This window comes from Pseudomonas quebecensis, from assembly GCF_026410085.1.
Lineage (GTDB): Bacteria > Pseudomonadota > Gammaproteobacteria > Pseudomonadales > Pseudomonadaceae > Aquipseudomonas > Aquipseudomonas quebecensis.
In genome coordinates, this window is the sequence record NZ_CP112866.1 from 1 (window position 1) to 227,236 (window position 227,236).

Annotated in this window: 209 protein-coding genes, 2 pseudogenes and 1 riboswitch (1 of these 212 cut by a window edge); of the genes and pseudogenes, 108 read left to right on the top strand and 103 right to left on the bottom strand. The window is 61.1% G+C overall.

The window, feature by feature from the left end; genetic code table 11:
- Positions 1-29: 29 nt before the first annotated feature.
- From OSC50_RS00005 to OSC50_RS00030, 6 genes are all read left to right on the top strand, one after another.
- Positions 30-1,394 (top strand): aspartate aminotransferase family protein, encoded by a 1,365-nt coding sequence (locus OSC50_RS00005; protein ID WP_266247341.1) that lies wholly within the window; start codon positions 30-32, stop codon positions 1,392-1,394.
- 182 nt (positions 1,395-1,576) lie between these two features.
- On the top strand, positions 1,577-2,671 hold the full coding sequence (locus tag OSC50_RS00010) for a polyamine ABC transporter substrate-binding protein (RefSeq protein WP_181076585.1): 1,095 nt from the start codon (positions 1,577-1,579) through the stop codon (positions 2,669-2,671).
- A gap of 151 nt (positions 2,672-2,822) precedes the next feature.
- Positions 2,823-3,917, top strand: coding sequence for a polyamine ABC transporter substrate-binding protein (locus OSC50_RS00015; protein WP_181076430.1), 1,095 nt, complete (start codon positions 2,823-2,825; stop codon positions 3,915-3,917).
- A gap of 67 nt (positions 3,918-3,984) precedes the next feature.
- A complete protein-coding gene (locus OSC50_RS00020; protein ID WP_266247337.1) occupies positions 3,985-5,127 on the top strand; it encodes an ABC transporter ATP-binding protein in 1,143 nt (380 codons plus the stop codon).
- A complete protein-coding gene (locus tag OSC50_RS00025; RefSeq protein WP_253509735.1) occupies positions 5,124-6,044 on the top strand; it encodes an ABC transporter permease subunit in 921 nt (306 codons plus the stop codon). The genes OSC50_RS00020 and OSC50_RS00025 overlap by 4 nt, the downstream gene beginning before the upstream one ends.
- Positions 6,041-6,925, top strand: a complete 885-nt coding sequence (locus tag OSC50_RS00030) for an ABC transporter permease subunit (protein WP_046034911.1) — start codon at positions 6,041-6,043, stop codon at positions 6,923-6,925. Before OSC50_RS00025 ends, OSC50_RS00030 begins: the two co-directional genes overlap by 4 nt.
- Before the next feature lie 114 nt (positions 6,926-7,039).
- Here OSC50_RS00030 and OSC50_RS00035 read toward each other — a convergent pair whose 3' ends face one another.
- The gene (locus OSC50_RS00035) at positions 7,040-7,681 is read right to left on the bottom strand and encodes an HD domain-containing protein (RefSeq protein ID WP_181076433.1); all 642 of its coding nucleotides are present in this window, start codon (positions 7,679-7,681) and stop codon (positions 7,040-7,042) included.
- A gap of 239 nt (positions 7,682-7,920) precedes the next feature.
- Here OSC50_RS00035 and OSC50_RS00040 point away from each other — a divergent pair, with 239 nt between their 5' ends.
- On the top strand, positions 7,921-8,886 hold the full coding sequence (locus OSC50_RS00040) for a GlxA family transcriptional regulator (protein WP_266247331.1): 966 nt from the start codon (positions 7,921-7,923) through the stop codon (positions 8,884-8,886).
- Between the two features lie 66 nt (positions 8,887-8,952).
- Here the strand turns inward: OSC50_RS00040 and OSC50_RS00045 are convergent, their stop codons facing one another.
- Entirely contained in the window at positions 8,953-11,307 is a 2,355-nt protein-coding gene (locus OSC50_RS00045; RefSeq protein ID WP_266247330.1) for a penicillin acylase family protein, read from the bottom strand.
- A 32-nt stretch (positions 11,308-11,339) separates the two neighbouring features.
- Positions 11,340-11,915 (bottom strand): DUF6436 domain-containing protein, encoded by a 576-nt coding sequence (locus OSC50_RS00050; protein ID WP_253509732.1) that lies wholly within the window; start codon positions 11,913-11,915, stop codon positions 11,340-11,342.
- An 89-nt stretch (positions 11,916-12,004) separates the two neighbouring features.
- Between OSC50_RS00050 and bipL the strand changes: the two genes are divergently transcribed.
- Entirely contained in the window at positions 12,005-12,946 is a 942-nt protein-coding gene (gene bipL, locus OSC50_RS00055; RefSeq protein WP_253509731.1) for a phospholipase BipL, read from the top strand.
- Between the two features lie 42 nt (positions 12,947-12,988).
- On the opposite strand, the gene OSC50_RS00060 is transcribed toward bipL, so the two are convergent.
- The gene (locus OSC50_RS00060; RefSeq protein WP_181076441.1) at positions 12,989-13,741 is read right to left on the bottom strand and encodes a DUF2059 domain-containing protein; all 753 of its coding nucleotides are present in this window, start codon (positions 13,739-13,741) and stop codon (positions 12,989-12,991) included.
- A 132-nt stretch (positions 13,742-13,873) separates the two neighbouring features.
- Here OSC50_RS00060 and OSC50_RS00065 point away from each other — a divergent pair, with 132 nt between their 5' ends.
- A complete protein-coding gene (locus OSC50_RS00065; RefSeq protein WP_181076586.1) occupies positions 13,874-14,506 on the top strand; it encodes a 2OG-Fe(II) oxygenase in 633 nt (210 codons plus the stop codon).
- A 2-nt stretch (positions 14,507-14,508) separates the two neighbouring features.
- Positions 14,509-14,991, top strand: a complete 483-nt coding sequence (locus tag OSC50_RS00070) for a 2-thiouracil desulfurase family protein (protein WP_266247329.1) — start codon at positions 14,509-14,511, stop codon at positions 14,989-14,991.
- Here the strand turns inward: OSC50_RS00070 and OSC50_RS00075 are convergent.
- Positions 14,942-15,466 (bottom strand): transporter substrate-binding domain-containing protein, encoded by a 525-nt coding sequence (locus tag OSC50_RS00075; RefSeq protein WP_266247327.1) that lies wholly within the window; start codon positions 15,464-15,466, stop codon positions 14,942-14,944. The two genes, OSC50_RS00070 and OSC50_RS00075, sit on opposite strands and share 50 nt — an antisense overlap.
- A 133-nt stretch (positions 15,467-15,599) precedes the next feature.
- On the opposite strand from OSC50_RS00075, the gene OSC50_RS00080 reads away from it, so the two are divergent.
- Positions 15,600-16,040, top strand: a complete 441-nt coding sequence (locus OSC50_RS00080) for a DUF4399 domain-containing protein (RefSeq protein WP_266247325.1) — start codon at positions 15,600-15,602, stop codon at positions 16,038-16,040.
- Positions 16,041-16,107: 67 nt separating this feature from the next.
- Here the strand turns inward: OSC50_RS00080 and serA are convergent, their stop codons facing one another.
- Positions 16,108-17,337, bottom strand: coding sequence for a phosphoglycerate dehydrogenase (gene serA / locus OSC50_RS00085; protein ID WP_034101340.1), 1,230 nt, complete (start codon positions 17,335-17,337; stop codon positions 16,108-16,110).
- A 205-nt stretch (positions 17,338-17,542) separates the two neighbouring features.
- On the opposite strand from serA, the gene OSC50_RS00090 reads away from it, so the two are divergent.
- The 4 genes from OSC50_RS00090 (at position 17,543) to OSC50_RS00105 (ending at position 21,726) form a co-directional block, all read left to right on the top strand.
- A complete protein-coding gene (locus OSC50_RS00090) occupies positions 17,543-18,937 on the top strand; it encodes an FAD-binding oxidoreductase (protein WP_253509730.1) in 1,395 nt (464 codons plus the stop codon).
- A 22-nt stretch (positions 18,938-18,959) separates the two neighbouring features.
- Positions 18,960-19,625 carry a fumarylacetoacetate hydrolase family protein gene (locus OSC50_RS00095; RefSeq protein WP_181076449.1) on the top strand — a complete coding sequence of 222 codons (666 nt, stop codon included), beginning with the start codon at positions 18,960-18,962 and terminating at the stop codon, positions 19,623-19,625.
- Between the two features lie 145 nt (positions 19,626-19,770).
- Positions 19,771-20,697, top strand: a complete 927-nt coding sequence (locus OSC50_RS00100; protein WP_253509728.1) for an SdiA-regulated domain-containing protein — start codon at positions 19,771-19,773, stop codon at positions 20,695-20,697.
- A 120-nt stretch (positions 20,698-20,817) separates the two neighbouring features.
- Positions 20,818-21,726 carry an SdiA-regulated domain-containing protein gene (locus tag OSC50_RS00105; protein WP_181076452.1) on the top strand — a complete coding sequence of 303 codons (909 nt, stop codon included), beginning with the start codon at positions 20,818-20,820 and terminating at the stop codon, positions 21,724-21,726.
- Here OSC50_RS00105 and OSC50_RS00110 read toward each other — a convergent pair whose 3' ends face one another.
- Positions 21,727-23,673, bottom strand: coding sequence for an autotransporter domain-containing protein (locus tag OSC50_RS00110; RefSeq protein WP_266247321.1), 1,947 nt, complete (start codon positions 23,671-23,673; stop codon positions 21,727-21,729).
- Positions 23,674-23,938: 265 nt separating this feature from the next.
- Complete coding sequence (rpiA, locus tag OSC50_RS00115; protein WP_181076455.1) at positions 23,939-24,610, bottom strand: ribose-5-phosphate isomerase RpiA; 672 nt, start codon at positions 24,608-24,610, stop codon at positions 23,939-23,941.
- 137 nt (positions 24,611-24,747) lie between these two features.
- Between rpiA and ilvA the strand changes: the two genes are divergently transcribed.
- Both ilvA and OSC50_RS00125 read left to right on the top strand, forming a co-directional pair.
- The gene (ilvA, locus tag OSC50_RS00120; RefSeq protein ID WP_181076457.1) at positions 24,748-26,262 is read left to right on the top strand and encodes a threonine ammonia-lyase, biosynthetic; all 1,515 of its coding nucleotides are present in this window, start codon (positions 24,748-24,750) and stop codon (positions 26,260-26,262) included.
- 40 nt (positions 26,263-26,302) lie between these two features.
- The gene (locus tag OSC50_RS00125; RefSeq protein WP_181076459.1) at positions 26,303-26,716 is read left to right on the top strand and encodes a DUF2269 family protein; all 414 of its coding nucleotides are present in this window, start codon (positions 26,303-26,305) and stop codon (positions 26,714-26,716) included.
- Positions 26,717-26,806: 90 nt separating this feature from the next.
- Here the strand turns inward: OSC50_RS00125 and OSC50_RS00130 are convergent, their stop codons facing one another.
- A complete protein-coding gene (locus OSC50_RS00130) occupies positions 26,807-27,463 on the bottom strand; it encodes a histidinol-phosphatase (RefSeq protein ID WP_181076460.1) in 657 nt (218 codons plus the stop codon).
- 143 nt (positions 27,464-27,606) lie between these two features.
- On the opposite strand from OSC50_RS00130, the gene OSC50_RS00135 reads away from it, so the two are divergent.
- On the top strand, positions 27,607-28,086 hold the full coding sequence (locus tag OSC50_RS00135) for an RNA pyrophosphohydrolase (protein ID WP_003176750.1): 480 nt from the start codon (positions 27,607-27,609) through the stop codon (positions 28,084-28,086).
- Positions 28,087-28,108: 22 nt separating this feature from the next.
- Positions 28,109-30,388 carry a phosphoenolpyruvate--protein phosphotransferase gene (gene ptsP, locus OSC50_RS00140; protein ID WP_181076462.1) on the top strand — a complete coding sequence of 760 codons (2,280 nt, stop codon included), beginning with the start codon at positions 28,109-28,111 and terminating at the stop codon, positions 30,386-30,388.
- A gap of 34 nt (positions 30,389-30,422) precedes the next feature.
- Here ptsP and OSC50_RS00145 read toward each other — a convergent pair whose 3' ends face one another.
- Positions 30,423-31,169: an NRDE family protein gene (locus OSC50_RS00145; RefSeq protein WP_181076463.1), complete on the bottom strand. Its 747-nt coding sequence runs from the start codon at positions 31,167-31,169 to the stop codon at positions 30,423-30,425.
- A 120-nt stretch (positions 31,170-31,289) separates the two neighbouring features.
- On the opposite strand from OSC50_RS00145, the gene OSC50_RS00150 reads away from it, so the two are divergent.
- The 3 genes from OSC50_RS00150 to OSC50_RS00160 all read left to right on the top strand — a co-directional run bounded on the left by OSC50_RS00150 (position 31,290) and on the right by OSC50_RS00160 (position 33,842).
- Positions 31,290-32,072, top strand: a complete 783-nt coding sequence (locus OSC50_RS00150; RefSeq protein WP_181076465.1) for a sulfite exporter TauE/SafE family protein — start codon at positions 31,290-31,292, stop codon at positions 32,070-32,072.
- A gap of 65 nt (positions 32,073-32,137) precedes the next feature.
- A complete protein-coding gene (lgt, locus tag OSC50_RS00155) occupies positions 32,138-32,950 on the top strand; it encodes a prolipoprotein diacylglyceryl transferase (RefSeq protein ID WP_181076467.1) in 813 nt (270 codons plus the stop codon).
- Positions 32,951-33,008: 58 nt separating this feature from the next.
- Entirely contained in the window at positions 33,009-33,842 is an 834-nt protein-coding gene (locus tag OSC50_RS00160; protein ID WP_181076469.1) for a thymidylate synthase, read from the top strand.
- 63 nt (positions 33,843-33,905) lie between these two features.
- Here the strand turns inward: OSC50_RS00160 and cadR are convergent, their stop codons facing one another.
- The gene (gene cadR / locus OSC50_RS00165) at positions 33,906-34,346 is read right to left on the bottom strand and encodes a Cd(II)/Pb(II)-responsive transcriptional regulator (RefSeq protein WP_253509726.1); all 441 of its coding nucleotides are present in this window, start codon (positions 34,344-34,346) and stop codon (positions 33,906-33,908) included.
- A gap of 85 nt (positions 34,347-34,431) precedes the next feature.
- Here cadR and OSC50_RS00170 point away from each other — a divergent pair, with 85 nt between their 5' ends.
- The 7 genes from OSC50_RS00170 (at position 34,432) to OSC50_RS00200 (ending at position 43,409) form a co-directional block, all read left to right on the top strand.
- Complete coding sequence (locus tag OSC50_RS00170) at positions 34,432-36,684, top strand: heavy metal translocating P-type ATPase (RefSeq protein ID WP_266247315.1); 2,253 nt, start codon at positions 34,432-34,434, stop codon at positions 36,682-36,684.
- Positions 36,685-36,699: 15 nt separating this feature from the next.
- A complete protein-coding gene (locus tag OSC50_RS00175; protein ID WP_181076473.1) occupies positions 36,700-37,563 on the top strand; it encodes a LysR family transcriptional regulator in 864 nt (287 codons plus the stop codon).
- A gap of 216 nt (positions 37,564-37,779) precedes the next feature.
- Entirely contained in the window at positions 37,780-38,844 is a 1,065-nt protein-coding gene (locus tag OSC50_RS00180; RefSeq protein WP_266247313.1) for a putative 2-aminoethylphosphonate ABC transporter ATP-binding protein, read from the top strand.
- A gap of 1 nt (position 38,845) precedes the next feature.
- Positions 38,846-40,558 (top strand): putative 2-aminoethylphosphonate ABC transporter permease subunit, encoded by a 1,713-nt coding sequence (locus tag OSC50_RS00185; protein ID WP_266247311.1) that lies wholly within the window; start codon positions 38,846-38,848, stop codon positions 40,556-40,558.
- A gap of 22 nt (positions 40,559-40,580) precedes the next feature.
- A complete protein-coding gene (locus OSC50_RS00190; RefSeq protein ID WP_266247309.1) occupies positions 40,581-41,603 on the top strand; it encodes a putative 2-aminoethylphosphonate ABC transporter substrate-binding protein in 1,023 nt (340 codons plus the stop codon).
- Positions 41,604-41,721: 118 nt separating this feature from the next.
- The gene (locus OSC50_RS00195; protein ID WP_266247307.1) at positions 41,722-42,849 is read left to right on the top strand and encodes a TIGR03364 family FAD-dependent oxidoreductase; all 1,128 of its coding nucleotides are present in this window, start codon (positions 41,722-41,724) and stop codon (positions 42,847-42,849) included.
- Complete coding sequence (locus OSC50_RS00200) at positions 42,846-43,409, top strand: phosphonate degradation HD-domain oxygenase (RefSeq protein WP_266247305.1); 564 nt, start codon at positions 42,846-42,848, stop codon at positions 43,407-43,409. The genes OSC50_RS00195 and OSC50_RS00200 overlap by 4 nt, the downstream gene beginning before the upstream one ends.
- On the opposite strand, the gene OSC50_RS00205 is transcribed toward OSC50_RS00200, so the two are convergent.
- Positions 43,400-44,767: a DUF3482 domain-containing protein gene (locus OSC50_RS00205; protein WP_266247303.1), complete on the bottom strand. Its 1,368-nt coding sequence runs from the start codon at positions 44,765-44,767 to the stop codon at positions 43,400-43,402. The two genes, OSC50_RS00200 and OSC50_RS00205, sit on opposite strands and share 10 nt — an antisense overlap.
- The gene (locus OSC50_RS00210; RefSeq protein WP_266247301.1) at positions 44,760-46,139 is read right to left on the bottom strand and encodes a DUF2868 domain-containing protein; all 1,380 of its coding nucleotides are present in this window, start codon (positions 46,137-46,139) and stop codon (positions 44,760-44,762) included. The genes OSC50_RS00205 and OSC50_RS00210 overlap by 8 nt, the downstream gene beginning before the upstream one ends.
- Positions 46,140-46,208: 69 nt before the next feature.
- Between OSC50_RS00210 and OSC50_RS00215 the strand changes: the two genes are divergently transcribed.
- Entirely contained in the window at positions 46,209-46,721 is a 513-nt protein-coding gene (locus OSC50_RS00215; RefSeq protein WP_253509718.1) for a dihydrofolate reductase, read from the top strand.
- Between the two features lie 78 nt (positions 46,722-46,799).
- Here the strand turns inward: OSC50_RS00215 and OSC50_RS00220 are convergent, their stop codons facing one another.
- Positions 46,800-48,191 carry an L-cystine transporter gene (locus OSC50_RS00220; protein WP_253509717.1) on the bottom strand — a complete coding sequence of 464 codons (1,392 nt, stop codon included), beginning with the start codon at positions 48,189-48,191 and terminating at the stop codon, positions 46,800-46,802.
- Between the two features lie 241 nt (positions 48,192-48,432).
- Between OSC50_RS00220 and OSC50_RS00225 the strand changes: the two genes are divergently transcribed.
- On the top strand, positions 48,433-49,494 hold the full coding sequence (locus OSC50_RS00225; RefSeq protein ID WP_266247298.1) for a haloacid dehalogenase-like hydrolase: 1,062 nt from the start codon (positions 48,433-48,435) through the stop codon (positions 49,492-49,494).
- Between the two features lie 141 nt (positions 49,495-49,635).
- Here the strand turns inward: OSC50_RS00225 and ilvD are convergent, their stop codons facing one another.
- Positions 49,636-51,477, bottom strand: coding sequence for a dihydroxy-acid dehydratase (gene ilvD, locus OSC50_RS00230; RefSeq protein WP_181076491.1), 1,842 nt, complete (start codon positions 51,475-51,477; stop codon positions 49,636-49,638).
- Positions 51,478-51,755: 278 nt separating this feature from the next.
- On the opposite strand from ilvD, the gene OSC50_RS00235 reads away from it, so the two are divergent.
- Positions 51,756-53,489, top strand: coding sequence for a DUF4153 domain-containing protein (locus OSC50_RS00235; RefSeq protein ID WP_266247296.1), 1,734 nt, complete (start codon positions 51,756-51,758; stop codon positions 53,487-53,489).
- On the opposite strand, the gene OSC50_RS00240 is transcribed toward OSC50_RS00235, so the two are convergent.
- The gene (locus tag OSC50_RS00240; protein ID WP_266247294.1) at positions 53,486-54,649 is read right to left on the bottom strand and encodes an MFS transporter; all 1,164 of its coding nucleotides are present in this window, start codon (positions 54,647-54,649) and stop codon (positions 53,486-53,488) included. The two genes, OSC50_RS00235 and OSC50_RS00240, sit on opposite strands and share 4 nt — an antisense overlap.
- Before the next feature lie 167 nt (positions 54,650-54,816).
- On the bottom strand, positions 54,817-56,013 hold the full coding sequence (locus tag OSC50_RS00245) for a class I SAM-dependent rRNA methyltransferase (protein WP_181076495.1): 1,197 nt from the start codon (positions 56,011-56,013) through the stop codon (positions 54,817-54,819).
- Between the two features lie 226 nt (positions 56,014-56,239).
- Here OSC50_RS00245 and OSC50_RS00250 point away from each other — a divergent pair, with 226 nt between their 5' ends.
- Both OSC50_RS00250 and mutM read left to right on the top strand, forming a co-directional pair.
- Entirely contained in the window at positions 56,240-57,106 is an 867-nt protein-coding gene (locus OSC50_RS00250) for an HDOD domain-containing protein (RefSeq protein ID WP_253509715.1), read from the top strand.
- 21 nt (positions 57,107-57,127) lie between these two features.
- Positions 57,128-57,940, top strand: coding sequence for a bifunctional DNA-formamidopyrimidine glycosylase/DNA-(apurinic or apyrimidinic site) lyase (gene mutM / locus OSC50_RS00255; RefSeq protein ID WP_034101302.1), 813 nt, complete (start codon positions 57,128-57,130; stop codon positions 57,938-57,940).
- 118 nt (positions 57,941-58,058) lie between these two features.
- On the opposite strand, the gene OSC50_RS00260 is transcribed toward mutM, so the two are convergent.
- The 5 genes from OSC50_RS00260 to OSC50_RS00280 form a co-directional block, all read right to left on the bottom strand.
- Positions 58,059-58,310: a YfhL family 4Fe-4S dicluster ferredoxin gene (locus OSC50_RS00260; RefSeq protein WP_181076498.1), complete on the bottom strand. Its 252-nt coding sequence runs from the start codon at positions 58,308-58,310 to the stop codon at positions 58,059-58,061.
- 102 nt (positions 58,311-58,412) lie between these two features.
- Complete coding sequence (gene coaD, locus OSC50_RS00265) at positions 58,413-58,892, bottom strand: pantetheine-phosphate adenylyltransferase (RefSeq protein ID WP_003176711.1); 480 nt, start codon at positions 58,890-58,892, stop codon at positions 58,413-58,415.
- 103 nt (positions 58,893-58,995) lie between these two features.
- A complete protein-coding gene (locus OSC50_RS00270; protein WP_266247277.1) occupies positions 58,996-60,591 on the bottom strand; it encodes a GMC family oxidoreductase in 1,596 nt (531 codons plus the stop codon).
- A 37-nt stretch (positions 60,592-60,628) separates the two neighbouring features.
- Positions 60,629-61,174, bottom strand: a complete 546-nt coding sequence (locus OSC50_RS00275) for a twin-arginine translocation pathway signal protein (RefSeq protein ID WP_253509713.1) — start codon at positions 61,172-61,174, stop codon at positions 60,629-60,631.
- Positions 61,175-61,202: 28 nt separating this feature from the next.
- Positions 61,203-62,630, bottom strand: coding sequence for a coniferyl aldehyde dehydrogenase (locus OSC50_RS00280; protein WP_266247274.1), 1,428 nt, complete (start codon positions 62,628-62,630; stop codon positions 61,203-61,205).
- Between the two features lie 146 nt (positions 62,631-62,776).
- Here OSC50_RS00280 and OSC50_RS00285 point away from each other — a divergent pair, with 146 nt between their 5' ends.
- Together OSC50_RS00285 and OSC50_RS00290 are read left to right on the top strand one after the other, a co-directional pair.
- A complete protein-coding gene (locus OSC50_RS00285) occupies positions 62,777-63,448 on the top strand; it encodes a TetR/AcrR family transcriptional regulator (RefSeq protein ID WP_181076502.1) in 672 nt (223 codons plus the stop codon).
- Between the two features lie 30 nt (positions 63,449-63,478).
- On the top strand, positions 63,479-64,333 hold the full coding sequence (locus tag OSC50_RS00290) for a sulfurtransferase (RefSeq protein ID WP_181076503.1): 855 nt from the start codon (positions 63,479-63,481) through the stop codon (positions 64,331-64,333).
- Positions 64,334-64,346: 13 nt separating this feature from the next.
- On the opposite strand, the gene OSC50_RS00295 is transcribed toward OSC50_RS00290, so the two are convergent.
- The 4 genes from OSC50_RS00295 to OSC50_RS00310 are packed head-to-tail and all read right to left on the bottom strand — an operon-like array spanning position 64,347 to position 68,855.
- Positions 64,347-65,342 (bottom strand): hydrolase, encoded by a 996-nt coding sequence (locus OSC50_RS00295; protein ID WP_266247271.1) that lies wholly within the window; start codon positions 65,340-65,342, stop codon positions 64,347-64,349.
- 57 nt (positions 65,343-65,399) lie between these two features.
- Positions 65,400-66,017: a 16S rRNA (guanine(966)-N(2))-methyltransferase RsmD gene (gene rsmD / locus OSC50_RS00300; RefSeq protein ID WP_181076505.1), complete on the bottom strand. Its 618-nt coding sequence runs from the start codon at positions 66,015-66,017 to the stop codon at positions 65,400-65,402.
- Positions 66,017-67,507, bottom strand: a complete 1,491-nt coding sequence (locus OSC50_RS00305) for a M16 family metallopeptidase (RefSeq protein WP_181076506.1) — start codon at positions 67,505-67,507, stop codon at positions 66,017-66,019. The genes rsmD and OSC50_RS00305 overlap by 1 nt, the downstream gene beginning before the upstream one ends.
- The gene (locus OSC50_RS00310; RefSeq protein WP_181076508.1) at positions 67,500-68,855 is read right to left on the bottom strand and encodes a M16 family metallopeptidase; all 1,356 of its coding nucleotides are present in this window, start codon (positions 68,853-68,855) and stop codon (positions 67,500-67,502) included. Before OSC50_RS00310 ends, OSC50_RS00305 begins: the two co-directional genes overlap by 8 nt.
- 232 nt (positions 68,856-69,087) lie before the next feature.
- On the opposite strand from OSC50_RS00310, the gene ftsY reads away from it, so the two are divergent.
- From ftsY to rpoH, 4 genes are all read left to right on the top strand, one after another.
- On the top strand, positions 69,088-70,491 hold the full coding sequence (ftsY, locus tag OSC50_RS00315) for a signal recognition particle-docking protein FtsY (RefSeq protein ID WP_266247267.1): 1,404 nt from the start codon (positions 69,088-69,090) through the stop codon (positions 70,489-70,491).
- Positions 70,488-71,159: a cell division ATP-binding protein FtsE gene (ftsE, locus tag OSC50_RS00320; protein ID WP_003176700.1), complete on the top strand. Its 672-nt coding sequence runs from the start codon at positions 70,488-70,490 to the stop codon at positions 71,157-71,159. Before ftsY ends, ftsE begins: the two co-directional genes overlap by 4 nt.
- Complete coding sequence (gene ftsX, locus OSC50_RS00325; RefSeq protein WP_181076511.1) at positions 71,156-72,178, top strand: permease-like cell division protein FtsX; 1,023 nt, start codon at positions 71,156-71,158, stop codon at positions 72,176-72,178. Before ftsE ends, ftsX begins: the two co-directional genes overlap by 4 nt.
- Before the next feature lie 129 nt (positions 72,179-72,307).
- Positions 72,308-73,162, top strand: coding sequence for an RNA polymerase sigma factor RpoH (rpoH, locus tag OSC50_RS00330; RefSeq protein ID WP_005792286.1), 855 nt, complete (start codon positions 72,308-72,310; stop codon positions 73,160-73,162).
- A 110-nt stretch (positions 73,163-73,272) separates the two neighbouring features.
- Here rpoH and mtgA read toward each other — a convergent pair whose 3' ends face one another.
- Positions 73,273-73,995: a monofunctional biosynthetic peptidoglycan transglycosylase gene (gene mtgA / locus OSC50_RS00335; RefSeq protein ID WP_266247265.1), complete on the bottom strand. Its 723-nt coding sequence runs from the start codon at positions 73,993-73,995 to the stop codon at positions 73,273-73,275.
- Positions 73,996-74,068: 73 nt separating this feature from the next.
- On the opposite strand from mtgA, the gene OSC50_RS00340 reads away from it, so the two are divergent.
- The 4 genes from OSC50_RS00340 to trmB all read left to right on the top strand — a co-directional run bounded on the left by OSC50_RS00340 (position 74,069) and on the right by trmB (position 76,304).
- A complete protein-coding gene (locus tag OSC50_RS00340) occupies positions 74,069-74,449 on the top strand; it encodes a DUF423 domain-containing protein (protein WP_181076515.1) in 381 nt (126 codons plus the stop codon).
- Between the two features lie 72 nt (positions 74,450-74,521).
- Positions 74,522-74,722, top strand: coding sequence for a sulfur carrier protein ThiS (thiS, locus tag OSC50_RS00345; RefSeq protein ID WP_181076516.1), 201 nt, complete (start codon positions 74,522-74,524; stop codon positions 74,720-74,722).
- 52 nt (positions 74,723-74,774) lie between these two features.
- Positions 74,775-75,569: a thiazole synthase gene (locus tag OSC50_RS00350; protein ID WP_034101284.1), complete on the top strand. Its 795-nt coding sequence runs from the start codon at positions 74,775-74,777 to the stop codon at positions 75,567-75,569.
- A gap of 9 nt (positions 75,570-75,578) precedes the next feature.
- Positions 75,579-76,304 (top strand): tRNA (guanosine(46)-N7)-methyltransferase TrmB, encoded by a 726-nt coding sequence (trmB, locus tag OSC50_RS00355; protein ID WP_181076518.1) that lies wholly within the window; start codon positions 75,579-75,581, stop codon positions 76,302-76,304.
- 79 nt (positions 76,305-76,383) lie between these two features.
- Here trmB and OSC50_RS00360 read toward each other — a convergent pair whose 3' ends face one another.
- The 9 genes from OSC50_RS00360 to OSC50_RS00400 form a co-directional block, all read right to left on the bottom strand.
- Positions 76,384-76,707, bottom strand: coding sequence for a DUF3392 domain-containing protein (locus tag OSC50_RS00360; RefSeq protein WP_122716594.1), 324 nt, complete (start codon positions 76,705-76,707; stop codon positions 76,384-76,386).
- Positions 76,708-76,724: 17 nt separating this feature from the next.
- On the bottom strand, positions 76,725-77,864 hold the full coding sequence (hemW, locus tag OSC50_RS00365; RefSeq protein ID WP_219855162.1) for a radical SAM family heme chaperone HemW: 1,140 nt from the start codon (positions 77,862-77,864) through the stop codon (positions 76,725-76,727).
- Positions 77,865-77,923: 59 nt separating this feature from the next.
- The gene (gene rdgB, locus OSC50_RS00370) at positions 77,924-78,520 is read right to left on the bottom strand and encodes an RdgB/HAM1 family non-canonical purine NTP pyrophosphatase (RefSeq protein ID WP_105521096.1); all 597 of its coding nucleotides are present in this window, start codon (positions 78,518-78,520) and stop codon (positions 77,924-77,926) included.
- Positions 78,517-78,951, bottom strand: a complete 435-nt coding sequence (locus OSC50_RS00375; protein WP_181076521.1) for a DUF4426 domain-containing protein — start codon at positions 78,949-78,951, stop codon at positions 78,517-78,519. Before OSC50_RS00375 ends, rdgB begins: the two co-directional genes overlap by 4 nt.
- 21 nt (positions 78,952-78,972) lie before the next feature.
- The gene (metW, locus tag OSC50_RS00380; RefSeq protein ID WP_181076522.1) at positions 78,973-79,593 is read right to left on the bottom strand and encodes a methionine biosynthesis protein MetW; all 621 of its coding nucleotides are present in this window, start codon (positions 79,591-79,593) and stop codon (positions 78,973-78,975) included.
- A gap of 7 nt (positions 79,594-79,600) precedes the next feature.
- Positions 79,601-80,740 (bottom strand): homoserine O-succinyltransferase MetX, encoded by a 1,140-nt coding sequence (gene metX, locus OSC50_RS00385; RefSeq protein ID WP_181076524.1) that lies wholly within the window; start codon positions 80,738-80,740, stop codon positions 79,601-79,603.
- Between the two features lie 140 nt (positions 80,741-80,880).
- Complete coding sequence (locus OSC50_RS00390) at positions 80,881-81,468, bottom strand: YggT family protein (protein ID WP_181076526.1); 588 nt, start codon at positions 81,466-81,468, stop codon at positions 80,881-80,883.
- Positions 81,469-81,492: 24 nt separating this feature from the next.
- On the bottom strand, positions 81,493-82,311 hold the full coding sequence (gene proC / locus OSC50_RS00395; protein ID WP_266247260.1) for a pyrroline-5-carboxylate reductase: 819 nt from the start codon (positions 82,309-82,311) through the stop codon (positions 81,493-81,495).
- A 33-nt stretch (positions 82,312-82,344) separates the two neighbouring features.
- Positions 82,345-83,031, bottom strand: coding sequence for a YggS family pyridoxal phosphate-dependent enzyme (locus OSC50_RS00400; protein WP_181076529.1), 687 nt, complete (start codon positions 83,029-83,031; stop codon positions 82,345-82,347).
- A 57-nt stretch (positions 83,032-83,088) separates the two neighbouring features.
- Between OSC50_RS00400 and OSC50_RS00405 the strand changes: the two genes are divergently transcribed.
- Complete coding sequence (locus OSC50_RS00405) at positions 83,089-84,123, top strand: type IV pilus twitching motility protein PilT (RefSeq protein ID WP_253509705.1); 1,035 nt, start codon at positions 83,089-83,091, stop codon at positions 84,121-84,123.
- A 61-nt stretch (positions 84,124-84,184) separates the two neighbouring features.
- On the opposite strand, the gene OSC50_RS00410 is transcribed toward OSC50_RS00405, so the two are convergent.
- Positions 84,185-84,820, bottom strand: a complete 636-nt coding sequence (locus tag OSC50_RS00410) for a C40 family peptidase (RefSeq protein ID WP_181076532.1) — start codon at positions 84,818-84,820, stop codon at positions 84,185-84,187.
- Positions 84,821-85,069: 249 nt separating this feature from the next.
- Here OSC50_RS00410 and OSC50_RS00415 point away from each other — a divergent pair, with 249 nt between their 5' ends.
- Positions 85,070-85,498, top strand: coding sequence for an NINE protein (locus OSC50_RS00415; protein ID WP_219855145.1), 429 nt, complete (start codon positions 85,070-85,072; stop codon positions 85,496-85,498).
- A 72-nt stretch (positions 85,499-85,570) separates the two neighbouring features.
- Here OSC50_RS00415 and OSC50_RS00420 read toward each other — a convergent pair whose 3' ends face one another.
- From OSC50_RS00420 to gshB, 7 genes are all read right to left on the bottom strand, one after another.
- Positions 85,571-86,842 (bottom strand): dihydroorotase, encoded by a 1,272-nt coding sequence (locus OSC50_RS00420; protein ID WP_181076534.1) that lies wholly within the window; start codon positions 86,840-86,842, stop codon positions 85,571-85,573.
- Entirely contained in the window at positions 86,839-87,843 is a 1,005-nt protein-coding gene (locus OSC50_RS00425) for an aspartate carbamoyltransferase catalytic subunit (RefSeq protein ID WP_181076535.1), read from the bottom strand. The genes OSC50_RS00420 and OSC50_RS00425 overlap by 4 nt, the downstream gene beginning before the upstream one ends.
- A 24-nt stretch (positions 87,844-87,867) precedes the next feature.
- Positions 87,868-88,374 (bottom strand): bifunctional pyr operon transcriptional regulator/uracil phosphoribosyltransferase PyrR, encoded by a 507-nt coding sequence (gene pyrR, locus OSC50_RS00430; RefSeq protein ID WP_266247258.1) that lies wholly within the window; start codon positions 88,372-88,374, stop codon positions 87,868-87,870.
- An 82-nt stretch (positions 88,375-88,456) separates the two neighbouring features.
- Entirely contained in the window at positions 88,457-88,894 is a 438-nt protein-coding gene (gene ruvX, locus OSC50_RS00435) for a Holliday junction resolvase RuvX (protein ID WP_003176676.1), read from the bottom strand.
- Positions 88,894-89,463, bottom strand: a complete 570-nt coding sequence (locus OSC50_RS00440) for a YqgE/AlgH family protein (RefSeq protein ID WP_181076539.1) — start codon at positions 89,461-89,463, stop codon at positions 88,894-88,896. Before OSC50_RS00440 ends, ruvX begins: the two co-directional genes overlap by 1 nt.
- 54 nt (positions 89,464-89,517) lie before the next feature.
- Positions 89,518-90,423: an energy transducer TonB gene (locus OSC50_RS00445; RefSeq protein WP_181076540.1), complete on the bottom strand. Its 906-nt coding sequence runs from the start codon at positions 90,421-90,423 to the stop codon at positions 89,518-89,520.
- Between the two features lie 96 nt (positions 90,424-90,519).
- Positions 90,520-91,497, bottom strand: a complete 978-nt coding sequence (gene gshB, locus OSC50_RS00450) for a glutathione synthase (RefSeq protein WP_253509703.1) — start codon at positions 91,495-91,497, stop codon at positions 90,520-90,522.
- A gap of 238 nt (positions 91,498-91,735) precedes the next feature.
- Between gshB and pilG the strand changes: the two genes are divergently transcribed.
- From pilG to OSC50_RS00480, 6 genes are read left to right on the top strand one after another with little or no spacing between them, the layout of a single operon-like run.
- Positions 91,736-92,143, top strand: a complete 408-nt coding sequence (pilG, locus tag OSC50_RS00455; protein ID WP_181076543.1) for a twitching motility response regulator PilG — start codon at positions 91,736-91,738, stop codon at positions 92,141-92,143.
- 45 nt (positions 92,144-92,188) lie between these two features.
- Positions 92,189-92,554, top strand: coding sequence for a twitching motility response regulator PilH (pilH, locus tag OSC50_RS00460; RefSeq protein WP_181076545.1), 366 nt, complete (start codon positions 92,189-92,191; stop codon positions 92,552-92,554).
- Between the two features lie 12 nt (positions 92,555-92,566).
- The gene (locus OSC50_RS00465; RefSeq protein ID WP_181076547.1) at positions 92,567-93,091 is read left to right on the top strand and encodes a chemotaxis protein CheW; all 525 of its coding nucleotides are present in this window, start codon (positions 92,567-92,569) and stop codon (positions 93,089-93,091) included.
- Complete coding sequence (locus OSC50_RS00470; RefSeq protein ID WP_181076548.1) at positions 93,088-95,139, top strand: methyl-accepting chemotaxis protein; 2,052 nt, start codon at positions 93,088-93,090, stop codon at positions 95,137-95,139. Before OSC50_RS00465 ends, OSC50_RS00470 begins: the two co-directional genes overlap by 4 nt.
- 53 nt (positions 95,140-95,192) lie before the next feature.
- Positions 95,193-101,012: an Hpt domain-containing protein gene (locus OSC50_RS00475; protein WP_266247254.1), complete on the top strand. Its 5,820-nt coding sequence runs from the start codon at positions 95,193-95,195 to the stop codon at positions 101,010-101,012.
- Positions 101,005-101,460, top strand: coding sequence for a chemotaxis protein CheW (locus OSC50_RS00480; protein WP_253509701.1), 456 nt, complete (start codon positions 101,005-101,007; stop codon positions 101,458-101,460). Before OSC50_RS00475 ends, OSC50_RS00480 begins: the two co-directional genes overlap by 8 nt.
- Positions 101,461-101,515: 55 nt before the next feature.
- Here the strand turns inward: OSC50_RS00480 and OSC50_RS00485 are convergent, their stop codons facing one another.
- Positions 101,516-102,151: a LysE/ArgO family amino acid transporter gene (locus OSC50_RS00485; RefSeq protein WP_181076553.1), complete on the bottom strand. Its 636-nt coding sequence runs from the start codon at positions 102,149-102,151 to the stop codon at positions 101,516-101,518.
- A gap of 22 nt (positions 102,152-102,173) precedes the next feature.
- Positions 102,174-102,980: a 2OG-Fe(II) oxygenase gene (locus OSC50_RS00490; protein WP_266247252.1), complete on the bottom strand. Its 807-nt coding sequence runs from the start codon at positions 102,978-102,980 to the stop codon at positions 102,174-102,176.
- Positions 102,981-103,268: 288 nt separating this feature from the next.
- On the opposite strand from OSC50_RS00490, the gene OSC50_RS00495 reads away from it, so the two are divergent.
- Entirely contained in the window at positions 103,269-103,904 is a 636-nt protein-coding gene (locus OSC50_RS00495; RefSeq protein ID WP_253509699.1) for an NBR1-Ig-like domain-containing protein, read from the top strand.
- Between the two features lie 20 nt (positions 103,905-103,924).
- On the opposite strand, the pseudogene OSC50_RS00500 reads toward OSC50_RS00495, so the two are convergent.
- Positions 103,925-104,211: pseudogene (locus OSC50_RS00500) on the bottom strand (HigA family addiction module antitoxin).
- Positions 104,212-104,990: 779 nt separating this feature from the next.
- On the opposite strand from OSC50_RS00500, the gene OSC50_RS00505 reads away from it, so the two are divergent.
- From OSC50_RS00505 to madM, 12 genes are all read left to right on the top strand, one after another.
- Positions 104,991-105,251 carry a DUF6124 family protein gene (locus OSC50_RS00505; protein WP_253509698.1) on the top strand — a complete coding sequence of 87 codons (261 nt, stop codon included), beginning with the start codon at positions 104,991-104,993 and terminating at the stop codon, positions 105,249-105,251.
- A gap of 392 nt (positions 105,252-105,643) precedes the next feature.
- The gene (locus OSC50_RS00510) at positions 105,644-106,027 is read left to right on the top strand and encodes a polymorphic toxin type 44 domain-containing protein (protein WP_253509697.1); all 384 of its coding nucleotides are present in this window, start codon (positions 105,644-105,646) and stop codon (positions 106,025-106,027) included.
- Entirely contained in the window at positions 106,005-106,424 is a 420-nt protein-coding gene (locus OSC50_RS00515; protein ID WP_266247251.1) for a hypothetical protein, read from the top strand. Before OSC50_RS00510 ends, OSC50_RS00515 begins: the two co-directional genes overlap by 23 nt.
- Positions 106,425-106,777: 353 nt before the next feature.
- Positions 106,778-108,448: a malonate decarboxylase subunit alpha gene (gene mdcA, locus OSC50_RS00520; protein WP_253509695.1), complete on the top strand. Its 1,671-nt coding sequence runs from the start codon at positions 106,778-106,780 to the stop codon at positions 108,446-108,448.
- A complete protein-coding gene (locus OSC50_RS00525) occupies positions 108,449-109,282 on the top strand; it encodes a triphosphoribosyl-dephospho-CoA synthase (RefSeq protein WP_266247250.1) in 834 nt (277 codons plus the stop codon). It abuts the gene before it with no gap.
- Positions 109,282-109,581: a malonate decarboxylase subunit delta gene (locus OSC50_RS00530; RefSeq protein WP_253509693.1), complete on the top strand. Its 300-nt coding sequence runs from the start codon at positions 109,282-109,284 to the stop codon at positions 109,579-109,581. The genes OSC50_RS00525 and OSC50_RS00530 overlap by 1 nt, the downstream gene beginning before the upstream one ends.
- Positions 109,574-110,416, top strand: a complete 843-nt coding sequence (locus OSC50_RS00535) for a biotin-independent malonate decarboxylase subunit beta (protein WP_266247249.1) — start codon at positions 109,574-109,576, stop codon at positions 110,414-110,416. Before OSC50_RS00530 ends, OSC50_RS00535 begins: the two co-directional genes overlap by 8 nt.
- On the top strand, positions 110,413-111,183 hold the full coding sequence (mdcE, locus tag OSC50_RS00540; protein WP_266247248.1) for a biotin-independent malonate decarboxylase subunit gamma: 771 nt from the start codon (positions 110,413-110,415) through the stop codon (positions 111,181-111,183). The genes OSC50_RS00535 and mdcE overlap by 4 nt, the downstream gene beginning before the upstream one ends.
- A complete protein-coding gene (locus OSC50_RS00545; protein WP_266247247.1) occupies positions 111,177-111,773 on the top strand; it encodes a malonate decarboxylase holo-ACP synthase in 597 nt (198 codons plus the stop codon). Before mdcE ends, OSC50_RS00545 begins: the two co-directional genes overlap by 7 nt.
- Positions 111,770-112,669: a malonate decarboxylase subunit epsilon gene (mdcH, locus tag OSC50_RS00550; protein WP_253509689.1), complete on the top strand. Its 900-nt coding sequence runs from the start codon at positions 111,770-111,772 to the stop codon at positions 112,667-112,669. The genes OSC50_RS00545 and mdcH overlap by 4 nt, the downstream gene beginning before the upstream one ends.
- A gap of 67 nt (positions 112,670-112,736) precedes the next feature.
- Positions 112,737-113,141: a malonate transporter subunit MadL gene (gene madL, locus OSC50_RS00555; protein WP_061434475.1), complete on the top strand. Its 405-nt coding sequence runs from the start codon at positions 112,737-112,739 to the stop codon at positions 113,139-113,141.
- A 1-nt stretch (position 113,142) separates the two neighbouring features.
- Positions 113,143-113,907: a malonate transporter subunit MadM gene (gene madM / locus OSC50_RS00560; RefSeq protein ID WP_181076572.1), complete on the top strand. Its 765-nt coding sequence runs from the start codon at positions 113,143-113,145 to the stop codon at positions 113,905-113,907.
- A 117-nt stretch (positions 113,908-114,024) separates the two neighbouring features.
- Here madM and OSC50_RS00565 read toward each other — a convergent pair.
- Both OSC50_RS00565 and OSC50_RS00590 read right to left on the bottom strand, forming a co-directional pair.
- A pseudogene (locus OSC50_RS00565) lies at positions 114,025-114,130 on the bottom strand (LysR family transcriptional regulator); the annotation flags it as partial.
- 1,019 nt (positions 114,131-115,149) lie between these two features.
- A complete protein-coding gene (locus OSC50_RS00590) occupies positions 115,150-116,064 on the bottom strand; it encodes a LysR family transcriptional regulator (protein ID WP_181080654.1) in 915 nt (304 codons plus the stop codon).
- Positions 116,065-116,207: 143 nt separating this feature from the next.
- On the opposite strand from OSC50_RS00590, the gene trhA reads away from it, so the two are divergent.
- Positions 116,208-116,825, top strand: a complete 618-nt coding sequence (gene trhA / locus OSC50_RS00595; protein ID WP_181080655.1) for a PAQR family membrane homeostasis protein TrhA — start codon at positions 116,208-116,210, stop codon at positions 116,823-116,825.
- A 106-nt stretch (positions 116,826-116,931) separates the two neighbouring features.
- Here the strand turns inward: trhA and OSC50_RS00600 are convergent, their stop codons facing one another.
- The 4 genes from OSC50_RS00600 to OSC50_RS00615 form a co-directional block, all read right to left on the bottom strand.
- Positions 116,932-118,188: a hypothetical protein gene (locus OSC50_RS00600; RefSeq protein WP_266247245.1), complete on the bottom strand. Its 1,257-nt coding sequence runs from the start codon at positions 118,186-118,188 to the stop codon at positions 116,932-116,934.
- 526 nt (positions 118,189-118,714) lie between these two features.
- A complete protein-coding gene (locus OSC50_RS00605) occupies positions 118,715-119,563 on the bottom strand; it encodes a multinuclear nonheme iron-dependent oxidase (RefSeq protein ID WP_266247242.1) in 849 nt (282 codons plus the stop codon).
- A 22-nt stretch (positions 119,564-119,585) separates the two neighbouring features.
- Positions 119,586-121,322 carry a B12-binding domain-containing radical SAM protein gene (locus OSC50_RS00610; protein ID WP_266247240.1) on the bottom strand — a complete coding sequence of 579 codons (1,737 nt, stop codon included), beginning with the start codon at positions 121,320-121,322 and terminating at the stop codon, positions 119,586-119,588.
- An 895-nt stretch (positions 121,323-122,217) separates the two neighbouring features.
- Positions 122,218-123,120: a LysR family transcriptional regulator gene (locus OSC50_RS00615; protein ID WP_266247238.1), complete on the bottom strand. Its 903-nt coding sequence runs from the start codon at positions 123,118-123,120 to the stop codon at positions 122,218-122,220.
- Between the two features lie 99 nt (positions 123,121-123,219).
- Here OSC50_RS00615 and OSC50_RS00620 point away from each other — a divergent pair, with 99 nt between their 5' ends.
- From OSC50_RS00620 to OSC50_RS00630, 3 genes are read left to right on the top strand one after another with little or no spacing between them, the layout of a single operon-like run.
- On the top strand, positions 123,220-124,452 hold the full coding sequence (locus OSC50_RS00620; RefSeq protein ID WP_181080732.1) for a D-amino acid dehydrogenase: 1,233 nt from the start codon (positions 123,220-123,222) through the stop codon (positions 124,450-124,452).
- Positions 124,453-124,462: 10 nt separating this feature from the next.
- A complete protein-coding gene (locus OSC50_RS00625) occupies positions 124,463-124,813 on the top strand; it encodes a RidA family protein (protein ID WP_181080660.1) in 351 nt (116 codons plus the stop codon).
- A 24-nt stretch (positions 124,814-124,837) separates the two neighbouring features.
- Positions 124,838-125,740 carry a transporter substrate-binding domain-containing protein gene (locus OSC50_RS00630; RefSeq protein ID WP_266247236.1) on the top strand — a complete coding sequence of 301 codons (903 nt, stop codon included), beginning with the start codon at positions 124,838-124,840 and terminating at the stop codon, positions 125,738-125,740.
- Positions 125,741-125,900: 160 nt separating this feature from the next.
- Here the strand turns inward: OSC50_RS00630 and OSC50_RS00635 are convergent, their stop codons facing one another.
- Together OSC50_RS00635 and OSC50_RS00640 are read right to left on the bottom strand one after the other, a co-directional pair.
- Complete coding sequence (locus tag OSC50_RS00635) at positions 125,901-126,620, bottom strand: 16S rRNA (uracil(1498)-N(3))-methyltransferase (RefSeq protein WP_266247233.1); 720 nt, start codon at positions 126,618-126,620, stop codon at positions 125,901-125,903.
- A gap of 91 nt (positions 126,621-126,711) precedes the next feature.
- Positions 126,712-128,118 (bottom strand): adenosylmethionine--8-amino-7-oxononanoate transaminase, encoded by a 1,407-nt coding sequence (locus OSC50_RS00640; RefSeq protein ID WP_181080663.1) that lies wholly within the window; start codon positions 128,116-128,118, stop codon positions 126,712-126,714.
- A gap of 273 nt (positions 128,119-128,391) precedes the next feature.
- On the opposite strand from OSC50_RS00640, the gene OSC50_RS00645 reads away from it, so the two are divergent.
- Positions 128,392-128,943 carry a cytochrome b gene (locus tag OSC50_RS00645; RefSeq protein ID WP_181080664.1) on the top strand — a complete coding sequence of 184 codons (552 nt, stop codon included), beginning with the start codon at positions 128,392-128,394 and terminating at the stop codon, positions 128,941-128,943.
- Between the two features lie 32 nt (positions 128,944-128,975).
- Positions 128,976-129,554 (top strand): YceI family protein, encoded by a 579-nt coding sequence (locus OSC50_RS00650; RefSeq protein ID WP_034101238.1) that lies wholly within the window; start codon positions 128,976-128,978, stop codon positions 129,552-129,554.
- A gap of 103 nt (positions 129,555-129,657) precedes the next feature.
- Here the strand turns inward: OSC50_RS00650 and rhlE2 are convergent, their stop codons facing one another.
- From rhlE2 to ahcY, 5 genes are all read right to left on the bottom strand, one after another.
- Positions 129,658-131,535: an RNA helicase RhlE2 gene (gene rhlE2, locus OSC50_RS00655; protein WP_181080665.1), complete on the bottom strand. Its 1,878-nt coding sequence runs from the start codon at positions 131,533-131,535 to the stop codon at positions 129,658-129,660.
- Between the two features lie 222 nt (positions 131,536-131,757).
- Positions 131,758-132,549: a substrate-binding periplasmic protein gene (locus OSC50_RS00660; protein WP_181080666.1), complete on the bottom strand. Its 792-nt coding sequence runs from the start codon at positions 132,547-132,549 to the stop codon at positions 131,758-131,760.
- 63 nt (positions 132,550-132,612) lie between these two features.
- Complete coding sequence (locus OSC50_RS00665) at positions 132,613-133,692, bottom strand: hypothetical protein (protein ID WP_253509680.1); 1,080 nt, start codon at positions 133,690-133,692, stop codon at positions 132,613-132,615.
- Between the two features lie 77 nt (positions 133,693-133,769).
- The gene (gene metF, locus OSC50_RS00670; RefSeq protein WP_266247227.1) at positions 133,770-134,615 is read right to left on the bottom strand and encodes a methylenetetrahydrofolate reductase [NAD(P)H]; all 846 of its coding nucleotides are present in this window, start codon (positions 134,613-134,615) and stop codon (positions 133,770-133,772) included.
- Positions 134,616-134,783: 168 nt separating this feature from the next.
- On the bottom strand, positions 134,784-136,193 hold the full coding sequence (gene ahcY, locus OSC50_RS00675) for an adenosylhomocysteinase (protein ID WP_181080669.1): 1,410 nt from the start codon (positions 136,191-136,193) through the stop codon (positions 134,784-134,786).
- A gap of 21 nt (positions 136,194-136,214) precedes the next feature.
- A riboswitch (S-adenosyl-L-homocysteine riboswitch) is annotated at positions 136,215-136,322 on the bottom strand.
- Positions 136,323-136,499: 177 nt separating this feature from the next.
- On the opposite strand from ahcY, the gene OSC50_RS00680 reads away from it, so the two are divergent.
- The 4 genes from OSC50_RS00680 to OSC50_RS00695 all read left to right on the top strand — a co-directional run bounded on the left by OSC50_RS00680 (position 136,500) and on the right by OSC50_RS00695 (position 140,411).
- Positions 136,500-136,904, top strand: coding sequence for an acyl-CoA thioesterase (locus OSC50_RS00680; RefSeq protein WP_181080670.1), 405 nt, complete (start codon positions 136,500-136,502; stop codon positions 136,902-136,904).
- Positions 136,905-137,006: 102 nt separating this feature from the next.
- Positions 137,007-138,914: a patatin-like phospholipase family protein gene (locus tag OSC50_RS00685; protein WP_266247225.1), complete on the top strand. Its 1,908-nt coding sequence runs from the start codon at positions 137,007-137,009 to the stop codon at positions 138,912-138,914.
- 71 nt (positions 138,915-138,985) lie between these two features.
- Entirely contained in the window at positions 138,986-139,873 is an 888-nt protein-coding gene (locus OSC50_RS00690) for a formate/nitrite transporter family protein (RefSeq protein WP_181080672.1), read from the top strand.
- A gap of 151 nt (positions 139,874-140,024) precedes the next feature.
- On the top strand, positions 140,025-140,411 hold the full coding sequence (locus tag OSC50_RS00695; protein ID WP_181080673.1) for an MAPEG family protein: 387 nt from the start codon (positions 140,025-140,027) through the stop codon (positions 140,409-140,411).
- 65 nt (positions 140,412-140,476) lie between these two features.
- On the opposite strand, the gene mltA is transcribed toward OSC50_RS00695, so the two are convergent.
- A complete protein-coding gene (gene mltA / locus OSC50_RS00700; protein WP_181080674.1) occupies positions 140,477-141,673 on the bottom strand; it encodes a murein transglycosylase A in 1,197 nt (398 codons plus the stop codon).
- A 128-nt stretch (positions 141,674-141,801) separates the two neighbouring features.
- On the opposite strand from mltA, the gene OSC50_RS00705 reads away from it, so the two are divergent.
- Entirely contained in the window at positions 141,802-142,251 is a 450-nt protein-coding gene (locus OSC50_RS00705) for a c-type cytochrome (protein ID WP_266247221.1), read from the top strand.
- Between the two features lie 6 nt (positions 142,252-142,257).
- Here the strand turns inward: OSC50_RS00705 and OSC50_RS00710 are convergent, their stop codons facing one another.
- The 4 genes from OSC50_RS00710 to OSC50_RS00725 form a co-directional block, all read right to left on the bottom strand.
- On the bottom strand, positions 142,258-142,653 hold the full coding sequence (locus OSC50_RS00710; RefSeq protein ID WP_181080676.1) for a DUF1090 domain-containing protein: 396 nt from the start codon (positions 142,651-142,653) through the stop codon (positions 142,258-142,260).
- 67 nt (positions 142,654-142,720) lie between these two features.
- Positions 142,721-144,382 (bottom strand): NAD-dependent DNA ligase LigB, encoded by a 1,662-nt coding sequence (gene ligB / locus OSC50_RS00715; RefSeq protein ID WP_266247219.1) that lies wholly within the window; start codon positions 144,380-144,382, stop codon positions 142,721-142,723.
- A gap of 299 nt (positions 144,383-144,681) precedes the next feature.
- Positions 144,682-145,872: a methionine adenosyltransferase gene (gene metK / locus OSC50_RS00720; protein WP_034115338.1), complete on the bottom strand. Its 1,191-nt coding sequence runs from the start codon at positions 145,870-145,872 to the stop codon at positions 144,682-144,684.
- A 19-nt stretch (positions 145,873-145,891) separates the two neighbouring features.
- The gene (locus OSC50_RS00725) at positions 145,892-146,887 is read right to left on the bottom strand and encodes an ArsR/SmtB family transcription factor (RefSeq protein ID WP_181080678.1); all 996 of its coding nucleotides are present in this window, start codon (positions 146,885-146,887) and stop codon (positions 145,892-145,894) included.
- Positions 146,888-147,144: 257 nt separating this feature from the next.
- Here OSC50_RS00725 and tkt point away from each other — a divergent pair, with 257 nt between their 5' ends.
- From tkt to fba, 6 genes are all read left to right on the top strand, one after another.
- Positions 147,145-149,142, top strand: a complete 1,998-nt coding sequence (gene tkt / locus OSC50_RS00730) for a transketolase (protein ID WP_181080679.1) — start codon at positions 147,145-147,147, stop codon at positions 149,140-149,142.
- A gap of 138 nt (positions 149,143-149,280) precedes the next feature.
- Positions 149,281-150,336, top strand: coding sequence for an erythrose-4-phosphate dehydrogenase (epd, locus tag OSC50_RS00735; protein ID WP_181080680.1), 1,056 nt, complete (start codon positions 149,281-149,283; stop codon positions 150,334-150,336).
- Between the two features lie 17 nt (positions 150,337-150,353).
- Positions 150,354-151,517, top strand: a complete 1,164-nt coding sequence (locus OSC50_RS00740) for a phosphoglycerate kinase (RefSeq protein WP_266247215.1) — start codon at positions 150,354-150,356, stop codon at positions 151,515-151,517.
- A 29-nt stretch (positions 151,518-151,546) separates the two neighbouring features.
- Positions 151,547-151,774 (top strand): hypothetical protein, encoded by a 228-nt coding sequence (locus OSC50_RS00745; protein ID WP_266247213.1) that lies wholly within the window; start codon positions 151,547-151,549, stop codon positions 151,772-151,774.
- 60 nt (positions 151,775-151,834) lie between these two features.
- A complete protein-coding gene (locus OSC50_RS00750) occupies positions 151,835-152,167 on the top strand; it encodes an MliC family protein (protein WP_181080683.1) in 333 nt (110 codons plus the stop codon).
- Positions 152,168-152,400: 233 nt separating this feature from the next.
- On the top strand, positions 152,401-153,465 hold the full coding sequence (gene fba, locus OSC50_RS00755; RefSeq protein ID WP_003177554.1) for a class II fructose-bisphosphate aldolase: 1,065 nt from the start codon (positions 152,401-152,403) through the stop codon (positions 153,463-153,465).
- Between the two features lie 137 nt (positions 153,466-153,602).
- Here the strand turns inward: fba and OSC50_RS00760 are convergent, their stop codons facing one another.
- On the bottom strand, positions 153,603-154,268 hold the full coding sequence (locus OSC50_RS00760) for a polysaccharide lyase family 7 protein (RefSeq protein WP_181080686.1): 666 nt from the start codon (positions 154,266-154,268) through the stop codon (positions 153,603-153,605).
- A gap of 312 nt (positions 154,269-154,580) precedes the next feature.
- Between OSC50_RS00760 and OSC50_RS00765 the strand changes: the two genes are divergently transcribed.
- The 3 genes from OSC50_RS00765 to OSC50_RS00775 are packed head-to-tail and all read left to right on the top strand — an operon-like array spanning position 154,581 to position 157,544.
- A complete protein-coding gene (locus OSC50_RS00765; RefSeq protein WP_266247210.1) occupies positions 154,581-156,686 on the top strand; it encodes a putative bifunctional diguanylate cyclase/phosphodiesterase in 2,106 nt (701 codons plus the stop codon).
- Positions 156,687-156,727: 41 nt separating this feature from the next.
- Positions 156,728-157,228: a M48 metallopeptidase family protein gene (locus tag OSC50_RS00770; protein WP_181080688.1), complete on the top strand. Its 501-nt coding sequence runs from the start codon at positions 156,728-156,730 to the stop codon at positions 157,226-157,228.
- A 19-nt stretch (positions 157,229-157,247) separates the two neighbouring features.
- Positions 157,248-157,544: a winged helix-turn-helix domain-containing protein gene (locus OSC50_RS00775; protein ID WP_181080689.1), complete on the top strand. Its 297-nt coding sequence runs from the start codon at positions 157,248-157,250 to the stop codon at positions 157,542-157,544.
- Here OSC50_RS00775 and OSC50_RS00780 read toward each other — a convergent pair.
- Positions 157,535-158,005, bottom strand: coding sequence for a GNAT family N-acetyltransferase (locus OSC50_RS00780; RefSeq protein WP_253509672.1), 471 nt, complete (start codon positions 158,003-158,005; stop codon positions 157,535-157,537). The two genes, OSC50_RS00775 and OSC50_RS00780, sit on opposite strands and share 10 nt — an antisense overlap.
- 190 nt (positions 158,006-158,195) lie before the next feature.
- Between OSC50_RS00780 and OSC50_RS00785 the strand changes: the two genes are divergently transcribed.
- Positions 158,196-158,933 carry a substrate-binding periplasmic protein gene (locus OSC50_RS00785; protein WP_253509671.1) on the top strand — a complete coding sequence of 246 codons (738 nt, stop codon included), beginning with the start codon at positions 158,196-158,198 and terminating at the stop codon, positions 158,931-158,933.
- 3 nt (positions 158,934-158,936) lie between these two features.
- On the opposite strand, the gene yccS is transcribed toward OSC50_RS00785, so the two are convergent.
- From yccS to betI, 10 genes are all read right to left on the bottom strand, one after another.
- Complete coding sequence (gene yccS / locus OSC50_RS00790) at positions 158,937-161,120, bottom strand: YccS family putative transporter (RefSeq protein WP_181080692.1); 2,184 nt, start codon at positions 161,118-161,120, stop codon at positions 158,937-158,939.
- Between the two features lie 154 nt (positions 161,121-161,274).
- Positions 161,275-162,453, bottom strand: coding sequence for a BaiN/RdsA family NAD(P)/FAD-dependent oxidoreductase (locus OSC50_RS00795; protein ID WP_253509670.1), 1,179 nt, complete (start codon positions 162,451-162,453; stop codon positions 161,275-161,277).
- Positions 162,454-162,552: 99 nt separating this feature from the next.
- Entirely contained in the window at positions 162,553-163,890 is a 1,338-nt protein-coding gene (dbpA, locus tag OSC50_RS00800; protein WP_232289440.1) for an ATP-dependent RNA helicase DbpA, read from the bottom strand.
- 186 nt (positions 163,891-164,076) lie between these two features.
- On the bottom strand, positions 164,077-165,483 hold the full coding sequence (gene mdtD, locus OSC50_RS00805; protein WP_181080694.1) for a multidrug transporter subunit MdtD: 1,407 nt from the start codon (positions 165,481-165,483) through the stop codon (positions 164,077-164,079).
- 35 nt (positions 165,484-165,518) lie between these two features.
- Positions 165,519-166,409 carry an alpha/beta fold hydrolase gene (locus OSC50_RS00810; RefSeq protein WP_253509669.1) on the bottom strand — a complete coding sequence of 297 codons (891 nt, stop codon included), beginning with the start codon at positions 166,407-166,409 and terminating at the stop codon, positions 165,519-165,521.
- A gap of 292 nt (positions 166,410-166,701) precedes the next feature.
- A complete protein-coding gene (locus OSC50_RS00815) occupies positions 166,702-168,018 on the bottom strand; it encodes a TldD/PmbA family protein (protein ID WP_253509668.1) in 1,317 nt (438 codons plus the stop codon).
- Complete coding sequence (locus OSC50_RS00820; RefSeq protein ID WP_253509667.1) at positions 168,018-169,460, bottom strand: TldD/PmbA family protein; 1,443 nt, start codon at positions 169,458-169,460, stop codon at positions 168,018-168,020. The genes OSC50_RS00815 and OSC50_RS00820 overlap by 1 nt, the downstream gene beginning before the upstream one ends.
- Before the next feature lie 204 nt (positions 169,461-169,664).
- The gene (gene betA, locus OSC50_RS00825) at positions 169,665-171,368 is read right to left on the bottom strand and encodes a choline dehydrogenase (RefSeq protein WP_181080698.1); all 1,704 of its coding nucleotides are present in this window, start codon (positions 171,366-171,368) and stop codon (positions 169,665-169,667) included.
- A 114-nt stretch (positions 171,369-171,482) separates the two neighbouring features.
- On the bottom strand, positions 171,483-172,955 hold the full coding sequence (betB, locus tag OSC50_RS00830; protein ID WP_181080699.1) for a betaine-aldehyde dehydrogenase: 1,473 nt from the start codon (positions 172,953-172,955) through the stop codon (positions 171,483-171,485).
- A gap of 109 nt (positions 172,956-173,064) precedes the next feature.
- Complete coding sequence (gene betI / locus OSC50_RS00835) at positions 173,065-173,658, bottom strand: transcriptional regulator BetI (protein ID WP_181080700.1); 594 nt, start codon at positions 173,656-173,658, stop codon at positions 173,065-173,067.
- 386 nt (positions 173,659-174,044) lie between these two features.
- Here betI and OSC50_RS00840 point away from each other — a divergent pair, with 386 nt between their 5' ends.
- Entirely contained in the window at positions 174,045-175,979 is a 1,935-nt protein-coding gene (locus OSC50_RS00840) for a BCCT family transporter (RefSeq protein WP_266247539.1), read from the top strand.
- A gap of 91 nt (positions 175,980-176,070) precedes the next feature.
- Here the strand turns inward: OSC50_RS00840 and choV are convergent, their stop codons facing one another.
- The 3 genes from choV to OSC50_RS00855 all read right to left on the bottom strand — a co-directional run bounded on the left by choV (position 176,071) and on the right by OSC50_RS00855 (position 179,108).
- Positions 176,071-177,249: a choline ABC transporter ATP-binding protein gene (gene choV, locus OSC50_RS00845; protein ID WP_266247203.1), complete on the bottom strand. Its 1,179-nt coding sequence runs from the start codon at positions 177,247-177,249 to the stop codon at positions 176,071-176,073.
- Positions 177,246-178,091, bottom strand: a complete 846-nt coding sequence (choW, locus tag OSC50_RS00850) for a choline ABC transporter permease subunit (RefSeq protein ID WP_016972877.1) — start codon at positions 178,089-178,091, stop codon at positions 177,246-177,248. The genes choV and choW overlap by 4 nt, the downstream gene beginning before the upstream one ends.
- Before the next feature lie 69 nt (positions 178,092-178,160).
- Positions 178,161-179,108 (bottom strand): choline ABC transporter substrate-binding protein, encoded by a 948-nt coding sequence (locus OSC50_RS00855; RefSeq protein WP_253509665.1) that lies wholly within the window; start codon positions 179,106-179,108, stop codon positions 178,161-178,163.
- Positions 179,109-179,524: 416 nt separating this feature from the next.
- Here OSC50_RS00855 and OSC50_RS00860 point away from each other — a divergent pair, with 416 nt between their 5' ends.
- Together OSC50_RS00860 and gbdR are read left to right on the top strand one after the other, a co-directional pair.
- A complete protein-coding gene (locus tag OSC50_RS00860) occupies positions 179,525-180,901 on the top strand; it encodes an L-serine ammonia-lyase (protein WP_253509663.1) in 1,377 nt (458 codons plus the stop codon).
- Between the two features lie 509 nt (positions 180,902-181,410).
- A complete protein-coding gene (gene gbdR, locus OSC50_RS00865) occupies positions 181,411-182,514 on the top strand; it encodes a choline metabolism transcriptional regulator GbdR (protein ID WP_060753382.1) in 1,104 nt (367 codons plus the stop codon).
- A 95-nt stretch (positions 182,515-182,609) separates the two neighbouring features.
- Here gbdR and OSC50_RS00870 read toward each other — a convergent pair whose 3' ends face one another.
- From OSC50_RS00870 to OSC50_RS00890, 5 genes are all read right to left on the bottom strand, one after another.
- The gene (locus OSC50_RS00870) at positions 182,610-182,873 is read right to left on the bottom strand and encodes a hypothetical protein (RefSeq protein ID WP_181080705.1); all 264 of its coding nucleotides are present in this window, start codon (positions 182,871-182,873) and stop codon (positions 182,610-182,612) included.
- Between the two features lie 251 nt (positions 182,874-183,124).
- Positions 183,125-183,601, bottom strand: a complete 477-nt coding sequence (locus OSC50_RS00875; RefSeq protein WP_253509662.1) for a thioesterase family protein — start codon at positions 183,599-183,601, stop codon at positions 183,125-183,127.
- A 13-nt stretch (positions 183,602-183,614) separates the two neighbouring features.
- A complete protein-coding gene (locus OSC50_RS00880; RefSeq protein ID WP_253509661.1) occupies positions 183,615-184,580 on the bottom strand; it encodes an L-carnitine dehydrogenase in 966 nt (321 codons plus the stop codon).
- A 48-nt stretch (positions 184,581-184,628) separates the two neighbouring features.
- Positions 184,629-185,516: a 3-dehydrocarnitine:acetyl-CoA trimethylamine transferase CdhC gene (gene cdhC / locus OSC50_RS00885; RefSeq protein ID WP_181080708.1), complete on the bottom strand. Its 888-nt coding sequence runs from the start codon at positions 185,514-185,516 to the stop codon at positions 184,629-184,631.
- A 74-nt stretch (positions 185,517-185,590) separates the two neighbouring features.
- Complete coding sequence (locus tag OSC50_RS00890) at positions 185,591-186,535, bottom strand: choline ABC transporter substrate-binding protein (RefSeq protein WP_253509660.1); 945 nt, start codon at positions 186,533-186,535, stop codon at positions 185,591-185,593.
- Positions 186,536-186,728: 193 nt separating this feature from the next.
- On the opposite strand from OSC50_RS00890, the gene OSC50_RS00895 reads away from it, so the two are divergent.
- Positions 186,729-187,673 (top strand): GlxA family transcriptional regulator, encoded by a 945-nt coding sequence (locus OSC50_RS00895; RefSeq protein ID WP_266247194.1) that lies wholly within the window; start codon positions 186,729-186,731, stop codon positions 187,671-187,673.
- 67 nt (positions 187,674-187,740) lie between these two features.
- Positions 187,741-188,919, top strand: a complete 1,179-nt coding sequence (locus OSC50_RS00900) for an AAA family ATPase (RefSeq protein WP_266247192.1) — start codon at positions 187,741-187,743, stop codon at positions 188,917-188,919.
- Positions 188,920-189,042: 123 nt separating this feature from the next.
- Here the strand turns inward: OSC50_RS00900 and OSC50_RS00905 are convergent, their stop codons facing one another.
- A complete protein-coding gene (locus OSC50_RS00905) occupies positions 189,043-189,459 on the bottom strand; it encodes a DUF3010 family protein (RefSeq protein ID WP_266247536.1) in 417 nt (138 codons plus the stop codon).
- 193 nt (positions 189,460-189,652) lie between these two features.
- Between OSC50_RS00905 and OSC50_RS00910 the strand changes: the two genes are divergently transcribed.
- Positions 189,653-190,615 carry a tyrosinase family protein gene (locus OSC50_RS00910; RefSeq protein WP_181080712.1) on the top strand — a complete coding sequence of 321 codons (963 nt, stop codon included), beginning with the start codon at positions 189,653-189,655 and terminating at the stop codon, positions 190,613-190,615.
- Between the two features lie 42 nt (positions 190,616-190,657).
- Here OSC50_RS00910 and OSC50_RS00915 read toward each other — a convergent pair whose 3' ends face one another.
- Entirely contained in the window at positions 190,658-191,059 is a 402-nt protein-coding gene (locus tag OSC50_RS00915; RefSeq protein ID WP_181080713.1) for a lysozyme inhibitor LprI family protein, read from the bottom strand.
- Between the two features lie 219 nt (positions 191,060-191,278).
- Here OSC50_RS00915 and OSC50_RS00920 point away from each other — a divergent pair, with 219 nt between their 5' ends.
- The 7 genes from OSC50_RS00920 to OSC50_RS00950 all read left to right on the top strand — a co-directional run bounded on the left by OSC50_RS00920 (position 191,279) and on the right by OSC50_RS00950 (position 201,016).
- Complete coding sequence (locus tag OSC50_RS00920) at positions 191,279-192,256, top strand: dipeptidase (protein ID WP_015373138.1); 978 nt, start codon at positions 191,279-191,281, stop codon at positions 192,254-192,256.
- Positions 192,257-192,334: 78 nt separating this feature from the next.
- Positions 192,335-192,865 (top strand): DUF5943 domain-containing protein, encoded by a 531-nt coding sequence (locus OSC50_RS00925; RefSeq protein ID WP_008083165.1) that lies wholly within the window; start codon positions 192,335-192,337, stop codon positions 192,863-192,865.
- A gap of 15 nt (positions 192,866-192,880) precedes the next feature.
- The gene (dgcA, locus tag OSC50_RS00930; protein ID WP_253509658.1) at positions 192,881-194,941 is read left to right on the top strand and encodes a dimethylglycine demethylation protein DgcA; all 2,061 of its coding nucleotides are present in this window, start codon (positions 192,881-192,883) and stop codon (positions 194,939-194,941) included.
- A gap of 102 nt (positions 194,942-195,043) precedes the next feature.
- Entirely contained in the window at positions 195,044-196,987 is a 1,944-nt protein-coding gene (gene dgcB / locus OSC50_RS00935) for a dimethylglycine demethylation protein DgcB (protein WP_266247184.1), read from the top strand.
- Entirely contained in the window at positions 196,987-198,207 is a 1,221-nt protein-coding gene (gene etfA, locus OSC50_RS00940) for an electron transfer flavoprotein subunit alpha (protein WP_266247182.1), read from the top strand. Before dgcB ends, etfA begins: the two co-directional genes overlap by 1 nt.
- A 10-nt stretch (positions 198,208-198,217) precedes the next feature.
- Positions 198,218-198,988 carry an electron transfer flavoprotein subunit beta gene (etfB, locus tag OSC50_RS00945; RefSeq protein WP_253509655.1) on the top strand — a complete coding sequence of 257 codons (771 nt, stop codon included), beginning with the start codon at positions 198,218-198,220 and terminating at the stop codon, positions 198,986-198,988.
- A gap of 655 nt (positions 198,989-199,643) precedes the next feature.
- Positions 199,644-201,016, top strand: a protein-coding gene (locus OSC50_RS00950; RefSeq protein ID WP_266247180.1) for an IS3 family transposase whose coding sequence is annotated in 2 segments (ribosomal slippage) — positions 199,644-200,115 and positions 200,115-201,016 — 1,374 coding nt in all. Because the reading frame shifts where the segments join, the coding sequence is not laid out codon by codon here.
- Between the two features lie 267 nt (positions 201,017-201,283).
- Here the strand turns inward: OSC50_RS00950 and OSC50_RS00955 are convergent.
- The 14 genes from OSC50_RS00955 to gbca form a co-directional block, all read right to left on the bottom strand.
- Entirely contained in the window at positions 201,284-203,200 is a 1,917-nt protein-coding gene (locus tag OSC50_RS00955; RefSeq protein WP_266247179.1) for a secretin GspD/PilQ domain-containing protein, read from the bottom strand.
- Positions 203,201-203,218: 18 nt separating this feature from the next.
- Positions 203,219-203,707, bottom strand: coding sequence for a hypothetical protein (locus OSC50_RS00960; protein ID WP_266247177.1), 489 nt, complete (start codon positions 203,705-203,707; stop codon positions 203,219-203,221).
- The gene (locus tag OSC50_RS00965; protein ID WP_266247175.1) at positions 203,704-204,240 is read right to left on the bottom strand and encodes a hypothetical protein; all 537 of its coding nucleotides are present in this window, start codon (positions 204,238-204,240) and stop codon (positions 203,704-203,706) included. Before OSC50_RS00965 ends, OSC50_RS00960 begins: the two co-directional genes overlap by 4 nt.
- 6 nt (positions 204,241-204,246) lie before the next feature.
- The gene (locus OSC50_RS00970; protein ID WP_253509652.1) at positions 204,247-204,801 is read right to left on the bottom strand and encodes a hypothetical protein; all 555 of its coding nucleotides are present in this window, start codon (positions 204,799-204,801) and stop codon (positions 204,247-204,249) included.
- Positions 204,798-205,523, bottom strand: coding sequence for a hypothetical protein (locus OSC50_RS00975; RefSeq protein ID WP_266247173.1), 726 nt, complete (start codon positions 205,521-205,523; stop codon positions 204,798-204,800). Before OSC50_RS00975 ends, OSC50_RS00970 begins: the two co-directional genes overlap by 4 nt.
- Positions 205,504-207,120 (bottom strand): GspE/PulE family protein, encoded by a 1,617-nt coding sequence (locus tag OSC50_RS00980; protein WP_266247171.1) that lies wholly within the window; start codon positions 207,118-207,120, stop codon positions 205,504-205,506. Before OSC50_RS00980 ends, OSC50_RS00975 begins: the two co-directional genes overlap by 20 nt.
- 24 nt (positions 207,121-207,144) lie before the next feature.
- On the bottom strand, positions 207,145-208,329 hold the full coding sequence (locus tag OSC50_RS00985) for a type II secretion system F family protein (RefSeq protein ID WP_253509650.1): 1,185 nt from the start codon (positions 208,327-208,329) through the stop codon (positions 207,145-207,147).
- On the bottom strand, positions 208,326-208,790 hold the full coding sequence (locus OSC50_RS00990; protein WP_181080725.1) for a transglycosylase SLT domain-containing protein: 465 nt from the start codon (positions 208,788-208,790) through the stop codon (positions 208,326-208,328). The genes OSC50_RS00985 and OSC50_RS00990 overlap by 4 nt, the downstream gene beginning before the upstream one ends.
- Position 208,791: 1 nt before the next feature.
- Positions 208,792-209,223 (bottom strand): type II secretion system major pseudopilin GspG, encoded by a 432-nt coding sequence (gene gspG, locus OSC50_RS00995; protein WP_253509649.1) that lies wholly within the window; start codon positions 209,221-209,223, stop codon positions 208,792-208,794.
- Positions 209,224-209,404: 181 nt separating this feature from the next.
- Positions 209,405-210,982 carry a lytic polysaccharide monooxygenase gene (locus OSC50_RS01000; RefSeq protein ID WP_253509648.1) on the bottom strand — a complete coding sequence of 526 codons (1,578 nt, stop codon included), beginning with the start codon at positions 210,980-210,982 and terminating at the stop codon, positions 209,405-209,407.
- A gap of 73 nt (positions 210,983-211,055) precedes the next feature.
- Positions 211,056-211,562 (bottom strand): type II secretion system protein, encoded by a 507-nt coding sequence (locus OSC50_RS01005; RefSeq protein ID WP_266247166.1) that lies wholly within the window; start codon positions 211,560-211,562, stop codon positions 211,056-211,058.
- Positions 211,549-211,929, bottom strand: coding sequence for a type II secretion system protein (locus OSC50_RS01010; RefSeq protein WP_181080729.1), 381 nt, complete (start codon positions 211,927-211,929; stop codon positions 211,549-211,551). The genes OSC50_RS01005 and OSC50_RS01010 overlap by 14 nt, the downstream gene beginning before the upstream one ends.
- A complete protein-coding gene (locus tag OSC50_RS01015) occupies positions 211,904-212,398 on the bottom strand; it encodes a prepilin-type N-terminal cleavage/methylation domain-containing protein (RefSeq protein ID WP_266247163.1) in 495 nt (164 codons plus the stop codon). Before OSC50_RS01015 ends, OSC50_RS01010 begins: the two co-directional genes overlap by 26 nt.
- 793 nt (positions 212,399-213,191) lie before the next feature.
- Positions 213,192-214,487, bottom strand: a complete 1,296-nt coding sequence (gene gbca, locus OSC50_RS01020; protein ID WP_253509646.1) for a glycine betaine monooxygenase oxygenase subunit — start codon at positions 214,485-214,487, stop codon at positions 213,192-213,194.
- Positions 214,488-214,768: 281 nt separating this feature from the next.
- Here gbca and gbcB point away from each other — a divergent pair, with 281 nt between their 5' ends.
- A complete protein-coding gene (gene gbcB, locus OSC50_RS01025) occupies positions 214,769-215,869 on the top strand; it encodes a glycine betaine monooxygenase reductase subunit (RefSeq protein WP_181080731.1) in 1,101 nt (366 codons plus the stop codon).
- Between the two features lie 147 nt (positions 215,870-216,016).
- On the opposite strand, the gene OSC50_RS01030 is transcribed toward gbcB, so the two are convergent.
- Together OSC50_RS01030 and OSC50_RS01035 are read right to left on the bottom strand one after the other, a co-directional pair.
- Entirely contained in the window at positions 216,017-216,217 is a 201-nt protein-coding gene (locus OSC50_RS01030) for a hypothetical protein (RefSeq protein ID WP_181080173.1), read from the bottom strand.
- A 182-nt stretch (positions 216,218-216,399) separates the two neighbouring features.
- On the bottom strand, positions 216,400-217,440 hold the full coding sequence (locus OSC50_RS01035; protein ID WP_253509645.1) for a threonine aldolase family protein: 1,041 nt from the start codon (positions 217,438-217,440) through the stop codon (positions 216,400-216,402).
- Positions 217,441-217,530: 90 nt separating this feature from the next.
- Here OSC50_RS01035 and OSC50_RS01040 point away from each other — a divergent pair, with 90 nt between their 5' ends.
- From OSC50_RS01040 to fdhA, 8 genes are all read left to right on the top strand, one after another.
- Positions 217,531-218,259 (top strand): TraX family protein, encoded by a 729-nt coding sequence (locus OSC50_RS01040; RefSeq protein ID WP_253509644.1) that lies wholly within the window; start codon positions 217,531-217,533, stop codon positions 218,257-218,259.
- Positions 218,260-218,413: 154 nt separating this feature from the next.
- A complete protein-coding gene (glyA, locus tag OSC50_RS01045; protein ID WP_266247157.1) occupies positions 218,414-219,667 on the top strand; it encodes a serine hydroxymethyltransferase in 1,254 nt (417 codons plus the stop codon).
- Between the two features lie 22 nt (positions 219,668-219,689).
- A complete protein-coding gene (locus OSC50_RS01050) occupies positions 219,690-220,940 on the top strand; it encodes a sarcosine oxidase subunit beta (protein ID WP_010207084.1) in 1,251 nt (416 codons plus the stop codon).
- Between the two features lie 15 nt (positions 220,941-220,955).
- Positions 220,956-221,258 (top strand): sarcosine oxidase subunit delta, encoded by a 303-nt coding sequence (locus OSC50_RS01055; RefSeq protein ID WP_065885450.1) that lies wholly within the window; start codon positions 220,956-220,958, stop codon positions 221,256-221,258.
- Entirely contained in the window at positions 221,255-224,272 is a 3,018-nt protein-coding gene (locus tag OSC50_RS01060; protein WP_181080177.1) for a sarcosine oxidase subunit alpha, read from the top strand. Before OSC50_RS01055 ends, OSC50_RS01060 begins: the two co-directional genes overlap by 4 nt.
- A gap of 133 nt (positions 224,273-224,405) precedes the next feature.
- On the top strand, positions 224,406-225,038 hold the full coding sequence (locus tag OSC50_RS01065) for a sarcosine oxidase subunit gamma (RefSeq protein WP_266247152.1): 633 nt from the start codon (positions 224,406-224,408) through the stop codon (positions 225,036-225,038).
- Between the two features lie 122 nt (positions 225,039-225,160).
- The gene (gene purU, locus OSC50_RS01070) at positions 225,161-226,018 is read left to right on the top strand and encodes a formyltetrahydrofolate deformylase (RefSeq protein WP_253509643.1); all 858 of its coding nucleotides are present in this window, start codon (positions 225,161-225,163) and stop codon (positions 226,016-226,018) included.
- Between the two features lie 121 nt (positions 226,019-226,139).
- Positions 226,140-227,236, top strand: the 5' portion of a protein-coding gene (gene fdhA / locus OSC50_RS01075) for a formaldehyde dehydrogenase, glutathione-independent (RefSeq protein WP_005792122.1). The gene runs 103 nt beyond the window's last position; the window shows 1,097 of its 1,200 coding nt (coding positions 1-1,097); its start codon is at positions 226,140-226,142; its stop codon lies beyond the right edge, outside the window.

A 227,236-nucleotide genomic window follows, 5' to 3' on the forward strand; every position in this document is an offset into this window, starting at 1 on the left:
CCCTTCACTGAAAAGTCTAGGAGATCGGTATGTCCAGTAACAACCCGCAAACCCTTGAATGGCAAGCCTTGAGCAGTGATCACCACCTGGCGCCGTTCAGCGACTTCAAGCAATTGAAAGAGAAAGGCCCGCGCATCATCACCAAAGCCCACGGCGTGTACCTGTGGGACAGCGAAGGCAACAAGATCCTCGACGGCATGGCCGGCCTGTGGTGCGTGGCGATCGGTTACGGTCGCGATGAACTGGCCGACGCCGCCGCCAAACAGATGAAAGAGCTGCCGTACTACAACCTGTTCTTCCAGACCGCTCACCCGCCGGTGCTGGAACTGGCCAAAGCCATTTCCGACATCGCGCCGGCCGGAATGAACCACGTGTTCTTCACCGGTTCCGGCTCCGAAGGCAACGACACCATGTTGCGCATGGTCCGCCACTACTGGGCGATCAAGGGCCAGCCGAACAAGAAAACCATCATCAGCCGCAAAAATGGCTACCACGGGTCCACTGTGGCCGGCGCCAGCCTGGGCGGCATGACCTATATGCACGAGCAGGGCGACTTGCCGATCCCGGGCATTGTCCATATCGCCCAGCCGTACTGGTTCGGCGAAGGCGGCGACATGAGCCCCGAAGAGTTCGGTGTGTGGGCCGCCAACCAGCTTGAAGAAAAGATCCTGGAAGTGGGCGTGGATAACGTCGGTGCGTTTATTGCCGAACCGATCCAGGGCGCCGGCGGTGTGATCGTGCCGCCCGAGACCTACTGGCCGCGCATCAAAGAGATTCTGGCCAAGTACGACATTCTGTTTATCGCCGACGAAGTGATCTGCGGCTTCGGACGTACCGGCGAGTGGTTCGGTAGCGATTTCTATGGCCTCAAGCCGCACATGATGACCATCGCCAAGGGCCTGACCTCGGGGTACATCCCCATGGGTGGCCTGATCGTGCGCGATGACGTGGTGGCCGTGCTCAACGAAGGCGGCGATTTCAACCATGGCTTCACCTACTCCGGTCACCCGGTGGCGGCGGCGGTGGCGTTGGAAAACATCCGCATCATGCGCGATGAACAGATTGTTAAACGTGTGCATGACGAAACGGCACCCTATTTGCAGAAACGTCTGAGGGAGCTGGCGGATCACCCTCTGGTGGGTGAAGTGCGTGGCGTCGGCATGCTCGGTGCGATTGAACTGGTGCAGGACAAGGCCACGCGCAAGCGTTACGAGGGCAGGGGTGCAGGCATGATCTGCCGCACGTTCTGCTTCGAAAATGGCCTGATCATGCGCGCCGTGGGCGACACCATGATCATTTCGCCGCCACTGGTGATCAGCAAGGCGGAAATCGACGAACTGGTCACCAAGGCTCGCCAGTGCCTGGACCTGACTTTGGCGGCATTGCAGGGCTAAATGCTAGGCTCAGTGCGCAGTGCACCGAGCGGTTATAAATGTAGGGGCTTTGGTTGAAAGCCGGCCCCTGAACTTGCCAGACTGTCGCCCTGTTGTGTTGCCCTTTGGCTGGGCTGCGGAACATACATAGCGTGTGGCCCAAAAAAGAAAAATTGGAGCATTACCAAATGAAGGCATTAGGTTTGAAGAACGCGGGCAAGACCCTCCTCGCCTTGTCCCTGATGGGCGCGATGGCGGGCGCGGCACAGGCGGACGATAAAGTGCTGCACGTCTACAACTGGTCCGATTACATCGCACCGGACACCATCGCCAACTTCGAAAAAGAGTCGGGCATCAAAGTGGTGTACGACGTGTTCGACAGCAACGAAACCCTGGAGGCCAAGTTGCTGGCCGGCAAGTCCGGGTATGACATCGTCGTACCGTCGAACAACTTCCTGGCCAAGCAGATCAAGGCCGGCGTTTATCAGGAGCTGGACAAGTCCAAGCTGTCCAACTACGACAACCTGAACAAGTCCCTGCTCAAGGCCGTGTCGGTCAGTGACCCGGACAACAAGCACGCCTTCCCTTACATGTGGGGCTCGATCGGCATCGGCTACAACCCGGAGAAGGTCAAGGCTGCGCTGGGCGTGGACAAGATCGACTCGTGGGACACGCTGCTCAAGCCTGAAAACATCGCCAAGCTCAAAAGCTGCGGCGTGAGCTTCCTCGATTCGCCAACCGAAATGCTGCCGGTCGCACTGCATTACCTGGGCCTGCCGACGGACACCCAGAAAAAAGACGACCTGAAGAAAGCCGAAGAGCTGTTCCTGAAGATCCGTCCTTCGATCGGCTACTTCCACTCCTCCAAGTACATCTCCGACCTGGCCAACGGCAACATCTGCGTGGCCGTCGGTTACTCGGGTGACATCCAGCAGGCCAAGTCCCGCGCGGCTGAAGCCGGTGGCAAGGTCAAGGTGGCGTACGACATTCCTAAGGAAGGCGCCGGCAGTTTCTATGACATGGTCGCCATCCCTAAAGACGCCGAAAACGTCGACGCGGCCTACAAGTTCATGAACTACCTGCTCAAGCCGGATGTCATGGCGGCTATCACCAACAGCGTGCGTTTCCCCAATGGTAACGAGAAGGCGACCGCACTGGTCGACAAGGACATTACCAGCGACCCGGGCATCTACCCATCGGCGGATGTGCAGGCCAAGCTCTATGCCATTGCCGACCTGCCGGCCGCGACCCAGCGTGAAATGACCCGCAGCTGGACCAAGATCAAGTCGGGCAAGTAAGCCTTAAAACCTGTGGGAGGGGGCTGGTCCCCTCCCGCACATTAATTAAATGACAGAAAGTTTTGCCGGATCGGTTTATCGAGGGTAAGTTGCGCGCCGGTTTTGTTGCCGGGCAACAACTTTGGGCCCAACTATTTAAGAGGACCTCCACTTGCCAATTTCTTTATTCAGCAAAGCCATGCTGGCGGCTGCAGGCATCACGCTGAGTGTCAGCGTGCAGGCTGCACCGACCGTGCATATTTATAACTGGTCGGATTACATCGGCACCGACACCCTGGTCAATTTCGAAAAAGCCAGCGGCATCAAGCCTGTGTATGACGTGTTCGATTCCAATGAAACCCTGGAAGGCAAGTTGCTGGCCGGTCATACCGGTTACGACGTGGTGGTGCCGTCCAACCACTTCCTCGGCAAGCAGATCAAGGCCGGGGCGTTCCAGAAGCTCGACAAGTCACTGTTGACCCATTACGCCAACCTCGACCCGGCACTGCTCAAGCGCCTGGAAAAGAACGACCCCGGCAACCAGTACGCCGTACCGTACCTGTGGGGCACCAATGGCATCGGTTACAACGTCGACAAAGTCAAAGAAGTGCTGGGCGTCGACCATATCGACTCCTGGGCCGTGCTGTTTGAACCGGAAAACATGAAAAAACTCGCCACCTGTGGCGTGTCGTTCATGGATTCGGCGGACGAAATGCTGCCGGCGGTGCTCAACTATATGGGGCTGAACCCTAACAGCACCAACCCCGAGGATTACAAGAAGGCCGAGGAAAAGCTGCTGAAAGTGCGGCCCTACGTGACCTATTTCCATTCGTCCAAATACATCTCGGACCTGGCCAACGGCAATATCTGCGTGGCTGCCGGGTTCTCCGGCGATGTGTTCCAGGCCAAGGCGCGTGCCAGCGATGCCGGCAAAGGCGTGAACATCGCTTACGTGATTCCCAAAGAGGGCGGCAACCTGTGGTTCGACGTACTGGCCATCCCCAAGGATGCCACCAACGTCAAGGAAGCCCACGCCTTCATCAACTATTTGCTGCAGCCTGAGGTCATCGCCCAGGTCAGCGACGTCGTCGGTTACGCCAACCCTAACCCAGGGGCGGACAAACTGATGGAGCAATCGATACGCACTGACGAAGCGGTTTACCCACCGCAGGCGGTTCTTGACCGCACGTTCGTCAACTTCGAGCTACCCCCGAAGGTGCAACGTTTAATGACCCGTAGCTGGACCAAGATCAAGACGGGCAAGTAAGGCTCAAACTATCCTGGGTTCGCCCGCCTCGGGCGAACCGCACTCTGTTTTTTTGGGAGTTTCGTAAATGGCAGTTGCCTCCGGCGCCTACAAGAAAGCCCTCGAGGGCGACCAGACACCGAAGAAGGTGCTGGTCAAAATCGACCGGGTCACGAAGAAGTTCGACGAGACGATTGCCGTGGACGATGTGTCCCTGGAAATCAAGAAAGGCGAGATCTTCGCCTTGCTCGGCGGTTCGGGTTCGGGCAAGTCCACCTTGCTGAGAATGCTCGCAGGTTTCGAGCGTCCGACCGAGGGCCGCATTTACCTCGACGGTGTGGACATCACCGACATGCCGCCCTACGAGCGGCCGATCAACATGATGTTCCAGTCCTACGCCTTGTTCCCGCACATGACCGTGGCGCAGAACATTGCGTTCGGCCTGCAGCAGGACAAGATCCCCAAGGCCGAGGTCGACGCCCGCGTGGCCGAGATGCTCAAGCTCGTGCAGATGAGCCAGTACGCCAAGCGTAAGCCGCACCAATTGTCCGGTGGTCAGCGCCAACGCGTGGCCCTGGCCCGCTCCCTGGCCAAACGCCCGAAACTGCTGCTGCTCGACGAGCCGATGGGCGCCCTCGATAAGAAACTGCGTTCGCAGATGCAGCTGGAACTGGTGGAAATCATCGAGCGCGTCGGCGTGACCTGTGTGATGGTGACCCACGACCAAGAAGAGGCCATGACCATGGCCGAGCGCATCGCGATCATGCACCTGGGCTGGATCGCGCAGATCGGCAGCCCGATCGACATCTACGAAACGCCTACCAGCCGCCTGGTGTGCGAGTTCATCGGCAGCGTCAACATCTTCGACACCCAGGTCGTGGATGATGCCGAGGGTCACGCCGTACTCAAGTGCGCCGACCTGGACCGCGATATCTACGTAGGCTACGGCATCGCCACGGCGGTGGAAGACAAGTCGGTGACGTATGCCATCCGCCCGGAAAAACTGCTGGTCACTACCCAGATGCCGACCTGCGAACACAACTGGTCCAGCGGCAAGGTGCACGACATCGCCTACCTGGGCGGCCACTCGGTGTTCTACGTCGAGCTGCCCAGCGGCAAGCTGGTGCAATCGTTCGTGGCCAACGCCGAGCGCCGTGGCCAGCGTCCGACCTGGGGTGACCAGGTCTACGTGTGGTGGGAAGACGACAGCGGCGTGGTACTGCGCTCATGAACATGAAGAAGTTCAAGCGGCGCTTGCACCGCATCGTCCCCAGCGGCAAGCAGGTGGTCATCGGGATTCCGTTCCTGTGGCTGTTCCTGTTCTTCGCCCTGCCTTTTTTTATCGTCCTGAAAATCAGCTTTGCCGAAGCCGATGTCGCGATCCCGCCGTACACCGAGATCTATACCTACGTTGAGCAGAAGCTGCAGGTGGTGCTCAACCTGGCCAACTACAGCCTGCTGGCAGGCGATGAGTTGTACATCTCGGCATACCTGGGCTCGCTGAAAATGGCGTTCTTCAGCACCCTGCTGTGCCTGCTGATCGGCTACCCGATGGCCTATGCCATTGCCACCGCGCGCAAAGAAATGCAGACCGTGCTGGTCCTGCTGATCATGATGCCGACCTGGACGGCGATCCTGATCCGCGTCTATGCCTGGATGGGCATCCTCAGCAATAACGGTCTGCTCAATGGCTTCCTGATGTCCATGGGGTTGATCAACGAGCCGCTGCAGATCCTCAACACCAACATTGCGGTGTATATCGGCGTGGTTTATTCCTACCTGCCGTTCATGATCCTGCCGCTGTATGCCAACCTGGTGAAGCACGACCAGAGCCTGCTGGAAGCCGCGTCGGACCTCGGGTCGAGCACCTTCAACAGTTTCTGGAAGATCACCGTGCCGCTGTCCAAGAACGGCATTATCGCCGGCTGCATGCTGGTGTTCATCCCGGTGGTGGGCGAGTTCGTGATCCCGGAACTGCTGGGCGGCCCGGAAACCCTGATGATCGGTAAAGTGCTGTGGCAGGAATTCTTCAATAACCGTGACTGGCCTGTGGCTTCTGCACTGGCGGTGGTGATGCTGGCGATCCTGATCGTGCCGATCATCCTGTTCAACCGCAGCCAAGCCAAAGAGATGGAGGGCAAGATATGAAGCGCTTCAGTTTCTCAAGCTTCATGCTGGTGGCGGGGTTGCTGTTCATCTACCTGCCGATGCTGATTCTGGTGATCTACTCGTTCAACGAATCCAAGCTGGTGACGGTGTGGGGCGGTTGGTCGATCAAGTGGTATGTGGGCCTGCTGGACAACACCCAGTTGATGGGCTCGGTGGCGCGCTCCCTGGAAATCGCCTGCTACACGGCGGTGGCCGCGGTGGCGCTGGGTACGTTGGCGGCGTTTGTGCTGACGCGTATCAGCCAGTTCAAAGGCCGCACGCTGTTCGGCGGCCTGGTGACCGCGCCGTTGGTGATGCCGGAAGTGATCACCGGTCTGTCGCTGTTGCTGCTGTTCGTGGCCATGGCCCAGATGATCGGCTGGCCTCAGGAGCGTGGCATCGTCACCATCTGGATCGCTCACACCACGTTCTGTGCTGCGTATGTGGCGGTGGTGGTGTCGGCGCGTTTGCGTGAGCTGGACCTGTCGATCGAAGAGGCGGCGATGGACCTGGGCGCGCGGCCGTGGAAAGTGTTCTTCCTGATCACCATCCCGATGATTGCGCCGTCATTGGCGGCGGGCGGCATGATGTCGTTTGCGTTGTCCCTGGACGACCTGGTTTTGGCCAGCTTCGTGTCGGGCCCGGGCTCGACCACCTTGCCGATGGAAGTGTTCTCGGCCGTGCGCCTGGGGGTTAAACCCGAGATCAACGCGGTGGCCAGCCTGATTCTGCTGGCGGTGTCGCTGGTGACCTTCCTGGTGTGGTTCTTCAGCCGCCGTGCCGAAGAGATGCGCAAGAAAGCCATTCAGCAAGCCATCGAAGAAGCCGCCGCCGATGGCTGGCAGCAACCGGACAAGCGCCGCGCTCCGGCGCCGGTCTAAATGTGTGAGGGGGCTTGCTCCCGATGGCGGTGGGTCAGTCAACAGATGCAGTGACTGGCACGCAGCCATCGGGGGCAAGCCCCCTCCCACAGTCTTGACCGCATTCCAGATTGGCTATGCAGTCCAAGGCGACTTGCGAATCACCTCGACAAAGTTCATCGGCTTGAACCCTGGCTCCTGATCCACCAGTACATCCGTCTTCACGTTGCCAAACGTGGTCTGCGGGCGATGGCGCAAGCCGTCGGCAAAGGCGCAGATGATGCACTCCTTGAATCCTTCACCGCGTGGATGCGCATGCACCACGGCTTCGCGCTGCACGCTGCTGAACGCGGCGTAGTCCATGCCCAGCACGTCCATTTCGACGCCGGCGGTCACCAACGCCACGGTCGGACGCAAATGTTGCGGTATGCCGGGCGTGGTGTGCAGGGCGATGGACAGCCATACCTGTTCGATATCGTCATCGCTCAGCCCATACGGCTTCAGGAAGGCGGCGGCAGCGTTGGCGCCGTCCACTTCGAAACGCTCGTTGTCGCTGCGATGACCTGCCACCAGGCCCAGGTCATGAAACATGGCGCCGACGTAGAGCAGCTCGGGGTTGTAGGCCAGTTGCTTGCGTTCACCGCTCAGTGCGCCGAACAGAAAGACCCGACGGGAGTGGTGATAGAGCAGGTCGGATTCGACGTCGCGGATATATTCGGTGGTGGCCTTGGCCAGCGCGCTGTTCGGGATTTTGATGCCGGCAATGGTAGTGGTCATGGTAGCTCTCCTGTGGAAAGCCCACAGTCTGGTCGCGCACCCGCGAAGCGACCATGGCGACGGGGATGCGATCCCGGCCAAAGTGCCGTCACTTCGTGCCAAGGGTATACGCCGTCAATGGGGGCGCTGGCTTGCCCGCGATAGCATCACCTCGGTATACCTGATGGGCCTGGTCGTCTGTATCGCAGGCAAGTCAGCCCCACAGGGTTTTGCGCCAGCCCCAGCTATAAGGTTTACCCATGCACAAGACCGTCGCGATCCTGATTTTCCCCGGCGTCCAGTCACTGGATGTGACCGGCCCCATGGATGTGTTCTGCGAAGCCAACCGCTTTCTGCCGCCCCAGGATCATTACCGGATAGAGGTCATCGGGCTGGACCACGGCACCATGGTCGCCTCCAACGGCTTGGCATTGCAGGCCCACCGGCATTACAGCGAGGCCCTGCAGGACTATGATCTGCTGCTGGTCGCTGGAGGCCCGCAACTGCCGTTCGAAGATTTCGGCTCGGCGTTCGATGACTGGCTACGGGGTGCAACCGCCAGGGCGCAACGCTTCGGTTCTGTCTGCAACGGCGCCTTTATGCTGGCGCGCGCTGGATTGCTGGAGGGCAAAACCGTCACTACCCACTGGAACGATGCTGCCGACCTGGCGCGTCTGTGCCCGTCGGCCCAGGTCGAGGTTGACCGCCTCTACGTACAGGACGGCAATCTCTATACCTCGGCGGGCGTCACGGCAGGCATCGACTTGTCGCTGTACCTGCTGGCCCAGGATCACGGCCCGGAAGTCGCGTTGAGCGTGGCCAAGCGCTTGGTGGTGTTCACCCAGCGCTCCGGCGGGCAGTCGCAATTCAGCCCGTTCCTTGCGCCCCACGCCGAACCCACGTCGGCGGTGGCGCAGGTGCAACTGTATGTATTGGCGAACCTGACCGGCGACCTGACCATCGCCGACCTGGCCAAGGCGGCCAATATGAGTGCGCGCAATTTCTCCCGGGTGTTTGCCCGTGAGGCCCGCATCACGCCGGCGGAATTCGTCGAAAGGGCACGGGTGGACGCGGCGCGAGTGATGCTCGAAAGCACCCGCGCGCCGCTCAAGACCGTGGCTTATCGATGCGGCTTTCGCGATGCCCAGCACATGCGCAGCGTGTTCAACCGCCGGTTGGGCGTGACGCCGCATCAGTTCCGGCTCAACTTTGCGGCGCCGGTATAGACGCGCCACTGCAGCGACACTGTGTGAGCGGGCCAGCCCCTGCCACGGTTTTTGCGCTGCAGGCCGTTATCGAGCGGGCAGCAGCTTCAGCGTGCCACGGGTGTTGGCCGTGACTTCCTCATCACTCAAATGCGCCTGCTCGTAACCGCCTTCGATATAGGTCTCGGCCTGGTCGCCATAGTGCTTGTCGAACGGTACGCCGCTTTGCCCCACGGGGTTGATGGTCAGCGCGTGGGCGACGTCGGCGAAGTCGATCAGGCGGCGCGTGGACGGGCCATACGTGACCGGCCAGGGCGCGGGTCCGATGGCGGCGGATTGGTTGTTCGGCACTTCGTGGGTGCCGGGAGCGGGGAATGGGCCGACGTTGAACAGCCTGTCCAACGGCTTCTGTTGGCCCAGCGGATGGCCATGGGTCAGCGTATGCGCCTTGCCCCACTGCCATTGGCTCGGATCGTCGCCGAACGTGGCCTGCAGGTGGGCGAGGCTGTTGTCCCATGCACGTTTGACGACGGCGGCGCGCTGGCCGTCCCACCAAGGTGAGTCCGCATCGGCGGCCAGGCGTGGCAGGGCCGCGTCGATGATGCGGGTGCCGAGCAGGGTCTTGAACATCGCATCGCCGAGCTTGGGGTGGAACGCGGCGTCGGCGAGGTTGAACAGGAACTGGTTGAACAGCGTGGCGCTGATGGAATCCAGCGGGTAGTCGCCTTTCCAGTTGGCCAGTTGACCCACCAACTTGAGTTGCGCCGGGTCCGTGACCACTTCACGCAATACCGGCAGCAGCGGTGCCAGCAGGCGCGGGCCGAAGGCGGTGGTGGTGCCCAGTTGCAAGGCCTGGCTGTTGGTCACGTCCCACTTCACGCGGGCGTCGCTCAGCTGGGCGTTCAGCTGCTGGCCACGGTCGGCCAGGTTGTAATAACCGGGGATCTCCATGCCGGTGGGCGACGCCGGCTGGGCGTTGGCCGAGACCACATAGCCGCGCGCCGGGTTTTCTTCCTGAGGGTTGGCATTGAACGGGTAGAAACCCAGTTTGTCGGCCTGGGCGGTGCTGCCGTCGAGGATAAACCCAGGGTTCACGCCTGCCGGGCGAATCGGTAACTGCGCCGCCGCCCACCAGCCGATATCGCCCTTGGCATTGGCCCATACGATATTCAAGCCGGGTGCCGAGACCTTGGCGGCGGCGGCGCGCGCCTTCGCCAACGTGTCGGCGCGGTTGAGCTGGTAGAAGCCTTCAAGGATCGGGTTCTGCGTGTCGAGAAACGCCCACCACATCGCAATCGGTGTTTTGCCGCCCGCCTCGCCGAGCACGTCATTGACGATCGGGCCATGGGGCGACTGGCGCAGGGTGAAGGTGACCGGCGCCTGGCCCTTTACCGCGATCTGCTGCTCGCTGCGGGTCATGTCGACCCACTGGCCCTGGTACCAGACCTGATTGGGATTATCCGGGTTGACCTTCTCGGCGATCAGGTCGAGGTCGTCGTTCTGGAACATGGTCAGGCTCCAACCGAAATTCAGGTTGTGCCCGAGGAACGCCATCGGCACCAGTGCGTTGTGATAGCCATACAGCTCAAAACCCGGCGCGGATAATTGCGCCTCATACCACACCGACGGCACCGAAAAACGAATATGCGGGTCACCCGCCAGCAACGGTTTGCCGCTGCGCGTGCGGCTGCCGCTGATGGCCCAGGCGTTGCTGCCTTCGAGCTGCGGCAGGCCGTTGTCCGCCAAAGCCTGGTCGCTCAGGGCTGCGAGGGCGCCGAGGGCCTGCCAGTCGCTGGCGGCCAGGTTAAGGGCACCCTTGGGTTGCCAGTCGAGGTCGAAGACTTTCAGGTAGTCGCTGCCCAACTGGTCGCGGATGTAAGTCAGCAACGGCTCGGTACGAAACGCGGCGGCAAAACTGTAGGCCATGTACCCGGCGACGCTGATGGTGTCCTCGGCGGTAAAGGGCCGCTTGGGAATGCCCAGCACGTCGAACTCCATCGGGCTGGGGTGGCTGTCCTGATACTGGTTGATTCCATCCAGATAGGCTTGCAGCGCCTTCCAGTGCGCCGATTCATGATCCAGCTGCGTCACATACGTCGCGGCGCGGTCGCGGATGCGCAGGCTGCGGAACAGTTTGTCGGTGTCGACCACCTTGGGGCCCAGCACTTCGGCGAGTTCGCCACGGGCCAGGCGACGCATGATCTCCATCTGGAACAGCCGGTCCTGGGCGTGCACATAGCCCAGGGCGCGATACAGATCGGTTTCGTTCTCGGCTCGGGTATGCGGCACGCCGCGGTCGTCATAGCGCACCGTGACCGAACTTTGCAGGTTGGCCAGCTCTACCGTGCCCTGGCGCGTGGGCTGTTTGCTGTAGACATACCAACCGACGGCAAGGGCGAGCAGCACCGCCAGAGCCGCCAGCGTCTGCAGGACGCGCTTCATGAACATTCCTTACCCAAAGTGGGAGTGATGGCCTACGGACCGGTAGACCACGAACAATAGCAGCCCACCGCCAGGGTGTGCGTGGCATTCACCTCGCGCCCGGCTGCCAGGGCCTGCAGGATCGGCTCGATAAAACTGTTGCCGGCATTGCACGTCAGGCCTTCGCTGTACGGTCCGAAATACGCGAGTTTGCCGCTTCGATCCCAAATGCCCACGGCCGGGCTGGCCGGCACCTGGTCGGCACCGGGCAGGGCGGTGAGGATCTTCATCCGGCTCAGGTTGTCCGGCAATTGGCCGTGGCTGCCGGCTTTTTGCAAGGCATAGAACTCGACGCCCAAGGGCGCATAGGCCTCGATCAGCTCCCCCAGGTGCTGCTGGTTGATCACGTTGCACGGGCAGGCCGGGTCCCAGAAATGCACCAGACGGATCGGGCCGGGGCCGCTGAGTTCGGCGGGCAGTTGCAGCGCATCGCCGGAAAATACGGCGGTGTGCTCGCTGAACGCGCGCAGGTAGCGGCCCTGGAACCAGTCATACGCCGCCCACAGCAAGCCGGTGCAAATGAGCAGGATCAGGGCGGCGAACAAGGTAGTACGGTGGGGCTGTCGCATTCGGATCTATCCTCGCAGGTCGCGTAGCTTGCCATGCTTGCCCTGACAGATGAATATCGCTGCTCGATAGTGTGAGTCTGGAACCCTTTATGCCCGTCACCTTTGACCCCGATCATCTGCGCGACAGCTTGCGCCCCTTGTCGGATGCGCAACCGCTCAGCGCCGAGGCGCGGGTGTACCAGCGCTTCTACGGGCTGGACCTGGCCGCGCGCAAAGTGCCGGCGGTAAGTCGCCTGGGGCGCTTCGAGGTGGACGGATTCGACGTTGTGGCGCAAGTGTGGTGGCCGCCGGTGCCGGTGGCGACGATGTTCATGTTCCACGGCTTCTACGACCACATGGGGCTGTACCGCAACGTGGTGGGCTGGGCGCTGGACCAGGGTTTTGTGGTGATCGCCTGCGATCTGCCGGGGCATGGATTGTCCAGCGGCGCGCGTGCCAGCATCGGTGATTTCGCGGTGTATCAGAATGTGGTCCAGGCACTGTTCACCGAGGCCGAATCGCTGCAATTACCCACGCCATGGCACCTGTTCGGGCAAAGCACCGGCGGCGCTATCGTCGTTGACCATCTGCTGCATCACGGCGCCGACAGCCCGGCGCAGGGCAAGGTCTTGCTGTTGTCACCGCTGGTGCGTCCACGGGCGTGGGGCTGGTCCCAGGTCAGCTATTACCTGTTGCGGCCGTTCGTCAAAGGCATTGCGCGGCGGTTCAGCGACAACTCCAACGACCCGGCCTTCAAGCCGTTCCTGGAAGCCGATCCACTGCAGCCACGGCAACTGCCAACCGCCTGGGTGGGCGCCCTGGCGCGCTGGATCAAGCGCATCGAAGCCGCCCCGCGCAGCACGCGGCGGCCGGTGATTGTGCAGGGTGAGGAAGACATGACGGTGGACTGGCAACACAACCTGCAAGTGCTGCGCGGCAAGTTCGACCGGCCCGAGGTGCTGATGCTGCCGCGTGGCCGGCATCATCTGGCGAATGAGATTCCTGAGATTCGCGAAGAGTACTTCCGGTATTTGACGGACCATCTGAAATAACACGGTGCCAATGCGGGAGGGGGGCAAGCCCCTCCACGTTTTCTACTGCGCCAGGCTTGAGGTGCTCTGGCCGACTGCCAGACCTGCGCGAATCGCCGCCAGCGCCGCCTGGTAATACGCCTTACCTTCCGGTGACTCCGCAAACGTTGCGAACTCTTCCAGCTCCGGGTCGGATAAATCCCGATAGACGTACAGCAGAGTGTTGTTCAGGTCTTTGTCTATTTGTTGCATCAGCCGCTCACGCTGGCCATTCAGCATGCCTTGGGCCTGACCGCCGCCCAGCAGGCCAGGGATCATCTGGCTGAGGCTGTCGGCCGCCACACCGGCAATCGCCAGGCTGACCTCCGCGCCGGCTTCGCGGGCGGGCAGGGCTTGGGCCAGGTGGCCGATGATCAGGCTGCGGGTGGCGTCGGCCTGGATTTTCGGCAGGCCCTGGGCGTTTTTAGCCAACTGATCGCGGCGGGTGGCCAGCAACTCGGCAGCGACGATCTTGCGCCCCAAGGGTGACTGAAAGAACGCCAGCGCCGGCGCCGGGTCCGCCAGGTGCTTGCGCAACTGCGCTTCGGCGCGCTGATCCATGGCCTGGGCGGCGAAGCGCTGGTTGCTGTTATCCACCAGCGCCTGATACACCGCCGGCGGCAGGCTGTTGCGGTAGCGCTGCTGGGCGGCGGCGAGGGCATCATTGAAATGCGCACGTTGTTCGGCCCAGCCGGCGACCTTGTACAACTGGTCATGGCCGTCTGCCCAGGCGGGCAAAACGCAGAACATCAGCAAGGAAAAAAACAAACGACGCATATGGACTCCTGTCAGTCGGCCACTATTGTCCGTGTCGGGCGTAGGATTTGTCGAGAAATCCTGTCGGTCACTTGAACTAATCTATGTTCAGACGCTCGGCGGCTCTGTCGGATTCACAGGCGTATGGATACTATGCGCGCCATGCAAATACCCTTCGATCATCCCCTGCTGCAACGCATTGTCGACGACCTGGCCGAAAAAGGCTGGTCGCAGCAGAATGGCTTCCTGCCCCAGGCTCTGACCCTGGAACTGGCGGCTGAGTGCCGTAAACGTGCGGCCGAGGGCGAATTAGCACCCGCGGCGGTAGGACGCGGGCCGGCACAGGAGATCCGCGAAGGCATTCGCGGCGACCATATCCAATGGTTGGAAGAGGGCGATGCGCCAGTCTGCGACGCCTACATGGCGGTGATGGACAGCCTGCGCCTGGCGATGAACCGGGGGCTCTTCCTCGGCCTGGAAGATTTCGAAAGTCATTTCGCGATGTACCCGCCGGGGGCGTTTTACCTCAAGCATCTGGACCGTTTTCGCGATGATGACCGGCGCATGGTCTCGGCGGTGATCTACCTGAATGACGCCTGGCTGCCCGAACATGGCGGCCAGTTGCGCATGTACCTCAAGAATGGCGTCGAATACGATGTGGTGCCCACCGGCGGCAGCCTGGTGGTATTCCTGTCGGGCGAAGTGCCCCACGAAGTCATGCCTGCCTCGCGCGAACGGCTGTCCCTCACCGGCTGGTTTCGCCGGCGGGGCAACGAGCCGTTTTAACCATGCACAAGATACTGATCAGCCGCTGCCTGCTGGGCCACAAAGTGCGCTACGACGGCAGCGCCAGCGGGCCGTTCGACCAACTGGCCGCGTGGCAGGCTGAGGGACGGGTGGTTGCGATTTGCCCGGAAGTGGCGGGCGGTTTGCCGACGCCCAGGCCTTCTGCCGAAATCCCCGGTGGTCAGGGCGTCGACGTGTGGGAGGGCCGTGCCAAAGTGCTGACGGCCGAGGGCGAAGACTTCAGCGCCGCCTTCATGGACGGCGCGCGCCAGGCCCTGGCCCTGGTGCAGCAGCACGATATCCGCATTGCTGTGCTCAAGGCCAATAGCCCGTCGTGCGGCAATCTGCTGACCTATGACGGTACCTTCGCCGGGGTAAAGGTCAGTGGCGAGGGCGTAACGGCGGCGCTGCTCAAGCGTCATGGCGTGCAGGTATTCAGTGAGCTGGAGCTGCCGGAGGCGGCACAGGCGTTGACGCGCCTGTAGGGGCGTCGGCCTCGAACCATTTTTGCGACAGCGTCTTCAATCGGCCATCGTCCTTCATCCGCTTCAACGCCCCGTCCACACTCGTCTTGAACGCCGGGTTGCCCTTCTGGAACGGTATCGCCAGTTCAGGCTTCTCGTGATAGGCCTCACTGAAATCGAACTGATCCTCAAGCTCGGCAGTCTTAGCGATATGGTTGATGGCCACGTCGTATTTGCCGGTTGCTACACCGGGTAGCATGTCGGCGTCATCGGTGGTGATGAACGAGGCGCGCACATCCATTTCCTTCGCCAGCAGTTCACCCAGCTCCACTTCAAAACCGGTGGGCTTGTCGCCTTCCTTGAAGTTGTAGGGCGGGTTATTGGCTTCAAGGGCGATGCGCAGCTCACCACGATCATTGACGTCGTCGATCAGTTCGGCATGAGCCAAAGGGCTCAGAAGGGGAAGCAGCAGTAACAGGCCAGGCGAAAAGCGCATGGTCACTCCTAGAAAATTCGAATGTGCGAGGCGCCGTTCAGCATCGCTTTGCTATGGTGTTGAGTGCCTTGGACAGCAATTTGTCGCGAAGTTGTCACAACCCTGCAGATTTCATAAAGAAGTGGAGAAGCGAATGAAAGCCCTTTTGTCCCGTGCAACGATTGCCAGCCTGTTGCTGGGTGCCTCGATGTTGGCCAGCGCCGCCGACCTGCCGCGCACGCCGGCGCCTGAAGGTGCCGAAGTGTTTATCGTCTCGCCGAAGGATGGCGCGACCGTCGACAAAACCTTCACCGTCAAATTCGGCGTGAAAAACCTGGACCTGGAGCCGATCGACAAGCAAGTGCCTAACGCCGGCCACCATCACCTGCTGGTTGACCAGGATGTGACGGCGCTTAAGGCCGCCGACGCGATCCCTGCCACCGCGACCTCGATCCACTTCGGCAAGGCGCAAACCGAAACCGAGCTGACCCTGACCCCAGGCAAGCACACCTTGCAACTGGTGGCAGGCGACAACGTGCATCGCCAGTTCGAGCCAACGGTCTCCTCGAAAGTCATCACCGTTAACGTCAAGTAAGCGTTCTGCGGACAAAAAAATGGGAGACCCCTGCGGGTCTCCCATTTTTTGTGCAGCGGTTAAAGCCTTAGAACAACACGCGGCTACGAATCGTGCCGTTGATGTGCTGCAGCTTCTCTTGCGCCAGGTCCGAGTACTCGGCGTCGACGTCGATTACCACGTAGCCGACCTTCTCGTTGGTCTGCAGGAACTGACCGGAAATGTTGATGCCGTTTTCCGCGAAGACCTTGTTGATCTCGCTCATCACACCCGGAATGTTCTGGTGGATGTGCAGCAGGCGGTGCTTGCCAGGGTGAGCCGGCAGGGCCACTTCCGGGAAGTTGACGGACGAGACCGACGTACCGTTGTCGCTGTACTTGACCAGCTTCTCGGCCACTTCCAGACCGATGTTGGCCTGGGCTTCAGCGGTGGAACCGCCGATGTGCGGAGTCAGGATCACATTGTCCAGGCCACGCAGCGGGCTTTCGAAAATGTCATCATTGGAGCGCGGCTCAACCGGGAATACGTCGATGGCGGCGCCGATCAGGTGCTTGTCCTTGATCGCATCGGCCAGGGCGTCCAGTTCGACCACGGTACCGCGCGCGGCGTTGATCAGGATGCCGCCTTTCTTGATGGCGCGGATTTCCTTCTCACCGATCATCCACTGGGTCTCAGCGGTTTCCGGTACGTGCAGGGTCACGATGTCGGACATGCCCAGCAGTTCGGTCAGGCTCGACACCTGCGTGGCGTTGCCCAATGGCAGCTTGGTCAGGGTGTCGTAGAAGAACACCTGCATGCCCAGGCCTTCGGCCAATACCGAAAGCTGCGTGCCGATCGAGCCGTAACCGACGATACCCAGCTTCTTGCCGCGGATTTCGAAGGAGTTGGCCGCGCTCTTGATCCAGCCGCCACGGTGGCAGGAAGCGTTCTTCTCAGGGATACCGCGCAGCAGCAGGATGGCCTCGGCCAGCACCAGCTCCGCCACGGAGCGGGTGTTGGAATACGGTGCGTTGAACACCGCGATACCGCGCTCGCGCGCTGCGTTGAGGTCGACCTGGTTGGTGCCGATGCAGAAGCAGCCGACCGCCACGAGCTTCTTGGCGTGATCGAAGATTTCTTCGGTCAGCTGAGTGCGTGAGCGAATGCCGATAAAGTGCGCGTCGGCGATCTTTTCCTTGAGCTGGGCTTCCGGCAGAGAACTGGTGATGTACTCAATGCTGGTGTACCCGGCGGCTTTCAGAACGTCGACAGCCGATGGGTGGACGCCTTCCAGAAGAAGGAACTTGATCTTGCTCTTATCGAGAGAAGTCTTGCTCATCTGCGTAAACCTGTATCCCGGAGAAAAATGGCAGGGAGTCGGATCACTTAAGCTGACCCGGACGGCAGGAAAGCCGTCACCGCAGAAACGCCCTTGGGCTCTGTCCTGCGGGGGCGGTATGCTAGCATACGCGCCCCGCTAAACACCTATTCCTGCGACGTGAAGCGTTCTCAGGATGACCATGAATTGTTCGAGAGTTCTGTCGATGACCCATCCTGCCCTGATTGATGAGCTGAAGACCCTGGTTGAGCCCGGCAAAGTGCTGACCGACGCCGACTCCCTGGAGGCTTACGGCAAGGATTGGACCAAGCATTTCGCTCCGGCACCCATGGCTATCGCGTTTCCCAAGACCATCGAGCAGGTGCAGGCCATTGTCCGTTGGGCCAACGAGCGCCAGGTGGCGCTGGTGCCGTCGGGCGGGCGTACCGGCCTGTCGGCGGCAGCGGTTGCGGCCAATGGCGAGGTGGTGGTGTCGTTTGACTATATGAACCAGATTCTCGACGTGAACCTCACCGACCGCACTGCCGTGTGCCAGCCGGGCGTGGTCACCAAGCAACTGCAGAATGTCGCCGAAGAAAACGGCCTGTATTACCCGGTGGACTTCGCATCGTCCGGTTCCAGCCAGATTGGCGGCAATATCGGCACCAATGCCGGCGGGATCAAGGTGATTCGCTACGGCATGACCCGTAACTGGGTAGCGGGCATGAAAGTCGTCACCGGCAAGGGCGACGTGCTGGAACTGAACCGCGACCTGATCAAGAACGCCACCGGCTACGACATGCGCCAGTTGTTCATCGGTGCCGAAGGCACGCTGGGGTTTGTGGTCGAAGCGACCATGCGCCTGGACCGCGCGCCGAAGAACCTCACCGCCATGGTGTTGGGCACCACCGACTTCGATTCGATCATGCCGGTGCTGCACGCGTTTCAGGGCAAGCTCGACCTGACTGCCTTTGAGTTCTTCTCCGACAAAGCCCTGGCCAAAGTCCTCGGCCGTGGTGACGTACCGGCGCCGTTCGACACCGAGTGCCCGTTCTACGCACTGCTGGAATTCGAAGCCACCACCGAAGAAGTCGCCAACCATGCCCTGGAGACCTTCGAGCACTGTGTCGAGCAGGGTTGGGTGCTGGACGGGGTGATGAGCCAGAGCGAAACCCAGTTGCACAACCTGTGGAAGCTGCGCGAGTACATCTCCGAGACCATTTCCCACTGGACGCCGTACAAGAACGATATTTCGGTGACGGTTTCCAAAGTGCCGGCGTTCCTGAGCGAAATCGACGCCATTGTCGGCGAACATTACCCGGATTTCGAAATCGTCTGGTTTGGCCACATCGGTGACGGCAACCTGCACCTGAACATCCTCAAGCCGGAAAACCTGAGCAAGGACGAGTTCTTCGCCAAATGCGCCACTGTGAACAAGTGGGTGTTCGAAACCGTTCAGAAGTACAACGGCTCGATCTCCGCCGAGCACGGCGTGGGCATGACCAAGCGCGATTACCTGACCTACAGCCGCTCGCCGGTTGAAATCGAATACATGAAGGCCGTCAAGGCCGTGTTCGACCCGAACGGGATCATGAACCCGGGCAAAATCTTCGCTGTTTAACCGCCCCTCAAGGAGTCGTTTCATGAGCTACCAGCACAAGTATGTCGACGGCACCCACATCCACTTCCCGGTGGGCAAGGTGGTGTGCATCGGGCGTAACTACGCCGAACATGCCAAGGAACTGGACAACCCGGTACCGACCGAGCCGTTGTTGTTCATCAAACCGGGCAGTTGCGTGGTGCCGCTGGAAGGCGGTTTCGCCATTCCTGCCGAGCGCGGTTCGGTGCACTACGAGGCGGAAATCGCGGTGCTGATCGGTAAGCCGCTGTCGGCCAAGCCAAGCCGTGAGGAAGTGCTGGACGCCATCTCCGGTTTCGCGCCGGCGCTGGACCTGACCCTGCGCGACAAGCAGGCCGAACTCAAGGCCAAGGGCCTGCCGTGGGAAGTCGCCAAGTCATTCGACGGCGCGGCGGTGATTGCGCCGTTCGTGGTCGACAGTACCTTCCCTGACCTGACCGACATTGGCATTCGCTTGACCATCAACGACGAAGTGCGTCAGGACGGCAGCAGCGCGCAGATGCTCAACCCGATCGTGCCGATGATCCAGTACATGGCCGGCTGCTTCTCGCTGCAGGCAGGAGACGTGATCCTCACCGGTACTCCGGCCGGCGTCGGGCCGTTGAATGCAGGTGATGAGCTGGTGTTGGAATTGCCGAACGTGAGTCGCTTCGAAAGCGTCGTTCGCTGAACGAAAGGGTGGGAGGGGTTTGCCCCTCCCACATAGCGGCTTTTGCATTTTTTTCACACGCAATCCGGATAATCCTCAACCTCCAGCACGCGAGCCCATTGATCCTGTGCTAACCCCTAAAGCTCATCTGCAGGAAAAGCGCTCAATGGCCGTGCCTCTGCCCTCTGCACCATCCAAGTCCCGTTCCCGTTTCGCCCTGCGCTGGTATTCCTGGCTGTTCCTGGCCGGGGCGGTGGTGTATGGCGTGGCGTGGCTGATGCATTGGGACGATCGCGGCGTACTGTGGGTGCTGGAACGGTTCGAAAGCCCTGCCGAGCGCAAGGAAAGCGTATGGCTGCCCGACTACCAGGCGATTATCGACGCCAAGGTGCTGCCGGGCCTGGAGAAGGACGAAGCCTCGGACATTACCTACAATCCGCAGACCAAAACCCTGTTTTCCGTGATGGGTAAAAACCCGTTTCTTGTCGAGCTGAGCCTGCAAGGCGACGTGCTGCGCAAGATGCCGCTCAACGGCTGGGACAACCCCGAAGGCGTTGCGATGATGGAGAACGGCCTGATGGCGATTGTCGACGAGCGCCAGCATACGCTCAGCATCGTCAAGGTCGAGGCCGCCACGCAACAGTTGACCAAAGCCGACTTCAAGAGCTATGACCTGGGCCCTTCCAAGGACCAGAACAAAGCGTTTGAGGCCGTGACCTGGGACAAGCATAACCAGCAGATAGTGTTGGGCGAGGAGCGCCCGCCGGCGTTGTTCACCTGGAAAAGCGACGGCGCCCAGCTCTTGACCGGCGCTAAACAAAAGCTGGCGAGTAAAGAGTTGGACATGCGCAACCTCTCGGCCCTGGCCGTCGACCCGCGTACGGGCCATCTGCTGGTGCTGTCGGCCGATTCTCATTTGTTGCTGGAGTTGGATGAAAAGGGCGAGCAAGTCAGCTTCATGACCTTGCTCGGTGGCTTCAACGGCCTCAAGGACACCATTCCACGGGCTGAAGGGGTCACCCTCGACGAGGACGGCAACCTCTACGTGGTCAGTGAGCCGAACCTGTTCTATCGTTTTGAAAAGCAGAAGTAGCTGGCGAATTACGTCGGATATTTCTCTTTCAGCGGCATTCGCCAGACACTGTGGCGCGTTTAAGTTTAAATTCAGACCGGCGTGATATTCATTCGCCACTTTTGACTTTGAGCTTGCCCGATGCGTCGATTAGCCCGCCCTAAACCTCTTCTTCTCCTGCTTACGCTGGTCATCGTGATCGGCGCCGTCGCTGTTGCCCAGAACTTCCGTTTGTTCGAGCGCGCCTGGTTCAACTGGCAGGCGTGGCGCCAGCCCACTCAGGCGCAATCCATCGGCCTGGCCGATTACCGCGTGGTCCTGGAGGCTCAGGTGATCGAGGGGCTCAACGACGACGTATCGGCGCTGACCTATGACCCGGTGCGCAAAAGCCTGTTTACCGTGACCAATAAAAACGCCGAGCTGATCGAGCTGTCCCTGGAGGGCAGGATTGTGCGGCGCATTCCTCTGATCGGGTTTGGCGATGCCGAAGCGGTGGAATTTATCAGTGAAAATATTTACGTCATCAGCGACGAGCGCCAGCAACGGCTGATCAAGGTGCACGTGGACGACGACACCCAATTCCTCGATGCCGCCGATGCCGAGCAAATGACTCTGGGCGTGCATGTCGGCGGCAACAAAGGCTTCGAAGGCCTGGCTTATGATTCGGTGGGCAAGCGCCTGTTCGTCGCCAAGGAGCGCGACCCGATGCTGATCTACGAGGTGCACGGCTTTCCCCATTTCAAACCGGAAAAAACCTACTCGGTGCACGTGATCAACAACCCCAAGCGCGATGCCGGGTTGTTTGTGCGCGACCTGTCGAGCCTGCAGTACGACGAGCGCAGCGGGCATTTACTGGCGCTGTCGGATGAGTCGTTCCTGGTGTTGGAACTGGACATCGACGGTCGCCCGCTGAGCAGCCTGTCTCTGCTCAGCGGGCGCCATGGCCTGAGCAAACGTGTGCCACAGGCCGAAGGTATCGCCATGGATGACGACGGGGCGTTGTACCTGGTCAGTGAGCCGAACCTGTTCTACGTGTTCAAAAAGCCCTGATCAGAACAGCCATTGCACACCCAGCGAATAGCCGGTCTGGCTGCCTTCGTCGTGGCCCAGCCGGCTGTTGACCTCGGCATACACCCCCAACTGCGGAGTGATCGCCAGCTGGCTGCCCAGTTGCGCGCGACCAAAATGCTTATCCACCGCGCCCAGCCGTGCCGTGCGCGCCTGGTCATCGGCCCGGGCGGTCAGTTGCAGGTTGTCCAGGCGGCCGTCGGCCAATTCCGAGACCCAGGCTATGTCGCCGTAGGGCATCAGGCTCAGGCCGCGGGGCAGGCCAACCATGCCACGTACGCGCCAGCCCAGGCTGGCTTCCAGGGAGTCGAAGGACTGCTCTTCATACTCCAGTGCAGTACGCAGATTCTGTTTTTCGTGGAATTGATCGATGCGCGAGTGGCTGTAATCCAGGCCGGCGAACGGACCGCTCTTGATCGCGCCGAGGTCAAAGTCGTACCCACCCAGCACCCTTGCGCCGAGCGTTAACGCATCGGTGCTGCCGGTCAGCTGTTGATTGAGCAGGATCGGCCCGCCATTGGCCTGAATCAGCAGGTTGCGCCGGCTGTCGAAGCGGGCGTGGCCTATGCTCAGATCGCCGGCCAGCCAGGTCGGCCCGCCATCGTTGAGCAGCGCGTAGGCGGCGGCCTGCCAGGTATCGCTGTCGAGCTTGCCGCGATGTTCCAGTTTGTCGCGACCGTTGAGGTAGCTGAGGCTGGCGCCGATGTTCAGGCTGGGGGTGAGTTGGTAATCGCCCAGTGCGTGCAGGCCCACGCGCCGCGCTTCGGGGTTGGGCGCCGTGTCGAAACCGCTGTCGGGGTTGTATTCGCCGTCCACACCGATCTCGCCGTCAAAGCTGCCGATCTCGCGGCTGGCCGACTGCAAGGTCAGCCAGCGGCGGTCATGCAGGCGCACCATCGCCTGGTGCTGGCGCTGCAGGTTGTCCTGCATATTGCGCGCGACGGCGCCGCCGGAGGCGGTCGAAGCCAGCAGATCGGCTTTGGTCAGCTCAAGCACCAGGCGGCTGAGCAGGCGTGAATAGTCGCGCAGGCGCTGGTCGATGCGCGCCTGGCCGAAGGCATCCGTGAGCACGGCTTTGTTGTCTTCGGCAGGGTCGTGCCAGGTCGAACCGCCAGGGATTGCGGGGTTGTCGGTCTGGGTGTAGCCGTCCAGGTCGCCCAGTTCCCAGTTGGTGGCTTCTATATAGAGAATCGGCACATTCAGCGCCTCGAACGCTTCGCCGTCGCTGCAGCAGCCGGTGCCTTTGGGGTATTGCGGGTCCAGGCCGGGGTTGGTGAACAGGGGAATGTTCAATTCCCTGGCGATCTGGAATGTGTGCTCGCGCAACGCCGTCAGGGCGGGGTTGGCGGTGCTGTTCTGGCCGGCGTGGGCGTACATCATGTCGCCGGTGATCAGGCTGTCGAGGTTGATCATCGCCAGCATATTCGCGCGCTGGCTGGCGCTCAGCGAATCGACGAAAGCCCGAGAGCCGCGCAAGCCTTCTTCTTCCGCGCCGAAACCGACAACCTGCAGGCCGTTTTCCAGCTGCAGACCGCCCAGGTTCTTCGCCACTTCGGTCAGTACGCTGGCGCCGGAACCGTTGTCGTCCAAGCCTTGCAGGGTCGGGCGGCCGAAGTAAGTGTCGAAATGCGCGCCAATCACCACGTACTGCGGCCGGGTGCCGGCGGCGTAGGCCACTACGTTCTGCGAGGCGCGACTGCCGCCGCTCCAGGTGAAATCCTGGCGACCGATGCTGTAGGCCGCGCCCATCTGGCTTTGCATCCAATCGGCCGCGCCGGCGAAATTGGCCGTGCCACGATAACGGCCGGGGTAATCGTTGATCAGTTTTTCCAGGGTGGTATTGGCGTGCTCGCCGTATTCATAGGCTGAGGTTTGCAGGGACAGCAGGGCGCAGGTCGCGCCGATCGCGAAGGCGAGGGGCTTTATCACAGGGTCTTCCTTGAAGTGACGGAGTTGTTGAGCCCAGACCCTTTGCACAATGTGCGCCTCATTCCCTGGGCGATTGTGAATTGGCGCATTGTTAAACGGCGGGGTCGCGTGGCTGTAAGTTGTAACGGATTTGATACCAGCGACGGTATTGAATGTCGTGACTTGGCGCACGATTTTGGAGAGGGGTGCTGCGAAAGGTAGCGTTTTTGTTACATGGACACGGGCTGTGGGAGGAGGCTGGCTCCGCCCCACAGTCAACCGATGCTTAAGCCTTGAGGGTCTTCACACCTTCGGGCGTGCCCAGCAGCAACACATCCGCCGGCCGCGCGGCGAACAGGCCGTTGGTGACTACGCCGACGATGGCGTTGATCCGGGTTTCCAGCTCGACCGGGTTGGTGATCTGCATGTTGAACACATCGAGGATGATGTTGCCGTTGTCGGTCAACACGCCTTCGCGGTACACCGGGTCGCCGCCCAGCTTCACCAGTTCGCGGGCTACGTGGCTGCGGGCCATGGGGATAACTTCCACCGGCAGCGGGAATGTGCCGAGCACCGGCACCAGTTTGCTGGCATCGGCGATGCAGATGAAGGTCTTGGCCACGGCCGCGACGATCTTCTCGCGGGTCAGGGCTGCGCCGCCGCCTTTGATCAGGTGCAGGTGCTCGTCGCTTTCATCGGCGCCATCGATGTAGAACTCCAGGTCGCTCACGGTATTGAGCTCATACACCGGAATGCCGTGGCCCTTGAGGCGCGCGGCGGTGGCTTCGGAGCTGGCCACGGCGCCGTCGAACGCGCCCTTGTGCTGGGCCAGCGCATCGATAAAGCAGTTGGCGGTGGAGCCGGTGCCGACGCCGACGATGCTCTTGTCGTCGAGTTTGGGAAGGATTAAATCGACGGCGGCCTGGGCCACTGCCTGTTTGAGTTGATCCTGGGTCATGCGGGCTCCGGAACGGGCGGGGAGTGATCGAGGGCGGCGAGTATACCCCAACAAAACCTCGGGATTCGTGTGGTCGTACGGCTAAAAGCCGGGTTAGACTCCTTGGCCCTGCCCAACCCGCCCAGTGATGCTTTCCGATGCTTGAACAGTACGTCAAAAAGATCCTCACCTCGCGCGTCTACGACGTGGCCGTAGAAACCCCGTTGCAGACCGCCCGCCAGCTCTCCGAGCGCTTGGGCAACAAGGTCTGGCTCAAGCGGGAAGACTTGCAGCCGGTGTTCTCGTTCAAGATTCGCGGCGCCTACAACAAGCTGACCCAACTGAGCGCCGAAGAACGTGCGCGCGGTGTGGTCACCGCCTCGGCGGGTAACCACGCCCAGGGCCTGGCCCTGGCGGCGAAAGTGCTGGGGGTCAAGGCCACTATCGTGATGCCCAAGACCACCCCGGAGATCAAGGTTGAAGGCGTACGCTCGCGCGGCGGTAAAGTGGTATTGCACGGCGATTCGTTTCCGGAAGCCCTGGCCTATTCGCTCAAGCTGGTCGACGAAAAAGGCTACGTCTACATTCACCCCTACGACGATCCGCACACCATTGCCGGGCAGGGCACCGTGGCGATGGAGATCCTGCGCCAGCACCCTGGCCCGCTGGATGCGATTTTCGTCCCGGTGGGCGGCGGCGGCCTGATCGCCGGTATCGCGGCATACGTGAAATACCTGCGCCCGGAAATCAAGATCATCGGCGTCGAGCCGGATGACTCCAACTGCCTGCAAGCCGCGATGGCAGCGGGCGAGCGCGTGGTGCTGCCGACCGTGGGCCTGTTTGCCGATGGCGTGGCGGTGGCGCAGATCGGTCAGCACACGTTCGAAATCTGCAAGGACTATGTGGATGAAGTGATCACCGTGAGCACTGACGAAATCTGCGCGGCGATCAAGGACATCTACGATGACACCCGCTCCATCACCGAGCCGGCCGGCGCGCTGGGCGTGGCGGGCATCAAGAAATACGTGGAAACCCGTGGCGTCAGTGGCCAGACCCTGGTGGCCATTGATTCCGGCGCCAACGTCAACTTCGACCGCCTGCGTCACGTGGCCGAGCGCGCCGAGTTGGGTGAAGGCCGCGAAGCCATTATCGCCGTGACCATTCCCGAACAGCCGGGCAGCTTCAAGGCGTTCTGCGAGGCCGTGGGCAAGCGCCAGATCACCGAATTCAACTACCGCTACCACACCGGCAGCGAGGCGCACATCTTTGTCGGCGTGCAGACCCACCCGGACAGCGACCCGCGCAGCGCATTGATCGCCAGCCTCACCCAGCAGGGTTTTCCGGTGCTGGACCTGACCGAGAACGAACTGGCCAAGTTGCACATCCGCCATATGGTCGGCGGGCATGCGGCCAAGGTCAGCGACGAAATGGTCCTGCGTTTCGAGTTTCCGGAACGGCCGGGGGCGTTGTTCAACTTTCTCAATAAACTGGGCGGTCGCTGGAACATCTCGATGTTCCACTATCGCAACCATGGCGCGGCCGATGGTCGTGTGGTCGCCGGCCTGCAAGTACCGGCGGACGAACGTCACCTGGTTCCGGCGGCCCTGGCGCAAATCGGCTACCCGTACTGGGATGAAAGCGATAACCCGGCCTACACACTGTTCCTCGGTTGAGCGACTACGCTGATTGGGCGACCTTTAAGGAAGACGATCCATGGATACCCTGATCACCCTCAAGACTGTCCACATCGCCGCCACTGTGGTGCTGCTGCTGTGTGGCCTGGGCCTGGCGCTGCTGGCCTGGCGCAACCGCAGCGCCGGCCCGGCCGTCGTCGTCCGGCGCCCCTGGGCGTTCGTGTGGTTGCTGATGGGAGTCTGCCTGCTCAGCATGCCGTTTACCGGCTGGTGGCTGGTGCACTTGGTGGGCTGGCCACTGGGGCAGACGTGGATACTGGGTTCCAGCCTGCTCTACACCGTGGCGGCGCTGGCCTGGTTCTGGCTGGTGGCGCGCCTCAACCGGCTGCGCAAAGGCGAGGGCGGCAGCCTGAATTTCACCCTGGTGCTGGCGGTGGTCAGCCTGGTGGGGTTTGTGGCGATTGCTGGGTTGATGGGGGCCAAGCCGGTTTAACGCTTGGGCCGTGTCGCCTGCATCGGGGGCAAGCCCCTCCCACACGGACTCGGTCAAATGTGGGAGGGGGCTTGCCCCCGATAAGCACCCTCAGCTACGCAGGGTAATCACCGGCCAACCCCGCTTCTCGGCTTCGGCGCGTAAATTGGGGTCCGGGTCGACCGCCACCGGGTTCTCCACTTGCTCCAACAGCGGCAAGTCGTTCATCGAGTCGCTATAGAAGTAACTGCCTTCCAGGCTATGCCCGGTCTCCTCCAGCCAACGATTCAAACGCGTGACCTTGCCTTCCCGGAAACACGGCACGTCCGTGCTGCGTCCGGTATAGCGGCCGTTTTCCATCTCGCATTCAGTGGCGATCAGGGTGTCTACGCCCAGGCGTGCGGCAATCGGCGCGGTGACGAAGCGGTTGGTGGCGGTGATGATCACCAGCTTGTCGCCGGCTTCGCGGTGCTTGGCCAGCAGTTCTGAGGCTCGTGGCAGCATGATCGGCTCGATGCAGTCGCGCATATAGTCGTTATGCCATTCGTCCAGCTGGGCCATCTCGGTGCGGCCGAGGATCTCCAGGCAAAAGTTCAGGTAGGCGGCGTTGTCCAGGCGGCCGGCCAGGTAATCCTGATAGAACTCGTCGTTGCGGGCCTTATAGGCCACCGCGTCGAGAATCCCGCGTTCGCACAGGTAATCGCCCCACGCATGGTCGCTGTCACCGCCAAGCAGGGTGTTGTCCAAGTCGAATAAAGCCAGGCGCATTGCAGTTACTCGCTGAAATGTCTGTAAAAAGGCGTCCAGAATACGGTCTTTTCACAAGAGTGCACATAAGCTAAGAAGCCTCGTTGCCGCTTGCGCAAGCTTTGTGGAACAATGCGGCGACATGCGTTTGCGAGGTTGTTGCCGTGATCGACCCCGATGGTTTCCGTCCTAATGTCGGGATTATTCTTACGAATGATGCCGGACAGGTGCTATGGGCTCGCCGAATCAACCAAGATGCCTGGCAGTTTCCTCAGGGCGGAATCAACCCCGACGAAACCCCTGAAGACGCCTTGTACCGTGAGTTGAACGAAGAAGTCGGCCTTGAGCGTGAAGATGTGCAGATTTTGGCCTGTACCCGTGGCTGGTTGCGCTATCGTTTGCCGCAACGCCTGGTGCGTACCCACAGCCAACCGCTGTGCATCGGCCAGAAGCAGAAATGGTTTCTCCTGCGCCTGATCTCCAACGAGCAGCGGGTGCGGATGGATTTGACCGGTAAACCGGAGTTCGATGGCTGGCGCTGGGTCAGTTATTGGTACCCGTTGGGCCAGGTGGTGACATTCAAGCGCGAAGTTTATCGTCGCGCTCTCAAAGAGCTTGCCCCGCGCCTTTTAGCGCGCGACTGACGACGGAGTTCGACCCCGAGCCATGCTCAATACGCTGCGCAAGATCGTCCAGGAAGTTAACTCCGCCAAGGATCTCAAGGCGGCGTTGGGGATTATTGTGTTGCGCGTCAAGGAAGCCATGGGCAGCCAGGTCTGCTCGGTTTACCTGCTGGATCCAGAGACCAACCGTTTTGTGCTGATGGCCACCGAGGGCTTGAACAAGCGCTCCATCGGCAAGGTCAGCATGGCGCCCAATGAAGGTCTGGTTGGCCTGGTAGGGACGCGTGAAGAACCCCTGAACCTTGAAAACGCGGCCGATCACCCGCGTTATCGTTACTTTGCCGAAACCGGCGAAGAGCGCTACGCCTCGTTCCTTGGGGCGCCGATCATCCACCACCGCCGCGTTGTCGGCGTGCTGGTCATCCAACAGAAAGAACGCCGCCAGTTCGACGAGGGTGAAGAAGCCTTCCTCGTGACCATGAGCGCGCAACTGGCCGGGGTTATCGCCCACGCCGAGGCCACCGGCTCCATCCGTGGCCTGGGTCGCCAGGGCAAGGGCATCCAGGAAGCCAAGTTCGTCGGCGTGCCGGGCTCGCCAGGCGCCGCCGTGGGTACCGCGGTGGTCATGCTGCCGCCGGCCGATCTCGACGTGGTGCCGGACAAGACCATCAGCGACATAGACGCTGAAATCAAACTGTTCAAGACCGCCCTCGAAGGCGTGCGCGCCGACATGCGCAACCTGTCGAACAAACTGGCCACCCAACTGCGCCCCGAAGAGCGCGCGTTGTTCGAGGTGTACCAGATGATGCTTGACGACGCGTCCCTCGGGAACGAAGTCAAGACCGTGATCAAGACCGGCCAGTGGGCCCAGGGCGCCTTGCGCCAGGTGGTCAGCGATCACGTCAACCGTTTTGAAATGATGGACGACGCCTACCTGCGCGAGCGCGCCTCGGATGTGCGCGATCTGGGTCGCCGTCTGCTGGCCTATCTGCAGGAAGACCGCAGCACCAACCTGGTCTACCCCGACAACACCATCCTGATCAGTGAAGAACTGACCGCCACCATGCTCGGCGAAGTGCCCGAAGGCAAACTGGTGGGCCTGGTGTCGGTACTCGGTTCGGGTAACTCCCACGTCGCGATCCTGGCCCGCGCCATGGGCATTCCGACAGTGATGGGCCTGGTGGACCTGCCGTATTCCAAGGTCGACGGCATCGATATGATCGTCGACGGCCATCGCGGTGAAGTCTTTACCAACCCCAGCGAAGTACTGCGCAAGCAATATGCCGAGGTGGTGGAAGAAGAGAAGCAGCTGGCGCTGGGCCTCGATTCGTTGCGTGAGTTGCCGTGCGTAACACTCGACGGTCACCGCGTGCCTTTGCTGGTCAACACCGGCCTGCTGGCCGATGTGGCCCGCGCGCAGCAGCGAGGCGCCGAAGGCGTGGGTCTGTACCGCACCGAAGTGCCGTTCATGATCAACCAGCGTTTCCCGAGCGAGAAGGAACAGCTGGCGATCTATCGCGAGCAGTTGTCGGCCTTCCACCCGCTGCCGGTGACCATGCGCAGCCTGGACATTGGCGGCGACAAATCGCTGTCGTACTTCCCGATCAAGGAAGACAACCCGTTCCTGGGCTGGCGCGGTATCCGCGTGACCCTCGACCATCCCGAGATTTTCCTGGTACAGACCCGCGCCATGCTCAAGGCCAGCGAGGGCCTGAACAACCTGCGCATCCTGTTGCCGATGATTTCCGGCACCCATGAGCTGGAAGAAGCGTTGCACCTGATCCACCGGGCCTGGGGTGAAGTGCGCGACGAAGGCGCCGACGTGCCGATGCCGCCGATTGGGGTGATGATCGAAATCCCGGCGGCCGTATACCAGGCCAAGGAGCTGGCGCGGCAGGTGGACTTCCTGTCGGTGGGCTCCAACGACCTGACTCAGTACTTGCTGGCCGTGGACCGCAACAACCCCCGAGTGGCCGACCTGTACGACTACCTGCACCCGGCGGTGCTGCAAGCCCTGCAACATGTGGTGCGCGACGCCCACGCCGAAGGCAAACCGGTGAGTATCTGCGGTGAAATGGCCGGCGACCCGGCGGCGGCGGTGTTGTTGATGGCGATGGGCTTTGACAGTCTGTCGATGAACGCCACCAACCTGCCGAAAGTGAAGTGGCTGCTGCGCCAGGTCAACCTGAGCATGGCCAAGGATCTGCTGGCGGAGGTGATGACCATCGACAACCCGCAAGTTATCCACAGCTCGCTGCAATTGGCCCTGAAAAACCTGGGCCTGACGCGGATGATCAATCCGGCGTCTGCCAAGACCTTATAACTGATCGTTCCCACGCGTGGGAACGATCATGCCGCTAAATTCTGAGCTCTACTTCACCCAGTCGCCCACCCAGCGGCCCAAAACTACGCTCCACCATCCGCCGCGTCCCATCGGCATTCACAATCAGCGCCGTACTGGCTCGGGTCCCATAAGCAGGGCTGGCGATAAACACGCTGGATAACAGGCTTTCAGTCGCCAACCCCACGCCGGTATCCGGTAACTCGGCAAACGGCGCCGTCTGCGGGTCGCTTAAAATCCCCAGCAACGTTTCCGGCTGCGGGTCTGCCAACACCTCGCTCAACGCCGCCTTGGCCTTGAGCAACTTCGGCCACGGTGTATCCAGCCCGGCATTTGAAAGCCCATAGACCCCGGCTTCCAGTTGCGTTGGCTCAGTGTGGTTGGCGTTGTAGTGCCACAACTCATCCCGCGTGCCCACCAGCAGGTTAAACCCGGCGTATTCAATCGATCTGCCGTTAACATCGGCCAAATATTCATCAATCGGTAGCGAACCACTGAGAAACCGCGCCACCAGTTCCCCACGGGACCTGCGTGCGGGCGGCTGGTACGGGTCGCGAATATTGGTCAGGGCCGCAAACCTGCCTTCGGCGCTGATCCCCAGCCAGGTGCCGCCGGCTTCCTGATCGCGGCCGGCGTACACATGGGGCATATCCGGCCACTGCGCCAGCGGCAGCGTGGGGCGGGCATAGAACTCATCACGGTTGGCCGCGACGATCAACGGCTGGGCGTGGCCCGGCCGCCAGGCGAAAACAATCAGGCACATCAGGCGATCCCTTTTGTGTTTTTTGTCACTCTACTGACTCAAGCAGAGGCGTTCCATCGTATCCAGTTGGGTCGCATGCCTTCCATCCGTTAACATGCCGGACTTGTTTCGAGGGCTCCCATGGAATTTCTACTGTATCTGGTGCTCGGCGCCTGTGCGGGTGTGCTCGCCGGGCTGTTCGGCGTGGGAGGCGGGATCATCATCGTGCCGGTGCTGGTGTTCAGCTTCACCTTGCAGGGCTTCGACCCGCAGGTACTGACGCACCTGGCCGTGGGCACGTCCCTGGCGACCATCATCTTTACCTCGGTCAACGCTGTGCGCGAGCACCATCGGCGTGGCGCGGTGCGCTGGCCGATCTTCGTGTGGATGACCGTGGGCATCCTGATCGGCGCCGGCTTCGGTGCGCTGACCGCCGAAGCGATTTCCGGGCCGCACCTGCAGAAGATCATCGGCGTATTTGCCCTGCTGGTGGCACTGCAACTGGCCCTGGACATGAAGCCGAAGGCCAGCCGAACGGTGCCGGGCAAGGTTGGGCTGACCCTCGCCGGCACTGTTATTGGCTGGGCCTCGGCGATTTTCGGAATTGGCGGCGGCTCGCTGACCGTGCCGTTTCTGACCTGGCGCAGCGTGCCGATGCAGCAGGCGGTAGCTACTTCGTCGGCCTGCGGCCTGCCGATTGCGCTGGCCAGTGCATTAAGTTTCATGATTCTGGGCTGGCACGACCCGCTGTTACCCGCTCATAGTCTGGGCTTCGTGTATTTGCCGGCGCTGTTGGGCATTGCCCTGACGAGCATGGTATTTGCGCGCTTCGGTGCACGGTTGGCGCATCGCTTGTCGCCGCGTTTGCTCAAGCGTCTGTTCGCCGGTTTGCTGTTTTGTGTCGGTTTGAATTTTTTGCTGTAACGCACGCTTAATCGCGCCCGGGCATGGTCCGGTCGCCATAACGAATGATTTAACGAGGAGTCGCAATGCTGCCTTACCCGCAGATCGACCCGGTGGCCCTGGCCATCGGTCCGCTGAAAATCCACTGGTACGGCTTGATGTACCTGATCGGCATCGGCGGCGCCTGGCTGCTGGCGTCCCGGCGCCTGAACCGTTTCGACCCGACCTGGACCAAGGAGAAGCTCTCCGACATGGTGTTCTGGTTGTCGATGGGGGTGATCGTCGGCGGGCGCCTGGGGTATGTGCTGTTTTACGATCTCTCGGCGTACATCGCCAACCCAATGCTGATCTTCGAGGTGTGGAAGGGTGGCATGGCGTTCCATGGCGGCTTCATCGGTGTGATGATCGCCGCCTGGTGGTTTGGCCGTCGCAACGGCAAGTCGTTCTTCGAACTGATGGACTTCGTCGCGCCGCTGGTGCCGATCGGCCTGGGCGCCGGGCGTATCGGTAACTTCATCAATGCCGAGTTGTGGGGCAAGCCGACCGACGTGCCGTGGGCCATGGTGTTCCCGCCGTTCAGCGACCCTGCCCAGTTGCCGCGCCATCCGTCGCAGCTGTACCAGTTCGCCCTGGAAGGTGTGGCACTGTTCCTCATTCTGTATATCTTCTCGCGCAAACCGCGCCCGACCATGGCCGTGTCCGGCATGTTCGCGCTGTTCTACGGGATCTTCCGGTTCATCGTCGAATTCGTACGGGTGCCGGATGCGCAGCTGGGTTACCTGGCGTGGGGCTGGCTGACCATGGGGCAGGTGCTCAGCATGCCGATGATTCTCGTCGGTCTTGGCCTGTTGTGGTGGGCGTATAACCGTCCGCAACCGCTGAAGAACACCGCGCTCTAAATTCGAATGCCTGGGCTCGACCGCGAAGAGCCCAGGCTTCAACGATACGGGTACCCACATGAAGCAATACCTCGAACTACTGAACGACGTCGTGACCAATGGCCTGACCAAGGGCGACCGTACCGGCACCGGCACCAAGGCCGTGTTCGCCCGGCAGTTTCGGCACAACCTGGCCGACGGTTTCCCGCTGTTGACCACCAAGAAGCTGCACTTCAAGAGCATCGCCAACGAGCTGATCTGGATGTTGAGCGGCAACACCAACATCAAGTGGCTCAACGAAAACGGCGTGCGCATCTGGGACGAATGGGCCACCGAAGACGGCGACCTGGGCCCGGTCTACGGCGAGCAGTGGACCGCCTGGCCGACCAAGGACGGCGGTACGATCAACCAGATCGACTACATGGTGCACACGCTCAAGACCAACCCCAATAGCCGCCGTATTCTGTTCCATGGCTGGAACGTCGAGTACCTGCCTGACGAAACCCAAAGCCCCCAGGAGAACGCGCGCAACGGCAAACAGGCCCTGCCGCCGTGCCACCTGCTGTACCAGGCATTCGTGCATGACGGCCACCTGTCGATGCAGTTGTATATCCGCAGCTCCGACGTATTCCTCGGCCTGCCGTACAACACGGCCGCGCTGGCGCTGCTGACCCATATGCTGGCTCAACAGTGTGACCTGATTCCCCACGAGATCATCGTCACCACCGGCGACACCCATGCCTATAGCAACCATATGGAACAGATCCGGACCCAACTGGCGCGTACGCCGAAGAAGCTGCCGGAGCTGGTGATCAAGCGTAAGCCCGAATCGATCTACGACTATAAATTCGAAGACTTCGAAATCGTAGGCTACGAGGCCGATCCGAGTATTAAGGCCGACGTGGCTATCTAGAGCCTGACGCTGTCCAATGTGGGAGGGGCTTGCCCTCCCACAGTTGAACAGTGTTCGCTTGAGTCAGTGCCCGTGGCTCCTGCCTACATGTGAGGGCTCGGCCTCGCTGGCGGCCACCCCGCCGTTAACCTCCAATCGCTGCAAAATCCCGCAGTGATCCCCACCCCCACACCGCTGGCGCAGATCCAGCAATTGCTCCTGCAAGGCCAGCAACCCATCGATGCGTGCTTTCACATGCTGGATATGCTCGTCGATCAACGCATTGACGCTTTCGCACTGGTCCTGGGGGCTATCGCGCAGGCTGAGCAGGCTGCGGATTTCTTCCAGGGTCATGTCGAGGCTGCGGCAGTTGCGAATAAAGATCAGCCGCTCTGTGTGCGCCTGGGTGTACACGCGGTAGTTGGCGTCGGTACGTGCCGGGGGCGGCAGCAGGCCTTCCTTCTCGTAGTAACGGATGGTTTCCACCGGGCAGTCGGTAAGTTTCGCCAGTTCGCCGATCTTCATTGGCGCAATCTCCAAAATGGATGCTTGACCCTATAGTGGCTACAGGGTCTTTACTTGGCAACAGGCACCTTACGGACGCGACCTGATGAGCGATTCCATTCACACCCCACATAAACACGACCATGACCATGACCATGGCGAGCAGAAGCTGACGCCCGTGCATAACCACGGGCATGGCGGCTCCTGCTGCTCCGCCACCCCGGCCCCTGCGGTGGTGCAACTGAGTGAAGCACCCACCGCCGGCGCGCACCTGAGCACCTTCCGTATCGAGGCCATGGACTGCCCCACCGAGCAAACGCTGATCCAGAACAAACTGGGCAAGCTCGCCGGTGTGCAGCAGCTGGAATTCAACCTGATTAACCGTATCCTCGGCGTCACCCATGACCTGCCGAGCACCGCGCCGATCATTGACGCGATCAAATCCCTTGGCATGCAGGCCGATCCCATCGAAGAGGGCGTGCCTGCCGCTGCCCCCCCGGCCAAGAAGCATTGGTGGCCGCTGGCCGTGTCGGGTCTTGGGGCGTTGGGCGCCGAAGTGCTGCACTTCACTAATGCCGCGCCGACCTGGGTGATTGCCCTGGTGGCGCTGGTGTCGATCTTCAGCGGCGGCCTCGGCACCTATAAAAAGGGCTGGATCGCCCTGAAAAACCTCAACCTGAATATCAACGCCCTGATGAGCATCGCCGTCACCGGCGCGGTACTGATTGGCCAGTGGCCGGAAGCGGCCATGGTGATGTTCCTGTTTACCGTGGCCGAACTGATCGAGGCGAAGTCCCTGGATCGCGCACGCAACGCCATCAGCGGTTTGATGCAGATGACCCCGGAACGGGCCACCGTGCAGCAGTCTGACGGCAGTTGGGCCGAACAGGAGGTGAAAAGTATCGAACTGGGCGCTGTCGTGCGGGTTAAGCCCGGCGAGCGTATCGGCCTGGACGGTGAAGTCACTGCGGGTCAATCCACTATCGATCAGGCGCCGATTACCGGTGAAAGCCTGCCGATTGAAAAGACCGTGGGCGATAAAGTCTTCGCCGGCACCATCAACCAGGCAGGCTCTCTGGAGTACAAGGTCACGGCGGCAGCCAACAACTCCACCCTGGCGCGGATCATCCACGCGGTGGAGCAGGCCCAGGGCGCACGGGCGCCGACGCAGCGCTTTGTGGACCGCTTTTCGAAGCTCTACACCCCGGCTGTGTTCCTGTTTGCCCTCGGTGTGGCGGTGATTCCTCCACTGTTCATGGCCGGCGTCTGGTTCGACTGGATCTACCGCGCGCTGGTGCTGCTGGTGGTCGCGTGCCCGTGTGCATTGGTGATCTCCACACCGGTGACCATCGTCAGCGGCCTGGCCGCTGCGGCGCGCAAAGGCATCCTGATCAAGGGCGGCGTGTACCTGGAGGGTGGTTACAAACTTGATTACCTGGCCCTCGACAAGACCGGCACGATCACCCACGGCAAACCGGTGCAAACCGACTACCTGGCGCTGTTCCCAACCCTCGAGGACAGCGCGCCGGCCCTGGCCGCCAGCCTGGCGGGGCGTTCCGATCACCCGGTGTCCCTGGCGATCGCCAACGCGGCTGTGGATAAAAACCTGCCGACCCATGTTGTGGATAACTTCGAGGCCTTGGCCGGCCGGGGCGTGCGCGGGGACATCAATGGCCAAACCTACCACCTGGGTAACCACCGCCTGGTGGAAGACCTTGGCCTGTGTTCGCCGCAGTTGGAAGAAAAGCTGTTCGCCCTGGAAAAACAAGGCAAGTCCGTGGTGCTGCTGCTCGATAAATCCGGCCCGCTGGCACTGTTCGCGGTGGCCGACACGGTCAAGGACAGCAGCCGTGAAGCCATCGAGCAGTTGCATGAATTGGGCATCAAGACCCTGATGCTCACCGGCGACAACACCCACACCGCCCAGGCAATCGCTGCGCAGGTGGGCATCGATCAGGCCCAGGGCGACCTGTTGCCCACCGACAAACTTCACGCCATCGAAACCCTCTACGCCCAGGGCCGTCGAGTGGGCATGGTCGGCGACGGCATCAACGACGCCCCGGCCCTGGCGCGCGCCGAGATCGGCTTTGCCATGGCCGCCGCCGGCACCGACACTGCCATCGAGACCGCCGACGTGGCCTTGATGGATGACGATTTGCGCAAGATTCCGGCATTCATTCGGTTGTCGCGACAAACGTCGAGTATCCTCAAGCAGAACATCGCCCTGGCGTTGGTGATCAAGGCGATCTTCCTCGCGGTGACGTTCATGGGTATGGCCACCATGTGGATGGCGGTGTTCGCCGACATGGGCGTAAGCCTGCTGGTGGTGTTCAATGGCCTGCGCCTGTTGCGCAAATAGACAAGAGAGGGTGGTGTGCTGAGTGCCGAGCTGAAGGCTTTTTTTATGGTCGCCCGCCTGGGCAGCATCACCCAGGCGGCGAAAAAACTCGGCCTGAGCCAGCCCACGGTCACTACCCAGATCCGCAACCTGGAAAGCCAATACGGCGTCGAGCTGTTCTATCGCGGCGGGCGCCGCCTCACCGTCAGCGACGAAGGCGCGCGGTTGCTGCCGATGGTCAAGACGCTGTTGCAGCAGGAAGCCGATATCGAGTTTTTCCTGCGTAACAATGGTCAGGTCCAGGGCGCCCTGCGTATTGCCGCGACGGCACCTTATTACATCCTTGATCTGGTCAAAGCGTTCCGCGAACGCCTGCCGCAGGTGGAGGTGTCGGTGGAAATCGGCAACTCGCAGCAAGTGCTCGAAGCGCTGGATGATTACCGCGTCGATGTGGCGGCGTCCTCACAGCTGCTCGACGACCCACGTCTGATCCGCCGCGTCCTCGGCACCGATCCGCTGGTACTGGCGGTGCATCGCAACCACCCCCTGGCCAAACTCGATCATGTGCCGTTGAGCGCGCTCGCCGGACACACGCTGTTGATGCGCGAGGTGGGTTCCACCACGCGGCGCCTGACCGAAGACATGCTGCGCGGGGCTGGCGTGAGCTACGGCCCGCTGCTGGAAATCGGCAGCCGCGAATCGATCCGCGAGGCGGTGCTGCGCAATATCGGCATCAGCATCATCGCCCGCCAGGAAGTGCCCCATGACCCGCAGTTGAAGGTGCTGACCCTCGAGCATGCGCCGCAGATTCCGGAGTATCTGTACTGCCTCAAAGAACGAAAAGGCGCTCGCCTGCCGGCGGCGTTTTTGGGGTTGGCGCAGGAGATGTCGCCGATCTGAAGCCTTGTAGTGGCTTTGGGGGCCAATCGGGGGCAAGCCCCCTCCCACAGTTGAATTGTGAATGGCTTCAAGTGTGGGAGGGGGCTTGCCCCCGATTGGCGATATGCGTCCTACACAAATCTGCGAATACCACTATCGCCGCGCTTTGCCTTCCTGCCACAAGAGCGACGCATTGCCTGCCTAGCATGGCCTTCATCCGTTTGATGAGGTGCCACCATGAACACAGCCCTGACCCAACCCGGCGCGCCGATGAAGGTGCGCGGCATCCAGAAGCGCTTCGGCGCCTTTACGGCGTTGGACAACGTCTCCCTGGATGTCGCCGCCGGCGAGCTGGTGTGCCTGCTGGGCCCGTCCGGCTGCGGCAAGACCACCTTGTTGCGCTGCATCGCCGGCCTGGAGCGCCAGGACAGTGGCGAGCTTTACCTGGGCGGCCGTGACGTCTCCGTGCTGCCGCCCCAGGCGCGGGACTACGGCATTCTGTTCCAGTCCTACGCGCTGTTTCCCAACCTGACCGTCGAAGCGAACATCGGCTACGGCCTCACCGGCAGCGGCCGCGACGAAGTGCGCCAGCGCGTCGGTCAGATGCTGGAACTGGTGGGCCTGCTCGGCAGCGAAAAGAAGTACCCCGGCCAGCTTTCCGGCGGCCAGCAACAACGGGTCGCCCTGGCCCGTGCCCTGGCGCCGGCGCCGTCGGTGCTGTTGCTGGATGAGCCGATGTCGGCCCTCGACGCCCGGGTGCGCGAGCACTTGTGCACCGAACTGCGCCAACTGCAACGGCGCTTGGGCATCACCACGCTGATGGTGACCCACAACCAGGACGAAGCCATGTTGATGGCCGATCGCATCGCCGTGATGCACAACGGTAAGGTCGAGCAATACGCCACGTCCCAGGAAATCTATGACCGTCCGGCCACGCCGTTCGTGGCGGAGTTTGTCGGTCAGGGCAACTGGCTGCCGTTCAGTCGTAACAGCATCAGCCATGCCCAGGTCGGCGGGCTGACTATGCGCCTGGCCGATGATGCCGGTAGAGCCAAGTCCGGTCGCCTGTTCTGTCGCCCGGAAGCGATCAGCGTCAACCCTCCCGTGCACGAGGAGAACCTGTTCCCGGCCAAGGTCCGCGAAATCACCTTTCTGGGCAACCGATGCCGCATGAGTTTTGAGCTGGAGCACTTGCCCGGTCATCCGCTGCTGGCCGAACTCGCCCCCGAAGCCATGCCGTGCCTGGGTGCCCAGGACATCTGGGTAGCCTTGCCGCCGCGCAGCCTGCAGGTGTTTGCCTGAGATGGCCGTGGTGATGAGTGTGCCTGCAACGCGTCAGGTTTCCCGTGCCAACTGGGGCGACCGTCTGTTTGTGGTCGGCGGCAAATGGCTGTGGCTGGGCCTGCTGAGCATCGCGGTGTTGTTGCCATTGCTGGCAATCTTTTGGCGTGGTTTCAGCAGCGAGGCCGGGCAGGGCGGCGGTTTTGTCGCTGCACGTGAACTGGTGACCAGCGCCAACTTCCACTGGTTGTTGGGCAATAGCCTGAAAGTCTCGCTCAGCGTTGCGGCCATCGTCGTACCGCTGGCCTACCTGTTTGCCTACGCGCTGCAACGTACATTGATTCCCGGCAAAGCGATCTGGCGCGGCCTGTCATTGCTGCCATTGATGGCACCCTCGATGTTGCCGGGCATCGCGCTGGTATACCTGTTCGGCAACCAGGGTCTGCTGCGCGGGATGCTCGCGGATAATATCTACGGCTTCTGGGGCATCGTGCTCGGCGAAGTGATCTACACCTTCCCACACGCGCTGATGATTTTGCTGTCGGCGCTCTCGCTGGCGGATGCGCGCCTGTTCGATGCCGCATCGAGTATGGGTGCCAGCCCGGCCCGGGCGTTTCGCAGCATTACCTGGCCGGCCACGCGCCAGGCCGTGTTCGCCGCGTTCTGCCTGGTGTTCACCCTGACCATCACCGATTTCGGCGTGCCTGTGGTGGTTGGCGGCGATTATCAGGTACTGGCGCTGGAGGCGTACAAGGCGGTGGTCGGCCAGCAGCAGTTCGGTCGCGGTGCGTTGATCGGCATGGTCCTGCTCCTGCCGGCGCTGTTCAGCTTCGCTGTGGACGCCTGGCTGCGCCGTCGTCACGGCGATGCCATGAGCGGTCGCGCCCAAGTCTTTCGTCCGGCGCCGTCGCGCTTGAGAGACGCCTGCTACCTGGTCATCGTGCTGCTGATCTGCGCGCTGTTGCTGCTGGTATTTGGCATGGCGGTGTATTCCTCGCTGGTGAAGTTCTGGCCGTACAACCTGTCGCTGTCCCTCGCTCATTACCAGTTCGAGGACACCGCCGGCGGCGGTTGGCTGGCGTATCGCAACAGCCTGACCCTGGCGCTGTGTACGGCATTGATCGGCAGCGTGCTGATTTTCACCGGTGCCTACCTGATGGAAAAGACCAAGGGCCAGAAGCACCTCAATCTGACGTTGCGCATGCTCAGTTTCATTCCGATGGCGGTGCCGGGGTTGGTGCTGGGTTTGGGCTACGTGTTCTTTTTCAACCTCAACGGCAACCCGCTGCATGTGTTCTACGGGACCATGACCCTGTTGGTGGTGTGCACCATTGCTCACTATTTGACCACCGCACAGATGACCGCTACTACCGCGCTGCGCCAGTTGGACGCTGAGTTTGAAGCCGCCGCGCTGTCGCTCAAGGCGCCGCTGTATCGCCATTACTTGAAAGTCACGGTACCGATCTGCCTGCCGGCGCTGCTGGACATCCTGCGCTATTTATTCGTGTCGGCGATGACCACCGTGTCCGCCGCGATCTTCCTCTACAGCCCCGACACCATTCTCGCCGCCGTTGCCGTGTTGAACATGGACGACGCCGGCAATGTAGGCGGCGCGGCGGCCATGTCCACTTTGATCCTGTTCACCTCGGGCGGCGTCTCGCTGCTGCTGGCGTGGGCGTCACGCGGCGCCTTGCGTCGCTCCCAAGCCTGGCGCCAGACCGCGCCCGGCCAATAAACAACCCTGAAGGAGGTTCCTTATGTTCAAGCCCCTGACGCTGGTCGCTGCCGTACTCACCGCATTCAGCCTGAATGCCTTCGCCAAGACCGACCTCACCGTGTACACGGCCCTCGAAGCCGAGCAGTTGAAGACCTATAAAAAAGCCTTCGAGCAGGCCAACCCCGATATCGAGATCAAATGGGTACGCGACTCCACCGGGATCATCACCGCCAAGCTGCTGGCTGAAAAAGATCGCCCGCAGGCTGACGTGGTGTGGGGCCTGGCCGCCTCGAGCCTGGCGATCCTCGAGCAGCAGGGCATGCTGGACAACTATGCGCCGAAGGATTTGGACAAGATCGGCAAGAATTACCGCGACCCTGCCAATCCGCCCGCGTGGGTCGGCATGGACGTCTGGGCCGCGACGATCTGTTTCAATACCGTCGAAGCCGAGAAGCAGGGCCTGACCAAACCGGTGAGCTGGCAGGACCTGACCAAACCTGAATACAAGGGCAAGATCGTGATGCCCAACCCGGCGTCGTCCGGCACCGGTTTCCTTGACGTGAGTGCCTGGTTGCAGACCTTCGGCGAGAAGCAGGGCTGGCAGTACATGGATGACCTGCACCAGAACATCGGCCAGTACGTCCACTCCGGTTCCAAGCCGTGCAAGTTGGCGGCTTCCGGTGAATTCCCGATCGGTATTTCGTTTGAGTACCCGGCGGTCCAGCTCAAACGCCAAGGGGCGCCGCTGGACATCATCCTGCCCAAAGAAGGCCTGGGCTGGGACATCGAAGCCACCGCCGTGATGAAAGGCACCGCCCACGCCGATGCGGCGAAAAAACTCGCCGACTTCTCCGCCAGCCCCGCTGCGATGGAGCTGTACAAGGACAACTTTGCGGTACTCGCCCAGCCAGGTATCGCCAAGCCGCAGACCGAGTTGCCGGCCGACTACGAGCAACGCTTGATCAAGAACGACTTCGCCTGGGCCTCGAAAAACCGCGACAGCATCCTGACCGAATGGCGCAAGCGCTATGACGGTAAGTCGGAGAAGGTCGCCGGTCAGTAATGATCGTTCCCACGCTCCGCGTGGGAATGCGCCCTGGACGCTCCGCGTCCGCTGTTAAATGAGTGACGCAGAGCGTCACTGGATGCATTCCCACAGAGTGTGGGAACGAGAGGAACGCATGAGCAGTGATCTGTTAATTGTCGGCGCCGGCATCCTCGGCCTGTCCCACGCCTACGCCGCCGCCAAGCGTGGGCTCAAGGTCAAGGTGTTCGAACGCAGCGCCACGCCTCTGGGCGCCTCGGTACGTAACTTCGGCCAGGCCCTGGTTAGCGGCCAGCCGCCTGGGCCGATGCTCGACCTGGCGCGGCAAAGCCGTGACATCTGGGGGCATTGGGCCCAGGTGGCGGGCCTGCCGCTCAAGCGCAACGGCGCTTACCTGTTCGCCCGCACCGAAGCGGAAGAACACCTGCTGGAAGCGTTCTGCGCCGGGCGCGCGCAGGAACACGGGTACAACGTGGAGCTGCTGCAGGGCGCGGCAATGCGCGATCTGTACGGTGGCCAGTTCCGTCATCACCGGGCCGCGCTGCACGGTCGCGACGACCAGCAACTGTATTCGCGGGAAGCTCTCCCGGCGTTGATCGACTATCTTCGCCGCGAACTGAAGGTGGAATTTCACTTTTCTACGCTGGTGCGCGACGTTGAGCCGGGCCACGTGCACAGCACGGCGGGCAGCTTTCGCGGCGAACAGATCATCGTCTGTTCCGGCCATGACTACCAAACTCTGCTGGCCGAAGCGCTGGCCGAACTCAACCCGAGTATCTGCCGCCTGCAAATGCTACGGGCGCGACCAGCGCTGAATCTGAACCTGCAACATGCTTTGCTCACGGGCCTCAGTTGCGTGCATTACGGCGCGTTCGCCGATCTGCCGGAAGCGGCGGCGGTGCAGGCGCAGATCCTGCGCGATGCGCCGCACCTGCACGAGCATGGCATTCATCTGCTGATCAGCCCCACGCCTTATGGTGAGCTGATCATCGGCGATTCCCATGATTACGGCCGGGATGCGTCACCCTTCAACGGCGAACAGGTGGACAACTGGATGATTGAACTGGCCGAGCAGACCCTGCGTTGTGCAATTCAGGTAGTCGAGCGCTGGCAGGGGGTTTATGGCGCGCGCGGACCGGGGCCGTTTTCCTTCGTACGGGCAGCGCCAGGGGTCAGCGCGGCGTTGATGCACACCGGCGTGGGCATGAGCGTGGGGCCGGCGCTGGGCGAGCGCAACGTTGCGGCGCTGTGGGGTGAGGCGTGAGTAGCCCGGAGCAGACGATTGTCAATGTGTTCGGCCTGTACGAACAGCACGGCGCGGCGGACTACATCGGCGAACCGGTGTCGCAGCTCGAGCATATGTCCCAGGCCGCGCAGCAGGCCCTGGCCGAAGGCTTCGATGACGAAGTGGTATTAGCGGCGTTCTTTCATGATATCGGCCATCTTTGTGATCAACGTGCCGAGAACATGGGCGGTTACGGCGTGGTCAGCCATGAGCGGCTGGGGGCGGATTACCTGCGCCGAGCCGGCTTCAGCGAACGCCTGGCCAGGCTTGTGGAGTATCACGTCCAGGCCAAGCGTTACCTGACCTTCAGCCAGCCGGATTATTACGCACGCCTGAGCGAGGCCAGCCGCCGCACCCTGGCTTACCAGGGCGGCATGATGAGCGCGGTCGAGGCCCGGGCCTTCGAACAGGACCCGCTCTGCGCGGTGAGTGTGCGTCTGCGGCATTGGGATGAGATGGCCAAGCAGCCCAATGTGCCGCCGCTCGACCTTGAATGGCTCAAGGCCAAGGCACGGCGGTTGCTGACGGCTCAGTCCTGATCGAGGCGCTCGGCGAGGGCGTCGATCTGTTCCTGGCGCTCGGCCTGGCTCAGTCTTGCATGGGGGTTGAGGGACGACCATTGCGGGTGGGCGCGGGCCTTATGCAGGGCGTCGGGCAGTTTGCCCTCGCGCCAGGTTTTGTCCTGGGGTGTGTCCACTTTGATGCTGTGCATCGCCGCATGGCCGCGCAGGTTGAGGGCCTTGAGCAACTGGCGTTGGCGCAGGGCGAGCAGGCGCAGCACGCTGTCGTCCACGGTCAGCTCGCGGTGACCCTTGAGCTTGCCCATCAAGCGGTTGCCATAGCTGCGTGCGGTTTGCAGCGCGCCTCCGGCAATCGCACCGGCCAGGGCGGCGGCGCCGAGGGTCAGGCCGCCGACCAGCAGATCCACACCCGCACCGGCCGCCGCACCGGCAGCGATCCCGCCGCCGACGCGCACGCCGAGTTGCTTGAGGGTTTCGGGGTTGAACAGGTCGTCGCCCCAGCGCCCGTCCAGCAACGGCAAATCACTGGCGGCGGCATCCTGCGGGCGGAACCCGAAGAGTTTGAGCAAGGCGTCCACACACTTTTGTTCGCGTTGACGCACAGCCTTGCGCAGTTCGCCGATTGCGTTGTGCTCGTCCTCGGTGACCACGCTGCGTCGGCACGCGGCGCAGTCGATCAGCAGCTCGGCGATCAACCGCGCGGCGCTTTGCTGGCGGGCCTGGCGTTGAGCCTCCTGGTCAAGAACCAGCCTTTCTAACTGCGGCCGGGCGTTTTCCAGCAGCAGGGCGAGGCTTTCATACAAGCGCCGTTCGCCGTCTTCGGGCGGCGCGACGCTGTCAAAACGCACCAGCGCATGCAGGCCGAGGCGTGCCAGGGCTTCACGCCAGTCCGGCTCGCGGTGGTCGCTGCTGCTGACGAAGTTGAGTATCGGCAACAACGGCTTGCCGCAACTGGCCAGCACCTGCAGTTCGTCGCGGTATTTGGCGAGCACCGGTTCGCGGGCATCGATCACGTACAAGCCGGCGTCCGAGGCCTGCAGTTGGCGCAGCACCTTGGCCTCCTGTTCGAACCGCTGGCGCGCTTCACTGCCCTCCAGGAAGCGCGCCAGGCGCGCCGGGCCGTCAAGCCGTTCGCCAGGGCGGTCCAGGCGCTCCAGGTAATCGAGCAGGGCGATGGCGTCTTCCAGACCGGGCGTGTCGTACAACTCCAGCAAGGCTTCACCGTCCACCGACAGGCGCGCGCCTTCGACATGCCGCGTGGTGCTGGGGCGATGGGAGACTTCGCCGAAGCTCACATCGCGGGTCAGGGTACGCAACAGCGAGGTCTTGCCGACGTTGGTGTGGCCGACCACGGCGAGTTTCAACGGCTTAGTCATGACCGGTCTCCAGCCAGTTCAACGGTGCGCAGTCGGCGAAGGGAAGCTCGAGCTGTTGCAGCGCGTTGTGCCAATCGCCCAGGCGTTCGGCGTCCAGCGCCTGGCCGGGTGGCGCCTGCAACAGCCAGACGCGGGCGGCGCTGGCGCTGCGAGCCAGTTCGGCGATCAGCGCCAGGCTGCCGCGATCCGGCGAGCGCCGTGGGTCGCAGGCAATGGCCAGGCGCGCAGGTGGGAAGCGCGTGAGTTGTTCCAGCAGTTTGTGGCGCGATTCGCGGCTGTCGAGAATACCGGCGTTACTCACGTTGGCCGGTAGTTTGGGCGGCCAGGGGTGCTGACCGTCCAGTTCGATGGCCACCAGCAGGGCGCCATTGCTGTCCTGTTCACTGACGCCGCCGATGACGGCGTGCAAGTGATCGGGCGCGGCGTCATTAACCCCAAGACGCTCGCTGCTTGGCATCAGGCGCTCGCGCAGTTGGCTGTAGCCGGGCAGGTTGAGGTCTAGGCGCAGGGCGGCGCGTCCGCGTTTCCAGCGCCACAGGCAGAGCAGGGCGAGGATCAGGCGAGGCAGCAGGCCGTAAACCAGCAACACGCCGACCAGCCACGCTGCCCAGGCCTGACGCGCACGCTCGATATTCACGGCTGCATCCCCGCTGGCGCGGATCATCTCGGCGCTTGGCACGTTGAAGCCGAGCAGGGCAGGCAAGGCCCCCAGCGCTTGTGTCACAGCGACGAAGGTATCGGCGCCGAGGATAGTGGTTTCCCACACAAAGCCGTAGCGGCGTGTGGCAAGCAATGTCAGAAGAATCACCAGCGCACTGAGCAATGCCAGCAGCCAGAGGCTGTTGACCAGGACGCCTACGGCCCAGCGATTGAGCTTCTGCCGTTGCAACAGCAGTAACAGGGCCGGGGCCAATTGCGCGGCCTTGGCATCGCGTGCGAATTTTTCGCTGAGCCACAGCCACAGGCGCCCGAGGCTGGCGCTATGTTCGCCGGCCAATAGCAGGCCCAATGCCCAGCTGATCAGCAGAATCAGGTTCAAGCCGAGCAGGCTGCCCAGCGCCCAGAACACGTTCACTGGCGCCAATCCGTTACCCAGCGCGGCAAACGCCAGGGCGGCACCGCTGACCACCGCGAGTATCGCCAGCAGCACCAGCGCCAGGCGCGCGCCTTGCAACCAGCGGGTCAGGGCCGCCACCAAGCCATCGCGCTCGGCCAGGTGCAAGGCGCGTCGTTGAATGCGCGTCGGCAGGTCGCCTCCGGCCGTGCGGGCCAGGCGGTTGGCTTCCTGGTCTTCGAGGTTGCCGGCGTGTTCTTCACGCAGCCGCACGGTTTCCGTCAGCCAGAGTGTGTGTAGCGAGTTCAGTGCAGTCACGCGCTGTCCTGTTGAGCAAGTGAGTCTGGAGCATAACCGCTGACTCGCGGCTCTGGTATTCTCGTCGCCATGAAAAAAACTCTCCCTCTAAGCCTGATCGCAGCCCTCGGTGAAAACCGCGTGATCGGCGTCGACAACCGCATGCCCTGGCATTTGCCCGGGGATTTCAAATATTTCAAGGCCACCACCCTCGGCAAGCCGATCATTATGGGGCGCAAGACCTGGGACTCCCTGGGCCGACCGCTGCCGGGGCGCTTGAACATTGTGGTCAGCCGTCAGACCGACCTGGCGCTGGAAGGTGCGGAAGTTTTTCCGTCACTGGAGGCCGCCGTCAAGCGCGCCGAGGCATGGGCATTGGAGCAGGGCGTGGACGAGCTGATGCTGATCGGCGGCGCGCAGTTGTATGCGCAGGGCCTGGAGCTGGCGGATCGGTTGTATTTGACGCGGGTGGCGTTGAGTCCGGAGGGGGATGCGTGGTTTCCGGAGTTTGATGCGAGCCAGTGGAAGTTGGTGTCGAATGCTGAGAATGCGGCTGAGGGCGACAAGCCAGCCTACAACTTTGAAGTTTGGGAAAAAGCCTAAAAGCATAGGGGGCAAGCCCCCTCCCACATTGATATGCACGCCAAATGTGGGAGGGGGCTTGCCCCCGATGGAGGTCTATCAGGCCTGCGCTAACTCCCCATGCTCATCCGCCTCCAGCAGCGCCTTGTCCGTCTGCCCCATGATCTGGCTGGTAATCGCGCCGGCCGTCATCGAACCATTCACGTTCAACGCTGTACGGCCCATGTCGATCAGCGGCTCCACGGAAATCAGCAGCGCCACCAGTGACACCGGCAAGCCCATGGCCGGCAGCACGATCAACGCGGCAAAGGTCGCGCCGCCGCCCACGCCCGCCACACCGGCCGAACTCAGGGTCACGATCGCTACCAGGGTCGCGATCCACAGTGGGTCCAGCGGGTTGATGCCCACGGTCGGCGCCACCATCACCGCCAACATGGCAGGGTAGAGACCGGCGCAACCGTTCTGGCCGATGGTCGCGCCGAACGAAGCGGCGAAGCCGGCGATGGATTGCGGGATACCCAGGCGACGGGTCTGCGCTTCGATGCTCAGGGGAATCGCGGCCGCGCTGGAGCGACTGGTAAAGGCGAAGGTCAACACCGGCCACACCTTGCGGAAAAACCGCAGTGGGTTGACCCCGGCCAACGACAGCAGCAGGCCGTGCACCACGAACATCAGGCCCAAAGCCAGGTACGACACCAGCACAAAGCTGCCGAGCTTGATGATGTCCTGCAGGTTGGAACTGGCCACCACTTTGGTCATCAGCGCCAGTACGCCGTACGGGGTCAGCTTCATCACCAGGCGCACCAGGCGCATCACCCAGGCTTGCAGGGTGTCGATGGCGTTGAGGACCTTCTGGCCTTTTTCCACGTCATCCTTGAGCAGCTGCAGCGCGGCAACCCCCAGGAATGCGGCGAAAATCACCACGCTGATGATCGACGTCGGCTTGGCCCGGGCCAGGTCGGCAAACGGGTTGGCCGGCACGAACGAGAGCAGCAGTTGCGGGATATTCAGGTCGGCGACTTTGCCCGCGTAATCGCTCTGGATCACTTGCAGGCGCGCCATTTCCTGGGTGCCGGCCACCAGGCCTTCGGCGGTAAGGCCGAACAGGTTGGTGAGGGCGATACCGATCAACGCCGCAATCGCGGTGGTGAACAGCAGCGTGCCGATGGTCAGGAAGCTGATCTTGCCCAGGGACGCCGCGTTATGCAGGCGCGCCACGGCACTGAGGATCGAGGCGAATACCAGCGGGATCACGATCATTTGCAACAACTGCACATAGCCGTTGCCGACCAGGTCGAACCAGCCGATGGAAGCCTTGAGCACCGGGTTGCCGGCGCCGTAGATGGCATGCAATACCACACCAAACACCACGCCCAGCACCAGCGCGAACAGAACCTTTTTGGCCAGGCTCCATTGGGTACGACGGGTTTGTGCCAGGCCCAGCAGCAGGGCCACGAACACTAGTAAGTTGAGAATCAGCGGCAGATTCATTTGAGCTCCATTGAGAAGGCGCCAATCGCGTGAGCCTGCGATTGCGAACCGGGGAGCCTAACAGCTTGAAATATAATGATTTAATACCAATATGGAATGGTAACTGTCGTTTTTGGAATAAGCGTTTGACGCAAAGGCGTATGGCGTTGGCGGTAACGGGACGCGCACGGTCGCGGGTGAAGTGGGAACTGTCATAGGGATTTGTTAGCGTCGATGTCTTTCACTCAGGGAGACAACGCCTATGAAGCTCGCGCCGACACTACTGGTATCCGCCGTACTTTGCCTGGGGCTCGCCGGCCAGGCGTTCGCCGACACCGAGTTGAAACACTGGCCGGCACCCGCCGCCAAGCAGTTGAACGAGATGATCGCCGCCAACGCCAACAAGGGCAACTTCGCGGTGTTCGACATGGACAACACCAGCTACCGCTACGACCTCGAAGAGTCGCTGTTGCCCTACATGGAAAACAAGGGGCTCATCACCCGCGAAAGCCTTGATCCATCGCTCAAGCTAATGCCGTTCAAGGACACTGCCGACCACAAGGAAAGTCTGTTCAGTTACTACTATCGCCTGTGCGAAGTAGACGACATGGTCTGTTACCCGTGGGTCGCCCAAGTGTTTTCCGGCTTCACCCTCAAGGAACTCAAAGTCCAGGTCGACGAGCTGATGGCCTCCGGCAAGCCCGTGCCGGTCAGTTATTACGAAGGCGATGTGGTGAAGACGTCCGAGGTGCAGCCGCCGAAAGTCTTCACCGGCCAGGCCGAGCTGTACAACAAGCTGATGGAAAACGGCATCGAGGTGTATGTGATGACCGCCGCCTCGGAAGAACTGGTGCGCATGGTCGCCGCCGACCCGAAGTACGGCTACAACATCAAACCCGAGAACGTGATCGGCGTGACCACCCTGCTCAAGGACCGCAAGACCGGCGAACTGACCACCGCACGTAAACAGATCGCCGCCGGCAAATACGACGAGAAGGCCAACCTCGGCCTGGAACTCACCCCGTACCTGTGGACCCCGGCGACCTGGATGGCCGGCAAGCACGCAGCGATCCTCACCTACATCGACGAATGGAAAAAACCGCTGATCGTCGGCGGCGACACGCCGACAAGCGATGGCTACATGCTGTTCCACGATGTGGACGTGGCCAAGGGCGGCATTCACTTGTGGGTCAACCGCAAAGACAAGTACATGGCCCAACTCAACGGCATGATGGCCAAGCATGCGGCGGCGCAGGCCAAGGAAGGGCTGCCGGTGACGGCGGACAAGAACTGGGTGATCGTCAAGCCGGATGAAATCCAGTAACTGATCAAAAATGGGGGAGGGGGCTTGCCCCCCGATTGCAATAGTTCAGTTGCAAATGTGCTAACTGGCACGCTGGCTTTGAGATTTGACCCGGCAAAAAAATGCCCCGCACTTGGCGGGGCATTTTTATGGGGGCGAGTCTTACAGGCCGTCGAGCATCGCCTTGTTACGCACAGCGCCTTTGTCGGCACTGGTAGCGAGCAGGGCGTAAGCCTTCAGCGCGGTAGTGACCTTGCGCGGACGCTTCTCCACCGGCTTCCAGCCTTTTTTATCCTGCTCGACCCGGCGTGCCGCCAGTTCTTCGTCGCTGATCAACAGGTTGATCGAGCGGTTCGGAATGTCGATCAGCACTTTGTCGCCATCCTGCACCAGGCCAATCGCACCGCCCGCTGCGGCTTCCGGCGAAGCGTGGCCGATGGACAGGCCCGAGGTGCCGCCGGAGAAACGTCCATCGGTCAGCAGGGCGCAGGCTTTGCCCAGGCCTTTGGATTTCAGGTACGACGTAGGGTAGAGCATTTCCTGCATGCCCGGGCCGCCTTTGGGGCCTTCGTAGCGGATGATCACGATGTCGCCGGCCTTCACTTCGTCGGCGAGGATGCCGCGTACGGCGCTGTCCTGGCTTTCGAAGATTTTCGCGTTGCCTTCGAACACATGGATGGACTCATCCACGCCGGCGGTTTTGACCACGCAGCCGTCGAGGGCGATGTTGCCGTACAGCACGGCCAGGCCGCCTTCTTTGGAGTAGGCGTGCTCGACACTGCGGATACAGCCGTTTTCACGGTCGTCGTCGAGGGTGTCCCAACGGGTCGACTGGCTGAAAGCGGTCTGGGTCGGGATGCCCGCCGGGCCGGCCTTGAAGAAGGTGTGCACGGCTTCGTCGTCGGTCTGGGTGATGTCCCATTTGGCGATGCCGTCGGCCATGGTCTTGCTGTGCACGGTCGGCAGGTCGGTGTGCAGCAGGCCGCCACGGGCCAGGGAGCCGAGGATGGAGAAGATCCCGCCGGCGCGGTGCACGTCTTCCATGTGGTACTTCTGGATGTTCGGCGCGACCTTGCACAGTTGCGGCACATGGCGGGACAGCCGGTCGATGTCGCGCAGGTCGAAGTCGATCTCGGCTTCCTGGGCCGCGGCCAGCAAGTGCAGGATGGTATTGGTGGAACCGCCCATGGCGATGTCCAGGGTCATGGCGTTTTCGAACGCCTTGAAGTTGGCGATGTTGCGCGGCAACACCGACTCATCGTTGTCGCCGTAGTAGCGCTTGCACAGCTCGACGATGGTGCGGCCGGCCTGCAGGAACAGCTGCTCGCGGTCGCTGTGAGTGGCCAGGGTGGAACCGTTGCCCGGCAGTGCCAGGCCGAGGGCCTCGGTGAGGCAGTTCATCGAGTTGGCGGTGAACATGCCGGAGCACGAACCGCAGGTCGGGCAGGCGCTGCGCTCGTATTCCGCCACCTTCTCGTCAGAAGCGCTGGAATCGGCGGCGATGACCATGGCGTCGACCAGGTCCAGGCCATGGGAGGCGAGTTTGGTCTTGCCGGCTTCCATCGGACCGCCGGAGACGAAGATCACCGGGATGTTCAGGCGCAGCGCGGCCATCAACATGCCGGGGGTGATCTTGTCGCAGTTGGAGATGCACACGATGGCGTCGGCGCAGTGGGCGTTGACCATGTACTCCACGGAGTCGGCGATGATCTCGCGGCTCGGCAGCGAGTACAGCATGCCGTCATGGCCCATGGCTATGCCGTCGTCCACGGCAATGGTGTTGAATTCTTTTGCCACGCCGCCGGCGCGTTCGATTTCGCGGGCGACCAGCTGGCCCAGGTCCTTGAGGTGGACGTGGCCGGGTACGAACTGAGTAAAGGAGTTGGCAATCGCGATGATCGGCTTCTTGAAGTCGTCATCTTTCATCCCCGTGGCGCGCCACAGTGCGCGGGCGCCGGCCATGTTGCGGCCGTGGGTGGATGTTTTCGAGCGGTAATCTGGCATGGAGCACTCCGGGCGGCTAATCAGGTACTAAAGGGGAGTGAGCTTCTATGGACGTCTGGAACACTCAGAAATAGCCGTGTGTCCGGAGGTTGCCTCAAACGCTGCGGGATCGCCGCGCGCCGTGGCCTTGAGCTCATAAACCCGCCGGGGGATGACTGGCGATGAATAGGGCCGATTCTACACCGCTGGCGGCTGGAGGGAATGGGGCAATACTCAGCGCCACCGGCTTTGTTTAGACTGGCGGCCCTTTGCTCTTACCTCGCTCCAAAGGAATTGGAATGCCCGTTATTCATCGTCTTCTAGGCTTCTACCTGCTGATCGGCCTGATCCAGGGCATCGTCTGCTATTACGCCGGCCAGTTGCATCGCTTGAGCGAGACGCTGTTCTTCGTCACCGGCACCGTGGTGTTGGTCGGCGGCACTACGTTGCAGCTGCTGGGCGAAAAAGCCCGACATTGGCGCTCATTGCTGCCTACCCTGGCGTTCACCCTGCTGATGGGCGGCATGACATTTTGGGTCTGCCAGGGCCTTGACCCGGATGACAATCACCGCTGGGCGATCAATACCTGGATCATCAGCTTGCTGGTGCTGTGTTATGTCTGTGCCACCTTCCTGTTCGCCTGGCCCGTCACCAAAGGGCAGCGCTGGCGCTATGAGGACCTGTTCCTGCAAGCCTGGAGCAGCGTGTTTATCGTGCTGTACGCGTTGATCCTGGTGGCGGTGATCATGCTGTTGCTCAAACTCTGGGGCCAACTGTTCCTGATGCTGGGCATCGAGTTTTTTGAGCGTCACTTCTGGAGCAAGCTGTTCCTGTGCTTCAGCCTGCCGCTGGTGTTTGCGCTGGGGATGTATCTGGCGGCGCGTAGCGAGAAGGTCATCGGCCAGATGCGCAGCATGCTGTTGAGCGCCTGCGGTCTGTTGCTGCCATTGATTGCGCTGATCAGCGTGTTGTTTACCCTGACCTTGCCGTTCACCGGGCTGGCGCGGATTTGGGCCACGGGTTATTCCACCCCGATTCTGCTGGTGTTGGCCGGGGCGCAGTTGTTCCTGCTCAACGGCGTGTTCCAGGATGGCGTCCAGCCTCGACCGTATCCCAAATGGTTGACGCATTTTATCGAGTTGAGCCTGCTGTGCCTGCCGATTCTTGCCGCGCTGGCGTTTTATTCAAGCTGGCTGCGGGTCGAGCAATATGCCTTGTCGCCCCTGCGTTTCATCGCACTGGCACTGGCCGTATTGTGCAGCCTGTACGGCCTGGCGGCGGTGTGGGCGGTGGCCTTGCGCTCGCCGGTCTGGCTGGGCAACTTGCGGGTGACCAACCCGGCCCTGGCGTTGCTGTTTTGTGGGCTGGTGGTGTTGATCAATACGCCGCTCCTGGACCCGGTGCGCTTGAGCGTCGACGATCAGGTCCGGCGTCTGCTCGACGGGCGTATCAAGGCAGAAGCGTTCGATGCGAACAACCTGCGCTTCGGCCTGGAAAAGTCCGGCCAGGAGGCGTATGCGAAATTGCAGGCCGACCTGGATCAGGAGCGCATTCTTGACCCGCAAGCACGCCGCGCCCTGCGCGAGCGCATGGAGGACACGTCGCTGAGTTTCAGCGAACAGTACGAAAAGGAACGCGCCCAGCGGCCCAAGCCCGAGTTGGAATGGATCGGCCCGCAGCCCAAAGGCAGCGAACAGTTCGCGGACCTCAGCCTGGATGCGGACTCGCCTTGCGAACCCGGCTGCGTGCTGTGGGCGGTCGACCTTGACGAGGATGGCCGGCCCGAAGTGCTGGCCATCCCACACACCGGCTACAGCCACGACTTCATGCTCCCGCGCATTTTTGTACAGGACCGGAAGGGCCAATGGGGAGATCGCGGCCCGCTGCTGTGGACGCAACTGCCGGACGGAGCCGTCGACACTGAAGCGCTGATCCGTGACATCCGCGCAGGCAAGGTATCGTTGGCCAAGCCGCGTTACCTGCAATTGGAGTCCAGTGACATGTTGCTCACCCCGGTGATTCGGGAGCGTTAGTCGCGGCCTGTTCGGTGATTGGTCACCAGTCCCCACAGGCTCAAGCCGATAAAACTGAGGGCGATGGTCAGCAGCAGATGACCGCCCGCCTGGGCCAGTGCCGCGCTGCTGACGGCGGCGGTGAGGAACATGATGCTGTTTCCTGCCGAGGCCGCCGTGCCCGCGCGGCTGGAAAATAACAGCATCGCTGCAGAAATGGCGGCGGGTCGAACCAGGGTGACGGCGAGGGCGCTGATCAGCATTGGAATCAGCAAGGTCACGGTGGTGATGGCTTTCAGGCTGATGATCGCCGTTAACAGCGCGCCAGCAACAAGCAGTAGCCCTAGGCCGATGTTGATTTGTCGCGACAGCGAAATGCGCTTTTGCAGGTACGAAGCCGCCACGCCGCCGAGCAGATAGGCCAAGCCGTACACCATCAGCACCAGCGCATATTGGTATTCGGACAACTTCAGCGCATCCATGAAAATCATCGGCGTCACGCTGATCAAGGCGAAATAACAGGCAAACACCAGGGCGGCGATCCACCAGTAGCGCAGGAAGTCACGATTGCGCGCAACAGCTTTGAGTGTGCCGAGGATGGGCACCGGCGCGCGATGCGGGCCGGTGGACTTGGAGGGCAGGATGCAGAACGCATGGATCAACATGCCCAATGCCATCAGTGCAAAGCCGTAGAAACTGCCTTGCCAGTCGAAGGTGGTTTGCAGCCAGGAGCCGATCAGCGGCGACAGTGCGACAAACGAGCCGCTCAGGGTCATGTAATAGAGGCGCACTCTGGCACGGTGCTGTTCTTCGAACAGGTCCTCCACCAGCGCGTGGCCCAGTACGAAGAAACCGCAGCCCACAGCCTGTACGCTTCGAAACAGCAGGAAGGTCGGATAGTCGTTCGCCAGTGCGCAGCCCATCGCTCCCAGGATCGACAGCACGATACAGCCGAGCAGGACTTCCTTGCGTCCCCATTTATCCGAGAGCGGCCCGGCGACCATCTGCGAGATCGAAAACACCAGCGTAAACAGACTGATCGACAGCGCGATGTCTGCACTGGGGGTGTCGAACCGGGTTGCCAGCGCCGGGAAGGAGGGCAGCAGGATATTGATCGGGAAGAAGCTGATCAGGGAAATGCTGGTGATGAGGATGAAGCGGGAGAGGATGGGCCCAGACATTGTTATTGTTTTCCGGCGTAAAACCAGAAACCGATACTAGTCTGCGAAAAATGCAATGCAATCCAAAGTGTTGGAAGAAATTTCCTGAATTAACGTAGCTTGCTGCGGTAGGAAAAATCTTCATTGCACCGCCCAAAGGTGGGAGGGGGCTGGCCCCTCCCACCGTTTCAGCTATTGGGCAACAACCGGCACGTAATGCTCTTGATATACCGCGTCTCCACGATCGCCGGATGCACCGGATGATCCGGACCCTGGCCGCCGCGTTCCAGCATCTGGATATTGCGGTCCAGATGGCGCGCGCTGGTCAGCAGGATGTTTTGCAGGTCGTCCTCCGGCAAGTGCATGGAGCACGACGCACTGACCAGGATGCCGTCCTTGCTGAGCAAACGCATGGCTTGCTCGTTCAGGCGGCGGTAGGCGCCTTCGCCGTTCTTCATGTCTTTCTTGCGTTTGATGAAGGCCGGTGGGTCGGCGACGATCACGTCGAAGCGCTCTTCGCTGGCTTTCAGCTCCTTGAGCGCTTCAAAGACGTCGCCTTCGATGCAGGTCATTTTCTCGGCGACGCCGTTGAGCGCCGCGTTGCGCTCCACACCGTCGAGGGCGAAGGCGGAGGCGTCGACGCAGAACACTTCATTGGCGCCGAACGCCGCGGCTTGCACGCCCCAGCCGCCGATGTAGCTGTACAGGTCAAGTACGCGTTTGCCTTTGGCATACGGGGCCAGGCGGGCGCGGTTCATGCGGTGGTCGTAGAACCAGCCGGTTTTCTGGCCCTGGATCACCGGGGCTTCGAATTTCACCCCGTTTTCTTCCAGCGCCACCCACTCCGGCACCAGGCCGAACACGGTTTCGACATAGCGGTTGAGGCCTTCGGCGTCGCGTGCGGCGGAATCGTTCTTGAACAGGATGCCGCTGGGCTTGAGCACTTGAGTCAGCGCTGCGATCACGTCGTCCTTATGGGCTTCCATGGTCGCCGAGGCGATCTGTACCACCAGGATGTCGCCGAAACGGTCGACCACCAGGCCCGGCAGCAGGTCGGAATCGCCGTAGACCAGGCGGTAGAACGGTTTGTCGAACAGGCGATCACGCAGGGACAGGGCGACGTTCAGGCGATGCACCAGCAGCGACTTGTCCAGCGGCAACTTGATGTCGCGCGACAGCAGACGGGCGCAGATCAGGTTGTTCGGGCTCATGGCCACAATGCCGAGGGTCTTGCCGCCGGCCGCTTCCAGGATGGCCTGGTCGCCTGCCTGGAACCCGTGGAGTGGGGTGGCGGCCACATCGATTTCGTTGCTGTAGACCCACAGGTGGCCGTTGCGCAAACGACGATCGGCGTTGGCTTTGAGACGCAGGCTTGGCAGGGACATGACGTCGCTCCGGAAAAAAGAGCGGGAGTATACCCTTTGCGCACCGGTTTATGTGGGCGCTGGCTTGCCTGCGATGCGGACGGCGCGCTGTATCTGACGTACGGCGGCGATGCTGTCGCAGGCAAGTCAGCTCCCACATTTGATCGGGTTTCAATTCAGGTTTTTTGAGGTGTCAGTCAGCTTTGCTTCAAGGTTAGAATCCCCACCTAGCCCGGAGTGTGTACTTATGTCCCAAGAGCTTACCGCCGAACAGATTCAACAGGCCCTGCAAGGCATCAGCGTACCGCCGCAACCGCAGATCATGGTGGATCTGCAGATGGAGCAGTACATGCCCGACCCGGACCTGGAGGTGATCGCGCGGTTGATCTCCCAGGACCCGGGCCTGTCCGGCGCGCTGCTTAAAATCGTCAACTCGGCGCATTACGGCCTGAGTAACAAGATCGCGTCGATCCAGCGCGCGGTGAACCTGCTGGGCAGCCGTTCGGTGATCAACCTGATCAATGCCTTGTCGATCCGGGGTGAAATGAGCGATGAAACCATCGTCACCCTCAACCGCTTTTGGGACACCGCTCAGGACGTGGCCATGACCAGCCTGACCGTAGCCAAGCGCACCGGCTCCCAGGCCGTGGACGAGGCCTATGCCCTTGGGTTGTTCCACGATTGTGGCGTACCGCTGATGCTCAAGCGCTTTTCCAACTACATGAGCGTGCTCGAAGAGGCCTACGCCAATGCCGGGCCGGACTGCCGCGTGGTCGATACCGAGAACAACGCGTTCAATACCAACCACGCGGTGGTGGGCTACTACACCGCCAAGTCCTGGCGCTTGCCGGAACATGTGACCGACGCGATCGCCAACCACCACAACGCCCTGGCGATTTTCAGCGACGAATCGTCACGCAATGCACCGCTGAAGAACCTGCTGGCGATCCTGAAGATGGCCGAGCACATCTGCGAGTCTTACCGGGTGCTGGGGAACCAGTCGGTGGACCATGAGTGGAATGCCGTTGGCCCTCTGGTGCTCGATTATGTGGGGCTGTCGGACTACGACTTCGAGAGCATGAAGTTGTCGATCCGCGAATTGGGCGCGAACTGATTTTTTACCCAAGAGGCGTACATGCCCGAGTTACCTGAAGTCGAAACCACCCGTCGCGGGATTGCCCCGCACCTGGAAGGCCAGCGCGTCAGCCGTGTGGTGGTGCGCGAACGGCGCCTGCGCTGGCCGATCCCGGAAGACCTGGATGTGCGTCTCTCCGGGCAGCGCATCGTGCTGGTGGAACGGCGCGCCAAGTACCTGTTGATCAATGCCGAAGTGGGCACTCTGATCAGCCACCTGGGCATGTCCGGTAACCTGCGCCTGGTGGAAACCGGCATGCCGGCGGCCAAGCATGAGCATGTGGATATCGAACTCGAATCCGGCCTGGCCCTGCGCTACACCGACCCCCGGCGTTTCGGCGCGATGCTCTGGAGCCAGGACCCGCACAACCACGAACTGCTGCTGCGCCTGGGGCCGGAACCGTTGACCGACCTGTTCGACGGCGAGCGCCTGTTTCAACAGTCCCGCGGCAAGTCCATGGCGGTCAAACCGTTCATCATGGACAACGCGGTGGTGGTCGGTGTGGGCAATATCTATGCGACGGAAGCGTTATTTGCGGCGGGGATCGATCCGCGTCGAGCGGCCGGCGGCATTTCACGCGGGCGTTATTTGAAGCTAGCGATCGAGATCAAGCGGGTGCTGGCAGCGGCCATCGAGCGCGGCGGCACTACATTGCGGGACTTTATCGGCGGCGATGGGCAGCCGGGTTATTTTCAGCAGGAACTGTTCGTCTACGGCCGGGGCGGCGAGGCGTGCAAGGTGTGCGGGACTGAGCTGCGCAATGTGGTGCTGGGGCAGCGGGCGAGTGTGTTTTGCCCAAGGTGCCAGAGCTGATTGCGGGTGATGGCTGATATCGCTATCGGGGGCAAGCCCTCTCCCACAGTTTGGGCATACATTCCAAGTGTGGAAGAGGGCTTACCCCCGATAAGGCCCTGACAGGCGCTGAATAAGCTCAATGCTTACCGGTAATCTGCCGGTACTTCTCCATCAACTGCTCTTGCGTCTCCGGATGGGCTTCATCCAGCGGAATGCAATCCACCGGGCACACCTGCTGGCACTGAGGTTCGTCATAGTGGCCGACGCACTGGGTGCACAGGTTGGGGTCGATCACATAGATCTCCTCACCTTGGGAAATCGCCGCGTTCGGGCACTCGGGTTCGCAGACGTCGCAATTGATGCAATCGTCGGTGATGATCAGGGACATGGAAACTCCTGCCAGGGCCGTCAGCCAAGGCATCTGAAAACTAATGCGCGCAATTGTGCCGCATTGGCGCCCGCAGTGCGAGCAGGCGCCGATTGAGCGGTCTTACTTCTTGAAGCGCAGCGTCAGTGCATCGGCCACGGCCGGATGCACAAACTTGGTGATATCTCCGCCCAACGCCGCGATTTCCCGGACCAACGTCGAGGAAATGAACGAGTAACGCTCCGACGGCGTCAGGAACAGGCTCTCAACGTCCGGCGCCAGTTGGCGGTTCATGTTGGCCAGTTGGAACTCGTATTCGAAGTCCGACACCGCGCGCAGGCCGCGCAGGAATACATTGGCGTTCTGCTCCTTGGCGAAATGCGCGAGCAACGTGGAAAAGCCCACCACTTCCACGTTGGGCAGGTGCTTGGTGACCTCTCGCGCCAGCTCCACGCGCTGTTCCAGGGGAAACAGCGGGTTTTTCTTGGGGCTGGCAGCGACCGCGATGATCACATGGTCAAACAGGCGAGAGGCGCGTTCGACCAGATCTCCGTGGCCTTTGGTAATCGGGTCGAAGGTACCTGGGTACAACACTCGGTTCATCGCGTCGTCCTGGCGGAGTCCGTTGGGGAACCGGATGGTATCGCAGCCATCTCGGTCGGCCAAGTCGACTTATGTAGATAGATGCCGTGAATCCCACGTTTATTCACGCTGTTTTCAGACGTTCGGCCAATGCCGTTGCCAATTGCGCGGTCAGTCCATACACCGACAATTGCGGGTTGGCGCCAATGCTGGTGGGGAACAACGAACCGTCGTGGATCGACAGATTGCGCAATTGGTGGTGCCGGCCAAGGCTGTCGGCCACGGCCATTTTCGGGTCTTCGCCCATGGCGCAACCGCCCATCACGTGGGCGCTGCCCAGGCAGGTGCGGTGCAGTTCCAGGTTGAGGCCCTCGATCAGCGTGCGGGCCTCGGCCAGGGTCTTTACATAGCGCGCATCATGGTGCAGCGGTTTGACCGACGTGGCGCCCGCCGCAAACTGAATCTCGGCCATGCTATGAAAGGCGCGCCGCAGGCCGTCCCAGGCATAGTCCGACACTTGGTAGTCGAGCACCGGCGTGCCGTCGCCGCGCAGCTCCACATTGCCGCCCGGGCTGTCGGGATGAAAGCCGTCGCGCAGCAACGCCAGCATGGCGTGGGTATTGGGTAGCTGGCTCATGTCCAGTGCATTCTGGGCGCCGTAGCCGCCCAGCAGCGTACTGGCCAGCGCCGGGTGCAACGGTGGCGCTTCGAGCTTGTAGGACATTTTGCCGGTGGTGCCGTCCTGCCATTGGAAATGGTCGGAATAGATCGACTGCGGCGCGCCGTAAAACGGGTTGATCACCTCGTCGAACAGTGCCGCAGAGAAATTCACCAGGTGCAGGAAGGTACGCTTGCCCAGTCGCGAATGCGGGTCGGGCGCGTCCGACCGCATCAGCAGCGCCGGGCTGTTGATGCCGCCACCGGCCAATACATAATGCTTGGCCTTGACCGTGATCTTGCGCCCGGTGGGCGCTACACAGCGGGCGTCCATCGCCACGCACTCCAGGCTGCTGACGGTGTCGCCGTTATATTTGAAACGCTCGGCGCGCGCCAGATAGAGCAGCTCGCCGCCTTGTTCCAGGGTCGACGGGATGGTGGTCACCAGCATCGATTGCTTGGCGTTGACCGGGCAGCCCATGCCGCAATACCCCAGGTTGAAACAGCCGCGCACGTTGCGTGGGATCACGTGCCAGCTGTAGCCAAGTTTTTCGCAGCCCTTGCGAATGACATCGTTGTTGGCGTTAGGCGGGATGGCCCAGGGGGCGATGCCCAGGCGTTGCTCCATTTTTTCGAACCACGGCGCCATCTCGGCGCTGCTGTGGCCCTTCACCGCATATTCGCTGGCCCAGTGAGAAAGGGTTGCGTCCGGTGTGCGAAAACTCGATGTCCAGTTGATCAGCGTGGTACCGCCCACCGCGCGGCCCTGCAGGATGGTGATTGCGCCGTCCTTGCTCATGCGGCCGATGCCTTCCTGGTACAGGCTGGTGTAGGCCTCGTCCTCAAGTAACGTGAAATCGCTGCTGGTCTTGAGCGGGCCTTCCTCGATCAGCAGCACCTTGTAACCGGCCGCGCTGAGGATTTCCGCGGTGGTGCCACCGCCGGCGCCGCTGCCGATGATCGCGACATCGGTTTCCAGGGTCAGGTCTTGATCGAGGGCGGCGCCATTATGGGTTTTCCAGCCACGGGCCAGGCCTTCGCGGAACAGATCGGGTACAGGCATCAGGGTCGTCTCTTGTTTTTATTGTGGGGGATGCGGTTCAGATCTTCGGCGGCCCGGGGTAGCCGCAATGGGCCCAGGACGCCGGCTGGAAGTACCAGGCCATGATCACCAGCTTGAGCAGCGAGCCCTGGCCCATGCGCAGCAGGTTCAGGTAACTGTTTTCCCAGCGATGCAGGAAATTGCGGATCTGCTCGGCACTGGCGTTCTCCCAACTGCCCCAGACACCGGTGAGCGGTCCACGGGTGAGGCCCATGCCGAGTACGTCGAACAATTGCTGGGTGAGCTTGAACATCTCCGGGGACAGGTGCTGCAGGCTGAAATCGAGTTTTTTCAGGGTGCCGTCGATGCCGCTGGCCACCTCCTGGGCGCTGGCCACGCCTTCCAGCACCACAGGGATTACCGCGCGCAAAAACGGCAAATCGCTGCTGCGCAGCAGGGCAAAGCCGCTGGCCGGGGTGCTGCTGGAGCAGCCGCTGAGGCTGGCGCCCAGCCCTGCGGTAGCCAGGAACGCGCTGGCACACAGGCCGATCTTCAAGACGCCGCGTCGTGACAGCGCGGGTGAATCCGTGAGGCTGGGGTTCATTGTTATTGTTATCCCGTAGGTGGCGGAATCAGCGGACGAACAGTTTCTGGATCAACTTCTGAATGGCTTTGCCGTAGGGCGGGTAGATCAGCTTCGTGGCGTTCAGGCGCTGTTTGACCAGCACCCCCTTGGCCTTGCTGAACGTCAGGAAACCCTCATGAGCGTGGTAATGGCCCATGCCCGAGGGGCCGATGCCGCCGAAGGGCATATCGTCCTGGGCCACGTGCAGCAGGGTGTCGTTCAGGCATACGCCACCGGAATGGGTTTCGTGCAGCACGCGCTGCTGGTCGCCTTTGTTGTAGCCGAAGTAGTACAGCGCCAGGGGGCGAGGGCGCTGGTTGATGTAGGCAAAGGCCTGTTCGAGGCCGCGATACGGGACGATCGGCAGCACCGGGCCGAAGATTTCGTCCTGCATCACAGTCATGTCGTCGCTGACGTTGAGCAGCAGACTGTGAGGCATGCGCCGCGCCTGGCCCTGGTCGTACAGCGGAATCAGGGTGGCGCCCTTGTCGATGGCGTCTTTGACGTAGGCGTTGAGCCTGGCCAACTGTCGCTCATTAATGATGGCTGTGTAGTCCGGGTTGTCGGTCAGCGTGGGATAAAACCCGCGAATGGCGTTGCTGTAAGCCTCGACAAACCCCTCGATGCGGTCTTCTGGTACCAGCACGTAGTCCGGCGCGACGCAGGTCTGCCCGGCGTTCAAGGCTTTGCCGAAGGCGATGCGCTCGGCGGCGTCCTTGAGCGGTACATCTGCGGAAACGATAGCCGGCGACTTGCCGCCCAGTTCCAGGGTTACCGGGGTGAGGTGTTCCGCCGCCGCGCGCATCACATGCTTGCCGATACTGGTGGCGCCGGTGAACAGCAAGTGATCGAAGCGCAGCCGGGAGAACGCGATGCCCATATCGGCCTCGCCGAGCACCACGCACACCAGGTCTTCAGGGAAGATTTTCGCCAGCAGCGTCTTGAGCAATTGCCCGGTAGCGGGAGTGGACTCACTGAGTTTGAGCATCACCCGGTTACCCGCCGCCAACGCTCCGACCAGCGGGCCGATGGCCAGGTACAGCGGGTAGTTCCACGGCACGATCACACCGACGACCCCCAGTGGCTGGTAAATAACGCTGGCTGAGGCCGGTTGGAAGGCAATGCCTACGGTGCGTCGGGATGGTTTCATCCAACGCTTGAGGTGTCTGCTGGCGTAGTGAATGCCATGCAGGCTGGGCATCAATTCAGCGAAGAGGGTTTCGTCGGCGCTGCGGTGGCTGAAGTCCTGGCTGATGGCGTCGATCAGGGCCTGGCGTTCGTTGCTGAGCACATTCCGCAGGGCCTTGAGCCATTGCTGGCGTTGCGCGGCCGGCGGCATCGGGTTTGCGGCGTAGGCATGCCGTTGGGCGTCAAACAGCGCCTGGAGTTGATCCAGCGCCTGGGTATCCTGCAGGTAAGCAACGTTGGCGGACATGGCGCAGTACCGATTGTTATTGGTCTGCGTGGATTTTTAGAGTCATTACTCTAAATTGTCAAATAACATTGCAGCAACATGATGGATTTATCCAGGCCGAGATAGCCCGTAAGATGCCCCATCCCGTGTACAGAAGCTGATCCCCTATGGCACCACGAGTAAAGACCAGCGAGCGCATTGTGCAAACCAGCCTGGAGCTTTTTAACCAGCAGGGCGAACGCAGTGTCAGCACCAACCATATCGCCGCCCATATGGAAATTTCGCCGGGCAACCTGTACTACCACTTCCCCAACAAGCAGGCGATCATCGCCGTGCTGTTTCGCGAATACGAAGCGCTGGTGGACAGCTTCCTGCGTCCGCCCCAAGGGCGCGCCATGCAGGTGGAGGACAAGCGCTTCTACCTGCAGGCCGTGCTGGCCGGCATGTGGCGCTATCGTTTCCTGCACCGTGACCTGGAACACCTGCTGGAAAGCGACCCGGAGCTGGCTACTGGCTATCGGCGTTTTTCCCAGCGCTGCCTGATCCAGGGCGGTGCTATCTATCAGGGCTTTGTCGATGCCGGCATCCTCAACATGGACCCGGTGCAAACCGAAGCCCTGACCCTCAATGCCTGGATCATCCTCACCTCCTGGGTGCGGTTTTTGTGCACCACCAATGAAAACTCTGCCCACCTGAGCGCCGAAGCGATCAAGCGCGGGGTGTATCAGGTGCTGGTGCTGGAGGCGGGTTTTGTCACGCCCCAGGCGAAAGAGGCGGTAGACGCGCTGTTCAAGGAGTTTTACGTGCCGTTGAATCAGGCACTGGAAGACGTGAAGTAGGCCCTTTCTCTAATGCTACAGGAGTCCGCCATGCCGCTTGCCCAACTGATCAGTCCCCAGCAATTGGCCGAGCGCCGCAAGGCCGAAGGTCTAGTGATCCTCGATTGCCGCTTTGCCCTGGAAGACCCGGACTACGGGTGCTCCAGTTATGAAGAAGGTCACATTGAGGGGGCGCAATATGCCGATCTGGATCGTCACCTCAGTGGTCCGGTGGTAAAAGGCGTGACCGGCCGCCACCCTTTACCGGCGGCGGACACCTTCGCCAAGCAACTGCGGGCCTGGGGCATCAGTGCGGATACCGATGTCGTGCTATATGACGACGGCCCGGGCGCCTATGCTGCGCGGGCATGGTGGCTGCTCGCCTGGCTGGGCAAGCGCGACGGCGTGTTCATTCTGGATGGCGGCCTCAAGGCTTGGCACAGCGCCGGTTTCCCATTGAGCCTGGACGTTCCGGTAAACGAAGCGGGGAGCTTTGTCGGCCAGCCGGACAATCATCTGCTGCTGGACGCCGAACACCTGCAAAAACGCTTGGGTCAGCCGGGCATGACCTTGATCGATGCTCGCGCACGCGCCCGTTTTCGCGGCGACGTTGAGCCCATCGACCCGATTGCCGGGCATATTCCCGGCGCGCAGTGCGCGGCATTCAATGAAAACCTCGGCAGCGACGGGCGCTTTTTGCCGGCTGAACAACTCAAGCAACGCTTCGCCGCACAGTTGCAGGGGCGTTCGCCGGAAGAACTGGTGGCCTATTGCGGTTCGGGGGTGACGGCGTGCCACAACCTGTTCGCCCTGAGCCTGGCGGGTTATCCACTGGGTAAGTTGTATGCGGGGTCGTGGAGCGAGTGGATCACCGATTCGAAGCGGGCGATTGCTACGGGCGACTGACCTTCCACCCGTTTTAGCCATGTTGTGCCAATAACCATTGGGGGATGCGACGTTCCAGGTAGTAGCCGGGGCGTTTCAGTGAACCATCGACAAAGCCCACATGGCCACCCTTGGTCGTGAGCTCAAACTCGGTGCAATCCGACAGCTCGCTGGCCTGCGGCAGGCTATGGGCAAACACGAACGGGTCGTCGGCGGCCTGGATAATCAGGGTGGGGGTGCGGATGCCGCCCAGATAGTAACGACTCGACGCGCGGCGGTAATAATCCTCGGCACTCAGAAAACCGTGCAGCGGCGCGGTGACCCGGCCGTCGAAGTCCCAGAACGTGCGCATCTTCTCCAGCGAGCCGAGGGCCTCCAGGGTTTTCAGTCCCTCCACCTGGCCGTCCTGTAGGAAGCGGCGTTGCTTGACGCGGATATACGCCAGCATCTCGCGCATGAAGTGCTTTTGATACACCCGCGAAAACCCCAACCCGATGCGATCGGCGCACTGATCCAGGCGAAAGGGTACCGACACTGCCGCTGCGCCTTGCAACCCGGACATTTCCCCCGTTTCCCCCAAGTGCTTGAGCAACACATTGCCGCCCAGCGAGTAACCCACCGCGTACAAGGGCGCCAACGGTCGCTTGGCGCGCAGGTGCGCAATGGTCGCTGCGAGGTCTTCGCTGGCGCCGGAGTGATAGCTGCGCGCCAACAGGTTCGGCTCGCCGGAACAGCCCCGCCAGTTCAGCGCGACGCTGGCCCAGCCCTGGCCGGCGAGGACTTTCTGCAAGCCTGCGACATAGGGGGAATTGGACGAGCCGGTCAGCCCATGCAGCACCAGCACCAGCGGCACGTGTGCGTCGTGGGGGCCATGCCAGTCGAGGTCCAGAAAGTCGCCGTCGTCCAGCCACAAGCGCTCGCGTTGGCGCTTAATGTGGGTTGTGGGGCGCAACAGCGGCCCCCACAGGGTTTGCAGGTGGGGGTTGCCGAGGCCGAAGGCGGGGGTGAACAGGTCGGAGGACGGTGTCATGAAACTCTCAGTCTGTGGCGAGCCTGCCCGCCACAAGAATACGCGTGCTGAAAAGCATTAAGCGCCGCTTTCGACCAACCGGTGCCACAACGCGTAATACACCCGCCCGGATTTTTGCTCCCGGTGCAGGCGCCACGCGCCCGGCAGGCCCAGGGTAGAAGGTGCGGTTTCGCTTTCGGTGTAGATCCACGCATCGGCAGCCAGCCATTGGCGTTCTTCCAGCAGCGCACACACGGTGGGCAACAGGTTCTGGTTGAACGGCGGGTCGAGGAACACCACGTCGTACTCGCTGGCAGGCTGGGTTTCCAGGTAGCGCAGGGCGTCGGCGGTCTGCACCTGGCCGTTGGTGCAACGCAGGGTGCCCAGATGTTCCTTGAGGCTGGACACCGCGACGTTGCTGGCATCCAGCGCCTGGGCCTGGGCAGCGCCACGGGACAGCGCCTCCAGGAACAGCGCGCCACTGCCGGCGAACGGGTCCAGCACCCTGGCCCCGCCGATGTAGGGCGCGAGCCAGTTGAACAGGGTTTCGCGCACGCGATCCGGCGTGGGGCGCAGGCCTACCACGTCGGGGAAGCTCAGCTTGCGGCTGCCCCATTCACCGCCAATGATGCGCAGTTGGCCCACACCGTTATGCACGTTGTGGACAGGTTTTTTCGGGCGAGATGAACTGGCCATTAATGCTCCGGGACGCCGAGCGGCTGCTCGGCGGGTTTATCAGTAGGGGGCGGTAGTGGCTTCTGCGCAATCGTTGGGCCGGCGGTCACGATGACCATCTTGTCGGCGCTCAAGTGTTTGTTCAACGCAGCCTTGACCTGCTCTACGGTCAGGGCCTGGGATTGTTTCATGAAATCTTCGAGATAGCTCAGCGGCAGGTTGTAGAAACCCATGGCGCCCAGCTGGCCGACGATATCGGCGTTGCTCGCCGTCGACAGCGGGAAGCTGCCGGCCAGCTCACGCTTGGCGTCATCCAATTCCTTCTGGGTCGGGCCGGTCTTGAGGTAATCGGCCAGCACTTGCTCCACCAGTCGCAGGGTGCCGCCGCTCATTTCGGCGCGGGTTTGTAAGTTGATCATGAACGGGCCGCGCACCTGCATGGGCGAGAAACCGGAGTACACACCATAGGTCAGGCCGCGTTTCTCGCGCACTTCGCTCATCAAGCGCGTGCCGAACCCACCGCCGCCGAGGATCTGGTTGCCCAGGGACAAGGCTGCGTAGTCCGGGTCGGCGCGGTCGATGCCCAGTTGGGCGAACAGCAGGTGAGTCTGCTTGGAAGGGAACTCGATATGACTCAGACCGGCCTTGGGCTCGGTGGGCTGGGCGATTTTCGGCAGGGCAGGGCCCTTGGGCAGTGAGGCGGACACCTTGGCGGTCATGGCCTCGGCTTCGGCGCGGCTCAAGTCACCCACCACCGCAATCACTGCGTTACCTGCGGCATAAGCCTTGGCATGGAAGGCCTGCAGTTGTGCGAGGGTAATCTTCGGCACGCTTTCAGGCGTGCCTTCGCTGGAATGCGCATAAGGGTGATCGCCATACAGGCGCTTGAACAACTCAAGGCTCGCCAGTTTGGCGGGGTTCTGCTTCTGGTATTCGAAGCCGGCCAGGATCTGGTTCTTGATGCGCGCCAGGGAATCGGCCGGGAAGGTCGGTTGGCCGATCACCTGGTCGAACAGCGCCAGGGCGGCGTCGCGCTTGGCGCTGTCGCTGAGGCTGCGCAGGGACACCAATGCCATGTCGCGGTAGGCACCGTTGCCGAAGTCGGCGCCCAGGCCTTCAAAGCCGCTGGCGATCTGGCTGACGTCCTTGCCCGGCACGCCTTCGTTGAGCATGGCGTTGGTCATCAGCGCCAGGCCGGGTACATCGCCGTCCTGGCTGCTGCCGGCGGCGAACAGGATGCGCATGTCGAACATGGGCAGTTCGTGGGCTTCGACGAACAGCACCTTGGCGCCTTCTGCGGTGGTCCAGGTCTGCACATCCAGCTTGCGATTGGTCGGCGCCTTGCCGTCCAGTTCCGCCAGGGACTGCAGCGTGTTGGCCGATTGAGCCTGATCCAGCGCCTGGCTGGCCACGGACTCGCCGGGGCGCAGGAAGTACACGGCGCTTGCGGCGATCAAGGTGACGGCGATCAGGCCAGGCAGGATCAGGCGGCTGTTTTTGCGATCACTCATGAGCGGTCTCCTCGGGCAGAACATGGGCGACGCTCAAACGTTCGCGGGTGAAGTAGGTGCGGGCGGCCTTCTGGATATCATCCGGGGTCACGCTTTGCAGGTCGGCGAGTTCGCTGTCCATGAGTTTCCACGACAGCCCCACGGTCTCCAGGGAGCCGATGGCGGTGGCCTGGCTGGTGATGGAGTCCCGCTGATAGACCAGGCCGGCGATGACCTGGGCACGGATGCGCTCCAGTTCTTCAGCGGTCGGCGGCTTGGCTTTCAACTCGTCCAGAAGGCGCCACAGGCCGGCTTCGGCTTGGGCGATGGTCTTTTTCTTCTGCTGGTTCGGCGTGGCCGAGAGGGTGAACAGGGTGTCGCCACGGGTATAGGCGTCGTAGTTGGTGGAGGCGGCGGATACCAGCTCTTCGCCGCGCTCCAATTGTTCGGAAATACGCGCGCTATAGCCGCCATCCAGCAGGGCCGAGATCAGGCGCAGGGCCTGCACCGAACGCTTGTCCTCGGCAGTGGCGAGGCCCGGGACGTTGAAGCCCAGGATCACGCTGGGCAATTGAGTCTGCACGCGCATTGTCAGCAGGCGCTCGCCGGGTTCGGCCAGTTCCATCGGGATCTTGGCCGGTGGCACGTCACGCTTGGGGATCGGGCCGAAGTAGCGCTGGGCCAGGTTCTTGACCTCGTCCGGGGTCACGTCGCCGACCACCACCAACGTGGCGTTGTTGGGCACGTACCAGGACTGGTACCAGTGGCGCAGCTCCTCGACCTTCATGCGTTCCAGGTCCGCCATCCAGCCGATGGTCGGCGTGTGATAGCCGCTGGCCGGGAAAGCCATGGCCTTGAAGCGTTCGAAGGCCTTGGACATCGGGTTGTCATCGGTGCGCAGGCGGCGCTCTTCCTTGATCACCTCGATCTCGCGGCTGAACTCGTCGGCCGGCAGGCGCAGGCTGGCCATGCGGTCGGCTTCCAGCTCGAAGGCCACACCCAGGCGGTCGCGGGCCAGTACTTGGTAGTAGGCGGTGTAGTCGTCGCTGGTGAACGCATTTTCTTCGGCGCCCAGGTCGCGCAGGATCAGCGAGGCTTCGCCTGGCCCGACCTTGGCGCTGCCCTTGAACATCATGTGTTCCAGGGCATGGGATAAACCGGTCTGGCCCGGGGTTTCATAGCTTGAGCCGACCTTGTACCAGACCTGGGAAACCACTACCGGCGCGCGATGGTCTTCGCGCACGACCACCTTGAGGCCGTTGTCGAGGGTGAATTCATGGGTGGGTTGTGGATCGGCAGCCAAAGCTGAAAGAGGCAGACAAACTGTGCTGAACAGCAGGCCTGCGGCGCGGCGGGCGAGAGCATTCATTCGTTTTTTAACCTGTTGGGCTGCCCGCTTGGTCTTAGCGTCGGCGGGCGAGGAGGTGCTAGGATACTGATCCGATTCAGGGACGGCCACAGCGGCTGTCTTGTTGAGGCCCTATTTAGGCCTTACAAAATGTTGCGCATGAACGAGCTGGCTAAAAAACAGTCTGTTACGCATCGAATTTTATTTACCGGCACGCCCCTAGGCGCGTCGCTACCTTGAGATAGCCGTCTCCATGTTTGGTTCCAACGACGACAAGAAGACCCCAGCCGCGGCTGGCGAGAAAAAAGGCCTGTTCGGATGGCTGCGCAAAAAGCCGCAGGAAACCGTCGTCGAACAGCCGCAGGTTCAACCTGAGCCGATCCCCGAACCCGTTATAGAAGCCGAACCGGCGGCCGAAGCGCCGGCACCGGTGGTATTGCCCCTGGTGGAGCCGGTATTGCAGCCGGTCGTCGAAGCGCCGCCTGAGCCTGAGCCGGAGCACAAGCCATGGCCGCCGTTGCCGGTGGCCGAGGAACCGGTGGCGCTGGTCGATGATGTGCAGGCTGAGCACCTCGTGCCGCCGATTCCGCCGGTTGTCGAACCTGAGCCGCAGCCGGCGGCAGTCGAGCCGACGCCTGCTCCGGTAGTTGTGCCTGCGCCGGCCGGGCCTGCGCCGGTGCTAGAGGCCGCGCCTGCGGTCATCGCTGCGCAACCGGCCGAAATCAGCAAGACCGGCTTCTTCGCCCGCCTCAAGCAAGGCCTGAGCAAGACCAGCGCCAGTATCGGTGAAGGCATGGCCAGCCTGTTCCTGGGCCGCAAGACCATCGACGACGAACTGCTCGAAGACATCGAAACCCGTCTGCTGACCGCCGACGTCGGCGTCGAAGCCACCGCGGTAATCATCCAGAGCCTGACCCAGAAGGTCGCCCGCAAGCAACTGACCGACGCCGATGCCCTCTACAAATCGCTGCAGGCCGAGCTGGCCGCGATGCTCAAGCCGGTCGAAGCGCCGCTGGTGATCACCCCGAACAAGCCATTCGTGATTCTGGTGGTGGGCGTCAACGGCGCCGGCAAGACCACCACCATTGGCAAACTGGCCAAAAAGCTGCAGCTTGAGGGTAAGAAAGTCATGCTCGCCGCCGGCGATACCTTCCGTGCCGCTGCCGTGGAGCAGTTGCAGGTCTGGGGTGAGCGCAACAAGATCCCGGTCATCGCCCAGCACACCGGCGCCGATTCCGCCTCGGTGATTTTCGACGCCGTGCAGGCGGCCAAGGCCCGTAACATCGATGTGCTGATCGCCGATACCGCCGGTCGCCTGCACACCAAAGACAATTTGATGGAAGAGCTGAAAAAAGTGCGCCGTGTGATCGGCAAGCTCGACGCCGACGCGCCCCACGAGGTGCTGTTGGTGCTGGACGCCGGTACGGGCCAGAACGCTATCAGCCAGGCCAAGCAGTTCAACCAGACGGTGCAGTTGACCGGTCTGGCCTTGACCAAACTCGACGGCACGGCAAAGGGCGGTGTGATCTTCGCCCTGGCTAAACAGTTCGGCTTGCCGATTCGCTATATCGGTGTCGGTGAGGGTATCGACGACTTGCGCACCTTTGAAGCCGAACCCTTTGTCCAGGCACTGTTTGCCGAGCGGGAGCGTTCATGATTCGATTCGAACAGGTCGGTAAACGCTATGCCAACGGGCATGTCGGCTTGCATGAGCTGAGCTTTCGAGTGCGTCGCGGCGAGTTCCTGTTTGTCACCGGCCATTCGGGCGCGGGCAAAAGTACCTTGCTGCGCCTGCTGCTGGCCATGGAGCGCCCGACCACCGGCAAACTGCTGCTGGCCGGCCAGGACCTGGCCACCATCAGCAATGCGCAGATTCCGTTTCTGCGCCGCCAGATCGGCGTGGTGTTCCAGAACCACCAGTTGCTGTTCGATCGCACGGTGTTCAATAACGTCGCGCTGCCGCTGCAGATTCTCGGGTTGTCCAAGGCTGAGATCATCAAGCGCGTGGATTCGGCCCTGGAGCGTGTAGCGCTGTCGGACAAGACCGACCTCTACCCCGGCGACCTGTCCACCGGCCAGCAGCAGCGCGTCGGTATCGCCCGCGCTATCGTCCACCGCCCGGCCCTGCTGCTGGCGGACGAACCCACCGGCAACCTCGACCCGCGTCTGGCGGCGGAGATCATGGGCGTGTTCGAAGACATCAACCGCCTGGGCACCAGTGTGCTGATCGCCAGTCACGACCTGGCGCTGATCGCACGCATGCGCCATCGCATGCTTACTTTGCAACGCGGCCGCCTGATCGGCGACGGGGAGGCGGGCGTATGAGTGCCACACGCAGCCCCAAGGTTTCCGAGCGCGTGGCGCCAAAACCGGCCGACCCGCAACCGAAAAAGAAAAAACACAACGATGACGACGGCCCGGACTTCAGCACCCTGCTGCGCGCCTGGATCGAAAGTCATCGCGCCAGCCTGGTCGACAGCCTGCGCCGCCTGGGCAAGCAGCCGATCGGTAGCTTTTTTACCTGCCTGGTAATGGCCGTGGCCTTGAGCCTGCCGATGGGCTTGTCGCTGTTGCTCAATAATGTGGAGCGCCTGGGCGGCTCCTGGCAACGTGCGGCGCAGATTTCGCTGTACCTGAACCTGGATGCCAGCCCACAACAGGGCGAAGCGTTGCGCGACGACATCAAGAACATGCCGGGCGTGGCGGATGCCGAGTACGTCAGCCGTGACCAGGCCCTTGAGGAGTTCCAGCAACAATCCGGCCTGGGCGAGGCGCTCAAGGAGCTGCCGCAGAACCCATTGCCCGGCGTGGTGCTGGTAACGCCGAACGAAGTGGACAAGGCCGCCCTCGAAGCCCTGCGACAAAAACTCGCAGAGCTGCCGAAGGTGCAACAAGCGCAACTTGATCTAGTCTGGGTAGAGCGCCTGGCGGCGATCCTCAAACTGGGTGACCGGTTTGTGTTCGGTTTGACGGTGTTGCTGGTGTCTGCATTACTTTTGGTGATAGGTAATACCATTCGTCTTCATATTGAAAACCGTCGCACCGAGATAGAAGTGATTAAACTGGTCGGCGGCACGGACAGCTATGTGCGTCGGCCGTTTCTGTACATGGGCGCGCTTTATGGCTTCGGTGCGGGGATTTTGTCCTGGGGTGTCCTGGCGTTTGGCCTGAATTGGCTGAACGACGCGGTGGTCGGGCTGGCCGGGCTGTACGGCAGCGATTTCGCCCTGGCGGGCGTGCCGGTTGCCGATGGCCTGTCACTCTTGCTCGGCGCGGTATTGTTGGGGTATATCGGTGCCTGGATTGCGGTCGCACGGCATTTACGTGAGTTGGCACCGAAGTAGTTAATGTCAGATTAATGTGGTTTCGTTTGTATTGACCGTATCAGTGGTTTAGGGAACTTGTCCTACGGTTCCCGGTCAATTTTCGCAGTGCTGAACTGCACGAGTTATGTGAGTCGGAGGTTTTTTCGTATGACCACTTCTTTGCAACCTGCTTATGCCTTGGTGCCGGGTGCGAACCTGGAAGCCTATGTGCACACGGTCAACAGCATTCCATTGCTGACGCCCGAGCAGGAGCGTGAACTGGCCGAGAGTCTCTACTATGAGCAGGATTTGGGGGCGGCTCGGCAGATGGTGCTCGCCCACCTGCGTTTTGTCGTACATATCGCCCGTAGCTATAGCGGCTACGGCCTGGCCCAGGCTGACCTGATTCAGGAAGGCAATGTCGGCCTGATGAAGGCGGTCAAGCGCTTCAACCCTGAAATGGGCGTGCGCCTGGTGTCGTTTGCCGTGCACTGGATCAAGGCGGAAATTCACGAGTTCATCCTGCGCAACTGGCGCATCGTGAAAGTCGCGACCACCAAGGCCCAGCGCAAGTTGTTCTTCAACCTGCGCAGCCAGAAAAAGCGCCTGGCGTGGCTGAACAACGAAGAAGTCCACCGCGTGGCCGAAAGCCTCGGTGTGGAACCGCGCGAAGTGCGCGAAATGGAAAGCCGTCTGACCGGTCATGACATGGCGTTCGACCCGGCCGCTGAAGCGGACGACGACAGCGCTTTCCAATCGCCCGCCAACTACCTGGAAGACCACCGGTACGACCCGGCGCGTCAACTGGAAGACGCGGACTGGAGCGATAACTCCAATCACAACCTGCACGAAGCGCTGGAAGTGCTGGACGAACGCAGCCGCGACATCCTCTACCAGCGTTGGCTGGCGGAAGAAAAAGCCACGTTGCACGACCTGGCACAGAAGTACAACGTGTCGGCCGAGCGGATTCGTCAGCTTGAAAAGAGCGCGATGAATAAGCTGAAGCTGTCCATCGCCGCTTAACAATGTGGGAGGGGGCTTGCCCCCCGATGGCGGAGTGTCAGTCAACTTCTGTGTGACTGACACTCCGCCATCGGGGGCAAGCCCCCTCCCATATTTGTTTCTGTGTTGTGTCAGTCGGACCAGGGGGCTTTGCGGGCGTTGTTCAGCTCCATCAGGTAACCATCACCGCCCAGCTGGCTCATCTGTTGTCGAATCCACGCCGCCCGCCGCGCCACGTACGCTGTTGGGTGACTGGCACTCCACACGCGAGGGTTGGGCAACACTGCCGCCAGATAGCTGGCCTGCTGCCGTGATAAGCCCTTGGCGCTCACCCCAAAGTGATGTCGCGCCGCCGCTTCTGCGCCAAACACGCCCTCATCCCATTCCACGCTGTTGAGGTAAACCTCAAGAATGCGCTGCTTGGGCCACAACACCTCGATCAACCCGGTGAACCAAGCCTCCAGGCCTTTGCGCAAATAACTGCGGCCGGCCCACAGGAACAGGTTCTTGGACACCTGCTGGCTCAACGTACTGGCGCCGCGTATCGAACCGCCGCGCTCGTTATGCGCCAATGCCGCCTGGATCGCACCGAAATCGAAACCCCAATGCTGCGGGAAGCGTTGATCTTCACCGGCCATCACCGCGACTTTGAGGTCATCGGAAATCTCGTCCCAGGGCACCCAGGTGCGCTGCAGGTCGATGGGTTCGCCGTCGAACCATGACTCGACCTTGCGCTCCACCATCAGCGCGGTGAACGGCGGCGGGACGACACGAAACAGCAGCACCAGCAACACACTGCCGATGGCGAACCATTTCACGACTTTGAGTAAACGACTGAAGAGGACACGCAGCATAGAGATGGCTTGGCCGAACCCGTTGAGCGGGCCATTATACAGACCCTGCCCGATGAGTCTGACTGGAGTTCCCATGCTGCGTAGCTTTCTGATGCTGGCCGCCTTTTTTGGCTTTACGGGCGTTGCCCTTGGCGCCTTCGCCGCCCATGGCCTGAAAAACCGCCTGAGCGCCGACTACCTGGCGATCTTTCACACCGGCGTGACCTACCAATTGGTGCACACCCTGGCGCTGTTGGGCGTCGCGCTGCTGGCCGCCCACATCCCCGGCCGGCTGGTGACCTGGGCCGGCGTGTCGTTTGTGGTCGGGATCGTGCTGTTCTCCGGCAGCCTGTATGCGCTGACCCTGACCGGTGTCAGCAAGCTGGGCATCATCACACCCTTCGGCGGCCTGGCCTTCCTGCTCGGCTGGTTCTTCCTGGGCCTTGCTGCCTGGCGCATGCAGCTGACCGCTTGACGCTTGGAGCTGACCTTCAGGTCCCAATCGAGCTAGAATGCGGGCCCCTAAAAAACGATGGCGGCCCGTGGCATGCGCATTCAGTTGAACGGCGAACCCTTTGAACTGCCCGACGGTGAAACCGTTGCGGCCCTGCTGACCCGTCTGGACCTGACCGGGCGTCGCGTCGCGGTGGAACTCAACCAGGACATCGTTCCGCGAAGCCAGCATGAAGGTACCGCGTTGAGCGACGGTGACCAGGTCGAAGTGGTCCACGCCATCGGCGGCGGCTAGTCGCGTTGCTTTCTGAATTCTGCAGAACCTCACCCCATTACGAGGATTTCCCATGAGCATCGTTCGTAACGACAAGCCCTTCGTCCTGGCCGGCCGTACCTACCAGTCCCGTCTGCTGGTCGGCACCGGCAAGTACCGCGACATGGAAGAAACACGCCTGGCCATCGAAGCCTCGGGTGCCGAAATCGTGACCTTCGCCGTACGTCGCACCAACCTCGGCCAGATCGAGGGCGAGCCGAACCTGCTCGAAGTGCTGTCGCCGGACCGCTACACCTTTTTGCCGAACACCGCCGGTTGCTACGACGCCGTCGAAGCCGTGCGCACCTGTCGCCTGGCCCGTGAGCTGCTCGACGGTCATAACCTGGTCAAGCTGGAAGTGCTGGCCGACCAGAAAACCCTGTTCCCCAATGTGATCGAAACCCTCAAGGCCGCCGAAACCCTGGTCAAGGAAGGCTTCGACGTGATGGTCTACACCAGCGATGACCCGATCATCGCGCGCCAATTGGCCGAAATCGGCTGCATCGCGGTGATGCCGCTGGCCGGTCTGATCGGTTCAGGCCTGGGGATCTGCAATCCCTACAACCTGCAGATCATCCTCGAAGAAGCCACGATCCCGGTATTGGTGGACGCGGGCGTGGGCACCGCCTCCGACGCGACCATTGCCATGGAACTGGGCTGCGACGCGGTGCTGATGAACTCGGCCATCGCCCATGCCCAGCAACCGATCATGATGGCCGAAGCCATGAACCACGCCATCGTCGCGGGCCGCCTGGCCTACCTCGCCGGGCGCATGCCGAAAAAACTCTACGCCAGCGCCTCTTCGCCGCTGGATGGTCTGATCAAGTAAGAGCCATTGATGACTGAATCAAACGAAACGCCGAACACCCAGGAAGCAGGCGACGAATCCAAGCACCGCCGCATCAAAAGTTTTGTGATGCGCGCCGGCCGCATGACCGAAGGCCAGCAAAAGGGCCTGGAACAAGGTACGCCGTTGTTCGTGCTGCCCCTGGCCGACGCGCCGGTGGACTACGACCAGGTGTTCGGCCGTTCGGCCCCGCGCTCGCTGGAGATCGGCTTCGGTATGGGCCACTCCCTGCTGGAAATGGCAGCGGCTGCGCCGGAACAGGATTTCATCGGTGTGGAAGTGCATCGTCCAGGTGTCGGCGCGCTGCTCAACGGCGTGCTGACCCAGGGCCTGACCAACCTGCGGGTGTACGACTGCGACGCGATCGAAGTACTTAACCGCTGCATCGCCGACAACAGTCTGGACCGCTTGATGCTGTTCTTCCCCGACCCATGGCATAAAGCCCGCCATCATAAGCGCCGCATCGTCCAGGCTTCGTTCGCGGAACTGGTGCGCAGCAAGCTCAAAGTCGGCGGTATCCTGCATATGGCGACCGACTGGGAGCCGTACGCGGAGTACATGCTGGAAGTGATGAACGTCGCCCCCGGCTACCGCAACCTGGCCGAAGACGGCAAATGCGTACCGCGCCCGGCGGAGCGTCCAATCACCAAGTTTGAACGCCGTGGTGAGCGGCTGGGGCATGGGGTGTGGGATTTGAAGTTCGAGAAGCTGGCATAACTCGCCACTGGCTTGAAATGCAATCCAATGTGGGAGGGGGCTTGCCCCCTCCCACAGTTGTTTTGTGTTGGATTTAAGATCAGCGGCGGTCGGCGACGACCCCAATCAACACCAGCACCACCACCAGCACCGGTGCCAGGCTGTAGTTGTTGAACTGGCTCAACCCGCGCACGATCCACGGTGTGGCGTAGATCAAGGCGGCGCCGCTGCCGATCATGCAGACCAGGGCCATCAAAGGCACGCGCAAGGCGCCGGCGATGCTGCCCAGGCGTGCTTCGATCCAGCCCTTGATGTCGGCACCGAACAGCACCAGCAAGCAGCCGACGAGGGCCAGGGAGATTTCCGACAGGTTGCTGCGGCTCCAGCGGGATACGGTGGCGAGCAGGTCGAGTACCAAATCCATTCGAATTCCTTAGAGCGTCAGCTCAAAAACTTCTGCAACAGGTCATTGAGAAAGAGTTGCCCGCGGTCGGTGGCCGCCAGGCGTGACGGTTCGACCTGCATTAAGCCGCTTTGTTCTGCCTCCCTGCGTGCTTCGTCGAGGCTTGCCAGGGCCAGACCGGTGCGCTCGGCGTAGAGCCTGGCATCAACGCCGTCGGTAAGCCGCAGGGCATTCATCAGAAACTCGAATGGCAGTTCTTCGTTGGTCAGTTCCTTCGCGCCGGCCTGGAAGCTTTTGGCCGGGTTCAGATAGTCCTTGGGCGCGCGGGTTTTCCACGTGCGCACAATACGCCCGTCCGGATGACTGAGTTTGCCGTGGGCACCGGCGCCGATACCGATAAAGTCGCCGAAGCTCCAGTAGTTCAGGTTATGCCGTGCCGGTCGGCCCGGCTGCGCATAGGCCGAGACTTCATATTGTGCGTAACCGTGCTCGGCCAGCAGCGCCTGGCCCGCTTCCTGGATATCCCACAGCGTGTCGTCTTCCGGCAGCGCCGGCGGCTGGTTCCAGAACACGGTGTTGGGTTCCAGGGTCAACTGGTACCAGGACAAATGCGTGGGCTTGAGCGCGATGGCCTGGCGCAGATCGCTCAACGCGTCGTCCAGGGACTGATCGGGCAAGCCGTGCATCAGGTCGAGGTTGAAGTTATCGAACCCGGCCTGGCGCGCCATCCCGGCGGCGCGTACGGCCTCGTCGCCGTTGTGAATGCGGCCCAGGGCTTCGAGTTTTGCTTGCTGGAAGCTCTGGATGCCGATGGACAGCCGGTTGATTCCCAGCTTGCGGTAAGCGACGAACTTCTCTTGCTCGAACGTGCCGGGGTTGGCTTCCAGGGTAATTTCGATGTCGCCGGCAAACGGGATGCGTGCTTCCACGCCTTTGAGCAGTCGCCCCAACGCCGCAGCGCTGAACAGGCTGGGCGTGCCGCCGCCGAAGAAGATCGAACTCAGTTCACGCCCATATACCGCGTGCAGATCTTGATCGAGGTCAGCCAGCAAGGCGTCGACGTATTCTTCTTCCGGCAGCACCTTGCTGGCGGTGTGGGAGTTGAAGTCGCAGTACGGGCATTTGCGCACGCACCACGGAATATGGATATACAGCGCCAGGGGCGGCAGCACAGGCATGGCCGCCCGAGGTGTTTGCACGCCGCCGTGAATCAGCGGCTGCGCAGAGGTGTTCTGGGTCATTTCAGGCTCAGGCGTTGGCGCAGCAAATCCATTGCGCGAGCACGGTGGCTGATCTGGTTCTTGTCGGCCGGGCTCAGCTCGGCACTGGACACGTTACGCTCCGGCACCCAGAACAGCGGGTCATAGCCAAACCCATGCTCGCCGCTGGCCGCATGCAGGATGCGCCCGTGCCACAGGCCTTCACAGAGGATCGGCAGCGGGTCGTCGGCGTGTCGCACCAGCGCCAGTACGCAGACGAACTGCGCGCCGCGCTCGGCATCCGGTACGTCCTTGAGGGCTTCGAGCAGCTTGGCGTTGTTGGCTGCGTCGCCCTTGCCGTCGGCATAGCGTGCCGAGTAGATCCCCGGCGCACCGCCAAGGAAGTCCACCGCCAGGCCCGAGTCGTCCGCCAGTGCCGGCAGACCGGAAATACGCGCGGCATTGCGCGCCTTGAGGATGGCGTTTTCGACGAACGACAGGCCGGTCTCTTCCGGCTCCACCTGGCTGAACTCGCCGATGGAGCGCAGTTGCACGGAGTCACCGAGCATGGCCTGCAGTTCTTTGAGTTTGCCGGCGTTATGGCTGGCCAGTACCAGTTGAGTCAGGTTCATCATTCGGCCGGAAACAGTTCTTGGTTGAATTGGAAGCTATGCGCTTTGCCGCCGGTTTCAACATTGATGGTAAAGGTCTTGTATTCGCGCTGGGTCACGGAGTACGGCGCGAGGTAGCTGATCCCGTTTTTCTCATCGATTTGCTTGAACGTCAGGATCTCGCTTTTGCCACCCAGGTCCTTGATGGTACCGGTCACCTGAGCCGCGCCCGGCGTCACTCCCTTGATCACGGTCACATTGATCAGCCCTTTTTCCTTGCTGCGCACCACGCCGATTTTCTGCGCGGTCTCCGGGGGCAGGAAGCTGGACGTGAATGTGTTGTAGTGAACGGTGATATCGCCGAAGTCTTTCTTGCGATTTGCGTCGATAGCGTCCGCGGCCATGGCGCTGGCGCCCAGGCAGGCGGTCAATAGAAATACAGCCAGGCGGCTCATGAGCGTCCCTCTTGAAAATGATTAGACGGCAATCTTGTGGTCGGCCAGACCGGGGCTGCTGACCCGGTAGATACCAATTTCGCCCAACAGGTTGGGCCATAGTTTACTCGCCCAGCCGTGACGGTGCTGTTGGTCGACGGCGAGGCGGTTGATCACCTTGGCTTCACGCTCACCACACAGGGCTTCGAAGTCTTCGAAGGTGCAAAAGTGGATGTTCGGCGTGTTGTACCAGGTATAGGGCAGGAAATCCGATACTGGCATACGGCCCTTGGTGGCCAGGTACCAGCGGCAGCGCCAGTGCCCGAAATTGGGGAAGGTGATGATGCACTGGCGGCCTACGCGCAGCATCTCGTCGAGGATGCGGTCCGGGTAGTGCACCGCCTGCAGGGCCTGGGTCATCACCACGATGTCGAAGCTGTTGCTGGCAAAGTTGCCGAGGCCCTTGTCCAGGTCCTGCTCGATCACGTTGATGCCCTTGGCCACGCACTGGGCGATGTTGTCCGCGTCGTTTTCCAGGCCGTAGCCGGTGACTTGCTTGTTGTCCCGCAGCCAGCTCAGCAGTTCGCCATCGCCGCAGCCCAGGTCGAGCACGCGGCTGCCGGCGGGGATCCAGTCTTGGATAATTTCCAGGTCGGCTCTCATGGCGTTCTCACACAGTTATGCGGTTCATATAGTTGCCGAAGGCCTGCAGGTAGCGCGGGATCGGAATCAGGAAGGCATCGTGGCCTTGCGGAGCATCGATCTCCAGGTAGCAGACGTCCTTGCGCGCGGCCATTAGGGCATCCACCAGCTCACGGGAGCGGGCCGGCGAGAAGCGCCAGTCGGTGGTAAATGACATCACACAGAACTTGGCCTTGGCGATCTCAAAGGTTTTCGCCAGGTCATCGTCGTGGTTGGCCGCCGGGTCGAAGTAGTCCAGGGCCTTGGTCATGAGCAGGTAGGTGTTGGCGTCAAAACGCCCGGAAAACTCCTCGCCCTGATAGCGCAGGTAGCTTTCCACCTGGAACTCGACGCTGTGGAAATCGTAGTTGAGCTTCTCGCTCTTGAGACCGCGGCCGAATTTCTCGCCCATGGAATCATCGGACAGGTAAGTGATGTGGCCGACCATGCGCGCCAGCATCAGGCCGCGCTTGGGAATCACGCCGGCTTCCTGAAACGAGCCACCGTGGAACTCGGGGTCGGTGAGGATGGCCTGGCGCGCCACTTCGTTGAAGGCGATGTTCTGCGCCGATAATTTAGGCGCCGAAGCGATAGCCAGACAATGGCGCACCCGGTCCGGGTAGGTGATGGTCCATTGCAGCGCCTGCATGCCGCCCAGGCTGCCGCCGATCACCGCCGCCCACTGGTTGATACCCAGCCGATCGGCCAGGCGGGCCTGGCTGTGCACCCAGTCTTCCACGGTGAGCACCGGGAAATCGGCGCCGAACGGCTTGCCGGTTTCCGGGTTGAGGCTGCTGGGGCCGGTGGACCCGTTGCAGCCCCCGAGGTTGTTGAGGCTGACCACAAAGAACTTTCGCGTGTCGATGGGCTTACCGGGGCCGATGCAGCTGTCCCACCAGCCGGGCTTGCGCTCATCGACGCTGTGGAAACCTGCGGCATGATGATGGCCGGACAGGGCATGACAGATCAGCACGGCATTGCTCGCCGTGGCATTCAATTGGCCGTAGGTTTCGTAGATCAGGTCGTAGGCTGGCAGCGACCGACCGCAGGCCAGGGCCAGCGGTTCGCTGAAGTGCGCCACTTGGGGCACGACCAGTCCAACAGAATCGGGGGGGAAGGCAGTTGGCATCGACCCTGCTCTCGTCTAAATGAGGCGTAAGTCTAAAGAGCGGGGACCCCAGCGGCAAGCAAAGGCCTGCACGGATGCAATTCAACGGTGCAAATACAAAAAGTGGGAGGGAGCAAGCTCCCTCCCGCCTTTGATCCGGGTCAGATCAGGCCAAACAGCTCTTTAGGCATGAACGCGTAGAACGCCAGGCGCGGAATCACCCAGCTCTGCAGCAGCTGGATGGCGATAAACGCGAAGATCGGCGAAATATCCAGGCCGCCCAGGTTGGGAATCAGGCGACGGAACGGCGCCAGCACCGGTTCGGTGATCTGGTAGACCAGCTCGGCGCCCGGGCTGCGGCTGCCGGGGGCGACCCACGACAGGATCACGCTGATGATCATCGACCAGAAGATAATCTTCAGGAACAGCGAAAAGATGCCGATCAGCGCCCAAGGCAACAGCAGCACGGTGAAGGCCTGGTAGCCGTTGAGCGACAGCACGACCACAAACAGCAGGATCTGCAGCAGCAGGGCCAGTACCAGCGACGACATGTCCAGCCCGAACAGACTCGGGATCACTCGGCGCAGTGGCTTGAGCAACGGCTGGGTGGCCTTGACCACGAACTGGCACAGCGGGTTGTAGAAGTTCGCCCGCACCAGTTGCAGGATAAAACGCATCAGCACGATCAGCAGGTACAGGCTGCCGAGGGTCTGGATGATGAAGATCAGGGCGTCATTGAGTCCAAGCATCATGTATTCCTTCGTAGGAGACGATTATTTGCCCAGTTGCTCGGCCAGCTCGGCCGAACGGTGTGCCGCGGCACCCAGCGCTTTTTCCACCAGGGCTTCGAAGCCTCCGGCCTGGAACGATTCGATGGCGGCCTGGGTGGTGCCACCCGGCGAGGTCACGCGGCGGCGCAGCTCTGCGGCGTCTGCATCGCTGGACACCGCCATATGCGCGGCGCCCAGTGCGGTCTGCTCGGCCAGTTGTTCGGCAACGTCCTTGGGCAGGCCCAGTTTCACACCGGCGGCGGTCATGGCTTCGATCAGCAGGAAGAAGTACGCCGGGCCGCTGCCGGACACGGCGGTCACCGCATCCAGTTGCTGCTCCTGTTCCAGCCACAGGGCGATACCCACGGCGGACAGCAGCTCCTGCGCCTGGTCGCGTTGTTCGGCGCTCACCTGGGCGGTGGCGTACAAACCGCTCACGCCCTGGCGCACCAACGCCGGGGTGTTGGGCATGCAGCGCACGATCGGCTGCGCGCCCAGCCAGTTGTGCATGCTGGCGCAGGTGATGCCGGCGGCGATGGATACCACCAGTTGATGCGGCTGCAGATGGGCGCGCAGGCTTTCGCACACCGCTTTCATGGCCTGTGGCTTAACCGCCAGTACGACCACATCGGCGCCCTGGATGGCCTCGGCGTTGTCGGCGAAGGTCTCGATGCCGTGTTCGGCACTGATGCGGGCTCGGGTGTCGGCGCCCGGGTCGCTGGCTCGGATCAGGGCCGGCTCCAGGCCCTTGGCCCGCAGGCCGCCGATCAGGCTGGCCGCCATGTTACCGGCGCCGATAAAGGCAATACGCGTGTTACTCATGACAGGTCCTTACTCAAAGAGAAGTCAGCCATTTCAAGGCTGGCCGTAGTCGCGGGCGCCAAACAGAGCGGTACCGATCCGCACCCAGGTAGCGCCTTGGGCGATGGCCGATTCAAGGTCGTGGCTCATGCCCATGGAAAGTGTGTCGAGCGCCAGGTTCAGGCTGGCCTGCAGGTCGCGTACCGTGGCAAACGCGGCGTCTTGCGCGGCACGATCGTCGGTCGGCTCCGGGATCGCCATTAAGCCGCGCAGCGACAGGCGCGGCAGGGCAATGATGGCGTTGGCCAGGGCCGGCAGGTCGGCGGGCGTACAGCCGGACTTGCTGGCTTCGCCGCTGACGTTGACCTGAATGCAAATATTCAACGGCGGCAGCTCGGCCGGGCGTTGCTCGGACAGGCGTTGTGCAATTTTCAAGCGGTCCACGGAATGCACCCAGGCGAAGTGCTCGGCGATCGCACGAGTCTTGTTCGATTGAATGGGGCCGATGAAGTGCCAACTCAAGGGCAGGTCGGTCAATTCGGCCTGTTTGCTCAAGGCTTCCTGCAGATAGTTCTCGCCAACGTCACGCAGGCCGGCGGCATAAGCTTCGCGCACGGCTTGCGCGGGTTTGGTCTTGCTCACGGCCAGCAGGTGGACGCTGTCGGGGTCACGTTGCGCGGCGGCGGCCGCGGCGCGGATGCGCTGGCTAACCAGGCCGAGGTTGTCTGCTATCGTCGACATTCAAGTTGCGCCCGTGGATATGGAGTCCGCGGCATTCTACTGGAAATGGAAAGCCCTATGGATATCGCTCAATTGCTGACGGTCAGCGTGCGCCGAGGCGCCTCCGACCTGCATCTCTCGGCAGGCCTGGTGCCAATGTTAAGGATCGATGGCGAGGTTTGGCCCCTGGATTGGCCCGTACTTTCAGCCCGGCAAGTTGCAGATTTGCTGAGCCCGTTGCTTAACGAGCACCAACAAAAGGATTTCGAAACGTCTCTTGAAACTGATTTTTCCTTCGAGCTGCCCGATGTGGCACGGTTCCGGGCTAACGTGTTCCAGCAGGATCGCGGCATGGGCGCAGTGTTTCGCACCATCCCGACGGAGGTCCTGAGTCTGGAGAGGCTGGGCCTGGGCGATGTATTCCAACGTATCGCCCGGTTACCGCGCGGCCTGGTGCTGGTGACCGGGCCTACCGGTTCAGGCAAGTCCACCACCCTGGCGGCGATGATCGACTACCTCAACCAGCACCGGCGCCAGCACATCCTCACGTTGGAAGACCCCATCGAATTTATCCACACGCCGAAAGTCGCCCTGATCAATCAACGCCAGGTGCACCGTGATACGCACAGTTTTTCGGTAGCGCTGCGCTCGGCATTGCGCGAAGACCCCGATGTAATCCTGGTCGGCGAGCTGCGCGACCTGGAAACCATCCGCCTGGCATTGACCGCAGCGGAGACCGGGCACCTGGTGTTCGGCACCTTGCACACCACCTCGGCGGCGAAAACCATAGATCGCCTGGTCGATGTGTTCCCCGCAGGCGAAAAGGCCATGGTGCGTTCGATGCTGTCGGAGTCGCTGCAAGCCGTGGTGTCCCAGGTGCTGGTGAAGAAGCTCGGCGGCGGGCGTGCGGCGGCCCATGAAATCATGCTGGGCACACCGGCAATTCGTAATCTGATCCGTGAAGACAAAGTGGCTCAGATGGTCTCGGCGATGCAGACGGGGGGCGCGCTGGGGATGAAGACACTGGATATGAGTTTGAAGGCGCTGGTCGCGCAGGGCGTGATCAGCCGGGAAGAGGCGCGGGAAAAGGCGAGGGTGCCTGGGGATATATAAGCAGGTCTAAATGTGGGAGGAGGTTGCCCCCTCCCACACTCGACCGCATTCGAGCTTCGGATCAGCGTTGTACTACCCGCATAGTGTTCTGCTCTTTCGGCAGAACCCGCTTGGCAATTACGTAGTTCTTGTCCCAGAACGGCTTTTTCAGCGTGTCGATGCTCACCGACTTGCCACGTCGTGGTGCGTGGATAAAACGGTCGTTGCCCAGGTAGATGGCAACATGGTTGACCTGGCGGCTCTTCAACTTGAAGAACAGCAGGTCGCCCGGTTTCAGGTCTTTGCGGTCAACCTTCAAACCGTGACCGGCAGCCATGGCGTTGGAGGTGCGTGGCAAATCCACCGCTTTTACATCGTTAAAGGCATATTTCACCAAGCCACTGCAGTCGAACCCTTTACTTGGGCTGCTGCCGCCCCAACGATAAGGCGTACCGAGCACATTCACCGCGCGGCTGAGCACGTTGCTGCTCTGCTTGGTGTTAACGGCCATCAGGCCCGGGGTCGCTTTACCGTGGGCCTTGCTCAGTTGAGTCGGACGGTTGACGGTCGGCTTGGAGGCTTTGGCGGTGCTCGGCGTGCTGTGGACTTTAGGGGTGAAACCGTTGACGTTTGGAAGTCGTTGCTCACGATTGGTGGCGTGGGCGGCCAGTGGCATTAATAGGCAAATGGTTAGCCATGTCTTGAAAAATGGTCGCATTAGGCGTGGCTCTTGTGGGTTTGCGCGCAACTTTATAACAGCTTTTGATGTCGTTCTCAGGCCGTTTGTCGACTGAACCTTGGGGTCAAATTCAGGAAAACGCGACAAATCGCCGCAATTGTCCTACACAAGGCAGGTGGCATAAGGCTTTCAGGGCAGGGAAGATACCACTCGCCGTACGTCGGGCGCCTGTAAAAAAGTCACAAAGAAAGTGAAAAAATTTATCTATCGAGGCAAAAGAGGTACGCGATGAACACCTATCAACAGATTGGCCCGCAGCAAGACACCCACAGCAAGGTGATCGGTTACCTGCTGTGGATTTTCGGTTTTACCGGCGCGCATCGCTTTTATTACGGTAAACCGGTCACCGGCACGATCTGGTTTTTTACCTTCGGCTTGCTGGGTATCGGTTGGCTGATCGACCTGTTCCTGATCCCGGCCATGGACCGCCAGGCAGACCTGCGCTTTACCGCCGGGCCCATCGAATACAACCTGGCATGGATTCTGTTGACGTTCCTAGGGGTGTTCGGCGTGCACCGCATGTATCAGGGCAAATGGATCACCGGGCTGATTTACCTGCTGACCGGCGGCTTGTTTCTGGTGGGAGTGCTGTATGACTTTCTGACGTTGAACACTCAGATTTCCATCCGCAATGCCGAGCGCAATAACGGGCGTTGATATCTCTGGCTGAATAGAAAGCTGAGTGTGGGAGGGGTAAGTTCCCTCCCCACACCTTTTCCCCGCGACCGTTTAGGCCTGGTAGCTGATGCGCCCATCCACCAAGGTGTAGCGCACGCTCGCCGGCAGGCTATGGCCGATGAACGGGCAGTTTTCGCCCTTGGACAGCCAGTGTTCCCCGGCGAGGGTAGAGCTGGCCGGATCAAACAGCACCAGATCCGCCGCCGCCCCCACCGCCAACTTGCCAGCCGGCAGACGCAACGCCTCGGCAGGGCCGCTGCTCAAGCGCGCCAGCAGCGTCGGCAGGTCCAGCAAGCCTTCTTCCACCAATGTCATCGCCAGTGGCAATAACAGCTCGACGCTGCTGATGCCAGGCTCGGTCGCACCGAAGGGCGCGAGCTTGGCATCGCGCTCGTGGGGTTGGTGATGGCTGGAAATCGCCGAAACCACGCCCGATTTCACCGCCGCGCGCAAACCTTCCCGGTCTGCCAAGGTGCGCAGGGGCGGCTGTACGTGGTACAGGCTGGAGAAGTCGATCAGCGCCTCGTCCGTCAGGATCAACTGATACAGCGCCACATCCGCCGTGACCGGCAGGCCGCGGGCCTGGGCCTGAGCGATCAGGGCCACGCCCCGGGCGCTGGTCAGCTGGCTGAAGTGCGCGCGCACGCCGCTTTGTTCCACCAGCAACAGGTCGCGGGCCAGGGCCACGGTTTCGGCGGTTTCCGGGATGCCCGGCAGCCCGAGGAAACTGGCCACGGCGCCTTCATGGGCCAGGCCGCCTTCGGCCAGGTCGCGGTCCTGGGAGTGGAAGATCACCGTCAGGTCGAAAGTGGCCGCGTACTCCAGTGCGCGGCACAGCGTGCGGGTGCTGCGGAAACTTTCCAGGCCGTTGCCGAACGCCACGCAACCGGCATCGCGCAGGGCGATCAGCTCCGCCAGTTGCTCGCCGTCCAGACCTTTGCTCAGGGCGCCGATGGGGAACACTTTGCAATTGCCGGCTTCGCGGGCGCGGTCGAGGATCAGTTCGGTCACCGCCGAGGTATCGAGGATCGGCTTGGTATGCGGCGGACAGCACAGGCTGGTCACGCCTCCGGCGGCGGCGGCGCGTGTTTCGCTGGCGATGCTGCCTTTGCGGCTGTAACCCGGCTCGCGCAGGGCGACGCTCAGGTCCACCAGACCTGGCGCGGCTACCAGGCCCTTGGCGTCGATGTGTTCGCTGGCGCTGAAACCGGCAGGCGCGGCGCCGATGGCGATGATCTTGCCGGCTTCCACATGAAGATCGGTGATTTGATCCAGGCCGCTGGCCGGATCGATGACTCGGGCGCCGAGAATGCTGAGCTTCACTGGGCGTTCTCCTGCTCGAATTGACGTTGCGCGGTTTGCCCGCTCATGGCCATGGACAAGACCGCCATGCGCACGGCGATGCCGTAGGTCACCTGGTTGAGAATTACAGACTGGTTGCCGTCGGCCACCGCCGATTCAATTTCCACCCCACGGTTGATCGGCCCCGGGTGCATCACGATGGCATCCGGCTTGGCGCCGGCCAGGCGTGTGGTGGTCAGGCCGAACAGGCGGTAGAACTCGCCTTCGCTCGGCAGCAGGCCACCGGCCATGCGCTCGCGCTGCAGGCGCAGCATGATCACCACGTCCACATCCTTGAGGCCTTCGGTCATATCGGTGTAGACCTTCACGCCGTACTGCTCGATACCGATGGGCAGCAGGGTTTTCGGTGCGATCACGCGAATATCCGGGCAGCCCAGGGTCTTCAGGGCCAGCATGTTCGAGCGCGCCACCCGCGAGTGCAGGATGTCGCCGACGATGGCCACCGAGAGGTTTTCAAAGCTGCCCTTGTGCCGGCGAATGGTGAGCATGTCGAGCATGCCCTGGGTCGGGTGGGCGTGGCGGCCGTCGCCGCCGTTGATGATCGCCACCTGCGGGCACACGTGCTCGGCGATGAAATGCGCGGCGCCGGAGTCGCCGTGGCGCACCACGAACATGTCGGCGGCCATGGCTTCCAGGTTGCGCAGGGTGTCGAGCAGGGTTTCGCCCTTGCTCGCCGACGAGGTGGAAACGTTCAGCGTAATCACGTCGGCCGACAGCCGCTGGGCCGCCAGTTCAAAGGTGGTGCGGGTGCGCGTGGAGTTCTCGAAGAACACGTTGCAGATGGTTTTGCCGCGCAGCAGCGGGACTTTCTTCACTGCCCGGCCGCCGACTTCGAGGAACGAGTCAGCGGTGTCGAGGATTTCGGTGAGCAGTTCGCGGGGCAAACCGTCGAGGGACAAGAAGTGTTGCAACTGACCCTGAGCATTGAGCTGCAGCGGGCGCTTGGCATCTAGAGGCGTCATCGCGGGGACTCTTTACAAGGCGGTTTAAGGGGCGAGGTCTTGCAGTTCGAGTTCGAGCGGCGTGGGACCGGACAATTTTACCCGCTGATGGGCTTGCAGCGACAGGGTGGCGCCGACCACATCGGGGCTGATCGGTAATTCGCCGGCGTCCAGGTCCAGCAGGCACACCAGGGTCACGCTGGCCGGGCGGCCGTAGTCGAACAGTTCATTCATGGCCGCGCGAATGGTGCGCCCGCTCATCAGTACGTCGTCGATCAGCACCAGGTGCTGGCCTTCGATTTCAAAGGGCAGGGCGGATGGGCGGACTTGCGGGTGCAGGCCGTTCTGGCTGAAGTCGTCGCGGTAGAAGGACACATCCAGCGTGCCGAGCGGCGACTCGCTGCCCAGTGCTTCGAGCAACGCCTGGGCGACCCATACGCCACCGGTGCGGATGCCGATAAAGCGCGGTTCTTTGATGCCGCGGTGTTCCAGGTGCGCCTTGAGGCGTATTGCCATCTGGCTGATCAGTTCGGCGGGATTGGGCAGGCTCATGGTGGCTCCTTCTAGGCCTTGCGCCTCGAGGTGGCGGCAGGGGTCGGGCTCAAACGTAAAAAGACGCGGCAAGCCGCGTCAGTCAGGATTCAAATAAAGCCGTGTTTTCATCCAGCCAACCCTGCAACAGCAGGGCGGCGGCGATGGCATCCACGGGGTTGTCGCGGTAGCTGCCCTTCTGCCCGCCACGGTCACGGCGTTCACCCTTGGCTTCGAAGGTGGTCAGGCGCTCGTCATGGGTATAGAAGGGGATGTTGTAGCGGCCATTGAGGCGGCGCGCGAACTTCTCGGCGCGCAGGCACATGTCGCTGGGCGTGCCGTCCATATTCAGGGGCAGGCCGACGACGACCGCGTCGGGTTTCCATTCCTTGATCAGGGCTTCGACCTGATTCCAGTCCGGGATGCCGTTCTGGGCCTTGAGGGTGCACAGCTCACGGGCCTGGCCGGTGATAACCTGGCCGACCGCCACGCCGATCTGCTTGGTGCCGTAGTCAAAACCGAGGATCAAGCGCAAAGCCATCAGGCGTGCCCCGCCTGACTGGTCAGCAGGCTGAGGTTGACCCCAAGCTTTGCCGCCGCCGCGTCCAGGCGCAGTTCGCTGGCGGTGCTGAACAGAATGTCGGGGTCAAACGGGCAGGTCAGCCAGGCATTGCCGGCCAGCTCGGCTTCCAGTTGTCCGGCTTCCCAGCCGGCATAACCCAGGGTGATGACGCTTTGCTCGGGGCCCACGCCGTCGGCGATGGCGAACAACACGTCCTGGGAAGTGGACAGCGACACACCGTCCAGGTCCACCGTGGCCTGGAACGTTGGCCCGGTAGGGTGCAATACGAAGCCGCGATCGGTCTGTACCGGGCCGCCAATGTAGATCGGCACGCCCTGGCAACGTGCCGGCGGGTCAACTTCGGGGCGCAGTTGCTCGAGGATATCGGCCAGGTTCAGCTCCTGCGGGCGGTTCACGATCAGCCCCATGGCACCATTGGCCGTGTGCTCGACGATGTAGGTCAAGGTGTGCGCAAAGTTCGGGTCGGCCATGTGGGGCATGGCGATCAGGAATTGGTGCTTGAGGTAGGTCGGGCTGACATTTTTCATGCCCGCTAGTGTGGCGGCGCGGGGGCGAACTGACAAGCCAGGTGTGATCGCCGATCAGTTGCTGGAGAGTCGATCGCCCTTGGCGAATTTCCAGGTGCGGATGATTTCCAGGCGGTCCACATCATTCAAGTCCCCGGTGAACGGTGCAAACGGCGCCGCCAGGCGCACGATGCGCTGGGCGGCCTGGTCCAGCAGCGGCTGCCCGGAAGATTCCAGCACCTGCACTTCATACAGCGTGCCGTCGCGGTTGATCGACACCAATAGGCGCAGATTGCCGTAGATCTGCTGGCGGCGAGCTTCTTCGGGATAGTTAAGATTGCCGATGCGCTCGACTTTCTTGCGCCATTCGTCCTTATACCAGGCGCCTTTATCACGCATGGTCGAGGCCGCGTTCAGGCGGTAGATGCGCGGGCGCTTGGCGTACAGCTGTTGTTCGTTGGCCAGTTCGGCTTCCAGGCTGGAGATCTCGTCGGACAGTTGCGAGCTGTCGAACGTCGGCGCCGGTTTTACCGGCTCGGGCTGCGGCTCGGTCTTGGTCTTCTCGCGCTGGGTCGGGGCTTTCTGCGGCTTGGGCGCCACGGTGGTCACAGCGGCTTTTGGCGCGGCCTGCTTGACCTCCGGCTTGGGCGCCGGCGGCGGCGTGACTTTATTGACCTTGTTGTCCTGGAAGGGCGCCACTTCAGTGGTCTTGGGGACCGCTTTCTTGTCCAGCGTGCCGCTGCCTTGCTGATTATCCTGCGCGAGAAAGTCGGCCTTTTCAGGCTTCTTTTCGCTTTTGAAGGTGGCGAGGGTGATTTCCAGGGTCTTGGTGATCTGCTTGGGCTCGACCATGGTAAAGCCCACGCCGAGGATGACGGCCAGGTGAATCAACGCTGCCAGGAACAGGGTAAAACCGAGCCGATCAGCCGGGCGCACGCCGCTGTGGGAGAGTTCGGGGGGCAGCTCGGACGGGAGGGACATAAAAACCAACATCGCGTATTTCGAGGTTCGGCATGATAACGCAATGTTGGTTTTTAGCTTCATGCGACAAGTTACAAGCTGCAAGCTTTGGCGCGGTCAGCCTTGAACTTGCCGCTTGGAGCTTGTCACCTGCAGCTTCGCGTCTATCGCGGCCATCAACATTTCGCCGATGTTCGTGCCAAATGCGTTATCGATCTCGCGGATGCATGTCGGGCTGGTCACGTTGATTTCAGTGAGATGCTCGCCGATCACGTCCAGACCGACAAACAGCAGGCCTTTTTCCCGCAGCGTCGGGCCGACCTGCGCGGCGATCCAGCGGTCTTTGTCCGACAGCGGGCGTGCCTCACCGCGCCCGCCGGCGGCCAGATTGCCTCGGGTCTCACCGGCGGCCGGGATGCGCGCCAGGCAATAATCCACCGGTTCGCCGTCGATCATCAGGATGCGCTTGTCGCCGTCCTTGATTGCCGGCAGATAGGCCTGGCCCATAATTTGCTGGCTGCCCAGCACGGTCAGGGTTTCCAGGATCACCGACAGGTTGGGGTCGCCGGCGCGGTGGCGGAAGATCGAGGTGCCGCCCATGCCGTCCAACGGTTTAAGGATCACGTCACCGTGTTTGGCGGCGAATTCACGCAGCACATCGGCGCGGCGGCTGACCACGGTGGGCGGGGTGCATTGCGGGAAGAGGGTGGCGAACAGCTTTTCATTGCAGTCGCGCAGGCTCTGCGGCTTGTTGACGATCAATACGCCGTCGCGCTCAGCCTGCTCCAGCAGGTACGTGGAGTAGACGAACTCCATGTCGAACGGCGGGTCCTTGCGCATCAGGATCACGTCCAGATCGCTCAGGGGGCTGTCGATTTCATCCTGCAGTTCAAACCATTTTTCGGGGTTGGCGAACACTTGCAGCGGGCGCATGCGCGCACGGGCCTGGCCCTCGCCCTGGTACAGGTCGCGCTGCTCCATATAGAACAGGGTCCAGCCACGGGCCTGGGCGGCCAGGAGCATGGCCAGCGAGCTGTCCTTTTTATAGGAAATGCTGGCGATAGGGTCCATGACAATGCCGACGCGAACGCTCATGGGGGATTTCCTCTGGCAAATTGGGCGCATAAAAGTGGCGTCAGAGTGGCGCTGACGCTGTTGTGGGTCAAGGAAAAACCACCTGGCGGGTGCCTCGATAGATTGCTCCCCGAGACTGTGCTAAAAAGGCTGCCACGACGCAGCAGGCCGTGAATTCCAAGGCCCGCGGCGCTCATCCTGTGCAACATCAGGCAGTACACACCGAAAACCGATTCGCTGTGGCGATGGTAGAGCAGATATGGAACAGCATTCCAACGCCTTGAGGGTGATGGTGATCGACGATTCGAAGACGATCCGCCGTACCGCCGAGACGCTGTTGAAAAACGCGGGGTGCGACGTCATCACGGCCATCGACGGTTTCGATGCCCTGGCGCGGATTGTGGATCATCACCCGCACATTATCTTTGTCGACATCATGATGCCGCGCCTGGATGGCTATCAGACCTGCGCCCTGGTGAAGAACAACCCGGCGTTCAAGGCGATCCCGGTGATCATGCTGTCATCCAAGGACGGCCTGTTCGATAAAGCCAAGGGGCGCATCGTGGGGGTCGACCAGTTTTTGACCAAGCCTTTCAGCAAGGAAGAACTGCTGGGTGCGATCAAGGCCTACGTGCCGGGGTTCGCCGCAGTGGAACAAGCACACTGACGCCGCTTCACAACGCCGGCGCCGACCAATGTAGTGGGGAAAACCATGGCACGTGTTCTGATCGTCGACGATTCGCCGACCGAAATGTACAAACTCACCGGCATGCTGGAAAAGCACGGGCACGAAGTGCTCAAAGCCGAAAACGGCGCGGACGGCGTGGCCCTGGCCCGTCAGGAAAAACCCGACGCCGTGCTGATGGACATCGTAATGCCGGGCCTCAATGGCTTCCAGGCCACCCGCCAGCTGTCCAAGGAGCCGGAAACCAACGGTATCCCGATCATCATCATCACCACCAAGGACCAGGACACCGACAAGATCTGGGGCGCGCGCCAGGGTGCCAAGGATTACCTGACCAAGCCGGTGGACGAAGAAACCCTGATCGCCACCCTGAACAAGGTGCTGGCCGGCTGACGGCACGCCATCATGACCGAGTCGCAGACCGCCTTCGAGCTGTTGCTGGACATCGACCGCCGCTGTCGCCTGTTGGCCGCCGACCTGCCGTCCCAGGATGCCGGCTTGCAGCGCTGGAGCGGGATTGGCTTTCGGGTGGGCGCGCACTGGTTTGTGGCGCCGATGGGGGAAGTCGCCGAAGTCCTGCATGAGCCGCGCTGCACGTTAATGCCCGGAGTCAAGACCTGGGTGCGAGGCGTGGCGAATCTGCGTGGGCGGTTGTTGCCGGTGATGGACCTCGGCGGGTTCCTCGGCGAGGCGCTGTCCAAGGCGCGCAAGCAACGGCGGGTGCTGGTGGTGGAATTCAATGACCTGTTTGTCGGGTTGCTGGTGGACGAGGTGGTGGGCATGCAGCATTTCGCGCAAGACGCTTTATTGGCCAGCGCCCAGCCAGGCGCGCCGTTTATCCAGGGCCGATTTGACGGCGAGCCGCTCTGGCAGGTTTTCAGCCCCTTCGCCCTGGCCCAGGCGCCGGGCTTCATGGATGTCGCCGCATGACCACCGTGACCCCGCCCAAACCCCAGGCCGGCTCGCGCAGCCGCTCGCAGATCATCGTGCTGTTTATCGCGCTGATCGTGTTCATCATGTTGTTGTTCGCCAACTTCGCCTACCTCAATACCCAATCCACTTACGACAAGCAGTACATCGGCCACGCCGGTGAATTGCGCGTGCTGTCCCAACGTATCGCCAAGAACGCCACCGAAGCCGCCGCCGGCAAGGCCGCCGCGTTCAAGCTGCTGGGCGAAGCGCGCAACGACTTTGCCCAGCGCTGGGGCTACCTGAAAAAAGGCGACCCGCAAACCGGCCTGCCCGCCGCCCCCAGCGCCGTGCGCGGCGAAATGCGCGCGGTGCAGACCGACTGGGAAGCCTTGCTGAAAAACACCGACGCGATCCTGGCCAGCGAACAAACGGTGCTGTCCCTGCACCAAGTGGCGGCGACCCTCGCCGAAACCGTGCCGCAATTGCAGATGGAATCGGAAAAAGTCGTCGATATCCTGCTTCAGCGCGGCGCGCCGGCCAGCCAGGTAGCCTTGGCCCAGCGCCAATCGTTGCTCGCCGAGCGCATCCTGGGCGCGGTCAATACCGTGCTTGCCGGCGACGAAACCGCCGTACAGGCTGCCGATGCCTTCGGTCGCGATGCCAACCGCTTCGGCCAGGTGCTCAATGGCATGCTCAACGGCAACCCGGGGCTGCGCATCACTCAGGTCGAAGACCGCGATGCCCGCGCACGGCTGGCGGAAATCGCCGAGCTGTTCGAATTCGTTTCCGGCTCGGTGGATGAAATCCTGGAAACCTCGCCCCAGTTGTTTCAGGTGCGCGCCTCGGCGAGCAATATTTTCAACCTCTCCCAGACCCTGCTCGATGAAGCCTCGCGCCTTGCCAGCGGCTTTGAAAATCTGGCCGGCGGGCGCAGTTTCGACACCATCGGCGGCTACGTACTGGGCCTGCTGGCGTTGACCTCGATTATCCTGATCGGCTTGGTGATGGTGCGTGAGACCAACCGCCAGTTGCACGAAACCGCCGAGAAAAACGAGCGCAATCAGAACGCGATCATGCGCCTGCTCGACGAAATCGAAGACCTCGCCGACGGCGATCTCACCGTGACCGCCTCGGTCACAGAGGATTTCACCGGCACCATCGCCGACTCCATCAACTATTCGGTGGACCAACTGCGCGATCTGGTGGCCACCATCAACCTCACCGCCGGGCAAGTGGCCGGTGCAGTGCAGGAAACCCAGGCCACCGCCATGCACCTGGCACAGGCGTCCGAGCACCAGGCCCAGCAGATCGCCGAAGCGTCCACCGCGATCAACCAGATGGCCCAGTCCATCGACCAGGTGTCGGCCAACGCCGCCGAATCCTCCGCGGTGGCCGAGCGCTCGGTGGAAATCGCCAACAAGGGCAACGAGGTGGTGCATAACACCATCCATGGCATGGACAACATTCGCGAGCAGATCCAGGACACCGCCAAGCGCATCAAACGCCTGGGCGAGTCCTCACAGGAGATCGGCGATATCGTCAGCCTGATCGACGACATTGCCGATCAGACCAACATCCTCGCTCTCAATGCGGCAATCCAGGCCAGCATGGCCGGCGACGCCGGGCGCGGGTTCGCCGTGGTGGCCGATGAAGTGCAACGCCTGGCCGAGCGTTCATCGGCGGCAACCCGGCAGATTGAAACCCTGGTGCGGGCGATCCAGGCCGATACCAACGAAGCCGTGATCTCCATGGAGCAGACCACCACCGAAGTGGTGCGCGGCGCGCGGTTGGCGCAGGACGCCGGGGTGGCGCTGGAAGAGATCGAGGGCGTGTCGAAAACCCTGGCGGCGTTGATCCAGAGCATCTCCAACGCGGCGCAGCAGCAGACCTCGTCGGCGGGGCAGATCTCCCTGACCATGAACGTGATCCAGCAGATCACCACGCAGACCTCGTCGGGTTCCACCGCTACCGCCGAAAGCATCGGCAACCTGGCGAAGATGGCGAGCCAGTTGCGCCGGTCGGTGTCGGGTTTCACCCTGCCGCCGCCCAAACAGGTCGACAGTTGACAGGTACAGGTTTCAAGAACACCAGCAATCCATGAATTCAAAGCGGAGCAGTTATGGTTGATCGGCACGACTACGTGGCCCTCGAATGGGTCAAGGACGACATTGCCGAGACCCTGCAACACGCCCGTTCGGCGCTGGACGCTTACGTCGAAACCGCCGACGGCGATGTGATCGACGAATGCCTGGCCGGCATCCACCAGGTGCACGGCGCGCTGCAGATGGTCGAGTTCTACGGCGCGGCGCTGCTGGCCGAGGAGATCGAGGCATTGGCGATGGCCCTGCGCGACGGGCAGGTCGGCCAGCGCGATGAGGGCATCCGCCTGCTGCAACAGGCCTTTGGCCAGTTGCCGCTGTACCTCGACCGCGTGCACAGCGCTCGCCGTGACTTGCCGCTGGTCGTCCTGCCGCTGCTCAACGACCTGCGCAGCGCCCGCGGTGAAAGCCTGCTGTCGGAAACCAGCCTGTTCAGCCCGCAACTGCTGTCGATTGCGCCGTTGCCCGACGAGGCCCTGGCCCGGCGCGCAGGGCCGGACCTTCACGAACACCTGCGCCAATGGCACCAACTGCTGCAACAGGCGCTGGCCGGGTTGCTGCGCGAGGATCACGGCCCGAGCAACCTGGAAGACATGGCGCGGGTGTTCGCGCGTCTGGAAGCGCTGTGCCAGGGCGCACCTCTGTTGCCATTGTGGCAAGTGGCCTCGGCGCTGGTCGAGGGCATGCTCACGGGCGTGATCGCCAACAGCCCGGCGCTGCGCAGCCTGCTCAAGGCCAGCGACAGGCAGCTCAAGCGCCTGCTGGCCCAGGGCATCGAGGGCATCAACCAGTCGGCGCCGGATGACCTGCTCAAGAGCCTGCTGTTCTATGTCGCCAAAGTCACCCGCCCGACGCCCCGCATGCAAAGCTTGAAAGAACGCTACGGCCTGGACGATGCCTTGCCCGACAGCGCCGTGGTGGATGCCGAGCGCGCGCACATGGCCGGGCCGGATCGCAATGCGATGGGCTCGGTACTCGGTGCGTTGTGCGAGGAGCTGGTGCGGGTCAAGGAGCGCCTGGACCTGTTCGTGCGCAGCGACCGCCAGCACGCCAGCGACCTTGACGCGCTGCTGGCACCGTTGCGACAGATCGCCGATACGCTGGCGGTGCTCGGCTTCGGCCAGCCGCGCAAAGTGATCATCGACCAGCTCGCCGTGGTGCTGAGCCTGGCCCAGGGCCATCGCGAACCGGACGATGCGGTGCTGATGGATGTGGCCGGCGCGCTCCTTTACGTCGAAGCCACGCTGGCGGGCATGGCCGGCACCGTCGAGCCGGAGAGCCGCGAAGAAAGCCGCCTGCCCACCACCGACCTGACCCAGATTCACCAATTGGTGCTGCGCGAATCCTGCCAGTGCCTGCGCCAGGCCAAAGAATTGGTGATCGACTGCATCGAGGCCGACTGGGACCGCCAACGCCTGGAATCCCTGCCGGAACTGCTGAGCCAGGTGCGCGGCGCGCTGGCCATGATCCCTCTGCCCCGGGCGGCCAGCCTGATGCGCGGTTGCACCGATTACGTCGATGCGCAGTTGATGGTCGACGAACAACCGCCGAGCGAGAAGCAATTGGCGCACTTCGCCGACGTAATCAGCAGCCTGGAGTATTACCTCGAACGCATGCTCCAGGACCCGGATGCCGCCGGCGAACGGGTGCTGGAATTGGCCACCCAGGGGCTGGTCGCGCTCGGCTACCTGCCGGCGGAAAAACCCTGGCGCCAAGCCCTGGCCGCGCCGGACGGTGCACTCTCTACCGAGGCTGCGCCCAGCCAATCCCAATTCGACGCATTGGCCAGCCCCACGTCGCGCCTCAACCCGCCGGCCTTGCAGCGCCCCGGCAGCCTGTTGCCGCCGCCGGCCGATGAAGCGCCGGTCGACGATGAGTTGCGCGAGGTGTTTCTCGAAGAGACCGACGAAGTCCTCGAGGTGCTGCACCGCTATCTGCCCAACAGCGCGGACAAAAACGCCCAAGGCGAGATGCGCCGCGCGTTTCACACCCTCAAAGGCAGCGGCCGCATGGTGCGCGCCCTGGTGCTGGCGGAACTGGCCTGGGCCGTGGAGAACCTGCTGAACCGCGTGCTCGAACGCAGCGTGACCCTGGGCCCGCAGGTGCAACAGGTGCTGGATGAAGCCGTGGCACTGTTGCCGGAATTGATCGCCGATTTTGCCCAGGGCGCCCAGCGCCAGCGCGATGAAGTCGACGCCCTGGCCGCCCGTGCCCATGGGTTGGCCAGTGGTGTCGCCGTGACGGCCGCCGAGCCCCATGACCCGCTGCTGCTGGAGATCTTTCGCAACGAAGCCCTGAGCCACCTCGACAGCCTCAACCGCTTCCTGGAACAGGCCGCCGAGCATGTGCCGCTGCAAGTCAGCGATGAACTGCAACGGGCCCTGCACACCCTCAAGGGCAGCGCCTACATGGCCGGCGTATCGCCCATCGCCGAACTGGCGCGGCCGCTGGATCACCTGACTCGCGAGTACAAGGCTCACCGCCTGCCGCTGGACCTGGATGAAGTGGAGCTGCTGCTGGAAGCCGAAGGCCTGTTCCAGCGAGGGTTGCGTCAGTTGGACAGCGACCCCCTTGCACCGATCTCGGGCGCCGCGGACCTGATTGCACGTACCCAACAGCTGCTCGAGCGCCAGCTCCAGGCGTTGCTCGACGCGCCCAGCAGTGGTCTGCGCATCAAGCGCAACCCGCACCTGATCGCCGATTTCCTGGCCCAGGGCATGGACATCCTGCTCGATGCCGAAAGCCTGCTGCGCCGCTGGCAGCAACACCCCGGCGAGCGCCAGGAACTCACCGCGCTGCTGGATGAGCTGACCACCCTCGGCGAAGGCGCGCATCACGCCGATCTGCATGCCATCGACGAGCTTTGCGAAGCCTTGCTCGACCTGTACGGCGCCGTGGAAGAAAGCAGCCTGGCGGTCAGCGAGCGGTTTTTCCAGGAGGCCGAACAGGCCCATGAAGCGCTGATCAACATGCTCGACCAACTCGCCGCCGGCCAGGAGATCAGCCCCGCGCCGGCTCGTGTACAGGCCTTGCGCGAGCTGTTGGATGAAGCCCTCGCCCCCTCGGCCACCGGCCTGATCACACGCCAGGGCGACCGCGCGCCGAACATTGCCGAACTGGGCGCGGCGACGCGGCAGTTGGATCACGCCACCACCGTGGACGATGAGATCGTCGAGATTTTCCTGGAAGAAGCGGTCGATATCCTCGACAGCGCCGGGCAATCCCTCAAGCGCTGGTTGCTGGAGCCCGAGAGCATGGCGCCGTTGTCGTCGTTGCAGCGCGACCTGCACACCCTCAAGGGCGGCGCGCGCATGGCCGAGATCGCGCCGGTAGCCGACCTGGCCCATGAACTGGAAGGCCTTTACGAAGGCCTGGTCGACCGTCGCTACAACTACTCCAACGAACTGTCCCAGGTGTTGATGGCCAGCCATGAACGGCTGGCGCTGCAGCTGGAAGAGCTGCACCAGCATCAGGCCCTGAGCGACAGCACGGAGCTGGTGGCCAAAATCCGGGCGCTGCGCCACAACGGCGCCCCGGCAGCCGCCACGCCGGCGAGCGACGCGTCGAGTGCCGACCCTGAGTTGCTGGAGATCTTTCTCGAAGAAGCCGCCGACATCCTCGACAGCTCCGGCGCCGCGCTGCTGCGCTGGCAGGCCGAGCCGAGCAATCGCCAGGAGGTCGAAACCCTGCTGCGCGACCTGCACACCCTCAAGGGCGGCGCGCGCATGGTCGAGATCGGTCCGATTGGCGACCTGGCCCATGAACTGGAGTTTCTCTACGAAGGGCTGTCCGCCGGCCAACTGGTTGCAAGCCCGGAGCTGTTCGCGCTGCTGCAAGGTTGTCACGATCGCCTGGCACAGATGATCGACGCGGTGGCCGACGGCTTGCCGGTGGGCTCGGTGGACAAACTGATCGAGCGCATCAAGAGCCTGGTGCACCCCAGCGACGAGCCGCTGGGGCCGGTGGCGTTGCCGACGGGCAAGGCCGAGGCGGCGGTGGACCCGGCCGCCGATACGGTGAAAATTTCGGCGGATCTGCTTGATGACCTGGTCAATCTGGCCGGCGAAACCTCGATCTTCCGAGGGCGGATCGAGCAGCAGGTCAACGATGCCAGCGTCGCCCTCAACGAGGTGGAAACCACCATTGAGCGCATGCGCGATCAGTTGCGCCGCCTGGACACCGAAACCCAGGGCCGCATTCTCAGTCGCCAGAAAGTCGAGGCCGAGCGCCTGGGCTACGAAGAATTCGACCCGCTGGAAATGGACCGTCATTCGCAACTGCAGCAATTGTCTCGCGCGCTGTTCGAGTCGGCCTCGGACCTGCTGGACCTCAAGGAAACCCTGGAACGGCGTAACCAGGACGCGCACAACCTGTTGCAGCAGCAGGCGCGCATCAACACCGAGTTGCAGGAAGGCCTGATGCGTACCCGCATGGTGCCGTTCGAACGCATGCTGCCACGGCTCAAACGTATCGTGCGGCAGGTGGCGAGTGAGCTGGGCAAGGATGTCGAGTTCATCGTCGGCAATGCCGAGGGCGAAATGGACCGCAACGTGCTGGAGCGCATGGTGGCGCCGTTGGAGCATATGTTGCGCAACGCCGTCGACCACGGCCTGGAGTCCCGGGAGGTGCGCCTGGCCGCCGGCAAGCCGGAAAAGGGCCGCATCACCCTCGACCTGACTCATGAAGGCGGCGATATCGTCTTCGACATGCGCGACGACGGTGCCGGCGTGCCGCTGGACGCGGTGCGGCGCAAGGCGATCAAGCGCGGCCTGCTCAGTCCTCAGCAAGAGATCAGCGACCGTGACGTGCTGCAGTTCATCCTGCAACCGGGCTTCTCCACTGCGGAAAAAATCACCCAGATTTCCGGGCGCGGCGTGGGCATGGACGTGGTGCATGAAGAAGTGCGCCAGCTCGGCGGTTCGATGGTGATCGACTCGACGCCGGGGCAGGGCGTGCATTTCCGCATCCGCCTGCCTTTCACCGTGTCGGTCAATCGTGCGTTGATGGTGCAGTGCGCGGACGAGCAGTACGCGATCCCGCTCAACACCATTGAGGGCCTGGTGCGTGTGCTGCCCCATGAACTGGCGGGCCACTATCAGCAGGACCCGCCGTGCTACGAGTATGCCGGCCAGCGCTATGAGCTGTTCTACTTGGGCGACCTGCTGCACACCGTCGCGCGCCCGAAACTGCTGGGCCAGTACCAGCCCGTGCCGGTGCTGCTGGTGCAGTGCAATGAGCGGCATGTGGCGGTGCATGTGGACGCCATGGCCGGCACGCGTGAGATTGTGGTCAAGGGCTTGGGCCCGCAATTTGCCGGGGTAAAAGGCGTCTCGGGGGCGACCATTCTCGGAGACGGTCGCGTGGTGCTGATCATCGACCTGCTGGCCCATATCCGCGCCCGGCCAGCGGCATTGCCGGCCCAGGCGAGCCACGCGCCGCTGATCCTCAACGATCCCCTGAAAAAGCGCCCGCTGCTGGTGTTGGTGGTCGACGACTCGGTGACGGTGCGCAAAGTTACCAGCCGCCTGCTGGAGCGCAACGGCATGAACGTACTCACCGCCAAGGACGGCATTGACGCCCTGGCCGTGCTTGAGGAACACACCCCGGACCTGATGTTGCTGGACATAGAAATGCCGCGCATGGACGGCTTTGAAGTGGCGATTCAGGTGCGTAACGACCCGCGGCTGATGCGCCTGCCGATCATCATGATCACCTCTCGCACCGGCCAGAAACACCGCGACCGCGCCATGGCCATCGGCGTCAACGATTACCTGGGCAAGCCGTACCAGGAGTCGGTGCTGCTCGAAAGCATCGCTTACTGGAGCAAGTCCCATGCTTGACCATCGCGCCAGCCAGGTCACCGGCCTGCTTCTGCCCCTGGCCGACCGGCACCTGATACTGCCCAACGTGGCCGTGGCCGAACTGATCGATTTTCAGCGCGGCGAACCGGCCAGTGATGCGCCGCCGTGGTATTTGCGGCAAGTCACCTGGCGTGACCGGCAAATCCCCCTGATCAGCTTTGAAGCCGCCTGCGGCGAAGCTATTGTCGTCGGCGAACGCTCGCGCATCGTGGTGCTGAACGCACTGGGCGGGCGGCCGACCTTGAAGTTCATCGCACTGGTGATCCAGGGGATTCCGCGGTCGTACAAGCTCGACAGCGAGCTGAGCTATGTGGACGTGCCGCTCAGCCCGCTGGAGCTGGCAGCGGTGCAGGTGGGCGAGCATGTGGCGAAGGTGCCGGATTTGATGGGGCTGGAAGCCTTGCTGGTCGAGTCAGGCCTGGCCTGAGCTGCGCATTTTCTGAGAAATGAAAGGCGTCCTATGATGAGGGGCCTTTTCCGGTTCAGGGACGCTGCAGCCGATGAAAATCAGCAATCAGCATACCCGCCAGATACACCATCAAAATCACCACGCCCGCGTCCAATAAACGCCAGACTTTTGCCGAACGGAATAGCCCCGTCAACCTCTGGCATCCCAACGCCAAAACCACAAACCACACCAGCGACGCAGTCATTGCTCCGACGGCAAAGAACGCTTGTTGGCTGACGGGCTTTACCGCGCCAATAGAGCCAATTAGCACCACGGTATCCAGCCAAGCATACGGATTGGCAAATCCAAGTATCACCGCTGTGCGCAGCAATCCCCGTTGTGAGGTGAGGTTGCTTCGAGTGTCCGGCATCGACTGGTTACGCAGACAAGCCAATAACCGCTGCCAGCCGAACCACAATAGGTAGGCCGCTCCCGACAGCAGCAGAAACGCCACTAAACCTGGCTTTGTGCCAAGTAACGAGCCCAAGCCCATGACCCCAAGAGCGATGAGGATGATGTCGGCGAACACGCATACCGCCACCACCCCCCAGACAGGGCTGCGACTGACACCCTGGCGAATAACCAGGGTGTCCTTCGGTCCAGGAGCGGCGAACAGTCCGATGCCCAGTAACAGGCCTTCGAGATAAAAAGCGTTGAAGTCTGGAGTCATGAAGCGCTCAGCCGCCTGTGTATCAGATCAATTGAAGGGGGTGATTACCGAAGCTGGTATGGCGCGTGTCGGCGGCGTTTTTCAAGTCGATCGGCTGGTGGCGGAAAAAGCTTGTCAGTTCCTGCTCCGAATCAGGGTTGACGAAGTAAATGAGAGAGCTGCGCGGCATTGGTCTCCGAGGCGTCAGAACCGCGTGGTACGCAGCGGGAATCGCACAATCCGAGAGCTCGGTCAGTAACGATCCGGCCAAGATTGCTACCTCGTTCTCCAAGAGGCGCACCGGCTCCAGCGAGCTGCCTCGAACCAGAACGAGGCCATCACGAGTAGGCTTGATAAATGACAACAGATGACCATCCTCGTGAGGATCCTGAGCAAACTGGCGCTGACCCGACCCGGAATTAGCTCCATAGACACACAGTTGCAGATAGGACGCTGCACGCAAAGAGTTCAACGAAGTGGCTCCAAACTCCGCGCAAATTCCGTCCATCAATCCCTGGGCAAGCTCGCTGATCTGTTGTTCAAAAGCTGTGACGGCGGCAAAAAAATCACTTCGTGTGAATTCAAAGGCTCTTCGTTTTAATGAATGTGCAGGCCAGTAACAAAATCGCTCACATAGGTCTGGCTGCTCCTCAAGGCTCGAGTACTCAGCGCCAAAGGGGAAAAATCCATCGGTGTCTTTTTCGAAGGAAAACGAGGCTTTGGTGGCTGGTGATATTGCGGGGTATCCATCAACGATTTTTTTGTAATCCAGCAGCATCGCTTCTGATATTTGCAGGGTGCCGAAGCCTGTTTGAGCAATGGATTCACAGCACGCTTTAATGTGGTTCATGGCTATATCCAAAGGTAGATGTAAAGGAATGCAACAAACACTAGGTTCGCAAGCATGCGAGAAACTACGACACTGGATATGACCGGCTAAAAGGGTGCCATCCATGTCCTTCACAACATCGCCAGCAGGTGGCGAGTGTGCATGGTTCAAGACACGGGGCGGCGGACAGGTTGTCTTTTTTGGCGGACAAAGAAATGACGTTCACCTAAAAACGGGAACCGTACACTTCGTATGAATATAAGAACGCGAGATACCCTCAGGTCATTGGTTGCACGGCGCAGCCGCGAATTGGGCAAGCCGCTGACTGCGCTGGCCAAGGAAGCAGGAATTTCCAGGACTTACCTGTACGGTCTAGCGGCTGGAGCGTCCAGGGACCCATCGGTACGCACGCTGATCAAGCTGGCGAAGGCATTGCAGGTTTCTCCCTTGCTGTTGTTTCGCTACTTCGCTGACCTGACAGGCGCGCCCGCTAATGCGTGCTCAATGGCTACCACCAATCGGGCTGCAGGTATTGATGATCCGGAGGACGTTGCGGTGTTCAATGCCGATGTCACGACGCCTGATCAAGCCGTCGTGTTGCCGGGGGAAGTTTTTCAGAAAACCTGGGAGATTCAGAACCTTGGCACACGACCTTGGCGAGGGCGACGACTGGTGCGTGTTGATAGGGAATATGTGATTGCCCGCCGCGCAGATCCACAAGGCCAGTTGGAGGTTGTGATGGATATTCATTTGCGTAGCCTGCACAGCGAGCTCCCTATTGCCGATACGCTGCCGGGCCAGCCGGTGCATATCAGTGTGGAGTTTGCAGCACCCAAAGAGACCTGCACGGTGGCTTCAGTCTGGAGAATCGAGGATGAGCAGGGGAAACCCTGTTACGGGCCTGCGTTCATTTTGCATGTAGTGGTTAACGTCATGGCGCGTTGAGCGTCCGGTTGGCTTTTTCCTTAGTCAATCCGCGCAAACCGCTCAATCATCGGCTGCTCCCGATGCTCGGCCTGCCACAAGTCGTGGGCACTTTGCATCGACAACCATAACTGCGCAGTACTCACGCCGGCTCGCTCCAACCTGACGGCAAGGTCTGGGCTGACGGGGGCGTGGCCATGCAAGATCCTTGAAAAAGTCTCGCGGGCGAAGCCATGGCGTCTGGCAATTCGGTGATGGTAATACCGAGGGCCGGGACTACATCCTCAAGCAGAATTTCGCCTGGGTGAGGTGGGTTGTGCATGGCTATATGGGGCTTAGTGTTCGGACTCATCATGTTTGCCCTTGGTGGGATTTGGACGAAAAAGGCTAGAGAGGCGAGTCCCGAGCAACAACCTGAAATCCTTGTCGGAATATTCTGTGTGGCGAGCGGGCTTGCCCTAATGCCGTTCAGTTAAGCGAAAGTGATTCACTGTAGGAGCGAGCTTGCTCGCGAAAAACGCCCAGGCAACGCGTTCATTCTCGATAAGCGCGGTGGCCCTGAGTTCTTCGCGAGCAAGCTCGCTCCTACAAAAAGCCTTAACTGAACGGCATTAGGGCTTGCCCCGCGTTGGGCTGCGCAGCAGCCCCAAAACCTGCCAACTCGGTTTACCTGAAGCAACGCATTTATCTTGCTGGGGCTGTTGCGCAGCCCAACGCGGGCGGTGCGACGATTCGACAAGCCCGCTCGCCACAGAAAGCGCTTTGCGCTTGCGAGGTGTGACCAGCCTTCGGATTTTTCCTGCAAGATTTTGGGCCGTGCATGAACTTGTCGCGTGCAGCCCGCGCGCCTAGTCTTCGACCCGTCATCGCAAAAAACGGTGACACGGACGTGCAAGTCCGGTTACATGTCGGCGCACCAACGCCCATAGCCATTCAGCGGGCGTTTTTTATGCCTGCTGTATTTGTTATGGCGGCTGTGCGTGGGAGACCTTTCGGGGTCTGCCGGGGTCCGATATGCCCGGTCTTGCACACCTGCGCACAGCTGCCACCTTAATTCGCGTGCAAGCGGAAAAGGGCAGTCTCCATCACATATCGGAGTTGTAAATCATGGTCAAACCTACACCCAATCCACCCACAAGCCTCTTCACGGTAAACCCCCACCAAAACACCGAAACCCTGCTGGTCAACGCCAGCGAAACGCTGTCCTCCCTCAACGCATTGACCTGCAACCTGGCCTTCGACCTGGACACTTCCCAGCGCGCCATCATGCTCGGGATCCAGCAAATGGCCGAGTTGGGGCAGTTGTTAGTGGATAGAGCGCTGGAACAGGTAAGCCCTTCGCCGGAAAAGGTTCCAAACAGGGGCTGATCATTTCCTTTTGGGATCGCTATCTAACAGACACCACTGAGCAAATGTGGGAGGGGCGGTGCGACGATTCCACTTGCTCCCGATGGCGGTGTATCAGCCTCAGTAACTGTTACTGAACCATCACTATCGGGGTAAGCCCCTCCCACAATCTGTAGAGCTCAATCATCGGCTGCTCCCGATGCTCGGCCTGCCACAAGTCGTAGGCGCTTTACATCGACGGCCATAGCCGTGCGGTAGCCACGCCGGCCCCAAAAAGTCTTACTTTACTCCTAACCGATGTAAGACGTGGATCGAAAAGTAGTCTGAAGTTTCTGTAAGTTCATTTCCCGAGTTTTGGCTGATTTTTGAGTGCTAGCTTTTGACGCTCAACCCCATCAGCGAAGGATTCGCAAATGGCTGTCCCTCCAATGCCCCCAGGCGTGTCGCTGCAAGACAATATCGCCCTGGCCAACAACCGCAGGATGCATTTGAAGCCTGGTTCGGCGTTCACCTATTCATGGTTTTACTCACAAGTCAGAGGGCGTGGCCCTTGGGATTACAAACAGAAAAGTCGCGAGTACGAGGCGTTTGGTAACTTCAACTATGGGGTTACCGGAACGGTGTTGGGTATCCCCGAAGGTGTGTTGCTTAGAGCGGCAGGTGCTGCGCAAAAATCAGCGGGTACCTCTCGGACGGAATTTGGAGATTGGTGGGGTGATGCGCCATATGGCGATGACCATAGCGACCAGCATTGGATCAAGGAGGGCATCGAATATGCCAGAGCTCAAGGGTATTAAGTGGTCGGTCCAGGTCTTGCTCAACGGGTTGCTGGTGGTGTGTCTCGGGTACTTGGGCGTTGGTTGGTTGATGAGTCCCGGTACACCGGAGTTGGATGAGGTAGTACTCAGGTATTCCTTGAGTAACGGCAACTCTATTTATGGCGTGCGGAATAGTCAGGGTGGTGCGACGGTGGGCTTTTCCTACAGGTACTACGTCCATAAGAATCTGGGTAATGATCACGAAATACTCACGTCATTGGTGTCGGCACATCCATTTCTAAAAACCAAGGAGCCTGATGTCCAAGTGACCCAGGTGGATGGAGTCCTCCACCTCATTGTTCGTGGGGAGGTTTATGAGTACCGCAGCTACCCGCTTGACGCTTTGGGGGCTGTGAGCATCGACATGAGGCTGTAGGCCTGCTGGCTTCGGATTTTTCCTGCAAGATTTTGGGCCGTGCATGAACGTGTCGTGTGCAGCCCGCGCGCCTAGTCTTCGTCCGTCATCGCAAAAAACGGTGACACGGACGTGTTCCCACGCTCCCGCGTGGGAATGCAGCCCGTGACGCTCCGCGTTGCCTATGCGCAGTAGTCGAAATTTGCAGCGTCTGGCGGGACGCGGAGCGTCCCGGGAGACATTCCCACGCAGAGCGTGGGAACGATCACCTCGATCCATTACTCCAGCCGTAATGATCCGTCGCCCAGCTTGATTGATGACCCCCTGAATCACTCCTAAGGTACAGCCCACGACAGCAAACCCGTGGAGCGACCATGACAACAACAATAAACCCCGACTCGCGCTGGACGCGGCGGCGTGACGAGAAGCTGCGGCGGCTCGGGCTGGTCAAAAAAATCGCAGACGGGGCGGTTTTGCCCGGCGACAGGATTGTCGAGGCCCTGGAAGCCCTGATCCTCCCCGGCGACCGCGTGGTGCTGGAGGGCAACAACCAGAAGCAGGCCGACTTCCTCTCGCGCTCCCTGGCCAAGGCCGACCCGGCCAAGCTTCACGATTTGCACATGATCATGCCCAGTGTCGGGCGGTCCGAGCACCTGGACCTGTTTGAAAAGGGCATCGCGCGCAAGCTGGACTTTTCCTTCGCCGGCACCCAATCCCTGCGCATCAGCCAGTTGCTGGAAGACGGTCTGCTGGAAATCGGTGCGATCCACACCTACATCGAACTCTATGCCCGCCTGGTAGTGGACCTGATCCCCAACGTCGTACTTTCCGCCGGTTTCATGGCCGACCGCGCCGGCAATATCTACACCGGCGCCAGCACCGAGGACACCCCGGCGCTGATCGAGCCCGCGGCCTTCAGCGATGGCATCGTCATCGTGCAGGTCAACCAGTTGGTGGATGACGTCACCGACCTGCCCCGTGTCGACATCCCCGCCAGTTGGGTGGATTTCGTGGTGGTGGCCGACAAACCGTTCTACATCGAGCCGCTGTTCACCCGCGACCCCCGCCACATCAAGCCCGTACATGTGCTGATGGCGATGATGGCGATCCGTGGCATCTACGAAAAACACAACGTGCAGTCGCTCAACCACGGTATCGGTTTCAACACCGCTGCCATCGAACTGATCCTGCCCACCTACGGCGAATCCCTGGGCTTGAAGGGCAAGATCTGCCGCAACTGGACCCTCAACCCGCACCCCACCCTGATCCCGGCGATTGAAAGCGGTTGGGTGGAAAGCGTGCATTGCTTCGGCACCGAACTGGGCATGGAAAACTATATCGCCGCCCGGCCGGATGTGTTCTTCACCGGCCGCGATGGCTCGATGCGCTCCAACCGCATGGTTTGCCAACTGGCCGGCCAATACGCGGTGGACCTGTTTATCGGCGCCACCCTGCAAGTCGATGGCGACGGCCATTCCAGCACCGTGACCCGTGGTCGCCTTGCCGGCTTTGGCGGTGCGCCGAACATGGGCCATGACCCGCGCGGCCGTCGCCATGGCACCCCGGCATGGTTGGATATGCGCCACGGCGACGCACCGCAAGCGCTGCTCGAACGCGGCAAGAAACTGGTGGTGCAGATGGTTGAAACCTTCCAGGAGGGCGGTAAACCGACCTTCGTCGACACCCTTGATGCCGTGGAGGTGGCGCGCAAAAGCGGCATGCCCCTGGCGCCGATCATGATCTACGGCGACGACGTCACCCACCTGCTTACCGAAGAAGGCATCGCTTACCTGTACAAGGCGCGCTCTCTGGAAGAACGCCAGGCGATGATCGCCGCCGTCGCCGGGGTCACCGCCATCGGCATGCGCCATAACCCCAAGGACACCGCGCGCCTGCGCCGCGAGGGTTTGATTGCTTTGCCCGAAGACCTCGGCATCCGCCGCACCGACGCCACCCGCGAGTTGCTGGCCGCCAAGAGCGTGGCCGACCTGGTGGAGTGGTCCGGTGGCCTGTACAACCCGCCCGCCAAATTCAGGAGCTGGTAAATGCGCGCCCTCAAACTGCACGAACTCAGCCTCGCGGATCGCCTGGCGGATATGGCCGTCGACGCGCTGATCGACGAAGCCGACCTGTCGCCCAAACCCGCCCTGGTGGACCGTCGCGGCAACGGCGCCCACCACGATTTGCACTTGGGCCTGATGCACGCGTCGGCGTTGTCGCTGTGGCCGATGTTCAAGGCAATGGCCGAGGCGGCGATTGAATTCGGCGAGGTCGGTTTGCCGCTGCGCGAAGCGCTCGGTCGCATCGGTCGCGAAGGCGAGCAGGCGATGCTCGTCACCACCAACGGTGTGAATACCCATCGCGGCGCGATCTGGGCCCTCGGCTTGCTGACCGCATCGGCTGCCCTGGAACCGCGCGCCATAACGCTGAACGCCGCCAGACTGGCCCTGCTCAACGACCGTTATGCACCTCAACCGATGAGCCACGGCGCCCAGGTCGCGCAACGCTACGGTGCACGCGGTGCCCGTGAAGAAGCGCAACTGGGCTTCCCCGCCGTGACCCAGCGCGGCCTGCCGCAACTGCACCAGAGTCGCCGCCGGAACGCCGGTGAACAGAACGCGCGTCTTGATGCCTTGCTGGCGATCATGACCGAGCTGGCCGACACGTGCGTGCTCTACCGCGCCGGCACCGAAGGCCTGCAAGCCATGCAACACGGCGCCCAAGCGGTGCTCAACGCCGGCGGCAGCGCCACCCTGGCCGGCCGCCGCAGCCTGCACGCACTGGACAACCAACTCCTGGCCCTGAATGCCTCCCCCGGCGGCGCCGCCGACCTGTTGGCCGCCTGCCTGTTTATCGACCGCCTCGACGGAGCGTTGTGATGGAAACCTTATCCTTTGAATTCCCCGCCGGGCAGCCGCCAAAAGGCCGCGCGCTGGTAGGTTGCGTCGGCTCGGGCGACCTGGAAGTGCTGCTGGAGCCGGGCACGGCCGGGCGGTTGACCATTCAGGTGCAGACCTCAGTGAACGGCGCCGAGCAGCGTTGGCAGCACCTGTTCGAGCGGATCTTCCAGGAGCACACGCCACCGGCCCTGAATATTGATATCCACGACTTCGGCGCCACCCCCGGCGTGGTGCGTCTGCGCCTGGAACAGGGTTTCGAGGAGATCGGCCATGACTGACTTGCTCAGCAAACACAGCTTTGTCGAACTCGGTGCACGCCAGCGAGCCAAGGCGCTGCTGGATGCCGGTACCTTTCGCGAACTGATCGACCCGTTCCAGCGCGTCATGTCGCCCTGGCTTGGCCGCCAAGGCGTGGTGCCGCAGGCCGATGACGGGGTGATCATCGCCAAGGGCAGCATCGGTGGCTTGCCGGTGGTGGTGGCGGCCATCGAAGGCAACTTCCAGGGCGGCAGCCTCGGTGAAGTCGGCGGCGCAAAAATCGCCGGTGCGCTGGAGCTGGCCGCCGAAGACAACCGCAACGGCATCCCCACCCGCGCCGTGCTGCTGCTGGAAACCGGCGGCGTGCGCTTGCAGGAAGCCAACCTGGGCCTGGCCGCGATTGCCGATATCCACGCGGCGATAGTCGACCTGCGCCAGCACCAGCCGGTGATCGGTGTGGTGGCGGGCAGCGTTGGTTGTTTCGGCGGCATGTCCATCGCGGCCGGGCTGTGCAGTTACCTCGTCGTGACCCGCGAGGCACGGCTGGGCCTCAATGGTCCGCAGGTGATCGAGCAGGAAGCCGGCTTGGAAGAATACGACTCCCGCGACCGTCCCTTTATCTGGAGCCTCACGGGTGGTGAACAGCGCTTCAACAGTGGCCTGGCCGACCGTTATGTCGCCGACGATGTGGCGCAGATTCAGCAGACCGTCAGCGCGTTGTTGCAGCAAGGCGTGCCCGCCCAGCAACGCAGTCGCCAGGCTGATTATTACCTCGCACGCTTGGCCGAGTTGGACGCCATACCGCAAATCGACCCGGCGACGGTGCGCGAGCTGTATCAAGGAGAACGCTCATGAGAGGCTTGCAGTGGTTCAACGCATTGACCGCCGGCGCTCCACCTGTAGACGGTTTGCCGGCGTCACTGAGGGTTGCCGACGCTGTATTGGGTGAGCAAAAGGTGCGCTTTGTCGCCGTGATCACGGACGCGCAAAACCGCTTCCCTCGGGCGCGCAATGGCGAAGTCGGCCTGCTCGAAGGCTGGGGTCTGGCCAAGGCCGTCGATGAGGCTATTGCCCGTGGCGACAAGCGCCCGATCATCGCCATCGTCGATGTGCCGAGCCAAGCCTACGGCCGTCGCGAAGAAGCCCTCGGCATCCATCAGGCCCTGGCCGCTGCCGCCGACAGCTATGCGCGTGCTCGCCTGGCCGGCCACCCGGTGATTGCGCTGCTGGTGGGCAAGGCCATGTCCGGTGCGTTCCTGGCCCACGGTTACCAGGCCAACCGCCTGATCGCCCTGCGTGATCCCGGTGTGATGGTGCACGCGATGGGCAAGGCTTCGGCCGCGCGTGTGACCTTGCGCAGCGTCGAAGAGCTGGAAACCCTGGCCGCCAGCGTGCCGCCCATGGCCTATGACATCGACAGCTATGCCAGCCTCGGTCTGCTGTGGGAGACCTTGTCGGTCAGCCAGATCGAACAGCCCACGGCGGACGATGTGGCGCGGGTCAGTAATTGCCTGGTGAATGCGATCAAGGATGTCGGCAGCACCGATCTGCGCGGGCGCCTGGGCGCGACTAATCGCGCGGCGTCCAGCCATGTTCGCCAACTGCTGCGGGAACAATGGTGAACGCCCACGACTTGCTCTGGGGCATGACCCCGGCGCACCTGCCCGCCGATGCACCGGCCTGGGGGCTGGAGGCGCTCGGCGCCGGCCACCCGGTGGTGGTGCGCCGCGCCATCGCCGCACCGGGTTATGTGGCGGTTGGTGTGCGCGGGCGTTTGCGTGAGCAGCGTTTCGCCACCGAGATGCCGCTGGCGGCGGTGCAGCGGCGAGTGATACCGGAAGCGTTGCGCGGGGTGATCTCGCCGAGGGATTTGCCGGCGTTGCGCGCGCTCGACCAATTGCGGCCGGTGCTGGCGCAGGAAACGTGGGGCGTTGCAGGCAGCGCGGGTTTCGAGTTGGCCAGCGGGATTGAAGCGTTACATGCCCAGAGTGATCTGGATTTGATTCTGCGCACGCCCGAGCCTTTGGCCAGAGGCGATGCTGAAGACATTTTGGCGATTATTGATAGGGCAGAGTGCCCCGTCGATCTGCAACTGCAAACCCCGTTCGGCGCTGTCGCCTTGCGCGAGTGGGCCAGCGGCTCACGCCGTGTGCTGCTGAAAACCGATCGCGGCGCCCACCTCGTGCTCGACCCCTGGCAGGCCGTGGCATGAGCAGCCTCCTGGTGTTTCCGGGGCAGGGGGCGCAGCGACCCGGCATGCTCCAGTCGTTGCCCGAACCTGTACTGGAAGAAGCCAGCGATGCTCTGGGCGAAAACGTGCGCCTGCTCGACTCCGCGCAAGCCCTGGCCAGTACCCGCGCCGTGCAGTTGTGCCTGTTGATCGCAGGTACGGCCCACGCTCGCCTGTTGGCGCGCACCCCGGACTATGTGGCGGGCCTGTCCATCGGCGCCTACCCGGCTGCGGTGATCGCCGGGGCCCTGGATTTTGCCCAGGCAGTAAAACTGGTAAGCCTGCGCGGCGAACTGATGCAAAACGCTTATCCACACGGCTACGGCATGACGGCGATCATCGGCGTGGAGTTATCCACCGTCGAAACACTTCTCGCCGCCATCCACAGCCCCGAAACCCCGGTGTACCTGGCCAATATCAACGCCGATAACCAGAGCGTGATCGCCGGCAGCGACGAAGCCATGAAGCGCGTCGCCGCGCGTATCAAAGGCAACGGCATCGCCAAGCGCCTGGCCGTGAGTGTGCCGTCCCATTGCGCGTTGCTGGCGCAACCGGCCGAGGCCCTGGCCCAGGCATTTGTCCCGCTCAAGGCGCCGCGCATCACCTACCTGAGCAGCACCCGAGCGCGGCCGATTCACAACCCCGAACACCTGCGCGACGATCTGGCCTTCAACATGTGTCGCGTCGTTGACTGGCGCGGCACGGTGCAAAGCGCCTACGAACGCGGTGTGCGCCTGCAAATCGAAGTGCCTCCGGGCGCCGTGCTCACCGGCCTGTCACGCCGCGTGTTCGAGCAAGGCACGGTGATCGCCTGCGAGGGCGCGCGCCTGGATACCTTGCAGGCCCTGCTGGAAGAGGAGGAGCGCCGCCACCGATAAAGCACTACCCAAGGCTGTCGAAGCACAAAAACAACAATGTCGATCGAGCACTTTGAGGACAACAACAATGATTATTTACGGTGTGGCACTGCTGGCGATCTGCACGCTTGCAGGGGTGATCATGGGCGACATGCTTGGCGTGTTGCTGGGCGTCAAATCCAACGTGGGCGGGGTGGGGATCGCCATGATCCTGTTGATCTGTGCCCGCCTGTGGATGCAAAAGCGCGGCGGCATGACCAAGGATTGTGAAATGGGCGTGGGCTTCTGGGGCGCCATGTATATCCCCGTTGTTGTGGCAATGGCCGCGCAGCAGAACGTTGTAACCGCGTTGCACGGCGGGCCGGTGGCGGTGCTCGCCGCCATCGGGTCGGTGGTGGTCTGCGGTTGTACCATTGCCTTGATCAGCCGCACGCATAAAGGCGAACCGTTGCCCGATGAAGAACCGCTGATCGTGCCTGCGGGAGGTCGCTGATATGTGGGATCTCATCGAAAAGGGCCTGGAGCATAACGGCCTGATCACTGCGTTTGCCTTTGTTGGCGTGGTGATGTGGATTTCCGTGGTGCTGTCCAGGCGCTTGACCTTTGGCCGCATCCACGGCTCGGCGATTGCCATTGTGATCGGCCTGGTACTGGCCTGGGTCGGCGGCACGATTACCGGTGGCCAGAAAGGCCTGGCCGACCTGGCGCTGTTTTCTGGCATCGGCCTGATGGGCGGCGCGATGCTGCGTGACTTCGCCATTGTCGCCACGGCGTTTGAAGTGCAGGCCACCGAAGCGCGCAAGGCCGGGATGATCGGCGTGGTTGCGCTGCTGTTGGGCACCGTCCTGCCGTTTATCGTCGGCGCGAGCATGGCCTGGGCATTTGGTTATCGCGATGCGATCAGCATGACCACCATCGGCGCGGGTGCCGTGACCTACATCGTCGGCCCGGTGACCGGCGCGGCGATTGGCGCGACATCCGATGTGATGGCGCTGTCGATTGCCACCGGCTTGATCAAGGCGATCCTGGTGATGGTCGGCACACCGGTGGCGGCGCGCTGGATGGGCTTGGACAACCCGCGCTCGGCGATGGTCTTCGGTGGCTTGGCCGGCACCGTGAGCGGCGTGACGGCAGGGCTGGCGGCGACGGACCGGCGCTTGGTGCCGTATGGCGCGTTGACAGCGACGTTCCATACCGGGCTTGGGTGCTTGCTCGGGCCTTCGCTGCTGTACTTCATTGTGCGTGGGTTGGTCGGCTGACGATCGTTCCCACGCTCCGCGTGGGAATGCATCCTGTGACGCTCCGCGTCACGCCTTCAAGAGCGGACGCAGAGCGTCCAGGGCTGCGTTCCCACGCGGAGCGTGGGAGCGATCATCTCAAGCCTGGCGGTTGGCATACATCCGACACACGGCCAGCAACGCCAGCAAGCTCGGATCGCGCATAACCTACCCCCGAGCTGACCCTGCTCAGCAGGGTAAAGATGACGATCGTTCCCACGCTCCGCGTGGGAATGCATCCTGTGACGCTCCGCGTCACGCCTTCAAGAGCGGACGCAGAGCGTCCAGGGCTGCGTTACCACGCGGAGCGTGGGAACGATCATCTCAAGCCTGGCGGTTGGCATACATCCGACACTCCGCCAGCAGCGCCAGCAAGTTCGGATCGCGCATAACCTACCCCCGAGCTGACCCTGCTCAGCAGGGTAAAGATGACGATCGTTCCCACGCTCCGCGTGGGAATGCATCCTGTGACGCTCCGCGTCACGCCTTCAAGAGCGGACGCAGAGCGTCCAGGGCTGCGTTACCACGCGGAGCGTGGGAACGATCATCTCAAGCCTGGCGGTTGGCATACATCCGACACACGGCCAGCAACGCCTGCAAGTTCGGATCGCGCATAACCTACCCCCGAGCTGACCCTGCTCAGCAGGGTAAAGATGACGATCGTTCCCACGCTTCGCGTGGGAATGCATCCTGTGACGCTCCGCGTCACGCCTTCAAGAGCGGACGCAGAGCGTCCAGGGCTGCGTTACCACGCGGAGCGTGGGAACGATCATCTCAAGCCTGGCGGTTGGCATACATCCGACACTCCGCCAGCAGCGCCAGCAAGTTCGGATCGCGCATAACCTACCCCCGAGCTGACCCTGCTCAACAGGGTGAAGATGACGATCGTTCCCACGCTCCGCGTGGGAATGCATCCTGTGACGCTCCGCGTCACGCCTTCAAGAGCGGACGCAGAGCGTCCAGGGCTGCGTTACCACGCGGAGCGTGGGAACGATCATCTCAAGTCTGGCGGTTGGCATACATCCGACACTCCGCCAGCAACGCCAGCAAGTTCGGATCGCGCATAACCTACCCCCGAGCTGACCCTGCTCAGCAGGGTAAAGATGACGATCGTTCCCACGCTCCGCGTGGGAATGCATCCTGTGACGCTCCGCGTCACGCCTTCAAGAGCGGACGCAGAGCGTCCAGGGCTGCGTTACCACGCGGAGCGTGGGAACGATCATCTCAAGCCTGGCGGTTGGCATACATCCGACACTCGGCCAGCAGCGCCAGTAAATTCGGGTCTCGCTCCTTGGCCTTCAAGAACACCACGCCAATATGCTGCTGCAACCGATACCTGGCTTGCAGCGGTATCAGCTTCACGCGGTTCTCGTACACCGCCGCGATCCTGCCCGGCAGCAGCGCATAACCTACCCCCGAGCTGACCATGCTCAACAGCGTGAAGATGTCATTGACCTGCATCGCCACCTTCGGCTCGAACCCCGCCTGCTTGAACACTCGGTTGCCGTCCTGGTGGGTGGCGAAGCCTTGGGTGAGGGTGATGAAGGTGGCGTCGCGCACGTCGGCCAGGTCGATTTCCTGCTCGCGGTCGAAAGGCGAGTCGGCCGGGGTGGCGAGGAAGATATCGTCGCAGAACAGTTCGATCTGTTCGCAGTCCGGATCGTTGGCGTGTTCGTCCAGGGAGATGAGGATCGCGTCGACTTCCATGTTCTTGAGCTTATAGAGCAGGTCGAAATTGGAGCCGAGGATCAGGTCGATGTTGAGTTCGCTGCGGCGTATCTTCAGGCCCATGATCAGTTGCGGCACGGTTTTTACCGTCAGCGAATACAGCGAGCCGAGCTTGAAACGTTCGGCGGAGAAACCGGCGGCCTCCCGAGTCAGGCGCACGCTGTCGACCACATCGGCGATCAGTTTCTGTGCGCGCTCTTCGAGAACGTAGGCGCTTTCCAGCGGCGTGAGGTTGCGCCCCTCATGTTTGAACAGCGGGCAGCGCAGGGCGTTTTCCAGTGAATGAATGGCGCGGTGCACGCTGACATTGCTGGTCTGCAGCTCGGCGGCGGCGCGGGCCAGGTTGCCGGTGCGCATGAACGCCAGGAAGATTTCGAGTTTTTTGAGGGTGAATTCTTCGTCGATCAGCATGGCCGTGGCTCTGGTTCGCGTGGGGTCGATTGTGCCCGCAAAAGCGCTCGGCGTCCTCGGAACGTCACACGGCACTTGCACTCTGATGCGCAAGGCCGGAGGCTTGCGGCCAGTCGTCAACGGTTACGGGAGGTCAGTGATTCATGTACCACGGGGAACGATTCAACGCCTGGAGCCATTTGCTCGGTGCCGTCGCGGCGTGTATTGGCGCCGTATGGATGCTGGTGGTAGCCAGTCTGGATGGCAGCCCCTGGAAGATCGTCAGCGTGGCGATTTATGGCTTTACGCTGATGGTGCTGTACAGCGCGTCTACTGTGTATCACAGCGTGCAGGGGCGGCGAAAAGAGATCATGCAGAAGGTCGATCACTTTTCCATCTACCTGCTGATCGCCGGCAGCTACACGCCGTTCTGCCTGGTGACCCTGCGCGGGCCGTGGGGTTGGACGCTGTTCGGGATTGTGTGGGGGCTGGCGGTGATCGGCATCCTGCAGGAGATCAAGCCGCGTTCCGAGGCGCGCATTTTGTCCATCGTCATTTATGCGGTGATGGGCTGGATCGTGCTGGTGGCGGTCAAGCCGCTGATGGCCGCGCTGGGCACGGCGGGGTTTATCTGGCTGGCGGCGGGCGGCGTGCTGTACACCGTCGGCATCATCTTTTTTGCCCTGGAGCATCGCCTGCGGCATTCCCATGGTATCTGGCATTTGTTTGTGATCGGCGGCAGCGTGCTGCATTTCGTGGCGATCATGCGCTACGTACTCTGACAGCCGACTCGATCAAAAAGTGGGAGGGTGCTTGTCGCACCGTCCCACCCCGATGGCGGTGGGCCAGTGACGAATAGGTTGGCTGACGCTGGTTTACATTGAAAATTTACTTTTCTTTCAGCTGTTTGTAAGTAGTAGAAAAGCAGTAAGCTCCCATGAGCATTATTAAACCATAGCTTAGCCCATTCATTATTTTCTCTGGAGAAAAGAAAAGGCTGCTTACCATAACTGTAAATATAACCGCAATTGTCGTTACGAGTTCGGTGATTAGAAAGAAAGAGAATATTTCCTGTCTACATGCACGATCTAGAACTTCATTTGATGTAACTCTGGTCATTATGATTCCAATCCCAGCCCCAAAAAAACAGAAGGCCGAAAGAATCAGGAAGTATGAAGTGTTTGTGTTGTCAATGGCCGTTGGCAGGGATATGGCAACGGTTATGAAAAAGCAAAAAAATGAAAATGTTGAGCCGGATTTTTTGAGTGTCGGCTGGGATAGTCCCACGACTCCGAGAACCGTAGACGCCAAAAAAACTACAAAGGCTGTTAGTGAGCTTCCTAGCCAAGATAAACCTTCAGGTATGTCTGTCGAGGGTTTGTGTCGATATAATAAGCCAATTGCGTACATGAGGATCAACATCTCAAAAGTATTGCCTGCTACGTATCCCAAAAACTGGCTAGGGTATTTAGAGATGACTTTAAAGTGATGAATATAATAAAGGCGGGTTCGGTGCTTTGAGCTGTTCTTTTTAGTGAGAACTGGCTTGAGATCATGGTAGGAGACGTAAGTCTGAATGACTCGGCATAGTAATATTGGCAACATCGTCACTAGCATGGCGTACAGGTAGTATCCGCTACTCATCATGAGTGATGCTATCAGTAATAGAGTTAATGGAGTCCCTATGCGTATGTGCAGGTGTTTTTTAAAAGCTCCCACGTAATCTGCGCTATGTCCAGTAAGGTGCAGGTGGAGGTCGTTGTAGGCCGGCCTGAAAGATGATCGCAGGCAGCCAGTGCCTATTGAGTCGAAGGTGAATGAAATAAGTATCAAGCACCAACTAATATGCCAGTAGTCGAGTAGCGCTAAATAAAATCCGGTGGTTAAAAAAATAGCGCATGCAAACTTGAATATGAACCCGTAAATTGTTGTGTATGCCGTACCAAAACGGTTTGCAAACGAATGCCCAACGTAAAACTCAATAACCAGAGAAATTAGCAGCTGTGTAATGAGCGAGAACTCTAAGGAAAAACTCCCAAGCTTAGGGTTGGTTGCTATCAGAGCCAGTTCTAGTATCGTTACACCCATCGCGATGCCACCATATAGTGCGTCTGAACGGGAGACAATATTGGTGGCGCTTTTCATAGGCTGACCCTGAAAGTTTTGCCGGGTTCAAGTACTAGATTTTTATAAAAGATCGACGGGGCATGAGCTCTACCATAAAACATTAGTGTCGTGTAAATGGAGTCCAAGTCGAAAGGAACTAAAGTGAGAGAACGTCCTGCGGGCGGGGTAGAGACATATTTGTATTGTGTGTCTCTTCTATTTCGAAAATCTTCGTAAAGCAGTAGTTCGTAATCGATAGGGGGGAATTGAGTTTTTATCTTCTGTAGAAAAATTTCACACGCCGCGGCGTTTAAATTTTTGTAGATTTTCGAGGTTTTATCAAAACGATCAAATACGGCGATTAAAACTTCCTCTCCATGAATTGATTCTAGATACCTGATCGTATAGGGCCATCTTCTACTGATGTGCCTAGAGATGTCTAAATACCTTCTGATGCTTTCAAACGCGAAGTGTTTTTCTTCCGAGGATGTTGGAGTTGATAGCAAGTTATTAGGTTCATATATTTTTGAGAAAAATATAGTTGTTGAGATATGGCAGGATTTTTTCATTTTTTATTCGCTTCTATGAGCGCCTTTTTTATGAGAATTATGTTGCTGTTTTCAATATCTAGCGGAGCTCCCTCCATTTCCAACAAAATGTTGTGCGTTTTTAGGCTTTTTATTACCGCGCTTTTAAATGTTTCGGTTAGTTCGTTTTTGAAGTGGTCTGAATGTTGGTCAAGCCAGACGGGAATACCATTCCATAGCCAAGACTTCACTCCTGAGATGTGTAGCGTCTTAATTAGATTCCAAATTTCGTGGGCAGCGCAGGGCAAATCGAACGCTAGACCTTTAGTTTTACAGTAGCCAAGATAGTGCCCAATATCAAACGCCATCATGCATTCAGAGCGCCTGCACAGCTCTAGGTAAAACTCCCAAAATTCTATGTTTCCAAATTCGCTATAGATTGGTGGGTTTTCCAAAACTACAGGTATTTCAAAGTAGTCATTTATGAATCTGGCATTGTCAGCAGTGGTTTTTAATGTTTCTTTATTCATAGGCGGATTGGTTTGGTGAGCGCCCAAAAATAGATTGCCATTCCTCCAAATTCCGATGTCTTCCTCGATATAAATTATAGGAAGTGTGGCTAGCGCCTCCTTCAGGTTTTTTAAGTCTGCCAAGTCAGTAACCCCTGAGAAATTGATGTCTACGGGGTGTGCGGACATCGTAAAGTCTGCGGATAGGCATATATCAGTTAATGAGCTTTCTATTTTATCCCAAGGGCGTATACCCAAACTAAAGTGGCGAATCGGTGTTTGATTATATATATGGTTGTTGTCAGTGCGATGCTGAACGAATTTTTTTAGTTTCTCTACGTCGCCGCTAATGCCTATGCGAATTGAGCGGTTGTTCATAAATCACCCGTTTGAATGTTGGTTATAAGGATCTACCTATAAGTTCGCCTCTCCTACCTCCTGAACCAGTTGTCGGTGTTTCTAGGATTTTGAGTTTGGGCGCGTTGACCGGTTTGTCATCGGCGATAGCTTTGTTGATTGTTGCCACATAGTTGATAAAGAATGGCTCGCGGTTAATTTCAGTTGTTTTATCCGTGTTGTGGCAAAGCCACCATAAGACTTTGAATGGCATATGCTTTAAGTGAATATTTAGCAAGGAGTGGTAGGCTGTCTCTGTAAGCGACGTATGTGTCCCAATTTTTTCAATGTTTGATTCGATTGCTTGTTCGAGTTGATTTAGTAGTGGGATTGCAAAGTTGTCTATATAGGCGGTATATATGTTATATACTTCGTGATTTTCAATAAATTCTCTGCTGTTTGGTAGCTGTGTCAGGTCAAGCTTTGTGCCTGTCTTTCTCTCCAGATTTTTTCTTACGGGGGTTCCTGGATACAACATCATAATATTGAAATAGTGATCTAAAGATTCGTGTTCTGTAAGCCCGGATTTTACCAAAAAAACTAAGTTTTCAATGATTTCTCTTTTTTGTTGGTCGTGATAAAACATTATAAAGTCAAGTCCGACATCGATCTTGTTGTTTTGTAGGGCTCTTACGGCATCAATATTGTTTTGCACGGTGACCCTTTTGTTCATGTAGTCTAGTTGCGACTGTGAGCCAGACTCGATGCCCATCTCGACAAGCCTTAGTCCCTGACTCACTAGTTTTGGTAGTTCGGATTGTAACTTTAGAAGGTAGCCTACCGTGGAGGAACTGCTCCATGTGACCCGGCCGTTAAATAAGTTGTACAGTTTCTCTGAGAATTCCAGCACCCTATCTTTACGAACGAAAAAATTCGCATCCATCATGTATATGTGTTCGAACGAGTAGTGCGTATAGGCTTCCGCTATCCAGCTAACAAGTGTCGTGGCTTCGATGGCGCGCCATTTTGGCCCCTCCTTGTCTGCTGCGACAATAGCGCAAAAAGAGCATGCTAATGGGCAGCCTCGACTGCTTGTCAATGCTATGGCTTTTCTCTGTTTAGAGTCTTTCCTATCTGTGAAATAAAGTTTTTGTAAGCGTTCCGAAGAGTATTCAAGGAGCGGGTTCTCCCAGTCCGCTGTGGGGAGTTGTATCTTTTCTATATAGGACTCTTTCAGCTTTCCAGATGTCGTAAGCCACACTGCGTTTGGTATTCTATTGAAGTGATTTTTATAAATGTGTTTTTTTGATTTTGTTTTGCGTGGGAACTGAGTGTGAGTATTATTAAATACGTCTATGAGTTTAGCAGTTGAATGCTCACCCTCGCCACGTATCGCTAACTCAAAGGTCCTGTTACTCGCACGCAGAAAATCTTCCGCTGCTAGGCTTATATGTGGGCCGCCACAAAAAATGAATGTTCCGGGCAAGGCATTTTTTATTGTTTTTCCCCATGTTATCGCTGCCTGCACATGACTGCTATATATTGAGATCCCTATAAAGTGTGGTGCCCAGTTGATTAAATCGGCTAGCTCGTCAATATCTGATGTGTATAGGTCGGAATAGTCAAAGATTTTACAAGTTGTGTGCTCGGAATTTTTTCTTACATAAGCTGAAATGTTCTGTAGGCCAAGCGGCATCACTTTTTGTGGGCCTTCGCCGTAGGGTAGAGCGACTAATGCGAGTCGACAGAGTTCGACAGGCTCACTCGTGCAAGGCGCGGAAAAGTTGTGAGCTTTTTTCATAAGAACTCCTCGCTTCACTGGCTTTAGCCAGGCAAAAAAAATCTGGATAGCGCTCCGCTATGAGCGCAGATTTCTCGTCAGACTCTAGTGCATCAATAAATTTATTTTTCGATATTTTTAGAAGGTGCGTCCCGTTATGGAAGAAGCAATATCCTAGTTCTGTTAGGCAGACTACTCCGATCTTCGTTTTTATTCTCATGCGGCGTTGATCCATCCGCTCTCAGTAATTGGACACTGTTTTACAGTGTCCAATTAGTAGCTAGTAGTACTTCATTAGAATTCGGGTGCCGTTTTTCCAGCAACCATGTCGTAACTTCCATCTGGTACCGGAGTTAAGGTCTCGACATCAGAGGCCAGTTCATCCAGATAGTCATCGTCATTTTCGTCTGCCATGATATTGCTCCTTTTTGTTTTTGATTTCAGCGTATTTGCAGTCGGATTAAGCGTCTTGCATGCCAGCAAGAATCGTGGCTGCTCTTATATAAAAGTCCCAGAGATTCTTTAAGTCAAATAGAAAATGAAATTTCAGAAATTTCCTAAGATTACTGTTTGCTTGTAAGAAAAGTCCCGCTTTGAAGGATGGCTCCTACGAGTATGTAGGATGAAGAGGCCATGGAGGCAATCGAATCGTTTGTGGTGTGCTTGTTTATTTTTTGGAATTATGGATTAACGGCTGACTCGTTACAGCAAAACTCTATTTTCGAAATTTCAAGACTTTTTAAGCAGTTATATCGTGCGAATGTAATCCGATTCCTATCTCTTGGTCTAAAAAACAGTCCTCTGAGCTGTTTCTGCGATCGAGACTCAGATTCCAATTTATGCATTAAGTAAGTGCTTTAACTGAGATAAACATATGGAGTAGGGCTTGCCCTACTACATTGGATCTTCTGTGTTCCTACAGACGTTGCAGTAGTTCCCAGGCACGCTGCCCAACAATCCCCAACAACTTGGCCAACATATGCGGCGGTGGCTCATCTGCGCGGGTCAGGGCGTACAAGGTGATCGGCAACGGTGGCGTGAGCGGGCGGATGCAGGTGGTGGCGGTCGAGGCGCCGAGGGCGGTGAAGGGGTCGATGACCGTCAGGCCAGCGCCGGATTCGACCATGGCGCGGGCCAGGGAATAGGTTTGCACCGAGATTGTCACCCGGGGCGCGGGGTCGACGTTTTCCAGGTAGCTGTCGAGTTTGGCGGCCAGCGGATCGGCGCTGGAAAGGCCGATCAACGGCGCACCCGCCAGGTCCGCCAAGGGCAATGGCGTGCTCAGTTCGGCTTCGGTCCAGTAGCCTTTGGACGCCAACGCCACCAGCACACCGTTGGCCAGCACTTGGGTGGTCAAGCCCGGGTGCCCGGAGAAGTTGAGGGTCAGCGCCAGATCAATCTCGCGCATCAGCAGTTTCTGCACCAGCTCACGGCTGTGGTCGCTGGACAGCTCGCAGGCCATGTCCGGGTAATCGCGGGTCCATTCCAGGATTGCCGGCGGCAGCAGCGACAAGGCCAGCGCCGGGATCGCCCCGATGCGCACGCTCTGGCCCGGTGCGCGGCGCAAGCTCTTGGCCAGGCGCCGCACGGCTTGCAGGCTGTCGGTGACTTTATCGACTTCGCGCTCCAGCGCCAGCGCTTCCGGCGTGGGCTGCAACTTGCCGCGCACCCGCAGAAACAACGGGAAACCCAACTGCAACTCGGCGTGCTGCAGCACCTTGGTCACTGCCGGTTGTGACACGTGCAACAACTGCGCGGCAGCGCTGACGGAGCCGGTCTGGCGGATAGCCTGGAAGATTTCGATATGACGCAGGCGCATGGCAAGTCCATAACCTTTGTTTATAGGTGAACCATCTTTATTCATTGTCGCTGGCCTGTCACCTGCCCCTAGGCTGGAACCCTCTTAATGCAACGGCAGGTGGCGGGGATGGTGTGCATCATCGGCGGTGGGGTGATCGGTCTGGCCAGTGCCTATGCGCTGGTGCGTGCGGGCCATGAAGTGACGGTGATCGATGCGCGCGACACCCTGGGTAGCGAGACCAGCTTCGCCAACGGCGGGCAATTGTCCTACCGCTACGTCGCCCCGCTGGCGGATGCCGGTGTGCCGCTGCAAGCCATCGGTTGGTTGCTGCGTGGTGACTCGCCGCTCAAGCTGCGCCCGCGCCTCGACCCTCGGCAGTGGCGCTGGATGGCGGCGTTCCTCGGCGCTTGCCGTGGCTCGGTGAACCAGCGCAATGCCGCGCACCTGCTGCGCCTGGCGGCCTTGAGCCAAGCGACGTTGCAGCAATGGCGCGAGGATGATCGTCTGGACGGTTTCGACTGGCGGCGCAACGGCAAGCTGGTGACGTTTCGCACTGCGGCAAGCTTTGAATCGGCACGCAATAAAATCACCGACATCCTGCAACAGCAAGTGCTATCCGCCGTCGATTGTGCACGCTTGGAACCGGCGCTGGAGGGCGGTGGTTTTGTCGGTGGGATCTACACACCGAGCGAAGAAGTGGCCGATTGTCATGCCTTCTGCCAGCGTTTGGCGGCGCGGCTGCAAGCGTCGGGGCGTTGCCGCTTTGTGCTGGGGCGCAAGGTCACTGGCGTTCGTCATGCCGACGGCGCGGTGCAGGCAATCGAGTTGGGCGATGAGGTGATGCCGGTCGAAAACCTGGTGCTGGCCGCCGGTTATCGCAGCGCTGAACTGGGGGCCTCGCTGGCGCTGTACCCGCTCAAGGGCTACAGCCTCAGCGTGCCGATTGGCGCGCAGCATCGGGCGCCGAACGTGAGCATCACCGACTACGACCGCAAGATCGTCTACGCGCGCATCGGCGAGCAACTGCGGGTGGCGGCGATGGTGGACATCGTCGGTTTCGATGCGAGCCTCGACCCCAAACGCCTGGCGCTGATGAAACGCCAGGCCCTGGAGACTTTACCCCTGGCTGGCGACTATGCCCATGCGGTGGAATGGGCCGGCATGCGTCCGGCCACCCCGACCGGCGTGCCGCTGATTGGCGCCGGTCAATATCGCAACCTGTGGCTGAACCTGGGCCACGGCGCGCTGGGTTTTACCCTGGCCTGTGGCAGCGGCAAACTGCTTGCCGAACTCATCGACCAACAGGTCACTTCCATTGATATGCAGGGCCTGGCGCCCCGCGCGGCATAAGGAAGCCCCCATGACCATCAACCGAATCAGCAGTAATGAACGCCTGAGCGGCGCCGTGACGTTCAAGAACTTGGTGTTCCTCTCCGGCCAGGTGCCAGGCGACGGTGAGGACGTGGCGACGCAAACCCGCGAAGTCCTCGCCAAGATCGATGGGCTGTTGGCCCAGGCAGGCAGCGACAAGGATCATCTGCTCAATGCAACGATTTATCTGAAAGACATCAGCAGTGGTTTTGCACCGATGAACGCGCAGTGGTCTGCGTGGCTTTCGCCAGGCATGGCGCCGACCCGCACCACCCTGCAAGCGGAACTGGCTCGACCCAGTGTGCTGGTGGAAATCAGCGTGATTGCTGTACGTAAATAACTCAAAGACCAACGGAGAATAACAATGAAAAAGATCCTGTTGACCGGCTGCACCCTCGGGCTGTTATTGGCCGCACAGGCCCAAGCGAGCACGGCCCCGCTGGACGGCACACTGGCCAAGATCGCCAGCGCCAAGTCAATCACCCTGGGTTATCGCGACGCCTCGGTGCCGTTTTCGTACGTGGGCGATCACAGCGGCAAACCCATGGGCTATTCGGTGGACCTGGCAAACAAGATCGTCGAACGCATCCAGCAGAAAACCGGGGTGCCCACCCTCAACGTCAAATACAACCTGGTGACCTCCCAAACCCGTATTCCGTTGGTGCAGAACGGCACCGTCGACCTGGAATGCGGCTCCACCGGCGTGACTGCCGAACGGCAGAAACAGGTGGCGTTTTCCTACGGGTTTATCTATGTGAAAGGCCAGTTGTTGACGGCTAAAGACAGCGGCATCAACGGCTTCGCCGATCTGGCGGGCAAGAATGTGGTGACCACCGCCGGCACGACCAACGAGCGTTTCCTTAAAAGCTACAACGCCGAGCACAAGGCCAATATGTTTGTGATCAGCGCCAAGGACCATGGCGAAGCGTTCAAGATGCTGGAGACCGGTCGTGCGGCGGCGTTCTATATGGACGATGCATTGCTCTACGGCGAACGTGCCAAGGCCCGCGACCCGCACAACTGGGTGGTGGTGGGCGAGGAACAGTCGCGGGAGATCTACAGCTGCATGGTGCGCAAGGAGGACCCGCAGTTTCTGGCGGTGGTCAACGAGACCCTCGGTGACCTGTACCGCAGCGGGGAAATCAACGGGATTTACCAGCGCTGGTTTGAACAGCCGATTCCGCCCAAGGGCTTGAACCTTGAGTTCCCGATGACCAGCGAGTTGAAGGCGATCATTGCCAAGCCGGTCAGCGACCCGGTGGAGTGATGTGCTGATGTGGTAACCCAATCTAACTGTGGGAGCTGGCTTGCCTGCGATAGCTTCACCCAAGTGTTACTGAAAGACCGAGGTGACTGCATCGCGGGCAAGCCCGGCTCCCACACAAGCCCGCTCCCACAGTTTTGATTGGGTTTGCAAAGTAAGGGCGTTAGAAGTCGCCCCAGAGTTGTTGGGCCACGGCCAATGCAACGACGGGCGCGGTTTCGGTACGCAACACCCGCGGCCCAAGGCGGGCGGCGTGGTAGCCGGCGGCTTGGGCTGTTTCGACTTCATTGTCGGTCAGCCCACCTTCTGGCCCGATCAAAAACGCCAGGCTCGACGGCTTGGCATGGCTGACCATAGGCTCGGCCACCGGGTGCAGCACCAACTTCAAATCCGCCTCGGTCTGCTTGAGCCAATCGGCCAGCAGCAGCGGCGGGTGGATCACCGGCACCGTCGAACGCCCACATTGCTCGCACGCGCTGATCGCCACCTGGCGCCAGTGCAGCAGGCGTTTATCGGCGCGTTCGTCCTTGAGGCGCACTTCGCAGCGGTCGCTGAAGATCGGCGTGATGGCGTTGACCCCCAGTTCAGTGGCTTTCTGAATCGCCCAATCCATGCGCTCGCCCCGGGACAGCCCCTGGCCGAGGTGGATGTGCAGCGGCGATTCGGTCTGGCCGGCGAAGCGTTGCGTGAGTTGCACGGTGACGCGTTTCTTACCGACCTCCAGCAACGTGCCGCGAAACTCCTGACCGGAACCGTCGAACAGTTGCACGGCATCGCCTTCACCCATGCGCAGTACGCGGCTGATGTAATGCGCCTGGGCTTCGGGCAGTTCAACCTCGCCGAGGCTCAGCGGGGTGTCGGTGAAAAAGCGGGACAGTCTCATGTCTGTTCTCTGGAAAAAGGGTGTGCAGAGCGGACGCGGAGCGTCCAGGGCTGCATTCCCACGCAGAGCGTGGGAACGATCATGGGGTGGTTTAGCCCGGATCGCGGAAGCCGGGGTGGAAATCCTTCGGCACCGCCACGCTGACATTGCTGTTGGTGGCGATGTCGATGCCTTCGCTGGCAACCTCGGCGAGGAAGTCGATCTGCTCCGGCGTGATCACATAGGGCGGCAGGAAATACACTACGCTGCCCAACGGCCGCAACAATGCGCCGCGCTCCAGCGCGTGTTCGAACACCTTGAGGCCACGGCGTTCCTGCCATGGGTAGGCGGTCTTGGTGGCCTTGTCCTGGACCATCTCGATGGCCAGCACCATGCCAGTCTGACGTACTTCCGACACATGCGGATGGTCGACCAGGTGCGCCGTCGCCGTGGCCATGCGCTGGGCCAGGGCCTTGTTGTTCTCGATAACGTTGTCTTCTTCGAAAATATCCAGGGTCGCCAAAGCCGCCGCGCACGCCAGCGGGTTGCCGGTGTAGCTGTGGGAATGCAGGAAGGCGCGCAGGGTCGGGTAGTCGTCGTAGAACGCGTCGTAGACATCATCGGTGGTGACCACCGCCGCCAGCGGCAGGTAACCCCCCGTCAGGGCTTTGGAGAGACACAGGAAGTCCGGACGGATGCCGGCCTGCTCACAGGCGAACATGCTGCCGGTGCGGCCGAAGCCCACCGCAATTTCATCGTGGATCAGGTGCACGCCGTAGCGGTCGCAGGCTTCGCGCAGCAGTTTGAGGTACACCGGATGGTACATGCGCATGCCGCCGGCGCCCTGGATCAGCGGTTCGACGATCACCGCGGCGACCGTGGCATGGTGTTCGGCCAGGGTCTGCTCCATGGCCAGGAACATGGCGCGTGAATGTTCTTCCCAGCTCATGCCTTCGGGACGCAGATAGCAATCGGGGCTCGGTACTTTGATGGTGTCGAGCAGCAGCGCCTTGTAGGTTTCGGTGAACAGCGGCACATCGCCCACCGACATCGCGGCGATGGTCTCGCCGTGGTAGCTGTTGGTCAGGGTGACGAAGCGCTTTTTGTCCGGCAGGCCGCGGTTGAGCCAATAGTGGAAGCTCATCTTCAGCGCGACTTCGATGCATGACGAACCGTTATCGGCGTAGAAGCAGCGGGTCAGGCCTTCGGGCGTCATCGCCACCAGGCGTTCGGACAACTCGATGACCGGCTGGTGGCTGAAGCCGGCAAGGATCACATGTTCGAGTTGATCGACCTGGTCCTTGATGCGCTGGTTGATGCGCGGGTTGGCATGCCCGAATACATTGACCCACCAGGAGCTGACGGCGTCGAGGTAGCGCTTGCCTTCGAAATCCTCCAGCCACACGCCTTCGCCACGCTTGATGGGGATCAGCGGCAGTTGCTGGTGGTCTTTCATCTGGGTGCAGGGATGCCACAGCACCGCGAGGTCGCGTTGCATCCACTGGTTGTTCAGGCCCATCGTGTCTCTCCTCGAAGCGGTCCTGCGACCGGCGCAGGCGAAACAATCGCGCAAGCCTATGCAAAGCAGGGCGGCGTCACAACCCATGGCGTGTTAATTGGCAGTAAACACAGGACGGACTGTCACGTTTCTCAGGAATAGTCCTTAATCCTTGGTTAACTTATCGTGCCTAGGCTCTTGATCGCATTTCTCGATATTTCAAAGCGAAATTTTCCGCTTTAATTCGATAGTTAACAGGCTAGTCTTGGGCGCAGCTCTTACGGGATTAAGTACATGCAGCTACGTAACTCACCGGCCCGGTATGGCTGGGTCAGTATGGTTTTGCACTGGGGCGTGGCCCTGGTGGTGTTTGGCCTGTTTGCCCTGGGCCTGTGGATGGTTGGACTCGATTATTACAGCGCCTGGCGCAAAGATGCGCCGGACCTGCACAAGAGCATCGGCATCACGCTGTTTGCGGTGATGCTGGTGCGGATCGTCTGGCGCCTGATCAGCCCGCCGCCACCGCCGCTGGCCAGCTACAGCCGCCTGACCCGGATCGGTGCCGCGTTTGGCCATATGTTCCTGTACGTCGGCCTGTTTGCGGTGATGATTGCCGGTTACCTGATTTCCACCGCAGACGGTGTCGGTATTCCGGTGTTTGGGCTGTTTGAAATTCCTGCATTGGTTTCCGGTCTACCGGACCAGGCAGACAACGCCGGCCTGGTGCACCTGTACCTGGCCTGGGTGGTGGTGGTCTTCGCCGGCCTGCATGGCGTGGCTGCGTTGAAACACCACTTTATCGATCGTGATGCGACCCTTACGCGAATGCTGGGGCGCAAAGCCTGATGTTCAACCTCGACTCACAAGGAATAGAAAGCATGTTGAAAAAGACACTCGCTGCTCTGGCAATCGGTACTGCTCTGCTGTCCGCTGGCCAGGTCATGGCTGCTGACTACAAGATCGACAAGGAAGGCCAGCATGCCTTCATCGACTGGAAAATCAGCCACCTGGGCTACAGCTTCATCCACGGTACTTTCAAGGACTGGGATGGCACGTTCAGCTGGGATTCGGCCAAGCCTGAAGCCAGCAAAATCGCAGTCGACGTGAAAACCGCCAGCCTGTGGTCCAACCACGCCGAGCGTGACAAGCACATCGCCAGCAAGGACTTCCTCGACGTTGCCAAGTTTGCCGACGCCAAGTTCGTGTCCACCGCCGTTAAATCCACCGGCGATAAAACCGCTGACGTAACCGGTGACCTGACCTTGCACGGCGTGACCAAGCCGGTGACCTTCAAGGCCACGTTCAACGGTGAAGGCAAAGACCCGTGGGGCGGCGAGCGCGCTGGCTTCAACGCCAAGACCACGCTGAACCTGAACGACTTCGGCATCAAAGGCCCAGGCCCGTCTTCCCAGACCCTGGACCTGGACATCTCGCTGGAAGGTGTGAAGCAGAAGTAATGGTGCGGGTTTAAGAAAAACCGGATCTCAGGGTCCGGTTTGCTGGGTGCAAAAAAATGCCCCGTCTCGAGAGAGCGGGGCATTTTTTATGCTGCGTAGAAACTCAGCGGTTGCGGGTCAGCAACGCTGGTTTCTCACCACGAGGGCGGCCTGGCAATTGATCCAACTGCTCCGGGGTCGGGAAGCGATCGACTTTCGACTCCTTGTGGATAATCTTCGGCGCCGGGCCACCGCGCGGGTTCTGCACGGCGGGCTCGGAGGAGCGTGGCTGGTCGTCACGGGCTGGACGGCGATTGCGCGAGTCTTCGCGACGGGCCTGGCCATCACGCGGTGCGCCGTTACGCGGGCCGCTGCGTTTGGCAGGTGGGGTGCCGGTGGTACCGCCGCTGCTGTTGCGTGGGCCATTCTGCCGTGCGCCCTGTGGCTGACCGCCACGAGGAGCGCCTGCACCCGCGCCCTGTGCCGGAGCACCTGGACGGCGGCCACGGCCCTGGGCCGGCTTGGCCTGGGGCACATAGTCAACGCGGTTACCGAAGTTATCCACATCGTCGTCGAGGAATTCGTCCGGGGCTCGGTCGGCGGCGGCGCGCGGTGGCTGGCTCGGCTGGCGCTGTTCGCGCGCCGGGCTGCCTTCACGGGGCTTCTGCTCACGGGCCGGGCGTTCGCCACGGCTGCTGCCGGCGGTTTTTTCCTTGCCCTTGTCCTTGCCTTTGTCGCGACGACCACCACCACCGCCGCCACCGTTCGGGCCATCGCCCTTCGGACCGCGTGGGTTGCGTGGGTTGCGCACATCCGGACGCTCGCGCGCTTCAGGCTTCTCGGCCTCCACGGTGCTGGCATCGAAGCCCATCAGGTCGCCGTCGGCGATTTTCTGCTTGGTCATGCGCTCGATGCTTTTCAGCAATTTTTCTTCGTCCGGTGCCACCAGGGAGATGGCTTCGCCCGAGCGACCCGCACGGCCGGTACGACCGATACGGTGCACGTAATCTTCATCGACGTTCGGCAGCTCGAAGTTGACGACGTGTGGCAACTGGTCGATATCCAGGCCGCGGGCGGCAATATCGGTGGCGACCAGAATGCGCACAGTGCCGGCCTTGAAATCGGCCAGGGCTTTGGTGCGCGCGTTCTGGCTCTTGTTACCGTGGATGGCCACGGCGGTCAGGCCGTGCTTGTCCAGGTACTCGGCCAGGCGGTTGGCGCCGTGTTTGGTGCGGGTGAACACCAGGACCTGTTCCCACGCGCCGGCGGTGATCAGGTGAGCCAGCAGCGCACGTTTGTGGCTGGCGGGCAGGCGGAACACGCGTTGCTCGATACGCTCGACCGTGGTGTTCGGCGGCGTGACTTCGATGCGCTCCGGGTTATGCAGCAGCTTGCCGGCCAGGGCAGTGATGTCCTGGGAGAACGTTGCCGAGAACAGCAGGTTCTGACGTTTGGCCGGCAGACGGGCAAGCACTTTTTTCACGTCATGGACAAAGCCCATGTCGAGCATGCGGTCGGCTTCGTCCAGTACGAGGATTTCCACGTGGGACAGATCGACGCTGCCCTGGCCACACAGGTCGAGCAAACGACCGGGGCAGGCCACCAGCACGTCGACACCGCGGGACATGGCCTGAACCTGTGGGTTCATGCCGACGCCGCCGAAGATGCAGGCGCTGACGAACTTCAAATCGCGGGCATACAGCTTGAAGCTGTCATGGACCTGGGCGGCAAGTTCGCGGGTAGGGGTCAGGACCAGGACGCGCGGTTGGCGCGGGCCGTGACGCTGGGATTTGTCCGGATGACCGTTGGGGAACAACCGCTCCAGGATAGGGAGGGCGAAACCGCCGGTTTTACCAGTACCTGTCTGGGCTGCAACCATCAGGTCGCGACCTTGCAACACGGCGGGAATGGCCCGCTGTTGCACGGGAGTAGGCTCGGTATAGCCCGCTGCCTCGATGGCGCGGACTAAAGCCTCGGAGAGACCGAGGGAAGCAAAGGACATGAGTAATCCTGTTTTAGTTAGGGCTTGGCCCAAAGGGATAATCTTGCCGGGCGTGAATGGCGCTTAGGGGAGCGAAATCCCGTCCGGTCCTGCTGCGTCCGGCGAGCACTCCACCGGCTCGCGCGGGCTGCAAAGCTGCGCTGTAGCGGGGTTGGGTGCCTTTTCCAGGACCTCAGCGGCCGGGCGTAAGCCTGGCGGAAAGGCCGGAGTATAACAGAGCAATCACGGCGCGCTGCTTTCCTGCTGCTCAACGGTGCGTTCTGCCGCTGCAATGCCGGCGTTTGCGCCGTACCTGGCGCTCAGTGCAGCGTAGCCTGGTTCTTGCTTGAAACGTTTTAATTCAGCGGCAAACCGCTGCACCAGCAGGTCCAGGCCCGCGCCACGGCGTACGGCAAGGTACTGCGGCTGGCGGCTGACCACCAGCGGGGCCTGGCTGACCTTGCCTTCCAGGCCCAATGTCTTGATCAAATGCTGGCCAACCCGGCGATCGGTGATCAGTAGATCGATACGTCCGAGCAATAATTTGCCGAAGTTCGCCTCATGGCTGGGCGCCGATTCGCGGTAGAACAGCGCCGAATCGCTGAAATGAGCGCCGTACATGTAGCCCGGCGAGGTGCCGACCGTAAGTCCACGCAGGTCGTCCAGGCGCTGCGCTGGGTGAGGTCGCTCGTTGGCATAGAACAGCACGAAGTCCACGTCGGACAACGGTTCGCTGGGGTACAGCAACTGGGCGTCGCGCGCCTGGCTGTGGAAAATATCCAGCGCGCCATCGGCGTGGCCTTGATCCAGCATGGCCAGGCAGCGTTTCCAGGGCAGGAATTGCCACTGCACCTCGACCCCCAGGCGCTGGAACACGATGACGGTGGTTTCGTAGTCCAGCCCGCGCATGGTGCCTTGGTCTTCGTACACGTAGGGCGCCCACGGCTCGGTGACAATGCGCAGTTTCTCGCCGTAAGCGGCCAGGCTAAGGCAAGTGAAAAGCACAGCAGTCAACAACTTGAGAATGACGGGCATGCCCTGAGGTTACGATGCTGGCGCATTAAAGAGAAGCTCTGGCATGCGCATCCGCGGCGGCTGCTATTTGGCTGGCGATGTCATCAAGTGTTCGTAGATCGCCGTGCGCCGCTCGCCGAGAATCAGGCGTACCAGCGGGTTGGCAAACCAATGTTCCAGCTGGTGGGCATCGATCGGGCGTTTCTGCCGCTCCTCCTGGTTCTGTCGCGCCTTGTCCCACCACACCGGGCCGCATGCCTGGTCGAACTCATTCTTGTGCTCGTAGCAGCCGTAAAGAATTTCGCGGATGAACTGCTGCTGGTGCTTGGGCAGCGCCAGCGTGATCAACTTGTACATCAGGCGCTGCGCACGCGGTGGGCGCGGCAGGTGCGCGGAGACCTGGCGGGTGTCAGCCAGGGCCTGAGGGCTGGTGGGGGCCGCCTGGTGCTTGGCGATCCATGCTTTGACCTTGGCACGAAACAGTTGCTTGCGGCTCCAGTAGTGATGAATGAGGTCCGGACACTCCCGCACGTTGACCGTGCGGTAGGCGGCGATCGACAGGCAGAACTCTTCCAGGGTGTACGCGCCCTGGGCATGGGGGAACAGTTCGTCCATCAAGGCAATGGAGCGATCCAGGATAGGCGCGTCCTGCTGGGTCAGGCCCATGACGCCGGAGTTGAGCGTCATCATGTCATCGTCGGCCACTCCCATGTCCAACAGGCGCTGGCGCAGGGCGGTATAGAGGATGCTTTCGTGGTTATCGCCGTAGCGGGTGTAGAAGGCGTTGCACAGCAGCGTACCGGGCTGCACGCGCTCGAACAGTTCCAGGGGCGAGTGGTGGAAAAAGGTATCGGTGTCGATCAGCAGTGCTACCGGCGATTCTTGCAGTACCTGGCGCAACGCTACATGTTTGGTGCGGAAGTGATAGCCATGAGGCTCGCTCCAGCGTTTACGCGTGGCCTCGTCCAGCGGGCGGACGCGTACGGGCAGCAGGCGATAGGGCTCGGGGTCATCGCTGAATACCTGAATATCCACGGCATCGGGGGTTTCCTGCAGAAACGCCAGGGCACTGGCGATGCTGAACACGGCTTCCTGGTGGTAGGTCTGCGCACCGAAAACCAGATAGACCAGCTGCGGGCGGGAGGTCGTGGGCACTGTATTCATGGACTGCGGGTTTCCGTGGACATGTAAACGACAAAGGCCCTCGTCGAAACGAGGGCCCTGGCTCAGCTGGGCAAACGTCAGCGTGGCAGCTTGAGGTTGTTCCAGATGGCAAGGCTGGGTTCAGCCTGGTTCAGGGTATAGAAGTGCAACCCTGGCGCGCCACCTTGTAACAAGCGCTCACACATTTCGGTGATGACGTGCTCGCCGAACGCCTGGATGCTCTTGACGTCGTCGCCATAGGCTTCCAATTGCTTGCGTACCCAGCGAGGGATCTCTGCGCCGCAGGCGTCGGAGAAACGCGCCAGCTTGCTGTAGTTGGTGATCGGCATGATGCCCGGCACGATCGGGATGTTCACACCCATGGCCTGCACGCGCTCGACAAAGTAGAAGTAGCTGTCGGCGTTGAAGAAGTATTGGGTGATCGCGCTGTTGGCGCCGGCGTTGGCTTTGCGCACGAAGTTCTTCAAATCTTCTTCGAAATTGCGCGCCTGGGGATGCATTTCCGGGTAAGCCGCCACTTCAATATGGAAGTGATCTCCGCTTTCTTCGCGGATGAAACTCACCAGATCATTGGCGTAGCGCAGCTCGCCGCTGGCCATGCCCATACCGGACGGCAAATCGCCGCGCAGGGCGACAATACGCTTGATGCCAGCGCCTTCGTACTGGGTCAGCAGGCCGCGCAGGTCGGCCTTGCTGTCGCCCACGCACGACAAATGCGGCGCGGCGGGAATATTGACTTCGCTTTCCAGCTGCAACACGGTGTTGATCGTGCGGTCGCGGGTGGAACCGCCGGCACCGTAAGTGCAGGAGAAGAAATCGGGGTTGTAGCTGGCCAACTGCTTGGCAGTCGCCATGAGCTTTTCATGCCCAGCATCGGTCTTGGTCGGGAAGAACTCGAAGCTGAAGCGACGGTCTTGGGACATGGAGGGGTCTCCAGCTGCAAGTTGCGAGCTTCAAGTTGCAAGAGGGCGGTGCGCCTGTTCTTGTAGCATGAAGCTCCCAACCCATAACTGCTTAAAGAGCAAGGAAGTAGCAAGCCTTCACACAAACGCTTTTACTTGCCGCTTGTAGCTGAAAGCTTGCCGCTGCTGTCAGTACCTATACGCGTGGGGCTTGAACGGACCTTCAACGGTCACGCCGATATAGTCGGCCTGGGTCTTGGTCAGTTGGGTCACCACGCCGCCGAAGCCGCGGACCATTTCCAGGGCTACTTCTTCGTCGAGTTTCTTCGGCAGTACTTCCACGGTCAGGCGCTCGGCTTTCTGCGCAGGCGACAGATCGGCGTACTTCTGTTGGAACAGGAAGATCTGCGCCAGCACCTGGTTGGCGAACGAACCGTCCATGATGCGGCTTGGGTGGCCGGTGGCGTTGCCCAGGTTAACCAGACGGCCTTCGGCCAGCAGGATCAGGTAGTCGTCGTTCTGCGGGTCGAAATCGCCGGCGCCGGTGCGGTGAACCTTGTGCACCTGCGGCTTCACTTCTTCCCATGCCCAGTTCTTGCGCATGAAAGCGGTGTCGATCTCGTTGTCGAAGTGACCGATGTTGCACACCACGGCACGCTTTTTCAGGGCCTTGAGCATGTTGGCGTCGCACACATTCACGTTACCGGTGGTGGTCACGATCAGGTCGATCTTGCCCAGCAGGGCCTTGTCGATGCTGGCCTCGGTGCCGTCATTGACGCCGTCGATGAACGGCGAAACCACTTCGAAACCGTCCATGCAGGCTTGCATGGCGCAGATCGGGTCGACTTCGGACACTTTAACGATCATGCCTTCCTGACGCAGGGACTGGGACGAACCCTTGCCCACGTCACCGTAGCCGATTACCAGGGCTTGCTTGCCCGACAACAGGTGGTCGGTGCCGCGCTTGATGGCGTCGTTGAGGCTGTGACGGCAGCCGTACTTGTTGTCGTTCTTGCTCTTGGTCACCGAGTCGTTGACGTTGATGGCCGGGATTTTCAGCTCGCCCTTGGCCAGCATGTCCAGCAGACGGTGTACGCCGGTGGTGGTCTCTTCGGTCACACCATGGACGCGGTCGAGGATCTGCGGGTATTTCTTGTGCAGCAGCTCGGTCAGGTCGCCGCCGTCGTCAAGGATCATGTTGGCATCCCAAGGCGCGCCATCTTTAAGGATGGTTTGCTCCAGGCACCACTCGTATTCCTCTTCGGTCTCGCCTTTCCAGGCGAACACCGGAATACCGGCGGCAGCGATAGCGGCAGCCGCCTGGTCTTGAGTCGAGAAAATGTTGCAGGACGACCAACGCACTTCGGCACCCAGGGCAACCAGGGTTTCGATCAGCACGGCGGTCTGAATGGTCATGTGGATGCAACCGAGGATCTTCGCGCCTTTGAGCGGTTGCTCGGCGGCGTACTTGCGACGCAGGCCCATCAGGGCAGGCATTTCGGATTCGGCGATAAAGGTTTCGCGACGGCCCCAGGCAGCGAGGGACATGTCGGCGACTTTGTAGTCGGTGAAATCTGCAGGCGTGTTGACAGCGCTCATGAAGAGCCTCCATTCGTAGTGTGCGAATGGGCGCCGTTGTGCGTTTAGTATCAGGCCAGGGCAACCAGGCCGGACAACGCCCCATCCGAGCCTGACAGGTTGAACCCTGCTGCAGCGCCCCTCGGACAGGTGGCGGGAAAACGGCAGTAGCCGTTCTGAATCGGGGGCGATTATAGCTTTCTTTGGTTGGTTGGTGGCAAGCGACAAGCTGCAAGCGGCAAGTAAGAGCGAATCGGCTTTTAACTTGCAGCTTGTCGCTTAAAACTTGAAGCTGGCGTCTCTCAAACACCTCGGAGTCCGCCCCCCATGAACTTCCACACCCGCAAATGGGTAAAACCCGAAGACCTCAACCCCAACGGCACGTTGTTCGGCGGCAGCCTGTTGCGCTGGATCGATGAAGAAGCGGCGATCTACGCGATTGTTCAACTGGGCAATCAGCGGGTGGTCACCAAGTACATCTCCGAAATCAACTTCGTCAGCGCCTCGCGCCAGGGCGATATCATCGAGCTGGGCATTACCGCCACTGAATTCGGCCGCACCTCCATTAGCCTGACGTGCGAAGTGCGCAACAAGATCACCCGCAAAAGCATCCTTACCGTGGAAAAAATGGTGTTCGTCAACCTTGGCGAAGATGGGTTGCCGGCGCCGCACGGGCGCACCGAGATTAAATACGTGAAGGACCAGTTCAAGGACGACACGCTTGCTGAGTAACGCCTTGGCGGGCGTCAGTTAAGTTACTGAATTATTCCGGATGGACTTTTTTGCGGCGTTCTGCTCACTCAGGATGACAACTGAAGTGAAAGGAGTCCGTATATGAAAGTGTCCAGCCCGCTCGTTCAGCATCAACCAACATTGCCCGCAAACATCGATCGGCATGCCCATGCGCCGTTAATCGAGGGTGTAGGTCCGCGCAAATTGGATCTCTATCGCGATGCCGGTGGTCGGGTGGATGTGTTTTTATCGCCCGCAGCACCTGAGCATCTCGTACTCAGCGGCGGCGGCGCCAAAGGCGTTGCCTTTTCCGGCATGATGCGGGCACTTGAGGAGGCCGGGAAGCTGGAAGATATCAGGCTGGTTTCCGGCTCTTCAGCCGGGGCGATCTCCGGTGTGCTGATTGCCAGTGGCATGGGGGGCGACGCATTCGACGCCCTGCTGGACCGTATTGACATGCCGAGTCTGCTTAACAGTCCGGACCCCGTAACGGCGTGGTTGCAAAGCGCCAGTTCGACTCTTGGCAACGTTACCCGCCGCTTGCCGGGCGGTGGCATTTTGCAGTTGTTCATGACGCTGATGCCGCGTCTGCAGACTGAGGCGCCTGCATTGGAAGCGATGATGCGCGACCAGGCGCGGCAATCGATTCTCACCCATATTGCCGACACGCCCAGGTCTACCCGGCCTGCCGAACTGATGAAGATTGCCGACCGGCTGAGCGCCGGAAGCGGCCCTACGTTTGCCGACCTCGCCACGTTGAGTCGCCATATTCCTGCTATCAAGCAACTCAACATCACCGGCACCGGCATGTTCGACGGCCGCCCTCAATTGGTGGTGTTCAATGCCGATCTGACGCCGGACATGGGTATCGCCCGCGCCGCACATATCTCAGGGGCATTGCCTGTGCTGTTCAAGAGCCCGCTTGAGCAGGGGCATGCGTTCCAGGCGGCCACTGACGTCAGCGCTTTTCAGGACGGCGGACTGCTGGTCAACGTTCCGGCACCTGATGTGATTGAGCGTTCGTTTCCAGAAACCCCTCTGAGCAAGGACAAGTCGCTGATTGTTCAATTTGAATCCGAACAACCGTCGGAGCCAACGAGGACCGGCGGATTTTTCAGTCATCTGGTCGATACCTTCAGCGGAACCTCACATACGGCTGCCGACGCGTATCAGAATGATCGACTCATTGCACTTGCCGATCAGACGGTGACATTACCCATGAACACCGCCGAAGGTGACTTTCGCGGCATGCACGGTACTGTCAATTTCACCATGGCGCCTGGACAGAAAGACCACTTGCAGGCCCAGGCGTACAAAGCGGTGGCGGCCCACCTCGAAAAGCACGCTACGGTCCGTGAGCATCATCACTTCGCCACATTGGAACAGGCGGTGCTAGCGATGGATGATGAAATGCTGGCCAGCGTGCAAGACTCGCTCAAGAACGAGCCTGCGGCCACGGATATCGTGCGTTTTCGCAAGGAGGCGCAGCAGACGCTGCAGCAACTGGACAGTGCGATTTGCGAGGCCAATCAATCGAGCGACACCCTGACGCTTACATCGAAATTGGCCTGCGCTCTGCGCAACCTGGATGCACTTGCCTGTCGTCCGGAGCGTGTTGAATGGTTGTCACGGCGCCTGAACGTGTCGGGGCAGCGCAATTTTCAGCAGCTTTTGCAAGTGTGTGCCAAGGGCGGATGGGATGACGCACCTCTGTCCAAGGTCATGAGAGCGGCGGTTATTGAAATGGGCAAGCGCGATATCGCGGTGAAGGCCGAGCGCTTCACCCGAGAAGTCATTTATCCCTCGCAATACCGCCTGGGCCAGCCAGACAGTAATATCGACCTGTTGCAGCAAGCGGCCCGCGAAGTAGCCAAGGCAACCACGCCGGCCGAGTTCAACCAAGTGCTCGACGGCATCATTGGCAATTACAAGGCGCGCAACAAACCTTGGGCGAAACCGGGCAGCGCCACAACGGTTGAGATGGCCAAAGCCTGGCGTGTACCGGTTTAGTTGTCTGGCCACTGAACAGCCACTGTCGCGGCGTGTCGTAGCTACAGGCATCCCTTGGACTCTGGTAAATCATGGCCACACACGCAGACGGCAAAACCCCCAACTTGTCGCAGGAAGAGCAGCAGGACGTCGACGACAATCAACCGCCCCGCGCGGCGGTACTGCACGAGATCATCCGCACCCAAGGCGATCAGGAGCTGGAGCGCAGCGTCGCTGCGTTATGGTGGTCGGCGCTGGCCGCCGGCCTGACCATGGGCCTTTCACTGATGGCCATGGGGCTGCTCAATTCGCGGCTGCCCGACGGTGAAGCGTTCAAGGTGATCGCCAGCTTCGGCTACTGCGCGGGCTTCCTGGCGGTGATCCTGGCGCGCCAGCAACTGTTTACGGAAAACACCCTTACGGCCGTGCTGCCGGTGATGAGCAAGCCGACGCTGGCCAACGCCGGTCGCCTGCTTAGGCTGTGGTCGGTGGTGCTGGTGGGTAACCTGTGCGGCACCTTGCTGGTGGCCTACGTGATGCTGCACCTGCCGATCTTCGACACCAAGACCGACCACGCCTTCCTGGAGATCGGGCGCAAGATCATGGAAAACGACGCGGGGCAGATGTTCGCCAAGGGCATCATCTCAGGCTGGATGATCGCCACCATGGTGTGGATGATTCCTTCCATGGAAAGCGCCAAGATGTGGATCATCATCTTGATCACCTACCTGATGGCGCTGGGCGATTTCACCCATATCGTGGTGGGCTCGGCGGAAGTCTCGTACCTGGTGTTTGCCGGCGAATTGTCGTGGCATGACTTCTGGCTGGTGTTCGCCGGACCGACCCTGGCCGGTAACATCATCGGCGGCAGCTTCATTTTTGCCCTGATCAGCCATGCGCAGATCCGCAGCGAAAGCAGCCTACCGGACAAGAAGGCTGCAGATCCAAGGCATCCGCAGCGCATCGACAAGGGTCAGTGAGCCTGAGTCGTGGCGTGAGGTTGCACGGTCCCAGATAAGTGCGCGATAGAACCTTTCGATGTGCCACGGCTCAGAGCGGGTAGGTGCGGTTTTAAGTTTGTGGTGCTAGAACTTTCATCGCAGCATAAAAAACGACAAAAGGAATTAAGTCATGACAGTCGCTTTCTGGTGTGTGTTGATCGCCATTTTTCTGCCTTACCTGTGCACGGGGGTGGCCAAGTTCAGCGGCGGCAAGTTCGGGTTGCGCCATAACCATGACCCTCGGGCGTTCCTGGACGGCCTGGATGGTGTAGCCAAGCGTGCCCACAGCGCGCAGCTCAATGGTTTTGAAGTTACCCCGGCGTTTGCGGCAGCGGTGATTATTGCCCATCTGGCCGGGACGGCCGAACTGGTGACCATCAACGTGCTGGCGGTGCTGTTTATCACCAGTCGCCTGTTGTACATCATCTGCTACCTGGCGGACTGGGCGATCCTGCGCTCGCTGGTATGGGCGGTGGGGATGGCGTTGATCGCGAGTTTCTTCTTCGTCTCGATCTGAGACGTGGCGCAGATTCCAATGCGGGAAGAGGCTCGCCCCTCCCGCACTGGGTTTTTCAGCCTCGATCAGGACCCGACAGGCGCATCCGGGACCTGTGGCAGCGCAGCGCCCTTGGGCCAGAGCATCCAGATCTGGCCTTGCTGTTTCATATTCCCCGCCAACTCACCCGCCGCTTGGCCCGTGCCCCAGAACAAATCCGCACGGACTTCACCGGTAATGGCGCCTCCGGTGTCCTGGGCGGCGACCGGGCGGGTAATCGGCGAGCCATCCGGCCTGGTGGTCGCCAGCCATAACAGGCTGCCCAACGGAATCACCTTGCGATCCACCGCCACGCTGTAGCCGGCAGTCAGCGGCACATTCAGTGAGCCGCGCGGGCCTTCGTTGCTGTCGGGGCGGGCGCTGAAAAACACGTAGCTGGGGTTGCTCGCCAGCAGTTGCGGAATACGTTGCGGGTGAGCCTTGGCCCAGGCGCTGATGGCGCCCATGCTGACCTCTTCCTTCTTCAGTTCGCCTTGCTCCACCAGCCAGCGGCCGATAGGACGATAGGGGTAGCCGTTCTGGTCGCCGTAACCGACACGCAGTTGGCGCCCACCCTTGAGTTGAATACGGCCCGAACCCTGGATCTGCAGGAATTGCAGGTCCATCGGGTCGGTGAGCCAGGCGATCGGCTTGGCGGTGGAGCCTTGGCCGTTGATCACACTGGCATCGTCATAAGGCTTGAGTACGCGGCCCTCCAGGCGTCCGCGCAGGCGCTTGCCCTTGAGTTCAGGGTAAATGCTTTCCAGATTGACGATGATCAGGTCATCCGGTACGCCGTACACCGGGACGTGGGCGGCGGCGGTCTGGGTCAGGCTGCCTGGGTAGACGGGCTCGTAGTAGCCGGTGATCAAGCCATCAGGGGTATTGTCGGCCGAGCGCAAGCCGAACACGTCCAGGCGCTCCTTGAGAAACCCCCGCACGGCCGCTGCGTCGCCCGGCACCGTCGCCGCTGCCGCGCAGGTCGTGCCCCAGACCGGGTCGGCCTTGAGGCGCTGGCAGGCGCTGCGCCAGGCTTCGAAGCCGGCCAGTAAATCGCTGTCGGACACCGCCGGCAACGCTTCCCACGGTGCGCTCACATAGGTGGCGACGGCGTGGGGTTTGACGGTTTCGTCCTTGGCTGCTTCTTTACCCGTGTCCTTGCCGGCGTCGCAGCCGGCCAGCAGCGCGACGAGGGGGAGAGCCCACGCCAGGCGGCGGCTCCAGGGTTTCAACGTGATAGTCATCCAAGCAATTCCTGAACTGATTGCCCGCGCCGTAGTGGCGCCGGGCAACCTTATTATTAATAGGGCTATTGGTCTTTAGGGACGGGGCGAGGATACTGGCCGCCGTTTCCCGTGACCTCGAAGCCATCATGACTTTTAAAAGACTGACCGTTGTATTGCTGGCCTGCCTCACTCTGTCCGCCTGTGGCGGGGTGGATCCCAATTCGCCCCTGGGGCAGCGCAAGGCGATCTTCAAGCAGATGCTCAAGACCGGCGAAGACCTGGGCGGCATGTTGCGTGGGCGTATACCGTTCGACGGCGCAAAGTTCGCCGAAGGCGCGACCCGACTCGATGCATTGGCCCATCAACCGTGGCAGCACTTTCCAAGCGTGCGGGAAGAAGACCACACCAGTGCCAAGGACGACGTATGGCAAAAACAGGCGCAGTTTCAGCAATTGGCGCGCGACCTGGAAGCGGCCACCGGCGAACTGGTGATCGCCAGCCAGGTCCTGCCTTACAAAGCCAGCAACCTGGGGCCTGCCGTGCAGAAAGTCGAAGATGCCTGCAGCGCCTGCCATAAACAGTTTCGGGACCATTGACCGGTCTTACTGATCGAGTTCTTCCACGGCGTCCTGCAATTCCTTGCGCGACTCGGCGAGCTTGTCCTTACGTTTGTTGATCTTGTCCGGGTCGCCTTTTTTCATGGCTTTATCGAGATCGGCCTGGCGGCGGCTGACTTCATGCTTGGCGTCGAGCACCTTGTTTTCACGTTCCCTCTTGAGCGATGCGTCGTTGCAGTTGGCGGTGACTTCGCTCAGGGCCTTTTCAAGGCCGGCTTGCTGTTCGCTGTTACCGTGGGCCTTGGCCTGTTCAATCTGAGTGCTGATGGCTTGGCGCTTGGCGGCGCAGCCGGTGAGGGGCTCGGCGTCTTCGGCCGCCAGCAACGGCATGGTCATCAGGCTTGCGACGGTCAATAAGGCAACAGGGGCTAAAAATTTCATCGTGAACTCCAGGGTCGCATGGGGCAGGGTGAATTCTGCCAACTGTTAAAACGGTGGCGGGCCGGGTTCAGAACCCGTCTATCCCGGCCATACGCAATGTTTCAGCCAAGGCCTTTACCTGCGGGTCGTGAAAAAAAGCGCTCAATTGCGCCGCACGCCCCGGGCCGATGCCATCTTCGGCCATCCAGGCTTGGGTGTCGCGGGCGACCAGCGTATGCCAGTCACCCTTGAGGTTGTTACGCGCCACAGGTGGTACGCCCAAGGCCTTGAGCCAGTGTGCGAAAGGCCGCTGCCGGGCGCGGTGGAGACTGTCGAGTACCCGCGCGCGGCTTTGCTCGCCAAAGCCATCAATGTTAGCAAGCTGCGCCGCATCCAGGGTTAACCAATCGAGAAAGCCTGCGATTAGACCGGCCTGGATCAATACGTTCCAGGTCTCTCGCCCCATATGTGGCAAAGCCAGGCCCTGGTTGCTGCTGAGCCAGGTGAGGCGGGCGAGCAATTGCTCTTCGCAGCCAGGGTCGAGCTGCCAGCAGCTCAAGGCATGAAAATTCCGAGGGTCGGGGACGGGCAGCTCGACTCGGGTGGGGTTGCGCAGGACGACCTGGTCCAGCCGTGGAATGACCTGGCCCGCGAGGGTGATGGACACCTGATCGCCGGGGCGAATATCCAAGGTTTGCCAGCGCTTCAAGGAGCCGGCGCTCACGCGGCTGATCTGCCGGTCGTCCAGTCGCACCGGCTCCAGCTCCAGGATCGGCGTGATCCGCCCGGTGCGGCCGATCTTGAACCGAACCTTGCGCACCAGCGCCAGGGCCCTGGTGGCCGGATATTTCCAGGCCACCGCCCAGTAGGGCGCACTGGCCTGCCAACGCTCGGCGGGTGCACGTAAAGCCTGGTGCAACACCACGCCATCGCTGGCGAAGGGCAGAGGATGGTGGTACCAGTAGGTACGCCAATGGGCGGCTTCTTCGAGGCTTTGGATGGGGTGACTGTAGCGCTGACTGTCGGTGAAGCCCCAGCGCGCCAGTGTGGCCAGGCGCTCGCTGAACGTGGCCGTACTGTCGGGCCAGGCCCACACGAACAGGCCGATACCGGCGGCATCGGCGTCGCTCAATTGGCGGCGATTCATCAGCCCGGCCACTTTGCTGCGAGCATTGAGCCCGCCCTGTGCCGATTGCACATGGTCGTCGAGCCGCCAGTACAGTTCGCCTTGCAACACCAGATCGATGGGGTCGGGCAATTGCTGGACAACGCCGGGGATTTTACCTGCAGACGTCGACCAATCCTGGCCAAGCACACCGTCGCCACGGCTGATTACCTGCCGCAGGCGGCCCTTGCGGTACACCAGCGTCACCGCGACGCCATCCACCTTGGGTTGGACCCACACATCCTGACGCGTGGCCAGCCAAGCCCCAACGGCCTGGTCATCCAGTAGTTTTTCCAGGCCGGTATGGGCGACGGGATGGCGCAAGGTGCCTCGTGAGCTGGCCAGGGGCTGGTCGTCGGCCGCAGCAGGCGCAGGGAAACACTGGCGCCAATCAGCCAGACGCTGACGGGCTTGGTCATAGAGTTCGTCGCTGACCGGCGATTGGCCGAGGCGGTGGTAACTGTCGTCCCACCTTCGCACCTGTTCGGCCAGGGCATCCGCTTGTTGACGGGCTTCCTGCGGGCATGTTTCCGCTGCCACCCGGAAGGGCAGCGCAACGATGAATAGAGCAACCAGTAAACGCATCAGGAGCATCCTTGCTCGAAAAGGGCGCCCAGCCTAAATGATCCGTTTGCGGACAAAAAAGTCCCGGCCATGCGGGGCTTTTTACCGGGTGTTGCTGTTTGCCGAACAGATCACCGTGGAACCGCATTGCCTGATTGCTGGCGGCCTGGTTTTGCTGCCCAATGTCGGCTTTGACGGTGGATTCAGTCAAAGTGTTTCAACTGGTGTAGCGCCTCCGACGGCGCTTTAAGCGTTGGCCGTGGGTGCAATAAAAAGCCCCGCAGGGCGAACCTGGCGGGGCTTTTTGCACATCGCTTCGCTTACAGGCCGGCGGCGGTACGCAGGTCGTTGGCGCGGTCGGTTTTTTCCCAGGTGAAGGTGGTGAAAGTGTCGTCACCCACGGTCTTCTGCTCAGGCGTACGACCGAAGTGGCCGTAGGCTGCGGTTTCCTGGTACATCGGGTGCAGCAGGTCGAGCATGGTCGTGATCGCGTAGGGACGCAGGTCGAAGACTTCGCGTACCAGCTTGACGATCTTGTCATCGCTGATCTTGCCGGTGCCGAAGGTGTTCAGCGAGATCGACGTAGGCTGAGCCACGCCGATAGCGTAGGAAACCTGGATCTCGCAACGCTCGGCCAGGCCGGCGGCCACGATGTTCTTGGCCACATAGCGACCGGCGTAGGCGGCCGAACGGTCCACCTTGGACGGATCTTTGCCGGAGAACGCGCCACCGCCGTGACGGGCCATGCCGCCGTAGCTGTCGACAATGATCTTGCGACCGGTCAGGCCGCAGTCGCCCACCGGGCCACCGATGATGAACTGGCCGGTCGGGTTGATGTGGAACTGGGTGTCCTTGCTCAGCAGTTCGGCCGGCAACACGTGTTTGACGATCAGTTCCATCACGCCTTCGCGCAGATCGGCGTAGGACACATCCGGGTTGTGCTGAGTCGACAGCACCACCGCGTCGATGCCGACGACTTTGCCGCCTTCGTAACGGCAGGTTACCTGGGACTTGGCGTCCGGGCGCAGCCACGGCAGCAGGCCGGATTTACGGGCTTCGGCCTGGCGCTTGACCAACTGGTGGGAGAAGGTGATCGGAGCCGGCATCAGCACGTCGGTCTCGTTGCTGGCGTAGCCGAACATCAAGCCCTGATCGCCAGCGCCCTGGTCTTCCGGCTTGGCGCGGTCGACACCCTGGTTGATATCGGGCGATTGCTTGCCAATGATGTTCATCACGCCGCAGGTCGCGCCGTCGAAGCCAACGTCGGAGCTGTTGTAGCCGATGTCGGTGATCACGTCGCGGACCAGTTGTTCCAGGTCGACCCAGGCCGAGGTGGTCACTTCGCCGGCGATGATCGCTACACCGGTCTTCACCAGGGTCTCGCACGCCACGCGGGCGAACTTGTCTTCAGCGATGATGGCGTCCAGCACCGCGTCAGAAATCTGGTCGGCGATTTTGTCCGGATGCCCTTCAGACACGGACTCGGAGGTGAAAAGGGAGTATTCGCTCATCTCGATGTTTTCCTGATATTTACCGATGGTGAGTGTCGCCAGCCGGTCGCTGAAAGTGGCGGACCTGAATCTGGAAACCATTACGTAAACCTACATAGAGGCTTTCCCCGGGAACGAGTCCCGCAGCGGTGGCCCAACGGGCCAGATCGTCCTGTTCAAAACCCAACCAGAGATCACCGCAGGCCTCCCTGGCCCAATTCTGGTTGTGGCTGCATAAATCCGTCACCAGCAGGCTACCGCCGGGGTGCAGTAACCCGGCCATTTGCTTGAGGGCCTCGGCGGGCGCGGCGAAATGATGCAGGACCATATTCAGCACCACGCAGTCGGCCCGCAGGCGGGTGTCGTTCAAGGCATCGGCCAATTGCAGATCGACGTTGCTCAAGGCCTCGCGCTCGCAGAGCTGGCGCGCCAGTTCCAGCATTGCCGGGCTGTTGTCCAATGCCGTGACCTGCTGGAAGCGGCGCGCCAGTTCCGGCAGAAAACCGCCGTCGCCGGGGCCGACTTCCAGCGCCGTGGCCTCTTCACTGAAGCTCAGCTTGTCCAACAACGCCAGCACGCTGTCGCGGTATTGCGGCAAGCCGGCGATCAAATCCTGCTGGGCGCGAAACTTCTCGGCGACTCGTGCGAAAAAGTCCTGGCTGGCCGCAGCACGTTGTCCATGCACCTGGCCGATACGTGCCTGTACGTCGTTGGGCAGGCTCAGGTTATCCACTTCATCCAACAGGGCCGCGTGCAGCTTGCCGCCGAGCAGGTCGGTGTGGGGCAGGGCGCGGCGGTAGAAAATCGCATTACCTTCGCGGCGAGTGGCCACCAGGTCGGCCTGGGACAGCACTTTCAAATGGTGGCTCATGCCCGACTGGCCGATGGCGAAAATCCGCGCCAGCTCCAACACGCCAAAAGAGTCATTGGCCAATGCCCGCAAAACGTTCAGGCGCAAGGGGTCGCCGGCGGCCTTGCACAAGGCGGCCAGCTCTTCACCATCGTCGGAACGCAGGGAGGATGCGGGTAGGTTCATAAGGCCAGCAGTCTAGTGGTGGGACAGGGCGGTCGCAAGGTCAATATCAAAAAGTTTTGATATTGATCGATAAGTGGCGGTTATAAGCAGTCGCTATAGCCTTTCGGCGAACAGGTGAAAGGTTTGCGCAGACGATTGCCGTGCAAACCACAGGAAAAACCGCTTCAAGTGACTATCTGTCATTGCCCGCAGGCGGTGGCTGAGGGAAAATGCCGGTCCTTTTTTCCGTTTCTTTCCCTATCCGCAGGAGAACAGCGATGCCCAGCCGTCGTGAGCGTGCCAACGCCATTCGTGCCCTCAGCATGGATGCCGTGCAAAAAGCCAACAGCGGCCATCCCGGTGCCCCGATGGGCATGGCGGATATCGCCGAAGTGCTTTGGCGTGACTACCTGAAACACAACCCGAGCAACCCATCGTTCGCCGACCGTGACCGCTTCGTGCTGTCCAACGGCCACGGCTCGATGCTGATCTATTCGCTGCTGCACCTGACCGGCTACGACGTCACCATCGACGACCTCAAAAGCTTCCGCCAGCTGCACAGCCGCACCCCGGGCCACCCGGAATTCGGCTACACCCCAGGCGTCGAGACCACCACCGGTCCCCTGGGCCAGGGCCTGGCCAATGCCGTGGGCTTCGCCCTGGCTGAAAAAGTCCTGGGCGCGCAGTTCAACCGCCCCGGCCACGACATCGTCGATCACCACACCTATGTGTTCCTGGGTGATGGCTGCATGATGGAAGGCATTTCCCACGAAGTTGCGTCCCTGGCCGGCACCCTGGGCCTGGGCAAGCTGATCGCCTTCTACGATGACAACGGCATCTCCATCGACGGTGAAGTCGAAGGCTGGTTTACCGATGACACCCCGAAGCGTTTCGAAGCCTACAACTGGCAGGTGATCCGCAACGTCGACGGTCACGACCCGGAAGAGATCAAGACCGCCATCGACACCGCCCGCAAGAGCGCGCAGCCGACCCTGATCTGCTGCAAGACCACCATCGGCTTCGGTTCGCCGAACAAGCAAGGCAAGGAAGACTGCCACGGCGCCCCATTGGGTGACGCGGAAATCGCCCTGACCCGTGAAGCGTTGAAGTGGAACCACGGCCCGTTCGAAATCCCGGCCGACATCTACGCCGAATGGGATGCCAAGGAAAAAGGCCTGGCCACCGAAGCCGAGTGGGACCAGCGCTTCGCTGCCTACTCCGCCGAATTCCCGGAACTGGCCAACGAACTGGTTCGCCGCCTGGCCGGCGACCTGCCTGCCGACTTCTCGGAAAAAGCCTCGGCCTATATCGCCGAAGTCGCGGCCAAGGGCGAAACCATCGCCAGCCGTAAAGCCAGCCAGAACACCCTGAACGCCTTTGGCCCGCTGTTGCCTGAGTTCCTCGGCGGTTCGGCCGACCTGGCCGGGTCCAACCTGACGCTGTGGAAAGGCTGCAAAGGTGTCACGGCCGAAGACGCCAGCGGCAACTACATGTACTACGGCGTGCGCGAGTTCGGCATGAGCGCGATCATGAACGGCGTGTCCCTGCACGGTGGCCTGGTGCCTTACGGCGCAACGTTCCTGATGTTCATGGAATACGCGCGCAATGCCGTGCGCATGGCCGCGCTGATGAAGAAGCGCGTGATCCATGTGTACACCCACGACTCCATCGGCCTGGGCGAAGACGGTCCGACGCACCAGCCGGTCGAGCAATTGACCAGCCTGCGTACCACGCCGAACCTGGATTGCTGGCGCCCAGCCGACGCGGTGGAATCCGCCGTGGCCTGGAAGCACGCCATCGAGCGCAAGGACGGCCCTTCGGCGCTGATCTTCTCGCGCCAGAACCTGCAGCACCAGGCGCGTACCGACGCGCAGATCGCCGACATCAGCCGTGGCGGTTATGTGCTCAAGGACTGCGTGGGCGAGCCGGAGCTGATCCTGATCTCCACCGGTTCCGAAGTGGGCCTGACCGTTCAGGCTTACGACAAGCTGACTGAGCAGGGCCGCAATGTGCGCGTTGTATCCATGCCGTGCACCAGCGTGTTCGAAGCCCAGGACGCCGGCTACAAGCAATCGGTGCTGCCGTTGCAGGTCAGCGCGCGTATCGCCATCGAAGCGGCGCACGCCGACTACTGGTACAAGTACGTGGGCCTGGAAGGCCGCGTGATCGGCATGACCACCTACGGTGAGTCGGCGCCGGCGCCAGCCTTGTTCGAAGAGTTCGGCTTCACCCTGGAAAACATCCTGGGTCAGGCTGAAGAGCTGCTGGAAGACTAAGCCAGTCTGCGTTGTCTGTACTGGCGCTATCGCGGGCAAGCCCGCTCCCACATTTGGATCGCGGTCTGATGTGGGAGGGGGCTTGCCCGCGATGGCGTCAGAACGTTCAACACCGAACTAACCTTGACCGAGAACCCCATGCCCGAACTGCGTCCCTACAAAGTTGCACTCAACGGCTACGGCCGCATTGGTCGTTGCGTCTTGCGTGCTCTGTTCGAGCGAGGGGCGGCAGCCGGGTTTGAAATCGTTGCGATCAATGATCTGGCGGACATGGCCAGCATCGAATACCTGACACGCTTTGACTCCACCCATGGCCGATTCCCCGGCGAAGTGCGGGTCGACGGCGATTGTCTGCATATCAACGGCAACTGCGTGAAAGTGCTGCGCAGTGCCACCCCCGAGGGCATCGACTGGGCGGCGCTGGGCGTCGACCTGGTGTTGGAATGCTCCGGTGCTTATAACACCCGTGCCGATGGCCAGCGTTTTCTCGACGCCGGCGCGCCACGTGTGCTGTTTTCCCAGCCGATGGCCAGCGAGGCGGATGTCGACGCCACCATCGTCTATGGCATCAACCAGGATTGCCTGAGCGGCGATGAGCGGCTGGTGTCCAACGCCTCCTGCACCACCAACTGCAGCGTGCCGCTGTTGCGCCTGCTGGATCAGGCGATCGGCCTGGATTACGTGTCGATCACCACGATTCACTCGGCAATGAACGACCAGCCGGTGATCGACGCCTACCACCACGAAGACCTGCGTCGCACGCGTTCGGCGTTCCAGTCGGTGATTCCGGTGTCCACCGGCCTGGCCCGCGGCATCGAACGCTTGTTGCCGGAACTTGCCGGGCGAATTCAGGCCAAAGCCGTACGTGTGCCGACGGTGAACGTGTCCTGCCTGGACATCACCATGCAAACCGTCAGCGACACCGATGCCGTGGAGGTCAACCGGATCCTGCGCGACGCCGCCACTCGCGGCCCGCTCAAAGGCTTGCTGGCCTACACCGAATTGCCTCACGCCAGTTGCGATTTCAACCATGACCCGCATTCGGCGATTGTCGATGCCAGCCAGACCCGTGTTTCCGGCCCCAGGCTGGTGAATATCCTGGCCTGGTTCGACAACGAGTGGGGCTTTGCCAACCGAATGCTGGACGTTGCAGAACACTATCTGCAAGTGGCCTCCAAACAACCTCAACAGTAATTCAGGAACTGCGACCCATGACCGTGTTGAAGATGACCGACCTCGATCTGCAAGGTAAGCGCGTACTGATTCGCGAAGACCTCAACGTCCCCGTCAAGGACGGTGTTGTCACCAGCGATGCGCGAATCCTGGCCTCGCTGCCGACCATCAAGCTGGCCCTGGAAAAAGGCGCGGCCGTGATGGTCTGCTCCCACCTGGGTCGCCCGACCGAAGGTGAGTTCTCCGCCGAAAACAGCCTCAAGCCGGTAGCCGACTACCTGAGAAAGGCCCTGGGCCGTGACGTGCCGCTGGTGGCTGACTACTTGAATGGCGTGGACGTGAAGGCCGGCGACATCGTGCTGTTCGAAAACGTGCGCTTTAACAAAGGCGAGAAAAAGAACAGCGACGAACTGGCCCAGCAATATGCTGGCCTGTGCGATGTGTTCGTGATGGACGCATTCGGCACCGCTCACCGCGCCGAAGGTTCGACCCACGGCGTGGCCAAGTTCGCCAAGGTCGCTGCTGCCGGCCCACTGCTGGCTGCTGAACTGGACGCGCTGGGCAAGGCCCTGGGCGCGCCGGCACAGCCGATGGCGGCCATCGTCGCCGGCTCCAAGGTGTCGACCAAGCTTGACGTGCTCAACAGCCTCAGCCAGATCTGCAACCAACTGATCGTCGGCGGCGGTATTGCCAACACGTTCCTGGCTGCCGCCGGTCATCCGGTGGGCAAGTCGCTGTACGAGCCGGACCTGCTCGACACCGCCCGTGCCATCGCCGCCAAAGTCAGCGTGCCGTTGCCGGTGGATGTGGTGGTGGCCAAGGAATTCGCCGAAAGCGCCGAAGCCACCGTCAAGCTGATCGCTGATGTGGCTGCCGACGACATGATCCTGGATATCGGCCCGCAGACTGCGGCCAATTTCGCTGAACTGTTGAAAGCGTCGCAGACCATTCTGTGGAACGGCCCGGTCGGCGTGTTCGAATTCGACCAATTCGGCAACGGCACCAAAGTGCTGGCCAAGGCCATCGCCGACAGCTCGGCATTCTCCATCGCCGGCGGCGGCGACACCCTGGCGGCCATCGACAAATATGGCGTGGCCGAGCAGATCTCCTACATTTCTACCGGTGGTGGCGCTTTCCTCGAATTCGTCGAAGGTAAAGTGCTGCCGGCCGTGGAAGTGCTGGAAAGCCGAGCCAAAGGCTGAAACGCGTGATCCGGAAAAGGAGCATTCCCATGATCAAGTCATTGGCACTGGTGTTCGCGGCGGGCCTGTTGGGCGGGTGCGGCAGCGCGCCCACTGCGGCATCGGCGCCCGAACAGCCTGCGGCGCAGCAGAAACAGAGCTGCTACCAGGCTGACTGGCAGGCCGAAACCATGCCGGTGATCAACAAGCGCATCGGCAACGAGCGGCTGGAGAAATACGACTCCGCGCCCAACGGTCAGGAACAGGGTTGCCCTTGACGGGTCTGATCAACTAACCGACAGCAGTCGCGGCCCTTGGGTCGCGTTCGAGGATTGGCAATGAAAGGCGTTTTCGCCCTGGCGGCACTGGCTCTGTTGGCGGGTTGCAGCAGCATGAACATGTTCAATAAGGCAGAACCTGCCGATAAGTGGACCACCTGGACCTGCGACAGCAAGGCCGAGGTCAACTGGCGCTTTGCCAATGCGGCCCGCAGCGAGGTGGATGTGCGCCTCGGCGGCTCGGACCAGGTCTACCGCCTTAAACAGGACGTTGCCGCGTCGGGCGTGCTGTACAGCAACGACCAGTTGGCGTTTCACACAAAAGGTGAGGAAGGCTTGGTTTACTGGGTCGCCACCGACGATTTGATCGGGCGTGGCTGCAAGGCCCAATAAGATTTCAAATTTGGTGAGATCCAAATGTGGGAGGGAGCTTGCCCCCGATAGCGGTGGATCAGTCAACAGATTCATCACTGACAGGCAGTCATCGGGGGCAAGCCCCCTCCCACACTTGCAATAACGATTCAGCAGGCCAGGCATGTAAAACATGGCCCGCAATAACTTGAATAGCAGTCGCCGCTACGGCAGGCTTGCACGATTAACGACCCTCGACCGGGAGAGACAACACAATGGCACTTATCAGCATGCGTCAAATGCTGGACCACGCAGCCGAGTTCGGCTATGGCGTCCCAGCCTTTAACGTCAACAACCTCGAGCAGATGCGCGCCATCATGGAAGCCGCTGACAAGACCGACTCCCCCGTGATCGTCCAGGCTTCGGCCGGTGCGCGCAAATACGCCGGTGCCCCGTTCCTGCGTCACCTGATCCTCGCCGCTATCGAAGAGTTCCCACACATCCCGGTGTGCATGCACCAGGACCACGGCACCAGCCCTGACGTGTGCCAGCGCTCCATTCAACTGGGCTTCAGTTCGGTGATGATGGACGGCTCTCTCGGCGAAGACGGCAAGACTCCGACCGACTACGAATACAACGTCCGCGTCACCCAACAAACCGTGGCCATGGCCCACGCCTGCGGCGTTTCGGTTGAAGGCGAGCTGGGCTGCCTGGGTTCCCTGGAAACCGGCATGGCCGGTGAAGAAGACGGCATCGGTGCCGAGGGCGTGCTGGATCACAGCCAGATGCTGACCGACCCGGAAGAGGCTGCCGACTTTGTGAAGAAAACCCAGGTGGACGCCCTGGCCATCGCCATCGGCACCAGCCACGGCGCCTACAAGTTCACCAAGCCACCGACCGGCGACGTACTGGCCATCGACCGCATCAAGGAAATCCACAAGCGCATCCCCAACACCCACCTGGTGATGCACGGTTCGTCCTCGGTACCGCAAGAATGGCTGGCGATCATCAACCAGTACGGCGGCGACATCAAGGAAACCTACGGCGTACCGGTTGAAGAAATCGTCGAAGGCATCAAGTACGGCGTGCGTAAGGTCAACATCGACACCGACCTGCGCCTGGCGTCCACCGGTGCCATGCGCCGCCTGATGGCCACCAACCCAAGCGAATTCGACCCACGCAAATTCTTCGGCGCCACCGTGACCGCCATGCGTGACGTGTGTATCGCTCGTTATGAAGCATTCGGCACGGCCGGCAATGCATCGAAGATCAAGCCGATCTCGTTGGAGGCGATGTACCAGCGTTATTTGAAAGGTGAGTTGAACGCTAAGGTGAACTAAGCCTCAGGCGTTACAAAAGAAGCCCGCAGCGATGCGGGCTTTTTTATGCTGTGAACGTGCGATGCGGTCAAAATGTGGGAGGAGGCTGGCGCCCTATTTCGGTGTGGCCGTCACCCGCTAAGTGAATGAGGCGGCGCTCACTCATGATCAATATCCAGCTTGTCGAACGTCACCTTCGCGCCTTCCTTGCTGTCCCCGCTGTTGTCCTGCACATAGGCGCCGGCCTTGAAGTACAGCGGTTTGGCGCCCCATGCCGCGCCGATGCGCTCGTTCCATTCGCCATCGGCGGCATACACGCTGAGTAATCCGGCCTTGTTGAGGTTGATTACGTAGGTGAAGCTCTTGTCCAACGGCACGTTGGAGGCGACGGTGATCACGCGGCTTTCGTCCTCATCCGGGCGCATGCGCACTTTGGCGACGATGTTGCCGGTCTGGGTCTTTTCCTTGAATTGGTACTCGAGCTTGATCAGCGGTTTCTGGCTGTCATACGCGTGAATCTGGCCAATGACGATCTTGCCGCTGGAGGGCACCTGGTTGACGGCCAGGGTGGCGCGCAGAAAATTGTCGGCGTCGGGGTAGGTCCAGTTGCGCAAGCGGCCGTCGGCGTAGGTTTCGCGCAATTCGCTGCGGGGGTAGATCGCGTTCTCGGTGCGCGTGCCGGTGACGGGTGTCCAGAATTGCACGTTGCTGCCTTCGGCCTGGAAGTATTGGTCCTTGAAGCCGCTAAGCAGTTTAGGCGTGTCGATGGTCGCGGGGGGCGAGCCGACGGGAATGCTCAGGTTCCAAGTGGAGAGGTCAATCATGGCGTAGGCCTTTTACAGAAGGGTGTAGGCTATGGCCCTCAGGGCCAGTCAGGTTCTTTATAGGTGCTGTGCAGCGGATTGTTAAACAATTGCTGGCAATTTATTGGCGCCAAATGAATGCCAAAAAGCCATGTTGCCCATGAACCGTGGGTTGCAGGCACTGACCGTTAGTCGGCTTCCTGAAAATTGGCGCAATGATGGCACCGAGGTTACTTCTGCTTTTCCAGAACCGGGGCTAGAGTGAGGCCTCAGTGTTTGTCCGGGTTTTCTCTCAGAAATGACCGGAGCAGCGATCTAAGGAAGAGACGTAGCATGGAATGCGCTCCACACCACGGCGATGGCAGTTCGGTTCTTCTGGTGGTCGACGACTACCCGGAAAACCTGATCAGCATGCGTGCGCTTTTGCAGCGTGAGGATTGGCACGTGGTAACCGCCGCTTCCGGTGTGGAAGCCCTGGAGTTGCTGCTGCAGCACGATGTCGACCTGGTATTGCTGGACGTGATGATGCCGGGCATGGATGGCTTTGAAGTCGCCCGCCTGATGCGCGGCAGCCAGCGCACCCGCATGACCCCGATCATCTTTCTGAGCGCCAACGCCCAATCGCCCGCCGCCGTGCTGGAAGGCTACGCCAGTGGCGCCATCGATTACCTGTTCAAGCCGTTCGACCCGCATATTCTCAAGCCCAAGGTCCAGGCACTGCTGGAGCACCAGCGTAATCGCCGCGCCTTGCAGCGCCTGAGCCATGACTTGGAGTCGGCTCGCGCGTTCAACGCCTCGGTGCTCGACAACGCCGCCGAAGGCATCCTGGTGGTGGGCGAAGAAGGCGTGATCCAGTACGCCAATCCGGCCATTTCGCGCTTACTCAATGCGACGCTCAACGAATTGCAGGGCCAGACGTTCCTGAGCTTTTTGCAAAAGCCCCACGTGCCCAACTGGTTGGATTCGCAGATGTACGCCGGTTATCGCACCGGCCAGACCTGGCGCCTGCACGACGCCATGCTGCGCACCGGCCGCGGGCAGCAGGTGCCCGTGGCGTTGTCCTGCGCCCCATTGCCGTCCGAGCAGAAGGCTATGGTGGTGACCGTGCTGGATATGTCTGAAGTGCGCCACCTGCACCAGCAACTGGAGTTCCAGGCCGTTACCGACCCGCTCACCGGCCTGCTCAACCGTCGTGGGTTCTACCAGGCCGTGGAAAGCACCCTGTCGCGCAGCGAGCGCGTCGAGCAATCTCTGGTGCTGCTGTACCTGGACCTCGACGGCTTCAAGCGGGTCAACGACTCCCTGGGCCATGACGCGGGCGACCGGGTACTGCGCTGGGTATCGGAACAACTGCAAGGTTGCCTGCGTTCCTACGACATTGTCGGACGCATGGGCGGCGATGAATTTACCGCATTGCTGGAGCTGGACTTCCCTGAGCAGGCGGCGAAAATTTCGGAAAAACTGATCGAACGGGTGTCAGTCTGCCAACAGGTCGACGGTTTGGATGTGATGCTCGGCGTGAGTATTGGTATCGCCACGTTTCCTGACTGCGGCTCGGATTTGAATGGTCTGCTGCGCGCCGCTGATATTGCGATGTACGAAGCCAAGCGCGCCGGGCGTCAGCAATATCGCTATTTCGACCAGGAAATGAACGGCCGGGCTCGCTCGCGGCTGATGCTTGAAGACAGCGTGCGCACGGCCATTGAAAACAAAGAATTCATCCTGGTCTACCAACCGCAGGTGTCGTTGGAGGACGGGCGTCTGCGCGGCGTCGAGGCGTTGTTGCGTTGGCAGCACCCAAGTGTCGGCGACGTGCCGCCGGGGCTTTTCCTGCCGCTGCTGGAAGAGGCGCGGCTGATCAGCCAATTGAGCATCTGGATCTACCAGCAGGTCGCCGCACAGCGCCAGGCCTGGCACACCACCTTCGACGAGGAGCTGGTGCTGAGTGTGAGTCTGAGCAGCAGCCAGTTCAATATGCCCAACCTGGCCAACCAACTGCAGCAGATGCTGGAGCGCTACGGCTTGCAAGGGCGGCAGTTGGAGGTGGAAATCGGCGAGGACTGCCTGATGAGTAACCGCGAGGAGGCCATCAAACAGCTTAAGTTGCTGCGCCGCATTGGTGTGCGTATCGCCCTGGATGACTTTGGTTCCGGCCAGTGTTCCCTGGCGCACCTGCGTGATCTGGAATTCGACACCTTGAAGCTCGACCCCAAATTGGTGGCGCGTCTGCCGGGCTCGGCACGGGACGCGGCAATGGCGCGCAGCATTATCGAATTGTGCGGGCATTTCGAGGTGCTGGTGGTGGCCGAAGGTGTGGAAACCCAGGAGCAGGCCCAATGGCTCAAAGCCCAGGGCTGCACGTTTATCCAGGGGCCATGGGCGGCGCAGCCGTTGATAGCCGAGGATGTCGCCGACTGGTCCCGCACCCGCGCACGTTGAATTGGTACACTGGCGCCCTTCAAATCTTGTTGCAGACCCTCATGACCGCGCTGAAATACCTCCAGGCCTACCCGGTTGCACTACAGGAGCAAGTGCGTCAGATGATCGCCACTGACCAGTTGGGCAATTATCTGGAGCAGCGTTATCCCGAGCGCCACGCGGTGCAGAGCGACAAGGCCTTGTACGCCTACGCGCTGGCCTTGAAGCAGGAACACCTGCGCAACGCGCCGGCCATCGACAAGGTCCTGTTCGATAACCGCCTGGACCTGACCCACCGCGCCCTCGGCCTGCACACCACGATTTCAAGGGTGCAGGGCGGCAACCTCAAGGCCAAGAAAGAAATCCGCATCGCCGCCTTGTTCAAAGAGGCCGCACCGGAATTTCTGCGCATGATCGTGGTGCATGAACTGGCGCACTTCAAAGAATCGGACCACAACAAGGCGTTCTATAAACTCTGCCAATACATGATGCCGGACTACCATCAGGTGGAATTCGACCTGCGGGTCTACCTCACGTATCGCGACCTGCTGGGCAAACCCTGACCGCACAAGGCCAATGACCATGGATGTGAGCAAGACCAAAAGCAGTTTCTACCGTCGCCTCTACGTCGCCTACCTGATCGACAGCGGCCAGGCCAGCAACGTACCGGCGCTGACCGACGCGACCGGCATGCCCCGGCGCACGGCCCAGGACACGATAGCGGCGCTCGCCGACCTGGATATTGTGTGTGAGTTCGAGCAGGAGGATGGCGCGCGTAACCATGCCGGGTGCTATCGGATTCGTAACTGGGGCGCGATTGATCGGCGCTGGATCGAGGCCAACCTGGCGTCGATCAAGCGCGTGCTGGGTTATCCCTGAGGGCTTTCTCCGGTGCGCCGCATGCCGATATGAGGAATGTCGTCCTCCAGGTATTGCTCTCCCGCCACCACGAACCCGTACCGCCCGTAGTAACCCTGTAAGTGCGCCTGGGCTGACAGAAAGATCGGGGTTTCAGGCCAGATATCGTCAATCTGCTTAAGGGTTTCTTCCATCATCCGATGGCCTAACCCGGTGCGTCGCGCCAGTGGGGCGATAATCACTCGGCCGATTACCACATCGCCGCCCTGGGACTCCGGGTCCAGCAGGCGCAGGTAGGCCACCAGCTTATCGTCCCGCCAGCCCATCAGGTGGTAGGTGTCACCGCTCAGGTCCTGGTCATCGATGTCCTGGTAGACGCATTTCTGCTCAACCACGAACACTTCGTTACGCAACCGCAGGATGGCGTAAAGCTGCTCCTTGCCCAGGTCATTGTGGTGCTTGCAGACCCAATCAACAGTCATGGTGTGTTCTCGCTCGAATGTCTGTGCTTGATAGTAAGCGCGGCGGGCGGCTCTGTCTAAATGGTCTATTGTTGAGGGTGAGGTCAATTAGCCACTATTGAGTGCGTGCCCCAGCCGTTTCTTTGTGTAATCTGAGCTACTGTTAACACCTCAGGTCTTGCCTGAGCTAAGCCCGCCAAGGATTTTGAGCATGCCGCGATTGTCTCGTGCCGTTGCTTTAATTGGAGTGTTGCTGCTGGCTCAACCGGCGTTTGCACAGCGTCTGCGCCTGGTCGCGGACGCCTGGCCACCCTTTACCGATGCCACGCTGATCAACGGCGGACTGGCCACCGACATCGTCACCACCGCCCTGGCCCGCGCGGGGTATGCCAGTGATTTCGAACAGGTGCCCTGGGCGCGTGCGTTGATGGGCATAGGCGATGGGCGTTATGACGTGCTGATCAATGCCTGGTACGACGAGGCGCGTACACAGATGGGAGAATTCTCCAACGAATACCTGCTCAACCGCGTGCGCTTCATCAAGCGCCGCGACGACCCCATCGATTACCAGACGCTTGAGCAACTGCATGACGAACCCATCGCGGTGGTGCGCGGTTATGCCTACTCCGCGGCGTTCGACGGGGACACGCAGTTGCAGAAAGTGCCGGTGCATAACTTCGCCATGGCCGTGCGCATGCTGGCGGCGCAGCGAGTGCGGCTGACGGTGGAGGACGAGTATGTCGCGCGCTATTACCTGGCCCGTGAATCACCCCGGGTGCGCAATGCCATAGAGTTCCTGCCCAAGCCGCTGACTGAAAACAGCCTGCACATTCTGGTCAGCCTCAAGCACCCCGAACATGCACAGATCGTAGCGGGCTTTGACCGGGAGATAGCCAGAATGAAGGCCGATGGCAGTTACGAGCGATTGATGAAGGCCCATGGCATGTAAGGCCTAAGCCGCGCGAGTGTCCTTGATCAAATGCGCGGCCAATGTGCGCAGCGGCCCCAATTGCCGACAAATCAGCGCCAGCTGCGTTTGCACCAAGCGCTGCCCTTCGTCGATCTCATCCGGCATTTGCTCCAGGTCCGCCGCCAAGGCCTCCTCGGCATCGCTCTGAATCGCAATCGGCTGCTTGTTCGCCAGCCCCGTGGCGATTTCATCAATGCTCGCCGCCAGGCTATTGCCGGCGCCGTCGATCAGGTGTTCACGCACTTCGGCGGGCAGTTGCGTGTCACGGTGCGCGCCAAGCCCCGACAAATAGCTGAGCAAGGTGTGCGACAGCACCAGGAAGCGAAAGCCTACGTCGGCTTCTTTGCGAAAGTGCCCCGGCTCCATCAGCATGTTGGCCAAGGTGGTGGACAGCGCCGCATCGGCGTTGTGCGCGTTGCGCCTGGCCAGGCGATAGGCCAGGTCGTCGCTCTTGCCAGCGGCGTACTGCTGCATGATCTGCCGCAGGTAGATGCTGTTGCAGGTCAGGGTGTTGGCCAGCACTTTGTTCAGACGCCGGCCCTGCCAGTCCGGCAGGAACAGGAACACCGCCAGGCCCGCGATCAGACTGCCAAGCAGGGTATCGAACAGCCGTGGCAGGAATAATCCGTAGCCATCGCCCACCTGGTTGAAGCAGAACAGCACCATCAGCGTGATCGCCGCGGTGGCCAGGGTATAGCGGGTGGTACGGTTGATAAAGAACACCAGGCCGGCGGCGATGGCGAACATCGATTGCACCAGCGGGCTGGGGAACAGGTCGAACAGCGCCCAGGCCACGGTCAGGCCGATGGCGGTGCCGACGATCCGTTGGCCAAGCTTGCGCCGTGTGGCGCCATAGTTGGGCTGGCACACGAACAGAGTGGTGAGGATGATCCAATAACCCTGGGACGCGTGAATCGCGTGCAAGGTGCCGTAGCCGACGGTCAGCGCCAACGACAGGCGCAATGCGTGGCGAAACAGCAACGAGGTCGGGGTCAGTTGAGTACGCAGCCGCGTCCACATTTCCTTGAGGTTGCGCGGGGCGCGATCGAGCAGGTTGCTGTCGGTGGCATCGGCCAGGGCGTCAGGGTTGCTGGCGTCGCCGAGCAGGCGGTCGAGGGTCGACAGGTTGGCCGCCAGGGCGCGCAACGAGCGCAGCAGGCCCCGCCAGGCCGGGTTGCTCTGGATGCGCAGGTGTTCCAGGGAGGCATTCAGGTCACCCAGGGCCTCGGCGAAGCTGTCATCGTAGACGAACGGCTGACGCAACTGGATTGATTCGGCGAGGGCCTGGCAGGCCTTGCCTTGCTGGCGCAACAGGCGTTGGCAGCGGAACAGCACGTCGCTGTGGAAGAACGCCTCGGCCAGCGCGTTGTAGGGATAGTGCGAGGAGCTGGCGCGCTCGTGGATGTCCTGGGCCAGAAAGTACAGCTTCAGATAGCGGCTGACCTTCGAACCCGGGCGACCATTGCCCACGCGGTGCAGGATGATTTCCTTGGCCGCATTCAGCGCAGCGACTACGCGACCGTTCTGCTGGGCCAGTTCCAGACGACGGGCTTCTACATCCAATTGGCGGATCGGTTCGAACAGCGACGATTTGAGCTTGAGGTAACGCCCCAACTCGCGGAACAAGCGCGCCAGGCTCTGTTGCACCGGCTGGTTGGAAAACAACACCTGCCACAGCACCGACAACGCGCCATACCAGGCGGCGCCGGCCACCAGCAGCAGCGGTTCGTGCCAGAAGTCCGACACCGCGCCACCACGCTGGTCCACGCCGATCATGGTGTAGACCGACAGAATCAGCGTCGCCGAGGCAATCGCGCCGTAACGCTCGCCAAGGGCGCCGAGCATGGTCAGGCAGAAGCTCGCCAGCGCCAGGGCAATCGCGAACAACCAAGGGTAGGGAAACAGCAATTCCACCGACAGCGCGGCGATGCTGAAGCACACCAGCGTCACCGCCAGGGCATTGAGGCGCCCTTGCCAGCTGTCGTCGGTCTCGGCCAGGGCGCTGGCGATAATCCCCAGGAACAGCGGGATCAGCAGGGTCATTTCATCCTGATACCAGCACAGCGCCATGCTGCCGGTGAGGGCGATGAATACCCGAACGCTATAGCTGAATTTATCCAGCGCCCATAGGCGCCGCATGGACTGCTTGAACGAGGTCGATGACATGAAGGCTGGGGTCTTCCGGGACGATGCCGCTAAATTGAGGCAGTAAGGACGCCACGGCAAGCGTGGTGATCACATCTCACAGCAAATTATTCCCCAGGCACACTACAAAATGGGGAGGGGGCAAGCACCCTTACACATTGTTGATCCGGTCTCGTCAGACGTATTGCGCGGCGGCGTAGCCCGATGCCCACGCCCACTGGAAGTTAAACCCGCCCAAATGCCCGGTCACATCCAGCACTTCCCCAATAAAGTACAGCCCCGGGCTTTTCAGCGACTCCATGGTCTTGGACGAGACTTCCCGCGTGTCTACACCGCCCAGCGTCACCTCGGCGGTGCGATAGCCCTCGGTGCCGGCGGGCACCAGCTGCCAGCTCGACAACTTCTGCGCAATGTCGGCGACTTCGGCATGGGTGTATTGCTTCATCGGCTTGGACGCGAACCAGGTGTCCGCCAGCAGGGTGGCCATTTTCTTGGTGAAGATCTCGCCCAGCAGCGTTTTCAACTCGCTGTTCGGCCGTTCGACCTGTTGTTGTTGCAGCCAGGTGTGGGCGTCGTGGTCGGGCAGCAGGTTGATCTCGACCGTGTCGCCCGGCTCCCAGTACGAGGAAATCTGCAGGATCGCCGGCCCGCTCAGGCCGCGATGAGTAAACAGCAGGTTCTCGCGAAAACTCTGGCCGTTGCAGCTGGCCACGCAATCCACAGAAGTGCCGGACAACTCGGTACACAGTGCCTTGAGCTGGTCGGTGATGGTGAACGGCACCAATCCGGCGCGGGTCGGCAGCAGTTCATGACCGAATTGCCTGGCCACCTGATAGCCGAACCCGGTGGCACCCAGGGTTGGGATCGACAGGCCGCCGGTGGCGATTACCAGGGATTCACAGCGCAGCTCACCGAGGGTGGTCTGCAACTGATAACCGCTGTCGAGCCTGGCGATTTCCTGGATGGAGGTGTCCAGGTGCAGGCTCACGCCGGTCTGGATGCACTCATCGAGCAGCATGCCGAGGATGTCGCTGGATTTGTTATCGCAGAACAGCTGGCCGAGCTTCTTCTCGTGGTACGGCACGCCGTGCTTGGCCACCAGGCCGATGAAATCCCACTGGGTGTAGCGAGCCAGGGCGGATTTGCAGAAATGTGCGTTGTGCGAGAGAAAATTGGCCGGCTCGGTGTACATATTGGTGAAATTGCAGCGGCCACCACCGGACATCAGGATCTTTTTGCCGGCCTTGTTCGCATGATCGATCAGCATCACCTTGCGCCCACGCCCGGCGGCGGTCAGTGCGCACATCAAGCCTGCGGCGCCGGCGCCAATGATCACAACTTCGGTCGAGCGCACAGCAATGTCCTCACAAATACGGGTCTGAAATGCAATCAAAACTGTAGGAGGGGGCAAGCCTCCTCCTACATTGGATCTTCATATAGATCGCAGATCGGGTTACAGGATCCGCACGCGCAACGAGCGGCCCTTGATCTTGCCGTCGTTCAAACGCTGCAACGCCTGCTTGGCGATGCCGCGTTCCACGGCTACGAACGCCTGGAAATCAAAGATCGCGATCTTGCCGACCTGGGCGCCGGGGATACCGGCTTCGCCGGTCAGCGCGCCGAGGATGTCGCCTGGACGAACCTTGTCCTTGCGGCCCGCGGCAATGCACAGGGTGCTCATCTGCGGCAGCAGTGGACCACCGCTTTGCGGCTTGAGGTTGTCCAGTTGGTCCCAGTTCAGCGGCGATTTCTGCAGCTGCTCGATGGCCTGGGCACGGTGTGCCTCGGACGGCGCTACCAGGCTGATGGCAATCCCGGTCTCACCGGCGCGACCGGTACGGCCGACGCGGTGGATGTGGATTTCCGAGTCGCGGGCCAGTTCGACGTTGATCACCATGTCCAGCGAGTCGATGTCCAGGCCCCGTGCGGCGACGTCGGTCGCCACCAGCACCGAGGTGCTGCGGTTGGCGAACATCGCCAGAACCTGGTCACGGTCGCGCTGTTCCAGGTCGCCGTGCAGGCCGACGGCGGAGATGCCCTTGGCTGTCAGGTGGTCGACGGTCTCCTGCACCTGCTGCTTGGTAAAGCAGAACGCCACGCACGAGGCCGGACGGAAGTGCGCCAGGACTTTGGTCACCGCGTCCATGCGCTCTTCCGGGGAGATCTCGTAGAAACGCTGCTCGATCTGATCGTCGGAGTGGAACGCTTCGGCCTTCACTTGCTGCGGCGCGCGCATGAACTTGGATGCCAGTTGCTTGATGCTCACCGGGTAGGTGGCCGAGAACAGCAGGGTCTGGCGGCGCGGCGGAGTCTTGCTGATGATGTCTTCGATGGCGTCGTAGAAACCCATGTCGAGCATGCGGTCGGCTTCATCGAGGATCAGCGTGTTCAAGCCGTCCAGCACCAGCGAACCCTTGCGCAAATGCTGCTGGATGCGGCCCGGAGTGCCGACGATCACGTGGGCGCCGTGTTCCAGGGAGGCGATCTGTGGGCCGAGGGACACGCCGCCGCACAGGGTCAGCACCTTGATGTTGTCTTCGGCGCGGGCCAGGCGACGGATTTCCTTGGCCACCTGGTCGGCCAGCTCGCGGGTCGGGCACATCACCAGCGCCTGGCAACCGAAGTAACGCGGGTTGATCGGGTTCAACAGGCCGATGCCGAAGGCGGCGGTCTTGCCGCTGCCGGTCTTGGCCTGGGCAATCAGGTCCAGCCCCTTGAGGATCACCGGCAAGCTTTGCGCCTGGATCTGCGTCATCTCGACATAACCCAGCGAGTCGAGGTTAGCCAGCATGGCGGCGGACAGGGGCAAAGTATTAAAAGCGGTGGCGATGGTAGTCACGGGACTGGCTCTGCAAAACAAAATGTCGCGCAGTGTAGCAGCCCCCCGTAGGTTTTTTCGCATGGTTCAGACGAGGGGATGGGGGGCAGCGGCAAGTTATGCGCGGCAAGCGGCAAGCTTGAAGCTTTTCTTGCAGCTTCAAGCTTGCCGCTTGAGGCTGCCTTTAGGCTCCAGTTGCAGGAAGATCGCCGCCGCCAGCATTGCCATGACGCCCACGGTGAGGAAGGTCAACTGGAACGCGCCGAGCACGCTGTTGACGCCGTCGTTGCCGGCTTCGGCGGTGAACCCGCCCAGCAGCGCACCGGCGCAGGCCACGCCGAGGCTCAGGGACAGTTGCGCCACCACCGACAGCAGGCTGTTGCCGCTGCTGGCCTGGGCATCGTCAAGGTCGATCAGGGTCACGGTGTTCATCGCGGTGAACTGCAGGGAGTTGATCGCCCCGAGCACTGCCAGCATGCCCAGCAGCAGAGGGTAGGGTGTCTGCTCGCTGACCAGGCCCATGCTCGCCAGCATGATGCCCAGCGCCAATGTGTTGCCGGTCAGCACCACCCGATAGCCCAGGCGTTCGATCAGCGGCCGCGCCACGGACTTGGCGAACATCGCGGCCGCCGCCAACGGCAGCATGCTCATGCCCGCCTGCGACGGCGAATACCCCAGCGCCACCTGCAACAGCAGCGGCACCAGGAACGGCAGCGCGCCGCTGCCCAGGCGCGCGAACAGGTTGCCCAGAATGCCCACGGCAAAGGTGCGGGTCTTGAACAACACCGGCGAGAACAGTGGGTTGTCGATATGCCCGGCGCGCAGCCAGTACGCCGCCAGGCACGCCAGCCCGCCGAACAGCAGCAACATCACCCGCAGATGCGGCAGGTGCAGTTCGCCCAGGCCCTCCATGGCGATGGTGATCAGCACCATCGCCGCACCAAACAGCACAAAACCCAACCCGTCAAAGCGCGTGCGTTCACTGCCGCGCAGGTCCGGGATGAATTTCCACACGGCATAGCACCCGAGTATGCCCACCGGCAGGTTGATCAGAAAGATCCAGTGCCAGGTCAGGTATTGCACCATCCAGCCGCCCATGGTCGGGCCAAGCAGCGGGCCGAGCAGGCCAGGGATGGTAATGAAGCCCATGATCCGCACCAGCTCGGAGCGCGGGTAGGCGCGCAGCACCACCAGGCGCCCCACCGGCAGCATCAGTGCGCCGCCCAAACCCTGCACCACGCGCGCGCCCACCAGCATGGTCAGGCTGCTGGACAGCGCACACAGCAGCGAGCCGATGCTGAACAGCATGATCGCGCCGAAGAAAATCTTCTTGGTGCCGAAACGGTCGGCGATCCAACCCGACGCCGGGATCAGCAAGGCGACGGTGAGCATGTAGGCGATCACCACCCCCTGCATGCGCAACGGGTTTTCCGCGAGATCCCGGGCCATGGCCGGCAGGGCGGTGTTCAGAATCGTCCCATCCAGCGACTGCATGAAGAAGGCAATCGCCACCACCCAGGGGAGCCATCGGGCGGTCTTGGCATCGAGAGGGGCGCGATCGGGCATGGGGGACCTTTTGTCAGCCGGCTATGTGTCGGCGATTATGCGCCATCCGTGGCGCCTTTTCCCACTGGCGGTTCGTCTAAATCCGACAACACCGCGTGCTTGCCCACCAGGAAATCCAACAGCGCGCGATGCACCGCCAGGGCGGCTTCGCGCGATTCCAGATCCAGCAGGTGACCGGTGTGTTGCGCCACCGAATAACTGCTGCGCCCCACATACTGCTTGAACAGTTGAGCGTCGGCAGCGGGGGTGTATTCGTCCAGCGCGCCGTTGAGGAAATGCACTGGCGTTTCGATTTGCCGCAGCGCCGGCAGGTAGTTGCCGTCGCCCATCGCCATTACCTGGTGGATATGAAAGCGCGCCTGGCGGTACTCGGTGGTCGCCATGCTCGACAGGTGCCGATGGTTGTTGCGCTTGAGGCGCGGCGACAAGTATTTGCCCACCGTTTCGTTGAGCAAATGGCCGACGGCGGACTTGTCATCGGCCTCGATCAGCACGCGCACGCGGTCCACGTAGTCGAGCATGGCCTGGTTGAGGTTGGGCGCCAGCGCCATCACTACAGAGCTTTTGATGGAGGGTGGGTTATGCGCCAGGGTCAGCAGGGTGGAAATGCCACCCCAGGAGGCCGACACCAGATGGTTGACCTCGAAGCGCTCCACCAGCGCCCGCAGGATCTGCACTTCGTCGTCCTTGGTGACCAGGTCGAGGTTGAGGTTGTGTTCGCGCGAATAACCGGAGAACGGCAGGTCGAACAGCAGCACATTAAAGTGCTCGGCCAGGCACTTGCCGGTACGCGCAAAGGAACGCGTGGTGGCGAGCGCTCCGTTGACCAGCAGGACGGTGTTCTTGTGTGGATCGTTTCCCAGTCGCTCTACGTGGACGTTGTAGTGCTTGTACAGCTGTTCAATGACAAAACTTCCATGGTTCATGTCAACGCTCCAGCTTGTCCTTCCCCGGACAAGGTCATGCAGTGCGTGCAGGCACGCGGGCGAGGTGGCGGGATGCCACTAACCCTTATAACGAGGTTTTCCACAGGCGACAACAGGCCGCCCGCGCGCACGGTGCGCAAGAGAAATGGCCGTAGGAACGGGTAAAACCGAGCTGTCTGAAATCAGCACAAGACAATGTGTGAAGGGGCTCGCCCCCGGTAGCGGTGTCGGTCAATCAGTGCGTGGCTGATACACCGCTATCGGGAGCAGGCTCCTTCCCACAGGGAGGTATTTATAACGTCAGGGTCAGACGTTTTATCAGCGCTCCCGGTAACAGATTGGAGGCTGTATTGCGTTGGCCGTAAGTACTGGCCGACAGCAACAACTCTCGCTCGGCGGTCAGTGCTTCCAATTGGGAACCGAGCAGGCTGTAGACGCTGTCATCAAAGCGCATGGTGCTGACGGGCGCCTTGATCTCGCCGTCCTCCACCCAGAACGTGGCGAAGCGTGTCATGCCGGTCAGGCGTGCGGCCGGCAGGTCCGAGTAGTTCAGGTACCACAGGTTGCTGATATACAACCCGGTGCCCAGCTGCTTGAGGATATCGGCCTGGACCAGGCTTCCCGCCGCCATTTGCAGGGCGCTGGGGGATTCGTCGCTGCTGGCACCGTTGGCGCTCAGGCCGTATTCGGCGGCGCTGCGCGAATTGACCAGTTGGCCGCAGGCTTTACCGGCATTGATCAGCGTCACGTCGCTGCGCGGGTAGCCCTCTGTGGAGAACGCCTGGCTCAGGGAGCCGCTGATCTGTTCGCTTACCGTCACCAGCGGGCTCAGGTGTTGCTCACCGGCGTACAGCCGTTGCAGCGAGCTGCCTTTGCTGGCGATGGCTTGGGCGGAGAACCCGCCCCAGGTGATGATGCTGATGATTTCTTCCAGCGCGGCGGGCGCCAGGTAGGCGCGGTACTGGCCGGGCGGCAACGGGTGCAGCGCACGGTCGAGGAATGCCAATTGCTCGCGCGCCTGCTGCAGGCGCGCGGAGAATTCGACGCTGTCCCAGGTGTGCCCGGCGTAGCTGGCTTTGACGGCTTCGCCATTGGCATGGAACAGGCTGAAATCGAAGTTGAAGCTATTGGCCTGGTGCCAGCCGAACGCTCCGTTTGAACTGGCAAAGCCACGACTGATAGGGCCGGCGGCATAGATGCCGACCAGGTCAACACCGTCGGCGGCCTGGCTGATGTCTTGCAGCACCCGAGCCAGCTCGGGCAACGGCCGAGCCTGCTCATTGCTGCTTTGCCAGGCGGTGGGGTTGAGCAGCAGGTACGGGTCCTGCGGCAACAACGGCAAGGTTTCGCGCAGTTGCTGCAAACCTTCGGCGAGGCGCTGACGGTCCAGCGCAGGTTCGCCGGCCAGGGTGATGGCGAGGTCGGCATGCCGGCCGTCGCTGATCAGTTTCAGATTGAGGCTGGCCTGCTGCACCTGCCCTGCCTGGCGCACCTTGGCATGATTGAAACGCACGAACTCGGAGGCTTCCGCCGCGTAGCCGAGGTGAAATTGTTCCTGGTCGGTGAGGGCCTGCTTGAGCCACTCCACCAATGCCTTGAAATCATGCATCAGGCAGCTCCCCCGAATACGTCGACATGACTGAATACGCAGGCCGGCGAGGCATGGCCGACGCGGATCACCTGGTTGGGCTCGCCCTTGCCGCAGTTGGGCGTGCCCAGCACCTGAAAGGTACTGGCGTCGCCCACCGCGCTGAGGTTGCGCCAGAATTGCGCGGAAATGGCGCGGTAGTTGGGGTTCTTGACCACGCCTTTGAGTTCGCCGTTTTCGATCAACTGGCCCCATTCGCAGCCGAACTGGAACTTGTTGCGCGCGTCGTCAATGGACCACGAACGGTTGGTCGACATCAGGATGCCGCTTTCGATACCACCAATCAGCTGTGCCAGGCTCTGGTCGCCGGCCTCGATATTCAGGTTGGCCATGCGGTCGATCGGTGGGCGGTTCCAACTGCTGGCGCGGCTGTTGGCCACACCGCCCATGCCGGCGCGCAATTGCGACAACGCCCCGCCCAGCGGCTTGAGCAACAAGCCTTCGCGGATCAGGAATTGTTTGCTGGCGCGGGTGCCGTCGTCGTCATGGCTGTAGCTGGCGAGCTGTTCGGGGATGTTTGGGTCGAACGTCACGTTGAGCAGGCGAGAGCCGTATTGCAGGTGGCCGAAGTCGCTGGCTTTGACGAAGCTGGTGCCGGCGTAATTGCGCTCGTCGCCGAGGATGCGGTCCAGCTCCAGCGGATGGCCGATGGACTCGTGAATCTGCAGGATCATCTGGTCGGGCATCAGCAGCAGGTCGCGCGGGCCCTGGGGCGTATTGGGCGCCAGCAGCAGTTGCAGGGCTTCGTCGGCCACCCGTGGCGCGGCGCCGATCAGGCCGAAGCGGCTGATCACGTCATAACCGCCTTGCTGGCCGAAGTTGCTGCCGCCCAGGGTGCGGGTCTGGCTGTCATTGCTGTCGTAGGCGGTAACGCTCACGCCGGGGAACACAAAACGCTGAGCCTGGCGCAGCTCGGCGCCGGCGCTGTTGAGGTAGATCTGCTCGACGTGGGTCAGGCCGAGGCTGACGTCCCAACTGACCAGGCGATCGTCTTTCGGCACGGCGGCAGACTCGTCGCCCAGCAGTTGGTAGCAGTCGCTCAGGGAAGGGAAGGGCTGGTCGAGTTCGGGAGACAGGTAGTCGGCCACGTCGCTGGACGCGTGCTGGTCGCGCAGGTCGAGCAGCGCATGGGACTTGATCAGCAGGGCCTGTTGTTCGGCGCGTTCAAGAGCGGCTTGCAGGCCGGCCAGGGAAATATCGTGGGTCGCGGCGTAGGCTTCCACACCGTTGAGACGCACGGTGAGCATGACGCCCTCGTCGTGGTTCAGGTGCGGTGGTTCGGCGACATTCTTGCGCACCGACAGGTACTGGCCGGATTCGCGCAGGTAGCGCAGGGAGAAGAAGTCGGCGGTGGTGCGCAGGGCACCGAAATGTTTTTTAAGTGTGGCGTGGTGGTCGAACATGGGGCCTTCCTTGTGGGCGGCTCGGTGCGGGCAGGCAACAGAGTAGGCCCGGGCTGGGGGCTGATCAAGGAAAGGTGATTCTTTGTGACAAGTGCCCCTGTGGCGAGCGGGCTTGTCCCGCGCTGGGCTGCGCAGCGGCCCCAAAAATCTTGGGAGCGCTACGCACTCCAGCGCGGGGCAAGCCCGCTCGCCACAGGGAGTGGGTTACTGCGCAGTCGGCCCCACTTCACGCAACGGCTTGCCACGCACCGGCGCGTCGCCCGCCACGTAGTAGTCGGCGGTGCTGCGCGGCAGCGGCTGGCGGCCACGGATCTTGTCGGCGATTTTCTCGGCGATCATGATCGTCGGCGCGTTCAAGTTGCCGGTGGTGATGATCGGCATGATCGACGCGTCGACTACACGCAGACCTTGCATGCCATGCACGCGGCCTTCGGCGTCCACCACCGCCATCTCGTCGGTGCCCATCTTGCACGAGCAGGACGGGTGGAACGCGGTTTCGGCGTGCTCGCGGATGAACTTATCCAGTTGCTCGTCGGTTTGCACGTCGATGCCTGGGCTGATTTCGCGCCCACGGTAAGGGTCCAGCGCCGGCTGCTGCATGATTTCCCGGGTCAGGCGGATGCCGTCGCGGAATTCCTGCCAGTCCTGTTCGGTGGCCATGTAGTTGAAGAGGATGCTCGGGTAGTCCCGTGGGTTCTTCGACTTCAGCTGGACGCGGCCGCGGCTCGGCGAGCGCATGGAACCCATGTGCGCCTGGAAGCCGTGCTCTTTCACACCGTTGCTGCCGTTGTAGTTAATCGCCACCGGCAGGAAGTGGTACTGGATGTTCGGCCATTCGAACTCTTCACGGGTACGGATAAACCCGCCCGCTTCGAACTGGTTGCTGGCGCCGATACCGGTGCCGTTGAACAGCCATTCGGCACCGATGGCCGGCTGGTTGTACCAGAGCAGCGACGGGTACAGCGATACTGGCTGGGTGCAGGCGTATTGCAGGTACAGCTCAAGGTGATCCTGCAGGTTTTCGCCGACGCCGGGCAGGTCGTGGACCACCGGGATATCCAGGCTTTCCAGCAATTTGGCCGGGCCGACGCCGGAGCGTTGCAGCAACTGCGGCGAGGCGATGGCGCCGCTGCATACCAGTACTTCCTTGCGCGCGCGGGCTTCAACGCGTTCTTCGGCGGCGCCGATCAGGTAACGCACGCCCACCGCGCGCTTGCCTTCGAACAAGACTTTGTCGGTGAGGGCGTGAGTGACGATGGTCAGCGTCGAACGCTTTTTAGCCGTGTCCAGGTAACCGCGTGCAGTGCTGGCGCGACGGCCGTTCGGCGTGACGGTACGGTCCATGGGGCCGAAACCTTCCTGCTGGTAACCGTTCAAGTCTTCGGTACGCGGGTAGCCGGCCTGCACGCCGGCTTCGACCATGGCGTGGAACAGCGGGTTATTGCCGGCCTTGGGCGTGGTCACGCTGACCGGACCGTCGCCACCGTGGTAATCGTTGGGGCCGATATCGCGGGTTTCGGCCTTGCGGAAGTACGGCAGGCAGTCGAGGTAGGTCCAGTTTTCCAGACCCGGCAGCTTTGCCCAGTTGTCGTAGTCCATGGCGTTGCCACGGATGTAGCACATGCCGTTGATCAGCGACGAGCCACCCAGGCCCTTGCCGCGACCGCATTCCATCCGGCGGCCGTCCATGTGCGGCTCCGGATCCGTCTCGTAGGCCCAGTTGTAGCGACGGCCCTGCAGCGGGAACGCCAGGGCGGCTGGCATCTGGGTACGGAAATCCAGACGATAATCGGGGCCGCCGGCTTCCAGCAGCAGGACGGTGACGCCTTCGTCTTCGGTCAGGCGGGTTGCTAAAGTGTTGCCCGCAGAACCTGCGCCAACAATGATGTAGTCGTATTCTTGAGTCATAGGGTCTCCTTTAGAGCGGCAAGCTCTAAGCTTCAAGCTGCAAGAAAGAGCAGCGAGCGGTGTATCTGGGAGGTGCGGCGAGCTTGCAGCTTGAAGCTCGCCGCTTGAGGCTCATCAGAACACTGATGCGTAATCGCCCAGCTCAACCTGTACCGATTTGATACGGGTGAAGTTGTTCAGTGAGCTGATGCCGTTCTCACGACCCACGCCCGATTGCTTGTAGCCGCCCACCGGCATCTTCGCGTCGGATTCGCCCCAGGCGTTGATCCAGCAGATGCCCGCTTCCAGTTGATGAATCACGCGGTGGGCGCGGTTCAGGTCCTTGGTCACCAGGCCTGCGGCCAGGCCGAAGTCGGTGTCGTTGGCGCGGCGGATCACTTCTTCTTCGGTCTCGTAGGTGAGGATGCTCATCACCGGGCCGAAGATTTCTTCACGCACGATCACCATGTCATCGGTGCAGTCGGTGAACACGGTCGGGGCGACATAGGCGCCTTTGGCGAAATCGCCGTCGGTCAGGCGATCGCCGCCGCACAGCAGGCGCGCGCCTTGCTCTTTGCCCTTGGCGATGTAGCCCAGCACGCTTTCCATATGGGCGAAGCTGACCAGCGGGCCGAAGTTGGTGTTGTCATCCTGCGGGTCGCCAACACGGATGCGGGCTACGCGCTCGACGATCTTGGCTTCGAATGCCGCCTGCAGGTGCTTGGGCACGAACACGCGGGTGCCGTTGGTGCAGACCTGGCCGGAGCTGTAGAAGTTGGCCATCATCGCGATGTCGGCGGCGCGATCCAGGTCGGCATCGTCGAACACGATCAGCGGCGACTTGCCGCCCAGTTCCATGGTCACTTCCTTGAGCGACGAGCTCGACGCGCTGGCCATGACTTTCTTGCCGGTATCGGTGCCGCCGGTGAACGAGACTTTCTCGATCCGCGGGTGCTCGGTCAGCCAGGTGCCGACTTCACGGCCGCTGCCGGTCAGTACGTTGAACACACCCGCTGGAACGCCGGCTTCGGTGTAGATCTCGGCCAGTTTCAGGGTGGTCAGGGAGGTGACTTCGCTCGGCTTGAAGATCATCGCGTTGCCGGCGGCCAGGGCCGGGGCGGATTTCCACAGGGCGATCTGAATCGGGTAGTTCCACGCGCCGATACCGGCGACCACGCCCAGTGGCTCGCGGCGGGTGTAGACGAACGAGGTGTCGCGCAGCGGGATCTGCTCGCCTTCGATGGCCGGCACCAGGCCAGCGTAGTACTCCAGCACGTCGGCGCCGGTGACGATGTCGACGTACTTGGTTTCGGAGAAGGCTTTACCGGTGTCCAGGGTTTCCAGTGCGGCCAGTTCATCGTTGCGCTCGCGCAGGATGTCGACGGCACGGCGCAGGATGCGCGAACGCTCCATGGCGGTCATGGCGGCCCAGATTTTCTGGCCTTTTTCAGCGCTGACCACGGCACGTTCAACGTCCTCGAACGTTGCACGTTGCACTTGGGCGAGAACTTCACCGTTAGCCGGGTTGATGGCTTCGAAGGTGGCATCGCTGCCGGCGTCGCTGTAGCCGCCGTCAATGTAGAGTTTTTGCAGGTCGAAACGGGCCATAAAGTCCTCGCAAGTGCATAAGTGGTTGGCGTTACCTGCCGACAGCGGGCCATGAGGGTGTGGCATCACTGCGTGGCAGACGTTCAGGGGTTGAGCATTTATAAGGGCTCTAACTCACCTGCTTGGCCAATTGGAAATCCATGTATTCGTAAGCGATGCGTTGCGCCTGCTCCGTGTCGAAAGCGTCTCCCGACAGGGCGCCGCGCAACCACAAACCGTCGATCAACGCCGCCAGGCCGCGGGCCGCGCTGCGTGCTTGCGGCAGCGGCAGCGCCCGGCGGAACTGGCAGCACAGGTTGGAATACAGACGTTGATCGTTGATCCGCTGCAACCTGTGCAATGACGGGTGGTGCATGCTGGCGGCCCAGAAGGCCAGCCAGGTTTTCATTGCCGGGCCATTGACCTGGCTGGCGTCGAAGTTGCCCGCGACGATCACCTGAAGGTGTGCCCGTGGGCTGTCATCCTCCAACGCAAGCCTGCGCTCGTGGACGTTCTCGATCAGCACGTTCATCAGGTAGCGCATCGTCGCGGCGATCAGGCCGTTCTTGTCCTGAAAGTAGTGACTGATGATGCCGTTCGAGACACCGGCCAGGCGGGCGATCAGCGCAATGCTGGCGTCTGCCATCCCCACTTGATCAATGGCCGTCAACGTGGCTTCGATCAACTGTTGACGGCGTATGGGTTGCATACCGACCTTGGGCATGTAGCACGTCTCCTTAGGCCTGCCGACGGGCGATCACGTCCATCGGCTTGAAGGCCAGTCTATTTTGTTTTGATTGAACGTTCAATCAACAAAGAATAAGCTCTGCGACAAATCGTCGCTGCTGGCAGGTTTTCAGCCCGTTCAGCCAGCGACATCCGACACCTGGAACATCCCTGCAAGGGCCCGCTCAAGGGCCTGCCGCGGTTTTGGCGCAGCGGGGATTTTCGGGGTGTCTTTATAACACCCGTCCGTCGACTGCCGAAAAATCGATGTCCCGGGATAACCGTTGCCTTGTGTTTCTCTTTCGCACTGCCCGGAGCATCTGCGCCATGAGTTCTGCCTCTCTAATAAAGACCCCGCCGGAAAAGGTCCGGGTCAACGGTTGGGTGTTTTACACCTCTACCGCGCTGATTCTGTTGTTGACCATTGTCCTGATCGCCGCCCCGCAGGAGGCCGGGCGCTTGCTCGGGATTGCCCAGGCCTGGCTGTCCAAAAGCTTCGGCTGGTACTACATGGTGGTCATCGCCGCGTACCTGGTGTTTGTGGTCGGGCTGGCGTTTTCGTCCTACGGCAAATTGAAGCTGGGCAGCAAGGACGACACCCCGGACTTCAGCTACGGCGCCTGGGCCGGCATGTTGTTCTCCTCGGGGATCGGCATTTCTCTGCTGTACTTCGGTGCCTCGGAGCCGTTGGATCATTACTTCAACCCGCCAGAAGGCGTTGCCGGCAGCAACCTGGCCGCGCGCCAGGCGCTGCAACTGACCTTTCTGCACTGGGGCCTGCACGGCTGGGCGATCTACGCCCTGGTCGGCCTGGCCGTGGCGTATTTCGCGTATCGCCATAACCAGCCGCTGGCCCTGCGTTCGGCGCTCTACCCGCTGGTAGGCGAGCGCTGGGTGAAGGGCGCGGCCGGCCACGCGGTGGACGGTTTCGGCATGTTCGTGACGCTGCTGGGCCTGGTGACCAACCTGGGCATCGGCGCGATGCAGGTGTCGTCCGGCCTGGAGAACCTGTTCGGCATGCAGCACAGCAACACCAACCTGCTGATCGTGATCATCGTGATGAGCACCGTGGCCACCATCGCTGCGGTGTCGGGGGTGGAAAACGGCATCCGTCGCTTGTCCAACCTCAATATCGTGCTGTTCAGCGGTTTGTTGATCTTTGTGTTGTTGTTCGGCCCGACCCTGCACCTGCTCAACGGCTTCGTGCAGAACATCGGCGACTACATGAATGGCCTGGTGCTGAAAACCTTCGATTTGTACGTGTACGAAGGCGACGGCGCCAAGACCGAACGCTGGATGGGCCTGTGGACGCTGTTTTACTGGGCCTGGTGGATTTCCTGGGCGCCATTCGTGGGCATGTTCATTGCGCGGATTTCCCGTGGTCGCACGGTGCGTGAACTGGTGGCCGGGGTGCTGCTGATCCCGCTGGGCTTTACCCTGGCGTGGCTGTCGATCTTCGGCAATTCGGCACTGGATCTGGTGCTTAACCAGGGCGCGGTGGAGCTGGGTAAGACCGCGCTGGAACAGCCGTCCATGGCGATCTACCAGTTGCTGGAGCATTACCCGGCGTCGAAAGTCGTGATCGGTGTGTCGATCTTTGTGGGCTTTGTGCTGTTCCTGACTCCGGCGGATTCCGGCGCGGTGATGATGGCCAATCTGTCGTGCAAGGGCGGCAACGTTGATGAGGATGCGCCGCACTGGCTGCGGATCTTCTGGTCGGCAGTGATTACCCTGGTGACCATCGGCCTGCTGTTCGCCGGCAACTTCGAAGCCATGCAGACCATGGTGGTGCTGGCGGGGCTGCCGTTCTCGGTGGTGCTGGTTTTCTTCATGTTCGGTTTGCACAAGGCCATGCGCCAGGATGTGGCGATCGAACAGGAGCAGGCGCAACTGGCCGAACGCGGGCGTCGTGGGTTCAGCGAGCGTTTGACCGCGCTGGACCTGCAACCGAGCCAGGGCACGGTGCAGCGCTTTATGGACAAGCACGTTACGCCGGCGCTGGAAGAGGCTGCCGTCGCGTTGCGTGAGCAAGGGCTGCAAGTGCAGACGCTGCTGGGTAAATCCAAGCGTTGCATTGGCGTGCGTATCGAGATGGAAGAGGGCAACCCGTTCGTCTATGAGGTGAGCCTGGATGCTTACTCGTCGGCGCCGAGCGATGTGCCCGAAGAAGAGCGCACGCGTTATTACCGCGCCGAGGTGTACCTGCACAATGGGCCTCAGGAATACGACCTGATGGGCTTCACCTTGGAGCAGATCACTCGGGATGTGCTCGATCAGTTTGAAAGCCATCGGCAGCTCCTTGGCCGTGTCTATAGCTGATGTGTTGAAAGCCCGGTGGTGTCACTGACCTCACTGGGAAAAAAATGTGGGAGGGGGCTTGCCCCCTCCCACAGTTGTTTTGCAGTGTGTGTTAGCCCAGGTTTTTGCCCAGCAGGGCATGGTAGAGCTCACTGTCGCCGAGGATCCCCACCACCTTGTTGTTGTCATGCAACACCAGCTTGTTGCCGGTCTGGTAACGAATCTGCAACGCATCGCGCATGCCGATATTCGAGTCCACCAGCGTCGGTACGCGGCCCAAACCTTCCACCGCTTGCCCTGGCGCCCAGTTCTGCAGGTTCATCACCACGCCATTCTGGCGCGCGCCCTGGATGGTGTTGCCTTCGGCCAGGTCCAGCCACGAATCGCCGCCCGGGTCCAGGCAGACCGAGCCATTGACCCGCGTGCAATTATCCAGGGTACGCATCAGGCTGCGGCCGCACAGTACGTTCAGCGGGTTGGTGTGGGCCACGAATGTACGCACGTAGTCGTCCGCCGGGTTCAGCACGATCTCTTCCGGCACGCTGTACTGGATGATCTTGCCGTCCTTCATGATCGCGATACGGCTGCCCAGTTTGAGCGCTTCGTCCAGGTCATGGCTGACAAACACGATGGTCTTGCTCAGCTTGCGTTGCAGTTCCAGCAGCTCGTCCTGCAGGCCTTGGCGGATCAGCGGGTCGAGGGCGGAGAAGGGTTCGTCCATCAGCAGGATGTCGGCGTCCATCGCCAGCGCGCGGGCCAGGCCGACGCGTTGCTGCATGCCGCCGGACAGCTCGTCGGGCTTTTTATTGCGCCACTGGGACAGGCCCACCAGCTCAAGTTTCTCGTCCACCAGCGTGCGCCGTTCTTTCTCCGGGCGGCCCTGCATTTCCAGGCCGAAGCTGATGTTCTCGCGCACCGTCAGCCAAGGCATCAGGGCAAACTTCTGGAACACCATGGCGATGCGCTTGGTGCGCATCATTTTCAGCTCCGCGTCGGTGCAGGAAGCAATGTCGATCTGGCGACCTTCATGCTCCACGAACAGCTGGCCACGGCTGACGGTGTTGAGGCCGTTGATACAGCGCAGCAGGCTCGACTTGCCGGAGCCCGACAGGCCCATCAGCACGCAGATTTCGCCTTTCTCGATGTCCAGGCTGGCTTTTTCGACGCCGACGATCTGGCCGGTCTTTTTCAGGATTTCGTTACGGCTCATGCCCTGGTCCAGCAGCTTGAGCGCTTCGCGTGGGTCTTTGGAGAAGATCACGTCGACTTTGTCGAATCGGATAATGCTCATGCATCACCCCCTACTTTGGCATCGGGTTGTTTGCAGATGCGGTCGAGCATGATGGCCAGCAAGACGATTGCCAGGCCCGCTTCAAAGCCCAGGGCGATGTCGGCGGTGTTGAGTGCGTTGACCACCGGTTTACCGAGGCCGTCGGCACCCACCAGGGCCGCGATCACCACCATCGACAACGACAGCATGATGCATTGGGTAATGCCGGCGGCAATGCTCGGCATGGCGTGGGGCAGTTCAATGCGCGAGAGCAACTGACGGCGCGAGCAGCCAAAGGCCTTGCCGGCGTCCATCAACTCTTGCGGTACATCGCGGATACCCAGGTAAGTCAGACGGATCGGCGCGGCAATCGCGAACACCACCGTGGAAATCAGCCCGGGCACCACACCCAGCCCGAAGAGGGTCAGGGTAGGGATGAGGTAGACGAAGGTCGGTACGGTCTGCATCAGATCGAGTACCGGCCGCATCATGGTGTAGAACAGTGGCTTGTGCGCGGCAACAATGCCCAGCGGCACGCCGATGACCACGCAGACCAGGGTGGCGAACAGCACCTGTGCGAGGGTCTCCATGGTTTCCTGCCAGTACCCCAGGTTGAGGATCAGCAGGAAGGAGGCGATGACAAAAACAGTCAGGCCCCATTTACGTTGAATAAAGTGAGCCAGCAGCGCAATCAGACCGATCAATGCCAGCGGATTGAACCAGGTCAGCGCAAACGTCACGCCGTGGATCATCGTTTCCAGTGTCGATGCGATTGCGTCGAAGTAGTTGGCGCCGTGTTGGGTCAACCATTCGACGAAGGCAGCGATGTACTGGCCTAGTGGGATTTTCTGTTCAGTCAGCATGGTAGTGAATGTCCACATGCGAAGGGGAAAACATCCCGGGGCAGCGCACCGCCCCGGGGTCAGCGGGTGTTATTTGGCGAGGTAAGCTTTGACGGCCTCAAGGCCGGGTTTGCCGTCGACGGTGTTGACGCCGGCGAGCCAGGTGTCGAGCACTTGCGGGTTCTTCTGCAGCCAGGCCTTGGCGGCGGCGTCGGGCTTCATTTTGTCGTCCAGGACGTTGCCCATCAGCGTGCTTTCCATGTTCAGGGTGAACACCAGGTTTTTCAGCAACTGACCGACATTGCTGCATTCCTGGGTGTAGCCCTTGCGCACGTTGGTGTAGATGGTTGCCTGGCCGTAGTTGGGGCCGAACGAGTCGTCGCCACCGGTCAGGTACTTCATCTTGAAGCGGGTGTTCATCGGGTGCGGTTCCCAGCCGAGGAACACGATGGCCTGGTCGCGCTTGGCGGCGCGGTCCACTTGGGACAGCATGCCGGCTTCGCTGGACTCGACCACCTTGAAACCTGCGTCTTTCAAGCCGAACGCGTTCTTGTCGATCAAGGTCTGGATGGTGCGGTTGCCATCGTTACCCGGCTCGATGCCGTAGATCTTGCCGCCCAGTTGGTCCTTGAACTTGGCAATATCGGCAAAGTCTTTAAGGCCCTTGTCGTACAGCGCCTCGGGCACAGCCAGGGTGTACTTGGCGTTTTCCAGGTTGGCGCGCACGGTTTCCACGGTGCCGGCATCACGGTACGGCTTGATGTCGTTTTCCATGGTCGGCATCCAGTTGCCGAGGAACACGTCCATGTTCTTGCCGTCGGCCAGGGACTTGTAGGTCACCGGTACGGAAATCATCGTGGTTTTGGTTTTGTAGCCGAGCGCCTTGAGGATTTCGCTGGTGGTCGCGGTGGTGACGGTGATGTCGGTCCAGCCGACATCGGAGAAGTTGACGGTCTTGCACTGTTCCGGTTCTGCCGCGTGCGCCAGGACTGGCAGACTCAGCATGGCGGCCAACAACAACGAGGGTGAAGCTTTCATGAGGCTAGACTCCTGTGTTTTTTCTGGCGGCATGTGCCGCGCTTTATCAGTGTTGCGGTTGGAGCGTGCGACGACAGCTCTGGCACGGTGCCTTGCAAACGAGTCGGAACTGATCATGTACCAGTGAAAATCAGACGCCTACAGGGGGCGTCGTATCCAGTACAGGGAGGGTCGTATCCAGTGTCGGTGACGTCGTTTACAGGTTTTTCCCAAGGCAAAACCGTGGATTTTGCCCATCTGCACCGCTAAAAACGGCCAAAACAGGCGATCGCGCGCGGGCGACGCTGGTGAGCATGGTTACGTCGGTGTGAGACGCCGTGGCAGCGAATAAAACCTTGATGATGCCGCCATCTGGGCGAACTGAGCGTAGCAGCTTGTTCATGCCTGGCCTGTGCTCAATGAGGAGTTTCACGGCAATGGCTATCAGCGTTTTCGACCTGTTCAAGATCGGCATCGGACCGTCCAGTTCCCACACCGTCGGGCCTATGCGCGCCGCGGCGTTGTTCGTCCAGGCACTGCGTGAACGTGAACGGTTGGAACAGGTGCGGCGCATCGAAGTTCAGCTCTACGGCTCGCTGTCGGCCACCGGCATCGGCCATGGCAGCGACACCGCCACAATCATGGGCTTGATGGGCGAATGGCCGGACGCGATCGATCCGTCGCAGATCGCCGGTCGCATCAGCACCCTGCGCGAAACCGACACACTGCTGCTCGATGGGCGCCTGCCGGTGCCATTCGTATGGGCGCGGGACATGCGCCTGCTCGACGAAAACCTGCCGTTCCATCCCAACGCCATGACCCTGGTGGCGTATGACGAACACGGCGAATTGCACCGTGATACCTATTATTCGGTCGGTGGCGGTTTCGTCGTGGATCAAGCCCAGGCGCGCAGCGGTGTGGCGGATATGGACCGCACCGAGTTGCCCTATGATTTTTCCAGCGCGGTGGAGCTGTTGCAGCTGTGCAAGACCCACCACTTGCGTGTCGCCGAACTGATGATGGCCAATGAAAAAGTGTGGCGTTCCGAAGAAGAAATCCGCAGCGGCCTGATGAAGCTCTGGCGTGCCATGCAGGACTGTGTGGAGCAGGGGCTCAAGCATGAAGGTATCCTGCCCGGCGGCCTCAATGTGCGCCGCCGCGCCGCCAAGTTGCACCGCAGCCTGCAGGAGTTGAGCAAGCCCAATGTGATCGGCTCGACCTTGAGCGCCATGGAGTGGGTCAACCTGTTCGCCCTGGCCGTAAACGAAGAAAACGCCGCCGGCGGGCGGATGGTCACCGCGCCCACCAACGGCGCGGCGGGGATCATTCCGGCCGTGCTGCATTACTTCATGAAGTTCAGTGAAGAAGTCACCGAAGCCAACGTGGTCGACTACCTGCTCGGCGCCGCGGCGGTGGGCATTCTGTGCAAGAAAAACGCCTCCATCTCAGGTGCCGAGGTGGGTTGCCAGGGCGAGGTGGGTTCCGCCTGCGCAATGGCCGCCGCCGGGCTCGCGGAGATCCTCGGCGCGACGCCGGAGCAACTGTGCAACGCCGCCGAAATCGGCCTGGAGCATAACCTCGGCCTGACCTGCGACCCAGTGGGCGGGTTGGTGCAGGTGCCGTGCATCGAGCGCAATGCGATTGCAGCGGTCAAGGCGATCAACGCCGCGCAAATGGCCCTGCGCGGCGACGGCCAGCACTTCATCTCTCTGGACCGGGTGATCCGCACCATGCGCGATACCGGGGCGGATATGCATGACAAGTACAAAGAAACCTCGCGGGGTGGGTTGGCGGTCAGCGCGGTCGAGTGTTAAGACCCAGTCGCCTGCATCGGGGGCAAGCCCCCTCCCACATTTGATTTGTGAACACAGTCAAAGGTAGGAGGGGGCTTGCCCCCGATAGCGGCAGTTCAAACAATACTGCTCAAAAAGTGAACACCAGTATCCCCGCGCGCCACCTTTTAGCGCGTCGCAAACAGATAAGTAGCTCGCGAACGATTTCCCCTCCGACCACCTGTCCCCTGTGCGTGCGGTGACAGAGTTTTCCTACGTGCTGAAAGCGCCTTCCCACAAGTGCTACCGATCTGCTCACACCCCTTGAGGGTAGCCGCTCCTACGTCCTTTTCCGGGCATATTCCGTACTTCACGCAAGGGCTACATAGACGCGTCAACAGGTCGTTTTCAGGAGTTATTGAATAGCCATTCAAATTTAGGCACGGCAATTGCTCTATCAATTCAAAGCCTCTCGCCGTGTCAGGACGAAGAGTGCAATAACAAGAGCCTCGCCTGAGGCCATCACCCGCTTTGTGTGAGGAGATACCGCGATGACGTCGTTCAACTCAGGGGCCCAACCCCAGAACCGTGCGCCTCAATCCATCGGCTTTTTGCTGTTGGACAATTTCACGCTGATTTCCCTGGCGTCCGCAGTGGAACCCCTGCGCATGGCCAACCAGCTGTCCGGCCGTGAGCTGTACCGCTGGACCACACTGAGCGTCGACGGCAACCAGGTCTGGGCCAGCGACGGCCTGCAGATCACTCCCGACGCCGCCATGCATAAGGCCCCGGCCCTGGACACGGTGATCGTGTGCGGCGGCGTGGGCATCCAGCGCACCGTCACCCGTGAGCACGTGTCGTGGCTGCAAAGCCAGGCACGCCAATCCCGTCGCCTCGGCGCGGTGTGCACCGGCAGCTGGGCGTTGGCCTGTGCCGGCCTGCTGGATGGTTTCGATTGCAGCGTGCACTGGGAATGCCTGGCCTCGATGCAGGAAGCCTTCCCCCGTGTGTCCATGAGCACACGCCTGTTCACCCTCGACCGCAACCGCTTCACCAGTTCCGGCGGCACTGCGCCGTTGGACATGATGCTGCACCTGATCAGCCGCGATCACGGCCGTGAACTGTCGGCCGCGATCTCCGAGATGTTCGTGTACGAACGCATCCGCAACGAACAGGATCACCAGCGCGTGCCGCTCAAGCACATGCTCGGCACCAACCAGCCGAAATTGCAGGAAATCGTCGCGCTGATGGAAGCCAACCTGGAAGAACCCATCGACCTGGACGAACTGGCGGTCTACGTCGCCGTATCCCGGCGTCAACTGGAGCGGCTGTTCCAGAAATACCTGCACTGTTCGCCGTCGCGTTACTACCTCAAGTTGCGCCTGATCCGTGCGCGGCAGTTGCTCAAGCAAACGCCGATGTCGATCATCGAAGTCGCCTCGGTGTGCGGGTTCGTCTCCACGCCGCACTTCTCCAAGTGCTACCGCGAATACTTTGGCATTCCGCCGCGGGATGAGCGCGTAGGCTCCAACACCACCCAGCAGGTGGCGATGATGCCGATTCCGCAGGCGCTGGTACTTTCACCGTTGTCGGGGCCGATGTCGGCGTTGAGCCAGGCGCGTAATGAGTCGACGTTTGCCAGTGTAAGGCTCTGAACCGAGGCGTCTGTATCGGGGGCAAGCCCCCCTCCCACATTTGATTTGTGAACACAGTCAAAGGTGGGAGGGGGCTTGCCCCCGATAGCCATCTGTCAGGCCCCGGAGTTCTGCTTGAACTGCATCAACGCCGGCAACAACTGCTTGTCGATGGCCTGACGCACCGCCGGCAAAATCGTCGCGCTGCCGCTGTACATCCGCTCGACCATGCCTTTAAGCGCCTTGGCCCGTGCTTCGCTCAAGCCGCGCACCGCGCACTCACACGCCTGTTCGGCGCTGGCGCCGCTGGATACCTCGAAACCCAGCGAGCGCAATTGGCTCAGCAGGTCATCCTGGTCAATCAAATCCGCATGCATCATGACGTTTATCCTGGTTAGGGGAGCGGGGATCTGCCTGGATTCTGGTAGCCCCCGACCGCATCGGCAAGGGCGCGCCGCGCGGATGCCTCAGATGGCTATGAGCAGGTCGTTTTCGGGCCATTTGCCGATCGCACTAACCGGCACACTGGCCTCAGCAAGCAGCTTGAAGGTTTGGTCACCCTCGATATGCATCGCTCTCACAAGGCCCTCTGCCCCGATCCCGTCACGGCTGGATCGGGGCTTTTTTTGGCCTACTTTCTGGGCGGCAAACCGATGACACGGCCGAGCAGGGCCGGGCGCGGCAGGTCGGCCTGCTCGGTGCATAGGGCCGCGATTTTTTCCAGTGTCGCCTGGGCGAACGGCGCCGAGTGCGGCCCGGCCAGGTCGACATGCAAGAGCATCTGTTCGTTGCCGGCCAGTTCCTGCCCATCCCCGACCCGATGCAAGCTGTGATACAGGTGCAGGCGCTTGGCGTCATGGGCGATCAGTTGCGTATGCACTTCAACCTCGGCACCGAGTGTCACTTCGTGCAGGTAGTTCAAGTGCAGCTCCAGGGTGAACAGGGAATGGCCGCTGGCTTCGCGGTTTTCACTGTCCAGGCCGAGGGTGTCCATCAGTGCGTCGGTGGCGTAGCTGAAGATCAGCAGATAGAACGCGTCGCGCAGGTGGCCGTTGTAGTCCACCCAGTCGGGATGGATCTGTGTGGTGTAGGTCGTGAGTGCGGGCATTGTCTGCATTCCATTATTCGGCGAAGGTCATGCCGTGCCTGGCCTTGGTGGTTTTCACCGCTTCTAGCACCGCCAGCAGGCAATCATCACGATAGCGCTCCAGCGCCGCAATGCTGTGGGTACCCAGTTGAGCACTGGTGCCATCGACCACGTCGTCGATCAGCTTGTCCGTCAGTTCCGGCGCCGGCAGGTAGGTCCACGGCAACTGCAGCGCCGGGCCGAACTGGGCCATGAAGTGGCGCATGCCCGCATCGCCGCCCGCCAGGGTATAGGTGAGGAAAGTGCCCATGAACGACCAGCGCAGGCCAGCGCCAAAACGGATCGCGTCGTCGATTTCGCCGGTGGTCGCCACGCCGTCGTTCACCAAGTGCAATGCCTCGCGCCACAACGCTTCAAGCAAACGGTCGGCGATAAACCCAGGGACTTCCTTGCGCACATGCAAGGGGCGCATGCCCAGGGATTCATACACTGTGATCGCCGCCTGCACCGCCTCGGGCGCCGTGTGTCTGCCGCCGACCACTTCCACCAGCGGCAGCAGGTAAACCGGGTTGAACGGGTGGCCGACCACGCAGCGTTCCGGGTGGGTCGAGCCCTCGTAGAACTCACTCGGCAACAGCCCCGAGGTGCTCGAACCAATCAGTGCATCGGGTTTGGCCGCCGCGCTGATCTGGCGGTGCAGTTGCAGTTTCAGCTCCAGGCGTTCGGGGGCGCTTTCCTGGATGAAGTCGGCGTCTTTCACGCACGCTTCGATGGTGGCGACAAAGCGCAGGCGGTCCTGGGACGCGCCGGGGGCCAGACCGCTTTTCTCCAGAGCGCCCCAGGCATTGGCGACGCGTTTGCGCAACGCGGCTTCGGCGCCGGGCGCCGGGTCCCAGGCCACCACATCCAGCCCGTGAGCCAGGGCGCGGGCCACCCAACCGCTGCCGATAACACCGCTGCCGAGGGCGGCGAAGGTTTTGATCTCAGTGATAAAGCGCATGGCAAATTCCTAAAGAGTTCGATGATCGCGTGTGGCAGGGGCGGTGGGTCAGCCGCGCTGGGTGAGGCCCATCTTCACGCGCCCTTCGGCCGGGGTCATGACCCGTGCACCCAGGCGGCTGAGGATTTCGCCAGCGCGTTCGACCAGCTGGCCGTTGGTGGCGAGCACGCCTTTGTCCAGCCACAGATTGTCTTCCAGGCCTACCCGCACGTTGCCGCCCAGCAGCACCGCTTGGGCGGCCATCGGCATTTGCATGCGGCCGATGCCGAAGCCGGCCCACACCGCGTTGGCGGGCAGGTTGTCGACCATGGCCTTCATGGTGGTGGTGTCGGCCGGTGCGCCCCAGGGAATGCCCAGGCACAGCTGGAACAGCGGGTCGTCGAGCAGGCCTTCCTTGATCATCTGCTTGGCGAACCACAGGTGGCCGGTGTCGAAGATTTCCAGCTCGGCCTTCACGCCCAGTTCCTGGATACGTTTGGCGCCGGCGCGCAGCTGTGCCGGCGTGGACACGTAAATCGTGTCGCCATCGCCGAAGTTCAGGGTGCCGCAGTCCAGGGTGCAGATTTCCGGCAACAACTCTTCGACATGGGCCAGACGCGTCAGCGGCCCGACCAGGTCGGTGTTGGGGCCGAATTCCATCGGGTTTTCGCCGCCGCCGATCTCCAGGTCGCCGCCCATGCCGGCGGTGAGGTTGACGATAATATCGATGTCGGCCTCGCGGATGCGCTCCATCACTTCGCGGTACAGGGCCACGTCGCGGCTGAATTTGCCGGTCTGCGGGTCACGCACATGGCAATGCACCACGGTGGCGCCGGCTTTGGCCGCTTCAACCGCCGCCGCGGCGATCTGTTTGGGGGTGACCGGCACGTGGGGGCTTCTGCTGGTCGTGTCGCCAGCACCGGTGAGTGCGCAGGTGATGATGACGTCGTGGTTCATGAGGCAGGTTCCTTACAGGCGTGGTGATGCCGTTCGCGGTCGTCAGTGACCGCGAAACGGTGATTCGAAAAAGGTTATTTGCTGGTCAATTGCAGGTTGGCCGCCGCTGGTTTGCCATCGAAGGTGGTCACGCCTTCCAGCCAGCGCGCCTGGTCCTGCGGGTGGTCCTTGAGCCACTGCCGGGCGGACGTGAGGGCGTCCTTGTGATCCAGCAACGGCTGCATCATCCGGCTCTCGTCGGCGGCGGTGAAGGTCAGGTTAGTCAACAGTTTGTGCACGTTGGGGCATTGTTCGGCGTAGTTGGGCGACGTGACGGTCCACACCGTGGCCATGCCTTCGTTCGGGCCCAGGGCGTCGTCGCTGCCGGTGAGGTAGGTCATGGCAACGTTGACGTTCATTGGGTGCGGCGCCCAGCCGAAGAACACCACGGCTTCCTTGCGGCGCACCGCGCGGTCGACGGCGGCGAGCATGCCGGCCTCGCTGGATTCCACCAGCTGGAACTTGCCCAGGCCGAACTGGTTCTTGGCGATCATCGCCTTGATCTGCGTATTGGCGCCCGAACCGGGCTCGATGCCGTAGATCTTGCCGCCCAGTTCCTTCTCGAACCTGGCGATGTCGGCGAAGCTCTTCAAGCCTTTGTCGGCCAGGTAGGTCGGCACGGCGAGGGTGGCGCGGGCGTCTTGCAGGCTGGGTTTGTCGAGCACCTTGACCTGCTTGGCGTCGACGAATGGGGTGATGGTCTGGGTCATCAACGGGTTCCAGTAACCGAGGAACAGGTCCAGGCGCTGGTCACGGATGCCGGCGAAGATAATTTGCTGGGAGGCGCTGGTTTGCTTGGTGGTGTAGCCGAGGCCATCGAGCAGCACTTGGGTCATGGCGCTGGTGGCGATCACATCGGTCCAGTTCACCACGCCCATGCGCACGTTCTTGCAGGAGGCGGCATCGGCCGCGAGAACGCTGGTGCTCAAGATGGCGCTGGCGCTGAGTGCGAACACGCAGCGGCGAATCAGTCGGTTCATGGTGGAGCCCTCGGCAGGTCGTTATTGTGGTTGCCGGTGTCTTTGTGCACCGTGACGCCACGTTACGCAGCTTGTGAGGCGACAAAACGCACGGCGGCGACCGACTCTTGCACTGCAGCGACCTGCCCCCTTGAAACCACCCCTGAACGGGAGTATCACAGTGCCACGCTGGCCGTCCGATGAGAGCGCCACCATGTCCCAGGATGTCTACTTTTTGCTGATGCCGGGTTTCTCGGCGATGGGCTTTATCTCGGCCCTTGAGCCGCTGCGGGTGGCCAACCGTTTTCGCGGTGAGCTGTACCGCTGGCATGTACTGAGCGCCGACGGCGGCGCGGTGCTGGCGAGCAACGGCATGTCAGTCAACGCCGACGCCGCGTTGGAACCGCTGAAAAAGGGCACCACGCTGCTGGTGGTCGCCGGTTTCGAGCCTCTGCAGTTCGCTACGCCCGCACTGGAACAGTGGCTGCGCCGTCTCGATCACGATGGCGTGACGCTGGGCGGTATCGACACCGGTGCCTGTGTGTTGGCCCAAGCCGGTCTGCTCGACGGCCATCGCGTGACCCTGCACTGGGAAGCCATCGACGCCTTCAAAGAGTCCTATCCGCACCTGGCGGTGACCCAGGAGCTGTTCGAAATCGACCGTCGCCGCATCACCTGCGCCGGTGGCACCGCCTCCATCGACTTGATGCTCGACCTGATCGCCCAGTCCCACGGCGCCGACCTGGCGATTCAGGTGTCCGAGCAGTTCGTGCTGGGCCGCATTCGCCCACGCAAAGACCACCAGCGCATGCAGATCGCCACGCGCTACGGCATCAACAATCAGAAACTGGTGCAAGTGATCGGCGAGATGGAACAGCACACCGAACCGCCCCTGAGCACATTGGCTCTGGCCGAAGCGATCAAGGTCACGCGGCGGCAGTTGGAGCGATTGTTTCGCCTGCACCTGAACGACACGCCGAGCAACTTTTACCTGGGCCTGCGCCTGGAAAAAGCCCGGCAACTGCTGCGCCAAAGCGGTTTGAGCGTGTTGGAGGTGAGCATTGCCTGCGGGTTTGAGTCGCCGTCGTATTTCACGCGCAGTTACCGGGCGCGGTTTGCCAAATGCCCCAGGGAGGATCGACGACGGGAGCCGGTTTGACGGGCAATTATAGTCGATTATACTCGTGGCTATAATTTATAGCCGTTTCAATAATTTGGTATAAGCCATGTCCAAGCTCAGCGGTTTTGTGTTCCGCCGTCCCGCGCTGGCCAGCAGCATTGCCGATGGCCTGGTGGGCGCCGGCCTTCAGGATTTCACCTCTGGCCTGTTTCTCGCCGCGCCACGTCGCACTGGTAAAAGTACGTTCTTGCGCGAAGACCTGATCCCGGAGTGCCGGCTGCGCGGTTGGCTCACCGTGTATGTGGACCTGTGGGCCGACAAAGAAAAAGATCCCGCGGAGTTGATCGCCAGCGCCATTGCCGCCGCGCTTGCACCCTACGAAAAGGGCATTCGCAAGCTGGCCAAAAACCTTGGCATCGAAAGGTTGAGTTTTCTGCGGACCCTGTCCTGGGACTTCAGCAAGCCGCAATTGCCGGTGGGCGCGACCTTGACCCAGGCGTTGGAGTTGCTCCACCACGCGGCGGAAAAACCCGTCGTGCTGGTGATCGATGAAGCCCAGCATGCCTTGACCAGCGATTCGGGGATCAACGCCATGTTCGCGCTCAAGGCCGCCCGGGATCAGCTCAACCAAGGGCGTGACGAGGAGGGCAGCGGTCTGCATTTAGTCTTTACCGGTTCCAACCGCGACAAGCTGGCCTATCTGGTATTGGGTAAAAGCCAGCCGTTTTTTGGCTCCAGCATCACGCCGTTTCCGCTGCTGGGCAAAGCCTTCACCCAGGCGTACACCACACACCTCAACGCGAACCTGGCCCCGACCAACCAATTCAACGCGGCCGATATCGATGAAGCCTTCGAGTTGGTCGGCCGCCGACCCGAGATGCTGCGCACGATCATCGGTGAAGTAGCGCTGGAGTTGGGCGAGGCCAGCAACTTGGGCCAGTTGCTGCACAGTCGCGCCGAACTGCTGCGCGCAGGTGTGTGGACCGAATTCGAAAGCGCCTGGAACGCCCTGACCATCCCGCAACGCGCCGTCCTGCAGGTGATGGTGGAGCGCTCGCTGAACAACGAGCCTTTTGCGCCGTTTACCGACAGCACCCTCACTGCGGTCAGCAAGGCGTTGGAGGATATGGGCAGTGACGTGGTGCCGGGCACCCAGACCATCCAGGCCTGCATCGATGCTCTGCGCGACAAGGAACTGGTGTGGAAATCGGGTCGGGGCGGGTACGCGCTCGAAGACAAATCATTCGGCGAGTGGCTGCGCTACAAGCGCCATACCCAACACTAAAAACAACACATATCCAATGTGGTAGGGGGCTTGCCCCCGATGACGGACTGTCAGCTGATACAACGTTGGCTGACCCACCGCTATCGGGGGCAAGCCCCCTCCCACATTGAATTTCGGTGTGGCTTATTTTTTTACCAACGCCGAACACGCAGCCTTATAGGCCTCATGCTGATATTTGTTTAGCGTCGCGGGGAGTTCAAAATTGTGCTTCTTGTTCTGCGCATTGATGGTCTGCGGCGACAGCAGCGTCACTTCAACCCCATCCAGCAACTGAAACACCCCCTCAATCTTGAACGTCGTCGGGCCACCGGCGAACTCACCTTTCTTGCTGCGCTTTTTGATCGCGATGCGGGTGATGGCGTTGTCCTGCACGAACGCCTTCATCTGGGCGGCAAAGGCTTTGACGTTGGCTGCCTCATCGTCGTCTTCAAGGGCAATTTTCTTGGTCGCCAGGGCGACATGGGTCAGCGCCTGGTTGTCGAGGGAGGCGAGGGCGATGATGGCTTCGCTGCCTTTGATTTCGATGCCGCAGAGAGTCATAACGTTGCCTTGGTAAATGTGGGTACCCAAGGTTACCAGGGTTCGCGTGGGCGCAAGACCGTCGGTCGTGAAGTACGTCTGACCTGTTATTTCTGACAGTAGACCGCGTTGCCACAATGCTCGTAGATTTTCTGAGTGAGCCAATTGGTGGCTTTCACGTTGTTCGGTGGCTTTCAGATAAGGGAGTTATGCAATGAACATTCGCAAGGAAATTCGAGCAATGACGGCTGCGGAGAAGCTCGAATTTACATTGACGTTACTGGAGATGAAGAAAAGTGGTGCTTATGACAAATATGTTCATTGGCATCATGAAGTCATGGTCCCCACGGTCTATCCAAATGAACCTCAAGACCCCAACTACCGTAATGGTGCTCATCGTGGCCCGGCATTCTTGCCGTGGCATCGTGAAATGTTGATGCAGTTTGAGAAGGACCTTCAAGCCATCAAGCCAGATATTACGCTGCCTTATTGGAACTGGACCCTGGACGCGCAAGCTCCGGAGCTTTCACCCCTGTGGGACCAGGGCTTCCTGGGTGGCAATGGCGACGCTGCTGATGAGTTTCGGGTGCAGGATGGGGTCTTTGCCCATAAATATGGGAATTGGAACGTGCCTTCTTACCCGAACGAAGGGTTGCCTGGGCCTGGGTTAAAGCGTCAGTTCGGCACAGTGATCGGCTCATTGCCCACCGAAGACGATTTGAGAATGGCTATGAGCGAGGCGCTTTATGACGAGCCGAATTACAATTCGGGGCCGTTCACCCGAGGGTTCAGAAACCGTCTGGAAGGCTGGATCGTGAAACGTGGTGACCCGAATGTCGTTACGCTCGGCTCGCAATTGCATAACCGAGTACATCTTTGGGTAGGGGGCAATATGTTACCCATGACCTCGCCCGACGATCCGGTTTTTTTCCTGCATCACTGCTTCGTCGACAAGATCTGGGCGGACTGGCAGGCGCAGAAAATGCTGGATGAACCGGATCTTGCCCCGCATTACTGCCCCATGGAGCAAGGCCCGCCCGGGCACAACTATGAGGATGTGCTCAAACCATGGACTCGGCGTATCAGCGAAGTGATGGATATTACGACGTTAGGCTACAGCTATGCACCAAGCCGACCATTGACGAAAAGTCCTTTTAAATCGCCTTTCATGGCGTGACCACTGCCTGTCGCTCCCGCGCTTTGGCTGCGGGAGTGGCGCTTACTCCTGCCCGATCGACTCCAAAAATTCCGACCGTTCATCACTCATCCGCGCCAGGCAGTCGTTCTGCGCAATCGCGTAGTCCTTGGTGCCGGGCTTGGCCGGGAAGGTGTCCACGGCGCAATCGGCATCCCGCAGTTTTTCCCACTTCTGCTGGGCATCCTTCAGACGAGCGGTAATGTCGGCCAGTTGGGTCTTGTTGCTGCCATAGGTCGAACCCATGCGTTCGAGCAGGCTCTGGTAGTTGTCCTTGAGCAATTGCTCGGCGGTGGTCTTGTTGTAAGTGGCGCATTCCAGGGTTTGTTTGTCGTTCTCGATGCCGTCGCAGGGCGTGTTGTCGGTGTCTTCGGCCGCGTGGACGCCGGTTGCGATGAGTGCCAAAGCCAGGAAAATCGATTTCATTGCGCCGTCTCATATCAGTTGATGGCCGAATTCTGGCTCAAGCGTAAGACAAAGAACAGCCACCCGTCAGACGCGTCTATACAGCCTTTGTCGTGGATTGACGCTTTCGGCAATTCCCCTGTCGTTTTTGCACCCGGTCCGTTCAGCCCCTGGGCATATGCTGGCCCCAAAGCGCCGGCAGACGATTCGGCGCATGAATCGCCAATAAGGGGACGCCTGATGAGCCCAGCCGAATTGCACGCCGACAGCATCGTTATCGACGGGCTGATTATTGCCAAGTGGAACCGCGACCTGTTCGAGGACATGCGCAAAGGCGGCCTCACCGCCGCCAACTGCACCGTGTCGGTGTGGGAAGGCTTCCAGGCCACCATCAATAATATCGTGGCCAGCCAGACCCTGATCCGCGAGAACAGCGACCTGGTGATTCCGGTAAAAACCACCGCCGATATCCGCAAAGCCAAAGAGCAGGGCAAGACCGGCATCATCTTCGGCTTCCAGAATGCCCATGCGTTCGAAGATCAGCTCGGCTATGTGGAGATCTTCAAGCAGCTCGGCGTTGGCGTGGTGCAGATGTGCTACAACACCCAGAACCTGGTCGGCACCGGTTGCTACGAGCGCGACGGCGGCCTGTCGGGTTTCGGTCGTGAAATCGTCGGCGAGATGAACCGCGTCGGCATCATGTGCGACCTGTCCCACGTGGGCTCCAAGACCAGCGAAGAAGTCATCCTCGAATCGAAAAAACCGGTGTGCTACTCCCACTGTCTGCCGTCGGGCCTTAAGGAGCACCCGCGCAACAAGTCCGATGAAGAACTGAAGTTCATCGCCGACCATGGCGGTTTTGTCGGCGTGACCATGTTCGCGCCGTTCCTGGCCAAGGGCATCGACTCGACCATCGACGACTACGCCGAAGCCATCGAATACACCATGAACATCGTCGGCGAAGACGCGATCGGCATCGGCACCGACTTCACCCAGGGCCATGGCCAGGATTTCTTCGAAATGCTGACCCATGACAAAGGCTACGCCCGGCGCCTGACCAGCTTCGGCAAGATCATCAACCCGCTGGGCATCCGCACCGTGGGCGAGTTTCCCAACCTCACCGAAACCCTGCTCAAGCGCGGCCACAGCGAGCGCGTAGTGCGCAAGATCATGGGCGAGAACTGGGTCAACGTCCTTAAAGACGTGTGGGGCGAATAAGCCGCCGCTCTCCTTATCCTTAACCCGTTGCCAGTCGCGCAGCGGGCATCAACACGAATTTTCTGGAGTTAAGTTTCCATGGCCAAGATCGCCCCGCAATTGCCTATCGAAGTCGACAGCGAAACCGGTGTCTGGACGTCCGATGCCTTGCCGATGCTGTACGTGCCGCGTCATTTCTTCGTCAACAACCATATGGGCATCGAGGAGGTGCTGGGCGCCGAGGCCTATGCCGAGATCCTCTACAAGGCCGGCTACAAATCCGCCTGGCACTGGTGCGAAAAAGAAGCCGAGTGCCATGGCCTGGAAGGCGTCGCGGTGTTCGAGCACTACATGAAACGCCTGTCGCAGCGTGGCTGGGGCCTGTTCAAAATCCAGGACATCGACCTGGATAAAGGCACCGCCAGCGTCAAGCTGGAGCATTCGGCGTTCGTCTACGTCTACGGCAAGGTCGGGCGCAAGGTCGACTACATGTTCACCGGTTGGTTTGCCGGCGCCATGGACCAGATCCTTGAAGCACGCGGCAGCAAGATCCGCACCGTCGCCGAACAAGTCTACGGAGGCTCCGAAGAGGGCCACGATGATGGTTTGTTCACCGTCAAGCCGTTGTAAGCCGAGGACCGTGCCATGGCTTTCGAAGCAATGTTTGCGCCGATTCAGATCGGCAAACTGACCATCCGCAACCGCGTACTCAGCACTGCCCACGCCGAGGTGTATGCCACCGACGGCGGCATGACCACTGACCGCTATGTGAAGTACTACGAAGAGAAAGCCAAGGGCGGTATCGGCCTGGCGATCTGCGGCGGCTCCTCGGTGGTCGCCATCGACAGCCCCCAGGAATGGTGGAGCTCGGTGAACCTGTCCACCGACCGCATCATCCCGCACTTCCAGAACCTGGCCGACGCCATGCACAAGCATGGCGCCAAGATCATGATCCAGATTACCCACATGGGCCGTCGCTCGCGCTGGGATGGCTTCAACTGGCCGACCCTGATGTCGCCGTCCGGTGTGCGTGAGCCGGTGCACCGTGCCACGTGCAAAACCATCGAGCCGGAAGAGATCTGGCGCGTGATCGGCAACTATGCCCAGGCCGCGCGCCGCGCCAAGGCCGGTGGTCTGGACGGCGTGGAGTTGTCCGCCGTGCACCAGCACATGATCGACCAGTTCTGGAGCCCGCGCGTCAACAAGCGTACCGACGAATGGGGCGGCACCTTCGAAGGCCGCATGAAGTTCGGCCTGGAAGTGTTGAAGGCCGTGCGTGCCGAAGTGGGTGACGACTTCTGCGTGGGCATGCGCCTGTGCGGCGACGAGTTCCATCCGGACGGCCTGTCCCACGAGGACATGAAACAGATCGCCAAGTACTACGACGACACCGGCATGCTCGATTTCATCGGCGTGGTGGGCTCGGGTTGCGATACGCACAACACCCTGGCCAACGTGATCCCGAACATGAGTTACCCGCCGGAGCCGTTCCTGCACCTGGCGGCCGGGATCAAGGAAGTGGTCAAGGTCCCGGTGCTGCACGCGCAGAACATCAAGGACCCGAACCAGGCCACGCGTATCCTCGAAGGCGGCTACGTGGACATGGTCGGCATGACCCGTGCGCACATCGCCGACCCGCACCTGATCGCCAAGATCAAGATGGGCCAGATCGACCAGATCAAGCAGTGCGTCGGCGCCAACTATTGCATCGACCGCCAGTACCAGGGCCTGGACGTACTGTGCATCCAGAACGCCGCGACCTCCCGTGAATACATGGGCGTGCCGCACATCATCGAGAAATCCACCGGGCCGAAACGCAAGGTGGTCGTAGTGGGCGCCGGCCCGGCCGGGATGGAAGCTGCGCGCGTGGCGGCCGAACGTGGCCACGACGTGACCCTGTTCGAAAAGAAAGAGTTTATCGGCGGGCAAATCACCACCGCCTCCAAGGCGCCGCAGCGCGACCAGATCGCCGGTATTACCCGTTGGTTCCAACTGGAACTGGCGCGCTTGAAAGTTGACCTGCGCCTGGGCGTGGCGGCCGATGCCGAGACCATCCTGGACCTGCGTCCGGACGTGGTGGTGCTGGCCGTCGGCGGGCACCCGTACATCGAACAGAACGAACACTGGGGCGCCGCCGAAGGGTTGGTGGTCAGCAGCTGGGATGTGCTCGATGGCAAAGTCGCGCCGGGCAAGAACGTGCTGGTGTACGACACCATCTGTGAGTTCACCGGCATGTCGGTGGCGGACTTCCTGGCCGACAAAGGCTGCCAGGTGGAAATCGTCACCGACGACATCAAGCCGGGCGTAGCGATTGGCGGTACGTCGTTCCCGACCTACTACCGCAGCATGTACCCCAAGGAAGTGATCATGACCGGCGACATGATGCTGGAAAAGGTCTATCGCGAGGGCGACAAGCTGGTGGCGGTGCTGGAGAACGAATACACCGGCGCCAAAGAGGAGCGGGTGGTCGATCAGGTGGTGGTCGAGAACGGCGTGCGTCCGGACGAAGCCATTTACTACGGGCTCAAGGAAGGTTCGCGCAACAAAGGCCAGATCGACGTGGAAGCCTTGTTCGCGATCAAACCGCAACCGTGCCTGAGCGAACCGGGCGAGGGCTACTTGCTGTTCCGCATCGGTGACTGTGTGGCGCAGCGTAATACCCACGCTGCCATCTACGACGCCCTGCGCTTGTGCAAGGATTTTTAAAAACAGCCGCAAGCCACAAGCTTCAAGCAGCAAGGAAGAGCAATGGGTGACCGCTTTGACTTGCCGCTTGTAGCTTGAAACTTGCCGCTTGAGGCCACCTCAATGTTGAACACCTTGCTGCCTATTCTCTTGTTTGCCGCCCTGGGCCTCGCCGTCCTCGGCGCCCTGCGCCGGGTAAACATGTGGCGCCGTGGCCGCGCGTCCAAGGTCGACCTGCTGGGCGGCCTGCTGGCCATGCCCAAGCGCTACATGGTCGACCTGCACCATGTGGTCGCCCGCGACAAATACATCGCCAACACCCACGTCGCCACGGCGCTGGGCTTTGTGCTGTCGGCGCTGCTGGCGATCCTGGTGCACGGCTTCGGCCTGCACAATCGCATCCTCGGCTACGCCTTGCTGCTGGCTTCGGTGTTGATGTTTGTCGGCGCCACCTTCGTGTACCTGCGGCGGCGCAACCCGCCGTCGCGCCTGTCCAAAGGCCCGTGGATGCGCCTGCCGAAGAGCCTCATGGCATTCTCGGTGAGCTTCTTCCTGGTGACCCTGCCGGTGGCGGGCATCCTGCCGGCGGACTTCGGCGGTTGGTTGCTGGCTGCGCTGCTCAGCGTGGGCGTGCTGTGGGGCGTAAGCGAGATGTTCTTCGGCATGACCTGGGGCGGGCCGATGAAGCACGCCTTCGCCGGTGCCCTGCACCTGGCCTGGCACCGCCGCGCCGAACGCTTCGGCGGCGGTCGCTCCACCGGTTTGAAACCGCTGGACCTTAGCGATAAAACCGCGCCCCTGGGCGTGGAAAAACCCAAGGATTTCACCTGGAACCAACTGCTCGGTTTCGACGCCTGCGTGCAGTGCGGCAAGTGCGAAGCGGCGTGCCCGGCGTTCGCCGCCGGCCAGCCGCTGAACCCGAAAAAGCTGATCCAGGACATGGTGGTCGGCCTGGCCGGCGGCACCGATGCCAGGTTTGCCGGCAGCCCGTATCCAGGCAAGCCGATTGGCGAACACGGCGGTAACCCGCACCAGCCCATCGTCAATGGCCTGGTGGACGCCGAGACCCTGTGGTCGTGCACCACCTGCCGCGCCTGTGTGGAAGAGTGCCCGATGATGATCGAGCACGTGGACGCCATCGTCGACATGCGCCGCCACCTCACCCTGGAAAAAGGTGCCACGCCGAACAAGGGCGCCGAAGTCCTGGAAAACCTGATCGCCACCGACAACCCCGGCGGTTTCGCCCCGGGCGGTCGCCTGAACTGGGCGGCGGATCTGAACCTGCCGCTGCTCAGCGAAAAAGGCAGCGCCGACGTGCTGTTCTGGGTCGGCGACGGCGCTTTCGACATGCGCAACCAGCGCACGCTGCGTGCGTTCGTCAAAGTGCTGAAAGCGGCCAAGGTCGACTTCGCGGTGCTCGGCCTGGAAGAACGCGACAGCGGCGACGTGGCCCGGCGCCTGGGCGATGAAGCGACCTTCCAACTGCTGGCTTCGCGCAATATCCAGACCCTGGCCAAGTACAGCTTCAAGCGCATCGTCACTTGCGACCCGCACAGTTTCCATGTGCTGAAAAACGAATACGGCGCCTTCAACGGCAACTACCTTGTGCAGCACCACAGTACGTTCATGGCCGAGCTGATCGGCGAGGGCGCGCTGAACCTGGGCCAGCACAAAGGCAACAGTGTGACCTACCACGACCCGTGCTATCTGGGCCGTTACAACGGTGAGTACGAGGCCCCGCGCCAAGTGCTGCGAGCCTTGGGCATTGAGGTCAAGGAGATGCAACGTTCGGGCTTCCGTTCTCGCTGCTGCGGCGGTGGCGGCGGCGCGCCGATTACCGACATCCCAGGCAAGCAACGGATCCCCGACATGCGCATGGAAGACATCCGCGAGACCGGCGCCGAACTGGTGGCGGTAGGGTGCCCGCAATGCACCGCGATGCTCGAAGGGGTGGTCGAACCGCGCCCGCTGATCAAAGACATCGCCGAACTGGTGGCCGACGCCTTGCTTGAGGAGGCTCAACCGGCCAAGTCACCGACCAAGCGTGAACCTGCGGAGGTGCACTGATGAGCGACATAATCCGCCGCGACCCACGGGCCGAATGGATCGCCCGCAACCGCCTGCACCCGCTGCATGCGGCGATGCAGCCGCTGCAACACAGCTGGATGGGGCCTAACGGCGTTATCCGCAAAAACGTTCATGGCGTTGGTTTTATTGGCCCCAACGGCATCAAGCGCATCGACCGCAGCGGCGCCCAGCAGGGCGGCGCCAGCAAGCGTACCGCGGCCGCCGAAGTGCAATTGCCGCTGCATCAGATTGCGGCGCCTGCGTTCTACATCAACGTAGTGCCGGACATGGTCGGCGGCCGCCTGAGCAGTCACGACCGCGACCTGTTAGGCCTGGCGCGGCAACTGGCCGGCAACGACGGCGCGGTGCTGGCGGTGGTATTTGGCGAACACAAGGAAAGCGCGTTTGCCACCGCCGGTGTCGACCGCCTGCTGGTGCTCGACGGTGCCGAATTCGACGGTTATTCGCCGGAACAGCGGGTGCAAGGCCTGCGGGCTGTGGATAACCAATTCAATCCACGCCACTGGCTGCTGCCGGACAGTCGCAGCGGTGGCGGTGAGCTGGGCCGGCGTTTTGCCGCCAGCCTCAAGGAACGCCCGGCCACGCGCGTCTGGCAGATCAAGGACAACACCTGCATCGGCCGCGCCGGTGCCGGCCAGGAGGATTTGGCGCGACCACTGCCACGCCTGGTTCTGGCCGCCGCCGAATGTGCCGACCCGGTCAGCGAAACCCGCCATGAAGTGTTGCCCGTGGAGTTATCCACAACCCTGGCGCGCAGCCTGCCGCGCATCGAGGATCTCGGCGCGGTGGCGGTGGACCCGGCGGCAATCCCCATGGCCGAAGCCGAGTTTATTTTCTCCGGCGGCAACGGCGTCAAGGACTGGGCCCTGTTCCACCAGACCGCCGCCGCCCTGGGTGCCACCGAAGGCGCCTCGCGGGTCGCCGTGGACGATGGCTTTATGGCGCGTGATCGCCAGGTCGGCGCCAGCGGCACCTGGGTAACGGCGCGGGTGTACGTGGCCGTGGGGATTTCCGGGGCGATCCAGCACCTGCAAGGCATCGGTGCCTGCGACAAAGTGGTGGCGATCAACCTCGACCCAGGTTGCGACATGATCAAGCGGGCCGACCTGTCGGTGATCGGCGAGAGCGCCGCGATACTGCATGCCTTGATCGATGCGGTCGAGGCCTACCGCAACGGCGCCAAGCGCGACGCGGCTTGAGGATATGAGCATGACCACGAATGTAATCAGCCTGGTGTCCGTCGGCGCCCACCCCACTTCCGGGCGCCCGCGCCGTGCGGAGCAGGATGCCCGTGCGGTCGAGCTGGGTCTGCAACTGGCTGGGGATAAGTTGCAGGTGCTGCATGCCGGCGACATCGCCGAGCCGACCCTGCGCAGCTACCTGGGCATGGGTTTGCCGCAGTTGCACGTGCTGGAACAACCGGAGGGCAGCGATGCGTTGCCGGTGCTCAGCGAGTACCTGCGCGATGCCGGTGCCCAGGTGGTGCTCACCGGCAGTCAGGCCGAAACCGGCGAAGGCTCGGGTATGTTGCCGTTTCTGCTCGCCGAGCAATTGGGCTGGCCGCTGATTGTCGGGCTGGCGCAGGTGGAATCCATCGACGGGGGCGTGGCCCATGTGCTGCAAGCCTTGCCACGCGGCCAGCGGCGGCGCTTGAAAGTACGCCTGCCGTTTCTGGCCACGGTGGACAACGCCGCGCCCAAACCTCGGCAAAGCGCCTACGGCCCGGCACAGCGCGGTGAGTTGGCGGCCCATGAGGTCGAGGTTCATGCCGATGAGTTATTCACAGGCGCCGTGCTGCAACCGGCCAAGCCTCGTCCAAAACGCCTGAAGGTGATCAAGGCCAAGAGCGGGGCTGACCGCATGAAGGCGGCGACGGCCAAGGCCAGTGGGGGCGGAGGGCAGGTGCTCAAAGGCGTCAGCGCAGAAGAAGGCGCCCAAGCCATTCTCAAACTGCTCATAGAAGAAGGCGTTGTGCGCTGACCCGCTGTGGGAGCCCAGTGAACCTCGTTTCCACGCTCTGCGTGGGAATGCCTCCATGGACGCTCCGCGTCCCGGCAAGCACGCAAGACTCGAACCTCGTGCATCTTGTGACGCAGAGCGTCACGGGCTGCATTCCCACGCGGAGCGTGGGAACGATCGATGCTCAGAAGCTGATGAACCTCGTTCCCACGCTCTGCGTGGGAATGCCTCCATGGACGCTCCGCGTCCCGGCAAGCACGCAAGATTTGAACCTTGTGCATCTTGTGACGCAGAGCGTCACGGGCTGCGTTCCCACGCGGAGCGTGGGAACGATCGACGCTCAGAAGATGATGAACCTCGTTCCCACGCTCTGCGTGGGAATGCCTCCATGGACGCTCCGCGTCCCGCCAAGCACGCAAGACTTGAACCTTGTGCATCTTGTGACGCAGAGCGTCACGGGCTGCATTCCCACGCGGAGCGTGGGAACGATCGATGCTCAGAAGCCGATGAGCCTCGTTCCCACGCTCTGCGTGGGAATGCCTCCATGGACGCTCCGCGTCCCGGCAAGCACGCAAGATTTGAACCTTGTGCATCTTGTGACGCGGAGCGTCACGGGCTGCATTCCCACGCGGAGTGAACTGACCCCCAAAGGTTGGACACAACCTTTGGGGGCGTCATGGGTAAGTACACAGAGCAAGCAAAACTCGCAGCCGTGCAGGACTATTGTTCCGGTAGCGCGGGTTTGAGGGATGTTGCACACCGTCACAATGTGGACTTTTCATCCCTTCGTCAGTGGGTCGCGGCCTATCAAGTGCATGGCGTTGCTGGACTTAAAGAGAAAAAGCTGCAGCGCTATAGCAACGACTTCAAACTGTCTGTTTTGAACCGTATGCGTGAGGAACAGCTGTCCTATCGGCAGACGGCGGCCTTGTTCGACATCCGTAAGTTCGACATCATCGGCCTCTGGGAACGCCGCTTTGATGAGGGCGGTTTTGATGCCCTTACCAAGCAGCCTAATAGAGCCGGACGTCCGAAAAAAATGCCGACCACCATTTCTCCTGTTCAACCCAGCTCAACCGATGACGAATCGCGCTCACGCGATGATTTGCTTGCCGAGGTGAAGCAGTTGCGAATGGAAAACGACTACCTAAAAAAGCTCGATGCCTTGGTTCAGGAGAAGAAACGAATAGCGCAGCAGAAAAAGCGCAAATCGTAATAGGACTGAGGCCGCTGCATTCTCTCGAAAGCCTGCTGAAATTTGCCGGTTTGGCACGCAGCACCTTTTGCTATCAGCAAAAGGCGCTGCAAGCGGCTGATAAGTACGCAGAGCTGAAAGACAAGATTCGCTCGACGTTCGACGAGCACAAGGGCCGGTATGGCTATCGCCGCATAACGGCTGCTGTACGGAGCGCTGGTCATCTCGTCAATCACAAGACTGTTCAGCGACTGATGGCGCAGCTTCAGCTCAAGAGCTTGGTGCGGGTGAAGAAATACCGGGCCTACAAGGGAGAGGTAGGCAAGGCAGCGCCTAATCTTTTGAAGCGTGAGTTCGAAGCTCCGTCACCCAATCAAAAGTGGGTAACCGACGTTACAGAGTTCAAAGTTGGAGGTCAGAAGCTTTATCTGTCTCCCGTTTTGGATCTGTACAACGGCGAAATCATTTCCTACGAGGTTGCCAGAAGACCGTTGTTCGATATGGTTGGGAAGATGCTCAAAGGTGCATTCAAGCGGCTTCAGCCGCATGAAAAACCGGTTTTGCACTCAGACCAGGGCTGGCAGTATCGAATGCCCATTTACCTGCGGGCTCTCAAAAAATGCTCCGTTACGCCGAGCATGTCGCGCAAGGGTAACTGCTATGACAACGCGGCCATGGAGAGTTTCTTCGGCACACTGAAGTCCGAATTTTTTTATCTGAATAAATTTAACGACCTGGATGAGCTTCACGCAGGCATCGACGAGTACATCCAGTATTACAATCACTCGCGTATCAGACTGAAGCTAAACGGCCTGAGTCCTGTTGAATACAGAATTCAGGCCGCTCAGGCATAGATAGAAAATCGTCCAACTTTGTGGGGTCAGTTCAGAGCGTGGGAACGATCGATGCTCAGAAGCCGATGAGCCTCGTTCCCACGCTCTGCGTGGGAATGCCTCCATGGACGCTCCGCGTCCCGGCAAGCACGCAAGATTTGAACCTTGTGCATCTTTGTGACGCAGAGCGTCACGGGCTGCATTCCCACGCGGAGCGTGGGAACGATCGACGCTCAGATACTGAGATTGAGCCCCCTCCCACATTGTGATCTCCATCAGAATCTTAGGTTAAGGGGGGGCTGGCGCAGGCTTGGGCACCAGGTCCGGCAGCGGCGGCGGCAGCGGCTGCCAGGTGGCATCCGGTTGTTGCATCGGCGGTGGCAGCGCCGGCGCAGGGTCGCCCCCAATTGGCTTGAGAATCATTTTTTCGGTGGTGTCGCGCAGGATCATGCCCTGCGTCGAACTGCGCGCCTCGGTGCCGCTGTGAAAGGTGCTGATCTGGGAAATCGGCAGGTCCAGGTTGCGTTCGATTCTCGGGGTCAGCAACAGGATAATCTCGGTTTTCTGCTGAGTGTTCTGGTTGGAGCCAAACAGCTTCTTACCGATCCACGGGATCTGGCTCAACCACGGCAAACCCGAGCCCTCGTCGACGTCCGCCGTGCGAATCAGCCCCGAGACGATCTGGGTTTCATTGTTGCGCGCGGTCAGCAAGGTCTTGGTGGCCCGTGAGCCGAGCTCGAACGTAGCCGGTACATGTTCCGAGCCGGCAATGCGCTTGGTGATATGGCTCATTTCCACGCTCAGCTCCAGGTTCACCTCATCGCTCAGGCTGATATTGGGCTTGACCGTGATCTGCAACCCCACGTCCTGGTAAGACACCGACGAGGTGGTGATCTGGTTGGCGGTGGTGGTGGTGACCACAGGGATCTTGTCACCGATGTTCACCTGGGCTTCTTCACGATTGCGCACCCGCACCCTGGGGTTGGCCAGGGTCACGGTGTTACCGCTGCGTTGCAGCATATTGATGCGTGCCGAGGTGCTGCCCGAGTCGAGCAGGATGTTGTCGCCATTGATCCCCCGCAACGCGCTGATCGGAATGCCCGCCAGCCCGGCAGGTACGTTGGCGAGGTTGCCCACGGATAAGCCGATGCTCTCCGGGTATTGGATGCCCAGGTTCAATTCGTCGGTCAGGCTGACCTCCAGCACCTGAATGTCGATGGTCACTTCCGACTGTGCGATATCGATGGCCTCCACCAGTTTCTCCACGGCGCTCAGGGTGTCGAGGCCGTCGCGCACAATCACGGCGTTCAAACGCTCATCCACCAGCACTTCCTTGGGCTTGAGGGCTTGCTTGATCTCGGCGCCCACCACCTTGGGGTCACTGTGGCTGAGGTAAAACGTGCGCACTGCCAGCTCGCGGTATTCACGTTCTTTGTCCGGGCGGCGCGGGTAGACCAGGATGGTGTTGGCGTTGAGGATCTTCTTCTCCAGGCCCTGGGTGGTCAGCAACAGGTTCAGTGCGTCCTCGGCGGTGGTGCGACTGGCGGTCATGCTGGCCGATGCGCTGGGATTGACGTCCTTGTCGATCACAAAATTGACCCCGGACAGCCGCGCGATCGTCTCGAAAATCGTGGACAGGCTCTGGGCGCTGAACTCAAGGCTCAAAGGTTTGCGCATGGCTTCGGAGAGGTCCGCGCTGAGATAGTCGGCGCTGACCAACTCACGGGTCAGGGCGTTACGAAAGTCCAGGGCCTCTCGGTAGTTAGGCTTTTGCGCGATGATCCGGCGTACCAGGTTGAGCGCTTCCACCGGGTTGGAACGCTTCATGTCATAGGCCCGCGCCAGCTGCGGGCGCAGGTGCTTCATCGCCTGGATGCTCTGGATTTCCTGGCGCGCGCCGAGGTTGCCGGGGTCATATTTGAGGATGGTTTCCAGGGCGCGGATGGCGGCGGTATCGTCGCCACGCATCAGCGCGGTGCTGGCTTCGCGGCTGTATTGGGCCACCAGCAGTTCCAGCCTGCTGAACTGCGCGGTGCGCAGCTGAATATCGTCGGGATCCTGTTTGGCTTCGGCCTGCAGCACCTCGACAGAACGCACGATGTCGCCTTGTTTGCGTAACTCATCGCTTTGCCTGATCGCCCGCTGGGTGTCGCACGCACTCAGCGCGAACAGCGCCAGGCTCAAGGGAATCCATCTAAGCGGCATAAGCGTGCCCCTCCCGGGTCAGTGCTTGTCCAGGCGCAGGGTGCTGACCTGCTTCAACGGCAGGTAGGTCAGCACCACGGCGGTGTCGGTGAGTTTGTCCAAGCGGTAGTGGGCGTCCAGCATCTTGCCGGGCACGATGCGCCCGGGCACCGAGCATCGGTTGCACAGGGTGTACTGTTTGCCATTGCCGCTGAGCACGACGATGTTCGCCTGGTTCTCGTAGCGCCATTGCGCGCTGACCGTGAAGGGCAGCGCCGGCGGCGTGGGCGCTGTGTTAACCACCGGCGCGGGAGCAGGCGGTGGCGTCCAGGTTTGTACGGGGAACAGATCGATCTTCGCCAGGGGCGTTTCGGCAATGGCGGCGGGCGCCGGTCCAGTCGGCGCCGGTGTGGCGGTGACAGGGGCCGCAGCGTGGTCGGGAGGTGCGGGTTCGTCCTGCCAGAACAGCCAGGCGCAACCGATCAACGTCAGCAGCAGGAGGAGGCGCAGGTACACCGGCAGCTTCATTCCACCACCCCCAGGACGCTGATTTTAAGGTCGATGGTGAGTAGGCCGCTGGCGATGTCCTTGCGCTCCAGGGTCAGGTTTTCGATGCGCACCGCCGGCTCCTTGGCGATATCCGTCAAGGCTTCGCGCAGGAGAAAGTAGGGGCCGGAAAGAGGGATCTGCGCATCCAGGCGCTGCAATCCGGTATCCCCCGGCGTGGAGTAGGCCAGGGTGGTTTGCTCAATGATGAAACCGCGCTGGCTCAGCAGGCCCAGCAGTTTTTCCAGGCGCGGGGCAAAATCGGGTGCCGTGGGTAATGCCTCGACCGCCGCCGGTTCAGTTACCTGAACCGCCTGGGGCTGTTCGTCGATACCCGCTTGCAGCGCCTGGCGTCGCTGGCTGTCGGCGCTGCTTGCCGGCTGAATCACCGCCACCTCAATCAGCAACGTCGCTGCCATTACCCCCACGGCCAGCAGGCCCCAGAAGCCCAGGCGCTGGCGCGTTTGCATCAGGTACCAACGCAGGCGCGGCAAGTGGCGAGTGAGGGCACCCATGGGCGGCTACCCCGCGCCAACGGTGAGTTTGACTTGCACCGGATGCTGCGGGTCTTGGGTCTTCAGTGCGCTTTGTTGCAGGTTCACCTGCACCCCTGGCTGGGCCTTGAGCCGGTCCACGAAGCGAAACGCATCCCCCAGTTGCTTGGCTTCCAGGTCCAGGTGCACGACCTGGGCCTGGGTGTTGACCTCCACGCGGGTCAGGGCGATTTCCTTGGACCAGGCCTGCGCCACGCCATCCATCAGGGCAAACGGCGTGATCTTTTGCCGGGCGAAGCTAGCCAGCTGCTGTTTTTGCTGGGGTGACAAACGGATGGCGGCCTGGATCAGCTGCTCCTGGCGGCGGGTGAGTTGAATAAATTGCTGCTCCAGCACATCGGTCTGTTGCTGCTGTTGCACCATGCGCTGCCAGTGGTGCCAGGTGCTTGACAGCAACAGACCTGCGACCAGCCACAACCCGGCTACCAGGGCACGATGGGTGGGGGTGGGGCGTTGGAAATCAACGCTGGGCGCACGGGGCGCGCGCAGGTGTTGCCAGACACCCGCGAGCCTGGATTTCATGACGGCGACTCCTCCAGCCACGGATGCACGGGCCCCAGGCGATTGTCCACCGGGGCGTTGCTGACAACCCGCGTAGCCGAGGCATGTCGTTCTACCAGCAGGTCGGTGGTGAACAGGTTGTCGTTCAAGGTGCTGCCGGGCAGGGTAGGGATCACGCACACCTGATCGATCATGCCGTGGTGTCGGTACAGGCAACTGAGGCTGCCGGCCTCGGGCACGGCTACCACGCAATCGTCGGGCAGGTGCCGCCAGTACTGCCGGGCGACTGCCGTCAGCACGGGCGCGCAGGTCACCAGCGGCAAGCGGTTGAGCGTGAACAGCTCGCGCAGGTCCTGCAGCACATCCCGTGGCGTGGCGACCGCCAGGCGCGGTTGACCGAAAGGGCTATCGGCGACCTGCACCTGCCAGCGCTCGGCATCGATATTGGCCTGCTGGCCGAACGTCGCCTCGGCGAAGCCTTGCCAGTCCTGTGCGCTGTACAGCTCGGGGTGCCAGGGCAGCATCAGGTAATGCACATGGGGAAAACCCAGCAGCACCGTGGCACGGTCGAGAAACTTCACGCGCCCGCGTGGCGCCTGCTCCAGCAGTTCGGCACAGGCGGCCAGCGGCGCGCCCCGGCGTTGCGCGTGGCAGATGGGCGCGCCGCGCCAGCGGGCCCGCGCGGCCCATTCGGCGGCATCGCTGTGCAGCCACACCACGTGCTCAATAAAGGGAAATGACACGGTGGACCTCCTTGAGCGTGGTGTCGCCCTGAGCCGCATGGGCCAGGGCAATGTCGCGGATGAACACATGGCCGGCTTCACGCGCCAGTTCACGCAGGGTGGAGGCGGAGCTGCGGTTGAGCAGGCCTTCCTTGATGCGGTCGGTCAGGGTCAATACTTCGGCCAATGCGAGCCGGCCGCGATAGCCGGTGTGGCGACAGGCCTCGCACCCCTTGCCCACGCGGTAATGACCCTGGTTCAACTGAGCCTCGGGCAGTTGGGCGAGGCGGGCAATGTTCGCGTCGGGCGCGGCCTCCTCGGCGCAGTCCGGGCAGACGCGTCGCACCAGGCGTTGGGCGACCACGCCGTTGAGCGCTTCGACGAAACTCGCCGGGTCGACGTCCATGTAGGTAAAACGCTCCAACACGCTGAACGCGCTGTTGGCATGCACCGACGACATCACCAGGTGCCCGGTCAGAGCGGCCTGCACCGCAATGCCGGCGGTTTCACCGTCGCGAATTTCGCCCACCAGGATCGTGTCCGGGTCATGCCGCAGGATCGAGCGCAGGCCGCGGGCGAAGGTCAGGCCCTTCTTGTCGTTGACCGGGATCTGCAGCACGCCGGGCAGTTCGTATTCCACCGGGTCTTCGATGGTGATGATTTTTTTCTCGCCGGTATTGGTCTCCGACAAGGCGGCATACAGCGTGGTGGATTTGCCGCTGCCGGTGGGGCCGGTGACCAGCAGCATGCCGTAGGGCTCGCTGGCCAGGACGCGAATGCGCGCGATAGTGTCGGCGGCCAGGCCCAGGGCCTCCAGGCTCAGGGATTCGCCGCGCTGGGATTTGTCGAGGATGCGCAACACCGCGTCTTCGCCATGAATGCTGGGCATGATCGACACGCGAAAATCCACTTCGCGGCTCTGGATCTTCATTTTGAAGCGCCCGTCCTGGGGCACCCGCCGCTCGCCGATATCCAGCTCCGACAGCACCTTGATCCGCGACAGCGCCTGCTCGGCCATGTCCAGGCCGCTGGCCTGGCCCATCTGCTGCAATACACCGTCGATGCGGTACTTGATCACCAGGCCGGCGGGACTGGTTTCCACATGGATATCGCTGGCGCGGCTTTGCAGCGCGTCGAACAGCATGGAGTTGACCAGACGCACCACTGGGTTGTCGTCGCGGGCGATGCTGCTCAGGGAAATTTCCTGGGCGGCCTGGCTGATCGGTGCGTCGGGGTCGTCTGCGCCAAACGGCTGCATCACCCGCTGGCTGGCTTCGGCCTTGGTCAACCGGGTCTTGACGGCGCCGGGCAGGCTCATGGCCAGGGGCAATTGGCGCAAGGTGCTGGAGGACTGCAGCCAGTGTCGGCTGGTCAGGGTGAAGGGGTCGCCCAGTACCAGGCACGGCTGGCCCTCGTGGTCCAGGGGCAGCACGTTATGCACCAGTGCCTGAGGCAATGGCAGCAGGTCAAAGCGCCAGTGTTCATCGAGATTTTCCGGGGCAATGGCGAGCATTCCCAAAGTATGGGCGATCGTCGCCAGCTGTTCGGGCGCTGTGTGCAGCACCTCCAGCAGGTAATTGGATACGCTCAACCCGCGTTGCTCTGCGAGAGCCTGCATTGCCGTGTCTGTTCGCTCATCGCACTACCCCTGAATGGAGCCCGCCAGTTCAAAGATCGGCATGTACAACATGAACACGATCAGGCCAATCAGCCCGCCCACCACCAGCATCAACACCGGCTCGAAGACCTTGCTGAACAGCTCGATGGCGCGCTCCAGCGCCTCATCGTGAAACTGCGCGATGCGCTCGCACATGGCCGCCAATTCGCCGCTTTGTTCACCGACCCGCAGCAGGCGTTCGGCGACGGCGGTGGTCAGTTGGTGACGGGCCAATGACGTGGACAGCGGCTGACCGGACTGGATATCGATCATGGCTTGGCGCAGGGCTGCCTGGCGTTCCACAGGCAGCAGGGCACCGGACAGTTCCACCGCTGTGACCACCGGCATTCCGCCCATCAACAGCATGCCGGCGGTGCGATAAAACCGCGCGAGTACAAACAGCGTGCGCTGGGCGCCCAGGCTGGGAATCTTCCAGAACAGCTCGGCCGCGCGACGTTTGAACGCGGCACTGCGAAACAGCAGCACCAGCGCGACGATTGCCAGCACCAGGCCGATCAGTAACTCCATGCCGCGCGCCTCCACCAGCGCGCCCCACCACACCATCAAACGCGCGGTGGCAGGCAGGTCGTTGACCGCGTCGAACACCGAAGCGAAGCGTGGGATCACGAAGAACAGCAGAAACAGCAGGATCAACGCACCCACGCTGAGCACCACCACGGGGTACATCAGGGCGCCGCTGACGCGTTTTTTCACGCTTTCCAAGTGCGCTTCAAAATGATGGTAGCGGCGCAGGGCCACGGCCAATTGGCCGCTGTGCTCGGAGGACGCCACGGTGGCGATCAACAGCGACGGGAACGTCTGCGGCTTGAGCTGCAGCGCTTTGGATAACGAGTTGCCCTCATACATCGACGCCAGCAGGTCGCTCATCACTTGCCGGTTGATGCCAGGCGGTGCCTTGTCGCGCAGGGTTTCCACGGCTTCCACCAGCACCAGGCCGGCGTCGAGCAGCACCACCAATTCCTGGATGAACAAGCCAAGGGCGAACCTGGACCGCCGGCTCGGTAATTTGAGTTGGCGACGGGCTTTCAACGAGATGACCTGGGCGCCGTCGGCCTGCAATTGCCGGCGCGCCTGGGCCAGGTCGGTGGCTTGCAGATGCAGGGACTGCAAGTGGCCATCGCGGATGATTCGCGCGTCGATGTCGATCATGGCGTTTGCCTGGCCAGTTGCTGGCGCTGCTGCAGCAGCTCGCCGTAATAACGCCACACGGCGCGAGCGTAGCGTGTGCGCCGCGCTTCACGCTCCGGCTTGGCGCCTGCGTTGTAAGCGCCCACGGCCTGCCAGCCATAACCTTTTTCGCGGATGAAACCGGCGAGAATCCATGCGCCGACCATCACGCTGGTGCAGGGTTGCTGGAGCAGGTGCCGTTCGGTGATGCCGAACGCGGCCAGCGCGGGCAAATGGCGGCTGTTGATTTGCATCAGGCCGATATCCTGGCTGCCGTCGGTGTTGATATTGCGCGCGTCAGGGTTGAGGCCGGACTCGACCTTGGCAATGGCATACAGCAGCAGTGGGTCGACGTGGTAGCGGCTGGCTGCCAGTTGCCAGCAGTTGGCCTGGGCTGTACCCGTGAGGCACAGGAGCGTCAGGACCAGCCGCAGCGTGCGCATGTCACAGACCGTACACAATGTCGGCGTAGGTGTTCACACCGCCGGCCTTACCGTCGCGGCCCAGCGAGATGATTTCCGCATCGTTGGGCGGGGTGCCGGGGTTCTTGTAGAGATAAGCGTTGCCCCAAGGGTCTGGGGGTAACGTTTTCAAATACGGCCCCTGCCAATTGCCCGAATTGGTGGGCCGCGTGGTCAACGCATTCAGGCCGAGGGTTTCGTCGGGGTAGTTGCCATTGTCCAGACGGTACTGGTTCAAGGCATCGGCGAGGGACTTCATCTGGCCCTGGGCGGTTTGCACCTTGGCGAGTTCAAGGCGGTCGAACATCTTCGGGCCGACGTAGCCGGCGAGCAGGGCGATGATCAGCAGGACGACCAGCAGTTCAAGTAACGTAAAGCCGCCCTGAGGCGGGGCGATAAGCGTGCGTGCGCGCATGGCAATCCTCGACGGTTGGGAGTAACTCTCTGCCGGCCCGTTGGGGAAGCGGGCACCGCCGGTAGGACTGCGTTATAACCATTACTGCTTCCAATTGTAGCGGTGCGCGATATAAGGCGCCGTAAGGCGCCCTATAACGTTTGGCGCTTGCTGTTATCAAGTCAGCGCATATGCCGGTGACTCAAGGAACAACATCCCATGCGCGCTGCCAGAAAGTGGAGCCGGGTTTGCCGGGTTCATTTTCAATCTGCCCGCACCATGCGCCTGCTGATCCCTGTTTGCACCGATACTTCACTCCATGGTTGGAGACTTGTGAGCCGCTGTTGTAGGTGTAGGCAACTTCCGATAGCCACTGAGGGAAACCGTCATTGTGCCCAGCCTTTTTGATCACGAAGGTCGTTTCCTTCTGGCCGTTTTTCCGATTTTGCGCGTCATAAACGCCTAATTTAATGATGTAGTTAGGCTGCGGAGCGCCCGGAACGGGATCGACATACGGGCCCACCTTGAAGGAAAAGGTGCTCTGGTGGTTGGGTGGGGGCGAAGCATGGTCCGAAGCGTTTGTGGACCATATATACGTAAGAGGACCGTTGTGTCCGACTGAGCTTCTGCCGTCGAATGTGACGGTTTCACCTTCTTTGGCTTCGGTTGGGCCTTGGAAGTTGGCAGTAGGAGGGCGTTCATCAGGGGTTTCACCGCCGCCGGTAATGATCGACATCACCTGTTTGTAATGCGGGTTAGTGGCATAGGTTGCATTGGCCTGCGGGTTAGCAGAGTTGAACGTAACCGTACCATTGGCTTTTACGCCGATTTTGGCAATGGCAGGGGGGACCTGGTTGGCTATTTCCAGTCCCCATTTGGCCGGTGCCAAATTATCGGTTCGGATTTTCTGGGTGATATCCACCAATTCCGTTCCTTTGGCATCGACCCCAAAGATCCGGAAGTGGACGGAGTCGCCGACTTTGAGCGATTGCATATCGGGACCGATGTAAGGGCCGATATTTGTCAGCGGGTCCGGAACACCGCCACTTTGGAACCTTACATCTGAACAAGAAATGAAGAACTCGCCATTTGGATCATCCCTGACCCATATTCCTACCACCAATCCATTACCCGATGCGTTGCTGGGGATAGTCCGATTGATCACATAAAAACCTGCAAGCCCGGGGAGCAAGGCGGGTGGGTTCCAATTGGTGTACGCCTTTTCGAGTCTTTCGGGTCCCCCCAAGGCGATTAAATCACTCCATTTCAATACGTCAGTCGCGCTGTTAAAACCAGGCCTGGTTATAAACGCATAAAACGTGCTGGGCACATGAAGAATTGTGCCAACAAGGCGTATAGCCAGTGATTGACCTGGCACTACATTTTCCTTGTACTTTGTCCATAACGGAGTGGGGTAATCCAAGCTGGCTTTTTTCGGATCATTTGCTGCGCATATGTGGCCGTCCGGAATAATGGCCTTGATCTGATCCAACGTCGGATGGTTGATCTCCGGAATCTTCGCAACCTCGTGCCATTGATCGGCGGCAATTGCCCAGTCATTGGTGGAATTGAATGTTTTTGTAAAAGCCTCTCGACAGCCTTCATCTTTAATAGATGAGCCATTAGCAGAGCCCCAGTGTCCTCCCGTTACGTAACAGTTCAAAGCACGGGATGGAGGCGTTTCGACAGCCCCATGCCCCCATCCTGCTGCGGGTGCCAATAACACCGCTGCCAGGACCCACTTGAATAAGTCTCTCGCGTAGCTCTGTAAATTATTCATGCTCTAGTCCACCTTCAATTCAGATAAACAAGTTCCGAACTGCTGGAACGATCAGTGTGTTTACGTCGTTAAGTCATTGAGTCAGCTGATCTCCCATGGGAGCGGTGCGGGTTGCAGGGTTACTCTGTACAGAGCCATACAGAAACACCCACCCTTGATAACTGCCTTGCCCTGTAAAACGTTGGTTAATGACAGAAAAGTTGCCTTGTTTGAACGGTGTGCCTTCGGCCTGGCTGAATACGCCCATGATGGTTTCGCCCGGACCCGCGACCACGCCCCAATCGGTGGTGCCGGTCAGCGGGTCGGTGTAGACCCGGCGCAGATAGCGCTTGATGGTCGGTTGGCGGCGGTCGAGGACCAGATCTTCAAGTGATTTGGGAAAGGTGTTGCCGGCCGCATAGTACAAGCCGATGGCCCGTCGGATTTCATTGCCGCGCGCCAGCAGTTCCAGCTCGCGTTCGCGCTGCAGCACGCTGGACCACAGCGTGCCCACTTCCATCAGCATCACGGCCACTACGGCCACGGTCACCAACATGCCCATGAACACCGAGCCTTGCTGGTGCTGTTTACCAGTCGGCATAGGCGCTCCCGTCATTGGCGGTGCCGGGCGCGCCGCTGCGTACGTCGCCCAGGCCTTGTTCGTCGGAGGGCTGCAGTTGCCAGGTGTCGCGCTTGCCGGTCAGCGGGTCCAGGGGGATTTCACGCAGGTAACGGCGGTCCACCAGGGCTTGCAGGGAGGCGGGGTTTTCACCGTGGTCTTCACGGTATTGATCCAGTGCCTGGCGAATGGTGGAGAGGTTATGGCGCAGCACGGTCTCCTGGGCCTTGGCGTGCTGGCGAAAATATTGTGGCGTGACCAGCGTCATGAGTGTGGCGATGATTGCCATCACCACCAGCAATTCGATCAAGGTAAAACCGCGCTCACCACTGGCTGTATAACGTTCCATTCAAACTCTCCCGTGGGCTGCGGGATGAAACGTCGAATACATCTTCTCCCTCTTGTGGGTTGTCGGCGGTGCTCTTGTAACTGCGCAGTTGCCAGATCTTTTCCGGCGCAAGTTCGGGGCACTCGCAAAGAGGGTCCCGAGGAATGCGCCGCAGAAAATAGAGTTTGTTGCCCTGCAGGTTGGTTTTGTCGGTGACGCCGTCGACCAATATCCGCAAGGAGGGCGGGTAACCACTGTCGGTGACGCTCTTCTCGATGCGTCCGTCGTCACTGGCTTCTTTGTAGGAATCAATGGCGCGGCGTATCTCTCGCAACGAACGTTGCAAGTCGAGTTCTCGGTCGCGTTTACCCATCAATGCTGTCAGCGGATAAGCCACTGTCGCCAGCGTGGCCAGCAAGGCCAGCGTCAGTAGTAATTCAATCAGCGTAAAACCTTTGGCGCAGTGATGGCTGGGCGTGCCCTGCCACATCACCGTTCTACCTCCCGATCAGGCTGCCAAGGACTTCCGCGTTAACCCAGGCCATGGAATTGACTGCAAAGGTGAGTGTAGATGCAGTGTGTTTTTTGTACAGGTATGCAGTTACCCACAAACGCTGTGAGCGCAGCTGTGGATAAGGTGTTCGTGGGTGCCCACAAGCCTCGTCAATCGAGGGCTACAGGCTCCTGTACGAAAATTGATCAAGCTAAGTCACGGTTTTTTGGTGCTTTTCCGTGTGGATAAAGGTCAGGCATCGGTTGGACTTGCCCCCAAAGTCTGTTGGCGCTTCTGTGGATAAGATGTTCGCTATCCGCTACAGGCCTTATAAAACGGGGTTCTTAATCGTTTGGTTGTTTATTGATCAAATCGCCGCTTAAACCAAAGAATGGCGCTGAAACCCTCGCGTTATGAAGGTTGTGCTCGGTTTTCCACAGCCTGGTAGAAGTTGCCCCCAAAGTCTGTTGGCGGTTCTGTGGATAAGGTGTTTGCGCACCGCTACAGGTCACGGTTTACGTGGCTTATAGGCTTGTGATTAATAAATGATCAATATATTGAGTGAGCCGTCAACTTGAATAAGTCACGGATTTTCTTCAGTTAATTTTGGCCGGCTAGCGCAGTTGCCCACAATTGCTGTGGGTGGGTTTGTGGATAAGTTGTTGGGTAAAGGCTGCAGGGCAGGCTGGCAGTGGCCTGCGAGAGATATGATCAAATGTTGAGCAGTGTGAGGATCAAATGTGGGAGGGGTAAGCCCCTCCCATCTGTTTTTTTGAGCTATGGGTATCGGTTATTCGTGTGCAGCCACGCCTTTGAGGTAAGGGGCTGGGGCTGCGCCGAGGTTGTTCAGCATGCGCTCGCTGTACCAGTCCACGAAGTTCACCACGCCGAACTCATAGGTCTTGGAGTAAGGCCCCGGCTGGTAGGCGGTGGAGTTGATGCCGCGCTGGTTCTCTTCGGCCAGGCGACGGTCCTGATCATTGGTGGCGTCCCACACCTGGCGCATGCGCTCCACGTCGTAGTCCACACCTTCCACGGCGTCCTTATGCACCAGCCACTTGGTGGTCACCATGGTTTCCTGGGCGCTGATCGGCCACACCGTGAACACGATGATGTGATCGCCCATGCAATGGTTCCACGAGTGCGGCAGGTGCAGGATGCGCATCGAGCCCAGATCAGGGTTTTTGATGCGGCCCATCAACTTGGCGCAGCCCTGCTTGCCGTCCAGGGTCATCGACACCGTGCCCTTGAGCAGCGGCATGCGCACGATACGGTTACGCAGGCCGAAGCTGGCGTGGGCATAAGGGATCTTCTCGGCATCCCAGGCGGCAGCGGAAGCGGCCACGTGGTCCTTGAAGGCCTGGTCGGCGCGTGGGTCGGTGACGTCGTCCCATTCCAACAGGGTTTTCAACAGCTCCGGGTGCGACGCGTTGCAGTGGTAGCACTCGCGGTTGTTTTCCAGCACCAGTTTCCAGTTGGCCTTTTCCATCAAGGTGGTCTGCACCGCCACCTTGGTGTTCTCCATGTCGTAGGGTTCCATGTAGTGGTTCAGCGTCGACAGGAAGTCATCGATGGCCGGCGGGTTCTCGGCCAGGCTGATGAAGATGTAGCCGCCGGCGGTCTTCACGTTCACGGGCTTGAGGCCGTACTGCTTCATGTCGAAGTCGGCGCCCATCTCGGTGCCGGCGAACAGCAGGCGACCGTCCAGTTCGTAGGTCCACTGGTGGTAGTGGCAGACCAATTTGGCCACCTTGCCTTTGTCGCTGGTGCACAGGCGCGAGCCACGGTGGCGACACACGTTATGGAACGCATGCACCACGCCCTCGGCGCCACGGATCACGATGATTGGGTTCTTGCCCACCTGCAGGGTCAGGTAGTTGCCTTTGGTGGGAATCTCGCAGGTCATGCCGGCGATCAGCCACTCTTTCTGGAAGATCTCCTGCATGTCGATTTCGAACAGCCGTTCATCAGAGTAGAACGGCTGCGGCAGCGAAAACGTGCGCTCGCGCTCTTGCAGCATTTGCGCGGTGGCCTTGCGTGCGGGTTCCAGCGGATCGCCCAAGCTCAGGGTTGCGGTGACGTCCATCGTGTGTGTCCTCATGGCCATTCTGTGTGGCCGGCGAATAGTGGCTGATCAGGTGTGCAGCAAGGCGTAAACAAAGCGTCGTTGTTGGGAGCGAGTGTGGGGCTGCTGATGTGCCGAACCTTATCCATGAGCGACATGGCCCACTCTGATCCCGACGCGCAAGCCCCGTGGTATGGGGGCTGGTCGCGATAAGTATGTGAATGTCGCAGATAGGTAAATGGGCGGTTCTCGCGTTACGCAGAATCGCCACCATAAGGCCGACGTCGGCGGTGGAGAACAACATGTCCAATAATTTCCTGAATCCGGTAACCACCCAGACCTGGGCCAATGGTCGGCACATCGTCCGTTGCGTCAAAGTCATCCAGGAAACCTGGGATGTGCGCACCTTTTGTTTCATGGCCGACCAGCCGATCCTGTTCTTTTTCAAGCCGGGGCAGTTCGTGACCCTGGAGCTGGAAATCGAAGGCCAGCCGATCATGCGTTCGTACACCATCTCCAGCTCGCCGTCGGTGCCCTACAGCTTTTCGGTGACCATCAAGCGCGTGCCGGGCGGCAAGGTGTCCAACTGGCTGCACGACACGTTGCATGAAGGCCAGGAGCTGGCAGTGCATGGGCCGGTCGGGCTGTTCAACGCCATCGATTACCCGAGCCCGAAGGTGCTGTACCTCAGCGGAGGTGTGGGTATTACGCCGGTGATGTCGATGGCGCGCTGGTTCTACGACACCAACGCCAATGTCGACATGACGTTTGTCCACAGCGCCCGCTCGCCCAAAGACATCATTTATCACCGCGAGCTGGAGCACATGGCATCGCGGATCGACAACTTCAGCCTGCACCTGATCTGCGAGAAGCATGGCCTGGGCGAGCCCTGGGCCGGGTATCGCGGCTACCTGAACCACAAGATGCTTGAGTTGATGGTGCCAGACTTCCTCGAGCGCGAAGTGTTCTGCTGCGGCCCCACACCGTACATGAGCGCGGTGAAACGCCTGCTGGAGGCGGCCGGTTTCGACATGACGCGCTACCACGAGGAGTCTTTCGGCGCCACGCCACCCGAAGCGCGGGCCGACGCCGTGGAGCAAGCTGAACAAGCTGCCGACGCGCCGGAAGTTGACCTGGCGGATCTGCACCAGGTGGAGTTCATCGCCTCGGGCAAAAGCATCCGCGTGGCGCCGGGCGAAACCGTGCACGCGGCCGCCGCCAAGCTTGGCCTGATGATCCCCAAGGCCTGCGGCATGGGTATCTGCGGTACGTGCAAGGTGATGAAGCTGGGCGGGGAAGTAGAGATGGAGCACAACGGCGGGATTACCGAGGAAGACGAGGCCGAAGGCTACATCCTGTCGTGCTGCAGCGTGCCGAAGGGTGATGTGCGTATCGAGTTCTGACGATAGATCGTTCCCACGCTCCACGTGGGAATGCAGCCCGTGACGCTCTGCGTCACAAGATGCACAAGGTTCGAGCCTTGCGTGCTTGGCGGGACGCGGAGCGTCCGGGGAGGCATTCCCACGCTGAGCGTGGGAATGGTCAGAAGGTTACTGGGCGTAGAGGTGGACTACGAAGTGCTGACCTGATGCTGTCAATTCATAGACTTTGTCATAGATCCTCAACGTCCTCGACGGCTCGCGGATGGTGTCGCCGATTTGGGCGGTCTTTCTGAACTCATCCCAGTCGATCACCGTGGTGCTGACACTGCCGTCGCTTTTGAGCATATTGCCGTTGCTTTGATATTCCATGATCAAACCTCTTCTGGATTTCCGTTTCCAGCCGATTGTCGGCGGGCGGTTGTGCCCGAAAGCTCGGCCGCTGCAGCGACCGTTTCCTTGCGGGTTCCAAGAGGCTAGCCAATGAAACCCCAGCGCGCTGCTGTCGGAAATACCAGATAACAGACTCGGCATTGCGCCAGTATTCGCCAGGCTCAGGCGTTCATCACTTCCCTGATATCCGCAGCCAGTTCTCTTACGCGTTCCTCTTCGGTATCCCACGCACACATAAAGCGCGCCCCACCTTTGCCGATGAAGGTGTAGAAGCGCCAGCCTTTTCCCGTCAGTGCGGCGATGGCGGGTTCCGAAAGCTGCAGGAACACGCCATTGGCCTGCACGGGGAACATCAGTTCGACGCCGGGAATATCGGCCACCAGGCTGCTCAGCAGTTGCGCGCAATGGTTGGCGTGGCGTGCGTGCTTGAGCCAGGCGTCGTTTTCCAGCAGGCCCACCCAGGGGGCGGACAAGAAGCGCATTTTCGAGGCCAACTGACCCGCCTGTTTGCAGCGGTAATCGAAGTCTTCGGCGAGCTTGTGGTTGAAGAACAGGATCGCTTCACCCACAGCCATGCCGTTCTTGGTGCCGCCAAAGCACAACACGTCCACCCCGGCTTTCCAGGTCAGATCGGCCGGCGAGCAGCCGAGGAACGCACAGGCGTTGGCGAAGCGCGCGCCATCCATGTGCAGGTTCAGACCCAGTTCCTTGCAGGTGGCGCTGATGGCGCGGATTTCTTCGGGGGTGTACACGCTGCCGACTTCAGTGGCCTGGGTCAGGGTGACCACACGCGGTTTGGGGTAGTGGATGTCCTGTCGCTTGAGGGCGATCTCGCGGATCGATTCCGGGGTCAGCTTGCCGTTTTCGGTACGTGCGGTGAGCAGCTTGGAGCCGTTGGAGAAAAACTCCGGCGCGCCGCATTCATCGGTTTCGACGTGGGCGGTTTCCGAGCAGATCACGCTATGGTAGCTCTGGCACAAAGACGACAGCGCCAGTGAGTTGGCGGCGGTGCCGTTGAAGGCGAAGAACACTTCGCAGTCGGTTTCGAACAGGTTGCGGAAACCGTCGGCGGCGCGGTGGGTCCATTCATCATCGCCATAGGCGCGCTGGTGGCCGTGATTGGCTTGTTCCATGGCGGCCCAGGCTTCCGGGCAGATGCCGGAATAGTTGTCACTGGCGAATTGTTGGCTCTTGTCGGTCATGGCCCGTTCCTGTGGTCGATGTTGGTGCGCACTGTAACCAAGATTGTTGGGCGCGCGCACGCTCTGTAAATGCAAAGTCATTGGGGATTTATGCACAGCGCTCACGCCTTGCCTGTCGGACCCGTCCGAGACGGCGCCCTGGACCTGCTCAAGTGGCTGGCGCTGCTGAGCATGGTGCTCGACCACCTGCGTTATGTCGGTTTGAGCCTGGATGGCCTGTATGTGCCGGGGCGTCTGGCGTTTCCGTGGTTTTGCCTGGCGATTGCGGCGAACCTGCATCGGGTCCGAAACGCGCCGGTAAGCGGTCAATGGCGCTACCTGGGGTGGTTGCTGCTGTTCAGTGTGATCAGCGAAGTGCCGTATCGCTTGTTTATCGAGGATGCCGATACGTTGAACGTGCTACCCACCCTCGCACTGGGCCTGCTGGTTGCACGAGGATGGCAGCAGAAGACCACCATTGATCGAGGATTGGCGCTGATTGCCCTTGCCTTGGCGGCGGTGTTCTCCAGTCAGCTGATGTTCGGTTTTTTTGGCGTATTGCTGCCGCTGGCGATGTTGCTGGTGTTTCGCCTGCCCTGGTATTTCAGTGTGTTGCCAGGATTGGTCTGCGTGGCCGCCAATCAATGGCAGATCCTGCTCAATAGCGGCACAGCGGTGGCGCTGTTGGGGTTGGTCGCGTGCCTGATTGCGCCATGGGCGGGCTTAGTCTTATTGCGACATGCCCACCGCACCTCGCCGCCAGCAATGCGCCGCTGGGCCTACGCCCTGTATCCCATGCACTTCCTCCTGCTGCTGCTCCTGCGCCACATCATTGCCTAACCCCCTCCCACATTTACTCCGTGTTGTTTGAACAATGTCGTAAACGCACCTTTGCGTGGCGTGCGCAGGCATTTGACCTGTCTGCACCAGCCCTACCATCGCATCAAAGGGCCCTGCGAGGGCCTTAACAAGACGAAAGGCTGGGAGAGACGCGATGTTCAGCAAACAAGACCAGATCCAGGGATATGACGACGCACTGCTGGCCTCGATGAATGCCGAGGAGCAGCGCCAGGAAGATCATATCGAGCTGATCGCGTCAGAGAACTACACCAGCAAGCGTGTGATGCAAGCACAAGGCAGCGGCCTCACCAACAAGTACGCCGAAGGCTACCCAGGCAAGCGCTACTACGGCGGCTGCGAGCATGTGGATAAAGTCGAGGCCCTGGCCATCGAACGCGCCAAGCAACTGTTCGGCGCCGATTACGCCAACGTACAGCCGCACTCCGGTTCGTCCGCCAACAGCGCGGTGTACCTGGCGCTGATCAATGCCGGCGACACCATCCTCGGCATGAGCCTGGCCCACGGCGGTCACTTGACCCACGGCGCCAAGGTGTCGTCCTCGGGCAAGCTGTACAACGCGGTGCAGTACGGCATCAATACCGACACCGGCCTGATCGACTACGACGAAGTCGAGCGCCTGGCGGTGGAACACAAGCCGAAGATGGTGGTGGCCGGTTTCTCCGCCTACTCCAAGACCCTGGATTTCCCACGCTTCCGTCAGATCGCCGACAAAGTAGGCGCACTGCTGTTCGTCGACATGGCCCACGTCGCCGGCCTGGTCGCCGCCGGGTTGTACCCGAACCCGCTGCCGTACGCCGATGTGGTCACCACCACCACCCACAAGACCCTGCGCGGTCCGCGTGGCGGCCTGATCCTGGCCAAGGCCAACGAAGAGATCGAGAAGAAACTCAACGCCGCCGTCTTCCCCGGTGCCCAGGGCGGCCCGCTGATGCACGTCATCGCCGGCAAAGCCGTGTGCTTCAAGGAAGCGCTGGAGCCCGGCTTCAAGGCCTATCAGCAGCAAGTGATCGACAACGCCCAGGCCATGGCCAGCGTGTTTATCAAGCGCGGCTACGATGTAGTGTCCGGCGGCACCGACAACCACCTGTTCCTGGTCAGCCTGATCCGTCAGGGCCTGACCGGCAAAGAGGCGGATGCCGCTCTCGGTCGCGCCCACATCACCGTCAACAAGAACGCGGTGCCGAATGACCCGCAGTCGCCGTTCGTGACCTCGGGCCTGCGCATCGGCACCCCGGCGGTGACCACGCGTGGTTTCAAAGTGCCGCAGTGCATCGAGCTGGCCGGCTGGATCTGCGACATCCTCGACAACCTCGGCGACGCCGATGTCGAGGCCAACGTGGCCAAGCACGTGTCTGCCCTGTGCGCTGATTTCCCGGTTTATCGCTGAGCGCGGTTTTGGAGTAATGACTATGCAACGCTACTCGGGCTTCGGCCTCTTCAAGCACTCACTCAGCCACCACGAAAACTGGCAGAAGATGTGGCGCACGCCGACCCCGAAAAAGGTCTACGACGTGGTCATCGTCGGCGGCGGCGGGCATGGTCTGGCGACTGCCTACTACCTGGCCAAAGAGCACGGCATCACCAACGTGGCCGTGGTTGAAAAAGGCTGGCTGGGCGGCGGTAACACCGCGCGCAACACCACCATCGTGCGTTCCAACTACCTGTGGGACGAGTCGGCGCACCTGTACGAACACGCGATGAAACTGTGGGAAGGCCTGTCCCAGGACCTGAACTACAACGTGATGTTCTCCCAGCGTGGCGTCTACAACCTGTGCCACACCCTGCAGGACATCCGTGACTCCGAGCGTCGCGTCAGCGCCAACCGTCTCAACGGTGTGGACGGCGAACTGCTCAACGCCAAGCAGGTTGCGGACGAAATTCCGTACCTGGATTGCTCGAAAAACACCCGCTACCCGGTGCTCGGCGCCACCGTGCAACGGCGCGGCGGCGTGGCCCGTCACGATGCCGTGGCCTGGGGCTTTGCCCGCGCCGCCGACGCACTTGGCGTGGACTTGATCCAGCAGACCGAAGTGATCGGCTTCCGTAAGGAAAATGGCGTGTGCATCGGTGTGGAAACCAACAAGGGCTTTATCGGCGCCAAGCGCGTCGGTGTAGTGACTGCCGGTAACTCCGGTCACATGGCTTCGCTCGCCGGTTTCCGCCTGCCGATCGAATCCCACCCACTGCAAGCACTGGTGTCGGAGCCGATCAAGCCGATTATCGACAGTGTGATCATGTCCAACGCCGTGCACGGTTACATCAGCCAGTCCGACAAGGGCGACCTGGTGATCGGCGCCGGTATCGACGGCTACAACGGCTACGGCCAGCGTGGTTCGTACCCGGTGATCGAGCACACCATCCAGGCCATCGTCGAGATGTTCCCGGTGCTGTCGCGCGTGCGCATGAACCGCCAGTGGGGCGGCATCGTCGACACCACGCCGGATGCGTGCCCGATCATCTCCAAGACCCCGGTACCGAACATGTTCTTCAACTGCGGTTGGGGCACCGGTGGCTTCAAGGCCACGCCGGGCTCAGGCAACGTATTTGCCGCGAGCCTCGCCAAGGGTGAAATGCACCCGTTGGCCGCACCTTTCTCCATCGACCGTTTCCACAACGGTGCGTTGATCGACGAACACGGCGCCGCGGCCGTCGCCCACTAACAGGAGAAATTCCCTATGTTGCATATCTTCTGTCCTCACTGTGGCGAACTGCGCTCCGAAGAGGAATTCCATGCATCCGGCCAAGCGCACATCCCGCGCCCGCTGGACCCGAATGCCTGCACCGACGCAGAGTGGGGCGACTACATGTTCTTCCGCGACAACCCGCGTGGCCTGCACCACGAACTGTGGATTCACGCCGCCGGTTGCCGCCAGTACTTCAACGCGACCCGCGACACCGTGACCTACGAAATTCTTGAAACCTACAAGATCGGTGAGAAGCCTCAGTTCACCGCCAAGGCCTCTGGAGAGAAGGTATGAGCCAGATCAATCGCCTGTCCAACGGTGGCCGGATCGACCGTAATAAAGTCCTGACCTTCAGCTTCAACGGCCAGAGCTACAAAGGCTTCGAGGGCGACACCCTGGCCGCTGCTTTGCTGGCCAACGGCGTCGATATCATCGGCCGCAGCTTCAAGTACTCGCGTCCACGGGGTATCTACGCCGCCGGCGCCGAAGAGCCGAACGCCGTGCTGCAGATCGGCGCTACCGAGGCCACGCAAATCCCTAACGTGCGCGCTACGCAACAGGCGCTGTACCAAGGGTTGGTTGCCACCAGCACCAACGGCTGGCCGAGCGTCAACAACGACATGATGGGCATCCTCGGCAAGGTCGGCGGCAAGCTGATGCCACCGGGCTTCTACTACAAAACCTTCATGTACCCGCAATCGTTCTGGATGACCTACGAGAAGTACATCCGCAAGGCTGCCGGCCTTGGTCGCTCGCCGACCGAGAACGATCCGGACACCTACGACAACTTCAACCGACACTGCGACGTGCTGGTGGTCGGCGCCGGCCCTGCGGGTCTCGCCGCCGCACTGGCGGCGGCGCGCAGCGGTGCCCGCGTGATCCTGGCCGATGAGCAGGAAGAGTTCGGTGGTTCGCTGCTCGATTCGCGCGAAAGCCTGGACGGCAAACCGGCCACTGAATGGGTGGCCAGCGTTATTGCCGAATTGAAAGCCCTGCCGGACGTGGTGCTGCTGCCCCGCGCCACCGTCAACGGCTACCACGACCATAACTTCCTGACCATTCACGAGCGCCTGACCGACCACCTCGGTGACCGCGCGCCCATCGGCGTGGTGCGTCAGCGTATCCACCGTGTACGTGCCAAGCGCGTGGTGCTGGCCACCGGTGCGTGCGAGCGTCCGCTGGTGTACGGCAACAACGACGTGCCGGGCAACATGCTCGCTGGTGCGGTTTCCACCTACGTGCGCCGCTACGGTGTGGCGCCAGGTAAAAAACTGGTGCTGTCGACCAACAACGACCACGCCTACCGCGTTGCATTGGACTGGCTGGATGCGGGCCTGCAAGTGGTGGCGGTCGCTGATGTGCGCCACAACCCACGCGGCGCGCTGGTGGAGGAAGCCCGCGCCAAAGGTATTCGCATCCTCACCGGCAGCGCTGTAGTCGAAGCCCGTGGCACCAAGCGCGTGACCGCTGCGCGTGTCGCCGCGATTGACGTCAAGGCGCATAAAGTCACCAGCCCCGGCGAGTGGCTGGACTGCGACCTGGTGGCCAGCTCCGGCGGCTACAGCCCGGTGGTTCACCTGGCCTCGCACCTGGGCGGCAAGCCGACCTGGCGTGAAGACATTCTCGGTTTTGTACCGGGCGAAGCGCCGCAGAAACGCGTGTGCGTCGGTGGTATCAACGGCGTCTACGGCCTCGGCGATTCCCTGGCCGATGGTTTTGAAGGCGGCGTGCGCGCCGCCAGCGAAGCCGGTTTTGCCCCGGTGGAAGGCACCCTGCCAAAGGCCTTGAGCCGTCTGGAAGAGCCAACACTGGCCGTTTACCAAGTGCCGCACGACAAGCCGACCGCACGGGCGCCGAAGCAATTCGTCGACCTGCAGAACGACGTCACCGCTGCCGCCATCGAACTGGCCACCCGCGAAGGCTTCGAGTCGGTCGAGCACGTCAAGCGCTACACCGCGCTGGGCTTTGGCACCGACCAGGGCAAGCTGGGTAACGTCAACGGCCTGGCGATTGCCGCGCGCTCGCTGAATGTGACCATCCCGCAGATGGGCACCACCATGTTCCGTCCCAACTACACGCCGGTGACCTTCGGCGCCGTAGCGGGCCGGCACTGTGGGCATATCTTCGAACCGGTGCGCTACACCGCGCTGCACGCCTGGCACGTGAAGAACGGCGCCGAGTTTGAAGACGTCGGCCAGTGGAAACGCCCGTGGTACTTCCCGCGCAACGGTGAAGACCTGCACGCTGCGGTGAAGCGCGAATGCCTAGCCGTGCGCGACAGCGTCGGCCTGCTGGATGCGTCCACCCTCGGCAAGATCGACATTCAAGGCCCGGATGCCCGTGAGTTCCTCAACCGCATCTACACCAACGCCTGGACCAAGCTTGACGTGGGCAAGGCGCGCTACGGCCTGATGTGCAAGGAAGACGGCATGGTCTTCGACGACGGTGTGACCGCGTGCCTGGCTGACAACCACTTCCTGATGACCACCACCACCGGCGGCGCCGCCCGCGTACTGCAGTGGCTGGAAATCTACCAACAGACCGAATGGCCGGACCTCAAGGTGTACTTCACCTCGGTCACTGACCATTGGGCAACCATGACCCTGTCCGGCCCCAACAGCCGCAAGCTGCTGGCGGAAGTCACCGACATCGACCTGGACAAGGACGGCTTCCCGTTCATGACCTGGAAAGAAGGGTTGGTGGGCGGCGTACCGGCGCGGGTGTTCCGTATCTCGTTTACCGGTGAGCTGTCGTATGAGGTCAACGTGCAGGCCGACTACGCCATGGGCGTACTGGAACAGATCGTCGCCGCTGGCAAGAAGTACAACCTGACCCCGTACGGCACCGAGACCATGCACGTACTGCGGGCCGAGAAGGGCTTCATCATCGTCGGCCAGGACACCGACGGCTCGATGACCCCCGACGACCTGAACATGGGCTGGTGCGTTGGCCGTACCAAGCCGTTCTCGTGGATCGGCTGGCGCGGGATGAACCGTGAAGACTGCGTGCGTGAAGAGCGCAAGCAACTGGTGGGCCTCAAGCCGATCGATCCGAAGGTATGGCTGCCGGAAGGCGCGCAACTGGTGCTCGATCCGAAGCAGACGATCCCGATGAAGATGGTCGGTCACGTCACCTCAAGTTATGCGCACAACTCCCTGGGTTATTCGTTTGCCATGGGCGTGGTGAAAGGCGGCTTGAAGCGCATCGGCGAACGGGTGTTCTCGCCTCAGGCCGATGGCAGCGTGATCGAAGCGGAGATTGTGTCTTCGGTGTTCTTTGACCCGAAAGGCGATCGCCAGAACATTTGACACCTGATCGTTCCCACGCTCCGCGTGGGAATGCATCCCGGGACGCTCTGCGTCCCAAGAGCGGACGCAGAGCGTCCAAAGCGGCATTCCCACGCAGAGCCTGGGAACGATCAATTTAAGACACAGGTGCTTTATGACAGCAGCCAATGTTTACCAACAACGCCCCACCTCCGGCGCCAAGGCCGAGTCGTCGCTGCACCATGCCGACCTCGTCAGCCTGGTCGGCAAGGGTCGCAAGAACGCCGGCGTGACCGTGCGTGAAAAGAAACTGCTCGGCCATCTCACGATCCGTGGTGACGGCCATGACGCGGCCTTTGCCGCCGGCGTGCACAAGGCTCTGGGCATCGAATTGCCGGGCGCCCTGCAGGTGATCGTCAAAGGCGAAACCAGCCTGCAATGGCTCGGCCCGGATGAATGGTTGCTGATCGTGCCGAGCGGTGAAGAGTTCGCCGCCGAGCAGAACCTGCGTGCCGCTCTGGCTGATTTGCATATCCAGATCGTCAATGTCAGCGGCGGCCAGCAGATCCTTGAACTGAGCGGCCCGAACGTACGCGACGTGCTGATGAAGTCCACCAGCTACGACGTCCACCCCAACAACTTCCCGGTGGGCAAGGCGGTGGGCACGGTGTTCGCCAAGTCCCAACTGGTGATCCGCCATATCGCTGAAGACACCTGGGAACTGGTGATTCGTCGCAGTTTTTCGGATTACTGGTGGTTGTGGTTGCAGGATGCCTCGGCCGAGTTCGGTCTGAGCGTCGTCGCATGATCGTTCCCACGCTCCGCGTGGGAATGCCGCCATGGACGCTCTGCGTCCGCTTTTGGGACGTGGAACGTCCCGGTATGCATTCCCACGCAGAGCGTGGGAACGATCAGCCTGAGGAGTGACTCATGAGCCGCGCACCCGATACATGGATTTTGACCGCCGACTGCCCCAGCGTGCTCGGCACGGTGGACGCGGTCACCCGCTACCTGTTCGAGCAGGGCTGCTACGTCACCGAGCACCATTCGTTCGATGACCGCCTCTCGGGCCGGTTTTTCATTCGCGTTGAATTCCGTCAGCCCGGCGATTTCGACGAGCAGGCTTTCCGCGATGGCCTGGCCACGCGCGGTAAAGCCTTTGGCATGATCTTCGAGCTGACGGCACCGAACTACCGGCCAAAAGTGGTGATCATGGTCTCCAAGGCCGATCACTGCCTCAACGACCTGCTGTACCGCCAGCGCATCGGCCAACTGTCGATGGACGTGGTGGCGGTGGTGTCCAACCACCCCGATCTCAAGCCATTGGCCGACTGGCATCAGATTCCCTACTACCATTTCCCCCTCGACCCCAACGACAAACCGTCCCAGGAGCGTCAGGTGTGGCAAGTGGTGGAAGACACCGGCGCTGAACTGGTGATTCTTGCGCGTTATATGCAAGTGCTGTCGCCGGAGCTGTGCCGCAAGCTCGATGGCAAGGCCATCAACATTCACCACTCGTTGTTGCCGGGGTTCAAGGGTGCCAAGCCGTATCACCAGGCGTACAACAAGGGCGTCAAACTGGTGGGCGCCACGGCGCATTACATCAACAACGACCTGGACGAAGGCCCGATCATCGCCCAGGGCGTGGAGGTGGTGGATCACAGCCACTATCCCGAGGACTTGATTGCCAAGGGGCGCGATATTGAAGGGCTGACGCTGGCCCGGGCCGTTGGGTATCACATCGAAAAACGTGTGTTCTTGAACGCTAACAGGACGGTCGTTCTTTAGTGGCAAGTTGCAAGCTTCAAGCCGCAGGAAAAAGCGGCACTGCACACTTCTTGCGGCGGGTAGCTTGCCGCTTGAAGCTCGCTCCACTCTCTCAACAACGATAAATATAGAGGTGACTGACATGTCTGGTAATCGTGGTGTCGTGTATCTCGGCAACGGCAAGGTCGAAGTACAGAAAATCGACTATCCCAAAATGCAGGACCCCCGTGGCAGGAAGATTGAGCACGGCGTCATCCTGCGCGTGGTCTCCACCAACATCTGCGGCTCCGACCAACACATGGTGCGCGGCCGTACCACTGCCCAGACCGGTCTGGTGCTCGGTCACGAAATCACCGGTGAAGTGATCGAGAAGGGCAGCGACGTCGAAAACCTGAAGATCGGCGACCTGGTTTCCGTACCTTTCAACGTAGCGTGCGGCCGCTGCCGTTCGTGCAAAGAGCAACACACCGGGGTGTGCCTCACCGTTAACCCGGCCCGTGCCGGTGGCGCCTACGGCTATGTCGACATGGGCGACTGGACCGGCGGCCAGGCCGAATACGTGCTGGTGCCGTATGCCGACTTCAACCTGCTCAAACTGCCGGATCGCGACAAGGCCATGGAGAAAATCCGTGACCTGACCTGCCTCTCCGACATTCTGCCGACGGGCTACCACGGCGCCGTCACGGCTGGTGTTGGCCCTGGCAGCACCGTCTATATCGCCGGTGCCGGCCCGGTCGGCCTGGCCGCTGCTGCCTCTGCGCGGCTGTTGGGCGCGGCGGTGGTGATCATCGGCGATGTGAACTCCATCCGCCTGGCCCACGCCAAGGCCCAGGGTTTTGAAATCGTCGACCTGTCCACCGATACGCCGTTGCATGAACAGATCGCCGCGCTGCTCGGCGAGCCGGAAGTGGACTGCGCCGTCGACTGCGTGGGTTTTGAAGCACGCGGCCACGGCCATGACGGCGTCAAGGCCGAAGCCCCGGCCACGGTGCTCAACTCACTGATGGGCGTGGTGCGCGTGGCCGGCAAAATCGGTATCCCTGGCCTGTACGTCACCGAAGATCCAGGTGCCGTGGATGCCGCCGCGAAAATGGGCAGCCTGAGCATTCGTTTCGGCCTGGGCTGGGCCAAGTCTCACAGCTTCCACACCGGCCAGACCCCGGTGATGAAGTACAACCGCCAACTGATGCAGGCGATCATGTGGGACCGCATCAACATCGCCGAAATCGTCGGCGTGCA

Excerpts from the sequence above, each read along its gene's own strand:
- OSC50_RS00960 (WP_266247177.1), bottom strand. The coding sequence starts at position 203,707 with ATGAAGCTGCCGGTGTACCTGCGCCTCCTCCTGCTGCTGACGTTGATC.
- OSC50_RS01035 (WP_253509645.1), bottom strand. The coding sequence starts at position 217,440 with ATGACCGACAAGAGCCAACAATTCGCCAGTGACAACTATTCCGGCATC.
- pilG (WP_181076543.1), top strand. The coding sequence starts at position 91,736 with ATGGAACAGCATTCCAACGCCTTGAGGGTGATGGTGATCGACGATTCG.
- ftsE (WP_003176700.1), top strand. The coding sequence starts at position 70,488 with ATGATTCGATTCGAACAGGTCGGTAAACGCTATGCCAACGGGCATGTC.
- thiS (WP_181076516.1), top strand. The coding sequence starts at position 74,522 with ATGCGCATTCAGTTGAACGGCGAACCCTTTGAACTGCCCGACGGTGAA.
- OSC50_RS01005 (WP_266247166.1), bottom strand. The coding sequence starts at position 211,562 with ATGCCGACTGGTAAACAGCACCAGCAAGGCTCGGTGTTCATGGGCATG.
- OSC50_RS00090 (WP_253509730.1), top strand. The coding sequence starts at position 17,543 with ATGACCCATCCTGCCCTGATTGATGAGCTGAAGACCCTGGTTGAGCCC.
- OSC50_RS00035 (WP_181076433.1), bottom strand. The coding sequence starts at position 7,681 with ATGACCACTACCATTGCCGGCATCAAAATCCCGAACAGCGCGCTGGCC.
- metF (WP_266247227.1), bottom strand. The coding sequence starts at position 134,615 with ATGTCCCAAGACCGTCGCTTCAGCTTCGAGTTCTTCCCGACCAAGACC.
- OSC50_RS00050 (WP_253509732.1), bottom strand. The coding sequence starts at position 11,915 with ATGCGACAGCCCCACCGTACTACCTTGTTCGCCGCCCTGATCCTGCTC.
- OSC50_RS01040 (WP_253509644.1), top strand. The coding sequence starts at position 217,531 with ATGCACAGCGCTCACGCCTTGCCTGTCGGACCCGTCCGAGACGGCGCC.
- rdgB (WP_105521096.1), bottom strand. The coding sequence starts at position 78,520 with ATGATGAACCTGACTCAACTGGTACTGGCCAGCCATAACGCCGGCAAA.
- OSC50_RS00350 (WP_034101284.1), top strand. The coding sequence starts at position 74,775 with ATGAGCATCGTTCGTAACGACAAGCCCTTCGTCCTGGCCGGCCGTACC.
- serA (WP_034101340.1), bottom strand. The coding sequence starts at position 17,337 with ATGAGCAAGACTTCTCTCGATAAGAGCAAGATCAAGTTCCTTCTTCTG.
- OSC50_RS00070 (WP_266247329.1), top strand. The coding sequence starts at position 14,509 with ATGCACAAGATACTGATCAGCCGCTGCCTGCTGGGCCACAAAGTGCGC.
- OSC50_RS00425 (WP_181076535.1), bottom strand. The coding sequence starts at position 87,843 with ATGACGCCTCTAGATGCCAAGCGCCCGCTGCAGCTCAATGCTCAGGGT.
- mdcE (WP_266247248.1), top strand. The coding sequence starts at position 110,413 with ATGAGAGGCTTGCAGTGGTTCAACGCATTGACCGCCGGCGCTCCACCT.
- OSC50_RS00780 (WP_253509672.1), bottom strand. The coding sequence starts at position 158,005 with ATGACTGTTGATTGGGTCTGCAAGCACCACAATGACCTGGGCAAGGAG.
- OSC50_RS00695 (WP_181080673.1), top strand. The coding sequence starts at position 140,025 with ATGACAGTCGCTTTCTGGTGTGTGTTGATCGCCATTTTTCTGCCTTAC.
- pilH (WP_181076545.1), top strand. The coding sequence starts at position 92,189 with ATGGCACGTGTTCTGATCGTCGACGATTCGCCGACCGAAATGTACAAA.
- OSC50_RS00660 (WP_181080666.1), bottom strand. The coding sequence starts at position 132,549 with ATGCCCGTCATTCTCAAGTTGTTGACTGCTGTGCTTTTCACTTGCCTT.
- OSC50_RS00760 (WP_181080686.1), bottom strand. The coding sequence starts at position 154,268 with ATGATTGACCTCTCCACTTGGAACCTGAGCATTCCCGTCGGCTCGCCC.
- tkt (WP_181080679.1), top strand. The coding sequence starts at position 147,145 with ATGCCCAGCCGTCGTGAGCGTGCCAACGCCATTCGTGCCCTCAGCATG.
- OSC50_RS00600 (WP_266247245.1), bottom strand. The coding sequence starts at position 118,188 with ATGAAAAGCGCCACCAATATTGTCTCCCGTTCAGACGCACTATATGGT.
- OSC50_RS00390 (WP_181076526.1), bottom strand. The coding sequence starts at position 81,468 with ATGCTTGGACTCAATGACGCCCTGATCTTCATCATCCAGACCCTCGGC.
- ftsY (WP_266247267.1), top strand. The coding sequence starts at position 69,088 with ATGTTTGGTTCCAACGACGACAAGAAGACCCCAGCCGCGGCTGGCGAG.
- OSC50_RS00075 (WP_266247327.1), bottom strand. The coding sequence starts at position 15,466 with ATGCGCTTTTCGCCTGGCCTGTTACTGCTGCTTCCCCTTCTGAGCCCT.
- OSC50_RS00340 (WP_181076515.1), top strand. The coding sequence starts at position 74,069 with ATGCTGCGTAGCTTTCTGATGCTGGCCGCCTTTTTTGGCTTTACGGGC.
- ftsX (WP_181076511.1), top strand. The coding sequence starts at position 71,156 with ATGAGTGCCACACGCAGCCCCAAGGTTTCCGAGCGCGTGGCGCCAAAA.
- OSC50_RS00160 (WP_181076469.1), top strand. The coding sequence starts at position 33,009 with ATGAAGCAATACCTCGAACTACTGAACGACGTCGTGACCAATGGCCTG.
- OSC50_RS00815 (WP_253509668.1), bottom strand. The coding sequence starts at position 168,018 with ATGCATGATTTCAAGGCATTGGTGGAGTGGCTCAAGCAGGCCCTCACC.
- OSC50_RS00915 (WP_181080713.1), bottom strand. The coding sequence starts at position 191,059 with ATGAAATCGATTTTCCTGGCTTTGGCACTCATCGCAACCGGCGTCCAC.
- trhA (WP_181080655.1), top strand. The coding sequence starts at position 116,208 with ATGTACCACGGGGAACGATTCAACGCCTGGAGCCATTTGCTCGGTGCC.
- betI (WP_181080700.1), bottom strand. The coding sequence starts at position 173,658 with ATGCCCAAGGTCGGTATGCAACCCATACGCCGTCAACAGTTGATCGAA.
- mdcA (WP_253509695.1), top strand. The coding sequence starts at position 106,778 with ATGACAACAACAATAAACCCCGACTCGCGCTGGACGCGGCGGCGTGAC.
- OSC50_RS00040 (WP_266247331.1), top strand. The coding sequence starts at position 7,921 with ATGCACAAGACCGTCGCGATCCTGATTTTCCCCGGCGTCCAGTCACTG.
- OSC50_RS00610 (WP_266247240.1), bottom strand. The coding sequence starts at position 121,322 with ATGAAAAAAGCTCACAACTTTTCCGCGCCTTGCACGAGTGAGCCTGTC.
- OSC50_RS00005 (WP_266247341.1), top strand. The coding sequence starts at position 30 with ATGTCCAGTAACAACCCGCAAACCCTTGAATGGCAAGCCTTGAGCAGT.
- OSC50_RS00190 (WP_266247309.1), top strand. The coding sequence starts at position 40,581 with ATGTTCAAGCCCCTGACGCTGGTCGCTGCCGTACTCACCGCATTCAGC.
- fba (WP_003177554.1), top strand. The coding sequence starts at position 152,401 with ATGGCACTTATCAGCATGCGTCAAATGCTGGACCACGCAGCCGAGTTC.
- OSC50_RS00305 (WP_181076506.1), bottom strand. The coding sequence starts at position 67,507 with ATGAGTGATCGCAAAAACAGCCGCCTGATCCTGCCTGGCCTGATCGCC.
- OSC50_RS00725 (WP_181080678.1), bottom strand. The coding sequence starts at position 146,887 with ATGAACCTACCCGCATCCTCCCTGCGTTCCGACGATGGTGAAGAGCTG.
- OSC50_RS01000 (WP_253509648.1), bottom strand. The coding sequence starts at position 210,982 with ATGAATAATTTACAGAGCTACGCGAGAGACTTATTCAAGTGGGTCCTG.
- choV (WP_266247203.1), bottom strand. The coding sequence starts at position 177,249 with ATGAGCATTATCCGATTCGACAAAGTCGACGTGATCTTCTCCAAAGAC.
- OSC50_RS00400 (WP_181076529.1), bottom strand. The coding sequence starts at position 83,031 with ATGTCGACGATAGCAGACAACCTCGGCCTGGTTAGCCAGCGCATCCGC.
- glyA (WP_266247157.1), top strand. The coding sequence starts at position 218,414 with ATGTTCAGCAAACAAGACCAGATCCAGGGATATGACGACGCACTGCTG.
- trmB (WP_181076518.1), top strand. The coding sequence starts at position 75,579 with ATGACTGAATCAAACGAAACGCCGAACACCCAGGAAGCAGGCGACGAA.
- OSC50_RS00170 (WP_266247315.1), top strand. The coding sequence starts at position 34,432 with ATGAGCGATTCCATTCACACCCCACATAAACACGACCATGACCATGAC.
- OSC50_RS00150 (WP_181076465.1), top strand. The coding sequence starts at position 31,290 with ATGGAATTTCTACTGTATCTGGTGCTCGGCGCCTGTGCGGGTGTGCTC.
- etfA (WP_266247182.1), top strand. The coding sequence starts at position 196,987 with ATGAGCGACATAATCCGCCGCGACCCACGGGCCGAATGGATCGCCCGC.
- OSC50_RS00025 (WP_253509735.1), top strand. The coding sequence starts at position 5,124 with ATGAACATGAAGAAGTTCAAGCGGCGCTTGCACCGCATCGTCCCCAGC.
- OSC50_RS00060 (WP_181076441.1), bottom strand. The coding sequence starts at position 13,741 with ATGCGTCGTTTGTTTTTTTCCTTGCTGATGTTCTGCGTTTTGCCCGCC.
- OSC50_RS00410 (WP_181076532.1), bottom strand. The coding sequence starts at position 84,820 with ATGCGACCATTTTTCAAGACATGGCTAACCATTTGCCTATTAATGCCA.
- OSC50_RS00635 (WP_266247233.1), bottom strand. The coding sequence starts at position 126,620 with ATGAGACTGTCCCGCTTTTTCACCGACACCCCGCTGAGCCTCGGCGAG.
- OSC50_RS00880 (WP_253509661.1), bottom strand. The coding sequence starts at position 184,580 with ATGCGCTTTATCACTGAGATCAAAACCTTCGCCGCCCTCGGCAGCGGT.
- gbcB (WP_181080731.1), top strand. The coding sequence starts at position 214,769 with ATGTCCAATAATTTCCTGAATCCGGTAACCACCCAGACCTGGGCCAAT.
- proC (WP_266247260.1), bottom strand. The coding sequence starts at position 82,311 with ATGAGTAACACGCGTATTGCCTTTATCGGCGCCGGTAACATGGCGGCC.
- OSC50_RS00445 (WP_181076540.1), bottom strand. The coding sequence starts at position 90,423 with ATGTCCCTCCCGTCCGAGCTGCCCCCCGAACTCTCCCACAGCGGCGTG.
- OSC50_RS00680 (WP_181080670.1), top strand. The coding sequence starts at position 136,500 with ATGAACTTCCACACCCGCAAATGGGTAAAACCCGAAGACCTCAACCCC.
- mdcH (WP_253509689.1), top strand. The coding sequence starts at position 111,770 with ATGAGCAGCCTCCTGGTGTTTCCGGGGCAGGGGGCGCAGCGACCCGGC.
- OSC50_RS01055 (WP_065885450.1), top strand. The coding sequence starts at position 220,956 with ATGTTGCATATCTTCTGTCCTCACTGTGGCGAACTGCGCTCCGAAGAG.
- gspG (WP_253509649.1), bottom strand. The coding sequence starts at position 209,223 with ATGCGCGCACGCACGCTTATCGCCCCGCCTCAGGGCGGCTTTACGTTA.
- pyrR (WP_266247258.1), bottom strand. The coding sequence starts at position 88,374 with ATGAGCCTGCCCAATCCCGCCGAACTGATCAGCCAGATGGCAATACGC.
- mtgA (WP_266247265.1), bottom strand. The coding sequence starts at position 73,995 with ATGCTGCGTGTCCTCTTCAGTCGTTTACTCAAAGTCGTGAAATGGTTC.
- bipL (WP_253509731.1), top strand. The coding sequence starts at position 12,005 with ATGCCCGTCACCTTTGACCCCGATCATCTGCGCGACAGCTTGCGCCCC.
- OSC50_RS00245 (WP_181076495.1), bottom strand. The coding sequence starts at position 56,013 with ATGTCCCTGCCAAGCCTGCGTCTCAAAGCCAACGCCGATCGTCGTTTG.
- OSC50_RS00225 (WP_266247298.1), top strand. The coding sequence starts at position 48,433 with ATGAAGCTCGCGCCGACACTACTGGTATCCGCCGTACTTTGCCTGGGG.
- OSC50_RS01015 (WP_266247163.1), bottom strand. The coding sequence starts at position 212,398 with ATGTGGCAGGGCACGCCCAGCCATCACTGCGCCAAAGGTTTTACGCTG.
- OSC50_RS00705 (WP_266247221.1), top strand. The coding sequence starts at position 141,802 with ATGACTTTTAAAAGACTGACCGTTGTATTGCTGGCCTGCCTCACTCTG.
- OSC50_RS00415 (WP_219855145.1), top strand. The coding sequence starts at position 85,070 with ATGAACACCTATCAACAGATTGGCCCGCAGCAAGACACCCACAGCAAG.
- metK (WP_034115338.1), bottom strand. The coding sequence starts at position 145,872 with ATGAGCGAATACTCCCTTTTCACCTCCGAGTCCGTGTCTGAAGGGCAT.
- OSC50_RS00185 (WP_266247311.1), top strand. The coding sequence starts at position 38,846 with ATGGCCGTGGTGATGAGTGTGCCTGCAACGCGTCAGGTTTCCCGTGCC.
- rpiA (WP_181076455.1), bottom strand. The coding sequence starts at position 24,610 with ATGACCCAGGATCAACTCAAACAGGCAGTGGCCCAGGCCGCCGTCGAT.
- OSC50_RS00215 (WP_253509718.1), top strand. The coding sequence starts at position 46,209 with ATGAAAAAAACTCTCCCTCTAAGCCTGATCGCAGCCCTCGGTGAAAAC.
- dgcA (WP_253509658.1), top strand. The coding sequence starts at position 192,881 with ATGGCTTTCGAAGCAATGTTTGCGCCGATTCAGATCGGCAAACTGACC.
- OSC50_RS00020 (WP_266247337.1), top strand. The coding sequence starts at position 3,985 with ATGGCAGTTGCCTCCGGCGCCTACAAGAAAGCCCTCGAGGGCGACCAG.
- OSC50_RS00900 (WP_266247192.1), top strand. The coding sequence starts at position 187,741 with ATGTCCAAGCTCAGCGGTTTTGTGTTCCGCCGTCCCGCGCTGGCCAGC.
- OSC50_RS00045 (WP_266247330.1), bottom strand. The coding sequence starts at position 11,307 with ATGAAGCGCGTCCTGCAGACGCTGGCGGCTCTGGCGGTGCTGCTCGCC.
- OSC50_RS00750 (WP_181080683.1), top strand. The coding sequence starts at position 151,835 with ATGAAAGGCGTTTTCGCCCTGGCGGCACTGGCTCTGTTGGCGGGTTGC.
- ruvX (WP_003176676.1), bottom strand. The coding sequence starts at position 88,894 with ATGGCTTTGCGCTTGATCCTCGGTTTTGACTACGGCACCAAGCAGATC.
- OSC50_RS00125 (WP_181076459.1), top strand. The coding sequence starts at position 26,303 with ATGGATACCCTGATCACCCTCAAGACTGTCCACATCGCCGCCACTGTG.
- rsmD (WP_181076505.1), bottom strand. The coding sequence starts at position 66,017 with ATGGCCAGTTCATCTCGCCCGAAAAAACCTGTCCACAACGTGCATAAC.
- ahcY (WP_181080669.1), bottom strand. The coding sequence starts at position 136,193 with ATGAGCGCTGTCAACACGCCTGCAGATTTCACCGACTACAAAGTCGCC.
- gbca (WP_253509646.1), bottom strand. The coding sequence starts at position 214,487 with ATGGACGTCACCGCAACCCTGAGCTTGGGCGATCCGCTGGAACCCGCA.
- mdtD (WP_181080694.1), bottom strand. The coding sequence starts at position 165,483 with ATGCCCGATCGCGCCCCTCTCGATGCCAAGACCGCCCGATGGCTCCCC.
- OSC50_RS00240 (WP_266247294.1), bottom strand. The coding sequence starts at position 54,649 with ATGTCTGGGCCCATCCTCTCCCGCTTCATCCTCATCACCAGCATTTCC.
- OSC50_RS00810 (WP_253509669.1), bottom strand. The coding sequence starts at position 166,409 with ATGAACCATGGAAGTTTTGTCATTGAACAGCTGTACAAGCACTACAAC.
- OSC50_RS00965 (WP_266247175.1), bottom strand. The coding sequence starts at position 204,240 with ATGGGTGCCCTCACTCGCCACTTGCCGCGCCTGCGTTGGTACCTGATG.
- OSC50_RS00535 (WP_266247249.1), top strand. The coding sequence starts at position 109,574 with ATGACTGACTTGCTCAGCAAACACAGCTTTGTCGAACTCGGTGCACGC.
- OSC50_RS00285 (WP_181076502.1), top strand. The coding sequence starts at position 62,777 with ATGGCACCACGAGTAAAGACCAGCGAGCGCATTGTGCAAACCAGCCTG.
- OSC50_RS00260 (WP_181076498.1), bottom strand. The coding sequence starts at position 58,310 with ATGTCCCTGATCATCACCGACGATTGCATCAATTGCGACGTCTGCGAA.
- OSC50_RS00745 (WP_266247213.1), top strand. The coding sequence starts at position 151,547 with ATGATCAAGTCATTGGCACTGGTGTTCGCGGCGGGCCTGTTGGGCGGG.
- OSC50_RS00925 (WP_008083165.1), top strand. The coding sequence starts at position 192,335 with ATGGCCAAGATCGCCCCGCAATTGCCTATCGAAGTCGACAGCGAAACC.
- OSC50_RS00405 (WP_253509705.1), top strand. The coding sequence starts at position 83,089 with ATGGATATCGCTCAATTGCTGACGGTCAGCGTGCGCCGAGGCGCCTCC.
- OSC50_RS00905 (WP_266247536.1), bottom strand. The coding sequence starts at position 189,459 with ATGACTCTCTGCGGCATCGAAATCAAAGGCAGCGAAGCCATCATCGCC.
- OSC50_RS00875 (WP_253509662.1), bottom strand. The coding sequence starts at position 183,601 with ATGCCCGCACTCACGACCTACACCACACAGATCCATCCCGACTGGGTG.
- ilvA (WP_181076457.1), top strand. The coding sequence starts at position 24,748 with ATGCTTGAACAGTACGTCAAAAAGATCCTCACCTCGCGCGTCTACGAC.
- OSC50_RS00470 (WP_181076548.1), top strand. The coding sequence starts at position 93,088 with ATGACCACCGTGACCCCGCCCAAACCCCAGGCCGGCTCGCGCAGCCGC.
- choW (WP_016972877.1), bottom strand. The coding sequence starts at position 178,091 with ATGCTGACTGAACAGAAAATCCCACTAGGCCAGTACATCGCTGCCTTC.
- epd (WP_181080680.1), top strand. The coding sequence starts at position 149,281 with ATGCCCGAACTGCGTCCCTACAAAGTTGCACTCAACGGCTACGGCCGC.
- madL (WP_061434475.1), top strand. The coding sequence starts at position 112,737 with ATGATTATTTACGGTGTGGCACTGCTGGCGATCTGCACGCTTGCAGGG.
- OSC50_RS01010 (WP_181080729.1), bottom strand. The coding sequence starts at position 211,929 with ATGGAACGTTATACAGCCAGTGGTGAGCGCGGTTTTACCTTGATCGAA.
- OSC50_RS00065 (WP_181076586.1), top strand. The coding sequence starts at position 13,874 with ATGCGCGCCATGCAAATACCCTTCGATCATCCCCTGCTGCAACGCATT.
- OSC50_RS00360 (WP_122716594.1), bottom strand. The coding sequence starts at position 76,707 with ATGGATTTGGTACTCGACCTGCTCGCCACCGTATCCCGCTGGAGCCGC.
- dbpA (WP_232289440.1), bottom strand. The coding sequence starts at position 163,890 with ATGCTGGCTAACCTCGACTCGCTGGGTTATGTCGAGATGACGCAGATC.
- OSC50_RS00465 (WP_181076547.1), top strand. The coding sequence starts at position 92,567 with ATGACCGAGTCGCAGACCGCCTTCGAGCTGTTGCTGGACATCGACCGC.
- OSC50_RS00980 (WP_266247171.1), bottom strand. The coding sequence starts at position 207,120 with ATGCAGGCTCTCGCAGAGCAACGCGGGTTGAGCGTATCCAATTACCTG.
- OSC50_RS00100 (WP_253509728.1), top strand. The coding sequence starts at position 19,771 with ATGGCCGTGCCTCTGCCCTCTGCACCATCCAAGTCCCGTTCCCGTTTC.
- OSC50_RS00775 (WP_181080689.1), top strand. The coding sequence starts at position 157,248 with ATGGATGTGAGCAAGACCAAAAGCAGTTTCTACCGTCGCCTCTACGTC.
- OSC50_RS00770 (WP_181080688.1), top strand. The coding sequence starts at position 156,728 with ATGACCGCGCTGAAATACCTCCAGGCCTACCCGGTTGCACTACAGGAG.
- OSC50_RS00235 (WP_266247296.1), top strand. The coding sequence starts at position 51,756 with ATGCCCGTTATTCATCGTCTTCTAGGCTTCTACCTGCTGATCGGCCTG.
- OSC50_RS00250 (WP_253509715.1), top strand. The coding sequence starts at position 56,240 with ATGTCCCAAGAGCTTACCGCCGAACAGATTCAACAGGCCCTGCAAGGC.
- OSC50_RS00955 (WP_266247179.1), bottom strand. The coding sequence starts at position 203,200 with ATGCCGCTTAGATGGATTCCCTTGAGCCTGGCGCTGTTCGCGCTGAGT.
- OSC50_RS00870 (WP_181080705.1), bottom strand. The coding sequence starts at position 182,873 with ATGATGCATGCGGATTTGATTGACCAGGATGACCTGCTGAGCCAATTG.
- OSC50_RS00990 (WP_181080725.1), bottom strand. The coding sequence starts at position 208,790 with ATGCGCACGCTGCGGCTGGTCCTGACGCTCCTGTGCCTCACGGGTACA.
- rhlE2 (WP_181080665.1), bottom strand. The coding sequence starts at position 131,535 with ATGTCCTTTGCTTCCCTCGGTCTCTCCGAGGCTTTAGTCCGCGCCATC.
- rpoH (WP_005792286.1), top strand. The coding sequence starts at position 72,308 with ATGACCACTTCTTTGCAACCTGCTTATGCCTTGGTGCCGGGTGCGAAC.
- cdhC (WP_181080708.1), bottom strand. The coding sequence starts at position 185,516 with ATGAACCACGACGTCATCATCACCTGCGCACTCACCGGTGCTGGCGAC.
- OSC50_RS00475 (WP_266247254.1), top strand. The coding sequence starts at position 95,193 with ATGGTTGATCGGCACGACTACGTGGCCCTCGAATGGGTCAAGGACGAC.
- OSC50_RS00220 (WP_253509717.1), bottom strand. The coding sequence starts at position 48,191 with ATGAATCTGCCGCTGATTCTCAACTTACTAGTGTTCGTGGCCCTGCTG.
- hemW (WP_219855162.1), bottom strand. The coding sequence starts at position 77,864 with ATGCCTGTGCTGCCGCCCCTGGCGCTGTATATCCATATTCCGTGGTGC.
- OSC50_RS00180 (WP_266247313.1), top strand. The coding sequence starts at position 37,780 with ATGAACACAGCCCTGACCCAACCCGGCGCGCCGATGAAGGTGCGCGGC.
- ptsP (WP_181076462.1), top strand. The coding sequence starts at position 28,109 with ATGCTCAATACGCTGCGCAAGATCGTCCAGGAAGTTAACTCCGCCAAG.
- OSC50_RS00205 (WP_266247303.1), bottom strand. The coding sequence starts at position 44,767 with ATGACTAAGCCGTTGAAACTCGCCGTGGTCGGCCACACCAACGTCGGC.
- purU (WP_253509643.1), top strand. The coding sequence starts at position 225,161 with ATGAGCCGCGCACCCGATACATGGATTTTGACCGCCGACTGCCCCAGC.
- metW (WP_181076522.1), bottom strand. The coding sequence starts at position 79,593 with ATGAGAGCCGACCTGGAAATTATCCAAGACTGGATCCCCGCCGGCAGC.
- OSC50_RS00130 (WP_181076460.1), bottom strand. The coding sequence starts at position 27,463 with ATGCGCCTGGCTTTATTCGACTTGGACAACACCCTGCTTGGCGGTGAC.
- OSC50_RS00275 (WP_253509713.1), bottom strand. The coding sequence starts at position 61,174 with ATGAACCCCAGCCTCACGGATTCACCCGCGCTGTCACGACGCGGCGTC.
- OSC50_RS00490 (WP_266247252.1), bottom strand. The coding sequence starts at position 102,980 with ATGAACCACATTAAAGCGTGCTGTGAATCCATTGCTCAAACAGGCTTC.
- gshB (WP_253509703.1), bottom strand. The coding sequence starts at position 91,497 with ATGAGCGTTCGCGTCGGCATTGTCATGGACCCTATCGCCAGCATTTCC.
- OSC50_RS00910 (WP_181080712.1), top strand. The coding sequence starts at position 189,653 with ATGAACATTCGCAAGGAAATTCGAGCAATGACGGCTGCGGAGAAGCTC.
- madM (WP_181076572.1), top strand. The coding sequence starts at position 113,143 with ATGTGGGATCTCATCGAAAAGGGCCTGGAGCATAACGGCCTGATCACT.
- OSC50_RS00505 (WP_253509698.1), top strand. The coding sequence starts at position 104,991 with ATGGTCAAACCTACACCCAATCCACCCACAAGCCTCTTCACGGTAAAC.
- mutM (WP_034101302.1), top strand. The coding sequence starts at position 57,128 with ATGCCCGAGTTACCTGAAGTCGAAACCACCCGTCGCGGGATTGCCCCG.
- OSC50_RS00605 (WP_266247242.1), bottom strand. The coding sequence starts at position 119,563 with ATGAACAACCGCTCAATTCGCATAGGCATTAGCGGCGACGTAGAGAAA.
- OSC50_RS00685 (WP_266247225.1), top strand. The coding sequence starts at position 137,007 with ATGAAAGTGTCCAGCCCGCTCGTTCAGCATCAACCAACATTGCCCGCA.
- OSC50_RS00615 (WP_266247238.1), bottom strand. The coding sequence starts at position 123,120 with ATGCGCCTGCGTCATATCGAAATCTTCCAGGCTATCCGCCAGACCGGC.
- OSC50_RS00740 (WP_266247215.1), top strand. The coding sequence starts at position 150,354 with ATGACCGTGTTGAAGATGACCGACCTCGATCTGCAAGGTAAGCGCGTA.
- gbdR (WP_060753382.1), top strand. The coding sequence starts at position 181,411 with ATGACGTCGTTCAACTCAGGGGCCCAACCCCAGAACCGTGCGCCTCAA.
- OSC50_RS00970 (WP_253509652.1), bottom strand. The coding sequence starts at position 204,801 with ATGAAATCCAGGCTCGCGGGTGTCTGGCAACACCTGCGCGCGCCCCGT.
- OSC50_RS00080 (WP_266247325.1), top strand. The coding sequence starts at position 15,600 with ATGAAAGCCCTTTTGTCCCGTGCAACGATTGCCAGCCTGTTGCTGGGT.
- OSC50_RS00645 (WP_181080664.1), top strand. The coding sequence starts at position 128,392 with ATGCAGCTACGTAACTCACCGGCCCGGTATGGCTGGGTCAGTATGGTT.
- OSC50_RS00895 (WP_266247194.1), top strand. The coding sequence starts at position 186,729 with ATGTCCCAGGATGTCTACTTTTTGCTGATGCCGGGTTTCTCGGCGATG.
- OSC50_RS00785 (WP_253509671.1), top strand. The coding sequence starts at position 158,196 with ATGCCGCGATTGTCTCGTGCCGTTGCTTTAATTGGAGTGTTGCTGCTG.
- betA (WP_181080698.1), bottom strand. The coding sequence starts at position 171,368 with ATGACTCAAGAATACGACTACATCATTGTTGGCGCAGGTTCTGCGGGC.
- OSC50_RS01065 (WP_266247152.1), top strand. The coding sequence starts at position 224,406 with ATGACAGCAGCCAATGTTTACCAACAACGCCCCACCTCCGGCGCCAAG.
- OSC50_RS00860 (WP_253509663.1), top strand. The coding sequence starts at position 179,525 with ATGGCTATCAGCGTTTTCGACCTGTTCAAGATCGGCATCGGACCGTCC.
- OSC50_RS00290 (WP_181076503.1), top strand. The coding sequence starts at position 63,479 with ATGCCGCTTGCCCAACTGATCAGTCCCCAGCAATTGGCCGAGCGCCGC.
- OSC50_RS00145 (WP_181076463.1), bottom strand. The coding sequence starts at position 31,169 with ATGTGCCTGATTGTTTTCGCCTGGCGGCCGGGCCACGCCCAGCCGTTG.
- OSC50_RS00375 (WP_181076521.1), bottom strand. The coding sequence starts at position 78,951 with ATGAGCCGCCTGGCTGTATTTCTATTGACCGCCTGCCTGGGCGCCAGC.
- OSC50_RS00515 (WP_266247251.1), top strand. The coding sequence starts at position 106,005 with ATGCCAGAGCTCAAGGGTATTAAGTGGTCGGTCCAGGTCTTGCTCAAC.
- OSC50_RS00630 (WP_266247236.1), top strand. The coding sequence starts at position 124,838 with ATGAAAAAGATCCTGTTGACCGGCTGCACCCTCGGGCTGTTATTGGCC.
- ligB (WP_266247219.1), bottom strand. The coding sequence starts at position 144,382 with ATGCGTTTACTGGTTGCTCTATTCATCGTTGCGCTGCCCTTCCGGGTG.
- OSC50_RS00665 (WP_253509680.1), bottom strand. The coding sequence starts at position 133,692 with ATGAATACAGTGCCCACGACCTCCCGCCCGCAGCTGGTCTATCTGGTT.
- OSC50_RS00295 (WP_266247271.1), bottom strand. The coding sequence starts at position 65,342 with ATGACACCGTCCTCCGACCTGTTCACCCCCGCCTTCGGCCTCGGCAAC.
- OSC50_RS00920 (WP_015373138.1), top strand. The coding sequence starts at position 191,279 with ATGAGCCCAGCCGAATTGCACGCCGACAGCATCGTTATCGACGGGCTG.
- OSC50_RS00280 (WP_266247274.1), bottom strand. The coding sequence starts at position 62,630 with ATGTCCGCCAACGTTGCTTACCTGCAGGATACCCAGGCGCTGGATCAA.
- cadR (WP_253509726.1), bottom strand. The coding sequence starts at position 34,346 with ATGAAGATCGGCGAACTGGCGAAACTTACCGACTGCCCGGTGGAAACC.
- OSC50_RS00690 (WP_181080672.1), top strand. The coding sequence starts at position 138,986 with ATGGCCACACACGCAGACGGCAAAACCCCCAACTTGTCGCAGGAAGAG.
- OSC50_RS00640 (WP_181080663.1), bottom strand. The coding sequence starts at position 128,118 with ATGGGCCTGAACAACCAGTGGATGCAACGCGACCTCGCGGTGCTGTGG.
- mltA (WP_181080674.1), bottom strand. The coding sequence starts at position 141,673 with ATGACTATCACGTTGAAACCCTGGAGCCGCCGCCTGGCGTGGGCTCTC.
- OSC50_RS00095 (WP_181076449.1), top strand. The coding sequence starts at position 18,960 with ATGAGCTACCAGCACAAGTATGTCGACGGCACCCACATCCACTTCCCG.
- OSC50_RS01060 (WP_181080177.1), top strand. The coding sequence starts at position 221,255 with ATGAGCCAGATCAATCGCCTGTCCAACGGTGGCCGGATCGACCGTAAT.
- OSC50_RS00480 (WP_253509701.1), top strand. The coding sequence starts at position 101,005 with ATGCTTGACCATCGCGCCAGCCAGGTCACCGGCCTGCTTCTGCCCCTG.
- OSC50_RS00030 (WP_046034911.1), top strand. The coding sequence starts at position 6,041 with ATGAAGCGCTTCAGTTTCTCAAGCTTCATGCTGGTGGCGGGGTTGCTG.
- coaD (WP_003176711.1), bottom strand. The coding sequence starts at position 58,892 with ATGAACCGAGTGTTGTACCCAGGTACCTTCGACCCGATTACCAAAGGC.
- OSC50_RS00890 (WP_253509660.1), bottom strand. The coding sequence starts at position 186,535 with ATGAACCGACTGATTCGCCGCTGCGTGTTCGCACTCAGCGCCAGCGCC.
- betB (WP_181080699.1), bottom strand. The coding sequence starts at position 172,955 with ATGGCCCGTTTCGACCTGCAAAAACTCTACATTGACGGCGGCTACAGC.
- OSC50_RS00440 (WP_181076539.1), bottom strand. The coding sequence starts at position 89,463 with ATGAAAAATGTCAGCCCGACCTACCTCAAGCACCAATTCCTGATCGCC.
- OSC50_RS00485 (WP_181076553.1), bottom strand. The coding sequence starts at position 102,151 with ATGACTCCAGACTTCAACGCTTTTTATCTCGAAGGCCTGTTACTGGGC.
- OSC50_RS00270 (WP_266247277.1), bottom strand. The coding sequence starts at position 60,591 with ATGCCTGTACCCGATCTGTTCCGCGAAGGCCTGGCCCGTGGCTGGAAA.
- OSC50_RS00855 (WP_253509665.1), bottom strand. The coding sequence starts at position 179,108 with ATGAAAGCTTCACCCTCGTTGTTGTTGGCCGCCATGCTGAGTCTGCCA.
- OSC50_RS00985 (WP_253509650.1), bottom strand. The coding sequence starts at position 208,329 with ATGATCGACATCGACGCGCGAATCATCCGCGATGGCCACTTGCAGTCC.
- OSC50_RS00310 (WP_181076508.1), bottom strand. The coding sequence starts at position 68,855 with ATGAATGCTCTCGCCCGCCGCGCCGCAGGCCTGCTGTTCAGCACAGTT.
- OSC50_RS00545 (WP_266247247.1), top strand. The coding sequence starts at position 111,177 with ATGGTGAACGCCCACGACTTGCTCTGGGGCATGACCCCGGCGCACCTG.
- dgcB (WP_266247184.1), top strand. The coding sequence starts at position 195,044 with ATGTTGAACACCTTGCTGCCTATTCTCTTGTTTGCCGCCCTGGGCCTC.
- OSC50_RS00625 (WP_181080660.1), top strand. The coding sequence starts at position 124,463 with ATGACCATCAACCGAATCAGCAGTAATGAACGCCTGAGCGGCGCCGTG.
- OSC50_RS00820 (WP_253509667.1), bottom strand. The coding sequence starts at position 169,460 with ATGTTCGACCACCACGCCACACTTAAAAAACATTTCGGTGCCCTGCGC.
- OSC50_RS00510 (WP_253509697.1), top strand. The coding sequence starts at position 105,644 with ATGGCTGTCCCTCCAATGCCCCCAGGCGTGTCGCTGCAAGACAATATC.
- metX (WP_181076524.1), bottom strand. The coding sequence starts at position 80,740 with ATGCCAACTGCCTTCCCCCCCGATTCTGTTGGACTGGTCGTGCCCCAA.
- OSC50_RS00650 (WP_034101238.1), top strand. The coding sequence starts at position 128,976 with ATGTTGAAAAAGACACTCGCTGCTCTGGCAATCGGTACTGCTCTGCTG.
- OSC50_RS01050 (WP_010207084.1), top strand. The coding sequence starts at position 219,690 with ATGCAACGCTACTCGGGCTTCGGCCTCTTCAAGCACTCACTCAGCCAC.
- lgt (WP_181076467.1), top strand. The coding sequence starts at position 32,138 with ATGCTGCCTTACCCGCAGATCGACCCGGTGGCCCTGGCCATCGGTCCG.
- ilvD (WP_181076491.1), bottom strand. The coding sequence starts at position 51,477 with ATGCCAGATTACCGCTCGAAAACATCCACCCACGGCCGCAACATGGCC.
- OSC50_RS00710 (WP_181080676.1), bottom strand. The coding sequence starts at position 142,653 with ATGAAATTTTTAGCCCCTGTTGCCTTATTGACCGTCGCAAGCCTGATG.
- OSC50_RS00590 (WP_181080654.1), bottom strand. The coding sequence starts at position 116,064 with ATGCTGATCGACGAAGAATTCACCCTCAAAAAACTCGAAATCTTCCTG.
- OSC50_RS00105 (WP_181076452.1), top strand. The coding sequence starts at position 20,818 with ATGCGTCGATTAGCCCGCCCTAAACCTCTTCTTCTCCTGCTTACGCTG.
- yccS (WP_181080692.1), bottom strand. The coding sequence starts at position 161,120 with ATGTCATCGACCTCGTTCAAGCAGTCCATGCGGCGCCTATGGGCGCTG.
- OSC50_RS00530 (WP_253509693.1), top strand. The coding sequence starts at position 109,282 with ATGGAAACCTTATCCTTTGAATTCCCCGCCGGGCAGCCGCCAAAAGGC.
- OSC50_RS00765 (WP_266247210.1), top strand. The coding sequence starts at position 154,581 with ATGGAATGCGCTCCACACCACGGCGATGGCAGTTCGGTTCTTCTGGTG.
- OSC50_RS00525 (WP_266247250.1), top strand. The coding sequence starts at position 108,449 with ATGCGCGCCCTCAAACTGCACGAACTCAGCCTCGCGGATCGCCTGGCG.
- OSC50_RS00195 (WP_266247307.1), top strand. The coding sequence starts at position 41,722 with ATGAGCAGTGATCTGTTAATTGTCGGCGCCGGCATCCTCGGCCTGTCC.
- etfB (WP_253509655.1), top strand. The coding sequence starts at position 198,218 with ATGACCACGAATGTAATCAGCCTGGTGTCCGTCGGCGCCCACCCCACT.
- OSC50_RS01030 (WP_181080173.1), bottom strand. The coding sequence starts at position 216,217 with ATGGAATATCAAAGCAACGGCAATATGCTCAAAAGCGACGGCAGTGTC.